Annotated in this window: 205 protein-coding genes and 1 pseudogene (2 of these 206 running past the window's edge); 93 read left to right on the plus strand and 113 right to left on the minus strand. The window is 72.4% G+C overall.

Annotated elements, in window-relative coordinates; all coding sequences use genetic code 11:
- Both ACFRIC_RS05245 and ACFRIC_RS05250 read left to right on the plus strand, forming a co-directional pair.
- Window positions 1-369 carry the final stretch of a GlxA family transcriptional regulator gene (locus tag ACFRIC_RS05245; protein ID WP_382779637.1) on the plus strand. 654 nt of this gene lie to the left of the window's left edge, so the window shows 369 of its 1023 coding nt (coding positions 655-1023); its start codon lies beyond the left edge, outside the window; the stop codon is at window positions 367-369.
- A 135-nt stretch (window positions 370-504) separates the two neighbouring features.
- Entirely contained in the window at window positions 505-1350 is an 846-nt protein-coding gene (locus tag ACFRIC_RS05250) for a hypothetical protein (protein ID WP_382779640.1), read from the plus strand.
- 31 nt (window positions 1351-1381) lie between these two features.
- On the opposite strand, the gene ACFRIC_RS05255 is transcribed toward ACFRIC_RS05250, so the two are convergent.
- The 4 genes from ACFRIC_RS05255 to ACFRIC_RS05270 all read right to left on the minus strand — a co-directional run bounded on the left by ACFRIC_RS05255 (window position 1382) and on the right by ACFRIC_RS05270 (window position 5547).
- Window positions 1382-1936: a TetR/AcrR family transcriptional regulator gene (locus ACFRIC_RS05255; RefSeq protein ID WP_382779643.1), complete on the minus strand. Its 555-nt coding sequence runs from the start codon at window positions 1934-1936 to the stop codon at window positions 1382-1384.
- Window positions 1933-2295, minus strand: coding sequence for a DUF1304 domain-containing protein (locus ACFRIC_RS05260; protein ID WP_382779645.1), 363 nt, complete (start codon window positions 2293-2295; stop codon window positions 1933-1935). The genes ACFRIC_RS05255 and ACFRIC_RS05260 overlap by 4 nt, the downstream gene beginning before the upstream one ends.
- Before the next feature lie 91 nt (window positions 2296-2386).
- Window positions 2387-4018 (minus strand): amidohydrolase, encoded by a 1632-nt coding sequence (locus ACFRIC_RS05265; RefSeq protein ID WP_382779648.1) that lies wholly within the window; start codon window positions 4016-4018, stop codon window positions 2387-2389.
- Window positions 4019-4053: 35 nt separating this feature from the next.
- Entirely contained in the window at window positions 4054-5547 is a 1494-nt protein-coding gene (locus ACFRIC_RS05270; RefSeq protein ID WP_382779651.1) for an APC family permease, read from the minus strand.
- Between the two features lie 216 nt (window positions 5548-5763).
- Between ACFRIC_RS05270 and ACFRIC_RS05275 the strand changes: the two genes are divergently transcribed.
- The gene (locus ACFRIC_RS05275; RefSeq protein ID WP_382779654.1) at window positions 5764-6528 is read left to right on the plus strand and encodes a TetR/AcrR family transcriptional regulator; all 765 of its coding nucleotides are present in this window, start codon (window positions 5764-5766) and stop codon (window positions 6526-6528) included.
- A 90-nt stretch (window positions 6529-6618) separates the two neighbouring features.
- Window positions 6619-7080 (plus strand): pyridoxamine 5'-phosphate oxidase family protein, encoded by a 462-nt coding sequence (locus tag ACFRIC_RS05280; RefSeq protein ID WP_382779657.1) that lies wholly within the window; start codon window positions 6619-6621, stop codon window positions 7078-7080.
- 31 nt (window positions 7081-7111) lie between these two features.
- Here the strand turns inward: ACFRIC_RS05280 and ACFRIC_RS05285 are convergent, their stop codons facing one another.
- Window positions 7112-7417 (minus strand): DUF4235 domain-containing protein, encoded by a 306-nt coding sequence (locus ACFRIC_RS05285; RefSeq protein WP_329303130.1) that lies wholly within the window; start codon window positions 7415-7417, stop codon window positions 7112-7114.
- A 305-nt stretch (window positions 7418-7722) separates the two neighbouring features.
- Here ACFRIC_RS05285 and ACFRIC_RS05290 point away from each other — a divergent pair, with 305 nt between their 5' ends.
- On the plus strand, window positions 7723-8922 hold the full coding sequence (locus tag ACFRIC_RS05290; protein WP_382780809.1) for a cation diffusion facilitator family transporter: 1200 nt from the start codon (window positions 7723-7725) through the stop codon (window positions 8920-8922).
- A 67-nt stretch (window positions 8923-8989) separates the two neighbouring features.
- On the opposite strand, the gene ACFRIC_RS05295 is transcribed toward ACFRIC_RS05290, so the two are convergent.
- The gene (locus ACFRIC_RS05295; protein ID WP_382779660.1) at window positions 8990-9433 is read right to left on the minus strand and encodes a nitroreductase family deazaflavin-dependent oxidoreductase; all 444 of its coding nucleotides are present in this window, start codon (window positions 9431-9433) and stop codon (window positions 8990-8992) included.
- A gap of 250 nt (window positions 9434-9683) precedes the next feature.
- A complete protein-coding gene (locus ACFRIC_RS05300; RefSeq protein WP_382779663.1) occupies window positions 9684-10316 on the minus strand; it encodes a LysE family transporter in 633 nt (210 codons plus the stop codon).
- 582 nt (window positions 10317-10898) lie between these two features.
- On the opposite strand from ACFRIC_RS05300, the gene ACFRIC_RS05305 reads away from it, so the two are divergent.
- Both ACFRIC_RS05305 and ACFRIC_RS05310 read left to right on the plus strand, forming a co-directional pair.
- Complete coding sequence (locus tag ACFRIC_RS05305; RefSeq protein WP_382779666.1) at window positions 10899-12101, plus strand: cytochrome P450; 1203 nt, start codon at window positions 10899-10901, stop codon at window positions 12099-12101.
- Window positions 12102-12109: 8 nt separating this feature from the next.
- Window positions 12110-12322 (plus strand): ferredoxin, encoded by a 213-nt coding sequence (locus ACFRIC_RS05310; protein WP_382779669.1) that lies wholly within the window; start codon window positions 12110-12112, stop codon window positions 12320-12322.
- A gap of 15 nt (window positions 12323-12337) precedes the next feature.
- Here ACFRIC_RS05310 and ACFRIC_RS05315 read toward each other — a convergent pair whose 3' ends face one another.
- Window positions 12338-12943 carry a TetR/AcrR family transcriptional regulator gene (locus ACFRIC_RS05315; protein ID WP_382779672.1) on the minus strand — a complete coding sequence of 202 codons (606 nt, stop codon included), beginning with the start codon at window positions 12941-12943 and terminating at the stop codon, window positions 12338-12340.
- Window positions 12944-13044: 101 nt separating this feature from the next.
- On the opposite strand from ACFRIC_RS05315, the gene ACFRIC_RS05320 reads away from it, so the two are divergent.
- The 3 genes from ACFRIC_RS05320 to ACFRIC_RS05330 all read left to right on the plus strand — a co-directional run bounded on the left by ACFRIC_RS05320 (window position 13045) and on the right by ACFRIC_RS05330 (window position 14957).
- A complete protein-coding gene (locus tag ACFRIC_RS05320; protein WP_382779673.1) occupies window positions 13045-13503 on the plus strand; it encodes a nuclear transport factor 2 family protein in 459 nt (152 codons plus the stop codon).
- 124 nt (window positions 13504-13627) lie between these two features.
- A complete protein-coding gene (locus ACFRIC_RS05325; protein ID WP_382780813.1) occupies window positions 13628-14122 on the plus strand; it encodes a flavoprotein in 495 nt (164 codons plus the stop codon).
- 103 nt (window positions 14123-14225) lie between these two features.
- A complete protein-coding gene (locus tag ACFRIC_RS05330; protein ID WP_382779675.1) occupies window positions 14226-14957 on the plus strand; it encodes a ferritin-like domain-containing protein in 732 nt (243 codons plus the stop codon).
- A 70-nt stretch (window positions 14958-15027) separates the two neighbouring features.
- On the opposite strand, the gene ACFRIC_RS05335 is transcribed toward ACFRIC_RS05330, so the two are convergent.
- The 4 genes from ACFRIC_RS05335 to ACFRIC_RS05350 all read right to left on the minus strand — a co-directional run bounded on the left by ACFRIC_RS05335 (window position 15028) and on the right by ACFRIC_RS05350 (window position 19962).
- The gene (locus ACFRIC_RS05335) at window positions 15028-16857 is read right to left on the minus strand and encodes an ArnT family glycosyltransferase (RefSeq protein ID WP_382779678.1); all 1830 of its coding nucleotides are present in this window, start codon (window positions 16855-16857) and stop codon (window positions 15028-15030) included.
- A gap of 206 nt (window positions 16858-17063) precedes the next feature.
- On the minus strand, window positions 17064-17726 hold the full coding sequence (locus tag ACFRIC_RS05340; RefSeq protein ID WP_382779681.1) for an HdeD family acid-resistance protein: 663 nt from the start codon (window positions 17724-17726) through the stop codon (window positions 17064-17066).
- A gap of 279 nt (window positions 17727-18005) precedes the next feature.
- A complete protein-coding gene (locus tag ACFRIC_RS05345; RefSeq protein WP_151467062.1) occupies window positions 18006-18203 on the minus strand; it encodes a hypothetical protein in 198 nt (65 codons plus the stop codon).
- 133 nt (window positions 18204-18336) lie between these two features.
- Window positions 18337-19962: an MFS transporter gene (locus ACFRIC_RS05350; RefSeq protein WP_382779683.1), complete on the minus strand. Its 1626-nt coding sequence runs from the start codon at window positions 19960-19962 to the stop codon at window positions 18337-18339.
- 313 nt (window positions 19963-20275) lie between these two features.
- On the opposite strand from ACFRIC_RS05350, the gene ACFRIC_RS05355 reads away from it, so the two are divergent.
- Window positions 20276-22939 carry a LuxR C-terminal-related transcriptional regulator gene (locus tag ACFRIC_RS05355; protein WP_382779685.1) on the plus strand — a complete coding sequence of 888 codons (2664 nt, stop codon included), beginning with the start codon at window positions 20276-20278 and terminating at the stop codon, window positions 22937-22939.
- Window positions 22940-23083: 144 nt separating this feature from the next.
- On the opposite strand, the gene ACFRIC_RS05360 is transcribed toward ACFRIC_RS05355, so the two are convergent.
- The 11 genes from ACFRIC_RS05360 to ACFRIC_RS05410 form a co-directional block, all read right to left on the minus strand.
- Window positions 23084-23503, minus strand: a complete 420-nt coding sequence (locus tag ACFRIC_RS05360) for a hypothetical protein (protein ID WP_382779687.1) — start codon at window positions 23501-23503, stop codon at window positions 23084-23086.
- 116 nt (window positions 23504-23619) lie between these two features.
- Window positions 23620-24939: an alpha-glucosidase/alpha-galactosidase gene (locus ACFRIC_RS05365; RefSeq protein WP_382779690.1), complete on the minus strand. Its 1320-nt coding sequence runs from the start codon at window positions 24937-24939 to the stop codon at window positions 23620-23622.
- Window positions 24936-25922, minus strand: coding sequence for a carbohydrate kinase family protein (locus tag ACFRIC_RS05370; RefSeq protein ID WP_382779693.1), 987 nt, complete (start codon window positions 25920-25922; stop codon window positions 24936-24938). Before ACFRIC_RS05370 ends, ACFRIC_RS05365 begins: the two co-directional genes overlap by 4 nt.
- 6 nt (window positions 25923-25928) lie before the next feature.
- Entirely contained in the window at window positions 25929-26759 is an 831-nt protein-coding gene (locus tag ACFRIC_RS05375; RefSeq protein WP_382779695.1) for a carbohydrate ABC transporter permease, read from the minus strand.
- Window positions 26756-27718, minus strand: a complete 963-nt coding sequence (locus tag ACFRIC_RS05380; RefSeq protein ID WP_382779698.1) for a carbohydrate ABC transporter permease — start codon at window positions 27716-27718, stop codon at window positions 26756-26758. Before ACFRIC_RS05380 ends, ACFRIC_RS05375 begins: the two co-directional genes overlap by 4 nt.
- 66 nt (window positions 27719-27784) lie before the next feature.
- Complete coding sequence (locus tag ACFRIC_RS05385) at window positions 27785-29077, minus strand: ABC transporter substrate-binding protein (protein ID WP_382779700.1); 1293 nt, start codon at window positions 29075-29077, stop codon at window positions 27785-27787.
- An 11-nt stretch (window positions 29078-29088) separates the two neighbouring features.
- Window positions 29089-29946, minus strand: coding sequence for an endo alpha-1,4 polygalactosaminidase (locus ACFRIC_RS05390; protein WP_382779703.1), 858 nt, complete (start codon window positions 29944-29946; stop codon window positions 29089-29091).
- A gap of 211 nt (window positions 29947-30157) precedes the next feature.
- Window positions 30158-30991, minus strand: coding sequence for a phytanoyl-CoA dioxygenase family protein (locus tag ACFRIC_RS05395; protein WP_382779706.1), 834 nt, complete (start codon window positions 30989-30991; stop codon window positions 30158-30160).
- A gap of 137 nt (window positions 30992-31128) precedes the next feature.
- Window positions 31129-31689 carry a universal stress protein gene (locus ACFRIC_RS05400; RefSeq protein ID WP_382779710.1) on the minus strand — a complete coding sequence of 187 codons (561 nt, stop codon included), beginning with the start codon at window positions 31687-31689 and terminating at the stop codon, window positions 31129-31131.
- A 5-nt stretch (window positions 31690-31694) separates the two neighbouring features.
- Window positions 31695-32963 (minus strand): arsenic transporter, encoded by a 1269-nt coding sequence (locus tag ACFRIC_RS05405; RefSeq protein WP_382780816.1) that lies wholly within the window; start codon window positions 32961-32963, stop codon window positions 31695-31697.
- 176 nt (window positions 32964-33139) lie between these two features.
- Window positions 33140-35515, minus strand: coding sequence for a SpoIIE family protein phosphatase (locus tag ACFRIC_RS05410; protein ID WP_382779713.1), 2376 nt, complete (start codon window positions 35513-35515; stop codon window positions 33140-33142).
- 550 nt (window positions 35516-36065) lie between these two features.
- Here ACFRIC_RS05410 and ACFRIC_RS05415 point away from each other — a divergent pair.
- Entirely contained in the window at window positions 36066-38111 is a 2046-nt protein-coding gene (locus tag ACFRIC_RS05415; RefSeq protein WP_382779716.1) for an RICIN domain-containing protein, read from the plus strand.
- Between the two features lie 26 nt (window positions 38112-38137).
- Here ACFRIC_RS05415 and ACFRIC_RS05420 read toward each other — a convergent pair whose 3' ends face one another.
- Complete coding sequence (locus ACFRIC_RS05420; RefSeq protein WP_382779719.1) at window positions 38138-39112, minus strand: 2-hydroxyacid dehydrogenase; 975 nt, start codon at window positions 39110-39112, stop codon at window positions 38138-38140.
- A complete protein-coding gene (locus tag ACFRIC_RS05425; protein ID WP_382779722.1) occupies window positions 39109-40278 on the minus strand; it encodes a lactate 2-monooxygenase in 1170 nt (389 codons plus the stop codon). The genes ACFRIC_RS05420 and ACFRIC_RS05425 overlap by 4 nt, the downstream gene beginning before the upstream one ends.
- A 113-nt stretch (window positions 40279-40391) precedes the next feature.
- On the opposite strand from ACFRIC_RS05425, the gene ACFRIC_RS05430 reads away from it, so the two are divergent.
- The gene (locus tag ACFRIC_RS05430) at window positions 40392-41603 is read left to right on the plus strand and encodes a PucR family transcriptional regulator (RefSeq protein WP_382779725.1); all 1212 of its coding nucleotides are present in this window, start codon (window positions 40392-40394) and stop codon (window positions 41601-41603) included.
- 19 nt (window positions 41604-41622) lie between these two features.
- Here ACFRIC_RS05430 and ACFRIC_RS05435 read toward each other — a convergent pair whose 3' ends face one another.
- The gene (locus tag ACFRIC_RS05435) at window positions 41623-42174 is read right to left on the minus strand and encodes a hypothetical protein (protein WP_382779728.1); all 552 of its coding nucleotides are present in this window, start codon (window positions 42172-42174) and stop codon (window positions 41623-41625) included.
- Between the two features lie 341 nt (window positions 42175-42515).
- Between ACFRIC_RS05435 and ACFRIC_RS05440 the strand changes: the two genes are divergently transcribed.
- Both ACFRIC_RS05440 and ACFRIC_RS05445 read left to right on the plus strand, forming a co-directional pair.
- Window positions 42516-42938: a protease inhibitor gene (locus tag ACFRIC_RS05440; RefSeq protein WP_382779730.1), complete on the plus strand. Its 423-nt coding sequence runs from the start codon at window positions 42516-42518 to the stop codon at window positions 42936-42938.
- Between the two features lie 341 nt (window positions 42939-43279).
- A complete protein-coding gene (locus ACFRIC_RS05445) occupies window positions 43280-44857 on the plus strand; it encodes a phosphatase PAP2 family protein (protein ID WP_382779733.1) in 1578 nt (525 codons plus the stop codon).
- A gap of 21 nt (window positions 44858-44878) precedes the next feature.
- On the opposite strand, the gene ACFRIC_RS05450 is transcribed toward ACFRIC_RS05445, so the two are convergent.
- Window positions 44879-46381, minus strand: a complete 1503-nt coding sequence (locus ACFRIC_RS05450) for an MFS transporter (RefSeq protein ID WP_382779735.1) — start codon at window positions 46379-46381, stop codon at window positions 44879-44881.
- A 216-nt stretch (window positions 46382-46597) separates the two neighbouring features.
- Here ACFRIC_RS05450 and ACFRIC_RS05455 point away from each other — a divergent pair, with 216 nt between their 5' ends.
- Window positions 46598-47134 (plus strand): SRPBCC family protein, encoded by a 537-nt coding sequence (locus ACFRIC_RS05455; RefSeq protein ID WP_382779738.1) that lies wholly within the window; start codon window positions 46598-46600, stop codon window positions 47132-47134.
- Between the two features lie 4 nt (window positions 47135-47138).
- Here ACFRIC_RS05455 and ACFRIC_RS05460 read toward each other — a convergent pair whose 3' ends face one another.
- The 4 genes from ACFRIC_RS05460 to ACFRIC_RS05475 form a co-directional block, all read right to left on the minus strand.
- Window positions 47139-49967: an NHLP bacteriocin export ABC transporter permease/ATPase subunit gene (locus ACFRIC_RS05460; RefSeq protein WP_382779741.1), complete on the minus strand. Its 2829-nt coding sequence runs from the start codon at window positions 49965-49967 to the stop codon at window positions 47139-47141.
- A gap of 1 nt (window position 49968) precedes the next feature.
- The gene (locus ACFRIC_RS05465) at window positions 49969-52191 is read right to left on the minus strand and encodes an NHLP family bacteriocin export ABC transporter peptidase/permease/ATPase subunit (RefSeq protein ID WP_382779744.1); all 2223 of its coding nucleotides are present in this window, start codon (window positions 52189-52191) and stop codon (window positions 49969-49971) included.
- Window positions 52188-52997 (minus strand): HlyD family efflux transporter periplasmic adaptor subunit, encoded by an 810-nt coding sequence (locus ACFRIC_RS05470; protein WP_382779747.1) that lies wholly within the window; start codon window positions 52995-52997, stop codon window positions 52188-52190. Before ACFRIC_RS05470 ends, ACFRIC_RS05465 begins: the two co-directional genes overlap by 4 nt.
- Window positions 52998-53089: 92 nt before the next feature.
- Window positions 53090-53305: a type A2 lantipeptide gene (locus ACFRIC_RS05475; RefSeq protein WP_326783939.1), complete on the minus strand. Its 216-nt coding sequence runs from the start codon at window positions 53303-53305 to the stop codon at window positions 53090-53092.
- Between the two features lie 757 nt (window positions 53306-54062).
- Between ACFRIC_RS05475 and ACFRIC_RS05480 the strand changes: the two genes are divergently transcribed.
- Entirely contained in the window at window positions 54063-55430 is a 1368-nt protein-coding gene (locus tag ACFRIC_RS05480) for a S1 family peptidase (RefSeq protein ID WP_382779750.1), read from the plus strand.
- Between the two features lie 175 nt (window positions 55431-55605).
- Here the strand turns inward: ACFRIC_RS05480 and ACFRIC_RS05485 are convergent, their stop codons facing one another.
- Window positions 55606-57774, minus strand: a complete 2169-nt coding sequence (locus ACFRIC_RS05485) for a SpoIIE family protein phosphatase (protein ID WP_382779753.1) — start codon at window positions 57772-57774, stop codon at window positions 55606-55608.
- 300 nt (window positions 57775-58074) lie between these two features.
- Between ACFRIC_RS05485 and ACFRIC_RS05490 the strand changes: the two genes are divergently transcribed.
- Together ACFRIC_RS05490 and ACFRIC_RS05495 are read left to right on the plus strand one after the other, a co-directional pair.
- Entirely contained in the window at window positions 58075-60507 is a 2433-nt protein-coding gene (locus tag ACFRIC_RS05490) for a SpoIIE family protein phosphatase (protein ID WP_382779756.1), read from the plus strand.
- Between the two features lie 12 nt (window positions 60508-60519).
- Complete coding sequence (locus ACFRIC_RS05495) at window positions 60520-61026, plus strand: metallophosphoesterase family protein (protein WP_382779759.1); 507 nt, start codon at window positions 60520-60522, stop codon at window positions 61024-61026.
- Between the two features lie 17 nt (window positions 61027-61043).
- On the opposite strand, the gene ACFRIC_RS05500 is transcribed toward ACFRIC_RS05495, so the two are convergent.
- Window positions 61044-62204 carry an XdhC family protein gene (locus tag ACFRIC_RS05500; protein WP_382780819.1) on the minus strand — a complete coding sequence of 387 codons (1161 nt, stop codon included), beginning with the start codon at window positions 62202-62204 and terminating at the stop codon, window positions 61044-61046.
- A 114-nt stretch (window positions 62205-62318) separates the two neighbouring features.
- A pseudogene (locus ACFRIC_RS05505) lies at window positions 62319-62540 on the minus strand (XdhC family protein); the annotation flags it as partial.
- A gap of 216 nt (window positions 62541-62756) precedes the next feature.
- Between ACFRIC_RS05505 and ACFRIC_RS05510 the strand changes: the two are divergent.
- Window positions 62757-64742: a GTP-binding protein gene (locus ACFRIC_RS05510; protein WP_382779762.1), complete on the plus strand. Its 1986-nt coding sequence runs from the start codon at window positions 62757-62759 to the stop codon at window positions 64740-64742.
- A 111-nt stretch (window positions 64743-64853) separates the two neighbouring features.
- Window positions 64854-66722 carry an endoglycosylceramidase gene (locus ACFRIC_RS05515; RefSeq protein ID WP_382779764.1) on the plus strand — a complete coding sequence of 623 codons (1869 nt, stop codon included), beginning with the start codon at window positions 64854-64856 and terminating at the stop codon, window positions 66720-66722.
- A 7-nt stretch (window positions 66723-66729) separates the two neighbouring features.
- On the opposite strand, the gene ACFRIC_RS05520 is transcribed toward ACFRIC_RS05515, so the two are convergent.
- On the minus strand, window positions 66730-67989 hold the full coding sequence (locus ACFRIC_RS05520) for a YncE family protein (protein ID WP_382779767.1): 1260 nt from the start codon (window positions 67987-67989) through the stop codon (window positions 66730-66732).
- 226 nt (window positions 67990-68215) lie between these two features.
- Here ACFRIC_RS05520 and ACFRIC_RS05525 point away from each other — a divergent pair, with 226 nt between their 5' ends.
- Complete coding sequence (locus ACFRIC_RS05525) at window positions 68216-68887, plus strand: TetR/AcrR family transcriptional regulator (RefSeq protein WP_382779770.1); 672 nt, start codon at window positions 68216-68218, stop codon at window positions 68885-68887.
- A 61-nt stretch (window positions 68888-68948) separates the two neighbouring features.
- Here ACFRIC_RS05525 and ACFRIC_RS05530 read toward each other — a convergent pair whose 3' ends face one another.
- A complete protein-coding gene (locus ACFRIC_RS05530) occupies window positions 68949-70193 on the minus strand; it encodes a glycosyltransferase (RefSeq protein WP_382780822.1) in 1245 nt (414 codons plus the stop codon).
- 173 nt (window positions 70194-70366) lie between these two features.
- Here ACFRIC_RS05530 and ACFRIC_RS05535 point away from each other — a divergent pair, with 173 nt between their 5' ends.
- Window positions 70367-71425: a polyprenyl synthetase family protein gene (locus tag ACFRIC_RS05535; RefSeq protein WP_382779772.1), complete on the plus strand. Its 1059-nt coding sequence runs from the start codon at window positions 70367-70369 to the stop codon at window positions 71423-71425.
- Window positions 71426-71653: 228 nt separating this feature from the next.
- Here the strand turns inward: ACFRIC_RS05535 and ACFRIC_RS05540 are convergent, their stop codons facing one another.
- Window positions 71654-72019 carry a nuclear transport factor 2 family protein gene (locus ACFRIC_RS05540; RefSeq protein WP_326783928.1) on the minus strand — a complete coding sequence of 122 codons (366 nt, stop codon included), beginning with the start codon at window positions 72017-72019 and terminating at the stop codon, window positions 71654-71656.
- A 172-nt stretch (window positions 72020-72191) separates the two neighbouring features.
- Here ACFRIC_RS05540 and ACFRIC_RS05545 point away from each other — a divergent pair, with 172 nt between their 5' ends.
- Window positions 72192-72488: a hypothetical protein gene (locus tag ACFRIC_RS05545; protein ID WP_382779776.1), complete on the plus strand. Its 297-nt coding sequence runs from the start codon at window positions 72192-72194 to the stop codon at window positions 72486-72488.
- A 50-nt stretch (window positions 72489-72538) separates the two neighbouring features.
- Here the strand turns inward: ACFRIC_RS05545 and ACFRIC_RS05550 are convergent, their stop codons facing one another.
- From ACFRIC_RS05550 to ACFRIC_RS05560, 3 genes are all read right to left on the minus strand, one after another.
- On the minus strand, window positions 72539-73441 hold the full coding sequence (locus ACFRIC_RS05550; protein WP_382779779.1) for a helix-turn-helix transcriptional regulator: 903 nt from the start codon (window positions 73439-73441) through the stop codon (window positions 72539-72541).
- A 284-nt stretch (window positions 73442-73725) separates the two neighbouring features.
- A complete protein-coding gene (locus ACFRIC_RS05555) occupies window positions 73726-75480 on the minus strand; it encodes an ABC transporter ATP-binding protein (protein WP_382779782.1) in 1755 nt (584 codons plus the stop codon).
- A 91-nt stretch (window positions 75481-75571) separates the two neighbouring features.
- Window positions 75572-76144 (minus strand): rhodanese-like domain-containing protein, encoded by a 573-nt coding sequence (locus ACFRIC_RS05560; protein ID WP_382779785.1) that lies wholly within the window; start codon window positions 76142-76144, stop codon window positions 75572-75574.
- Window positions 76145-76226: 82 nt separating this feature from the next.
- Between ACFRIC_RS05560 and ACFRIC_RS05565 the strand changes: the two genes are divergently transcribed.
- Window positions 76227-76514 (plus strand): metal-sensitive transcriptional regulator, encoded by a 288-nt coding sequence (locus ACFRIC_RS05565; protein WP_382779788.1) that lies wholly within the window; start codon window positions 76227-76229, stop codon window positions 76512-76514.
- A gap of 3 nt (window positions 76515-76517) precedes the next feature.
- On the opposite strand, the gene ACFRIC_RS05570 is transcribed toward ACFRIC_RS05565, so the two are convergent.
- The gene (locus ACFRIC_RS05570) at window positions 76518-77264 is read right to left on the minus strand and encodes a sulfite exporter TauE/SafE family protein (protein ID WP_382779791.1); all 747 of its coding nucleotides are present in this window, start codon (window positions 77262-77264) and stop codon (window positions 76518-76520) included.
- Window positions 77261-78799 (minus strand): rhodanese-like domain-containing protein, encoded by a 1539-nt coding sequence (locus tag ACFRIC_RS05575; RefSeq protein WP_382779794.1) that lies wholly within the window; start codon window positions 78797-78799, stop codon window positions 77261-77263. The genes ACFRIC_RS05570 and ACFRIC_RS05575 overlap by 4 nt, the downstream gene beginning before the upstream one ends.
- A 337-nt stretch (window positions 78800-79136) precedes the next feature.
- Between ACFRIC_RS05575 and ACFRIC_RS05580 the strand changes: the two genes are divergently transcribed.
- The 5 genes from ACFRIC_RS05580 to ACFRIC_RS05600 all read left to right on the plus strand — a co-directional run bounded on the left by ACFRIC_RS05580 (window position 79137) and on the right by ACFRIC_RS05600 (window position 83238).
- The gene (locus ACFRIC_RS05580) at window positions 79137-80222 is read left to right on the plus strand and encodes an S-(hydroxymethyl)mycothiol dehydrogenase (protein WP_382779796.1); all 1086 of its coding nucleotides are present in this window, start codon (window positions 79137-79139) and stop codon (window positions 80220-80222) included.
- Window positions 80222-80851 (plus strand): MBL fold metallo-hydrolase, encoded by a 630-nt coding sequence (locus tag ACFRIC_RS05585; RefSeq protein WP_382779799.1) that lies wholly within the window; start codon window positions 80222-80224, stop codon window positions 80849-80851. The genes ACFRIC_RS05580 and ACFRIC_RS05585 overlap by 1 nt, the downstream gene beginning before the upstream one ends.
- 175 nt (window positions 80852-81026) lie before the next feature.
- Entirely contained in the window at window positions 81027-81953 is a 927-nt protein-coding gene (locus ACFRIC_RS05590; protein ID WP_382779802.1) for an SDR family oxidoreductase, read from the plus strand.
- Window positions 81954-82014: 61 nt separating this feature from the next.
- Window positions 82015-82827 carry an SDR family NAD(P)-dependent oxidoreductase gene (locus ACFRIC_RS05595; protein WP_382779805.1) on the plus strand — a complete coding sequence of 271 codons (813 nt, stop codon included), beginning with the start codon at window positions 82015-82017 and terminating at the stop codon, window positions 82825-82827.
- A 57-nt stretch (window positions 82828-82884) separates the two neighbouring features.
- Window positions 82885-83238, plus strand: a complete 354-nt coding sequence (locus ACFRIC_RS05600) for a VOC family protein (protein ID WP_382779808.1) — start codon at window positions 82885-82887, stop codon at window positions 83236-83238.
- An 84-nt stretch (window positions 83239-83322) separates the two neighbouring features.
- Here the strand turns inward: ACFRIC_RS05600 and ACFRIC_RS05605 are convergent, their stop codons facing one another.
- A complete protein-coding gene (locus ACFRIC_RS05605) occupies window positions 83323-84723 on the minus strand; it encodes a pyridoxal phosphate-dependent decarboxylase family protein (RefSeq protein ID WP_382779810.1) in 1401 nt (466 codons plus the stop codon).
- 261 nt (window positions 84724-84984) lie between these two features.
- On the opposite strand from ACFRIC_RS05605, the gene ACFRIC_RS05610 reads away from it, so the two are divergent.
- Window positions 84985-85680 carry a L,D-transpeptidase family protein gene (locus ACFRIC_RS05610; protein WP_382779813.1) on the plus strand — a complete coding sequence of 232 codons (696 nt, stop codon included), beginning with the start codon at window positions 84985-84987 and terminating at the stop codon, window positions 85678-85680.
- Between the two features lie 75 nt (window positions 85681-85755).
- Complete coding sequence (locus ACFRIC_RS05615) at window positions 85756-85947, plus strand: hypothetical protein (RefSeq protein WP_365488181.1); 192 nt, start codon at window positions 85756-85758, stop codon at window positions 85945-85947.
- A 152-nt stretch (window positions 85948-86099) separates the two neighbouring features.
- Here ACFRIC_RS05615 and ACFRIC_RS05620 read toward each other — a convergent pair whose 3' ends face one another.
- Complete coding sequence (locus ACFRIC_RS05620; RefSeq protein WP_382779816.1) at window positions 86100-87485, minus strand: S1 family peptidase; 1386 nt, start codon at window positions 87483-87485, stop codon at window positions 86100-86102.
- Window positions 87486-87806: 321 nt separating this feature from the next.
- Window positions 87807-89159 (minus strand): NAD(P)/FAD-dependent oxidoreductase, encoded by a 1353-nt coding sequence (locus ACFRIC_RS05625; RefSeq protein ID WP_382779820.1) that lies wholly within the window; start codon window positions 89157-89159, stop codon window positions 87807-87809.
- Between the two features lie 258 nt (window positions 89160-89417).
- Between ACFRIC_RS05625 and ACFRIC_RS05630 the strand changes: the two genes are divergently transcribed.
- The 4 genes from ACFRIC_RS05630 (at window position 89418) to ACFRIC_RS05645 (ending at window position 92829) form a co-directional block, all read left to right on the plus strand.
- Complete coding sequence (locus ACFRIC_RS05630; protein WP_382779823.1) at window positions 89418-90053, plus strand: HAD family acid phosphatase; 636 nt, start codon at window positions 89418-89420, stop codon at window positions 90051-90053.
- A 55-nt stretch (window positions 90054-90108) separates the two neighbouring features.
- Window positions 90109-90495, plus strand: a complete 387-nt coding sequence (locus ACFRIC_RS05635; protein ID WP_382779826.1) for a PPOX class F420-dependent oxidoreductase — start codon at window positions 90109-90111, stop codon at window positions 90493-90495.
- Between the two features lie 377 nt (window positions 90496-90872).
- On the plus strand, window positions 90873-91850 hold the full coding sequence (locus ACFRIC_RS05640; RefSeq protein WP_382779828.1) for a polysaccharide lyase family 1 protein: 978 nt from the start codon (window positions 90873-90875) through the stop codon (window positions 91848-91850).
- Between the two features lie 172 nt (window positions 91851-92022).
- A complete protein-coding gene (locus tag ACFRIC_RS05645) occupies window positions 92023-92829 on the plus strand; it encodes a pectate lyase (RefSeq protein ID WP_382779831.1) in 807 nt (268 codons plus the stop codon).
- Window positions 92830-92916: 87 nt separating this feature from the next.
- On the opposite strand, the gene ACFRIC_RS05650 is transcribed toward ACFRIC_RS05645, so the two are convergent.
- The 6 genes from ACFRIC_RS05650 to ACFRIC_RS05675 form a co-directional block, all read right to left on the minus strand.
- A complete protein-coding gene (locus ACFRIC_RS05650) occupies window positions 92917-94626 on the minus strand; it encodes a methyltransferase (protein WP_382779834.1) in 1710 nt (569 codons plus the stop codon).
- A gap of 78 nt (window positions 94627-94704) precedes the next feature.
- On the minus strand, window positions 94705-95868 hold the full coding sequence (locus ACFRIC_RS05655) for a 4-hydroxybenzoate 3-monooxygenase (RefSeq protein ID WP_382780825.1): 1164 nt from the start codon (window positions 95866-95868) through the stop codon (window positions 94705-94707).
- 138 nt (window positions 95869-96006) lie between these two features.
- Window positions 96007-96393: a Zn-ribbon domain-containing OB-fold protein gene (locus ACFRIC_RS05660; protein ID WP_382780828.1), complete on the minus strand. Its 387-nt coding sequence runs from the start codon at window positions 96391-96393 to the stop codon at window positions 96007-96009.
- A 194-nt stretch (window positions 96394-96587) separates the two neighbouring features.
- On the minus strand, window positions 96588-97358 hold the full coding sequence (locus ACFRIC_RS05665; RefSeq protein ID WP_382779836.1) for a TetR family transcriptional regulator: 771 nt from the start codon (window positions 97356-97358) through the stop codon (window positions 96588-96590).
- 349 nt (window positions 97359-97707) lie between these two features.
- Complete coding sequence (locus tag ACFRIC_RS05670) at window positions 97708-98067, minus strand: luciferase family protein (RefSeq protein WP_382779839.1); 360 nt, start codon at window positions 98065-98067, stop codon at window positions 97708-97710.
- 223 nt (window positions 98068-98290) lie between these two features.
- The gene (locus ACFRIC_RS05675) at window positions 98291-98971 is read right to left on the minus strand and encodes a DUF6445 family protein (RefSeq protein ID WP_382779842.1); all 681 of its coding nucleotides are present in this window, start codon (window positions 98969-98971) and stop codon (window positions 98291-98293) included.
- A gap of 243 nt (window positions 98972-99214) precedes the next feature.
- On the opposite strand from ACFRIC_RS05675, the gene ACFRIC_RS05680 reads away from it, so the two are divergent.
- Window positions 99215-99973 (plus strand): peptidoglycan-binding protein, encoded by a 759-nt coding sequence (locus tag ACFRIC_RS05680; protein WP_382779845.1) that lies wholly within the window; start codon window positions 99215-99217, stop codon window positions 99971-99973.
- A gap of 342 nt (window positions 99974-100315) precedes the next feature.
- The gene (locus ACFRIC_RS05685) at window positions 100316-102148 is read left to right on the plus strand and encodes a hypothetical protein (RefSeq protein ID WP_382779847.1); all 1833 of its coding nucleotides are present in this window, start codon (window positions 100316-100318) and stop codon (window positions 102146-102148) included.
- Here ACFRIC_RS05685 and ACFRIC_RS05690 read toward each other — a convergent pair.
- On the minus strand, window positions 102142-102837 hold the full coding sequence (locus tag ACFRIC_RS05690; protein ID WP_382779850.1) for a nucleoside/nucleotide kinase family protein: 696 nt from the start codon (window positions 102835-102837) through the stop codon (window positions 102142-102144). The genes ACFRIC_RS05685 and ACFRIC_RS05690 overlap by 7 nt on opposite strands.
- Window positions 102838-102966: 129 nt before the next feature.
- Between ACFRIC_RS05690 and ACFRIC_RS05695 the strand changes: the two genes are divergently transcribed.
- Together ACFRIC_RS05695 and ACFRIC_RS05700 are read left to right on the plus strand one after the other, a co-directional pair.
- Complete coding sequence (locus tag ACFRIC_RS05695; RefSeq protein ID WP_382779854.1) at window positions 102967-103704, plus strand: HAD family hydrolase; 738 nt, start codon at window positions 102967-102969, stop codon at window positions 103702-103704.
- The gene (locus tag ACFRIC_RS05700) at window positions 103701-106046 is read left to right on the plus strand and encodes a glycoside hydrolase family 65 protein (RefSeq protein WP_382779856.1); all 2346 of its coding nucleotides are present in this window, start codon (window positions 103701-103703) and stop codon (window positions 106044-106046) included. The genes ACFRIC_RS05695 and ACFRIC_RS05700 overlap by 4 nt, the downstream gene beginning before the upstream one ends.
- Window positions 106047-106071: 25 nt before the next feature.
- Here ACFRIC_RS05700 and ACFRIC_RS05705 read toward each other — a convergent pair whose 3' ends face one another.
- The 6 genes from ACFRIC_RS05705 to ACFRIC_RS05730 all read right to left on the minus strand — a co-directional run bounded on the left by ACFRIC_RS05705 (window position 106072) and on the right by ACFRIC_RS05730 (window position 112183).
- Complete coding sequence (locus tag ACFRIC_RS05705; RefSeq protein ID WP_382779859.1) at window positions 106072-107328, minus strand: serine hydrolase domain-containing protein; 1257 nt, start codon at window positions 107326-107328, stop codon at window positions 106072-106074.
- Window positions 107329-107541: 213 nt separating this feature from the next.
- A complete protein-coding gene (locus ACFRIC_RS05710) occupies window positions 107542-108963 on the minus strand; it encodes a CAP domain-containing protein (protein WP_382779862.1) in 1422 nt (473 codons plus the stop codon).
- A gap of 213 nt (window positions 108964-109176) precedes the next feature.
- Window positions 109177-109521 (minus strand): YkvA family protein, encoded by a 345-nt coding sequence (locus tag ACFRIC_RS05715; protein WP_382779865.1) that lies wholly within the window; start codon window positions 109519-109521, stop codon window positions 109177-109179.
- Between the two features lie 98 nt (window positions 109522-109619).
- Complete coding sequence (locus ACFRIC_RS05720; protein ID WP_382779868.1) at window positions 109620-110516, minus strand: MBL fold metallo-hydrolase; 897 nt, start codon at window positions 110514-110516, stop codon at window positions 109620-109622.
- Between the two features lie 50 nt (window positions 110517-110566).
- Window positions 110567-110950, minus strand: coding sequence for a hypothetical protein (locus tag ACFRIC_RS05725; RefSeq protein ID WP_382779871.1), 384 nt, complete (start codon window positions 110948-110950; stop codon window positions 110567-110569).
- A 306-nt stretch (window positions 110951-111256) separates the two neighbouring features.
- Complete coding sequence (locus ACFRIC_RS05730; RefSeq protein WP_382779874.1) at window positions 111257-112183, minus strand: MurR/RpiR family transcriptional regulator; 927 nt, start codon at window positions 112181-112183, stop codon at window positions 111257-111259.
- Between the two features lie 191 nt (window positions 112184-112374).
- Here ACFRIC_RS05730 and ACFRIC_RS05735 point away from each other — a divergent pair, with 191 nt between their 5' ends.
- Window positions 112375-112773 carry a hypothetical protein gene (locus ACFRIC_RS05735; RefSeq protein WP_382779877.1) on the plus strand — a complete coding sequence of 133 codons (399 nt, stop codon included), beginning with the start codon at window positions 112375-112377 and terminating at the stop codon, window positions 112771-112773.
- Complete coding sequence (locus tag ACFRIC_RS05740; RefSeq protein ID WP_382779879.1) at window positions 112770-113606, plus strand: DUF1206 domain-containing protein; 837 nt, start codon at window positions 112770-112772, stop codon at window positions 113604-113606. Before ACFRIC_RS05735 ends, ACFRIC_RS05740 begins: the two co-directional genes overlap by 4 nt.
- A gap of 226 nt (window positions 113607-113832) precedes the next feature.
- Here ACFRIC_RS05740 and ACFRIC_RS05745 read toward each other — a convergent pair whose 3' ends face one another.
- Together ACFRIC_RS05745 and ACFRIC_RS05750 are read right to left on the minus strand one after the other, a co-directional pair.
- Window positions 113833-115125, minus strand: a complete 1293-nt coding sequence (locus ACFRIC_RS05745; RefSeq protein ID WP_382779883.1) for a ThuA domain-containing protein — start codon at window positions 115123-115125, stop codon at window positions 113833-113835.
- Window positions 115126-115157: 32 nt separating this feature from the next.
- Window positions 115158-117383 carry an RICIN domain-containing protein gene (locus ACFRIC_RS05750; RefSeq protein WP_382779886.1) on the minus strand — a complete coding sequence of 742 codons (2226 nt, stop codon included), beginning with the start codon at window positions 117381-117383 and terminating at the stop codon, window positions 115158-115160.
- A 677-nt stretch (window positions 117384-118060) separates the two neighbouring features.
- On the opposite strand from ACFRIC_RS05750, the gene ACFRIC_RS05755 reads away from it, so the two are divergent.
- Together ACFRIC_RS05755 and ACFRIC_RS05760 are read left to right on the plus strand one after the other, a co-directional pair.
- A complete protein-coding gene (locus ACFRIC_RS05755; protein ID WP_382779889.1) occupies window positions 118061-119839 on the plus strand; it encodes a cation:proton antiporter in 1779 nt (592 codons plus the stop codon).
- Window positions 119840-119997: 158 nt separating this feature from the next.
- Window positions 119998-120432, plus strand: coding sequence for a hypothetical protein (locus ACFRIC_RS05760; protein ID WP_382779892.1), 435 nt, complete (start codon window positions 119998-120000; stop codon window positions 120430-120432).
- A gap of 60 nt (window positions 120433-120492) precedes the next feature.
- On the opposite strand, the gene ACFRIC_RS05765 is transcribed toward ACFRIC_RS05760, so the two are convergent.
- On the minus strand, window positions 120493-122316 hold the full coding sequence (locus tag ACFRIC_RS05765) for a glycoside hydrolase family 15 protein (protein ID WP_382780831.1): 1824 nt from the start codon (window positions 122314-122316) through the stop codon (window positions 120493-120495).
- A gap of 280 nt (window positions 122317-122596) precedes the next feature.
- Between ACFRIC_RS05765 and ACFRIC_RS05770 the strand changes: the two genes are divergently transcribed.
- Window positions 122597-123550 carry a DUF389 domain-containing protein gene (locus tag ACFRIC_RS05770; RefSeq protein ID WP_382779894.1) on the plus strand — a complete coding sequence of 318 codons (954 nt, stop codon included), beginning with the start codon at window positions 122597-122599 and terminating at the stop codon, window positions 123548-123550.
- 74 nt (window positions 123551-123624) lie between these two features.
- Window positions 123625-124608: an aldo/keto reductase gene (locus ACFRIC_RS05775; protein ID WP_382779897.1), complete on the plus strand. Its 984-nt coding sequence runs from the start codon at window positions 123625-123627 to the stop codon at window positions 124606-124608.
- A gap of 113 nt (window positions 124609-124721) precedes the next feature.
- Here the strand turns inward: ACFRIC_RS05775 and ACFRIC_RS05780 are convergent, their stop codons facing one another.
- Window positions 124722-125405: a DUF2238 domain-containing protein gene (locus tag ACFRIC_RS05780; protein ID WP_382779900.1), complete on the minus strand. Its 684-nt coding sequence runs from the start codon at window positions 125403-125405 to the stop codon at window positions 124722-124724.
- 118 nt (window positions 125406-125523) lie between these two features.
- Window positions 125524-126552: a hypothetical protein gene (locus ACFRIC_RS05785; protein WP_382779904.1), complete on the minus strand. Its 1029-nt coding sequence runs from the start codon at window positions 126550-126552 to the stop codon at window positions 125524-125526.
- A gap of 252 nt (window positions 126553-126804) precedes the next feature.
- Between ACFRIC_RS05785 and tgmA the strand changes: the two genes are divergently transcribed.
- Window positions 126805-126996: a putative ATP-grasp-modified RiPP gene (tgmA, locus tag ACFRIC_RS05790; protein WP_382779907.1), complete on the plus strand. Its 192-nt coding sequence runs from the start codon at window positions 126805-126807 to the stop codon at window positions 126994-126996.
- Between the two features lie 14 nt (window positions 126997-127010).
- A complete protein-coding gene (gene tgmB, locus ACFRIC_RS05795; RefSeq protein ID WP_361675142.1) occupies window positions 127011-127964 on the plus strand; it encodes an ATP-grasp ribosomal peptide maturase in 954 nt (317 codons plus the stop codon).
- A gap of 23 nt (window positions 127965-127987) precedes the next feature.
- Here the strand turns inward: tgmB and ACFRIC_RS05800 are convergent, their stop codons facing one another.
- A complete protein-coding gene (locus ACFRIC_RS05800) occupies window positions 127988-129640 on the minus strand; it encodes a serine/threonine protein kinase (protein WP_382779909.1) in 1653 nt (550 codons plus the stop codon).
- Between the two features lie 462 nt (window positions 129641-130102).
- On the opposite strand from ACFRIC_RS05800, the gene ACFRIC_RS05805 reads away from it, so the two are divergent.
- Together ACFRIC_RS05805 and ACFRIC_RS05810 are read left to right on the plus strand one after the other, a co-directional pair.
- Complete coding sequence (locus ACFRIC_RS05805) at window positions 130103-131596, plus strand: serine hydrolase domain-containing protein (RefSeq protein WP_382779912.1); 1494 nt, start codon at window positions 130103-130105, stop codon at window positions 131594-131596.
- Window positions 131597-131706: 110 nt separating this feature from the next.
- Window positions 131707-132183, plus strand: a complete 477-nt coding sequence (locus ACFRIC_RS05810) for a hypothetical protein (protein WP_382779914.1) — start codon at window positions 131707-131709, stop codon at window positions 132181-132183.
- A 25-nt stretch (window positions 132184-132208) separates the two neighbouring features.
- On the opposite strand, the gene ACFRIC_RS05815 is transcribed toward ACFRIC_RS05810, so the two are convergent.
- Window positions 132209-132424 carry a hypothetical protein gene (locus ACFRIC_RS05815; RefSeq protein ID WP_037617573.1) on the minus strand — a complete coding sequence of 72 codons (216 nt, stop codon included), beginning with the start codon at window positions 132422-132424 and terminating at the stop codon, window positions 132209-132211.
- 208 nt (window positions 132425-132632) lie between these two features.
- Here ACFRIC_RS05815 and ACFRIC_RS05820 point away from each other — a divergent pair, with 208 nt between their 5' ends.
- A complete protein-coding gene (locus tag ACFRIC_RS05820) occupies window positions 132633-133124 on the plus strand; it encodes a VOC family protein (RefSeq protein ID WP_382779917.1) in 492 nt (163 codons plus the stop codon).
- A gap of 54 nt (window positions 133125-133178) precedes the next feature.
- Here the strand turns inward: ACFRIC_RS05820 and ACFRIC_RS05825 are convergent, their stop codons facing one another.
- The 9 genes from ACFRIC_RS05825 to ACFRIC_RS05865 form a co-directional block, all read right to left on the minus strand.
- Window positions 133179-133529: a UBP-type zinc finger domain-containing protein gene (locus ACFRIC_RS05825; protein WP_382779920.1), complete on the minus strand. Its 351-nt coding sequence runs from the start codon at window positions 133527-133529 to the stop codon at window positions 133179-133181.
- Window positions 133526-134980 carry an ATP-binding protein gene (locus ACFRIC_RS05830; protein ID WP_382779923.1) on the minus strand — a complete coding sequence of 485 codons (1455 nt, stop codon included), beginning with the start codon at window positions 134978-134980 and terminating at the stop codon, window positions 133526-133528. The genes ACFRIC_RS05825 and ACFRIC_RS05830 overlap by 4 nt, the downstream gene beginning before the upstream one ends.
- On the minus strand, window positions 134977-136653 hold the full coding sequence (locus ACFRIC_RS05835) for an FAD-dependent oxidoreductase (RefSeq protein ID WP_382779927.1): 1677 nt from the start codon (window positions 136651-136653) through the stop codon (window positions 134977-134979). Before ACFRIC_RS05835 ends, ACFRIC_RS05830 begins: the two co-directional genes overlap by 4 nt.
- A 95-nt stretch (window positions 136654-136748) precedes the next feature.
- A complete protein-coding gene (locus tag ACFRIC_RS05840; protein WP_382779930.1) occupies window positions 136749-138056 on the minus strand; it encodes a DUF4032 domain-containing protein in 1308 nt (435 codons plus the stop codon).
- Between the two features lie 49 nt (window positions 138057-138105).
- Complete coding sequence (locus ACFRIC_RS05845) at window positions 138106-138930, minus strand: amidohydrolase family protein (RefSeq protein ID WP_382779932.1); 825 nt, start codon at window positions 138928-138930, stop codon at window positions 138106-138108.
- 166 nt (window positions 138931-139096) lie between these two features.
- Window positions 139097-139921 (minus strand): N-formylglutamate amidohydrolase, encoded by an 825-nt coding sequence (locus ACFRIC_RS05850; RefSeq protein WP_382779936.1) that lies wholly within the window; start codon window positions 139919-139921, stop codon window positions 139097-139099.
- A gap of 219 nt (window positions 139922-140140) precedes the next feature.
- Window positions 140141-140593, minus strand: a complete 453-nt coding sequence (locus ACFRIC_RS05855) for a Crp/Fnr family transcriptional regulator (RefSeq protein ID WP_382779939.1) — start codon at window positions 140591-140593, stop codon at window positions 140141-140143.
- A gap of 162 nt (window positions 140594-140755) precedes the next feature.
- Complete coding sequence (locus tag ACFRIC_RS05860) at window positions 140756-141559, minus strand: VOC family protein (RefSeq protein WP_382779941.1); 804 nt, start codon at window positions 141557-141559, stop codon at window positions 140756-140758.
- Between the two features lie 197 nt (window positions 141560-141756).
- Entirely contained in the window at window positions 141757-142005 is a 249-nt protein-coding gene (locus tag ACFRIC_RS05865; RefSeq protein ID WP_382779943.1) for a DUF4177 domain-containing protein, read from the minus strand.
- A gap of 197 nt (window positions 142006-142202) precedes the next feature.
- On the opposite strand from ACFRIC_RS05865, the gene ACFRIC_RS05870 reads away from it, so the two are divergent.
- From ACFRIC_RS05870 to ACFRIC_RS05885, 4 genes are all read left to right on the plus strand, one after another.
- Window positions 142203-142844, plus strand: coding sequence for a DUF6629 family protein (locus tag ACFRIC_RS05870; protein ID WP_382779946.1), 642 nt, complete (start codon window positions 142203-142205; stop codon window positions 142842-142844).
- A 208-nt stretch (window positions 142845-143052) separates the two neighbouring features.
- Window positions 143053-143811 (plus strand): L,D-transpeptidase family protein, encoded by a 759-nt coding sequence (locus ACFRIC_RS05875; protein WP_382779948.1) that lies wholly within the window; start codon window positions 143053-143055, stop codon window positions 143809-143811.
- A gap of 235 nt (window positions 143812-144046) precedes the next feature.
- Window positions 144047-144745 carry a response regulator transcription factor gene (locus tag ACFRIC_RS05880; protein ID WP_382779951.1) on the plus strand — a complete coding sequence of 233 codons (699 nt, stop codon included), beginning with the start codon at window positions 144047-144049 and terminating at the stop codon, window positions 144743-144745.
- A complete protein-coding gene (locus ACFRIC_RS05885; RefSeq protein WP_382779954.1) occupies window positions 144742-146577 on the plus strand; it encodes a sensor histidine kinase in 1836 nt (611 codons plus the stop codon). Before ACFRIC_RS05880 ends, ACFRIC_RS05885 begins: the two co-directional genes overlap by 4 nt.
- Window positions 146578-146595: 18 nt before the next feature.
- On the opposite strand, the gene ACFRIC_RS05890 is transcribed toward ACFRIC_RS05885, so the two are convergent.
- Complete coding sequence (locus ACFRIC_RS05890) at window positions 146596-148497, minus strand: AMP-dependent synthetase/ligase (RefSeq protein WP_382779956.1); 1902 nt, start codon at window positions 148495-148497, stop codon at window positions 146596-146598.
- Window positions 148498-148699: 202 nt separating this feature from the next.
- Window positions 148700-150130 carry an MFS transporter gene (locus tag ACFRIC_RS05895; RefSeq protein WP_382779958.1) on the minus strand — a complete coding sequence of 477 codons (1431 nt, stop codon included), beginning with the start codon at window positions 150128-150130 and terminating at the stop codon, window positions 148700-148702.
- Between the two features lie 293 nt (window positions 150131-150423).
- Here ACFRIC_RS05895 and sthA point away from each other — a divergent pair, with 293 nt between their 5' ends.
- From sthA to ACFRIC_RS05915, 4 genes are all read left to right on the plus strand, one after another.
- Entirely contained in the window at window positions 150424-151827 is a 1404-nt protein-coding gene (gene sthA / locus ACFRIC_RS05900; protein WP_382779961.1) for a Si-specific NAD(P)(+) transhydrogenase, read from the plus strand.
- A 312-nt stretch (window positions 151828-152139) separates the two neighbouring features.
- Window positions 152140-153081 carry an NADP-dependent oxidoreductase gene (locus ACFRIC_RS05905; RefSeq protein ID WP_382779964.1) on the plus strand — a complete coding sequence of 314 codons (942 nt, stop codon included), beginning with the start codon at window positions 152140-152142 and terminating at the stop codon, window positions 153079-153081.
- A 158-nt stretch (window positions 153082-153239) separates the two neighbouring features.
- Window positions 153240-154097 carry an AAA family ATPase gene (locus ACFRIC_RS05910; RefSeq protein ID WP_382780834.1) on the plus strand — a complete coding sequence of 286 codons (858 nt, stop codon included), beginning with the start codon at window positions 153240-153242 and terminating at the stop codon, window positions 154095-154097.
- Complete coding sequence (locus tag ACFRIC_RS05915) at window positions 154094-155464, plus strand: VWA domain-containing protein (protein WP_382779967.1); 1371 nt, start codon at window positions 154094-154096, stop codon at window positions 155462-155464. The genes ACFRIC_RS05910 and ACFRIC_RS05915 overlap by 4 nt, the downstream gene beginning before the upstream one ends.
- A gap of 29 nt (window positions 155465-155493) precedes the next feature.
- Here ACFRIC_RS05915 and ACFRIC_RS05920 read toward each other — a convergent pair whose 3' ends face one another.
- The 9 genes from ACFRIC_RS05920 to ACFRIC_RS05960 all read right to left on the minus strand — a co-directional run bounded on the left by ACFRIC_RS05920 (window position 155494) and on the right by ACFRIC_RS05960 (window position 165396).
- The gene (locus tag ACFRIC_RS05920) at window positions 155494-156465 is read right to left on the minus strand and encodes an alpha/beta hydrolase (RefSeq protein ID WP_382779970.1); all 972 of its coding nucleotides are present in this window, start codon (window positions 156463-156465) and stop codon (window positions 155494-155496) included.
- Window positions 156466-156640: 175 nt separating this feature from the next.
- The gene (locus ACFRIC_RS05925) at window positions 156641-158503 is read right to left on the minus strand and encodes a M1 family aminopeptidase (RefSeq protein WP_382779972.1); all 1863 of its coding nucleotides are present in this window, start codon (window positions 158501-158503) and stop codon (window positions 156641-156643) included.
- A gap of 238 nt (window positions 158504-158741) precedes the next feature.
- Complete coding sequence (locus ACFRIC_RS05930) at window positions 158742-159404, minus strand: spherulation-specific family 4 protein (RefSeq protein ID WP_382779975.1); 663 nt, start codon at window positions 159402-159404, stop codon at window positions 158742-158744.
- Window positions 159401-160330: an NAD-dependent epimerase/dehydratase family protein gene (locus ACFRIC_RS05935; protein WP_382779978.1), complete on the minus strand. Its 930-nt coding sequence runs from the start codon at window positions 160328-160330 to the stop codon at window positions 159401-159403. The genes ACFRIC_RS05930 and ACFRIC_RS05935 overlap by 4 nt, the downstream gene beginning before the upstream one ends.
- A gap of 7 nt (window positions 160331-160337) precedes the next feature.
- Complete coding sequence (locus ACFRIC_RS05940; RefSeq protein ID WP_382779981.1) at window positions 160338-161051, minus strand: sugar phosphate nucleotidyltransferase; 714 nt, start codon at window positions 161049-161051, stop codon at window positions 160338-160340.
- 88 nt (window positions 161052-161139) lie between these two features.
- Window positions 161140-162141 carry an SDR family NAD(P)-dependent oxidoreductase gene (locus tag ACFRIC_RS05945; protein WP_382779984.1) on the minus strand — a complete coding sequence of 334 codons (1002 nt, stop codon included), beginning with the start codon at window positions 162139-162141 and terminating at the stop codon, window positions 161140-161142.
- A 97-nt stretch (window positions 162142-162238) separates the two neighbouring features.
- Window positions 162239-163615 carry a hypothetical protein gene (locus tag ACFRIC_RS05950; protein WP_382779987.1) on the minus strand — a complete coding sequence of 459 codons (1377 nt, stop codon included), beginning with the start codon at window positions 163613-163615 and terminating at the stop codon, window positions 162239-162241.
- On the minus strand, window positions 163612-165150 hold the full coding sequence (gene pelF / locus ACFRIC_RS05955) for a GT4 family glycosyltransferase PelF (protein ID WP_382779990.1): 1539 nt from the start codon (window positions 165148-165150) through the stop codon (window positions 163612-163614). The genes ACFRIC_RS05950 and pelF overlap by 4 nt, the downstream gene beginning before the upstream one ends.
- An 84-nt stretch (window positions 165151-165234) precedes the next feature.
- Window positions 165235-165396 (minus strand): hypothetical protein, encoded by a 162-nt coding sequence (locus ACFRIC_RS05960; protein ID WP_382779993.1) that lies wholly within the window; start codon window positions 165394-165396, stop codon window positions 165235-165237.
- Window positions 165397-165874: 478 nt separating this feature from the next.
- On the opposite strand from ACFRIC_RS05960, the gene ACFRIC_RS05965 reads away from it, so the two are divergent.
- Together ACFRIC_RS05965 and ACFRIC_RS05970 are read left to right on the plus strand one after the other, a co-directional pair.
- Window positions 165875-166222, plus strand: coding sequence for a PRC-barrel domain containing protein (locus tag ACFRIC_RS05965; RefSeq protein WP_382779996.1), 348 nt, complete (start codon window positions 165875-165877; stop codon window positions 166220-166222).
- Window positions 166223-166598: 376 nt separating this feature from the next.
- Window positions 166599-167840 (plus strand): NAD(P)/FAD-dependent oxidoreductase, encoded by a 1242-nt coding sequence (locus ACFRIC_RS05970; protein WP_382779998.1) that lies wholly within the window; start codon window positions 166599-166601, stop codon window positions 167838-167840.
- A gap of 87 nt (window positions 167841-167927) precedes the next feature.
- Here the strand turns inward: ACFRIC_RS05970 and ACFRIC_RS05975 are convergent, their stop codons facing one another.
- Window positions 167928-170312, minus strand: a complete 2385-nt coding sequence (locus ACFRIC_RS05975) for a SpoIIE family protein phosphatase (protein ID WP_382780001.1) — start codon at window positions 170310-170312, stop codon at window positions 167928-167930.
- Window positions 170313-170444: 132 nt separating this feature from the next.
- Complete coding sequence (locus tag ACFRIC_RS05980) at window positions 170445-171137, minus strand: TetR/AcrR family transcriptional regulator (RefSeq protein WP_382780004.1); 693 nt, start codon at window positions 171135-171137, stop codon at window positions 170445-170447.
- 91 nt (window positions 171138-171228) lie between these two features.
- Here ACFRIC_RS05980 and ACFRIC_RS05985 point away from each other — a divergent pair, with 91 nt between their 5' ends.
- Entirely contained in the window at window positions 171229-171921 is a 693-nt protein-coding gene (locus ACFRIC_RS05985) for a class I SAM-dependent methyltransferase (protein ID WP_382780007.1), read from the plus strand.
- Between the two features lie 108 nt (window positions 171922-172029).
- Here ACFRIC_RS05985 and ACFRIC_RS05990 read toward each other — a convergent pair whose 3' ends face one another.
- From ACFRIC_RS05990 to ACFRIC_RS06005, 4 genes are read right to left on the minus strand one after another with little or no spacing between them, the layout of a single operon-like run.
- Window positions 172030-172224 (minus strand): hypothetical protein, encoded by a 195-nt coding sequence (locus ACFRIC_RS05990; protein WP_382780009.1) that lies wholly within the window; start codon window positions 172222-172224, stop codon window positions 172030-172032.
- On the minus strand, window positions 172224-172649 hold the full coding sequence (locus ACFRIC_RS05995; protein WP_382780011.1) for a hypothetical protein: 426 nt from the start codon (window positions 172647-172649) through the stop codon (window positions 172224-172226). The genes ACFRIC_RS05990 and ACFRIC_RS05995 overlap by 1 nt, the downstream gene beginning before the upstream one ends.
- A 47-nt stretch (window positions 172650-172696) precedes the next feature.
- Window positions 172697-174187 (minus strand): sensor histidine kinase, encoded by a 1491-nt coding sequence (locus tag ACFRIC_RS06000; RefSeq protein WP_382780014.1) that lies wholly within the window; start codon window positions 174185-174187, stop codon window positions 172697-172699.
- Window positions 174184-174888, minus strand: coding sequence for a response regulator transcription factor (locus ACFRIC_RS06005; RefSeq protein WP_382780017.1), 705 nt, complete (start codon window positions 174886-174888; stop codon window positions 174184-174186). Before ACFRIC_RS06005 ends, ACFRIC_RS06000 begins: the two co-directional genes overlap by 4 nt.
- Before the next feature lie 259 nt (window positions 174889-175147).
- Here ACFRIC_RS06005 and ACFRIC_RS06010 point away from each other — a divergent pair, with 259 nt between their 5' ends.
- The 8 genes from ACFRIC_RS06010 (at window position 175148) to ACFRIC_RS06045 (ending at window position 182302) form a co-directional block, all read left to right on the plus strand.
- Window positions 175148-176035 carry a hypothetical protein gene (locus ACFRIC_RS06010; protein WP_382780020.1) on the plus strand — a complete coding sequence of 296 codons (888 nt, stop codon included), beginning with the start codon at window positions 175148-175150 and terminating at the stop codon, window positions 176033-176035.
- Between the two features lie 79 nt (window positions 176036-176114).
- Complete coding sequence (locus ACFRIC_RS06015; protein ID WP_382780024.1) at window positions 176115-177026, plus strand: hypothetical protein; 912 nt, start codon at window positions 176115-176117, stop codon at window positions 177024-177026.
- A 64-nt stretch (window positions 177027-177090) separates the two neighbouring features.
- Window positions 177091-179286, plus strand: coding sequence for a M48 family metalloprotease (locus ACFRIC_RS06020; RefSeq protein WP_382780027.1), 2196 nt, complete (start codon window positions 177091-177093; stop codon window positions 179284-179286).
- A 262-nt stretch (window positions 179287-179548) separates the two neighbouring features.
- Complete coding sequence (locus tag ACFRIC_RS06025) at window positions 179549-180232, plus strand: DUF4232 domain-containing protein (protein ID WP_382780030.1); 684 nt, start codon at window positions 179549-179551, stop codon at window positions 180230-180232.
- A 461-nt stretch (window positions 180233-180693) separates the two neighbouring features.
- Entirely contained in the window at window positions 180694-180858 is a 165-nt protein-coding gene (gene rpmG, locus ACFRIC_RS06030; RefSeq protein ID WP_382780032.1) for a 50S ribosomal protein L33, read from the plus strand.
- Between the two features lie 85 nt (window positions 180859-180943).
- On the plus strand, window positions 180944-181204 hold the full coding sequence (locus tag ACFRIC_RS06035; protein ID WP_382780036.1) for a type B 50S ribosomal protein L31: 261 nt from the start codon (window positions 180944-180946) through the stop codon (window positions 181202-181204).
- 48 nt (window positions 181205-181252) lie between these two features.
- Window positions 181253-181375, plus strand: a complete 123-nt coding sequence (gene ykgO / locus ACFRIC_RS06040; protein ID WP_326783839.1) for a type B 50S ribosomal protein L36 — start codon at window positions 181253-181255, stop codon at window positions 181373-181375.
- Between the two features lie 321 nt (window positions 181376-181696).
- A complete protein-coding gene (locus tag ACFRIC_RS06045) occupies window positions 181697-182302 on the plus strand; it encodes a GPP34 family phosphoprotein (RefSeq protein ID WP_382780041.1) in 606 nt (201 codons plus the stop codon).
- Between the two features lie 275 nt (window positions 182303-182577).
- Here the strand turns inward: ACFRIC_RS06045 and ACFRIC_RS06050 are convergent, their stop codons facing one another.
- Window positions 182578-183735 (minus strand): hypothetical protein, encoded by a 1158-nt coding sequence (locus ACFRIC_RS06050; RefSeq protein ID WP_382780044.1) that lies wholly within the window; start codon window positions 183733-183735, stop codon window positions 182578-182580.
- 365 nt (window positions 183736-184100) lie between these two features.
- Between ACFRIC_RS06050 and ACFRIC_RS06055 the strand changes: the two genes are divergently transcribed.
- The 6 genes from ACFRIC_RS06055 (at window position 184101) to ACFRIC_RS06080 (ending at window position 192719) form a co-directional block, all read left to right on the plus strand.
- On the plus strand, window positions 184101-185093 hold the full coding sequence (locus ACFRIC_RS06055; protein WP_382780047.1) for a LacI family DNA-binding transcriptional regulator: 993 nt from the start codon (window positions 184101-184103) through the stop codon (window positions 185091-185093).
- A 1014-nt stretch (window positions 185094-186107) separates the two neighbouring features.
- Entirely contained in the window at window positions 186108-187418 is a 1311-nt protein-coding gene (locus tag ACFRIC_RS06060; protein ID WP_382780050.1) for an ABC transporter substrate-binding protein, read from the plus strand.
- A gap of 8 nt (window positions 187419-187426) precedes the next feature.
- A complete protein-coding gene (locus ACFRIC_RS06065) occupies window positions 187427-188407 on the plus strand; it encodes a carbohydrate ABC transporter permease (RefSeq protein ID WP_382780052.1) in 981 nt (326 codons plus the stop codon).
- Window positions 188404-189300: a carbohydrate ABC transporter permease gene (locus ACFRIC_RS06070; RefSeq protein ID WP_382780055.1), complete on the plus strand. Its 897-nt coding sequence runs from the start codon at window positions 188404-188406 to the stop codon at window positions 189298-189300. Before ACFRIC_RS06065 ends, ACFRIC_RS06070 begins: the two co-directional genes overlap by 4 nt.
- Before the next feature lie 48 nt (window positions 189301-189348).
- A complete protein-coding gene (locus ACFRIC_RS06075) occupies window positions 189349-190692 on the plus strand; it encodes a glycoside hydrolase family 36 protein (protein ID WP_382780837.1) in 1344 nt (447 codons plus the stop codon).
- On the plus strand, window positions 190689-192719 hold the full coding sequence (locus ACFRIC_RS06080) for a beta-galactosidase (protein WP_382780058.1): 2031 nt from the start codon (window positions 190689-190691) through the stop codon (window positions 192717-192719). The genes ACFRIC_RS06075 and ACFRIC_RS06080 overlap by 4 nt, the downstream gene beginning before the upstream one ends.
- A gap of 8 nt (window positions 192720-192727) precedes the next feature.
- On the opposite strand, the gene ACFRIC_RS06085 is transcribed toward ACFRIC_RS06080, so the two are convergent.
- The 8 genes from ACFRIC_RS06085 to ACFRIC_RS06120 form a co-directional block, all read right to left on the minus strand.
- Entirely contained in the window at window positions 192728-193141 is a 414-nt protein-coding gene (locus tag ACFRIC_RS06085) for a gas vesicle protein K (protein ID WP_382780061.1), read from the minus strand.
- Window positions 193131-193376, minus strand: a complete 246-nt coding sequence (locus tag ACFRIC_RS06090; protein WP_382780063.1) for a gas vesicle protein — start codon at window positions 193374-193376, stop codon at window positions 193131-193133. The genes ACFRIC_RS06085 and ACFRIC_RS06090 overlap by 11 nt, the downstream gene beginning before the upstream one ends.
- On the minus strand, window positions 193373-194251 hold the full coding sequence (locus tag ACFRIC_RS06095; RefSeq protein WP_382780068.1) for a GvpL/GvpF family gas vesicle protein: 879 nt from the start codon (window positions 194249-194251) through the stop codon (window positions 193373-193375). Before ACFRIC_RS06095 ends, ACFRIC_RS06090 begins: the two co-directional genes overlap by 4 nt.
- A complete protein-coding gene (locus tag ACFRIC_RS06100; RefSeq protein ID WP_382780071.1) occupies window positions 194232-194645 on the minus strand; it encodes a gas vesicle protein in 414 nt (137 codons plus the stop codon). Before ACFRIC_RS06100 ends, ACFRIC_RS06095 begins: the two co-directional genes overlap by 20 nt.
- 66 nt (window positions 194646-194711) lie before the next feature.
- On the minus strand, window positions 194712-194963 hold the full coding sequence (locus ACFRIC_RS06105) for a gas vesicle protein GvpG (protein ID WP_382780074.1): 252 nt from the start codon (window positions 194961-194963) through the stop codon (window positions 194712-194714).
- Between the two features lie 10 nt (window positions 194964-194973).
- Entirely contained in the window at window positions 194974-195687 is a 714-nt protein-coding gene (locus ACFRIC_RS06110; protein WP_382780077.1) for a GvpL/GvpF family gas vesicle protein, read from the minus strand.
- A 3-nt stretch (window positions 195688-195690) separates the two neighbouring features.
- Window positions 195691-196149 carry a gas vesicle structural protein GvpA gene (locus tag ACFRIC_RS06115; protein ID WP_382780840.1) on the minus strand — a complete coding sequence of 153 codons (459 nt, stop codon included), beginning with the start codon at window positions 196147-196149 and terminating at the stop codon, window positions 195691-195693.
- A 34-nt stretch (window positions 196150-196183) separates the two neighbouring features.
- Window positions 196184-196534 carry a gas vesicle protein gene (locus tag ACFRIC_RS06120; RefSeq protein ID WP_382780080.1) on the minus strand — a complete coding sequence of 117 codons (351 nt, stop codon included), beginning with the start codon at window positions 196532-196534 and terminating at the stop codon, window positions 196184-196186.
- Window positions 196535-196722: 188 nt separating this feature from the next.
- On the opposite strand from ACFRIC_RS06120, the gene ACFRIC_RS06125 reads away from it, so the two are divergent.
- The 3 genes from ACFRIC_RS06125 (at window position 196723) to ACFRIC_RS06135 (ending at window position 199134) form a co-directional block, all read left to right on the plus strand.
- Window positions 196723-197664, plus strand: coding sequence for a histone protein (locus ACFRIC_RS06125; protein ID WP_382780083.1), 942 nt, complete (start codon window positions 196723-196725; stop codon window positions 197662-197664).
- Between the two features lie 4 nt (window positions 197665-197668).
- A complete protein-coding gene (locus ACFRIC_RS06130; protein WP_382780086.1) occupies window positions 197669-198691 on the plus strand; it encodes an SRPBCC family protein in 1023 nt (340 codons plus the stop codon).
- 272 nt (window positions 198692-198963) lie between these two features.
- Window positions 198964-199134, plus strand: a complete 171-nt coding sequence (locus tag ACFRIC_RS06135; protein ID WP_382780089.1) for a hypothetical protein — start codon at window positions 198964-198966, stop codon at window positions 199132-199134.
- A gap of 48 nt (window positions 199135-199182) precedes the next feature.
- Here ACFRIC_RS06135 and ACFRIC_RS06140 read toward each other — a convergent pair whose 3' ends face one another.
- Window positions 199183-199821 carry a hypothetical protein gene (locus tag ACFRIC_RS06140; RefSeq protein WP_382780092.1) on the minus strand — a complete coding sequence of 213 codons (639 nt, stop codon included), beginning with the start codon at window positions 199819-199821 and terminating at the stop codon, window positions 199183-199185.
- 132 nt (window positions 199822-199953) lie between these two features.
- On the opposite strand from ACFRIC_RS06140, the gene ACFRIC_RS06145 reads away from it, so the two are divergent.
- The 4 genes from ACFRIC_RS06145 (at window position 199954) to ACFRIC_RS06160 (ending at window position 207574) form a co-directional block, all read left to right on the plus strand.
- The gene (locus ACFRIC_RS06145) at window positions 199954-200127 is read left to right on the plus strand and encodes a CsbD family protein (protein ID WP_355987981.1); all 174 of its coding nucleotides are present in this window, start codon (window positions 199954-199956) and stop codon (window positions 200125-200127) included.
- 301 nt (window positions 200128-200428) lie between these two features.
- A complete protein-coding gene (locus ACFRIC_RS06150; protein ID WP_382780095.1) occupies window positions 200429-201940 on the plus strand; it encodes an MFS transporter in 1512 nt (503 codons plus the stop codon).
- Between the two features lie 402 nt (window positions 201941-202342).
- The gene (locus ACFRIC_RS06155) at window positions 202343-204631 is read left to right on the plus strand and encodes a M4 family metallopeptidase (protein ID WP_382780098.1); all 2289 of its coding nucleotides are present in this window, start codon (window positions 202343-202345) and stop codon (window positions 204629-204631) included.
- Between the two features lie 399 nt (window positions 204632-205030).
- The gene (locus ACFRIC_RS06160) at window positions 205031-207574 is read left to right on the plus strand and encodes a discoidin domain-containing protein (protein WP_382780101.1); all 2544 of its coding nucleotides are present in this window, start codon (window positions 205031-205033) and stop codon (window positions 207572-207574) included.
- A gap of 76 nt (window positions 207575-207650) precedes the next feature.
- Here the strand turns inward: ACFRIC_RS06160 and ACFRIC_RS06165 are convergent, their stop codons facing one another.
- The 8 genes from ACFRIC_RS06165 to ACFRIC_RS06200 all read right to left on the minus strand — a co-directional run bounded on the left by ACFRIC_RS06165 (window position 207651) and on the right by ACFRIC_RS06200 (window position 214559).
- Window positions 207651-207896, minus strand: a complete 246-nt coding sequence (locus tag ACFRIC_RS06165) for a hypothetical protein (RefSeq protein WP_382780104.1) — start codon at window positions 207894-207896, stop codon at window positions 207651-207653.
- Window positions 207897-208259: 363 nt separating this feature from the next.
- Window positions 208260-209210 carry a Ppx/GppA phosphatase family protein gene (locus tag ACFRIC_RS06170; protein WP_382780106.1) on the minus strand — a complete coding sequence of 317 codons (951 nt, stop codon included), beginning with the start codon at window positions 209208-209210 and terminating at the stop codon, window positions 208260-208262.
- Between the two features lie 200 nt (window positions 209211-209410).
- Window positions 209411-209887, minus strand: coding sequence for an ATP-binding protein (locus ACFRIC_RS06175; protein WP_382780109.1), 477 nt, complete (start codon window positions 209885-209887; stop codon window positions 209411-209413).
- A 207-nt stretch (window positions 209888-210094) separates the two neighbouring features.
- On the minus strand, window positions 210095-210535 hold the full coding sequence (locus ACFRIC_RS06180) for an OsmC family protein (protein WP_382780112.1): 441 nt from the start codon (window positions 210533-210535) through the stop codon (window positions 210095-210097).
- 51 nt (window positions 210536-210586) lie between these two features.
- Window positions 210587-211267: a response regulator gene (locus ACFRIC_RS06185; RefSeq protein ID WP_382780115.1), complete on the minus strand. Its 681-nt coding sequence runs from the start codon at window positions 211265-211267 to the stop codon at window positions 210587-210589.
- Entirely contained in the window at window positions 211264-212628 is a 1365-nt protein-coding gene (locus tag ACFRIC_RS06190; protein ID WP_382780117.1) for a sensor histidine kinase, read from the minus strand. Before ACFRIC_RS06190 ends, ACFRIC_RS06185 begins: the two co-directional genes overlap by 4 nt.
- A gap of 150 nt (window positions 212629-212778) precedes the next feature.
- Window positions 212779-213627 carry an ABC transporter permease gene (locus tag ACFRIC_RS06195; RefSeq protein WP_382780120.1) on the minus strand — a complete coding sequence of 283 codons (849 nt, stop codon included), beginning with the start codon at window positions 213625-213627 and terminating at the stop codon, window positions 212779-212781.
- Window positions 213624-214559: an ATP-binding cassette domain-containing protein gene (locus tag ACFRIC_RS06200; protein ID WP_382780122.1), complete on the minus strand. Its 936-nt coding sequence runs from the start codon at window positions 214557-214559 to the stop codon at window positions 213624-213626. Before ACFRIC_RS06200 ends, ACFRIC_RS06195 begins: the two co-directional genes overlap by 4 nt.
- A gap of 267 nt (window positions 214560-214826) precedes the next feature.
- Here ACFRIC_RS06200 and ACFRIC_RS06205 point away from each other — a divergent pair, with 267 nt between their 5' ends.
- The 8 genes from ACFRIC_RS06205 (at window position 214827) to ACFRIC_RS06240 (ending at window position 224271) form a co-directional block, all read left to right on the plus strand.
- A complete protein-coding gene (locus ACFRIC_RS06205; RefSeq protein ID WP_382780124.1) occupies window positions 214827-215447 on the plus strand; it encodes a TetR/AcrR family transcriptional regulator in 621 nt (206 codons plus the stop codon).
- On the plus strand, window positions 215444-216220 hold the full coding sequence (locus tag ACFRIC_RS06210) for a hypothetical protein (RefSeq protein WP_382780126.1): 777 nt from the start codon (window positions 215444-215446) through the stop codon (window positions 216218-216220). Before ACFRIC_RS06205 ends, ACFRIC_RS06210 begins: the two co-directional genes overlap by 4 nt.
- Window positions 216221-216307: 87 nt before the next feature.
- Entirely contained in the window at window positions 216308-218488 is a 2181-nt protein-coding gene (locus tag ACFRIC_RS06215; RefSeq protein ID WP_382780129.1) for an MMPL family transporter, read from the plus strand.
- 136 nt (window positions 218489-218624) lie between these two features.
- Window positions 218625-219455: a PP2C family protein-serine/threonine phosphatase gene (locus ACFRIC_RS06220; protein WP_382780132.1), complete on the plus strand. Its 831-nt coding sequence runs from the start codon at window positions 218625-218627 to the stop codon at window positions 219453-219455.
- Window positions 219456-219579: 124 nt separating this feature from the next.
- The gene (locus ACFRIC_RS06225; RefSeq protein WP_382780135.1) at window positions 219580-220575 is read left to right on the plus strand and encodes an MASE1 domain-containing protein; all 996 of its coding nucleotides are present in this window, start codon (window positions 219580-219582) and stop codon (window positions 220573-220575) included.
- Window positions 220576-220747: 172 nt separating this feature from the next.
- The gene (gene pgm, locus ACFRIC_RS06230) at window positions 220748-222388 is read left to right on the plus strand and encodes a phosphoglucomutase (alpha-D-glucose-1,6-bisphosphate-dependent) (RefSeq protein WP_382780138.1); all 1641 of its coding nucleotides are present in this window, start codon (window positions 220748-220750) and stop codon (window positions 222386-222388) included.
- A gap of 269 nt (window positions 222389-222657) precedes the next feature.
- Window positions 222658-223128, plus strand: coding sequence for a DUF5990 family protein (locus ACFRIC_RS06235; protein WP_382780141.1), 471 nt, complete (start codon window positions 222658-222660; stop codon window positions 223126-223128).
- A 111-nt stretch (window positions 223129-223239) separates the two neighbouring features.
- The gene (locus tag ACFRIC_RS06240) at window positions 223240-224271 is read left to right on the plus strand and encodes a medium chain dehydrogenase/reductase family protein (protein ID WP_382780145.1); all 1032 of its coding nucleotides are present in this window, start codon (window positions 223240-223242) and stop codon (window positions 224269-224271) included.
- Between the two features lie 62 nt (window positions 224272-224333).
- Here ACFRIC_RS06240 and ACFRIC_RS06245 read toward each other — a convergent pair whose 3' ends face one another.
- Window positions 224334-224666: a putative quinol monooxygenase gene (locus ACFRIC_RS06245; RefSeq protein WP_382780147.1), complete on the minus strand. Its 333-nt coding sequence runs from the start codon at window positions 224664-224666 to the stop codon at window positions 224334-224336.
- 194 nt (window positions 224667-224860) lie between these two features.
- Between ACFRIC_RS06245 and ACFRIC_RS06250 the strand changes: the two genes are divergently transcribed.
- The gene (locus ACFRIC_RS06250) at window positions 224861-225508 is read left to right on the plus strand and encodes a DUF2975 domain-containing protein (protein WP_382780149.1); all 648 of its coding nucleotides are present in this window, start codon (window positions 224861-224863) and stop codon (window positions 225506-225508) included.
- The gene (locus ACFRIC_RS06255) at window positions 225508-225762 is read left to right on the plus strand and encodes a helix-turn-helix domain-containing protein (RefSeq protein ID WP_382780154.1); all 255 of its coding nucleotides are present in this window, start codon (window positions 225508-225510) and stop codon (window positions 225760-225762) included. Before ACFRIC_RS06250 ends, ACFRIC_RS06255 begins: the two co-directional genes overlap by 1 nt.
- Here ACFRIC_RS06255 and ACFRIC_RS06260 read toward each other — a convergent pair.
- The 3 genes in view from ACFRIC_RS06260 to ACFRIC_RS06270 are tightly spaced (each overlapping or abutting the next) and all read right to left on the minus strand, a layout consistent with a single transcriptional unit that may run on beyond the window.
- Window positions 225755-226564, minus strand: a complete 810-nt coding sequence (locus ACFRIC_RS06260) for a phosphatase PAP2 family protein (RefSeq protein ID WP_382780157.1) — start codon at window positions 226562-226564, stop codon at window positions 225755-225757. The genes ACFRIC_RS06255 and ACFRIC_RS06260 overlap by 8 nt on opposite strands.
- Window positions 226565-227518: a YihY/virulence factor BrkB family protein gene (locus ACFRIC_RS06265; RefSeq protein ID WP_382780160.1), complete on the minus strand. Its 954-nt coding sequence runs from the start codon at window positions 227516-227518 to the stop codon at window positions 226565-226567. It abuts the gene before it with no gap.
- Window positions 227519-228045, minus strand: partial view of a diacylglycerol kinase family protein gene (locus ACFRIC_RS06270; RefSeq protein WP_382780164.1) — the end only. The gene runs 1216 nt beyond the window's last position; 527 of the gene's 1743 nt are visible here — the last part of the coding sequence; the start codon falls outside the window, past its right edge; its stop codon occupies window positions 227519-227521.

Here is a 228045-nt window from a genome sequence, read left to right on the forward strand (position 1 = left end):
GGCCAGGCCCAGTTCATCGAACAGCCCGTCCCGGAGCCCTCGACGGCGAGCACCGCCGCCACCCGAGACTGGGCGCTCGCGCGGCTCGGCGATCCGCTGACCCTGACCGATCTCGCCGCCCACGCCGGCATGAGTCTGCGCACCTTCGCCCGCCGCTTCAACGACGAGGTGGGCCTCAGTCCCGGCCGCTGGCTCATCCAGCAGCGGCTCTCCCGCGCCCGTCATCTGCTGGAGGCCAGCGACCTGCCGGTGGACCGCATCGCGGGAGAGGTCGGCTTCGCGACCGGCGCCTCGCTGCGCCAGCACCTCCAGGCGACGATCGGTGTCTCGCCGCAGACCTACCGCCGTACCTTCCAGACCACACGCTGACCTCAGAGGGGCCGGCCGTACGGGGTGAAGCCCCGGCCCCCGACACCCGCCCACGCGACTCCGGGCTCCGGCCCGTCGAACGAACCTCCGCACCCCGGCGTCGTAGGAGCACGGACGACGGGCGGAGGATCAGTGGTGGGGACGCGCAGCGGGATCGTAGCCGCGGTGGTGCTGGTGGGGTTCGCGGTGGCGGGGTGCGGCGGGGACGGGCACGAAGGGGTGGTGGTGACGGGCAGCGCCCCCGCCGCCCCGTACACCGGGCCGCTGGACCTTCCCTACTCGGCGGAAGGCGACGGGGACGCGGAGCAGAGCTCGGGGGCGGCGGGCCGCGCCCTCGAATGCGACGGCGCGATCCGGGCGGGCGACGCGGGCGACGCGTGGAGCAAGGGTGACGGCGGGTCGACGCCCGAGGAAGGGCTGAAGGCGTACTTCGAGATCTATCAGCCCGAACTGCCCGAGCGGGGCTACCGGGTGGAGCGCGCCCAAGGGGACCGCGTCCTGTTCTCGTACGACGTCGCGGGCCGGACCAAGGTCGCCGTCGTCGTCGCCAAGGACCAGCCGCGGCGCCCGGGCTGGGGCCCGGAGACCAGCGCGTCCTGCGACCCCTCCGAGTTCCCGGCGAGCTGGACGAAGGCGCGGGGGTACGAGATCTGGACGGACCGGGACGGCCGCCGCGTGCCGACCACCGAGGTGTCCAGCGCGGCGGGCGCCGAGCACTGCGACTGGCAGAGCGCGCACTTCCTGGACCTGGGCCGGTACGGCCGCCAGTACGCGCGCGATCCGCACCGGGTCCTCCCGGCCGAGGCGCTCACCGCCGCGTACGACGGGGACGTGCGCATGCCCGCCGACGCGCGGGACACCGGTTACCGCTACGGCGACTGGCGGCTCTGGCTGACGCCGGACAGGACCACGGCCTACGTGAAGACCGCGGACGGGGTGGAGGCCTGGCCCGCGACGAGTTCGCGCTTCGGTTGCAGGTGAGGCGCCCGCCGGGCCGGTCGGGCCCGGCGCGTCACCTGCTCGCGTGCAGGGCGACGAGGAGCTGCCAGACCTCGTCCGCGACGGTGTCCGGGGTGCCCTCCAGCAGGCCGTGCAGCCAGTCCGCGAGGACACCGGCGAAGGTGGCGGCCACCGCGGAGGCGACGAGGGGCGCGTCCGGCGCGCCGGCCAGGGTGCGCTCGGCCAGGCTGCGGGCCCGCAGATCACGGTGGAGCACGAGCCCCAGCGGGCCGCCGCCGCCCGGGCTCAGCAGCGCGCGGTAGAGACCGGCGTGCGGGGCGAGTCCGGTGAAGAAGGCGCGCAGCGCGGGGGGCGCGGACACCGGGTCGGGCCGGCCGCGCCAGGCGTGCAGCGCCTCCACGGCCTCCCGTACGACATCCGCGCACGCGTCGACCGCCAGCGCCTCCAGGTCGGCGTAGTGCACGTAGAAGGTGGCCCGGCCTACCCCGGCCCGCCGCACCAGCGCGGCGACGCCCGTCTCCTCCAGCGGATGTTCGGCGCACTCGTCCAGCAGCGCCTGCCGCAGCTTCGCGCGCGTCCGGGCGGCGCGCGGGTCGTCGGGCGTCATCCGGCGAGCAGGACGGCGGCCAGCGCGAGCGCTCCCGGCAGCGCCTGGGCGAAGAGGATGCGGCGGTTCGCGGTGACCGCTCCGTACACCCCCGCGACGACGACACAGCACAGGAAGAAGACCTGCGCGTCGTGCCCGGTCGGGTCGGCCGCGACCAGTCCCCACACCAGCCCCGCCGCGAGGAATCCGTTGTAGAGCCCCTGGTTCGCGGCGAGCGGCGCCGTCGCCGCCGCCATCGGCGCGTCGAACCCGTGGAGCCCCCGCCCCGGCTTCCGCTCCCACAGGAACATCTCCAGCACCAGGATGTACACATGCAACGCGGCCACCAGGCCCACCAGCACGTTCGCGACCGTCTCCATCGTCGACAGGCTCCGATCAGGCTCGCCACTTCTTGGACAGGTGTCCACTATAGCTGGACGACTGTCCAAGAAGTGACGGCCATCGGGTGGCTCAGGCGTCCGGGGCCGCGTAGACGCGCTCTCCTCCGACGTAGGTGAGCGCGACGCCGGTCTCCTTGATCGCCTCCGGTGGGCCCGCGAAGGGGTCGCGGTCCAGGACGACGAGGTCCGCGAGGGCGCCCGGCCGCAGGGTGCCGGTGTCGTCGAGGTGGTTCGCGTACGCCGTTCCCGCGGTGTACGCCGTCAACGCGGCGGTCAGGTCGAGGCGTTCGGCCGGCAGGAACACCGGCCCCGGCTCGTCCGGGCTGACCCGGTTGACCGCGACATGGATGCCCTGGAGCGGGTCGGGACTGCTGACCGGCCAGTCGCTGCCGGCCGCCAGCCTGGCGCCCGAGCGCAGCAGCGATCCGAACGGGTACTGCCAGGAGGCCCGTTCGGGTCCGAGGAAGGGAATGGTCAGCTCGTCCATCTGCGGTTCGTGGGCGGCCCACAACGGCTGGATGTTCGCCGTGGCACCCAGCGCGGCGAAGCGGGGGACGTCGTCGGGGTGCACGACCTGGAGATGCGCCAGGTGCGGCCGGGTGTCGCTCGGCCCGTTCGCCTTCCGCGCCGCCTCCACCGCGTCCAGGGCGTGGCGCACGGCGCCGTCGCCCAGCGCGTGGAAGTGGCACTGGAAGCCGAGCGCGTCCAACTCGGTGACGTACGCGGGCAGATGCTCCGGGTCGATGAAGCTCTTGCCCCGGTTCGCCGTGGCGCAGCCGCACTTGTCGAGGTAGGGGTCGAGGAGCGCGGCGGTGCCGTTCTCCGCGACCCCGTCCAGCATCATCTTCACGCTGGTGGCCCGGAACCTGCCGTGCCGCAACGCCGCCCGCCGCTCGACGAGTTCGGGGATCTGCTCGGCGCCGCGCGCCCGGTCCCACCACAGCGCGCCGACCACACGAGCGGTCAGAGAACCGTCGCGGGCCGCCGTCATGTACGCCTCCGACGGATCGTCCATGCCGACGAAGGTGCCGACGATCGCGTCCTGCCAGGCGGTGATGCCCAGCGCGTGCAGATGCCGCTGGGCGTGGAGCAGCGCCGCCAGCCGGTCGGCCGGGGTGGCCGGGGGAGCGAGCCGGCCGACCGCCTGCATGGCCCCTTCCTGGAGCATGCCCGTGGGCTCGCCCGACGCGTCCCGCTCGAAGCGCCCGTCGGCGGGGTCGGGGGTGTCCCGGGTGACGCCGGCGAGTTCGAGGGCGCGGCTGTTGACCCAGGCGCCGTGGTGGTCCCGGTTCGGCAGGTACACCGGCCGGTCCGGTACCACGGCGTCCAGGAGCTCCTTCGTCGGCGTGCCGCCCGCGAACGCCTCCATGGACCAGCCGCCGCCCGTGATCCACTCCCGCTCGGGATGGGCCTCGGCGTACGCGCGGACGGCGGCCAGGGTGGCCTCGGCGGTCCTCGCACCGGTGAGATCGCACCGGGAGAGTTCCAGGCCCGCCGGGAGCGGGTGGACGTGCGCGTCCTGGAACCCGGGCAGCAGCAGCCGCCCGGCCAGGTCCACGACCTCGGTGCCCGGTCCCGCCAGGTCGAGGACCTCGGCGTTCCCGACCGCGGTGATCCGGTCGCCGGTGACGGCCACCGCGGTCGCGGTGCGGCCCTCGGGGGTGAACACCGGGCCGCCGGTGAAGAGAAGGTCAGCGTGCATGGTTCCGTTTCCTTGGTTCGGATCGCCGGAAGCGCTCAGTTGGGGGTGGCCAGGAGCTGGGGCGCGTCGGCGTCTGTGCCCCGTCCGGTGGTGAAGTAGGCGGACTTGCGGCCCCACTTGGCCCACGCGCCGGCCACGAAGCCCGAGACGATCATGAGGGTCGGGGTGAGCAGCAGGAACCAGCCGTTGTCCGCGCTGACCTCGAAATGGTCGGCCGAGTCGTAGAAGGACCAGGCGAGATAGCCGCCGAGGCCGAGCAGCGCCACGGCGCTCAGGGCGGGCAGGACGACCGCGCGTATCCCGTCCCGCAGGTTCTCGCGCAGCAGCCCGCGGAACCGGGCGGCCGCCGCGAGGGCGATGAGCGCGTACGACAGCGCCACGACGATCCCGACGGCGTTGACCGTCGCCATGATCATGTCGGCGAGCCGGGGGATCACCAGGGAGAGCGTGGCGACGACCACGGCCATCGCGCCGATGAGGAGCGTGCCCGTCGCCGGAGTGCCGTACCGGGCGCTGACCTTGGACCACACGGGCCCGAGCGTACGGTCCCGGCTCATCGCGAACATCCCGCGCGCCGTCGGGATCACCCCGGCCTGGAGCGAGGCGACCGCCGAGAACATCAGCGCCACCAGGGGCAGCGCGGCCAGCGGCTGGTCGGCGAGCCGGTTCCCGAGGAAGGCCAGTCCCTCGGCGCCGTGCCCCGCCAGCTCGTTCTCGGACAGCACCCGCTGGAAGGCCACCGAGCCGAGCAGGAACAGCCCCAGCATGGTCACCAGCGTGATGGTCCCGGCCCGCGAGGCGTCCCGCGGATCACGCACCTCCTCGTTCACGGTGAACGCCGCCTCGAACCCCCAGTAACAGAACACCGACAGCAGCAGGCCCTGCGCCAGCGCCGTCGCCGAGGGGATCTGGAACGGGTCGAACCAGCTCAGGCTGAAGGGGTGCGGGCCGGTCACGATGCCGTACCCGCAAAAGCCCAGCAGGACGACGTACTCGAAGACCAGCAGTCCGGCCTGGAGCCGCGCCGCGGTCCTGACACCGGTCACCGCGGTGAACGTGACGGCGACGAGGACGAGGACGCCCACGGCCGTGGTCTGGGCGGTCGAGCCCGGATCGAGCGCGAGCCCCGCCACCTGGTGGAGGCCCGCCTGGCCGGCGAGCTGGATCATCGCCGAACCGGTCACCGCCGTGGTGTACGCGAGGAACGCCACGGTGGCCACGATGCTCACCCAGCCGACCAGGAAACCCAGCCAGGGACTGAGCGAACGGCCCACCCACACGTAGCCGTTGCCCGCGTTCGGCTCGACCTTGTTCAGCCGGGAGAAGGCGCCCGCGATCCCGAGGATCGGCAGGAAGGCCAGCAGCATGATCGCGGGCAGATGCAGCCCGACCACCCCCGCCGTCACCCCGAGGCCGATCCCGATGCTGGTGGTCGCCGCCGTGCTGGAGGCGGCGATGGCGACACCGTCCAGCACACCGAGGGTCTTGCGCAAGGACGGGGGATCCACACCGTACGGCTTCTGCGTCATGGCCTGCTCCGATCGCACCCGGGGCCTGATTCCGGCCCGATGAGCGGAAATGAAACTGCCCGGGGCCTTAACAGGTCAACGGCGTTGACATAAGGTGCCCGCACCGGAGGAGGGCCGCACCGGAGAGAGAGCGCACCGCACCGGAGAGGGCACACCGCACCGGAGAGACCGTGCACCGCACCGGAGAGACCGTGATCCGTACCGGAGGGAGCCACCATGACGTCCACGAACGACCGCGTCGTCCCGCCCGCCGCCCGGCGGCGCAGACGCCCCACCAAGACGGGCGTCGTGCTCTCCGAGGAGCTGATCGTCGAGACCGCCCTGCGCCTGCTCAAGGAGCACGGCGCCGACGCCCTCACCGTCCGGCGCCTCGGCCTCGCCCTCGGCGCCGACCCCAGCGCCCTGTACCGGTACTTCCGCGACACCGACGATCTGCTGCTCGCCATCGCCGACGAGCTCATCGGCCGTACGCTGCGCGCCTGGCGCCCCACGGGGGACTGGCGCGCCGACCTCAGGGACCTCGGCCTGCGCATGCACACGGGGTCCCTCGCCCATCCGCAGGCCGCCGTGCTGAGCTCCTACCGGGTGACCGGCCGCGTCCACGAGATCCAGGCGGTGGAGCGGATCCTCGGGGTGCTCCGCGGCGCCGGATTTCCGGATCCCGAGGCCGTACGGATCTACCACGCCTTCGTCGACCAGGCCCTCGCGTTCGCGGCCCTGGACGCCGCGAGCGTCGCCCTGCCTCCCGCCGCCCGCGACGCCGAGGCCGGCGTGTGGCGGGCTACGTACGCCCGGCTGCCCGCCGACAGTCACCCGAACATCGCGGCGACGGCCCGCCACCTCGTGCTCGACATGCGGCACAGCTCGTATCCGACGGCGCTCGACCTGCTGCTGAGCGCCGCCGCGGCCCGGCTCGCGGAACTCTCCGGCGGAGATCCCGCGCCGGGACCCGCCCCGGACCGGCCCCGCTCGTCACACTGAAGCCCGTTCCACCGTCATCCCTGTAGGGGCCCTGCCCGCCCCGGCGCAGGTGCGCCGTCCGTACGCCGTCGACCAGGAGGCCGTCCGCAGATGAACCCGCCCGTCCGCACCCGCAAGCAGCGCAAGCAGGACACGCTCGACCGGCTGGAGACCGACGTCGACGTCTGGGTGTCCACCGCCGACGGCGCCGGAGGAACGCCCTATCTGGTGCCGCTGTCGTACCTCTGGGACGGGACGACCGTCCTGCTGGCCACCCCCGCCGCCAGTCCCACGGGCCGCAACCTGCGGGCGGCGGGCACCGTGCGCCTGGGCCTCGGGCCGACCCGCGACGTGGTGATGATCGACGGCACGGTCCGCACCATGGAGGCCGGTGAACTGCCGGAGGGCGCCGGTGACGCGTTCGCCGCCAGGACCGGCTTCGACCCGCGCGGACTCGACACCCACTACCTGTACTTCAGCGTCACTCCCGTACGGGTGCAGGCCTGGCGCGAGGCCGACGAACTCTCCGGCCGCGACCTCATGCGCGACGGCGCGTGGCTGCCGGCCGACTGAGTCCGCCGGGCTCGCGGCGCGCGGCGGCCGGTCAGTCGCGGCCCGACTTGGTGGGGGAGGGCCAGACGCCCGTGGACCGTTCGATGGCCTTCGCGCCCGAGCGGTCCACCGCGCTGCGGACGACCGCGAAGATCGCGCCCTGGAGCGCCGCCGCCAGCAGGACCTCGCCCCAGCCGCGGTCCTTGTCCAGGGCGTCGGGAGCGTCCTCCTCGTGGCGTATCGCCATCCAGGCCTTCTGGAAGGCGAGTCCGGCGACAGCGCCGCCGGCCCAGCTCAGGACGAAGCCGATCGGCTTGTACGCCAGGGGCAGTTTGAGCTTCTTCGGCTTCTTGGACACCAGGCACTCCTTCTCCGTTTGCGGGCCCGCGGACCCGTGCGGGCCACTCCCACCGGGTACGAGTGCCCTCCGTGCCGCCCTCGTACCCATCGGTCCGATTGTCCCGGCCTGCCCGGTGTGAGGTGGGGACCCGAGGGAAACCGGCCGGTGTGAGTGGTGAAGAGACGACGCAACCGACGGATCGCGCCCCATCGACGCGGCAGCAGGAGCGGCCGGAGCAGCAGGAACGGCAGGAACGCCAGGAACGGCAGGAACAGCCGGAACAGCCGAGTGGGCGTCGGCGGACGGAGGGCGGCGCGGACGGCGTGGGAGGTTCGGACACCACGGACACCACAAATGCCTCTGATGCCTCTGACGCCTCGGCCGGTTCGGACGGCTCAGGCGACTCGGACGGCTCAGGCGACTCGGACGGCTCAGGCGGTTCGGACGGCTCAGGCGGTTCGGACGACTCGGGCGGTTCGGACGCCAGGACCAAGGTCACCGTGATCGTGGCGCTGGTCGCCAACCTGGTGATCGCCGTGGCCAAGGCGGTCGGCGGCCTGATCTCGGGATCCCCCGCGCTCCTCTCCGAGGCCGCGCACTCCGTGGCGGACAGCCTGAACGAGGTGTTCCTGCTGGCGGCGCTGCGCCGCAGCCGCCGGCCCGCCGACAGCCGGCATCCGTTCGGCTATGGCAAGGAACGGTTCTTCTGGTCACTGCTCGCGGCCGTCGGCATCTTCGTCATGGGCGGCTGCTTCTCCTTCTTCCAGGGCTTCGAGGCGCTCCGCAACGGCGCCGACGAATCCTTCGGCGGCTACATCACCGGGCTCGCGGTGCTCGGCGTGGCCCTGCTGGCGGAAGGCGCCTCGCTTCTGCGCGCCCTCTTCCAGATCCGCGGCAAGGGCGGCGACGGCATGCGCGACCCGGCCCTGCGGACGGTCGTCGCCGAGGACGGCACCGCGGTCCTGGGTGTGAGCCTCGCGATCATCGGCATGGTGCTGCACATGATCACGGGCCAGGTCGTGTGGGAGGCCTGCGCCTCCTTCGCCATCGGACTGCTGCTCGTGTGCATCGCCTTCTGGCTCGGCAGCGACGCCCGCGAGCAGCTCATCGGCCGGGCGGTCGACGCGGAGCAGAGCGGCAGGATCCGCGAACTGCTGAAGGCGCAGCCCGAGATCGACAGTGTCGAGGCGCTGCTGACCATGGAGCTCGGGCTCGACTCGACCCTGGTCGCCGCGCGGATCGACCTGGTCCCCGGGCTCGACAGCGAGAGGGTCGAGGAGGTCGCCCTCCGTATCAAGCGCTCGGTCGCCCACACCTTCCCCGCGGCCGACCAGATCTTCCTCGACGTGACCGACGCCGCGGCCGCCCGGTCGGCCAGGCGCGGCGAGGGCGGGGCGGACGACGGGGGCCGTGCGACGAGGGCGGCCGCGGGAGACCCCGCGCGCACGGAAGACGCCACCGCGTCGGGCAGCCCCAGGACAGCAGGAAGCCCCGCCGCGACGGGGGAGCGCGGCGGGGCCTGACATCCGGGTGCCCGGCGTGCCGCGGTTCATGCACACCGGCTCCGCGGCCGTCCGTGGCGGGCCGTGGTCAGCCGACCGGCTCCAGCACGAAGACGGGGATCACCCGGTCGGTCTTCTTCTGGTAGTCGGCGTACGGGGGATACGCGGCGACCGCGCGCTCCCACCACTGGTCCTTCTCCGCGCCGGTGATCTCCCGGGCCCTGAACTCCTTGCGCTCGGGCCCGTCCTGGAGCTCGACGTGGGGGTCGGAGACGACGTTGTGGTACCAGACGGGGTGCTTGGGAGCGCCGCCGAGCGAGGCGACCACGGCGTACCGGCCGTCGTGCTCGACGCGCATCAGCGGGGTCTTGCGGATCTTGCCGCTCTTCGCGCCGCGTGTGGTGAGGATGATGACGGGCAGTCCGGTGTCCATCAGGGTCGTTCCCTTGGTGCCACCGGAACTCTCGTACAACTCCACCTGGTCCCGGACCCACTGCGTGGGGCTGGGCTCGTACTCGCCCTCAAGTGGCATGACTTCCGTCCCATCGTCGCGTCGGACTGGTCGTGTCTCGGCACGATTCAACACCAGCGCGGACGCGAATCTTCCGCACCGCGGCCCGCGTCGCTCCCCGCGCCGGTCCGATCCACCCGTGGGGTGTACGGGGTGTACGGGGGCTCGCGAGGGGGCCCGCGCCGGGCCCGGCGACGGTTCGCGAGGGGGCCGCGCCGGACCCGGCGACGGTTCGCGAGGTGGCCCCTGCCGGGCGCGGCGACCCGGGACTTCACGACGAGGCCACCAGGACGCGTACCGCAAGGAGCATGATCACGCCGCTCGACGCGATCCCTGTCACGAGACGTCCCCGGTGACTCGTCAGGGTCCGGCCCAGCAGGGCGCCGCCCCCGGCGATCAGGAGCTGCCAGCTCGCGGACGCGGCGAACGCGGCGAGCACGAACACCCCCTGCTCCAGCGGTCGTACCGCCTCGGCCGTCCGGCTGCCCAGCACCAGCGCCGCGAAGTAGACGACGGTGGTGGGGTTGAGCAGGGTGATGCCCAGCAGGGCCGCGTAGGCGCGGACGGGCCGCGGGGGATCCTGCCCGGTCCGCTCGGGGAGCAGGCGTCCGCGGTAGCGGCGGACCGCGCCGATCGCGCCATGGACCGCCAGCACGGCGAGGACCAGCGCGGAGGCCCGGCTGAGCGGGAGCATCACCGGCTGGAGCGCCGCGGCGAGCGCCGTGCCCCCGAGGGCGGCGACCAGGGCGTACAGCCCGTCGGCCGTCGCGACGCCGAGTGCCGCCGAGGCGCCGATCCGCAGGGACGTACGAGCGGTGAGGGAGACGAGGTAGGTCGCGACCGCTCCGACGGGCATGGCGATGCCGTAGCCCGCGAGAAGCCCCGCGACGAGCGCGGCGGTCACGACCGGGGAAGCTCGGGCCTCCGGGGTCGGCCGGGCTGCTGCTGGACCCGCACCGGACGGACGGTGGCGGAGGTCGGCGGCAGGAAGGCTTCGTTCGTGGACATGGGCAGATGTTCGGTCCGCCCGACGACACCGCGCAACCCATTTTCGGAAGGGGGGTACGGCGGACTTCGAGCCAATGCCGGGCAGGCGGGCGAACCGGCGGGGCGGGAACGGCGGGGGAACCGGAACCGCGCCCACCGTGCTTCGGCCAGATGGTGCGGGCGGCTCATCTGGCCGAACTTCGCGTGGCCGCATAGGTGCCTGGGGCATCTAATGAAGATCGGCAAGAGGGAACCGTCGCTTGCGAGGTCACTCATGACAGAAACCCCCCTGACCCGATCCCCGTCCTTCCCGGCCCCGGTGTCCGAGGACCCGGCATCCCGGAGTCCGGCATCCGAGAACCCGGTGGCCCGGCCGCCGGCCGACCCCGTGCGCGCGGCGACCGAGCCGCCTCACGCGCCAATTACCGCGTCGCCCGTGCCGGTGACCGCGTCGCCCGTGGCGGCCCCCGAGCCTCCCGCGCCGGCCCATGGGTCTCCGGTGGCGGCGACCGAGCCGTCGCCCCTGGTCCGCTTTCCGCAGGACCGTACGTGCCCCTACCACCCGCCCACCGCCTACGCGCCCTTGCGTGAGGGGCGTCCGCTGTCGCGGATCTCCCTGTTCGACGGGCGGGCCGTCTGGGTGGTGACCGGGCACGGCGTCGCCCGTGAACTCCTCGCCGACCCGCGGCTGTCCACGGACCGCGCGCGGCCCGAATTCCCCGCGGTCACCGAGCGGTTCGCGGCGGCGCGCAACCGCCGGATCGCGCTGCTCGGTGTCGACGACCCCGAGCACCACGTCCAACGCCGCATGCTGGTACCGAGTTTCACCCTCAAGAGGACCGCCGCGCTGCGCCCGCGGATCCAGGAGACCGTCGACCGGCTCCTCGACCGCATGGAGCGACTGGGGCCGCCCGCCGAGCTGGTGAACGACTTCGCGCTGCCCGTGCCGTCGATGGTGATCTGCGCCCTCCTCGGTGTGCCCTACGGTGACCACGACTTCTTCGAGGAGCAGTCCCGCCGGCTGCTGCGCGGCCCGGCCGCCGCCGACATCGAGGCCGCCCGCGACCAACTGGACGCCTATTTCGAGTCGTTGATCGACCGCAAGGAGAAGGCCCCCGGGGACGGACTCCTCGACGAGCTCATCCGCGATCAGCTCCGCGAGGGAGAACTGGACCGCGAGGAGCTGATCTCTCTCGCGACCATCCTGCTCGTCGCCGGGCACGAGACGACGGCGAACATGATCTCGCTGGGTACCTTCACCCTGCTGAGCCATCCGGAACAGCTCGGCGAACTGCGGGCCGAACCAACCCTGATGCCCGCCGCCGTGGAGGAGTTGCTGCGGTTCCTGTCCATCGCGGACGGGCTGCTGCGGGTCGCGGCACAGGACATCGAGATCGCCGGGGCCACGATCCGCGCGGGCGAGGGCGTCGTCTTCTCCACCTCCGTCGTCAACCGCGACGAACTGGCCTTCCCCCAGCCCGACACCCTCGACTGGCACCGCTCCGCCCGGCATCACGTCGCGTTCGGATTCGGCATCCACCAGTGCCTCGGCCAGAACCTCGCGCGTGCCGAGATGGAGATCGCGCTGCGCTCCCTCTTCGACCGCTTCCCCGGCCTGCGCCTCGCCGTCCCCGCCGACGCCGTCGCGTTCAAGCCCGGAGACACGATCCAGGGGATGCTGGAACTCCCCGTGACCTGGTGAGGGGCGGCATGGGCACGGGCGTCGGCATCGCGATCGACAAGGACGTCTGCATCGGCGCGGGTCAGTGCGCCCTCGCCGCCCCGGGCGTCTTCACCCAGGACGACGACGGATTCAGCGCGCTGCTCCCGGACCGGCCGGAAGGCGGCGGCGACCCGATGCTGCGGGAGGCGGTACGCGCCTGCCCGGTCGGCGCCATCACGGTGACGGAAGAGACCGCCTGACCCCGTGGGCGGCCCCTATTTCCCCGCGTCCAGAAGGAGTTGGGCGGCGGCGCGGGCCTGAGCGGCGGGTTCGGCGCTCCCGTCGACACCCGCCGTGACCATGGCGCCCTCGGCGAGGAGGAAGAGCTGGTCACCGAGCGCGGCGGGCCGCCCCGCCGCGCTCACCAGCCCGGCCAGATAGGCCCGGAACGCCGCCTTGTGCGTACGGGTCTGCGCGGCCACCCGCTCCGACGCGGCGCCGAGTTCGCCGTACGCGTTGATCCACGCGCAGCCGCGGAAGTCCGGCTCGGCGAACCACAAGCCCAGCCAGTCGAAGACGGCCAGGATGCGCCGATCGGGTTCCCGCCGGCTGTCGACGTGTTCCGCCAGCCGCGCCCGCCAGCGGACGTCGCGCCGCTCCAGGTACGCCTCCACCAGGTGTTCCTTCGCAGGGAAGAGCTGGTAGAGGCGCTTGAGCGAGACCCCCGAGGCGCCGCGGACATCGTCCATGCCCACGGCCTGGATACCCCGGCCGTAGAACAGCCGCTCGGCGGCGTCGAGGGCTTGTTCGCGGGCGAGCGCGAGGGCCTGTTCCCGGGTGTCCGAGGGGGCGGCCCGATCCCGGGCGGTCGTGCTGTCCATGGGGCGGGCTCCTTGACCTGAGAACGAGCGTTCTCTACCTTAGCGGCCAGAGGTGGAGAACGTACGTTCTCCATCGCCTTCGCCCGCACCCAGGAGTCCTCATGGCCGACCGTCCGCCCCTGCCGCCCTTCACCCGTGAGACCGCCCTCCGGAAGGTCCAGGCCGCCGAGGACGCCTGGAACACCCGTGATCCGCACAAGGTCGCGCTCGCCTATTCCGAGGACTCGGTCTGGCGCAACCGGGACACCTTCGTCACGGGCCGCGCCGCGATCGTGGAGTTCCTCACCGCCAAATGGTCCCGAGAGCACGAGTACGCCCTGCGCAAGGACTTGTGGGCCTTCGAGGGCGACCGCATCGCCGTCCGGTTCCAGTACGAGTCCCGGGGCGCCGACGGCCGGTGGTGGCGCTCGTACGGCAATGAACTGTGGGAGTTCGACGAGCACGGTCTGATGACGAGGCGCGAGGCCTCCATCGACGACGTGCCGATCGAGGAGGCGGAGCGGCGGATCTTCGGCCCCCGCCCCGAGTCCGAACGCGGACAGGGCTTCCCGCTTCACTAGCTAGGGTGCGCAGGTGAGCGAACCCACCGAACCCAGTGAACCCACTGAACCCGGAGAGCGCACCGCCTCCGGCGAACGCACCGCCCCCGCAGGCCCCGGCGAGAAGCCGTTCCTCTACGTCGTCGTGTGCGCGGCGGGCGTCGCCGAGGGCATCGGCACGTTGATCGACGCGGCGCGGGAGCGGGGCTGGGAGGTCGGTGTCATCGCCACGCCCCAGGGCCTCGGCTTCATCGACGCGGCCGCGGTCGAGGCGCGGACCGGCCGACCGATCCGCTCCGCCTGGCGCGCCCCGGGCGACCCGCGCCCCTTCCCCGCACCGGACGCGGTGGCCGTCGCGCCGGCCACCTTCAACACCGTCAACAAGTGGGCGGCCGGCATATCCGACACCCTCGCCCTCGGAACACTGTGCGAGGCGTACGGACTCGGCGTCCCGATCGCCGTACTGCCCTGCGTGAACCAGGCGTTGGCGGCCCACCCCGCCTACCGGGCCGCCGTCGAACGCCTCCGCGCCATGGGCGTCCGCTTCGGCGACCCGTACGCAGGCGAGGACCAACAGGGCGGCGGGCCGGGTGATTTCCACTGGGAACGGGTGCTGGACCTGCTGACACCCGAGACGTGAGCTCACCCGGAGTAGGCGGTGCCCGCGCCGGAAGGGGAACGGTTCGGTGTCCGGCCGCGTCGTCCCTCTGAACGGTGGCAGAATCCCGGAGAGGGGAGACCACGTGCGGACGGCCGGCTTCGCCAAGTGGACCAAGCGGTTCGAGGACGAACGTGAGCTCAGGCGTGCCCAGGGCGATCCGGACTGGGAGCGAGGCGCGACACTTCCCCGGGCGGTGTGGGCCGGCATCCAGCGCTTCCAGGTCGGCGAGGACGGTGACGGCGCCAACCTCGTCGGCAAGGCGGACCAGGCCGGCGACGCCGACTACGCACAGGCGGTCCGGCTGTTCGTCGCCGAGGAGCAGAACCACGCCCGACTGCTGGCCCGGCTGCTGGCCGCGGGGGACATGCCGACGCTGACCGGCCACTGGAGCGACGCGGCCTTCGTACGACTGCGGCGCCTCATGGGCCTGCGCATGGAACTGCTGGTGCTGATGATCGCGGAAGTGGTCGCCCTGCGCTATTACCGGGCCCTGCGCGACGGCACCGACGACGCACTCACCACGGACGTGGCGGCGCGCATCCTGTCCGACGAACAGCGCCACGTCCCGTTTCACTGCGAGCGACTGCACACCTCCCTGGCCGAGCTGCCGCGCCCGGTGCGCCGCCCGGTGATGACCCTGTGGCGCCTCCTCCTGCTGGCGGTCTCGCTCGTGGTCTGTGTCGACCACGGCCCGGCCCTGCACCGGCTCGGAATCGGACGCCTGCGCTTCGTGGCCGACATCATGACCTCGTCCCATGAGGTGCTCACCGCGGTGCTGACGCCCCGCCCCGACGCCTGGACGAGCGAAGCCTGACGGCGAGAAGGCCGGTGGCAGGGACCACCGGGAACAACCGGGACCGACCACTCACGGGCCGCCCTGCCGCTCAAGCCCGTCGGAAGACGGTCATCGAGTGGCCGATCTCCTCGATCCGCCTGCTCGTCGACAGCAGTGTCTTCAGGTGGGCGTCGGCCTTGTCGACCGCGGTGTCGGAGACGATCAGCAGGCCGTGGACGCGGGCTGCGGGGACCGTGCGGGGGTCGGTCGCGTGGATGCCGTAGGCGGACGGTACGCCGGCGCCCTTGTAGACGAGCCACACCTTCTCGTGGGGGTAGTGCCCCTTGAGGCGGTCGGCGAGGCGGCCGAGGTCCTGGCCCCAGTCGACGTTCGAGTCGTGCAGGCGCAGATAGGTCTTCTCCGGGCCGCCGAACGCCTCGTTCGAGTACGGCAGGTAGTACGGGTACGTCAGCAGGGAGCTGACGGCCACGAACAGGACCAGCGCCGCCGTCCCGGTCCCCGCCCAGCCCGGCCACCGTCGGGCCACGGTTCCCGTCGGCGTCGGCGTCGGCGTCGGCGTCGGTGTCGGTGTCGGTGTCGGACTCGGCCGGTCCGCCGCTCCCTCCGGGCGGGGTCCGCCCGCGACGGCGACACAGCCCGCCGCGACCGCGAGGAACACCGGCACGAACAGGGCGTAGCGCACGCCGAGATCGCGTGAGCCGGTCATCGCCGAGGCCAGCAACAGCGCCGGGGGGACCAGGAGGTACGGGGCCGCGGGGCGCAGCCGGCGTACGGCCAGAAGGGTGAGTGAACCGGCCGTCCAGAGAGCCATCATGCCGAGCGGGGTCTTCACCAGCAGCGCCGCCGGGAGGTAGTACCAGAGAGAACCCCGGTAGAGCCGGCCGAAGAGGAAGCCCTGCCAGGTCGCGTTCTCGAAGCCGAACTGGACCCGCATCCCGTCCCGGTAGGGCCGCGGCAGGGGGAGATGGTCGACGAGCAGCGCCCGCAGTCCGTGCACGGCCGGGAGGTCCGAGGGCGCCGTCCAGCGCAGCCGGGGATCGACGGCCAGATAGGTCGCCCACACCACGGCGACCACCAGCACGGCCGTCCCGGCGGCGGCCGCGGCGCCGAGTCCGAGCAGCCGGGCCCTCCGCGCCCGGGTGTCGACCTCCGGTTCCGTGCCGTGGCCGGAACGGCCCGCGTGCCACACGGAGGCGACCGCGAGAAGCAGCACCACCGGCACGGCCGGCAGCATGCTCATCTTGGTCGCCACCGCCGCTCCGAGCGCGACGGCGGAGAGCGGCAGGTACAGGAACGGCCGGCGCCTGGCCCGCCACACCAGCCACACCGACGTCAGCAGGAAGGCCGACGCCGGCACGTCGAGCGTGGCCAGCGAGCCGTGCGCGATCACGTCGGGCGAGAACGCGTAGAGCGCGAGGGCCACCAGCGCGCCCGTACGGCCCGCGAGTTCACGGGCGAACGCGAGGACGACCAGCCCGCACAGCAGCGTCAGGACGATCACCGGCAACCGCGCCCACAGCATCACCCGCCAGGGATCGTTGCCGGACTCGTACAGCACGTGCCGCCCGAGCTCGGTCTGGTCGCCCTCGAAGGCGGGGTCGAGGTGCGGGTGCGCGAACAGCAGGCCGGTCCCGATGATCAGCTTGCCCAGCGGCGGATGCTCGGGGTTGTAGCGCAGGTCGTGCTGCTGGACGTAGACCGTCGCGGTGCCCACGTACACGGGCTCGTCGATCGTCGGGGTCTGCTCCACGGCCGTACTGACCATGGCGACGGCCATCTGCGCCAGCAGCAGGACCACCGCCACCACGAACACGGCGCGCCCGTGGTGGCGCAGTCGCCCGAGGAGCGTGCGCGGCGGCACGGACGCGCCGTGCACCGGCACGCGTTCGTCGTGCCTGCTGGCCAGGAATGTCGGCATGCCCTTTGTTACGTCCGCTCCGTACGAGCCTGCTCATCGGGCGGCCCACGGATTCGGGGACGCGCCGAGGCGCCGGCCGGATCCTCCGGTCGGCGCCCGGGCAGGGGGAGTCACGAGTATGCCCGGCGTTCCGCACAACTCAAGGAGTCGCGGGCGGCGATGTGCGCGGGGCCGGGATGCTCGGCCTCCTCCGTCGGTGTCCCTCCTCAGTAGGGGGAGGCCGGGTCGCGCGGCGTGACCGACACCGCCCGGCGCAGGGCGGACCGCCAGGCGAAGGCGATCGCGAGTTCGACCAGGCCGATCAGCACCATCCACAGACCGAGCAGCCGGGTCAGGGCCCGCGCCGACTCGGTGGGCAGCGCCAGCACGACGATGCCCGCGATGATGCCGATCGCCGCCCCGCACAGGACGAAGCCGCGGTGCGGCAGGTCCCTGGAGGAGAGGGCGGTGTACGCGGTCAGCACGCCGGACACGAGCCAGACGACGCCGAGGATCAGGGAGAGCGCGGCGATGGTCTGCATCGGGTTGCGCAGACACAGGACGCCGGCCAGTACGTACAGCACCGCGATCAGCAGTGTGGCGAACCGGTTGCCCTGCTCCCGGTGGCCGAACACGGACACGAACCGGAATCCGCCGATGACCAGCAGGTAGAGGCCGAGGAGGACGGCGAGGACGTGCAGGGTCTCCTCCGGCCAGACCAGGACCAGGATGCCGGGGATCAGCGTCGCGACGGCCGAGCCGAGGAGCCAGGTCCAGGAGGCGCCGACGCGGTCCAGGATCACCACGGGGTCGCCCGGGGGCGCGGATCCCGAGCGGCCGGGCCCGGGGTCCGGCCCGGTGTGCGGTGCCGAACCATGCGGTTCCGTCATGGTTCCTCCTCACGCGGTCGAGCGGATCACGCGGTCGGGCGGACCGGTCGTGGGCCGCCGACGGGACGGTGGGTGGATTCCCGCCGTCCGATTCCCGTCGTCCACGCTCCCGTGTGCGGGGCTCCGGCGGCTCACCCCCGGCGGGTGATCCTCGCGGTCGTCCCGGCGGTCGGCGCAGCGGCCGTTCGGTCCGATCGGACAGTGGCCGTCAGGTCCGATCGGGCAGCGGCCGTCAGGTCCGATCGGTGCAGCGGTCGGCGGGCCCGATCGGCGCAAGGGTCACCCGGGCAGTTGGCGCATCTCCACGACCCGCAGTCCGAGCGACCGGCAGCGGGCCAGCAGTCCGTACAGGTGCGCCTCGTCGACGACGGGGCCGAACAGGATGGTCTGACCCGAGATCAGCACGTGGTCCATCTCCGGGAACGCCTCGGAAAGCGTCTCCGACAGATGTCCCTCGACGCGGATCTCGTACTGCATGCGGGGCTCCCCCCGGCGGGTGGCCTGGGGCGGGCGGTCGGCACCCTCTCCCACGATCATCCGGCACCCCGCGCCGCCCGCCCTCACCCGCAAGAGGTGAACCTGGGCCGGGCGCCCCCGGGACCCAGCGCGTTCACGCCTTTTCGAGGGGCGCGGTCGGGCTGCCCGTGCCGGGATCCTTCCCGCGGCCCGTTCGTCCGGTCGGCAGATGGGTGGTGACCAGGAAGCTCGCCAGCGTGATGCCCCCGGCCGCGAGGATCGCCGCCTTCAGGCCGCCCAGTTGCGCCGTCGTGTACGAGTCCGTGACGGCGTCGACCTCGGCCGGCGGCAGTCCGGCCTGTTCGGCCGCCGAGCGCACCTGGTCGGTGGGGACGAAGCTGATGCCCGCCTCCAGCGCGATGCCGGTCTTCTCGCGGGCCTCCTGCGACACGTCCGGATGCTTCGCCACCTGGGTGGTGAAGGCCTGCGCCAGGGCGCCGACGAGGATCGACCCGATCAGCGCCGTACCGAGCGCGGAGCCCAGGTTCTGGGCGGTGAACTGGAGCCCGCCGACCTCGCTGCGCTCCTCCTCGCCGGCGCTGGACTGCACCACGTTGCCGAGCTGGGAGGCGAGCAGCCCCATGCCGACGCCCAGCACGGCCATGGCCCCGGCGAACTGGGCGTCGTCGATGACCGGCTGGATGGTGGCCAGCAGCCAGATGATGGCTCCGAGCAGCGTCAGCAGGGCCAGCCTGACCACACGGCGCGGTCCCATCACCCGCCCCAGCCTGGACGCCAGGACGGAGGCCGCCAGCATCGTGACGGACACCGGGAGCAGCCGCAGCCCGGTCTGGAACGCGTCGAATCCCTGCACCACCTGGAGATACAGCGGGATCGCGAAGAACAGCCCCAGCAGGATGAGGTTCTGGCTCACCAGCGTCAGCAGACCGGAGCGCAGGGGCAGCCGGTGCAGCAGCGACAGATGGATCAGCGGGTCGGTGCCCCGAGCCTCCCTGCGGCGCTCCCACTTGGCGAAGACGGCGAGGACGAGCACCCCGGCGGAGACGACGAACAGCGTCGGGGCGAAACCGAGGACGGTGAAGGGCGGGTTGCGGGGCTGCACCCACCCCCAGGTGCCGCTCTGGAGGACACCCAGTACGCCGAGTCCCAGTCCGGCCGCCGACAGGAAGGCGCCCACGCCGTCCATCCGGGGGCGGGAAGCGGGCCGGGGCTTCTCGGGGATCGCCCGGCGGAAGCACAGCATCGCCAGGACGACCACGACCTCGCCCGCGAAGACCAGCCGCCAGGTGAGGTACGTCGTCACCCAGCCGCCCAGCAGCGGTCCGACCGCGATGCCCGCGCCGGCGAGCCCGCCGATGACCCCGTAGGCGACGGCACGGTCCCGCCCGCTGTAGGACTCCGCGACCAGGGCCGCCATGGCGGGCAGCACCAGGGCGGCCCCGAGCCCCTCGATCACCGACCAGCCGAGCGCCAGCATCCACAGGGTGGGAGCCACCGCGGTCAGGGCCGATCCGACGCCGTAGACGACGAGTCCGACGAGGAACAGCCGGCGGCGTCCCAGGATGTCGCCGAGCCGCCCGCCGGTGGCCATGAAGGCGGCCATGACCAGCGCGTAGAGCGTGATGACGGCCTGGATGGCGGTGACCTCGGTGTCGAAGTCCTCCACGAGCTGGCTGATGGACACGTTCATGACGGACGTGTCCAGGACCATCAGGAACTGGGCCGTCCCGAGGACGGCCAGAGCGTGCCAGTGCTTCACCGGTGACCACCTCGTCGATTCGGCCCGGGAGACCGCCGCGCCGGTCGGCGGCGTCCGGTCCGGCTCCGCGTCCGCGGCTCCTCCATGGCACCCGGAGTCACGCCTCCCCGCCATCCGGGGACCGTTCCCATGGCACCCGAAGCGGGGTGCCGCGCGCCTCACCCGCCGCGGGGGACCGAAGCCTGTCTTGCGACATTCGGGACAGCGGGTGACGATCAGTGTGCGGGGGTTACACCGGGGAGGGAGCTGTGGACCCGGACCACATCGGATCGGACGCTTCGCCGCTGCCGAGACTTCGCGGAGGCTGGACCCCATGGCCGGGCTGCTGACACCGGGTGGTGACCCGCTGCTCGCCGTCCGGTTCACCGTCCCGGACCTGACCGAGACCTTCGTCCGCAGGCCGCGGCTCACCGCACGCCTCACCGAGGGAGTGCGGGGCCCCCTCACCCTGGTCAACGGGCCCGCGGGCGCCGGGAAGACGCTCCTGGTCGCCCACTGGATCTCCACGACGGACCGCCCGGACGACGTGGCCTGGCTGACCGTGGAGCACGAGGACACCGGCCCCGGCATCTTCTGGACATACGTCCTGGAGTCCCTGCGGCGCCACGGAGCGGCCGTCCCCGACGACATCGGCCGCCCGTCGAGCCCGGGCGACGTGGACCACTCGCTGCTCACCCGGCTGGCCGCCTGGCTGAGCGAACGCGCGGAGCCCGTGATTCTCGTGCTCGACGAGTTCGACCGGGTGGGAGCCTCGGCGGAGGTCGCCGACGAGCTCCAGTTCGTACTGCGCCACGCGGGCGGCGGGCTGCGCCTGGTCGTCGTCAGCCGTACGGAGCCGCAGTTGCCGCTCCACCGCTACCGGGCCGCCGGAGCGGTCGCCGAGGTCCGGGGCGCCGACCTGGCGTTCGTCCCGGGCGAGACGGCCGCCCTGCTGAACCGTCACGACATCCGGCTGTCGGACGAAAGCGCGCGGTCGCTGACGGAGTGGACCGGAGGCTGGGCGGCCGGACTGCGTCTGTGCATCCTCGCGGCCCAGCACGTCGACGACCCGGACACCTTCATCAAGAACTTCGAGGCCGGCCAGAGCACTCTCGCCGACTTCCTGCTGGCCGAGGTCCTGGAGGCGCAGGAGGAGGAGACGCAGGATCTGCTCCTGCGGTCGAGCATCCTCGACCAGATCCACCCGGACCTGGCCAACGCCCTGACGGGCCGGGACGACGCGGACGCCATCCTGGCCGGGCTCCAGCACGCCAACGCCTTCGTCGAGGCCATCGGCCACTCCTGGTACCGGCTGCACCCCCTGTTCGCGGAGATCCTGCGGGTCCACCTGCGGGTCAGGCTCCCGGGGCTGGAGCCGGAGCTGCACCGGCGGGCGGCCCGCTGGCTGAGCGACTCGGGCCTGCTGGCGGAGGCCCTGCCGCACGCGGCGGGGGCGGGCGAATGGGAGCTCGCGGCCGGCCGGTTCGTCGACGAACTGGCCGTGGGCGAACTGCTGACGGGACTCGACGCCGAACGCCTCGACGGACTGTTCGCGGCCATGCCGTCGGACGCGGCCGGGCCGGCCGCGTGTCTGGTGCGCGCCGCCCGCGAACTCGTACGCCACGACGTCGACCGGGGTCTGGACTATCTGCGCCGGGCGGAGGAACACCTGGAGGGCGGGGACGCCGGCACGGCCGCCCTGCGGCTGAGCCACGCGCTGCTGCGGGTGTTCGCGGCCCGGCTGACCGGCTCGGCCGACCGGGCGCAGGCGGCGGCCGAGGACATGACGGCGGCCGAGCTGTCCCTTCCGGCCGAGCTGCTGGAACGGCATCCGGAGCTGCCCGCCCTGATGCTGACCGGACTGGGTTCGGCACAGCTCTGGGCGGGGCGGCTCGACGCGGCCCGGATCTCGCTGTCCGCCGCCACGCAGGTCGACGACGGACCGTCCACCGCGTCACCGCGGCACGAGTCCCTGGGCCGGCTCGCCCTGATCGACCTGCTGTGCGGGCGGCCGGGCCGCGCGGAGTCCCACGCGCGGGCGGCGGTGGCCGGGGCGGAGCGCTCGGGCCTGCCGCCCCCCGCCCGCACCGGCGTCGCCCAGCTCGTCCTGGCGGCGGTCGCCGTCGACCGCGACGATCTCGCCGCGGCGCAGACCCATCTGGACCAGGCGACCGCCTCCAGCGCGGCCGCGCACGATCCCGTCGCGACGGCGGGCCTGGCCCTGGTGCGCTCCCGGGTGCTCCTGGCCAAGGGCCATCCGAAGGAGGCGCTGCGCGTCCTGGACGAGCTGAAGCGTCCGCCGCACGGGATCGAACCCTCGCCGTGGGTGACGGACCGGGCCGCCCTCGGCATGTCGACCGCCCATCTGGCCCTGGGCGAACCGCTGGCCGCCATGGACGTGCTGCTGGAGGCGGGGGCGACCGGCCCCGAGGCCACGGCCGCCGCCGCCCGTGCCCGGCTCGCCACCGGTGACCGGGAGGCGGCGCGCGCCCTGCTCGACGCGCTCTCCTCCGAGGTCGACGAGGGGCCGGCCATCGCCGTCCGGGTGCTGCTCGCGCGGGCGCAGACGGCGGACGCGCTGGGCGACGACTCCACCGCCCAGCGGCTGACGGCGCGGGCCCTGCGGACGGCCAGGCCGGAGCGTCTGAGACGGCCGTTCTCGGAGGCCGGCCCCTGGCTGCGGACCTTCCTGCGGCACCGGCCCGTGCTGGTCCAGGGCCATGAATGGCTCCCGGAGGCGGCCGCGGTCCGGGGCCCCGGAACCGCCGCGCGGGCAGGTCAGGAACCGGTGATCGAGCCGGTGATCGAACCGCTCAGCGAGCGCGAACAGGAGGTGCTGGTGCGGCTGGCGGAGATGATGTCGCGGGACGAGATCGCCGCCGACCTGCACCTGTCGGTCAACACGGTCAAGACACACCTCAAGAGCGTCTACCGCAAGCTCGCCGCGACCCGCCGGGGCGAGGCCGTACGACGGGCCCGCGACCTGCACCTCCTGTGAGCCCGCGGAGCCTCGCGTGTGAGCCACGGACCCCTCGCGTCCTGTGAGCCACGAACCCGGGCGTCCTGTGCGCCGCGGACCTCGCGCCGGATGCCGGCCGGCCCGGTCGGTCCCGGTCCGGTCCGGCTCCGGCGCCGTCCCCTGTTAAGGCGTGTCCGAGTCCGGCCGTGCCACGCAGAGCGCCCAGATGACGAATCCGTACAGAGCGATCAGCGTCAGCGACCAGACGGGGTAGTACGGGATGTCGAGGAAGTTGGCGATGATCAGCAGCGCGGCGATGCCGACGCCGATCACCCGGGCCCAGGTGGCCGCCGTGAACAGGCCGAGGCTCACGACCACGGCGACCGCTCCGAGCGCCAGGTGGATCCAGCCCCAGCTCGTCAGGTCGAACTTGAAGACGTAGTTCTGGCCGGTGACGAAGACGTCGTCCTCGGCGATGGCCATGACGCCCCGCAGGATGTCCAGGACGCCGGAGACGAACAGCATCACCGAGGCGAAGATCATCAGGCCGCTCGCGGCCGTCAGCGTGGCCTTGGAGCGGGTGTGGTGCTGGGTGGTTGCCATGGCGAGACCTCCGTTGCACGGGCTGCGACCGCAGCCACTCACCACCGAGCCTGCGACACCCGCGCCCCACCGGCCTCACCCCCTAAGGGTGACGGTGAACGGACATCCCTCCCCGCTCAGTGGCCCAGCAGCGCCCTCAGCTCGGGCTGGAGGAGATCACCGTGAGCCCGTACGAGGTCGTCGCACAGGTCCCAGATGCGCTCGACGGGCAGGGCCGCGGCCGTCGCGGGGTCGGCCATCGCGGCGTGCCGGATGTGGCGCGGCTCGTGATCGGTGGCGGCACGCACCACCAGATCGGTGACGGAGACGTACGCGCTGTTCAGCGCCGCGCACTGCGGGGGCAGCGAGCCGACGCGGGTCGGCCGCACCCCTGAGCCGTCCGACAGGCAGGGCACTTCGACGACACAGTCCGCCGGCAGGTTGTCGATCAGCCCGCGGTTGGGCACGTTGCCGTAGACCGTGCGGGGGGTGCCCGTGAGCGTGCTGTGGATGATCTGCGGCGCGTACTCCAGGGTGCCCTCGACGGGCAGGGGCACGCCGGAGACCAGGGCGTCGCGGGTGCGCCGGTAGCTCGCCGCGTTCTCCTCGATGATGTCCAGATAGGCGCCCACCGGCAGCCGCAGCCGCTCGATCTCGCTGTCGTGGTGGAGGTACCACGGCACGTACTCCGAGGAGTGCTCGCTCGTCTCGGTGGGGTAGTGGCCCAGGCGCCGGTACATGTCCACGCGGACCCGGCGCAGCAGCTCCGGATCCTTGGCGACGGTCTCGTCCAGGAGCGGGTAGAGGTCCTGGCCCGCGCGCTCGAAACGCAGCACCCACGCCTGGTGGTTGACCCCGGCGGCCAGATACGTGACCTCCTCGAACGGGACGCCGACGAGCTGGGCGAGGTCGTGCATCGTCCAGTACACCGAGTGGCACAGGCCGGTGACGCGCAGCTCCGGGGCGATGCGGCTCAGATAGAGGACGTTCATCGCCATGGGGTTGGTGTAGTTCAACAGCAGCGCGTCCGGGCACAGTTCGGCCATGTCGGAGGCGAGCGCGCGCAACACCGGGAAGGTGCGCAGGGCCCGGAAGATGCCACCGACGCCGAGGGTGTCGCCGATGGTCTGGCGCAGCCCGTAGCGGGCGGGCACGGCGAAGTCGGTGCGGGTCGCGCCGTCCATGCCGACCTGGATGATGTTGATGACGAAGTCCGCGTCCGCCAGGGCCGCCCGGCGGTCGCGATGCGCGGTGATCGTGGGCCGCGCGCCGCGTACGCCGGCGATGTACCGGGCGGCGCCCTCGGCGGTGTCGAGCCGCTCCTGGTCGATGTCGTGCAACGCGATCCGCGCGTGCGCGAGTTCGGGGAACGTGAACAGGTCGGCCAGCAGCCCCTGGGTGAACACCACGCTCCCGGCTCCGACGAAGGCGATCTTCGGGGCGGTGACGTCGTTCATGAAGTGCTCCTGGTCTCGCGGGTGCGGAGGGCTGGTGGAAGGGCGGGGAGGTGCGGGCGGGCCGCGACGAGGGCCTCGTCCCAGGTGGGCTGTGCCGCCGTGCCGCCGAGCGCCCGTGTCGAGAGCGAGCCGCAGGCCGCGGCCACCGTGAGCGCGGAGCGCAGGTCGAGGCCGCGCAGGGTCGCGGCGACGAAACCGGCGTCGAAGCTGTCGCCCGCGCCGACGGTGTCCACGGGGTCGACGGCCACGGCCGGCGCGTGCGTGAGCCGGGTCCCGGTGTGGGCGAGGGCGCCGTTCGCGCCGTCCTTGACCACGACCGTCGGCCCCCGGCCGGCCAGGACGGCCGCGGCCGCGCCGGGTTCGGCCGCCCCGGACATGGCGGCCGCCTCGGCCGCGTTGGGTAGCAGGAAGTCGGTGAACTCCATGACGGGAAGCAGGAGTTCGGGGTCCCAGCGTCCGGCCGGATCGTCATTGGTGTCGAGCGAGGTCGTCGCGCCGCTCGTCCGTGCCAGGGCGAACAGGGGTGTCAGGGAACGCGCCAGACGGGGCATCAGGAAGAACGAGGCCGCGTGCACGTGCCGACAGGCCCCGATCAGCTCGGGTGGCACGTCCTCGGCGCCGGTCGCGGTGAGACAGCCCGGCGCCGTGAGGATGGCCCGGTCCCCGTCCGCGGCCGTGACGACCGTCGTGAGGGGTGTGGGCCGGACCGGGTCGGTGACCAGGAAGGCCACGTCGACGCCGCGCCCGGCGAGGGCCTCGCGCACGAAGGCGCCCGCGGGGTCGTCGCCGACCCGGCCCGCGAACGCGACCCGCAGCCCGAGCCGCGCCGCCCCGCACGCCATGATCGCCGCGGAGCCGCCGAGCACCAACCCCGCGTGCTCGACGAGCTGTTCGCGCTGACCGAACTCCAGGGGGCCGCGCAACGGGCCGACGACGACATCCGGATTGGCGTCGCCGACGACGAGGAGATCGAAGGATTTCATGGTGGCCTAGCCCTTCAGACCGCTCGAAGTGAGCGACTGGACAAAGGTCTTCTGCGCCAGCAGGAACGCGACCAGGACGGGCAGCACGGTGATCACATTGCCCGCCATCACCGCCGACCACCGCGTGTGGTGCTGCCCCTGGAAGGTCGTCAGACCGAGTTGCAGGGTGTACCGCGTGTCGTGGTTGATCGCGATGAGCGGCCAGGACAGGTCGTTCCAGGTGCTCAGGAACGTCAGCACTGCGACCGTGGCCAGCGCGGGCCGGGCCAGCGGCAGCACGATCGAGAACAGCACCCGCAGCCGCGAGCACCCGTCGATCCAGGCCGCCTCCTCCATCTCGCGGGGCAGCCCCAGGAAGAACTGCCGGAACAGGAAGACCGCGAACGGGGTGACGAGCGAGGGCACGATCAGCGCGCCGAGCGTGTCGATGAGTCCCAACTCCTTCATCACCAGGAAGGTCGGGATCATCGTGAGCTGGAAGGGGATCACCATCGTCGCGAGCATCAGGGTGAGCAGGGTCCGCGATCCGGCGAACCGCATCCGCGCGAAGGCGTAGCCGCCGAGCGCCCCGAGCAGCAGGTTCGACAGGACGGCCGCGACCGCGACGATCAGTGAATTGGCGAACCAGCGCGGGAACATGGCGTTGCCGAGCACGTACCGGTAGCCGCCCAGGTCGACGCCCTTCGGCCACAGCGCGGGCGGGAACCGGTTGATCTCCGCGTCGGACATGACCGAGCTGAGCACCAGCCACACCAGCGGCAGCGCGAAGCACAGGGTCAGCGGCGCCAGCAGCAGATGCCAGCCGCTCGGCCGGCGGGACGTGAGGGGTGACGTCATCGGACCGCTCCTTCGGTACGTTCCTGCCGGCGCCGTACGAGACGCAGTACCCCGCCCGCCAGCAGCAGGGCGACCGCGAGGACGTACGCCGCCGCGGCCCCGTAGCCCGCCGTGAACGTCTGGAACGCCTGCTGCCAGACGAAGTAGACGACCACGCCGGTCGAGCCCAGGGGGCCGCCCTTCGTCGTCACGTAGATCAGGTCGAAGACCTGGAGGGCCGTGATGAGCTGCCACAGCAGCAGGAACACGGTGACCGGGGTGAGGGTCGGCAGGACGATGTGGCGCAGCACCCGTCCGCGGCCCGCCCCGTCGATCCGCGCCGCCTCCACGAGTTCGGGCGGCACGTCCTGGAGCGCGGCCAGATAGACGACGACGCAGAAGCCGACCCCGCTCCACAGCGAGATCAGCACCAGCAGATAGATCGCCTGGTCCGGGTCGGTGAGAAAGCCCTGCGGCGACAGACCGAGCTTGTGCAGCAGGGAGTTCGCGGCACCGAACTCCGGGTCGAGGATGAACGAGAAGAGCACGCCCTGCGCGGTCGCCGAGACCACGAACGGGACGAAGACGAGCGTGCGGTAGAGGCCGATGAACCGGATACGCCGGTTCAGTGCCAGGGCCAGCACCAGCCCGCCGAGCAGGCTGAGCGGCACGTACAGGGCGGCGTACAGCAGCGTGTTGCCCACGGCCGTACGGAAGGTGGGGTCCTGGGCCAGGGCCCGGTAGTTGTCGAGGCCGACCCAGCGGCCCGGGGTGACCAGGTCGTCGGCGCGGAAGGAGAGCAGCAGCGACCACACGACGGGCACGATGCTCAGACCGAGGATCACGACGACCGCCGGGCTGATGAAGGCCCAGGCGGTGGCCGTCTCGCGGCGGCCGCGGCGGCGGGCGGCCCGGCGTGCGGCGGCCGGGGTCACCGCGGGGCCGGGTACGACGGTGAGGGCGCGGGGAAGGGTGGACATGACGGCCTCCTTCAGCCGGAGTCGGCTGGGAACGTCTGAAGTCGGGTCACCGGGGACGAACCGAGGTCACCTGGGGATGAGAAGGGCCGCGTCGGCCGTGTCGGCGCACCGGCGGAGAGCGTGGGCGGGGGAGTCCTTGCCGAGGAGGACCGAGACGATCGCCGCGCCGAGCGCCTGGGAGATCTGCGGGTAGGCCGCGTGCACGGGCCGGACCCGGGCGGAGGTCAGCGTGTCGGTGAACACGCCGAGTCCGGTGGTCGTCCCGGCGTGCTCGCGCCATTCCGGACGCCCGGCGGTGGCCGAGCCGAGCGGGAGGCTGCCCGCAGCGATGTCCCAGCGCGCGTCCTGGGCGGGCCGGTTCATCCAGCGGACGAACTCGACGGCCGCGCGGGAACGGGCGGAACCGTTGTCGAACACGGTCCAGGTGTCGGGGCCGGAGATGGTGACCGGCCGGCCGCTGTAGGTCGGGAGCGGCACGACGTCGTAGTCGACCTTCGCGGTGATGATGTCCGGAAGCTGCCAGGGCCCGGTCGCCACCATCGCCATCCGGCCGCTCAGGAACACCTGGTACATCTGCTCGCTGCCGGGCTTGGGATCGACGTACACGCTCTTGTCGTGGGCCAGCCGGGCGACCGTCGTGAGGGCCTGGGTGCCCTGCTCGGCGAAGCCGATCCGCTTGCCGTCGTCGGCGACCACCTCGCCGCCCAGGTCCCAGATCATCGGCCACAGCCGCCAGACGGTGTCCTCGTCGCCGGTGCCGGGCCAGCCCGTGCCGAACACCCCGCGCCCGGGATCGGTGAGCCGGCGCGCGGTCTCGGTGAAGTCGTCCCAGCTCCAGCCCGCCTTCGGGAAGGGGACGCCGGCCTGCCGGAACAGCTTCTTGTTGTAGACGACGGCCAGCGAGTCGAGCACGGCCGGGGCCGCGCGCACCTTGCCGTTGACGGTCACCGCGTCCCGTACCGGCGCCCAGAAGGAGTTCCAGGGCGGGTCGCCCTCGTGCAGCGCGGACGTCAGGTCGACGACACGGGGGCTGCGGGCGACGCTCGCCAGGTCCGAGCCGAAGATGTACGCGATGTCGGGGTACGAGCCGGCGGCGAGCGCGGCCGTCACCTTCTGGAGCATGGCGTCGGCCACCACCCCGCCGCCCGAACTGTCCACGCGGATGCGGGGATGGGTGCGGTTGAACTCGTCCACCAGCGCTTCCAGGGCCTTCCTGGCCGTGTCGCTCTGGCCGTGCCACAGCTCGACGGTCACCCTGCCGTCGGCGCCGACGCCGTCCGAGGGGTTTCCGCAGCCCGCCAGCGCTCCGGCGGCGGCCGCTCCCAGTATCAGCCGGCGCCGCGCGATCCCGTGTGTCATCCCGGCCTCCGTCAGCGCGTCCGGCGGACGTAGTCCGCGCTGCCGGGTGTCGAGACCTTCACGTCGCGGCGCACGATGCTCAGCCGGCCGCCGTAGGCCGCACGGGCCTTGCGCAGACCGCCGTCGGTGTACTCGATCACCACCACCCGGTCGTGGAAGGCCTTCGCGTACGTGCCGCACTCGTCGTACTCGCCGCACTCCTCCGCCACCGCGAAGTCGAGCCCGGTGCGCGAGCGGACTCCCGCCAGTTCCGCGGTGTTCTTCTGCCCGATCGCCAGATGCCGGGCGTGCGCGCGCCGGGAGAGCAGGGTGATGAAGGCGGTGGCGTCGTCCGACGTCAGCAGCTTTCGCGAGCGGGTGTAGCTGTCGTAGTTGTCGGGCTCGACCGCGTCGAACCCCTTGTCGGCGCAGTCGTCGATCCACCGGCCGACCCGCTCGGCCACCCTCCGCCGTTTGTCCGGCGTCCGGATGTCCAGCAGTGCCTCGTTCCAGTCCTTGTCGACGACGACCTCGCCGTCCGCGTCGCGCAGCAGCAGGTCGGCGGGCCACTGTCCGCGTTCCTCGGGCTGGGCCTGGAAGGCGTTGACGTAGCAGATGTTGTAGAGGCCGCGCGCCGGGGAGGACGAGCGGTCGCGGCTGACGATGCGCACGTCGGCGGCCGGGGGGTAGGCGCCGCCGATCTGGTAGTCGAACCCCGCGTGGAGCGGCGGGAGTTGTACGGAGGTCGCCGTCCGCCCGGGGCGGGGAGTCGCTTTCGGTGACGCGCTGGTGTCCTTGCCCGCGCCGCAGCCCGCGAGCACGAGGAGGCCGGCCAGGGTCGTGGCCGTGCCCAGAACTCCGGTGCGGAGAACACGTTTGACGGGGGGCATGTCCGCTCCATCAATCGCGAGTACGTCCCCGCCTCGGACGCTTCGAGCGATCCTGGCGACTTTGGCCGGACTTGAACCTGGTCCGTTACCGGCTGGGCGCACCTCTGCGTGCCGGGTCGCACCACGGCACGCTGAGGATCAAATCGCGCATGCCCGACTTCGTCAAGTGACCGCCTCGGCGGAGGGCGCCGCCGGTAGGGTGCTCCCGCGTTCAGTGCGGACCGGTCGCCGTCCAGTCCGTCCCGCACGGGCCCGCGCCCTCGCTCTCGGGCAGCGCCACGGCCTCACCGTCCATCGTCAGGGTGCGGTAGAAGCCGCCGACGCGCCGGGTGGAGCGGCCGACGTAGTGCCCGATGAAGGACCGGCGGAAGCGGTCACGGCTGAGGTTGGGGCCGGAGCCGTGGACCAGGCTGCCGTTGAAGAACAGGACGTCCCCCGGATCCATGTCGACGGGCACGGCGGTCAGACCGGCCGGCGGCGGTACGTACTCGCGGGCGAAGGACAGCGCCGGGTCCGCCTCGTCCGGGCAGAACAGGTCCATCCGATGGGTGCCCGGCACGACCTCCAGGCCGCCGTTCCCACGGTCGATGACATCGCAGGCGGTCCACGCGGCCACACACGTGCCGGGCTCGACGCGCAGATAGAAGTTGTCCTGGTGCAACGCCTGGCCGCGGGCTCCGGGCGGCTTGAAGTAGAACATGCTCTGGGCGGCCAGCACCTCTTCCCCCAGCAGGACCTCGAGGACGTCCCGCACCCGCGGGTCGAGCAGCAGACGCAGCGAGAGGGCGTTGACGCGGTGCGGGTGCATGAAGCGGGGGAAGGCGTGCAGCGGGTCGGCCGGGGCGCCGGTCCCGACACCGCCGAACTCCGTGCCGCCGGTCCTCGGGGCCCGGGGCTCGAAGTACCCGGGGACCGGGCCGGCCTCGTGCAGGGCCGCGAACTCCGCGCACAGCGTGTCGATCTCGTCCGGGGCGAACAGCCCGCGCAGCACCACGAAGCCGTCCTCCTCGAACGGGCCGAGCGCGCTCCTGTCCGTGACCGCCATACGACCGTCCCCTCTCGGCGTGCCCCTCGTGCCCCTCACCGGGCGGTTACCCCGTCCGGGGGTCTCACCCACCCCGCGGGAGCGGATCGGCCCGCGGCGGCACGCCACACGACCGGGCGTCCGCCGGGCGGGCGTGCTCAGGGACGCGGGTCGCCCGGGTGCTCGGGGTGGGGCGGGTGCTCGGGGTGGTGCGGATGGTCCGGGTGGTGCGGCGGATGCGGGGGCGGGGGAGGCAGCGTCGTGACGTCCGGTGCCGGTTCGGGCCACACCAGCAGCACCGGACAGGGGGCGTGGTCGACGACGAAGCGTCCGGCCGGTCCGAGGCTGTGCGGGCCCAGCCGGCTGCGGTCGCCGTCGCGGGCCAGGACGAGCAGCCCGGCGCCCTCCGCCGCCGCGACGACCTCCCGCTCCACCCGGCCGGTGCGCTCCTCGCGGGTCGCCGGGCCCCCGAGCCGCTCCGCCGCCGCGTCGAGGAGCTCCGCAGCGGAGGCCGTGCCCAGGGTCTCCAGGAGGTCGCCGGGATCGGGCTCTGACCGTCCGCGCCCGAGGAGCCCGGCGAAGGCGCCGTGCGCGAGACCGGGCACCGCCTGGTCCGTGACGTGCAGCAGCACCACGTCCGTCGCCCCGGGAGCGTGCGTCCGTACGGCGTCCACGCACGCGGGCCAGGTTCCCTCGACCAGCCAGACGACCACCCGCATGCCCATCAGCCTCCGATGACGTGGAGCGAGACCCACAGCGCCAGGACGGCGGGGACCAGCGCCGCGGGTACGGCGATCAGGCCCAGCCGGGTGAACTCCTTGAGGTCGACGCCGTGTTCGTGCTGATGCACGATACGTCGCCACAGCAGCGTCGCGAGGGAACCCGCGTACGTCAGATTGGGTCCGATGTTGACGCCGAGCAGGACGGCCAGCACCGCGCCCGCGCCCGAGTCGGCGGCCAGCGGCAGCAGGACGAGGACCGCGGGCAGGTTGTTGATCAGGTTGGCCAGGACGGCGGCGATCGCGGCGATGCCGAGCAGCGCCGCCAGCGAACCGCCGCTCGGGAGGAGGTCGTCGAGGGCGTCGGCGAGCCCGTTGTCCACGACCGCGCGGACGACGATGCCGAGCGCGAGGACGAAGGCGAGGAAGGACGGCGCGGCCGCGCGCACCACGGTCAGCGGGGTGGTGCGGCGGCGGACGAGAGCCCGGCCGGCCAGGACGAACGCGCCCGCGGCGGCGGACCAGGCCGGGTCGATGCCGACGGCCGAGGCGAGGACGAAGCCGGCCAGCGTGCAGCCCACGGTGATCAGGGCGAACAGCGGCACCTGCGGCGGCTCCTCCTCACGCCGCGGGGCCGCACCCGCCGCGAGGTCACGGGCGAAGAAGCGCCGGAAGACCACGTACTCGGCGCCGATCGCGACCAGCCAGGGCAGCACCATCAGCGCGGCGAACCGGGTGAAGCTCAGACCGCTCGCGGTGAACGCCAGCAGGTTGGTGAGGTTGGAGACCGGCAGGAGCAGCGAGGCGGTGTTCGACAGATGGGTGCACGCGTACACGTGCGGCTTCGGGCGCGCGCCCATCCGTGCCGCCGTCGCGAAGACGACGGGGGTGAGCAGCACGATGGTGGCGTCCAGGCTGAGGACCGCGGTGATCGCCGAGGCGAGCGCGAACACCGCGGTGAGCAGCCGGCCCGGCTGTCCCGCGGCCCAGCGGGCCATCCAGGCGCCGCACGCCTGGAAGAGCCCTTCGTCGTCGCAGTACTTGGCCAGGACGAGGACCGCCGCCAGGAACCCGATCACCGGACCCAGATGGGCGGCCTCCGCGCGGGCGTGGTCCCAGGAGATCGCCCCGGTGGCCAGGACCAGGCCGGCGGCCGGCACGGCCACGACCGCCTCCGGCCAGTTGAACGGCCGGACGACCGCGCACACGAGGACCGCCGCGAGCAGGACGACGGACAGGGCCTCGGCGGCCGGGCTCGCGAGGGCGGTGGCCAGGGCGGTGCCGGTCGCGCCGGGGACGCCTTGGACGAGCGGGCTGTACAGGATGGTGTTCCTCCGGGCGGTGATGGCGGCGCCTCCATCACATCAGACGGGGCGGCGCGGGCCCGTGAACACCCTCCCCCTCGCGTCGCCGCCCGCCTCGTCGCCCTCGCTCAGAGGCCCCCGCGCGCTCACTCCTCGCCGAGGAGGGACAGCTCCGCCCAGATGGTCTTGCCCTCCGGCGTGTGCCGGCTGCCCCAGCGCTGGGTGAGCTGGGCGACGAGGAGCAGACCACGCCCGCCCTCGTCGAACGTCTTCGCGCGGCGCAGATGCGGAGCGGTGTGACTGCTGTCCGAGACCTCGCAGATCAGGATCTCGGTGTCGTGGATGAGCCGCAGCCTGATGGGCGGTTCGCCGTAGCGGATGGCGTTGGTGACCAGCTCGCTCACCACCAGCTCGGCCGTGAAGGTGGCCACGGTCAGGCCCCAGAGCTCCAGTTGATCGGCGACCTGCTTGCGGATCGGCGCGACGAGGGCGGGGTCGGCGGGGATGTCCCAGGTCGCCACGTTGGACGGGGCGAGCCCCTGCGTACGGGCGAGCAGCAGCGCCACGTCGTCCGGCGCGCCGCCGGCGGGAAGCAGCGCCTGGAGGATCGCGTGGGCCGCCCCCTCCAGATCCCGTGACGACTCCTGCAAGGCGCGGCAGAACAGCCGGAGCCCGGCCTCGACGTCACGGTCGCGGCTCTCCAGCAGTCCGTCGGTGTACAGCGCGAGCACCGTGCCCTCGGCCAGGTCGAGTTCGACCGACTCGAAGGGCAGTCCGCCCAGGCCGAGCGCCGGACCGGGCGCCACGTCGATCTGCCGGGGCGGCCCGTCCGGCGGCAGGACGACGGGCGGCGGATGGCCCGCGCTGGCGAGCGTGCAGCGCCGGGAGACCGGGTCGTACACCGCGTAGACGCAGGTGGCGCCCACCTCTCCCGTCGTCCCCTCGGACCCGGCCTCGACGGACAGCCGTACGACGAGGTCGTCGAGGTGGGTGAGCAGTTCGTCCGGGGCCAGATCGATGTCGGCGAGGGTACGGACGGCGGTGCGCAGCCGGCCCATCGTCGCCGAGGCCTGGATGCCGTTGCCGATGACGTCGCCGACGACCATCGCGACCCGCATCCCGGACAGCGGGATCACGTCGAACCAGTCGCCGCCGACCCCGGCGCGCGCCGCGGGCAGATAGCGCGAAGCCGCTTCCAGGGCCGCCGTGCGGGGGAGTGACTGGGGGAGGAGACTGCGCTGGAGGGCCAGCGCGGTCTGCCGCTCGCGCGAGAAGCGGCGGGCGTTGTCGATGCAGACGGCGGCCCGGGCCGTGACCTCCTCGGCGAGCAGCACGTCGTCGGCGGTGAAGGGGTCGGGCCGCCGGAACCGGCTGAGGACGACGACCCCGAGGGTCCGGCCGCGGGCCCGGACGGGCACCGACATCGTGGCGTGGACGCCGTATTCCCGCACATGCCTGCCGCGCGGTCCGTCCCAGCTCAGCCACTCCTCCAGGGTGCCGGTCGCGTTCGGCGCGACGAGGGGCCGGCCGGCGATCAGCGAGTCGGCCTGCGGCGAGGTCGCGGGATAGGCGTCGACGTCGCCGGGTTCGAGGACCGCCTCCGGGCTGCCCGGGTTCACCGACCGGTGGGCCGCTCGGCGGAGCGTGACCGGGGCGGCCGGGGGCCCGATGTCGTACTCGCCGCCGTCCTCCGGCGGGTCGAGCAGGTCGACGCTGACGAAGTCGGCGAGGGCGGGGACGCAGACGTCGGCCAGCTCCTGGGCCGTCCGGGTGACGTCGAGGGTGGTGCCGATGCGCACGCTCGCCTCGTTCACCAACTGGAGCCGCTCACGCGCGCGGTACTGCTCGGTGAAGTCGTGCGCGGAGACACACACGCCGATGACGCGTCCGTGGGTGTCGGTGAGCGGGGCGATCCGCGCGAGCCAGTGGTGCGCCCGCTCCTCGCCGCCGCCGCGCGCGTACGTCTCCACGGCACGGGCCCGGCCGGACGCGAGGACCTCGGTCATCTCCCGTTCGAGCAGTTCGCCGTTCCGCCGGGAGCCGATCTCGGAGACCCTCAGGCCCCGGATGCGGTCCTCGGGGAGGCCGGTCACCTCCGACATCGCGTCGTTGAGCCCGTACAGCCGCAGCCGCTCGTCGTAGACGGCCATGGCGCAGGGCGCCTGCGCGAGGACGGCGCGCACCAGCGGGTCCTCCAGGGCGCGGGGCTCCCGGCCCTCCAGCGGCGTGACCACGAGCCAGGCCCCGTCCCGCTCCAGGCGGTGGGCGAGCAGCCACACGGACAGGGTCCGGCCGTCGCGGTGGCGCAGGGAGAGCACTCCGTACCGGCGGTCGCCGGCCGACCCCGGGAGGGAACCCGGGGTTCCTGGGGCCAGGAGATCCGCCGCCGGGCGGCCCTCGACCTCCTCGGGGCTGTGGCCGAGGAGCCGGCGGGCGCCCTCGCTCCAGTGGATCAGGGTGCCGTTCCCGTCGATGACCGCCCGTGCGGTGGCGGCCTCGTCGAGGGGGTGGACCGGGCTCATCGTCGCCACTTTCCCTTGTACGCACACTCACAGTGAACCTGCGCGTCGTCCGGGTTCCAGACTAGTGGCTGGGCGTCGTCCGCACCCTCGAACGCGGAGAGCCCGGACAACCGTGCGTGGGGAACGGCCCTGCGCACGGATGCGCGTTCAGCGGTGTTCCAGGCGCAGGGAGCGTGCGTGGACGGGGGTGCGCGCGCACGGTTCGCACGGCGCTCGTCGGGCGGCGAGGGCCGTCACGGCACGGCCGGGCCGCCGTTCGCTTTTGACGTGATTTCAATAAGGCTGATCTCGCTCGTGCGCCTTGTTGGTGACGAGTGTGTTGTGCGAGGGTGAGCCTCCCGCGCTTGGTCAAGGGCCGGGTCTGAATCGCTGTTCGCCATTCCCGGCTGTCGACGAGCCCAAGAGGCTCCCTGGGCGACGGTCGCCGCACGGCCTTCGTCCCCGGCCGTTCTCCCGGCGCTCCGTCAAAAGGTCCACACCAATCGGGATTCCTTTTCGACGGGCCAGCACGTCCTGTGTGCCAATCGCACCTCGGAAGGAACCCGCTCCCGTGCGCACCCCCCACCCGCCGCTGCCCGACCGTCCGCCGGGCGGATATTTCGGCGAGCCCGACGAGGAACTCGCCGCCGTGCTCAGAGGCGGGGCGGAGGCCGACACCACGCGCCCTGTGGCCCTGCTGACGGCCCGGCACTGGCGGCCGGCGTACGACTACGCGGTGATCTGCCTCGCCACGTCGTCGCGGGTCGCCTCTCTGGTGACCGAGGCTTCCTTCCGCCACGTCCTCGACGGTGTCGCGGAGGGCGAGCAGGCGCTCGCGCTGCGGCCCGAACTCCTCGTGACGGTACGGGACACCGTACGGACCTGGGCCGCGGACGACCGGATGTGCGAGGCTCTGCCGGCCTTGCGGAAACCGGCGGGGGGCCGCGGGATGCGCGCGGCGAAGTCCATGACGGGCGAGAACCGCAAGCTCGCCGAACACGCCTTCCTGGGCCTTCCGGGCGCCGCCCGCTGCCTGCTGTGGCACACCGAGGTGGAGGCCGAATCGCTGTCCGTGCCGGCGGGACTTCTCGGCATGGAGGAGCCCATCGCGGTGGCCGCCTGGGAACAGGCCCGCGAGCAGTTCCGCCAGGCCTGTCTTCGGGCCCATCTGGATTTCGCCCCGACGAGGGAATGCCGTTTCCACAACCGGCTCCTCGACGCGCCGATCCGGCGTGGCGAGGCCCTGCTGCCGGATGTGCGCAGGCATCTGTCGGAGTGCTCCTACTGTCGCCACGCGGCGGCGCAACTCGGCCATTTCGAGGGCGGGTTGGGAGTGCTGATCGCCGAGTCGGTACTGGGCTGGGGCGCCCGCCGCTACTTCGACTCGCGCCGGTCGCGCGGACGGCAGGGGCTGCTGCCGCGCAGCGTCTCCCCGTTCCGGGGCAGGCGGTCGCGCGACGGCGAGGGGCCCGCGAAGAGCGGCCGCCTCCCGGGCCAGGGACGCCGCGCGAACCGCGAGCGGTCCGCGGAGGGCGGCGCGGCTTCCGGGGACGACCTACGCGCGGAGAACGCCGAGTCCCCGGCGGTCCGCGGACGCCCCGGCGCCGAGGAGCGCTTCGGCATGGCCGCAGGACCCGGCGCCGAGGGGGCCTTCGGCGGCGGAGGCTTCGGTGGCGAGAAGGCCTTCGGCCACGGAGGCATCGGTGCCGAGGGGGCCTTCGGCGACGGAGGCTTCGGCGGCGAGGACTTCTCCAGTGTGGGCGGAGGCGTCGAAGCCGAGGGACGTTCGGGCGCGGGCTCAGGTGCGGGCCTGGGGTCGGGCTCGGGCCCGGGTTCGACCTCCGGCCCGGGTACGGGCTCGGGCCTGGGCCCGGTTTCGGGCCCGGACCTCGGCGCCGAAGGACGCCTCGCAGCCGGTGCGAGCCCGGGAGGCGGCAGGCGATCCGGCGGACGCCGCCGTGCGCAGCCCCCGTTCGCGTCGACGGGACGCCGGGCCGCCAAGTCGGCGGAGGGGTCCCAGCAGGTCCTGGTCACCGGCGCCGGACTCTCGGCCGCACTCGTGGCGACGGTCCTCGCGGTGAGCCTGTGGCCGAACGAGGAGGGCGGCACCGACTCAGCCGCCGCCATCGGGGCCAGCAGCAGCCGGACCCTGTCGCCGACCCAGGGAACCCAGGTCCCGCCGGTGATGTCCACGCCGGCCACCGCGGCCGCGAAGGGGGACCGGACCCGGCTGCGCAACGTGGACGCCGACCTGTGCCTCGACATACGCGACGCCAAGGCCGTGGAGGGCGCCGAGGCCACGCTGGACGTGTGCTCCTCCGCCTGGACCCAGCAGTGGGTGTACGAGAGGGAGGGACTCCTGCGCAGCGTCGCCAGTCCCGGGCTGTGCCTCGACGCGCAGGCCGACGACGGCGTGCTCGTGCTCGGCGACTGCGCCGTCGAGGACGCGGAGCGGCGCGAGGACCTGCGCTACGACCTCACCGACGAGGGCGAGTTGCTGTCCCGCGGGCGCGACGGCCTGGCCGTCGCACCCACGTCCACGGACCCCGGCGCCGACATCGTGGTCAAGGTCCGCGACTACTCCGACATCCAGCACTGGCGGACCGAACGCCCGTAGCCGGGCGCCGGGTCCGTCACCGCCGGTTACGAGACGACGTCCAGGGGCGGCTTGCCCGCGATGTGGTCCGCGGCGTTCTGGACCGCGGCCAGGGCTATGCGTACGAGTGTCTCGCGGGTGACGCCGGCGACGTGCGGGGAGAGGACGACGTTCGGGGCCTTGAGCAACCGCAGGGCCGGGGTGGGCGGTTCGGGGTCGAAGACGTCGAGTCCCGCGCCGGCGAGGGCGCCCGCGTGCAGCGCGTCGGCGAGGGCGTCCTGGTCGATCAGGGCACCCCGCGAGGTGTTCACGACGAACGCGGTCGGCTTGAGCAGCGCGAGCCGTTCGGCGTTCAGGAGATGACGCGTCGCGTCGGTCAGCGGCGCGTGCAGGCTCACGTAGTCCGAGACGCGCAGCAGCTCCTCCAGTTCGACGTGGCGGGCGCCGAGCCGGTCCTCCGTCTCGGCGGACGCGCGCGTGGGACCGGCGTACACGATGCCCATGTCGAACGCGACCGCGCGTCGCGCGACCTCCTCGCCGATGTGGCCGAGTCCCACGATGCCGAGCGTCTTGCCGGACAGCTCCGTGATCGACTGCTGCAGCCGGGGCAGCGCCCAGTCGGCCTCGGTCAACGCCGTGTGGGCGGGCACCAGTTGCTTGGCCAGGGCGAGCATGAGGGCGAAGGTCTGCTCGGCCACGTTCTGCTTCTCGGCCCCGCTGGATCCGATGTTGCACACGGGCACGCCCCGGTCGCGGGCCGCGTCCAGGTCGACGTAGTCGAAGCCGTGGCTCGCGCACTGGATCAGCTCCAGGTCCGGTGCGGCGGCGATGTGTTCGGCCGTCACCGGTCCCAGGCCGGTGACGACGACATGCGCCTCGCGCAGCGCGGCGGGGTCCTCGTCCGTGGCCTCCACGACGGTGACGCGGGCCTGTCCCGGAAAGAGGGTGGCGAGCGCAGCCCCGGCGGTACGGCCGCCCACGTGCGGAGAGACGACGGCGAGCACGTTCTTCGTGACGGTCATGCGGTCTCCTCGATGAGGTCGTCGGGGCCGAGCGAGGCCGGACTCGCGTGTCCGGACAGGGCGAGGGTCAGATCGAACTCGGCCAGCAGACAGCGCACGACGTGTTCGACGCCCGCCTGACCGTCGAGGCCGAGACCGTACGCGTACGGACGTCCGAGGAGCACCGCCCGCGCTCCGAGGGCGAGGGCCTTGAAGACGTCGTCGCCGGTGCGGACGCCGCTGTCGAACAGCACGGTGAGCCGGTCGCCCACCGCGGCCGCCACGCGGGGCAGCGCGTCGGCGGCCGCGACGGATCCCGCCACCTGCCGGCCGCCGTGGTTGGAGACCACCACGCCGTCCATCCCGGCCTCGGCGGCCTTGCGGGCGTCGTCCGGGTGCAGGATGCCCTTGAGGACGATCGGCCCGTCCCAGTTCTCCCGCAGGAAGGCGAGGTCCGGCCAGGTCTTGCCGGGGTCCGCGAACATGCTCACGAAGTGCATCACGGCCGCGTTCGGGTCCTCGTGCACCGGCTTCGCCAGACCCGCCTGGAACGCCGGGTCGGAGAAGTAGTTGGCGGTGCCCACGCCGTGCAGGAACGGCAGGTACGCCTGGTCGAGGTCGCGCGGGCGCCAGGCCAGCAGCGGGGTGTCGAGCGTGACGAACAGCGCCGTGAACCCGGCCGCCTTGGCCCGGTCCAGGAAGCTGCGGGTGACCTCGCGGTCCTTCGCCCAGTAGAGCTGGAACCAGCGCTCGCCGTCACCCATGGCCGCGGCGACCTGCTCCAGCGGGGTGCTGGAGGCGGAGGACAGGATGTACGGGACACCCTGCGCGGCGGCGGCCCGTGCCGCGGCGCACTCCGCGTCCGGATGCATGATGGACAGCACGCCGATCGGCGCGAGCGCGAGCGGCGCGGGCAGCGACCGCCCCAACACCTCGACGGACAGGTCGCGTTCGTGGACGTCCCGCAGCATGCGCGGCACGATCCGGCGCCGGGCGAGGGCCGCGCGATTGGCGCGCGCCGTGCTGCCGTCCCCCGCGCTTCCCGCCACGTAGCCGACCGGACCGGGGCCGAGCCGCTGCTCGGTCAGCTCCTCCAGCCGTGTCAGATCGGTGGGCAGCCGCGGCACGGCGCCCGTCATCCCGTTCAGGTAGATCTCGTACTGGAAGTCGGCCCAGTGCTTCGCCATCCGTACGTCCCGCCTCTCGTCCCCAAGACCGCGCTGTACGGGGTCGATCCTTGCGAGGGTGACAAGTCCCGTCCACCGTGGTGCGCACAACGTGCGGCTGGAATCATCACACTGTGACAAACAAGCCCTCCGAGGTCCGTGAACGCGTCCGGCAGGAGATGATCGCCGACCCGCGGGTCGTGGAGGCGATCGTCGCGGCGGTGCACGAACAGGTCCCGGTGTACGCGGCGCTCGACGACAGCCGGCTTCCCGAGGTACGGGCCATCGCGGCCTGGGGACTGGAGCGGCTGCTCCACCTGTGGGCCACCGACGGCACCCTGGGACCGGCCGATCTGCGGCGCTTCCGGGGCATCGCCTCGGCCCGCGCCGCGGACGGGCGGCCGGTGCAGGCGGTGCTGCGCGCCTACCGGGTCGCGGGTACCGTCCTGACGGACGAGGTCGCCGCCCGCGCTCCCGCCCTCGGCGCCGCCGACGCGTTCGCGCTGGCCCGCATGCTCCTCGTCAGCCTCGACACCCTCTCCGAGGAGATGGCCACCGCGTACGCGGCCACCAGCGAGGACCTGGCCGCCGACCGGACCCGGGCGCTCCGGCTGCTGCTCGACGACCTGATCGCCGGGCGGCACGCCTCGGCGGGCGCGCTGACCGACCGCTCCGCCCGGCTGGCGGTCCACCTGCCGGACCCCTGCTGTCTGCTGGTGGCCGAGCCGGCCGCCGCGGACCGGCCGGATCCCGCGCACGGTACGGCCGCGGAGCTCCTCGACCCCGCGCACGGAACGGCGGCGGACCTGCTGGACGCGCTGGCCCCTCCCGGCGGCGAGGTGACCTCCCTGGCGACGGTACGGGGCTCCCGTGCCGTCCTGCTGCTGCCGCTCGCGGCGTCGGCCCGCGCGGGAGCCGTCCTCGGCGAACGGTCCTGGCGCGGCTGCGTCATCACCGGCGAGGGTCTGGACCGGATCGCGCTCGCGCACCGGCTCGCCGCCGACGCGCTCGACACCGCCCCGGCCCACGCCCACCGGTCGGGGCAGGTGCTCACCGACGCCGACGCGCAGGTCCTCGCCCTGCTCGCCGGCCGCCCCGCGTCCGCGCCGGACCACATCGCGCGGCTGGTGCTCGGGCCGCTCACCGAGCCGGGGCAGCGGCACCTGCTGGACGCCCTCACGGCGTACGTCGACTCGGGCTCGGCGAACGCCGCCGCGCGGGTCCTGCACCTGCATCCGCAGTCCCTGCGCTACCGCCTGCGCCGCGTGCACGAGCTGACCGGGCGCGACCCCCGCGACCCCTGGCACCGGCTCACCCTGGACATCGCCCGCACGATCCGCGACTGAGACCCCGTCATCGACCCCGTCATTCCTCGTGGCCGGGATCGTCCTCCGCCCCGGTGTCCGGGCCCTGGGCGCGGACCCGCTGCACATGCTCCAGCGAGTCGCGCAGTTCGCCCAGCCAGTCGTCGGTGTGCCGCTGCACGAGGCGGACGCACCAGGCGAGGGCGTCGCTGCGGCTGCGGGCGACCCCGGCCGCGACGAGCGTGTCCAGAACCTGACGCTCCGGCTGGCGCAGCCGGGTCATGACCGGCGCGGCGACATGGGTGAACAGGGCGCGCTCGGTGCCGCACTCCACGCCCCAGGAGACCTTCTTGCGGAAGCGGTGCTCGGCCTCGCCGGCCACCTCCATGCGCTCCTCGCGGGTGCGCTCGCGGAACTCCTGGACACGGGCCCGGAGTGCCGCCTCCTTCTCGGCGTCCGAGGCGCCCACGGCGAGCTTCGGCTCGGGGATGCGGCCGATGACGGTGATCTCCTCACGGTCGGCGGTCACCTCCGTGAGGCTCTCGAAGAGATCGTCGGGCAGGCGGCCGGCGAACCAGCCGCGCAGCTTCTCGCGTTGCTCCGATGTAATCATGTAATCACCATTACTCGTTGATGAGCGGGACGCAAGGGGTGCCGGAGGAGTCCGCTGACAGCGGAAGTCGAGGCGGCATGCCGGTTCAAGCGGAATGTTTCAGGCCTATTGCTGAGCCGTGTCTTTCCGGCCAGCCGACCGTCTGTGGTCACCGGCGGGCGCTCAGTTACGGGCTTCACGCGTTCGAATTCTGTGACTTCACGCCACTGATTCAATACTCAAAGTTACCGAAACGTGTGGGGTCGATGTGTGTTTCCTGTGCGTTCTCGGCAGACTCGCGCTCGCCGAACCGGCACCACCGAGCCGGTCTCGCATTTCGATCGAGCGGAAGGATGCACACAATGCCGAACACCGCGCGTTGGGCAGCGACTCTCACCCTGACGGCCACCGCCGTATGCGGCCCCCTCCTCGGGTCCGCCCAAGCAGCCCCCTCGGGGCTCTACGCCCCCTCCGCCCTGGTGCTCACCACGGGCCACGGCCAGACCGCCGCCGCCGCGACTCCGGAACGCGCGGTCACTCTGAACTGCGCCCCCACGGCCTCCGGGACCCATCCCGCCGCGCCGGACGCCTGTGCCGAACTACGGGCGGTCAAGGGCGATCTCGACGCGCTGGCCCCACGGAACGACGTCTTCTGTACCAGGCAGTACGACCCCGTGGTCGTCACGGTCGCAGGCGTCTGGCAGGGCAAGCGCGTCTCGTACGAGCGCACCTTCGCCAACGAGTGCGTGAAGACCTCCTACGGGACGACGGTCTTCGCGTTCTGAGAGACCGGGATCGCGTGGCCGTCGTGGACATGGACCGGGATCCGTAGCTGGGGAGTGCGGGACCCGTCACGAAGCGCCATGTGATTTCGCACCGAGGGCCGGTCAGACGGAGTGGGGCCGTCGACCGGCCTTCGGCATGTCCGCGTGACGCCGCGGCGTCCACGACGCGGGCGGGCGCCCCCTGGGGGTGCCGCGGCGGGCGCCGGCCGCCTGCCGCCCCCGGCCGCCCCCGGCTCGTGCCGTACCACGCCGGTGCCGTCCGTGCGCCGCACGGACCGTGTCCGTCACCGGTCCGGGTCACCCGGGATGCCGGAGCGGCCGACATGGAGTAGCGGTGGAGCATGGGTGCACTCCTCGACTGGGACCAGCGGCTGTTCACACGGGTGGCCACCGCACGGGTGCCCGGAGCCGATCCGGCGCTGCGGCGGCTCAGTCACGCGGCCAACCACGGCCGTCTGTGGCTCGGCACGGCCGCCGGTCTCGGCCTCGTGGGCGGGCCGTCCGGACGCCGGGCGGCGCTGCGGGGACTGGGCTCGCTGGCGCTGGCCTCGTTCACCGTCAACACGCTGGTGAAGTGGAGTGCCCGCCGCCCCCGCCCGGTGCTGGAAGGGGTCCCCGCGATCCGGCGCCTGGCCCGTCAGCCGCACACCACGTCCTTCCCGTCGGGCCACTCCGCCTCCGCCGCGGCCTTCGCCACCGCCGTCGCCCTGGAGTCCACGCGCTACGGCCTCCTGGTCGCGCCCGTGGCCGCCGCCGTCGCCTTCTCGCGTGTCTACGTGGGTGTCCACTACCCGGGAGACGTCCTCGCCGGTGTGGCCATCGGTGCGGGCGCGGCCGCCCTCACCTGCCGCTGGTGGCCGCCGCGCCCCGTCCTGCCGGAGCGGGAGCGGCCCGCCGCGCGGGCGCCCGCGCTGCCGCTCGGCAAGGGGCTGGTCGTCGTCGTGGACGAACCGGCCGGTACCGGGGCGCCGGGGGCGCCGGGGTCGGCCGCCCGGCGGCTGCGCGCCCTGCTGCCCGACGCCGAGGTGATCGAGCCGGGCCCCGAGGGCGACTTCGCGGAGCTGCTCACCGCGGCGGCCGACCGCGCGGCGCAGACCGGTGGCGCGCTCGGTGTCTGCGGGAGCGACGCCAGAGCGGGGACGGCCGCCCGCGCGGCGGCCGAACGGGGGCTGGCGCTCGCCGTGTTCCCCGCCGGCGCCGCCGACCGTTTCGCGCTGGACGTGGGCGTGCCCGACGCCGAGGACACCGCGCTGGCGGTCGTCCGGGGCGAGGCGGTCTCGGTGGACGTCGGCGTGGCCCGTTCGGGGGCGGGGGAGGACACCTGGTTCCTGAACGAGTTCAGCATCGGCCCGTATCCCGAACTCGTGCGGCTGCGGGTGGAGTCGGAGCGGCACCGGCCCGCCGCGCCCGCGAGGGCCTTCGCCCTGCTCCGGTTGCTCGGCGCCGCCCGCCCCGTCGAGGTGAACGTCAACGGCCGCCCCCGCAGGCTGTGGCTGCTCCTCGCGGGCAACGGCCGCTACGTACCGGAGGGACTGGCCCCCGCGTACCGGCCGCGCCTGGACGACGATCTGCTCGACGTGCGCCTGGTCGACGCGGACCACCGCCTCGCCCGCACGCGTGCCGTCGCCGCCGCGGTCCTCGGGACCCTGGAGCATTCGCGGGTCTACGAGGCCGAGCGGGTCCCGTGGGTGGAGCTGGACGGCATCGCGGGCGCGGAGACCCTCGCGTTCGACGGTGAACCGCGCTCCGGAGCACCGGGACTGAGGCTGGAGAAGGAGTACCGGGCGCTGATCGTGTACCGGCCCGTCCGGGGGAGGACCGAGCCGGTCCCGGAGGCGCGCGAGGCCGCCGCGAGGGCCGCCGGCCGGGGACGGGGGAGGGGCCGCCGTCTCCCTGCGGACGGCGGCCCCTCGGCCTGACGGTGATCGGGCGTCGCCCGGTCACATGTGGACGACCGGTGCGGCGTCCGGGTCCTGGGCCGGGGTGCCCCGGCGGTAGAGCACGAGCGCGAGGAGCGCTCCGGCGGCGAAGAAGCCGGCCGACCACCAGAAGGCGGTGGTGTAGCTCTCGATCGTCGACTGGGCCTGGACCAGTTTGTCCGTCGCGTCCTTGCCCGCGAGGTAGCTGGTCGCGGCGCTCGCGGCGAGCGTGTTCAGCAGCGCGGTGCCGATCGAACCGCCCACCTGCTGCATGGTGTTGACGGTCGCGGAGGCGACACCCGCGTCCTCGGGGGCGATCCCGCTGGTGGCCAGCGACATGGCGGGCGGCATCACCATGCCGAGGCCCGCGCCGATCAGCAGCAGTTGGGGCAGGACGTCGGTGGAGAAGGACGAGCCGATGCCGATGCCGGTCAGCCAGGCCATGCCGAGCGCGGCGACCGCGAAGCCCGCGGGGATGACGGCCTTCGGCCCGATCCGGGGGACCAGGACCGTGGTGGAGACCTGGGCCATGACCATCAGGGCCGCCATCATCGGCAGGAACGCCACACCCGTCTTGGTGGGGCTGAAGCCGAGGTTGAGCTGGAGGTAGTAGGTCAGGAAGAGGAAGACGCCGAACATGCCCGCGCCGGTGATCAGCACCGCGAGGAACGAGGCGGCCCGGTTGCGGTCGAGCAGGACGCGCATCGGCAGCAGCGGGTGCGCGGCGCGGGTCTGCCACCAGGCGAACACGGCCAGCAGGACACCGCCCGCGGCGAGGAAGCCCCAGGTGGCGGGCGAGCTCCAGTCGTGCGTCTCGGCGTTGGAGAAGCCGTAGACCAGGGAGAAGAGACCGGTGGAGACCAGCAGAGTGCCGGGCAGGTCCAGCTTGGAGTCCGCCGCGTCCCGGTGGCCGCTCAGCAGGACCCAGCCGCCCGCGAAGGCGACGACCGCGAAGAGAAGGTTGACGAACAGCGTCCAGCGCCAGTCGAGCGCGTCGGTCAGGAGACCGCCGAGCAGCAGGCCCACCGCGCCGCCGGCGCCGGCGATGGCGCCGTACACGCTGAACGCCTTGGCGCGCTCCTTGGCGTCGGTGAACGTCGTGTTCAGCAGCGAGAGGGCGGCCGGTGCGAGGAGGGCGCCGAACACGCCCTGGAGGGCGCGCGCGGTGACCAGCATCCCGAAGCTGGTCGAGACGCCGCCCAGGACCGAGGCGGCGGCGAATCCGGCGACCCCGATCAGGAAGGCGGGCTTGCGGCCGAAGAGGTCCGCGATGCGGCCGCCGAGCAGCAGCAGGGAGGCGAAGGCCAGGGAGTACGCGGTGACGATCCACTGCCGGTTGCCGTCGGAGAAGCCGAGGTCCGCCTGGGCGGAGGGCAGGGCGATGTTCACGATGGTGGCGTCGAGGACCACCATGAGCTGGGCGATGCCGATGATCGAGAGGATCCACCAGCGCCGCTTCGACGAGGGCGCGGACGGTGCGTCCGCGGCACCCGCGCCGGTGCCTTTGGTCAGGGTCTGGGACATGGCAGAAGCACTCCAGGGAAGACGCTCTTGTGTGCACGTAAACGAAACGGTTTCGTACACATCGACCCTCCGACCATAAACCCCGATCGAGCGAAACGGCAACGTTTCGATAGCTGGCCGGGTGTGACGTGCGTCCCACCCGCGTCCTAGATTGGGGAACGAGAGCCTGGACGCCCTCCGCACGAGGGACACCCTCACCGAAGGACCGAGGACACCATGTCCGCCGAAGTCACCGCAGGTACCGGGACGTATCTCACCCTGGACGACGGCCGCCCCGCCGTCCGCTTCAGCCGCGTCCACGACCACCCCGCCGACCGCCTCTGGCGGTTCCTGACCGACCCGGACGAACTGGTCGCGTGGTTCCCCTCCCGCGCCGAGATGGAGCTGCGCCCCGGCGGCACGATCACCTTCAGCGGTGATCCGCACATGCCCGGGTCGACCGGGCGGGTCCTCGCCGTCGACCCGCCCCGCCGCCTCTCCTTCGAGTGGGGCGGCGACGAACTGCGCTTCGACCTCGAAGTCCTCGACGGCGGGCGCACCCGCTTCACCCTCACCGACGTGCTCGCCGAGCGGAACACGGCCGCCCGCAACGGCGCCGGCTGGGAGGTGTGCCTCGCCGCCCTCGACCGGGCGGTGCGCGGTGAACCGACGGAGGGCCCGCGCGCCGGCGGGATCCCGGCCTGGAAGGAGATCTACGAGGACTACGTCGCGGCGGGTGTCCCCTCGGGCGCGCCGGTGCCGGGCGTGGACTGACAGCTCAGGCGAGCTGCCGCCGCACCAGCTCGTGCAGCCGTCCGCCCGTGTCCGCCAGCAACTGGGCGGGCGGGCCCTGCTGGGCGATCCGGCCGTTCTCCATCACGATGACCCGGTCCGCGTCCAGCACCGTCGAGAGCCGGTGCGCGATCACCACCCGGGTGGCGTTCAGGGCCTTGGTGCTCTCGATCACCGTGCGCTGCGTCGCGTTGTCCAGGGCGCTGGTCGCCTCGTCGAAGAAGAGGATGCGGGGCCGTCGTATCAACGCCTGGGCGATCATGAGGCGTTGGCGCTGGCCGCCCGAGATCGCGCCGCTGCCCGCCACCAGCGTGTGCAGGCCCATCGGCATCCGCCTGATGTCCTCGGCCAGACCCGCCATCTCGGCCGCCTCCATCGCCTCCTCCAGCGTGTACGCCTCGGTGCCGCAGATGCAGTCGAGGATCGACCCCGTGAAGGGCTGCGCGTGCTGGAGCACCACGCCGCACTGACGTCGTACGGCGGACTGGTCGAGGGCTCCGAGATCCTGGCCGTCGTACAGCACACTGCCCGACACCGGCCGGTCGAAGCCGATCAGCAGCCGCAGCAGGGTCGACTTGCCGCAGCCGCTCGGGCCCACGACCGCCACGAACTCGCCGGGACGGACGGCGAACGACACGTCGTCCAGGACGAGCGGGCCGTCGTCGGCGTACCGGAACGACAGTCGCCGTGCCTCGATCGCGCCGGACAGGACACCGGGACGCGTACTCGCCCCGCGCACCTCGGGGGCCGCGTCGATCACCGGCCGGATCTCCTCGAACATCGGCAGCGCGGCCACCGCGGAGACGAGCGCGCCGGTGATCTGGGTGACCGAGGTCAGCAGCATCGTCAGCGAGGTGCTGAACGTGAGGAAGTCCGCGGCCGACAGCGAGCCGTGCGCGGGGCCCGCCAGCAGCATGAACATCAGCAGCGTGCACAACGGCAGATAGACCGCGCCCATCACCGTCGTCAGGTTCTTGACCCGGCCGACGCGCTGCTGGAGTTCACGGCTGCGCGCGAACTCGCCCGCCCAGGCCGCGTACGCGTAGTTCTCGGCCGCGGCGACGCGCAGCTTGGGCAGCCCGCGCAGGGTCTGGAACGCCTGGTTGTTGAGCTTGTTGCCCAGCACCACCAGACGGCGCTGCCCGCGGACCTGCCACAGACCGAGACCCAGGAACCCGGCCGCGACGACCACGAGCATCCCGATCGCGGCCAGCGCCATCGGCACGCTGTACCAGAGCAGCAGGCCCAGGTTCATCGCGCCGACCGTGCCCGCCTGCGCCAGCGTCGGGCCGACACCCGCGAGCAGACGCCGGATCGCGCTCACGCCCATCGCGGCACTCGCGAGCTCACCGGTCGAACGGGCGGCGAAGAACGAGGTGGGCAGCCTCAGCAGCCGGTCCCACACGGCCGGTTGGAGACTCGCCTCGACCCGGCCCTCCATCCGCAGCAGCGTGAGGTTCTGCAGCAGCGTGAACGCCGCCGACACGACGCTCGTGACCATCAGCGCGAGACAGACCTGCACGATCAGGCCGTGCTCGGCCTTCGGAACGTACTCGCCGAGCACCCGGCCGGTCGCGACCGGCACCAGCGCGCCGATCGCCACGGTCACCAGCGCGCTGACCGCGAGGTTGCGCACATCCCCGCCGGTGCCCGCCAGACAGAACCGCAGCAGCCGCAGCGGTCCGAGCCGGCCCTCGGGCAGCGGGCGGTAGAACATCACCGCCCGTGGCTCGAACTCCGGCGCGTTGGCCTTCTCGACCGGCGTCTCCCGCCCCGAGGACGGCTGTACGGCGACATAGCCACCGCGCCGCCACAGCAGCGCCACCGGAGCACCGGACACCGCCCGGCTGCCGACCAGCGGGCCGATGTCGTCCCGCCACCAGCGGCCGTCGAGCCGCACGGTGCGGGTGCGCAGCCGTGAGGCGAGCGCGATCCGTTCGACGGGGTCGAGCCGTTCGCTCTCCGTGCCGCCGCCCGCCCGCTCGGCCAGGGTGATCCCGGCGGCGCGGGCGACCAGCTCGCAGGCCGCGTACGTGGCGTCGGTCTCGGCCGCGGTCGGGCGCTTCGCCGACCGTCGGCCGATCGAGGCGAGCAGCGTCCGGTCCGCCCGGTCGCGCACGGCCTCACCGGCCTTGATGCCCGCCGCGGCACGGTCCTCGTGACCGGCCTCCAGCTCCTCGATCCAGCGGTCGAGCGTGGACAGCAGCCGGCACTGCTGGTCGACCATGCTCTGCCAGACGCCGGAGTCCATCAGCAGATCGGCCGCCGCCTCGGCCCCGTACAGCGAGCCGTACTGCACGCTCCCCGGCGGGACCCGCATCCAGAACACGTCGTCGTCGGTGGGCGCGGGGGAGTTCCCGGTGGCCGTCGGCGCCTGGAAGAGGACGGAGAGACCGCGTCCGACGCCGAGCGCGAGCGCGTGCTCCAGCGGGCTCGACGCGGGCGGCACGAACTGCGGGTTGCCGTACGCGTCGTACGACCAGGTCGCGGTGCCGGCCTGCTCGTACAGCTCGCGCAGCCCGATGCGGCGCAGCTCGCAGCCACGCACCGGCCGCCCCACCAGCGTGTGCTGGGGACCCGTCACCGGGCCGAGCAGCAGCGAGCCCGCTTCGAGCCGGCCGAGGTGGTGCCAGTGGCCCTGCTGGGCCGCGTCGACCGCGAACAGGTCCATGGCACCCGCGGCCACCAGCCACAGGACCTGGGGACCCTCCAGGTCGAGCCGGCTCAGACCCGCGCCGCCGACCGGGGTTCCCATGCCGCCCAGCGCCCCGAGCACCACGTCCTGCTCGTGGACGCCTTCGTGAACCGTGGTCATCTCAACGCTCCCTGACCAGAACGGAGTAGGGGCCGCCGGCCGCCACCAGTGCCTCGTGCCGCCCGCGTTCCACGACCGAGCCGTGTTCGAGCACGACGATCTCGTCGCTGTCCCGGACCGTGCTCAGCCGGTGGGCGATCACCACGCAGGCGCAGCCGCGCCGGCGCAGGTTGTCCATGACGGTCTGCTCCGTCTCCGCGTCCAGGGCGCTGGTCACCTCGTCGAGCACCAGGACGCTGGGCCTGCGCACCAACGCCCGCGCGATCTCCAGGCGTTGCCGCTGACCGCCGGAGAAGTTCCGTCCGTCCTGCTCGACCCGGCTGCGGATCCCGCCCGGACGGCGCGCGACGACGTCGTACAGCGCCGCGTCCTGGAGCGCGGCGGTCACCGCGTCGTCGGAGATCGAGGGATCCCACAGCGCCACGTTGTCGCGGACCGTCCCCTCGAACAGGAACACGTCCTGGTCGACGAACGACACGGAGGACGCGAGCGCTCCGCGCGGGATGTCCTCCAGACGGCGGCCGTCCATACGGATCGCGCCCTCCCACGGCGTGTACAGCCCCGAGATCAGCCGGGACACCGTCGACTTGCCGCTGCCCGAACCGCCCACGAGAGCGACCTGCTGCCCCGGCCCGACCGTCAGCGAGAACCCGGTGAGCAGCGGCTCGTCGAGCGGGCTGTAGCCGAACGTGATGTTCTCCAGCTCCACGAGACCCCGCAGCCGCCGGGTGGACCCGCCGGTGCCGGGGCGGTCGTAGAGCGGGTCGGCACGGAAGTTCTCCACGTCCTTGAGCCGGGCCACGTCGGCCGCGAAGTCCTGGATGCGGCCGGCGACACCGTTGAGCCGGGTGATCGGCGCGGTGAACCGGGTGACCAGTGCCTGGAAGGCGACCAGCAGGCCCACCGAGACCTGTCCCTCCACCGCCCGCAGGCCGCCGATCCACAGGATCAGCGCGCTGTTGAGCATGGCCAGCGTCGGGGCGACCACCCCCAGCCAGGCGCTCGGCACCCCGAGGCGCTGCTGTTCCTCCAGCGTGGTGGCGTGCTGTCCGGCCCACTTGCGGAAGTAGCCGTCCTCACCGCCCGTGGCCTTCATCGTCTCGATCAACTGCAGCCCGGTGTAAGCGGTGTTGGTCAGCCGGGCGGTGTCGGCGCGCAGCTTCGCGGTACGGGTCGCGCGCAGCCGGATCACCACGCGCATCGCCACCACGTTGAGCAGCGCGACACCGATACCGACGGCCGTGAGCTGCGGGTCGTACGTGTAGAGCAGCACGGCGTACAGGACGACGACGACCGCGTCCACGCCCGCGGCGGCGAGATCGCGCGCCAGGGTCTCGGCCACCGCGTCGTTCGACTGGAGCCGCTGCACCAGGTCGGCCGGGCTGCGCTGGGAGAAGAAGGTGACCGGCAGCCGCAGCAGATGGCGCAGGAACCGCGCGCTGGAGAGCGTCGAGGAGATGAGCCGGCCGCGCAGCAGATTGGCCTGCTGGAGCCAGGTCAGCACCACCGTCAGCAGCACCGAGGCGCCCATCGACGCGAACAGCACGCCCAGCAGCGAGCTCTGACCGCCGATCAGATACTGGTCGATGAACGTCCGGCTGAGCGCCGGCACGACCGCGCCGACCGCCACCAGCAGCAGGCTCGCCAGCACCGCGACGGGCATCGTGCCCGCAGTGCCGCGCAGCCGGGCCGGCATGGCGCCCAGCACTCCGGCCCTGCGGCCGCCCCTGCGGAACCCGGGGCCCGGCTCCATGACCAGGACGACCCCGGTGAAACTGGTGTCGAAGTCCTCCATCGGCACGAAACGGCGGCCCTTGCCGGGGTCGTTGACGAACACGCCCCGGCGTCCGAGACGGCGGCCCATGCCGTCGTACACGACATAGTGGTTGAACTCCCAGAACAGGATCGCGGGCCCCCGCACCTCGGCGAGCGCGGCCGTGTCCATCTGCATGCCCTTGGCCGTCAGACCGTATCCGCGCGCCGCCTTGAGCAGGTTGCTCGCGCGCGAACCGTCCCGCGAGACACCGCACGCGATGCGCAGCTCCTCGAGCGGGACGTGCCGGCCGTGGTGGCCGAGCACCATCGCGAGGGACGCCGCGCCGCACTCCACGGCCTCCATCTGGAGCACGGTGGGGGTGCGGACGCTCTTGACCCGGGTCCTGGGCACGCTGCGCCGGGGCGGCGCGGCACGTCGTCTGCCGCGGGTGTCCGGTGCGGCGCTCACGGCAGGAGCCAGTCGACGGGGCGCTGACCGGCCAGCCGTACCGAGGCCGTGGCCAGGGTCATGGAGGTGAGCGCGTAGGGCGGGCCGTCCGCGGAGGACCACTTCAGGCCGCTGCGGGTGCCGGACGCGCGGTCGAGCCGGACCAGCACCGCGACCGGTCTGCCCTTCTCGCTGAACTGCTCGCCGAGTTGGGCGTCACCGAGGTAGGCGGTGATCTGCTGCCGGGTCTGCGCGCTGCGGCCCACCGCCTTCACATGGCCGCGCAGCACTCCGTAGCGCTGGGCGGGCACGGACTGGACGGTCAGGTCGACGGCGGCGCCCGCGGGGACGGAGGCGGCGCTCGCGGCGGAGACGTACACCGTGGCGTACAGGGGATCGGTGGCGTGGGCGACCTTCTCCACGGCGGCGACGTCCGCGCCGGTCGGGATGATCGCGCCGATGGTGGCGGCCAGGGCGGTGACGCGGCCCGCGGCGACCGTGCGGACGACGGTGGTCTCCCCCCGCGCCGTACGCACCTTCACCACGGGCGCGTTCTCGGGAAGCCGTTCGCCCTCCGTCGCGAGGACCGCGGTGACCTGCCCGGCGACCGGGCTCTGGAGGATGTAACTGCCCTGCGCGTGGGTGAGGACGGCGGGCGCGCCGACGGTGGAGGCGACGGTGCCGGTCACGGCCCAGACGGAGGCGGCGGCCATGGCGACGACCGTCACGGCCAGCACGAGCCGGCCCTGCGGGCGGGCGAGGCGCACCGGGAGGTCGAGCTCTTCGGGGGACCGCAGCTTGGCGAGGGCCTGTTGGCGGAACTGCACGGGACTCTTCTCACCTGTTCGAGAGGCTTACGGCACCCCGAGAGTCCCGGAACCGGTGGGGCGGTTCCGGGACTCGGCGGCGTGAAACGCGATCAGAGACCGGCGACCAGGCCGGTGACCGGGGCGGTGTTCAGGCCGGTCACACCCTCGACGGTGCCGATGGCCGTGCCCACGATGCCGGAGACCGGGGCAACGCCGTCCACCAGGCCGGTGACGGTGCCGACGGCGTTCAGCGCGAGGCCACCGGAGACGTTGTCGAGGTCGGCGTCGGAGATCTCGGCGGTCTCGACACGGGGGGTGGAGTTCATGATGGAACTTCCCTTCATATGGATATTCACAAGGGGGAGAGCGGCCCCCTCTGGGGGACAGACGACGGCCGCCACCGCGGGGGTGCGGCTCCCGTTCCCGGGAGCTGTGCGACCTCCGCGGTGCAACGGATCAAAGCACGGCCGCGGGGCGCCCTTCCAATCAACCAGGGCTCTCACCTGGGAACTTGTGCTCCATGGGCGATGAACCGTGCAGGGGCGCACACGCCTCTGCGGCCACTTCTTCACATGCTGCGCGGCATCGGTTCACCCCGCCCCTTGCCACCGGCGCTCCGAAGGGGACGGCCCCGGCCCATCGGCCGGAGGGGGGCGCGCGACTGTGCAGATCCCCGGTTCACGGTGACCCCGGTGAGCACGGGGTGTGCAGATTCCCTGAATCCGGGATTCCGCCACCACTTGTCGACGGAGCGTCGCCGACCGGTCGCGTTGCGTGCCGATCGAGGGAGTGCCGAGGGGTGGGGTGGGGGTCGTCCGGGGGTTTGAGAGTTCGGCGGGGGCCTGGGCGCCGCCGAACCCCGGCCGGGGGCCGCGTTCACCGCGCCGGCTCGCGCGCCGTGGCCCCGGCGTGAAGGAAATGACCCGGTTGTCTCCGCAATCGACGACTTTGGCGAAGTCAACTTCCGCAATTTGCAATGGCAGTTGAACACCCCGGGTGGCACACGCGTATCAACCGGCAAGCAGGCGCCCCCCTAGTCAGCTGCCGGACGCGGCATCGACCCCGTCCCCAGGAGGTCAAGAGTTGAGTCACAAACGGATACCCAAGCGCAAGGCCGCCATCGCGGTAGGCGGCGTCGCGGCGCTCGGAGCAGCGGCCCTGCTGCTGCCCAACGCCAACGCGTCGCAGTCGAACGGGGACGCCGCCACTCCCAGAACCTTCAAGTCGAACGACGTCTCGGACGTCGCCTCCATGCTGGCCTCCCAACTGGGTGACGCGTTCGCCGGCTCGTACTACGACGCGGCGAACAAGCAGCTCGTCATCAACGTCGTCGGTAACAACAGCAACGTCGTCAACCAGATCGAGCGGGCCGGTGCGGTGGCCCACCAGGTGCAGAACAGCACCGCCGAACTGACGGCCGCCGCCAAGACGCTGAAGAGCGACGCCTCGATCCCGGGCACCTCGTGGTCCGTCGACCCGAAGACCAACGAGATCCGCGTGACCGCGGACTCCACCGTCACGGGCGCCAAGTGGAACACCGTGGAGTCGACCGTCAAGAACCTCGGTTCCGGCGTGGCGACCCTCTCGAAGTCGGCCGGCACCCTCAAGACCTTCGTCGACGGCGGCGACGCCATCTTCGGCGGCAACGCCCGCTGTTCGCTCGGCTTCAACGTCACCGCGGGCGACGGCACCCCCGCCTTCCTGACCGCGGGTCACTGCGGTGTCGCCGCCGCCCAGTGGTCGGACGCGCAGGGCGGTCAGCCCATCGCGACGGTCGACCAGGCCACCTTCCCCGGCAACGGCGACTTCTCGCTCGTCAAGTACGACGACCCGGCCACGCAGACGAACAGCGCCGTCAACGTGGGCAACGGGCAGAGCGTCCAGATCAACCAGGCCGTCGAGGCCGCGGTGGGCCAGCAGGTCTTCCGGATGGGCAGCACCACGGGTCTGCACGACGGCAACGTGACCGGTCTCAACGCCACCGTGAACTACCCCGAGGGCACCGTCACGGGCCTCATCCAGACCGACGTGTGCGCCGAGGCGGGCGACAGCGGCGGCTCCCTGTTCACGCAGGACGGCGGCGCGGTCGGACTGACCTCCGGCGGCAGCGGTGACTGCACGGCCGGCGGCGAGACCTTCTTCCAGCCCGTCACCACCGCCCTGGCGGCGACCGGCGCGACGCTGGGCGCCGGTGACGCGGGTGCGGGTGCGGGTGACGCGGGTGCCGGTGACGCCGGTGCCGGCGGAGCGGTGGACCCGAGTGCGAGCGCGGCCGACCCGGGCGCCGGCGGTGACGCGGTGGACCCGAGCGCGGGTGCCGTGGACCCGAGCGCGGGCGCCGTGGACCCGGGCGCCGGCGGAGCCGTGGACCCGAGCGCCACCGCCAGTGACGCGGCGGGCGCGGGCACCGGCCAGAACGCCGGGCACCACACCCGCAGGAAGCACCACTAGTCCGGTGCCGCGGCCGCGTGGCCGGCCGCGGTCACGGGTGAGGGTCCGGACCTCGTGTCCGCCCCGTGAAGCCGGGTGAACCGGCGATCAAGAACCACTGACCGGCCAACGGAACAGGGAATTCCGGTCGACAGTGGACAGGTCCGGCCCTCCGGCGGGAGGGTCGGACCGCTCCTCATCCGGCGTCGGCCCCGCCGTGCGGCCGGACCCGCAGCAGGAGCAGCGCGACGTCGTCGGGCCGCTCCCGCGTCGCCTCCCCGCCCTGCTGGAGCAGGGTGTCCGCCAGCTCGTCCAGCGGCTGGTGCCCGTTCGCCGCGAGCCGCCGCGCGAGGTCGGCGAGCGCGTCCTCGATGTCGACACCGGGGGACTCGATGAGACCGTCGGTGTACAGGGCGAGCACGGAACCGGGGACGAGCGGCACCTCGGTCGTCGGATAGACGGCGTCGGCGTCGATCCCCAGCAGCGGCCCGCCCGCCAGGTCGAGCACCTTCACCTTGCCGTCCGGCCGGAGCAGCAGCGGCGGCGGATGCCCCGCCCGGGCCATCACCGCGACCCCGCGCGCCGGGTCCAGACGCAGATACAGACAACTGGCGAACAGCTCGGTGCCCAGGTCGATGAGCAGCCGGTTGGTGCTCCGCATCACCTCCTCCGGCGCCTGCCCGACCGCCGTGTACGCGCGGACCGCGGTACGGATCTGCCCCATCAGCCCGGCCGCCGTCACGTTGTGCCCCTGCACGTCCCCGATCACCGCCGCCGCCCGGCCGTCCGAGGACACCATGTCGTAGAAGTCCCCGCCGATCTCCATGCCCTGGGTCGCCGGCAGATAGCGCGCCGCCGCCTCGATCGAGGCCAGCGGCGGCAGCGACGCCGGCAGCAGCGCGGCCTGCAGCCCCTGTGCGAGCTGGAGTTTGGCGTCGTAGAGCAGGGCGCGCTCCAGCGCCTGGGCGATCAGCCCGCTCAGACTGGTCAGCACCGCGCGCTCGTCGGCCGCGAAGTGGTGGGACTGCGTGTACCCGAGGACGCAGGTGCCCACCGGCCGCCCGGAGGCCACCAGCGGCAGATACGCCCACGCGCCCATGCCGTCGGGGGTCGCGTTCCGTGCCGGGTACAGCCGCTCCAACTGCTCACGCGAGTCGAAGAACGCGGGCACACCGGTGTTCAGCGCCTGGGTGCCCGGGGTCTGCTCGCTCAGCGGCAGCCCGTTGAAGCGCTCCACGACGTGCGCGTCCGGATAACCCCGGTGCCCGAGGACGTGCATGCGCCCGGCCCGGCTGGCGAGGACGACCAGGGACTGACTGCCGACGGCCGGCGAGATCTCGTCCGCCACGAGCTGCACCACGTCCTGCACGCCCGCCGCCTCCGTCAGCGCGCTCGCCAGGCTCAGCACGTGGGAGATCGTCACCAGGCGGGGGCTGCCGTCGCGCTGCTGCGGTCCCGCCCGGGTCATCTCCGACACCGGCCGGGCCCGCGCGATCCGCACGCTCAGTCCGCTCGTACTCGGATACAGCCGGAACGACAGCCAGTCGCCCGGCGGACGCAGCGCGACGAAGGAGGTCACGTGCTGGCTGATCAGCGCCGCCCGGTAGCGGTCCTCGTAGACCGGGTCGTTCAGCCAGGGCACGGCCGCCCACAACTGGGTGCCCAGGAGACCGCTGACGGGCACCCCGAGCAGCTCGGCCGTCGCCGCGTTCGCGAAGCCGACCCGCCCGTGCAGATCCAGCGAGCACAGCCCGTACGGCAGCCGCCCCGCCATCCGCGCCGCCTCCACCGAGCCGAGCGCGCCGCCCGGCGCCGCCGGGTACGGCGTGAGCAGGTCCGGCTCGGGGTGCAGCGGCCGGTTCTCCGCGGCAGCCCGCTCCAGCCGCAGCGCGAGCCGGTCGCAGGCCGCCGTGAGGCGATCGCGCTCCCGGTCGGAGAGGTCGGACGGATGCGAGCCCGGCCAGGTCACGTAGACGGCGCCGTACACCGTGCCCGGCGTCGCCACCGGCAGCGCGACCAGGGCGAAGGGATACGGGAGCACCACCGCGATCCGGGGATACCTGCGCGCCATCTCGTGCTCGCCCCCCACCCAGACCAGCCGCCGCCCCCGCACCGCCTCCGCGACCGGGATCGGCGCGTTGAGCCCCACCCGCTCCCACGGCGCGGCGAACGCCCGGGGCAGCCCAGCGGAGACCGTCATCTCCAGCACCGGTTCCTGGGCGGACAGCAGATAGACGGCTCCGGAGTGGGCGTCCACGTCGTCCATCATCGCGGCCAGCGCCAGCGACAGCAGCGGACGTCCCACCGGGGCCGGCCGACCGGCCGGCGCCTGCGCGGTCTCCAGTCCCTCGGACACGGCGACCACCTCCTCGCGGGGCCGTCCACGACCTCCGCCCTCCAGGGGACAAGGCTCCCCCCTGTCGGCCGAACGCGCACGGCGAGCCGCCCCGTCCCCCGGGCGGGCGCCGCGCCCGGCCGGCCGTGTCCCGGCCGGGCGCGACACGAACCGTCCCTTTCGTCATGAGAACGCTGTGTGAATCACAAGAACCCCGGCGGATTCGATTTCGTTCGATCGGCCGTCCCGCACGGCCTCCACCGCAGGCCCGACGCGTTCGGAACGGTCACAGGGGCTGCGCCCGAGCCCGGGAAGCGCTGTAATGACGGCGTGGTCAGTGAGGGTGCTGCGGAACGCGGAACGAGAACGTCGCGTGCCGAACTTGCCCTGAAGACGCTCACCGCGGATCTCGACCCGCGCGAACGGCTGCACCGCCTGCTGGAACAGGCACTCGTCTTCACCGGTGCGACCGTGGCCGCCGTGTACTCACCGAGTGCGAGCGGCGGTGAACTGCATTTGGCCGAGTCCGCGGGGGTGCCCAGGACGCTGTACGGGCTCCGCGACAGCTACCCCCTGTCCGGCGGCTCCCCGGCCGCCGAGGCGCTGCGTTCGGGACAGCCGTGCTGGCTCGGGCCCGAGGAGCTAGCCCGCTGCGCCGACGCCCGGCGACTGGCCTCGCAGGACTTCTCACTGGCCGTCCTGCCCCTGCGGGACAACGGCTGCATGGTCGCCGTCAGCGACGGCCCCGCCGGCTTCGGCGCCGAGGACCGGGCCTGCCTCGGGATGATCTCCGAAGCCGTCGTCGTCCCGCCCGCGCCGCCGCCGGACACGGCGGCGGACCTGCCCGCCAGCTCGTTCAGCCTCGCCATGGACACCGGACACGTCGAGGTCGACCACGACGTGCTCGAGCTGTTCGGACTGTCCCCCACCGCCTTCGACGGCAAGGTCGAGACCCTCCTGTCGATGGCCGTGCCGGAGGACCTCCCGGCCCTGATGTCCGCGGTCGAACCGGACCACATGTCGATCGGCGAACGCGAGCTGGAGTTCCGGATCCTCCAGCCGTCCGGCGGCCACAAGTGGCTCCGGCTGCGCGCCCGGCTGGTGCCGTCCGCCGAGGGCCGTCCCGCACGGCTCGTGGGCACCGTCTCCGACGCCTCCAAGCTGCGCTCCGGACTGAGCGACGTGGGCCGCGTCCAGCGGCTCGCCGCCGCGCTCGCCACCGCAGGCACCGTCCGCGACGTCGGCCAGGCCGTCGTCGCCGCCCTGCGCAAGCCCCTCCAGGCCGACCGGATCGCCGTCGCCGAGCTGGAGGGCGACCGACTCGTCGTCACACTCCTCGACCCGCCCCAGCCGGAGGTCTGGCCGGAGCTGTGGCGCAGCGAATGGCGCTCGGAGTGGCCCGACGCGCCCGTCCGGGCCATGCCCACGCTCGCCGCGGCCCTCAACGAGGGACGGCCCGCCATCTGGCCCGCCGGCGCGGACCTGGAGCCCGCGCTCGCCGAGGTCGGCCCCGGCGGACTCGCCGTCCTGCCGCTGCCCGCGGGCGGCCGCATGGCGGGCGCCTGCCTGATCGGCTGGGACGCCCCGCACGAGTTCGGCCCCGAGGAAAGAGCCCTGCTCACCGCCTCCGCGGGCCTCGCCGGGCAGGCCCTCGTGCGCGCCCACGCCTTCGACGCCGAGCACGAGCTCATCGGCATGCTCCAGCGGACCCTGCTCCCGCGCCGGCTGCCCCGGCTGCCCGGCGCGGTCGCCGTCGCCCGCTATCTGCCCACCACGTCGGGCCTGGACGTCGGCGGCGACTGGTACGACGTCATCCCGCTGCCCGACAACCACGTCGCCCTCGTCATCGGTGACGTGCAGGGGCACAACGCCTCGGCCGCGACCGTCATGGGCCAGATGCGCACCGCCCTGCGCGCCTACGCCGTCGAGGGGCACCCGCCGGACGTGGTGGTCTCGCACGCCAACCGGCTCCTGCTCGATCTGGAGACCGACCTCTTCGCCACCTGCTGCTACGTCGACGTCGACATGGAGGAGGGATCCGCCTGGTACGTACGCGCCGGACACATCCCGCCCGTACTGCGCCACCCGAACGGCCGCACCGAGGTCCCCGAGTCGGAGACCGGGCCGCCGCTCGGCGTCATCCGGCAGGCCGACTTCCCCATGAGCCCGCTCAGGCTCCAGCCCGGCACCATCGTCGCGCTGACCACCGACGGACTGGTCGAGTCCGTCGAGGTCGACGTCGAGGACGGTCTGAACCGGCTCGCCGAGGGCCTGGCCGGCTCCGACCCCGCCCACCTCGGTCTCGTCGCCGACGAGCTGCTCACGGGCGCCAACCGCAGCGACGACGTGGCCCTCCTGCTCATGCGGTACGACGGCATGGAGGTCCTGCCGCTGCGCGAGAGCTGGACCGTCTGGCGGGTCCCCGAGGCGGTCCGGCACGCCCGCCGCTACACCCGGCGCGCCCTGCGGAGCTGGGGCGTCGGCGCGTACACCGACACCGCCCTGCTGATCGTCTCCGAACTCGTCACCAACGCCCTGGTGCACACCGACGGCCAGGTCAGGCTCGACCTCACCCTCGTCAACCACCGCCTGCGCATCGCGGTCGCCGACAACTCGCCCCGCACGCCGATCAAGCCCACCAGCATCGGCTGGGAGGCCACCGGGGGCCGTGGCATCCTGCTCGTCGAGGCGACGTCGGCGACCTGGGGCACGGTGCCGGTGAGCGGCGGGAAGCAGGTCTGGAGCGAGATCGCGCTCGACTGACGAGGTGAAGCCGTGCGGCTGCTGATCATGTCCGACACCCACCTGCCCAAGCGGGCCCGGGAACTGCCCGCCGCGCTGCTCGCCGAGCTCCCGGCGGCCGACGTCGTCATCCACGCGGGGGACTGGGTCGACACCGCGACCCTCGACCTGCTGGAGGCCCGGGCCCGGCGGGTCGTCGGCGTGTACGGCAACAACGACGGCCCGGACCTGCGGGCCCGGCTCCCCGAGGTCGCCCGTGCCGAGCTGGGCGGTCTGCGCTTCGGCGTCGTCCACGAGACCGGTTCCGCGGAGGGCCGCGAACAGCGCTGCGCGCGCCGCTTTCCCGGCCTCGACGTCCTGGTCTTCGGCCACAGCCACATCCCCTGGGACAGCACCGCGCCCACCGGGCTGCGCCTGCTCAACCCCGGCTCCCCGACCGACCGGCGCCGCCAGCCGTACTGCACGTACATGACGGCGACGGCGACCGAGGGCCGGCTCACCGAACTGACCCTGCACCGGCTGCCCCCGCGCACGGGCTGATCCGGGAGCGGCCCGGCTCAGCGTGGGTGGATGGCCCCGCCCCTGACCGTCAGGGGCAGCCCGCTGCCGCCCCAGCGCGACGCGATGATCTCCGCGGCTACGGACACGGCCACCTCCTCAGGTGTACGGGCTCCGAGGTCGAGCCCGACGGGGGAGTGCAGCCGGGACAGCTCCTGCTCCGGGACGCCGGCCGCGCGCAGCCGCTCCAGGCGGTCGTCGTGGGTGCGGCGGCTGCCCATCGCCCCGATGTACGCGGCCGGGCGGCGCAGCGCCTCCTCCAGCAGGGGCACGTCGAACTTGGGGTCGTGCGTCAGGACGCAGATCACCGTGCGCTCGTCGGTCGTCGTGGCGCTCAGGTAGTGGTGCGGCCAGTCCACGACCACCTCGACCGCCGCCGGGAAGCGTTCGGCGGTGGCGAACACCGGACGGGCGTCGCACACCGTGACCCGGTAGCCGAGGAAGGAGCCGATGCGGGCCACGGCGGACGCGTAGTCGATCGCGCCGAAGACGAGCATGCGCGGGGGTGGCGCGAAGGAGTGCAGGAACACGGTGACGGCGTCCTCGCGCCGCTCACCGTGCGGCCCGTAGTGCCGACACCCGGTCGCACCCTGAGCCAGCTCCCCCCAGGCATCGGCGACAACGGCGACATCCAGCCCCTCGGCCCCGAGCGACCCGACGACTTCGACGACGGGGTCCACCGGCCCGGGCGGGACGGAGACGGCAGCGTCGGGGCCTGCCGAGTCGGGCGTGTGGTCCGGACCGCTCGCACCGGACGTGCGGTGGGGATCCGCCCGGCCGGGCGGGGCGGAGAAGGCGCCGTGGGGTCCTGCCGGGCCGGGCGCACGGTCGACCCCCGTCGAGCCAGCCGGGGCGGAGGCGGCACCGTCAGGGCCCGCCGGGCCGGGCGTACGGCCGGGGCCCGTCGAGTCGGCCCGGGCGGCGGCGTCGCCGTCGGGGCCCGCGGAGCCCGGTGTGCCGGCGGGTCCCGTCGCGGCGGGTGGGCCGTCCGGGGCGGTGGAGGGCTTGGGACCGGGCGTGCCCTGCGGAGCACCGGAGGGCGTCGGGCCGACGGGCACGGGCTCCTCGGGGCGGACGGCCAGTGTCGCGCCCCGTGGAGCCGGGCCGTCCAGGACCGTCGCCAGCGTCACCGGGCGGCCCGCCGCCACCGACTCGGCCACCGCGCCGAAGGCGGGATCGTCGGCCGGCGACACCCGCCGGACCAGCAGGGTGATCTCCCCGCCGCAGGTGAGGCCGACGGCGAAGGCGTCCTCGTCGCTGTACCCGAACGTCTCCAGGCGCGCCTCGCCCGAGGCGATCACCTCCCGGGCCAGTTCGAAGACCGCGCCCTCGACACAGCCGCCGGACACACTGCCCACGACCTCGTCCCCGGGCCCCACCGCCATGGCCGCGCCCGGGTCGCGGGGCGCGCTGTCGCCGACCGCGACCACCGTGGCCAGTCCGAACGGCGAGCCCGCCGCGTACCAGGCGCGGAGCGCCGGGAGGATGTCACGCATCGCCCGCTCCTCTCGCCGTGGCCACGCCCTCGCGGGTCACCTTCCAGGATCCGCCCCGCGGCGGGATTTCGTTGAGCGTTAATGCGTTGCCGTCCCGGCGGGCCGCCTGCTGCACTGGCGGGAACGTGTTCACCGGGACCGAGGAGCAGCACATGCGAGCACCGTTCATGTCCACCCAGGAAGGAATCACTCTCATCTCAAAGGACATGACACCCGGTGCATATGCTCAACCTGGGAATCCTGGCGCACGTAGACGCCGGTAAGACGAGCCTGACCGAGCGGCTGCTGCACACGGTCGGGGTCATCGACGAGATCGGCAGCGTCGACGACGGGAACACCCGGACCGACTTCCTCGCGCTGGAGCGGCAGCGCGGCATCACGATCAAATCCGCCGTCGTCTCCTTCGCGATCGACGACCTCACCGTCAACCTGATCGACACCCCCGGTCACCCGGACTTCATCGCCGAGGTGGAACGGGTCCTCGGCGTGCTCGACGGCGTCGTCCTCGTCGTCTCGGCCGTGGAGGGCGTGCAGGCGCAGACCCGCGTGCTGATGCGGACGCTCCAGCGGCTGCGCATCCCCACGCTGATCTTCGTGAACAAGATCGACCGACGCGGAGCCCGGCACGAGGAGATCCTCGCCAAGATCTCCGAACGTCTCACCCCGGCGATCGTCCCCATGGGCGAGCCCGGCGGACTGGGCACGCGGGCCGCGTCCTTCGCCCCCTACTCCGCCGACCGGCTGCGACCGCACCTCCTCGACCCCCTCGCCGGGCACGACGAGGAGCTGTTCGCCGCGTACGTCGAAAACGGGGTGTCGTACGAGCGTCTGCGCGCCGCGCTCGTCCGGCAGACCGGGCAGGCCCTGGTGCACCCGGTGTTCTTCGGATCGGCCATGACGGGCGCGGGCGTCACCGAGCTGATCGCCGGTGTCCGGGAGCTGCTGCCCGTGGCGCGGGCGGACGCCGACGGGCCGCTGTCGGGCACCGTCTTCAAGGTCGAACGCGGAGCGGCCGGCGAGAAGATCGCGTACGCGCGGATGTTCTCGGGAACCCTGCGCACCCGCGACCGGCTCACCCTGCGCGACGGCGAGGAGGGGAAGGTCACCGCGATCAGCGTCTTCGACCAGGGCGCGGCGGTCCGCGAGGCGTCCGTGAGCGCGGGACGCATCGGCAAGCTGTGGGGACTGGGCGCCGTCCGGATCGGCGACACCATCGGCGAGGCGCCGCACTCGCCGACCGGGGAACACCACTTCGCCCCGCCGACCCTGGAGACCGTCGTCACCCCCGGCCGCCCGGCCGACAAGGGCGCGCTGCACACGGCGCTCACCCAACTCGCCGAGCAGGACCCGCTCATCGGTCTGCGGCACGACGAACTGCGCGGGGAGATCTCCGTGTCGCTCTACGGCGAGGTCCAGAAGGAGGTCCTCCAGGCGACCCTGGCCGACGAGTTCGGCGTCGACGTCCTGTTCCGCGAGACCACCCCGCTCTGTGTCGAACGGCCCCTGGGCACCGGCGCGGCGGTCGAGTTCAACAAGAAGGACCCCAATCCGTTCCTGGCCACCGTCGGCCTGCGCGTCGAGCCGGCGCCGATCGGCTCGGGCGTGGAGTTCCGGCTGGAGGTCGAACTCGGATCGATGCCGTACGCGTTCTTCAAGGCGGTCGAGGACACCGTCGCGGACACGCTGGGACAGGGACTGCACGGCTGGCAGGTCACCGACTGCGTCGTCACCATGACGCACTCGGGCTACTCGCCGCGCCAGAGCCATGCCCACCAGGGCTTCGACAAGAGCATGTCCAGCACGGGCGCCGACTTCAGGGGTCTGACCCCGCTGGTGCTGACCGCCGCCCTGCGCGCGGCCGGGACCCAGGTGTACGAGCCGATGCACCAGTTCCGTCTGGAGGTGCCCGCGGACACCCTCGGCGCCGTGCTGCCCCTGCTGGCCCGGCAGCGTGCCGTGCCGCGGACCACCCGGATCCACGGATCCTCGTGCGTGCTGGAGGGGATCCTCCCGGTGGTGCGGGCGCACGAGCTGGAGCAGCAGCTCCCGGGCCCGACGCGAGGAGAGGGCGAGCTCGAATGCGCCTTCGACCACTACGCGGCGGTGGCCCGGGACGTGATCCCGGACCGTCCCCGGACCGATCTGAACCCGCTGGACCGCAAGGAGTATCTGCTGAACCTGACCCGCAGGGTGGGAGGTTGAACCCGCGGACGGCGGAGCTCACGGGCGCGGCGCGAGGCCGGGAGAAACCAGAAACTTACTCATGAGTCAGAGGTGTTGACGGCCTCTGGCACTCGCAGGACTGTTGCGAGCATGCCAAGATTACGTGCGCGTCTGTTCGGCGTCCTCGTACTCCTCACCGGATTCCTCACGGCGGCGGGCACCCGGCCCGCCGCCGCGGACGGACTCCCCGACTCCCTCTGGTTCGACCAGCCGGCCGCCGCCGCTCTCACGGTCGCGAACGGCCGCTTCACCGACGGCCTGGGCCGTGAGGTCGTGCTGCGCGGCTACAACGTCTCCGGCGAGACCAAACTGGAGGAGAACGGCGGACTGCCCTTCGCGTCGGTCGCCGACGCGACGAAGTCCGCGGCGGCGCTGCGCGCCCTGGGCGGCGGCAACTCCGTGCGCTTCCTGCTCTCCTGGGCGCACGCCGAACCGGTCCGCGGCCAGGTCGACACCGTCTATCTCGCCGCGGCCACCGACCAGATGCGCGCCTTCCTCGACGCGGGCGTCCGTGTCTTCCCCGACTTCCACCAGGACCTCTACTCCCGCCACCTCTTCAACCCGGGAAGCTGGTACTCGGGCGACGGCGCCCCCAAGTGGGCGGTGACCGCGGGCGGTTATCCGCAGGAGTCCTGCGGCATCTGCCTGTTCTGGGGCCAGAACATCACCCAGAACAACGCCGTCAAGGCCGCGCAGTACGACTTCTGGCACAACTCCTACGGGCTCCAGGACGCCTTCCTCACCACGGCCGAGGCCACGATGACGTACGTCCGCCGGCACCTCACCACAGCCGAGTTCGCTGGTGTCGCCGGCTTCGACCCGTACAACGAGCCGTACGCGGGCAGTTACGAGTCGGGCCGGACGAGCCGTACCTGGGAGCGCGACCTGCTCTGGCCGTTCTACGGGAGGTTCCGGGCCCGCATGGACGCGGCCGGCTGGCAGGACAAGCCCGCCTTCGTGGAACCGAACCTCTTCTGGAACGCCAACATCTCCTCCCAGAAGCAGGAGGGCGGACTGCTCGACGCGGGCACCCTCGGTCCGCGCTATGCGTTCAACACCCATTTCTACGACCAGAAGGCCATCTCGGGCATCCTCATGTGGGGCAAGGCGTCGGACGGCCAGTACGCGAGCGACTTCGCGGCCGTCCGGGACCGGGCCTCGGCCGCCGGGACCGCGGCCGTCGTCAGCGAGTTCGGCCATCCGCTCTCCGGCACGGTCTCGGACAAGGCCCCGACGGTCGACAAGGCGATGTACCAGGCCCTCGACTCCCGTCTGACCGGCGCCGGCTGGTGGACCGGGACGGCGTCCTCGGGACCGGTCCTGTCCGGCACCCAGTGGCAGTGGGACATCTACAGCGGCCGGCACCACGAGCTGATGAACGACAACCCGGACAAGGTTCGGACCTCGGGCGACGCCTGGAACGACGAGGACCTCTCCGCCGTGCGCCTCGACGACTCGGGAACGGCCGTCCTGCGCCAGGACGCCCGGCTCCTGGACCGCCTGTACCCCGGCGCCACCGCGGGCTCCACCCTCGCCTTCACCTACGAGGACCGCTCCCGCGACGGCTCCACCACGCTGACCTGGAACCCGGTGCCCTCGACCCTTCCCCAGGTCTCCCAACTGGTGGGAACCGGTCAGTACGGAGTGCTCTTCTGGCGCTCCGACGGCGGGTCCGCGCCGACCGAGCTCCATCTGCCGGCCTCGTTCCCCGCCTCGGCCACGACGGTGGTGTCCGACCTCGGCGCTCTGGTGTCCCCGCCCGCCTACACCACGACGACCCCCGTGGCCGTGGCTCCCGAGCCGGGCGGGGCCGGAAGCAGACGCCTCCTGCTCACCGCGTCCGGCCCGGGAACCGTGCACTACGCGCTGGTCACGAACGGGGCCACCGCTCCGTCCGCCGCCCTGCTGAACGGGGCCCGGACCGAACTCGCCGCCTGGGCCGCCGCGCGATTCGGCTGAGCACCGGTCAACTGCTGGCCGGCCCTGTCCAGTTCGCCTCGACGTGGCCGAGCCTGACCCGCTGGGGATGGTCGCCGACCGGCACCGACACCGTCTTCCGCCCGGTGGCGAAGTCGATGGCGGTGACCTGGTCGGCACCGCTCTCGGAGACGACACAGTCCTTGCCGTCGCCGCTCACGGTCGCCCAGTACGGCTTGGAGGCGGGGATCAGCGGCCCCTCCAGGAGGGTCGCCCGGTCGACGACCGTCGCGTAGTCGTCCATGGTCCCCGCGACGCACAGCGCGGTGCCCGACGGGTTCATCGAAATGCCGTGGTGGCGCGAGTCGTTGACCCATGTCGTGCGGTCGCTGCTCGTCGCGGGGTTCTTCGGGAGGGTCTTCACCCGGGTGATCCTGTCGGTGGCCACGTCATACTCCAGGAAGCCGTTGAAGAACGAGACCTGGAAGTACAGCTTGGACTCGTCCGGCGAGAAGACGGCCGGGCGCACGGCGTCGGAGTAGTCCCTGAGGCCGATGGCGTCGAGGCGCTGGCGCATGTCGATCACCTTCACCTGCTTGAAGGTGGCCGCGTCGACGACGGTGATCTTCCGGTCGCCCTTCGTCCAGTCCAGCCAGGGCTCGTCGAGAGCGGTGGTCACGTCACCGATCGCCATGTTCCAGATGTACTTGCCGTCGTGGGTGAAGATGTTCTCGTGCGGTTTGTCGCCGGTGGCGAACGACCCGAGCTGCCTGCCGGTCGTGATGTCGAGCACGTGCACGGTGTTCGCGGTGGAGGCCGACACCGCGACCCGGGTGCCGTCCGGCGACACGGCCATGTGGTCGGAGCGGTAACCCGACACGGCGAAACGCCAGTTGATCCGTCCGGTGGCGAGGTCGATCGAGACCACGTCGGCGAAGCTCGGGCGCGAGACCACCACCGACCGTCCGTCGGGCGTGGAGTACATGTCGTCGACGAACTGGTCGTGCCCCTCGCCGACGCCGTTGCGGATGCCCATGAAGTAGGCCCACTTGATGGGGTCGGCGTTGATCGCCGCCATCCGCTCGGCCTTGTCCGGGATGACGTCGACCCGGCCGACCTTCGCGAAGTCGCCGGTGGACTTGATGACGTCCGCGGTGCCTTCCCAGTTGTTCCCGACGAACATCACCTCGCGCAGATCGGAGGTGCCGGCCTGGGCGGCGGCCGCGGACGCGGCGGTCGCCGTGCCGCCGAGGGTCAGCGTGAGGGCCGCGGCGAGCGTGCAGAGGTGTCTGGCTCTGAGCACGGACATGGAGGGTCCCTGTCGTAGTGGGGGAGTGCGGGTCGGTGGACCGGGAGCGCGTGCTGTGCGTGCGCGACGTCAGAATGACGCGATCATGACAAGGTGCAATCTGAACACGCGTGCTTTCAAAGTGTGCTTACTGGAAAGTAAGGACTGGGGGAGCCTCTTCACAAGGGGCGGTGCACGAGAAAATCGCCGAAGGGGCGAACGCCGGCTGGGGCCAGGGGAGGAACGCGTGGACGGCAGGGTGAGACGGCCCACCGGCCGGTACGGCGGCCGGACGGCGGAGGAGCGGCAGGCGGAGCGCCGCCGTCGCTTCCTCGACGCGGGGCTGGAACTGTTCGGCGCCGGGCCCGGCTACCGGTCCACGACCGTGGCGGCCCTCAGCGAGGCGGCGGGACTGTCCACGCGCCAGTTCTACGAGGCGTTCCGCAGCCTCGAGGACGTCCTGGCAGTCCTCCATCTCCAGGTCAACGACTGGGCCGAGCGGGCCGCCCTGGACGCGCTCGCCGAGGCCCGCGACCTGCCGCTCGCCGAGCGCGCCACCGCCCTCTTCCGCGCCTACGCGGCGAACGTGACGAGTGATCCGCGCCGTATCCGCATCACCTTCGTGGAGATCATCGGCGTGAGCGCGCGGCTGGAGGAGCAGCGGCTCGCCCGCCGGGCCCGGTGGGTGGAGTTCATCTGCGGGGAGGCGGCCGGCGCCGTGGCCCGCGGGGAGGCGGCGCCGCGCGACTACCGGCTGGCCGCCACCGCCTTCATCGGCAGCGTGAACGGCCTGCTGCACGACTGGAACGCCGGCTGGGTGGACGCGACCCTGGACGAGGTGGTGGAGGAACTGGTCCGCCAGCTCCTGGCGATCCTGCGGCCCGCGGGATGGGTCACGGACGGCGCCCCGGGCTCGTAGACAGCCGGGGCGGGGCTCATAGACAGCCGGGGCGGGCGGAGGCGGGGCGGGTCCGCGGCCCTCAGGACCGTCCGGGGTGTTCGAGACGGGTGAGGGCCTCCGCGACCCGGGCCACCCCTTCCTCCGTGCGCAGGTGTTCCGCCAGGCTTCGTGCGTTCCGGCGGTACGAGGGGTCCGTGGTCACCCGGACCAGGGCCGCCGCCAGCCGCTCGGCGCGCAGACGGCGGGGCGACAGGGTGCCCGGCGCGACCCCGAGAGCGACCAGCCGGGCCGCCCAGAAACCCTCGTCGAACTGGACCGGCACGGGCACGGCGGGGATCCCGGCCCGCAGCCCCGCCGCCGTCGTGCCGGCCCCGGCGTGGTGCACGACCGCCGCCATCCGGGGGAACAGCAGGGAGTGCGGCACCTCGTCGACGGTGAACATGTCCTCGCCGGTGGCGTGCAGCCCGCCCCACCCCCGCTGGATCACCCCGCGCAGCCCGGCGGCCCGCAGCGCGCGCACGATCTCGCCGCTCAGCCGCCCGGGATCGGGAACCGTCGCGCTGCCGAGGCCCACGAACACCGGAGCGGGGCCGGCGTCCAGGAAGTCCTCCAGCGCGGAGGGGAGCCGGGCGTCCTCGCTCGCGTAGGGCCACCAGTAGCCGGAGACGTCGAGCCCGCGTCTCCAGTCCCGCGGCCGCGGCACGACGAGGGGGCTGAACCCGTGGTGCACCGGCCAGGCCCGCCGCTCACGGGCCCGCCGGGCCGCGACGGTCCCCACGGGCGGCAGGCCGAGCTCCTTGCGCAGCTCCCGTACCGTCCGCGCGAAGACCCGCTCGACGGCGAGGTTCACCCCGTACCCCGCCGCCCGGTTGACCGCGGACCCCCAGGATCCGGCGGCGGCCACCGGTGGCGCGAACTCCCCGGTCGGCTCCAGTGGCTGAAGGTGCACTCCCATGCTGGGCAGGCCCAGCCCCTCCGCGACCGCGTACCCGAGCGGTCCCAGCGAACCGGACAGCAGCAGGACGTCGGCGCCGGAGGCAGCCGCGATCATGCCGTCGGTCAGCCGCCCGGCCAGCGACCGCGCCAGCCCGGCGAGCCCGACCACCTTCCCGGCGCCCGTGGCGCTGCGGTGGAGCCGCCGCCCCGGCCCGGACTCCAGCTCGGCCCGCGGATCGACGGGCAGCGGGTGGAACCCCACCCCCGAGCCCGGCACCAGACCGGCGAAACATCCGTGCGTCACCAGGGTCACCTCGTGCCCGGCCCGCACCAGGCCGTGCCCGAGTCCGGTGAACGGCGCCACGTCGCCCCGTGAACCCGCCGTCATGATCGCAACGCGCACGGGATCCAGTATGGCGAGTTTCGTACCCTGTGACCCGCTCCTCGCGCTGCCGGAAGCGACTCTCGGCAAACCGGCCATGGCGCAAAATTGCTCTGGCTCGCCATCATGGCGAATGATCGAATCGGCGCTCGAACAATTCAGTGGTGGGGGTGGACTGCGTGCGAGCGAAGTCGTACTTGGATCTGCACGGGGAGATGTCCGCGGACATCGACGCGGAGCGAAACGCGGCGCTCGACATGCTCGGCCCGGCGGCCGCGTCCGTCCGGGCCGCGGTCGCCGAACTCCTGGCTCACCGGACCTTCGCCTACCCCCACTCCGTTCTGCCGATGATCGTCCACGGAGTGGAGACGGGGGCGCCCGGACCGGCCGTCCCGCTGGCCGTCGTCCATGAACTGTGGTGGACCTCCGCGTGCTACCTGGACGACCTCGCCGACGGCCAGGCCGTCCTCGCCGCCGGCGCGCTCCGCGAGAGCGAGGCGCTGCTCGCCACCGTCATCAGCGGAATACCCCTTCCCCTGTTGGTCGTTCAGTCGCCCCGTATCCCGGAGGAGGCGCGCGGCCCGCTGTCGGCCGAGATCGTGCGGTGCTGGATCGGCGCGACCGAGGGGCAGTTGAGGGACCTTCGCGCCGACGTGGACGAGGTCACGTGCGACGCCGTCGTCACGGCGTACCTCGGGAAGTCCGGGGCGCCGTACAGCATGGTCACCGCCATGGCGGCGCGTCTGGCCGGCTGCTCGGACGAAAGGGTGGAACTCTGGCGGGAGTTCGGCAACGTCTTCGGCATCCTGTGGCAGCTCTTCAACGACCAGCAGGACATCCTGACCGGCCGCGACGAAGACCTCGCGAACGGCACGGTGACGTATCTCCTGGCCTGCGCGGTGGAGAACGCCGGGCCGGACTCGGCGGCCGACGTCCTCGGACTGCACGCCGCCGGACGCCACTCGCCCGAGGGACGGGAGGCGCTCACCGGCGTCCTGCTGGCGCCCGACGTGCTGCGCCGGTACGAGGAGGACATCAGCGCGTTCCGCGACCGGGCCCACCGTCTCCTGCGCGAACTCGGCGGCGACGCGGCCCATTCGGCGGTTCTGCGCGACTTCGTGGACCGGGCGTCCCCCATGCTGCTCCGGGCGCCGAACCGGTCGCCGGGGCGGTCACGACCCAGCTCTGACGGCGACGTCGCGGCGCCCTCGACGCCGACGGGTACAGGGCGGGCGTGACTCACCGCGGCCGGATGCGCAGCCTTCGGGGCGGACGAGGTGCCGGGGGGTGCTGCCGCGAACGCGCGGTCCGCAGCAGCGAGTCCAGCAGGGAGGCGGACACCCGCAGGCCCGCCGCCCGGACCGCGGCCCGGCGGCGACGGTCCGGACGGGAACTGCCCATCGCGGCGCCCGCGGAGAAGGTCCAGGTCACACGAGACGTGACCTGGACCTTCGGCCAGTTCCTCCCTACTCGTCCCATGCCTGGACCAGTGTCTGTTCGATGATCTTGCCGTCGCGCAGCGACATCATCGACGTGCTCATCACCCGCACCCCGTCCGCGTACACGCACGTCTCGGTGTAGGCGACGTGATCGCCCTGGACGACGCACTGGTCCATCTTGTGCGTCATGTCCCGGCTGTAGACGTCGTCGAGCATCTCGGCGATCTCGGCGCGGCCGTGTTTGACCATCGGGTGACTGGGCTGGGTGTTGCGGTCGACGATGCGCAGTTCCGCGTCGTCCGCGTAGAGCGACAGGAGATCTGCCGCACTGTGTCCTTCAATGCCCCGGCGCAGCGCCTCGGTGTCGAAGGCGGGGGCTGCCGCTGTGCCCATGGGTGACCTCCTCAGGAAGGCGCGGACCGGCCACGAGCCGACCGCGAAGCGCCTCAGTATCGAGCGTCCTCCGCCTCGGGGCCCACGGCAAACGCAGACGCCCGATGCGCCTCTCGGGTGAGCGCGGGGACCGGGCCGTGTCCGTCCCGGGGCCGCGGCCGTTGCTCATTGCATGATCTCAACACGACGTATCGTCGCCGCCGTTGGTCTCGCCGTCGGCGTCACAGGGCTCGCCGCGCCGATGGCGACGGCCGCGGGCTCCGAAGCTCACGACACCGCGAAGCTGAGCCCCATGACCACGCTCGACTCCCTCGCGACGAACAACATCCCCGCCGCGGCCCAGAGCCGGCTGCCCCGGCCCTCCAGCCAGCTCGGGGGACTGAACAGGCTGTACGAGCTGAACCAGCTCCACCAGGTGACCGACCTCGCCGCCCCCGTCACCGGCCTGCTCCCGGGCATCGAGGCCTAGGGCCTGCCGTTCGGGTCACGCGGCGGTACGCGGGGCAGGGGAGGTGTGGATCACCCCGCCTCCCCGCGTCCGCGTACCGCCGTACGGAACGCGATGGGGGCCTGCCCCGCGCGCTGGTGGAAGTACTTGGCGAAGTTCGTGGCGCTGGAGAAACCGAGCCGGTCGGCGATGCGGGCGGCGGCCAGGTCGGTGTGCGCGAGCAGCCGCTTGGCCTCCAGGATCACCCGGCGGTCGATGAACTCCTTGGCGCCGATCCCCGTCGATTCGAGGGCGGCCCGGGACAGGGTACGGGCGGAGTAGCCGAGGGTGAGGGCGTAGTCGTCCACCCGCCGGGTGCGGGCGAAGTCCCGCTCGACGGTCGCGCGGAATCGAAGAAAGGTTTCACTGGGCCCGGTGACGGGGGTGTCCGACCCCTCCAGATGGGCCAGGCGCAGGATCAGCACGTCCAGCAGATGACGCAGCACGGCACCGTGCGCGTCGCGCGGCAGCCGCCCGGGTGCCTGGAACTCGTGCTCCAGATGTTCGGTCGCCACACGCAACGAGGCGGCCGCACCGCCTTCCGGGGTGCGCAGCACGCGGCCGTGCGGATCGTCGAGCCGGGCCGCGCGGACGGTGGCCGCGCCGGGGAAGTCCCGTTCGAAGGCGATGAGCGTCCCCTCGGCCCGCGTGAGATCGCCCCACTGCAGGACCTGCCCGGGGCGGGTCCACAGCCAGGAGTCCCGCTCGACGTCGTGGGCGGTGAAGTCCACGGTCTGGCGCAGGGTGCCGGAGGCCAGGGTGAGCACCTGGTGGAAGCCGGGGCGCTGCGGTACGCCGAGACCGGTGCCGTGGGCGCGGGTCCGGGCGCGCAGCGCGGCCAGCGAGATCACTTCCAGGCCGGCGGGTGGGCCGACGGGGGCCGCGGAGATGATCCCGGGGGCGGCCTGCCCGGCCGGGTATCGGTATTTGACCATGATCAGTCGCCTGCGTATCCGGGTGGGACGTGCTCGCCGCCCGGTCGGGGCCGGCCGTGCGCGGACGACCGCCCCCGGGGCGGAAAGAAGGGCATCACCATAGAGGAGAGCCGGACCGTCGCCAAGGAAATCCCGCGGGCTTCTCCGCCGGAGGGTGGTGCCGGCGGGCCGGGCGTGCCGCCGACGCGTCGGCGTCCCCGCGGGCCGGGGCGCGGTCATGGAGCCGTGGTCACCGAGCCACGGTCATGGTGCGCGGCCGTCGTTTCGCGGTGATGGTTTCGCGGTCACCCCGCGGTCGCGAGGAACTGGGTGGTGGCCAGTTCCGCGTAGAGGGCGTCCGCCGCGACGAGTTCGCGGTGCGTGCCCACGGCGCGGACGCGGCCCGCGTCCATCACGACGATACGGTCGGCGGTCGTCACGGTGGACAGCCGGTGCGCGACGACCAGGACCGTGGTCGTACGGGCCACATCGGCGACCGTGTCGCGCAGCGCCGCCTCGTTGACCGCGTCGAGCTGCGAGGTGGCCTCGTCCAGGAGCAGCAGCCGGGGGCGGCGCAGCAGGGCCCGGGCGATGGCGACGCGCTGGCGCTCGCCGCCGGACAGCTTGGTGCCGCGATGCCCGACGAGGGTGTCCAGACCGTTCGGAAGCCGGGACACGAGCCCGTCGAGGCGCGTCGTCTTCAGCACCCGTGTCAGCTCGCCCTCCTCGGCCCCCGGGTTGCCGAGCAGGAGGTTGTCGCGCAGCGAGCCGGACAGCACCGGCGCGTCCTGCTCCACATAGCCGATGACGGACCGGAGCCGGGGCAGCTCCCATTCCTCCAGCGGGCGGCCGTCCACGCTGATGACGCCCGCCTCGGGCTCGTAGAACCGCTCGATGAGCGAGAACACGGTGGTCTTGCCCGCGCCGGAGGGGCCGACGAACGCGGTCAGGCCCCGGGCCGGGACGGCGAACGTCACGCCGTGGTGGACGTACGGCAGATCGTCGGCGTAGCGGAAGCGGACGTCCTCGAAGGCGAGCGCCGCCGGTTCCGCGCCCGGCTCCGGCAGCGGTGCGGGCAGGGCGGCGGGTTCGGCGGGCAGCCGCAGCGCCTCCTGGATGCGGGCGAGCGCGGCGGCCCCCGTCTGGTACTGCGTGACCGCGCCGACCACCTGCTGGATCGGTGACATCAGATAGAACACGTACAGCAGGAAGGCGACCAGGGTGCCGACGTCGATGGCGCCGGTCGCGACCCGGGCGCCGCCCACCGCGAGGACCGTGATGAAGGCGACCTGCATCGCCAGCCCCGCCGTGTTGCCGGCGGCCGCCGACCACCGGGCCGCCCGCACGCTCTGCCGCCAGGACTCCTCGGCGGCCTCGTGGACGCCGCGCTCCTCACGGTGCTCGGCGCCCGACGCCTTGATCGTCCGCAGGGCGCCGAGGGTCCGCTCCAGCGAGGCCCCCATCACCCCGACGGCGTCCTGGGCCCGTCTGCTCGCCCGGTTGATGCGCGGCACGATCACACCGAGCACCGAACCCGCGCACAGCACCACCCCCAGCGTGACGCCGAGGAGCACCGGGTCGACCAGGCCCATCATGACCACCGTCGCGACGAGCGTGAGACCACCGGTGCCGAGTCCGACGAGGGAATCGGTCGTGACCTCGCGCAGCAGGGTCGTGTCGGAGGTGATGCGCGCCATCAGGTCGCCGGGCTCGCTGCGGTCCACGGCGGGTATGCGCAGCCGCAGCAGATACGAGGACAGAGCGCGCCGCGCGCCCAGCACCACCGACTCCGCGGTGCGCCGCAGGACGTACGAACCCAGCGCCCCCACCGCCGCGTTGGTCACCACCAGGGCCGCCATGCCGAGCAGGGCCCGTCCGATCGGGCGGTCGTGCGACAGATCGTCGATGAGCCCGCGCGCGACCAGGGGCAGCAGCAGACCGGTGGCCCCGGTCGCGAGTGCCAGCAGCGCGCCCCCGAACAGGGCCCGGCGGTGCGGTCGTACGTACCCGAGCAGCAGGCGCCACGCGGGCACCTCGGGCTCGGCCTCGGTCAGGCTCACGGCGCTCCTCGCGGGAGTGGGGGACGGAGCCCTCAGGCTACGTCGGCGGCCCGGGCGGGCCGGTCCCGACTGCCCCCGGTCGGCGCGGACTTCAGGACACGCGGTCCGCGAGGGCCGCGAGGGTGGCGTCGAGGTCCGCCGCACGAGGCCGGTTGTGCGGGAGCTTCGAGAGCAGCGCGGCCATCCCGCAGGTGTTCGTGAGCGCCGAGAGGACCAGGCCGCCCGCGACACCCGCGGAGAGCAACTGCCAGGCGGGGTGCAGGAGTCCGAGCGCGAGGCCGGTGAGGACGACGGTTCCGGCGGTGAACCGGACCTGGCGTTCCATGGACCAGCCGGCCCGCGTGGTGGTGGCCGGGCGGTGCAGCTCGTGCCCGCGCTCCGCCCAGGCGCCGGTGCCGCCGGTGAGCGTGGCCGCCGCCACCCCGTGCTCGGCCAGCAGGGCGCAGGCGTTCGCCGAGCGGTTGCCGGAGGCGCAGACGACGAGGAGTCCGGTGCGGGCGTTCCCGAGCACGGGCAGCGCGTGGCGGAGCCGGTCCAGCGGGACGTTCAGGGCGCCCGGCAGGTGGCCGGAGGCGTACTCGCCCGGGGTGCGGACGTCGATGACGGTCAGCTCGCCGAGGCGGCCGCGGGCCTGGTCGGCGTCGAGGGAGACGGGGGTGTTCATGCGGAGTGTCATCCTTGCTCTTCGGGGGTGCCCCGCGGGGGCGGAGTAAGATACCCCTAGGGGTATGGATTGAGGAGTCTTCGTGGAACTGGAACTCGCGGGTGACGAGCTGAAGTCGGTGCTGAACCGGCTGCGCCGGGCGCAGGGACAGATCTCCGGGGTGATCCGGATGATCGAGGAGGGGCGGGACTGCGAAGACGTGGTCACCCAGCTCGCCGCCGCCTCCCGCGCCCTGGACCGGGCCGGTTTCGCGATCATCGCCACCGGGCTCCAGCAGTGCCTGACCGACGTGGAGAAGGGCGCGAGGAACGGTGAGGACACCGATCAGATGCGGGCCAGGCTGGAGAAGCTCTTCCTGTCGCTCGCCTGAGCCTCACAGCACGACGTCCAGGAACATCAGCGCGGCCACCGCCAGCAGGGCCCAGGCGAAGATCCGCTGAAGCGTGCCGCCGGAGAGCCGGGCCGCGAGGCGTTTGCCGTCCCACGCGCCGAGGACGGCGGCTCCGGCGAACGGCGCGACGACCGCCCAGTCGACACTGTGCGCCGTTCCCGCCCGGGCGAGCAGCGCGGCGAGCGAGTTCGCCGTGATCACCAGCAGGCTGGTGCCGACGGCGGCCCGCATCCGCAGACCCACGACGTTCACCAGGGCCGGTACGGCGAGGAAGCCGCCGCCCACCCCCAGCACGCCGGTCACCGCGCCGAGGCCCGCGCCGGTTCCGGTGATCCGGCCGGTCCCCGCGGGCGTGGACCCCGCGACCTCGGCCGACGGCCGCAGCATCCGCCACGCGGCGAGGCCCGCGATCAGCGCGAACGCGCCGGTCAGCACGGCCGGGGGCAGCAGTCCGGAGACCGCCCCGCCCAGTGCCGCGGGGATCAGCCCCGCCAGCGCGAACAGCGCTCCGGCCCGCCAGCGGACGGTGCCCTCCCGGGCGTGCGCCGACAGCGCGGTCGCCGAGGTGAGGGTGACGATGACCAGACTCGCGGTGGTGGCCGCCGACGGGGTGAAGCCGAGCAGATAGATCAGGGCGGGCACGGTCAGCACACTGCCACCGCCGCCCAGCGCCCCGAGCGCGAGCCCGGTCACGCCCCCGGCGAGGAGGGCGAGGATCAGAACACTCACGCGGCGGAGTCCTCGAACGCGACGGAGGCGGTGCCGGGGGCGGTAGGGGCTGTCGTGCCGGCCGGGTCCGCGGGGGCGGCGCCGTCGGAAGGACCGGCGGGGGAGGTGGGACCAGCCGGAGCCGCAGTGTCGCCGGAGGTGATCGGAGTGCCGGGAGCGTCGGGGCCGGTCCGGGCGCTTCGTGTCATCGGCAGGCCGGAGGCCGCCGCCGCGGCGAAGGCGTCGTCGACGGCCACGACGTCCCGGCCCGTCGCGTCGAGCAGTGAGGCCGCGATGGCCGCCCGCATGCCTCCGGCGCAGTGCACCCAGACCGTCCCGGCGGGTATCTCGCCGAGCCGGTCGCGCACCTGGTGGACGGGGATGTGTACCGACCCCGCGATGTGCCCGCCGGCCCGCTCGGAGTCGCGTCGTACGTCCAGGACCACGGTCTCGCCCGCCGCGTACCCCTCGGCCAGCTCGGCGAAGACCGCGCGCCGGAAGGTGCGCGCCTGTTCCCCCGCGCGCAGCCAGGCGGCCGGCGAGCCCACGGCCGCGGCGGCCGGACGGTCCACGCCGACCTGGACCAGTTCGCGCTGTGCGCGGGCGAGCTGCTCCGGAGACTCGGCGAGGAGGGTCACCGGCTTGCCCCAGGGCAGCAGCCAGGCCAGATGGACCGCGAGTTGGCCGTCCGCCTCGAAGTTGACCGCTCCGGCGACATGCCCGGCCGCGAACGCGAGCCGGCTGCGCAGGTCCACCACCCATTCCCCGGCCGCGAGCCGCGCGGCGATCTCCGCGGCGTCCGCGGGCGCGGGCGGGGTCAGGTCGACGGGGGCCGGGCCGCCGGCGTTGGCGGGGCCCATGTGGGCGTAGTACGCGGGAACGTCGTCGAGCCCGGCGAGCAGGTCCGCGACGAAGGCGTCGACGTCCTTGACCAGGGCCTCGTTGCGGGCGCGCTCGCGCCCGACGGTGGTCGCGTCGCCGTCGGCGGTCCCGGCGGCGCAGAAGCTGCCGAAGCCGTGGGTGGGCAGGACGACGGTGTCGTCGGGCAGTTCCGCGGCGAGCCGGTGCGCGGAGGCGTGCTGCGCCCGGGCCAGCTCGCCGGTCAGCCGCGGCTCCACCAGGTCGGGCCTGCCGACCGTGCCGATGAGCAGCGAGCCGCCGGTGAAGGCCGCGACGGCGTGTCCGTCGTCCTTGAGGACGTACGAGGTGTGGTGCGGGGTGTGGCCGGGCGTGGCCAGCGCCTCCAGGGTCAGTCCGGCGTCCACCGGCACCGTGTCCCCGTCGGCGACCGGGACCCGCTCGAACGCGACGCGGGCCCCGGCCGGGACCAGGTAGGCGGCCCCGGTGAGCCGGGCCAGCTCCAGGCCGCCGCTCACGTAGTCGTTGTGCAGATGCGTCTCGACGACGTACCCGATCCGGACGCCCCGCCGGGCCGCGGCGGTGATCACCCGCTCGACGTCCCTGGGCGGATCGACGGCGACGGCGGTGTGGGGGCCGCCGGCCAGATAGCTCCGGTTGCCCAGGCCCGCCACCTCGATGGTGTCGACGAAGAACACGGCAGCACTCCTCTCTCCCGCGGGCAGCCCGAGGGCTTCGCGGCTCGGTGAAAATTACCCCCGGGGGTATATCCACCGTAACAGAGGTACCCCCGGGGGTATCCAAGAGTCCGTGGTGGGTGCGCCTGGGGCGCCGATCGGGGCGCGGGCGATCGGAGGCGCGGGCCGATCGGGAACGTGGGCGAGCGAGGCGCGGGCCGCGGGGCCCTGCCCGCTCCCGCCGGTGACCGTCCGTCGTACCGGAACCGGAGCCGCCGTGGCCCACCTGGCCTTCTACCGGCGGGTCACCCCGTAGGGTCGGTCGACGGAAGGTCCATCCAGCGAAGGGCTCACTCACATGGCGCAGGAAGTACGGGGCGTGATCGCACCGGGCAAGAACGAGCCGGTGCGCGTCGAGACGATCGTCGTGCCCGATCCGGGGCCGGGCGAGGCCGTCGTGAAGATCCAGGCCTGCGGGGTCTGCCACACGGACCTGCACTACAAGCAGGGCGGCATCAACGACGACTTCCCGTTCCTGCTCGGCCACGAGGCGGCCGGAATCGTGGAGTCGGTCGGCGCCGGTGTCACGGACGTGGCGCCCGGCGACTTCGTGATCCTCAACTGGCGCGCGGTGTGCGGACAGTGCCGTGCCTGTCTGCGCGGACGCCCCTGGTACTGCTTCGACACCCACAACGCGAAGCAGAAGATGACGCTCAAGGACGGCACCGAGCTGTCCCCGGCCCTCGGTATCGGCGCCTTCGCCGAGAAGACGCTGGTCGCGGCCGGACAGTGCACCAAGGTCGACCCGGCCGTCTCCCCGGCGGTCGCCGGACTGCTCGGCTGCGGAGTGATGGCCGGCATCGGCGCCGCCATCAACACCGGCAACGTCGGCCGGGGCGACACCGTCGCCGTCATCGGCTGCGGCGGAGTCGGCGACGCGGCGATCGCGGGCGCCCGGCTCGCCGGCGCGGCGAAGATCATCGCCGTGGACATCGACGACCGCAAGCTCACCACCGCCGAGAAGCTCGGCGCGACGCACACCGTCAACTCCCGGACGGCCGACCCCGTCGAGGCGATCCGCGAACTCACCGGCGGCTTCGGCGCCGACGTCGTCATCGAGGCGGTGGGCCGCCCGGAGACGTACACGCAGGCCTTCTACGCCCGCGACCTCGCCGGCACGGTCGTCCTCGTCGGCGTGCCCACCCCCGACATGAAGCTCGAACTCCCGCTGATCGACGTCTTCGGCCGCGGCGGCGCGCTCAAGTCGTCCTGGTACGGCGACTGCCTGCCCTCCCGCGACTTCCCGATGCTGATCGACCTGCACCTCCAAGGACGCCTGGACCTGGGCGCGTTCGTGAGCGAGACGATCGCCCTCGACGACATCGAGGCGGCCTTCGAACGGATGCACCAGGGCGACGTGCTGCGCTCGGTGGTGACGTTCTGATGACCGCGCGCATCGAACACCTCGTCACCTCGGGCACGTTCGAGCTCGACGGCGGCACCTGGGAGGTCGACAACAACGTCTGGATCGTGGGCGACGACCACGAGGCCGTCGTGATCGACGCCGCGCACGACGCCGACGCCATCGCGAAGGCGGTCGGCGACCGCCGGCTGCGCGGGATCGTGTGCACCCACGCCCACAACGACCACATCGACGCCGCCCCCGCCCTGGCCGAGCGCACCGGAGCCACCATCTGGCTCCATCCGGACGACCTTCCGCTGTGGAAGCTCACCCATCCGGACCGCATGCCCGACGCCTGGCTCCAGGACGGGCAGGTGATCGAGGCCGCGGGCACCGATCTGACCGTGCTGCACACCCCGGGCCACGCCCCCGGCGCGGTCTGCCTCTACGACCCGGGCCTGGGCACCCTCTTCTCCGGCGACACCCTCTTCCGGGGCGGCCCGGGGGCGACCGGCCGGTCCTACTCCCACTTCCCGACGATCGTCGAATCCATCCGCGACCGGCTGCTCACCCTGCCCGCCGACACGGTCGTCCGTACGGGACACGGCGAGACGACCACGATCGGAGCGGAGGCCCCGCACCTGGAGACGTGGATCGCCCGCGGCCACTGAACCGCCTCCACCGGCTCCACCATGTGGCCGCCCCGGATGCCCGTCCGTCTCCGCCGCGCGGCGGAACGGCGCGGACGCCACACCGATACCTGACAGAAGATGTCCGGCTTCCGCGAGACGCTCGGAGAAACCACGGGTGACCGCCCGTGGACGCCACGGCGCACGGAGGTCGGACATGTCAGGGCCCTTGGAAGGCACGCTGCGGAACAGGGTCGCGCTGGTGGCGGGCGCGACCCGGGGCGCGGGCCGCGGGATCGCCGTGGAACTGGGCGCGGCCGGCGCCACCGTCTACGTGACCGGCCGCAGCACCCGGGAGCGGCGCTCGGAGTACGACCGGCCGGAGACCATCGAGGACACCGCGGACCTGGTCACCGCGGCGGGCGGGCGGGGCATCGCCGTCCCCACCGACCATCTCGTCTCCGCCGAGGTGGCCGCCCTCGTCGACCGGATCGCCGACGAACAGGGCCGTCTCGACATCCTGGTCAACGACATCTGGGGCGGCGAGAAGCTCTTCGAGTGGGACGCGCCCGTCTGGGAACACGACCTCGACAACGGACGCCGGATGCTCCGGCTCGCCATCGAGACCCACGCGATCACCAGCCACCACGCGCTGCCCCTGCTGCTGCGCCGGCCGGGCGGCCTGGTCGTCGAGATGACCGACGGCACCGCGGAGTACAACCGGGACACCTACCGCGTCTCCTTCTTCTACGACATCGCCAAGTCCGCCGTCCTGCGCATGGCGTTCGCCCTCGGACACGAACTGGGCCCGCGCGGCGCCACCGCCGTGGCGCTCACCCCCGGCTGGCTGCGCTCCGAGATGATGCTCGAAGCCTTCGGCGTGACCGAGGAGAACTGGCACGACGCCGAGAAGAACGAGCCGCACTTCGCCATCTCCGAGACGCCGTTCTACGTGGGGCGCGCCGTCGCCGCGCTGGCCGCCGATCCCGAACGCGCGCGCTGGAACGGCCAGTCCCTCTCCAGCGGGCAGCTCGCCCGGGAGTACGGCTTCACCGACCGGGACGGCAGCCGGCCGGACGCCTGGCGCTACATGGTCGAGGTGCAGGACAAGGGGAAGCCCGCCGACGTCACGGGATACCGCTGACGAGCGGCCCGTGCGGGCCGACCCCTGTCGCCGCGACGATCATGGAGGTACCTTCCCAGCCATGACAGCGATGAGGCGGTTCGAGGGGTACGGAGTCCTGATCACCGGCGCGGCCCGCGGGATCGGCGCGGCCACCGCCCGCCGCCTGGCCGCGGAGGGCGCTCAGGTCCTCGTCACCGACGTGGACGCGGCCGCGGCGGAGGAGACCGCGGGCGCACTGCGTGAACTCGGCGCGCGGGCCGAGGCGTTCCCCTGTGACGTGGGGCGGCGGGCCGAGGTGGAGGCCGCCGTGGCCCGCGCCGTGGACGTCTTCGGCTCGCTCGACGTCCTGGTCAACAACGCCTACCGGTGCACCCCCGACGCCCCGCTCTTCGAGGACGAGAGCGACGAGGACTGGGCCGCCGACCTCGACATCACCCTGACCGGGGCCTACCGCTGCGCCCGCGCCGCGCTCCCGCACCTGGTCGCCTCCGGCCGCGGGGCCATCGTCACCATCGGCTCCGTCAACGGCATCCAGGACTTCGGCAACCACGCCTACAGCGCGGCCAAGGCGGGACTGATGTCGCTCACCCGCACCCTCGCCGGCCATGCCGCCGAGCGGGGCGTACGGGTCAACCTCGTGGCTCCCGGCACGATCCGCACCACGGCCTGGGAGGGCCGCGAGGACGATCTCGCCTCCGCGGCACGGCTGTTGTACCCGCTCGGCCGGGTCGGCGAGCCGGAGGACATCGCGGCCGCCGTCGCCTTCCTCGCCTCCGCCGACGCCGCCTGGATCACCGGCACGACCCTGTGCGTCGACGGCGGGCTGCTGGGCGTCAACAAGCGGTTCCGGCAGGCGGTCGGGGGAGAGGGCGGGGACGAGGGCGGAAGCTGAGGCGGGCCGCGGGTGTGGTGCCCCTCGGTGCCGCGCTGTTCCTGACAGGATGGCCGCATGGAACGTGTGCTTGGAATCGGCGGATACTTCCTGCGTGCCGGCGACCCCGCGGCCCTGAGCGCCTGGTACCGCGACTGCCTGGGCCTGGACACCGACGAGCACGGTCTGTGGCGCCCGGAGGCCGGGCCGACGGTGTTCGCCGCCTTCGAGTCCGGGACCGACTACTTCGGGTCACCCGGCCAGCAGACCATGCTCAACTTCCGTGTCCGCGACCTGGACGCGATGCTCGCGCAACTGCGCGCCCGGGGAGCGGACGTGGCGGAGGAGACCCAGGACATGGACGGCGTCGGCCGCTTCGGCTGGGTCACCGACCCGGAGGGCAACCGGATCGAACTGTGGCAGCCCGCCTGACCCACCGGACGTGAGGACGGGCCGAAGCCGGCCCGTCCCGGGAGGCGCGCCGAAGTCGGCCCCCACCGCCCCCGGCGCGGACCGTCACAGGCGCGGCTGCGCGCAGTGCCGCTCGACGGCCGCGAACACCCGGTCCGTGTCCGCCTCGGACGTACGCCAGTTGCTGAACGCGGCCCGCAGTCCGTGTGTGCCGTCGTAGCACGTCGGTGTCACGAAGGCCTCGCCCGAGGCGGCGACCGCGTCCGCCAGCGCGTGCACACGCCGTTCCGTCGGGTCCTCGGCGAGGGTGAAGCACACGACGTTCAGCCGCACCGGCGCGAGGAGCCGCAGTCCGGGAGCGCGGGCGATCCGCTCGCCCAGCCGCCGGGCGAGCGCGACGTTCCGCTCGACGATCTCCCGATGCCCCTCGCGCCCGTAGGCAGCCAGGGAGAACCAGGCCGGGAGCGCGCGCAGCCGGCGTGAGTTCTCCGGCGTCAGGTGCAGGAAGTCGGGGTCGGCGCCGGGGAGTCCGAGATAGGGCGAGGCGTTGTGGAAGACCCGGACCTGGAGGTCCTGGCGACGGGTGAACTGGACGGCCGCGTCGTAGGGGACGTTGAGCCACTTGTGCAGGTCGACGCAGACGGAGTCGGCCTCGTCCAGGCCGGCCACCAGCGCGGAGTGCGCCGGCGACAGAGCGGCGAACGCGCCGAACGCCGCGTCGACGTGCAGCCAGAAGTCATGGCGTTCCTTGAGCGCGGCGACGGCCCGCAGATCGTCGAAGTCGACCGTGTTCACCGTTCCGGCGTTCGCCACGACGACGGCCGGACGCCCGTCGAGCGCGTGGAGCGCGGCATCGAGGCGCTCCACGTCCACGGCCTCGCGGTTGCCGGGCAGCACCGGCACCCGGCGCAGGCTGCCGCGCCCGAGACCGAGCACCGACAGGGCCTTGGCGACACTCGAGTGGGGGCTGCCCGACAGCACGTCCACCGGGCCCAGCGCGCCCGCTCCCTCGTCCGAGACCGATACACCCCGGCGCTCGCCGAGCCACTCGCGCGCGATGGCGAGCCCGACCGTGTTCGAGACCGTCGCGCCGCTCACGAACGCCCCGTGGTGCTCCTCGCCGAGCCCGAACAGCTCCCGCAGCCAGCCCAGCGTCTCGTGCTCCAGCGCGCTCGCGAAGGAGCCGGCGGCGCCCGAGACGTTCTGGTCGTAGGCGCCGGTCAGCCAGTCCCCGGTCAGTGAGGCGGGCGTCGCACCGCCGGTGACGAATCCCAGATAGCGCGGGCCCGCGGAACCCGAGAACCCGGGCGCCCAGCGTCCGGCGAACCGGGCCAGGGCCCCCTCCGCGCCGGCGCCCTCGGCCGGAAGGGGATCGGGCGCGGGCGCCTTGCCCAGGGCTGCGACGGGACGGGTGCCGAGGCCGCTCACCTCGTGGACGGCGAAGTCCCGGGCGGCCTGGAGGAGTTCGGGGAGACGGTCGAGGTCGTCGGAGAGAGCCGGGTGCATGACGGCAGCCTATGAGCAACGTCCCTCGAAAGAGCGGTCCACTTCGGGGAAACCGGACCGGTCCGCGGTGGGCGTCCGGCGCCGTCGGCGGACCCGGGGCGCCGCAACGCCGCGGCGGAACCGGGACGCCGCCGGGAACCGGAGCCGTCACAGCGAGGAATGTCACTGTTCCGTACCTATGGGGCGGGCCGTACAACGCAATACCCTCTAGGGCTGTCTAGCAGTGCAGACAGAACGGTGAAAACAACAGGAAGGTCCGCCATGGGGGACACACGCAGGCGGGGAGCTGTCGCGCTCGGACTCACGGGACTCGTGGCGCCGCTCACCCTCGCGCTGGGCGCGGCACCCGCTCAGGCCGCGAGCTGTACGACGGCCGCCGGCCCGTACCAGAAGCAGGTGGAGAAGTTCCTCGGGCGGCCCGTGGACGGCAGGCAGTCCGCCGCCGACTGCAAGGCGATCCAGGCCTTCCAGAACAAGCACGGCATCACCCCGAACATCGGGTACGCGGGACCCGTCACCTGGGGCGTGATGGATCTCATGAACAAGCAGAAGGCCGTGGGGACCAACCCCAACCGGGACGGCAAGTGCCCGGTCAACAAGGGCCGGATCGCCTGCGTCAACCTCACCCTCCAGCTCAGCTGGATCCAGGACGGCAGCCGCCTGGTCTACGGGCCGGTCCCGGTCCGCACCGGCAGGGACGGCTACGAGACGCGTACCGGCCTGAAGAAGATCTACTGGCGTGACATCGACCACGTCTCGAGCATCTACAACGTGTCCATGCCGTACAGCCAGTTCTTCGACGGCGGCCAGGCCTTCCACTCGGTGGGCCTCAGCATGTGGAACCCGCCCGGCTCGCACGGCTGCGTCAACATGACCCCGACGACGGCCAAGAAGTACTGGTCGCTGCTCAAGAACGGTGACGACGTCTACGTGTACGGCCGCAAGCCCGGCACGTGAGCGAGTGACGAGCTTCACGGTCCGTTATGTCGCCGGGTGGGCCTTTACTCACATCATCTTCACGTCAAGGGCCGTATGCTTCACGGCATGTGCACCACTCTTGACAACGACACTCAGCGATCCGCTGCCGAAGTCAACGAGGAGATCCGGGCTCTCTGGTTCCGGGCAGGTGGGTCGCTGAACATGGACGAGCGGCGCGAGTACCAGCGCCTCGTCCTCGAGTGGGCGAAGGCCGCCCCGTCGTCCTCGGCGACCCGGGCCGCCTGACCTTCCGTGTCCGGCAGGGCTCCCCGAACAAGGAGAGCCACGGCCTCGAACCTCGGCACCGGACTCCGACGACCCGGACCCGGTCATCCGGCTCCGGGTCGCAACAGCAGGCCCGGCGGCCGTGACCGCCGGGCCTCGGCTTTGCGGACCGCTCAGCCCCAGCTCTGTGAATACTGCCGCCGGTAGGCGTTGCGGTCCTGCTCGGTGCGGATGAAGCGGGTCGCCACGAACGCGATGACGCTTCCTCCGATGACGAGCAGACCGGGGCCGACATTGTTCGGGTCGGTGAGCGCGGACACGAACGTCTGGGCCGCACCGCTCTCACCCACCGCCTCCACCGCGCCCGGAGCCGCCGCACCCGGCGCTCCACCCTGCGAGGCCATCGCGGAGGCCGACGGGGCGACGGACGGCTGGGCCGCGGCACCCGCGCCACCCTGCGCGGACTGGCCCGCGAGCGTCACCCCCAGTGCGGTCAGCGCCTTGGTGACCGGCTGGAAGAACGTCGTACCGCCGCTCTTGCAGTCCCCGTTGCCGCCCGAGGTCACCCCGAGCGCGATGCCCTCGGAGAACAACGGACCGCCGCTGTCGCCCGGTTCGGCGCACACCGTGGTCTCGACCAGCCCGGTGACCGTGCCCTCCGGGTAGTTGACCGTCGCGTTGAGCGCGGTCACCTTGCCGTCGTGCAGGCCGCTGGTGCTGCCGCTGCGGAACACCCGCTGGCCCACGGCCGGATCGGCGGCGCCCGTGATCCGTACGCCGTTGCCGCCGCCGATGGCGACGACGTTGCTCGCGTCAGAGGGCTGACGGCCGCTGTCGTACTGGATCAGCGAGAAGTCACTGCCGGGGAACGCCGTCGTGACCGTGCGGCCCTCCTGCTGGCGGCCCGTGTTGTCGGAGAACCAGACCGATCCCTCGGGGCCGCAGTGCCCAGCCGTGAGGATGAACTCACCCTGCGGGCTCGTTACGTTGAAGCCGGCCGAGCAGCGCCCGCCGGTCGAGAAGATCGCCTGCGCGCCGTTCACCCGCGTGGTGAAGGTGCCCTGCGTCCGCTGCATCCGCACCGAGTCGCCGATGCCGTCGGCCAGTTTCGTCATGCGCGACCAGTCGGTGGCGGAGACCGTGCTGTCGGCCTGGACCACCACCTCGTTCTTCGTGTAGTCCACCGCCCACGCCGTGCCCGGTACCCGGGGCGCCGAACTCAGCTTCTGTGTGGCGGACTTGAGGTCCTGCATGCTGTGCGTCACGACCTTCGGGCGGGCACCCGCCCGCTTCACCGCGTCCGCCGCGTCGGCGTCGGTGACCGCCACGACGGGACGCCCGTCGGCGGCTATCCAGTTGCCGGCCGTCCGCGAGGTGCCCAGCCGGGACACGAGACCGGCGCCCGTGTCCGCCGCGGCCCGCGTCGCGGCCGCGGTGCCCGACGCGTCGGACGGTTCGCTCGCCATGGCGCGGGTGACCATGAACCCCCCGCAGAGCAGCCCGCCGACGGCCGCGAGTCGCGCCCCCCGTTGGACGATCCGTCGTCGTGCGTGCCTCATGCCAGGGCTCCCGAAACCGTACGGGGCGGCGTCACCGCCGCCGAAGGCCCCGGTCGAGGGCCCTCCCCTCATACGTGCGCCCCGGCCCGGTTGTTCACCACCGTCCGGAGCCGGCGACGGGGTGGCCGATTCGCGTCGGGAACGGCCGCTTCATGACCGTGCGCGTGTGCCGGTCCCGCCTTTCGGCGAAGACCACGGTGCGCCGAAGTCGCCCTGCCCCGAGGGACGTTGACACCACCGGGGCAGGGCGGACGACACGGCCGCCCCCGACGGACCGGACCGTCGGGGGCGGCCGGGGCGAACGGGGCCGTTCGGCCGGATTCAGGCGTGGGCGCGGGTCCGGGCGGCCACCTCGTCCCGGGTCAGATACACATCCGTACGCTCGAAGTCCCGCAGCGTCCCCTTGCGGTCCGCGAGGAATCCGGTGCGGACGAAGTCGTCGCCCGCCACGGCGTTGAGAAGCCAGTTGGCACCCGTACGGAACCGGGCGGCGCCCGTCCGCAGGGCGTACAGGTGGTATCCGCGGGCCACGAGCTGCGCGGGCGCGCCCTTGAGGCCGATGCCGAGCGGCTTGGACACGGCGTCGTGGCCGCCGAGGTCGACGACCAGACCGAGGTCCTTGTGCCGGTAGGGCAGCGTGGGCTCGCCGCGCAGCTTCGCCGCGAGGACCTTGGCCGCGTGCCGGCCCTGCCGGGCCGCGTGCTGGGCCGTGGGCGGGCAGGGCGAGCCGTCGCCCTTGGCCAGATCGGGAACCGCCGCGGCGTCGCCCAGCGCGAACACCCCGTCGAGGCCCGGCACCCTGAAGTCGGGTTCGGCGACGAGCCGTCCGCGCACGGTCTCCGCGCCCAGCGAGTCGACCAGCGGACTCGCCGCGACGCCCGCGGTCCACACCAGCGTCCGCGACGGCAGCACCCGCCCGTCGGTGAGGGTGACCTCGTCCTTGGTGACCGAGGCGACGGAGGTGCCCAGCGAGATCTGCACACCGCGCTCACTGAGCGTCCGCAGCGCGTCCGCGCCCAGTTTGTCCCCGAGCTCGGGCAGCAGCTTCGGGGCGACGTCGACCAGATGCCACTTGATGAGGTCCGGGTCGATGCGGGGGTGGTACCGCCGCGCCGCGGCGGTGGTCAGACGCTGGAGGCAGGCCGCCGTCTCGGTGCCCGCGTACCCGCCGCCGACCACCACGAACTGGAGCCGCGCGGCCTGCTCGTCGTGGTCCGGCGTCGCCGCCGCCAGGTCGAGTTGCGCGATCACGTGGTCACGCAGATACGCGGCCTGGGCGAGCGTCTTCATGCCGCGCGCCTCCTCCGCGAGACCCGGGATGTCGAAGGTGCGGGTCACGCTTCCCGGGGTGAGCACCAGGTAGTCGTAGTGCAGGTCGACGAGGTCCCCGGTGATCTTCCGGACGACGCACACCTTGGCCTCCGGATCGACACCGATCACTCCGCCCGGCACCAGCGCGGTGCGGTGCAGGATCCGGCGCAGCGAGGGCGCGACCGACTGCGGTGTGACGACACCGGCGGCGACATGGGGCAGCAGCGGCAGGTAGAGCTGATAGTCCGTCGGGCTGATCAGGGTGACCCGGGCCTCGCCGGGGGTGAGCGTCCGCTCCAGGCTTCTGGCGGCCTCGACTCCGGCGAATCCCGCGCCGACGATGACGATGTTCGGTCCTTGCATCTGAGCAGCCTCTCTCCACTGGTGCCAGCCGCGAGCCCAGGCTCACACGGCTCGCGGGCGTGTGCCACTGCACCGCCGCGTACCCCGAAGCGCGTGAAGCACGATCTCTACCGATCGGTAACTACCTCTTCCCCCTCCGTACACGGGCTGCCAGGATCATTTCCGCCACGGCGACGGAGCCAGGCACCGTCGCCTTCTCGATGCGCGGGTTCGACCGACTCGCGCACTCCGACGAGCAGATGTGAAAAGGGGACAGGCATGACGCGACGTGGTGCGGTGCGGCGGATAGGTGCGATGTCGGCGGTCGTGGCGCTCGGGCTCGGGGGGACGGTCGGCGCGGCCGGTTCCGCCGCCGCGGCCCCGGCCCAGGCGGTCGCGAGCGTCTCCGCGACGACCGGTGTCGACTACGCCACCTGGCAGAGCGACGTCCAGGCCGTCATCGACCAGGCGGTCCCGTACGTCGAGCAGCGCACCGCGAACGCCGGGGGCCAGAAGCTCGCGGTCGTCTTCGACATCGACAACACCGCGCTGGAGACGGACTTCCACCCCTGGTACGAGCTGCCCACCCCGGCGGTCAAGGCCTCGCTGGCCCTCGCCCGCTACGCCCACTCCCGGGGCGTGGCCGTGTTCTTCGTGACCGCCCGCCCGGGCATCATCGCCAGCGAGACGAAGTGGAACCTGAAGTGCGCCGGCTACCCGGTCGACGGACTCTACGTGCGTGATCTGCCCGACCTCTTCGACGAGGTCGGCGCCTACAAGACCGGCAAGCGCGCGGAGATCGAGTCCCGCGGGTACACGATCATCGCCAACGTCGGCAACAACACCACCGACCTGGTCGGCGGCCACGCGGAGCGCACGTTCAAGCTGCCCGACTACGACGGACAGCTTTCCTGACCGGGACGGCTCGGGTGCCGACGGGGCCTCGGACCGGCGTGCTTACACTTCGGCCATGGACGAGGCCTCGCTGGACACGCTCGGATCGGGCAAGTACCTGCTGATCACCAGCTATCGCAAGAACGGTACGGGGGTCGCCACACCCGTGTGGGTGGTGCGGGACGGCGCGGCGCTGGGCGCCTGGACCGTCTCGGACAGTTGGAAGGTGAAGCGCATCCGCAACCGGGCCGACGTCCTGGTCGGTCCCTGCGACGTGCGCGGCAGGCCGACGGGGGAGCCGGTCCCCGCCACGGCCGAGATCGTCGATGCGGCGGAGACGGCCCGGTACCGCAAGCTTCTCGCCCGCAAGTACGGGCTGGTGGGCCGGCTCACCCTGTTCGGCAGCCGGCTGCGCCGCGGCGAGAGCGGCACCGTCGGCATCCGGATCACCCTGTCCCCGTGACGCGGTCCGTCGCGACGACGGATGTCGAGCCGTGTGACGTATTCGGGAGGGCGCCGAGGGCGCCCTCCCTTTCGCATGTCCGCACCGCCTTCCGCGTCGGCGTGGGCACGCCGCCGATACGGGAGTTGGCCGGATGTGTACTGCGGGAGACGTTGACTAGAAAGCGCTTACCGCCTACGTTCCCGTTCAGCAGGGTGACCCACGTGTGACATCTCGTATACGAGACATGAGCTCTCCGAGCCGCACCACCTGGGAAAGTCGCACCAGCCAAGCTCGTGTTCGGGTCGTGAACGTCGTGTCGCACGCCCTGCGCTGTTCAGATACAGGTACGGCATCCGTGTACATGTCCAGAGTCGCCTCTGAAGGGACACACCCGCATGCGTACGCTCCCCCCACGCCGGCGCTTCCGTCCGGCCCTGCTGACCGTCGGTGCCGCCGCCCTGGCGGTCACCGCCGCACTCGTGCTGCCCCAGTCGGCCGGAGCCGCCGAGACCGCGCCGGTCGGCTTCGGCGCCGGGACCACGGGCGGCGGCGGCGCGACCGCCGTCACCGTCACGACACTCGCCGCCTTCAAGACCGCCGTCACCGGTGACACGGCCAAGGTCGTGAAGGTCAGCGGCCTGATCCCGCTCAGCGGTCAGGTCGACATCGGTTCCAACACCACGGTCCTCGGCGTCGGTTCGGCGTCCGGGTTCACCGGCGGCGGACTGCGTCTGAAGAAGGTCACCAACGTCGTCGTCCGCAACCTGAACATCAGCAAGCCGGTCGCGCCCGCCGACGGGATCACCGTCCAGGCCTCGACGAAGGTGTGGATCGACCACAACGCCTTCTCGTCCGACCGCGACCACGGCAAGGACTACTACGACGGCCTGGTCGACATCACCCACGCCTCCGACTACGTCACCGTCTCCTGGAACACGTTCAAGGACCACTACAAGGGCTCGCTCGTCGGCCACAGCGACAGCAACGCGAGCGAGGACACCGGGCACTTGCGGGTGACGTACCACCACAACTGGTTCAACAACGTCAACTCCCGCATCCCCAGCCTGCGTTTCGGCACCGGGCACTTCTACGACAACTACGTCGTCGGCGCCGACACCGCCGTGCACTCCCGCATGGGCGCCCAGATGCTCGTCGAGAACAACGTCTTCCGGAGCACGGCGGTCGCCGTCACCACGAACCGCGACAGCGACGTGGACGGCCACGCCAACCTCAGCGGCAACGACCTCGGCGGGGCCGCGACCGAGATCTCGCAGGTCGGCACGTTCACGAAGCCGCCCTACAGCTACACCGCAGAGCCGTCCTCGATCGTCGTCGCCTCGGTGACGGCCGGCGCGGGCACCGGGAAGCTCTGACACCCCGCCTCCGGGCGCCCCGGCCGGTCCTCGGGAGTCCGGCCTGCATCCCTGGGAGTCCTGCGGCATCCCGCCCCGCCGGCCGCACCCAGGAACCCCACCCCACCACCCTGCATCACCACCCCACCCCACCACCGCACTTCACCACCCCACGGGAAGAAGGCATCGGGACATGACGTCATCAGCACGTCCGCGCGCCAGGCGGCGCGCCCTCACCGGCACCCTCGCCGCACTCGGCCTCTCGGCCGCCATGGTGATGGCCGACGGCGCCCTGACCCCGGCGAGCGCCGCCACCTGGCCCACGGCGACCGGCAGCCAGGCCGTCTCCGCCACCATCTCGGTCTCCGGCACCAAGGACTACGGGATGAAGCGCCTCTACGGCACCGGCGACCTGGGCACGGGCAGCCAGGACGAGGACCAGGGGCCGATCCTGGAACTGGCCGCGGGAGCCGTCCTGAAGAACGTCATCATCGGCTCGCCCGCGGCGGACGGCATCCACTGCCTGGGCAGTTGCACCCTGCAGAACGTCTGGTGGGAGGACGTCGGCGAGGACGCCGCGACGTTCCTCGGCTCCTCGTCGTCCAACGTCTACACCGTCAGCGGCGGCGGCGCGAAGGAGGCCAGTGACAAGGTGTTCCAGTTCAACGGCGCCGGAACGCTGAACGTGTCGAACTTCGCCGTCCAGACCTTCGGCACGTTCGTCCGGTCCTGCGGCAACTGCAAGACGCAGTACAAGCGGACCATCAACCTCAACACCATCGAGGCGACCTACAAGGGGAGCAAGCTCGTCGGCATCAACACCAACTACGGCGACAGCGCGACCCTCAAGTCCATCAGGATCCTCGGGGACAGCAGCAAGAAGATCGTCCCCTGCCAGAAGTACATCGGCAACAACACGGGCGCCGAGCCGACCACGAACGGCAGCGGCCCCGACGGCACCTACTGCAAGTACGCGACGTCCGACATCACCTACGGCTGACGGTCGGCCGCCGACGGCTCACGGCTGACGGCTGAACGAACCGGCCTCGTACGCCGGTTCGTTCAGCCGCGCCCGCGACCCCGCGGTTCAGCCCACCGGGGGCCCGGACGCCGAATCCGCCGGTCCGGTCCTGCGGACGTGCAGCACGCTGCCGTCCAGGGGCAGCGGTGTCCGGCCCACGAGGGTGAGGCTCGCGTCGGCGAACAGCCGGGCGTAGTGGTCGGCGCGCCGTTCGCGGCCGCCGACGTTGCACATCATGTGCAGGTCCCAGGCCGTGGCCAGCGAGGGCGATCCGTCGGCGGGCAGGACCCGTTCGACGACGAGCAGATCGGCGTCGTCGTGCATCGCGCGGGCGCAGTGGCGCAGGATCTCGCGGCAGCGGTCGTCGTCCCAGTCGTGCAGGACACGCGACAGGACGTAGACGTCGCCGCCCGCGGGCACGTCCGCGAAGTCGCCCGCCCGGAAGGTGCACCGCGCCGCGTGGCCGGCCGCGCCGAGGAGACGGCGGGCGGCCTCGACGGTGTGCGGGCGTTCCAGCAGGAGCCCCCGCAGGCGAGGATGCGCGGAAAGGATTCGGCCGAGCAGTTCCCCGTTGCCGCCCGCGATGTCGACCACGGTGGCCCCGTCGTCCGCCGCCAGCAGGACCGGGTGGGCGGGCAGCGGGTCGAACATCCGTGAACCGGCGGCCATGGACCGGTCGAAGAGGTCGGCGAGTTCGGGATCACGGGCGAAGTGGTCGAAGTGGTTCTCGCCGAAAAGCCGCTCGAAGGCGACCTGTCCGGTGCGCACGGTGTGCCCGAGCCCGGCGAAGGACTCGTAGAACGGCCCCCCGTACATCAGCGCCAGCGGCCTCATCGACCCTTCGGCCTCCGAGCGGAGCAGCACGCCGGTACGCGTGAGCCGGAAACCGTCGCGGTCCTCGCGCACCACGCCGAGCATCGCGAGGTAGCGCAGCAGCGTGGCCAGGTTCGGCTCGAAGGCGCCGACGTCCCGCGCCAGTTCCGCCACGCCGACGGCCCGCTCCTCGTCCATCGCGTCGGCCGCCTCGAGCCGTGCGAAGGCGGCCAGGGCCTGAGTCGTCCACGCCCCGGTCAACAGGCGCAGCAGTGTCTCGGCGGGCTGCCGCTCGCGGCACGCCTCGAGGTGGGCGGCGAGGACGTCACGGTGGTCGCCGGGGACGTACAGCTCCACGCGCCGGTACCCGGCCTTGGCCTCGGCGGGTGCGCCGAAGTAGAACACCGTGCCGTTCTCGTGCGGGTTGTAGCCGCCGCCGTCGGGGGTGGCGCCGTACCGTCCGAAGGCCGCGCACAGGCCGCGCAGCACCAACGGGTCCGGTTCCGCGACCTCGAAGGCGACATGCGCCTCGTGCTGCCGCTCCCGCTCGTGCGCGGCGAGCGGTTCGAGGTCCGACCCCGGCGGCACGGTCAGGGTGAACACCTCGACCACGCGCCGGACCCCGTCCAGGCACTCCACCGCGGGGCGCAGGACGCCGACGTCGAGTTGTGCCACGGACCGGTTGTGCCGTACGGCGAGACGCTCGCGCACGACGACGCTCGGCCGCGGCGGCGTGTCCGTGACGAGCCCGCAGTCGGCGAGGGTGGCCTGCAGCGCCGCCTCGTCGGGCGGGAGGACGAGCAGTGCCGCGTGCGAGAAGGCGCAGCGCTCCACCATGCTGCGCAGTTCCGGGCCGTCGAGCCCGGGAAGCAGGAGCGGGAGCAGTGTGGCGGTGTCCTGTTGCTTGACGAAGTCGACCGTCGCGCGCAGGCGGGACGTTTCGCCCGACAATGCCGTGATCACTGGAGCGGGATCCTCATTCCGGGGTTCGGATGTACGCGTACGGATGTACGAGGGGGCGAGCGGAGGGGGGTTGGGCGGCTAGACGCCGACGTAGTGCTCGGCGAACCAGTCCTGGTGGCTGCGCGAGGTGCGCAGCGAGGCGAGGCGGGAGCGGCGCAGGGAGTTGTGGAACAGCGACTCGCCGTCCGCGCCGGACGGGCCGTGCAGCAGCCCGATCATCCAGTGCGAGAACTCCTGCGCACGCCAGATGTGCGTCAGACACCGTGCCGAGTACGCGTCGAGGCCCTCGGAGTTCCCGGTGGTGAGGTCGTCGATCAGGGCGTGGGCGAGGACCGACGCTCCGAGGACCGCGAGATTGGCGCCCTTCGCGGCGGACGGGCTGATCAGGGCGGCGGCGTCGCCCACGAGGAACAGCGCGCCGTGGCGCAGCGGTTCGAGCACGTCGGACTCCAGGCCGACGACGGAGCGTTGCACGACGCGCCCGCGGCGCAGCGGTCCGTGGTCCCTCTCCCGCATGCGCAGCGCCAGCTCGTCCCAGATCCGTTCCTCGGACCAGGCGTCGGCCCGGGTGCCGCGCTCGCACTGCAGGTAGTAGCGGGTGACCTCGCTGGTGCGGGCCATGTGCCCGGCGAACCCGCGCTCGTGCACCGCGTACCCGACGGCGTCCAGGCTGGGCGGTGCCTCGGCGAGCAGGCCGAGCCAGGTCACGCCGTGATCGCGGTGGTGGCGGACCGTGCCCGCCGGCAGGGAACGCCGGGCCGCGCCGTGCCGCCCGTCGCAGCCGGCCACGTACCGCGCCCGCCACAGTCCGGGCCGCCCGTCGGCCTCGCGCACGGCCACCTCGGGCCGCTCGCCGTCGGCGCCGCGCACGGCCACGGCCTCGGTGCCGAAACGGATGTCCCCGCCGCGCTCCAGGAACCGTGCCACCAGGTCCGTCACCAGCTCCTGCTGGGGGTAGACGGTGTGCTGTTCCCGCCGTCCGAGATCGCCGTAGTCGAGACGGAACCGGCCCTCCGCGGTACGGAACTCGCAGGTGCCGTGGGGCCGTCCGCGCCGGTGCAGTCCCTCGGCGAGACCGTGGCGGTCCAGGATCCGTACGGTTTCGGCGGCCAGGAACCCGGCCCGTGCCCGTGTCTGTACGTGGGCGCGCTCGGCCCGTTCCAGGACGACGCAGTCGATTCCGTGGTCCACCAGGATGTTGCCGAGCACGAGTCCGGCCGGACCCGCCCCGAGGACGACCACGCCGGTCGTACGCGCGTCCGGTCGCCGCTGACTGTTCCCGTCTGTCACGGGATCAGATACTAAGGAGCGTCACATCATCGGTCGTACCGAAATCACCTGAATGCCAGGCTCGAACGACAAAGAGATCTCCGCGTGTGTTCAGCTCCAGGCGCTGTACGGGCCCTCGATGAGCTGGAACACCGGCTGGCGGCGCACCGGGTCCTGAGCGGTGGAGAGCTGGACGCGGTCGCCGCTGTGGATGGCGGCGGGCGAACCCATGACCCGGCCCCTGACCGTGAAGCCCTCGGCCATCTCGATGAGGGAGACGTTGCGTGCGGCCGGGGTGTTGCGGTGGATCACCGTGGAGTGGCGCACGACACCCGTGCCCGCGCTCGCCTCCGTACGCAGGTCGCTGCCCGCGCACACGGGGCACAGGAGGCGGTTGTACATGGCGGTGGCGCACCAGTGGCACCGCTGGAAGAGCAGGACGTCCCCGGCGCGTTCGGGCGAAGCGGTGCCGAGGCGAGCCCCGGAACCCGCGTCCAGCACGTCCGTCGACGCGTCGATGCCCGGGTGGAGGGCGATTCCTGGGTGGTACACGATGTCATCTCCCTGCGCTCGGCCGGAATCTGATGTGCGCGGAACGCCGTGCACGACCACAGGTTATGGCACTGAGTGCCACTCGACAAGGCACTCCGTACCCTCAAATGAAAGAAAGACCGTCCGCGGCCGGCCCGTGTTCAGTGCCGCGCGAAGGCCGATTCGATCTCCTGCACCACGCGCCACATGGGCGCCCCGCGACGCGAGACGACGACCACCACGTCGTCCGCGCTTTCTCCCTCGTCCGTCCCCTCTGCTTGCGAGGCTTCCGCCGCCTGTGCGTGTGCCTCCTCGGCGGGGTCGGAGCCGAACGTGCGCTGCACGTAGCCGAGAGCCTTGTCGACCGCCACCTCGGCGTCCCCGGTCCCGTCCGAACGCAGCCAGGAGCGCAGGGCGTTGTTGTGCGCGGCGACCACGGCGGCGGCGACGACGTCGGCGCGCAGGGTGTCCGCCCGGGCCCCGGCGGAGAGTCCGCGCAGATACTCCGCGAGGGCGCGCTCGTAGCGCCAGACGACCGACAGTTCGTACGCGCGCAGGCCGGGCACCTTCTTGGTGAGCCGGTAGCGCTGGACGGAGAACGTCGGGTTCTCCGCGTACATGCGCAGCACCAGCCGGGCGGCGTCGCAGACGCGCTGCACCGGGTCCTGGGTGCCGGCGTCCTCGCCGAGGAACGCCGTCATGTCGGCCAGGCAGCGTTCGTGGTCGGGGAAGACCACGTCCTCCTTGGACGGGAAATAGCGGAAGAACGAACGCCGTCCGACTCCGGCGAGGGCCACGATGTCGTCGATGGTCGTCTCCTCGTAGCCGCGTTCCAGGAAGAGCTGGAACGCGGCTCCCACCAGGGCGTCCCGCATCGGCGGTTTGACGGTGGTCGCGTCGGCGGGTTCGCGGCGCCCCGGTGCCTCGTTCATGGTCGGAAACTAGCATCGAAGCCGAGGTGGTGGCACTCGGTGCATTTTCAGGGGGACTGAGTTCCCTGACCGCTTTCGCCCGGCGCGCGCCGGGCGGGTCGGCCCCGGAGCCGTCCGGTCCGCCCCGGAGCGCGGAGTTCCCCATGTGGCCGATATGTGCTGACGAGTGAACTCCGTTGGCCCGGGCTCAAGTTGACAGCCCAAAAGCAGTGATCGACTATGAGGACGAGCCACGGCCCGCCGCGTCATCGCCCCCGGATGACGCGGTGCGAAGAGCCTCGGCACTCGTTCCCGCACGAGTGCCGGGGCTCGACGCGTTCCCGCCGGTCCCGACGGGTCGGTGTGCCGGTCAGCGGTCGTTGCAGGTCGCCGAGAATATGTCGTCGCCCGCCAGGTGCCCGTTGAGATGGGCCTGCAGGGCGACGCTCACCAGGGTCAGCAGGAGGTCGATGTCCGAGTCGACCTCCAGATGGATGGTCACCCAGCGGGAGCCGGGCACCACGCGGACGGCCGTCGAGGTCTTGAGATGGTCCTCGAAGCGCCGGATGGCCCGGTCGGTGAGGTGCAGGTCGACATCGTGCTCGGAATGGAAGTGGACGATCTCGCACTGCTCGGCGCACAGTGCGCGCCCCGTGCCGCAACTCGGCAGGGACTCCGCGAGGTCCGGCCAGCTCGCCAGCCGCGTCATGGCTCTCGAGGCCAAGGTCATGCGCCCATCATGACGAGCACACCTCCCGGCCACCAGAACTTGGCGCGGATGTAATCCCTCCAGCGTCGAGGAATGTCCGGTTTTCGCCTGGTAATCGAAGACGCTTCAACCATCCGCACGCGGGCCCGCCCCGTCGGCACCCCTCGGCGCGACGTGAAGCGGCCCCGGACACCAGGTCCGGGGCCGCACGCGCCGTCGGGGGACCGGCCGGGGCCGGTCCGGCTCACGCCATCCAGAAGAAGACGGCGGTCATCCGCTTGTCCTCCATGGTGGTCCCGCAGTAGCCGGTGGCGCTGTGCATCAGGTTGGCGTTGTAGAGGAGCAGCCGGTTGTAGCGGTGCGGGACGCGGATGTCCTCGACGAAGGAGTCCGGCGGGACGAAACGCGTGCCGAGGGCCTCGACCAGATTGTTGTGCGGGGCGACGACGACGTTGCCGCCCAGCCGGCCGCCGGGCAGGGCCTGCCGGAAGAAGGCCGTTCCGCAGTCCTTGGGGACGTTCGGGTTCAGATAGAGCACCGCCGCGTAACGGCACAGGGCGCGGGAGTCCGTGTGGGGGCGGGGCTCGCCCTCGTCCTTGCCGACGACCTGGACGCAGTTGTGGTTGAGCGTGGCGCCCGACGGGGTCGACTGCTGCCACAGCTCCGGGGCGCCGGTGGCCTTCTTCACCAGCCGCTCCACACGGGCCAGTTCGCCGGGCTCCAGTCCGGGCATCGTCCGCAGGCCCGGCCAGCTCTCCGAGGTGTACGGGTGACCCTTGGCCCAGTCGTCCCGGCCGACACACCGGGCCCGTACGGCGTCCGGATCGGGCAGCACGTCGTCGAAGACCCAGTAGTCCCGGTCACGGGTGGGCTTGCGATAGGGGAGGACCGGCAACGCCGCTGATCTCGGAGGTTGTGGGGGCATGCGGCCGACCATATTGACGGCTCCGTCAGCGATCTCCAGGGAACGGGTCAACCTTCCGCCAACTCGGTTCATGGATCGGCCAATTCGATTCATGACTCGGCCAAGTGGCGGGGTTCGGGGTGATCACCGAGGTGCGGTTCGCGGTGCTCTCCCGAGGTGCGGCGCCCGGTGAACGTCCCGGCCCGCGCCCGCGTATCACTGCACAGGGACGGCGGGAGACCGCGTGCACGGAAGGAGAGCAGTGTGTCGACACGGCCCGAACGCGGGGGGCCCACCGGCCGCTCCGTGATCGAACCCACGCACATCGAGCGTCGCCGCCGCTCCGAGTCCCTGGCGGAGCTGCTCCGGCAGGTGCGCGAGAAGGAGGGGATGACCGACGACACGGACGACGGCTTCGCGCCGCTCTCCGCGCCGCCGCCTCCCGTGCGGCTGCTGCCCGTCCTGGAGGAGGACGAGACCGAGGAGCTGCCCCCGGTCCCGGGAGGCGAGGACTACACCGCCGACACCCCGCCCGCCCTCGCGGTCCGGCCGGCCGAGGGACCATCCGCCGGTGACGGACGCCCGCACGAGAAGCGGCCCGGAGGCGCCCACGGACCGGCGCGCGGTGCGGGTCTGCGCCGCGCCGCCATCGCGCTCGCCGTCGCGACGGCCGGTCTGACCGGCTTCGCCCTCGCCCTCCTGGTACCGGGCACCGACCGGGGCGACGCGTCCGGGGCGGGAGGGGAACACTCCCCGACGGCGCCGGCCGACCGCGCCGCCGACCCGGACGGCGCCGGCACGCTCCGGCAGGGGGACAGCGGACCCGAGGTGACGGCCCTTCAGCAGCGTCTCCTCCGCATCCCGGACGTGTACGACCACGGCAGCACCAGCGGCACCTACGACGCCGCGCTCACGGCGGCCGTCGCCCGCTTCCAGCTCTGGTACGGCATCCGCGGCGACGAGTCCGGTGTCTACGGCAACGACACCCGGGCCGACCTGGAGTCCAGGACGGCCGCCCCCTGAGACGGCCGGGGCGGCCTGCGCGGTGACGCTCGCTCCCCCCGCCCCGGCCCCCCTGCACGCCCGCCCCCCTCCGGCACCGAGGTGGTCCCGAGCCGGATCGCCCCTCCCGGACACCGAGGTGTTTCCGAGCCGGGGCCTCCGCCCCCGGGCACCGGGGTGTTTCCGAGCCGAGGCCTCCGCCCCCGGGCACCGGGGTGCTCCCGAACCGGGCCTTTGCCCCCGGACACCGGGATGTTCGCGCGGCCGACACCCCCGCTCCCGCTCGCGCTCACCCGGCCACCCGGGTGCCCGCGCGATCCTGGCCGCGACAGGGCGACCTCCGGCGCGAGGGGCTGATCCGCCGTGCATCTTCCCTACCAGCGGGGCGCGTTGCACGACCTCCCCGACGATCCGGCCGCCTACGACGCCGTCCTCGCCGCCGTGGCCGAACAGGCCCTCGCCCGGATCACCCCCGAGGGGAACCTCGAACACCCCGCCGCCCGCGAGGACATCGGGGACACCTCACTGGGGATCACCTCCCTGCTGGCGCTCGCCTGGCAGCGCTCCAAGGACGCCCGTCTGCCGGCGGCCGTCCGCCGCAGCCTCGCCTTCCACCTGCGCGAGCGCGTGTTCATCGAGGACAACCCCGGCTATCCGAACCTGCGCCGCCGCGACTCGGGCGAACCGTACGCCCGTTACGTGCCGGAGGCGGGCGCGCACCCGCTCGGCGACTGGCCCAGTACGGTGTGGGCGCTGCTCCAGGCCCTCAACGTCCTGGAGGCGGCGGACGGCATCCTCGACACCGAACAGCGGTCCGAACTGGTCGGGTTGGCCCACGGCTACTGGCGCCGGCTGACCGAGGTGACCTTCTTCAACCCGCAGGAGGCGGGCAACCAGGCGATCGCCTGCGTCGTCGGCGGGCTGATGTTCGCCGGGCAACTCCCCTCCGGCCAGGCCGAATCCGTACGCGCACGGGCCATGCGGCTGTACCGGGAGGAGATCCGCGCCCACCGCGTACGGGACCGGGGCGCTCTGCTGCCGCCCGAGCACCGCGGCGCGTACGACAACAACTACGGTCCCATCTCCCTGTCCTTCCTCGCGCAGGCCCACCGCGTCAGCGGCGAGGACGTGTTCGCCGAGGACGGCGAGGCGCTCGCCCGGTACATCGACGCACGGCTGACCGTCGGCGGGTTCGACGTGGGAGGCCCCCGCTACAGCGAACAGCACTGCGGTTTCGAGGCCGTCCTCGGTCTGCGCTACTTCGGCCGCCGCGTCGGCGCCGACCTCGGCCGCTACCGCGGCGACACCCGCTGGGGCCGGCACGCGACCCAACCCGACGGCGGCGTCGACGGCCACTTCGCGTTCATGCTGGTCTGGCAGATCCAGGACCGCACACCCTGGCACCGCCTCCCCTCGAAGGGCCCGCTGCGGCACCAACTCCGCTCAGGGACCGTCTCGGTGGCCTTCGACGACCGGATGACGCCCGCCCTGGTGGAGGCCGCCGGCACGTACTGCCTGCCCGCCGCCGTGAACCGTCAGCACGGCTTCGGCCCCGTCGCCGGAGGCTTCCTGTACTGCCGTCCCGTGGGCGAGGTCCGCGTCCGTGAGCTGCGCGCCGGCCCGCTGACCGCCAAACTCGTCACCAAGCCCGTCGTCGGCCCCGACCACGTCCTGCGCCACGTCCGGTCCCTGTACGTCACCGACGGCACCCGGCTGTGGACGACGGTCGCGGTGGAACGCCTGCCCGGAAGCCCGTACCTGCTCGCCGGGCTGCCGTACGCCGTGGACGACGGGGAGCGGGTGCGCCGGACCGCCGAGGCACAGGTGAGGTCCGCCGGCGGGCTACGGCTGACGCACCCCCGCTCGCGGGGCGCGGACCACTTCGACGCACGCTCGGACACCACCCAGGAACAGGCGGCCTTCGCGCTCGCCGCCGACCCGCGCGTCTACGGCGATCCGGACGAGGGCTGGCGCCACCTCGTCTCCTCCACGGCCCTCGAAGCGGACCCCGCCCCGGACGGCCCGGAGGACCTGCACGTCTTCGCCGTCCGCTACGGACCCGGCGGTCCCTACACCCCCGCGTTCGCCGGCTCCCCGGCCCGACTGGACTTCCGCACCGAGGAGTTCACCGCCTGGATCGGCGATCCGCGGGGCGACGCGCACGGGGAGCCCGAAGCCGGGATCCGGCCTCACTGACCCGCCGGTCCGCCCGCGCCCGTCCCGACGACACCCGGTCCGACGACGAGGTCGGCGCGGTCCCGGGTCGCGGCGACCAACTCGGCGTTGCGCTGATCCGTCCCCAGTACCCACGCCACCGCCGAGTCGTGATCCTTCCCGAACTCCTCGTGGCGCGTGACCAGCCGCCGGACGCGGTCCGCCTCGTCGAGCTCGCAGAACCACACCTCGTCGAGCTGCGCACGGGCCCGCGCCCAGGCCTCCTCGCGCAGCAGAAGGTAGTTCCCCTCGGTGACGATCAGACGGGCCGCCCGGGGAACCGCGAGGGCTCCCGCCAAGGGCTGTTCGAGGACCCGCTCGAAACCGGGCGCGTAGACGAGCTCCTCCTCGTCCTCGCGCAGCCTGCGCAGCAGCGCCGCGTACCCCGCCGGGTCGAACGTGTCCGGGGCCCCCTTGCGGTCCCGGCGCCCCAGCCGGTCCAGCTCGGCGTCCGCGAGATGGAACCCGTCCATCGGTACGTGGGCGACGCGGAAGGGCGCGACCTCGCCGAGCCGTCCCACCAGCCGCTCGGCGAGCGTCGTCTTGCCCGCCCCGGGACCGCCCGCGATCCCGAGAAGGGCGCGCCGGCCGGGCCGTACGAGCGCGGCGGCCCGCTCCACCAGTTCGTCGAAGGACGGACCCGCCCCGGTCGGCGGACTCGCCCCGGTCATACGGGCCCGGACCCGGGCGCGGGGGCAGCGATCTCCATGCCCTCCAGTATCGGCGACGGTCCCTGCGCCAGGGCGGTGATGTGGCGCTCGCCACCCGGTGGAGACCGATCCCGGGGGCACACTCCTCGTATGACTGAGCTCGGCCTGCCGAAACAGATCCTGGCCTGCCTCTTCGACCTCGACGGCGTCATCACCAGAACCGCGGTGGTCCACGCGGCAGCCTGGAAGCGGACGTTCGACGACTTCCTGCGGCAACGCGAGGGCGACGGATTCCGCCCCTTCGACGACGCCGACTACGCCGCCCACGTGGACGGCCTGCCACGTGCCGACGGCGTCCGGACCTTCCTCGCCTCGCGCGGCATCCAGCTCCCCGAGGGAACCCCCGACGACCCGCCGGACCGGGTCACCGTCCACGGACTCGGCAACCGGAAGAACGCGTTGCTCCTCGACATGATCCGCACCGACGGGGTCGAGGCGTACGAGGGCACCCTGCGCTACATCGAGGCGGTCCGGGCGCACGGCCTGCGCACCGCGGTCGTCTCATCCAGCGCCAACTGCCGTGACGTCCTGCGCTCGGTGGGGGCCGAGGACCTCTTCGACGTACGCGTCGACGGCGTCGTCGCCGCCGAACGCCGGCTGCCGGGCAAGCCGCGCCCCGACACCTTCCTGGCCGCGGCGAAGGACCTCGGCGTCACGCCGTCCGAGGCGGCCGTCTTCGAGGACGCGCTCGCCGGCATGGACGCGGGCCGCTCGGGGCACTTCGGCTACGTCGTCGGCGTGGACCGCGTGGGCCAGGGCGACGCCCTGCGCGCCCACGGCGCCGACATCGTCGTACGGGATCTGGACGAACTGGGGGAGCGCCCGTGATCACGCATTCCTCGTACGGGGTCGAGCCCTGGGCCCTGCGGGAGAGCGAGCTGCACCTCGGACTCCTGCCGCAGAGCGAGTCCGTCTTCGCCCTCGCCAACGGCCACATCGGCTGGCGCGGCAACCTCGACGAGGGCGAACCCCACGGCCTGCCCGGCACCTACCTGGGCGGCGTCCACGAGACGCACCCGCTGCCCTACGCGGAAGCGGGCTACGGCTATCCGGAGTCCGGGCAGACCGTCATCAACGTCACCAACGGCAAGATCGTCCGGCTGCTCGTCGACGACGAGCCGTTCGACCTGCGCTACGGACGGCTGCGCTCCCACGAGCGCGTCCTCGACCTGCGCACCGGACTGCTCACCCGCACCTGCGAGTGGACCTCACCGGCCGGCTCCACGGTCCGGGTGCGCTCCACCCGGCTCGTCTCCTTCACCCAGCGGGCGATCGGGGCCGTGGCCTACGAGGTGGAGGCCGTCGACAGCCGGATCAGGGTGGTCGTCCAGTCGGAACTCGTCGCCAACGAACAACTGCCCGGCCGCGACCGCGACCCGCGGGCGGCGATCGCCCTGGAGTCGCCGCTGGAGGCGGAGGAGCACTTCGCGGCGGGAGGCCGGCTGCGGCTCGTGCACCGCACCCGGCGCAGCGCCCTGCGGGTCGCGGCGGCCGCGGACCACACGGTCGCGGGCCCGGAGGGGACCGACCTGAGCAGCGAGAGCAGCGACGACGTCGCCCGCCTCACGGTCACCTCCGTACTGGAGCCGGGCCGCACCCTGCGCCTGGAGAAACTCGTCTCCTACGGCTGGTCCGGCACCCGCTCCCTGCCCGCGCTGCGCGACCAGGCCGACGCGGCCCTCGCCGCCGCCCGGCACAGCGGCTGGCGGCAGCTCGTCGACGAACAGCGCGCCTACCTCGACGACTTCTGGGCGCGCGCGGACGTCGAGGTGGACGGCGACGAGGAGATCCAGCAGGCCGTCCGGTTCGCCCTCTTCCACGTGCTCCAAGCCGGCGCCCGGGCCGAACAGCGCGCCATCCCCGCCAAGGGCCTCACCGGCTCCGGCTACGACGGCCACGCCTTCTGGGACACCGAGACCTTCGTCCTGCCGCTGCTCACCTACACCTCGCCGGGCGCCGTCGCCGAGGCGCTGCGCTGGCGCCAGAACACCCTCGAAGCCGCACGCGAACGGGCCGTCCAGCTCGGGCTGCGCGGAGCCGCGTTCCCGTGGCGGACCATAGCCGGGTCGGAGGGCTCGGCCTACTGGCCGGCCGGCACCGCCGCCTTCCACGTGAACGCCGACATAGCCGACGCCGTCGTCCGCTACACCGCCGCCACGGGCGACACGCACTTCGAACGCGACACCGGCGTCGAGCTGCTGACCGAGACGGCACGGCTGTGGCGCTCCCTGGGACACCACGACCACCAGGGGAGATTCCACATCGACGGGGTGACCGGGCCCGACGAGTACAGCGCCGTCGCCGACGACAACACGTACACCAACCTGATGGCCCGAGCGAACCTCCTGGCCGCCGCCGACGCCGTCGAGCGCCACCCCGGGCGGGCGGCGGAGCTCGGCGTCGACGACGAGGAGAGCGCGGCCTGGCGCGACGCCGCCGAGGCCATGCACATCCCGTACAACCACGAACTGGGCGTCCACGAGCAGCACGCCGGATTCACCCGCTACCAGCGCTGGGACTTCGCCGCCACCCGCCCCGACCAGTACCCGCTGATGCTGCACTTCCCCTACTTCGACATCTACCGCAAGCAGGTCGTCAAACAGGCCGACCTGGTGCTCGCCCTCTACAAGTGCAGCCCCTTCTTCGACGACGAGCACAAGGCCCGCAACTTCGCCTACTACGAACCCCTCACCGTCCGCGACTCCTCGCTGTCGGCCTGCTGCCAGGCGGTGCTGGCCGCCGAGACCGGCCATCCCGGCCTCGCCTACGACTACCTGGTCGAGGCCGCGCTGATGGACCTGCAGGACCTGGAGCACAACACCCGCGACGGACTGCACATCGCCTCGCTCGCCGGGACCTGGACGGCCCTGGTGGCCGGCTTCGGCGGGCTGCGCCACCACGGGGACACCCTGGAGTTCGCGCCCCGGCTGCCGGAACGCCTCAGCCGCCTCGCCTTCTCCCTGGAGGTCCTCGGCAGTCGGCTGCGCGTGGAGATCGGGCACGACACCGCCACCTACACGCTCGCCTCCGGCGGCCCGCTGGAGATCAGCCATCACCGCGAGACCGTCATCGTCGACGCCGACAAGCCGCGCAGTCTGCCCATCCCGGCGCCGAGGCTGCGCCCCGCCCCCGACCAGCCGCAGCACCGGCGGCCGAACTCCCGGGGGTGAGACGCGGCGCGGCGCCTTCGGCGTGTCAGTCCCGGGTGACGGAGGGTGCGATGTCCTCGTGCCGCTCCGCGGGCGCCGCACCGGGTACGGCCACCCGTGCGGTGGACCTGGCCGCGGACGTGCCGCAGAACGCGGGCTCCAGGGCCCGGTACATGGTGTTGAGCACCGTGGTGTTGTTCGAGGTGTTGGCCAGGGCGGTGAGACTGCGCTTGCCGTCCTTCGTGGTGAAGGCGTACGTGTAGTAGCCCTGCACGGTGCCGGTGTGCCCGTACACGGAGATCCCGCACGACAGCTCGCGGCGGCGCAGCCCGAGGCCGTAGGACGTGGTGCTGTTGACCCGGGTCCACTTCGTCATCTGGGTGAGCTGGGCGGCGGACATCAGCTTGCCGCGCAGCAGTGCGGAGAAGAAGACGTCCAGGTCGTGCGGCGTGGAGATGATGGCTCCCGCGCTCTGCGCCCAGGAGGCCGTCTGCTTGGTCGAGTTCACCAGGGCCGCCCCGGTGGTGTCCGACGTGAGGTAGCCCTGGGCGTGCCGGCCCGGGATCGCCGTGGAGGGGTGGACGTAGAAGGTGTCGGCCAGGTTCAGCGGGGTGAAGATGCGCTTCTGGTACTCGGTGGCGACGCTGTGCCCGGTCAGCTTCTCGATCAGCATGCCCGCGACGACGAAGTTGGTGTTCGAGTACGAGTAGGCGGCGCCCGGCGCGTTGGTGCGCGGCTTCTGCAGTGACAGCCTCACCAGGTCCCGGTAGCTGAACACCTTGTTGCGCACGGCCTCGAAGCCGGAGACGGAACGGGCGAACATGTCGTTGGTGTAGTCGTACAGACCGCTGCGATGGCTCAGCACGTGCCGCACGGTGATCCTGTCGTCGGGCAGCAGGCCCGGCAGATAGGTGTCGACCGGCTTGTCGAGCTTCAGCCTTCCCTCGTCGACGAGCTGGAGCAGGACCACGGCGGAGAACGTCTTGGTGACGCTGCCGACGCGGAACCGGTCGTTCGTGCTGATGGTCCGTCCGGTGGCCCGGTCGTCGACCCCCTCGACCAGCCGGTGCACCGTGCCGTTGTCGTCGATTCTCGCCATCGCGCCGGGTGCTCCCTGCGAGCGCGCCGTGCGCAGGATCGCCCGCAGGCCCGCGTCGTCGGGCGCCGTGGCCGCCGCCACCGCGGTCCGTTCGCCGCCGGCGCCGTGCGGGTCCGCCGGTGTCACGGCCTGTGCCGGGCCCGCCAGCAGGGACGCCACGACCGCGCCCAGTGCCGTCCCCGTGACCGCCGTTGCTGAGACCATCTGCTTCTCCCGAGTGCCATCTGCCGGTTCGACGTCCCGGCCCCGACCGCGCCGCGGTTGCGGGCGACGGCACCATCTGTACGCGCTGACGGGGCGCGCGGGTCGCATCGCCATGGGGATGGAGGGGAAACAGCGAGGTGGAATCGGCGAATTGGCGGAAAGCAGTCGCCTGCCGGGGCCGCCCGGTCCGCGTGGCCGGCGGCTGACGCCGGTTCAGCCGCCGAAGAGCTGGGTCCAGTACGTGCCCGCCCTGCCGCCGCCGGCCAGGCCGATGCCTATGTGGGTGAAGTCCCGCTTGAGGATGTTGGCGCGGTGCCCGGGGCTGTCCATCCAGCCCTGGACCACCTCGGCGGGCGAGCGCTGCCCGCAGGCGATGTTCTCGCCGACGGCGCGATGGGTGGAGCCCGCGGCGGCGGCGCGGTCCCAGGGCCTGCCGCCCTCGGGGGAGGTGTGCGCGTAGAAGTCGCGGGCCACCATGTCGGCGCTGTGGGCCTGGGCCGCGGCGGTCAGCGTGACGTCGGCGGCGAGGGGCGGCAGTCCCGCCGAGGCCCGCTCGGCGTTGGTGAGGGCCACGACCTCGCGCGCCGTGCGGTCCAGGCCCGCCGGGGTGAACGGCAGGGCCCACAGCGCCGTCCAGTACAGGTCGCCCGTGCGGGTGTCGGCGACGTGGGCCAGTCCCGCGTCGGCGAAGGCGGGATCGCACAGCGTGCGCCGTGACCGGGCGTCGGAGAGGCAGTACTCGACGAACTCGTGCGGGGTGCGCGGGCCGGAGACCAGATGTTCGCCGATGGTGAGGTAGGAGTAGCCGGCCGAGACGACACGCTGGTGGACGAAGACGCCGTCGGGGGCTTCCGAGGCGAGCGTCCCGCGGGCGGCCATGGCTCCGGCGTGGCTCCGCGCGGCGGCGGTCAGCCGGGCGTCGAGGCGGACGGGCGGGGAACCGGCGGCGGCGCGCGCGGAGTTCACCGGACCGAGGTATCCGTCGAGGTCGGGGACGGACCCCGGAGTCCCCGGTGCCGGGACCCGGGCGGCCGAGCCCGGCCCGTCGCCCCGCGCGGAGCCCCGCGTGAAGGCCGGCCCCGGGCCCGCTGGCCTCGGCGGACTCGGGGGCAGGCCGCGCCCGGTGCCGGCCGCCGGTCCGCGCGGCGGAGCGCTGTCCTCGGTGACCTCGACGCCGAAGTCCCGCGCGATACCCGCGAGACCGTCCGCGTACCCCTGTCCGAGGGCGCGGAGTTTCCACGCCGGACCGCGCCGGTACATCTCGGCGAGGAGCAGCACGGTCTCCCGCTGCGGCCGGGGCGGGGTGAAGCGGGCGAGGACACGGCCGTCCGGCGCGGTCACCTGGACCGTGGGGGAGGGCAGCCGGCCCAGGGGAGTCGTGAGGTCGGCGGGGCTGACGACGACGGTGACACGGGACGCTCCGGGCCTCAGCCGCGGCGGATCGACGGTGAGACGGTCGCCGTCGAGCCGGACGCCGGGCGCGGCCGGCTGGTTGTAGAACACGAAGTCGCCGTCGCCGCGCACCTTTCCGCTCTCGTCGGTGACGAGCGCGGACACGTCGAAGGGGCCGGGGACCCTGAAGGTCACGGCCCCGTCCGGCAGGGGCGTGTTGCCCCCGGGAACCAGCTCGCTCATGCCACCGTCCGTCGGAGTCGCGGTCCGTGCCCCGCGTCGGAGGTGCGCGGCACGGGCCGTCGACCGCTCAACGGACGGCCCGGCTCCCGCGGTTCCCGCCGCCGGGCCGGCGAAGATCGTCAGACAGGCTCCACGGCGTGTCCGCAAAGTCGCGTCGTCCGCCCGAAGGGCGTGCCAGGCGTCGCCCGGCAGGCGAGACTCTGCGGAGATGCCCTAGGCCTTCCGCGACCCGCGCGGGACCGGGCGGGGGCCGCGCAGGGTGGCGGAGGCCGGTGGGCGGAGCGCCCCGGCGGGTACGGCCGAGCGCAGCGAGCGCAGGGCGAGCAGCATGACGCCGATGTCGTCCAGGTAGACGGGGTCGGGCACCAGGTCGGTGGGCAGCAGGAGGTAGGCGACCGCGCCCCAGAACACCCAGCGGGGCCCGGTCGGCAGCCCGGCGCGCCGCAGATCACGGCGGGTGCGGACGAGCCGGCGCAGGAGCACGAGCGCCACCGCGAGTGCGGCGGCGGCGAGTACCGCGGCGATGACGAGGACCAGGGTCCACGAGGTCGAGTCCATGCGTCCGTCCAGAGGTGTCGTCGGATGCGCTTCCTTCCCGTGTGCCCGCTCGCGCCCCGGCTATCGCCCCGGGCGGGGCCGTCCGGGCGCGCGTTCCCTCATTCCGGGGTGTCGCGGCGGCAGATGACGAAGTCGTCGAAGACATGCCGGCCGGTTCGTGAGCCGGCGGACCCGACCGCCCGGCGGAGGTCGAGGAGCTGATCCGTGGTCATCTCCAGGGGTGGCTCGTCCGGCTGGTAGGTGGTGCGTACGGGGTAGTCCCGCCCCGGTTCCCGGGTCATCTCGATGTGGCAGCCGAGCACGTGGGTGACGGGACGGCGCCCGCAGAAGTCGACGAGCCGGTCGACGGTACGGGTGAAGGCCGGCCAGTCCTCCACGTACAGGCGTCCGGGATAGACCGTGTCGCCGGTGAGCAGGAACCCGGTCCAGGGGTCGAAGTACGTCACGGCGGCCTCGTGGTGCCCGGGTGTGGCCAGGCATTCCAGCACCCGGTCGCCGAGGTCGACCTGCGCGACGGCGTCGGGGTCCTCGTGGAACCCGAAGAAGTCCCAGGCGGCGGCGAGGGACGCGTCCACGACCTCGGTGCCGGGACGGCCGGCGAACTGGCCGTCCCCGGCGATGTGGTCGCCGTGCGGATGGGTGTGCAGCACCAGCAGGCCGTAGTCGTCACGGGGATGCCGGGCGAGCCAGGAGTCCATCACCTCGTCGACGACCCGGCGCAACGGGAAGTGGTCGGCCGAGGCCGTGGCGCCCGTGTCGATCAGGACCGCGCGCGCGGTCCCGAACAGCAGGAACATGAAGGGCGCTTCGTAGTCGACCGCCATGTTTTGGCGAAGGATCACCGTGTGCTCGTCGTGGACGTGGACCTGGATGTCGGGGTCCGTGTTGTGCTTGGCCGAGGGCGAGCCGTGGATCCACCGCACGTCGAGCGGTGGGGCCGGCGTGGAGGGATCGCCTCCACGGGCGCCGTCGGTCTGCTGTCCGGCACTGTCCACGCTGTCTCCCTCGGCCTCGGTCCCGCCGGGCCGATGGCGGGCCCGGGACCTCAGTGTCGCGGGTGCGCGTGGTCCACGAGCGCCTGGGACACCGTACGGATGCTCCGGGCGATGTGCTGGAGCTGCATCACCTCGGCGGCGTACATCTTGATGGAGTGCTCGATGACGCCCTCCTGCAGGCCGAGGCCCGGGAGCTCGGAGCGGGCGGTCTGGAGTGCCGTGCGGGCGACCCGTATCTCCTGCTGCACCTGGAGGTGCGCGTGGCGGGCGAGCAGGACGGGGTGCTTGTGCAGGACGGGGTAGCTCGCGTAGCGGCTCGGCACCAGCTCGCGCAGCCATTTCACCGCCGATCGCTCCCAGTCGAAACTGCCGGGGGTCTTGACCTGGCACGGCCAGTCCGAGGTGATCGGTGAATACGTCAGGGCCATGTTCATCGCTTCCGGGGTACGTCGGCGGGGGACTCTGGGGCGGCCCCGGCATAGGGGTACCGGGGCCGCCACCACGGGTCTCGCACGCGAGACCCGCTCGAACACCAGGGACCCGATGCGGGTAGGAGCGGACGGCCCCCGGTGCTCATGGGTCGTGACCTGGAAGCCTCCGGGGCACGATCCGAAAGAAGTATTTATATATGCCGCCAGAAGCGCAAGGACATGAAAACATTCATGCGTGCTTTGTTGTGAATGATCCCGTGATGCCGGGGTGACAGAGGGTGCGGACGAGACCGCCGCGTGATAGAGGGATCAGTCTCTCAGGAAGAACTGGTGCTGCTCGGCGACCTGCTCGTACTCCTCCAGGCGCGCCTGGGTGCGCTCCGGATCGGCGTCCGTCATGGCCTGGAGCAGCGCCGCCGACAGCACCACGGGCGCCGCGTAGGAGTCGAAGACGAGCCGGGAGCCGGTGCCGGTGGCGAAGGTGACGTCGGCCTCGTCCGCCAGCGGGCCGAGCCCGAGGTCGGTGACGAGAGCCACCTGGAGGCCCGCGCTGCGCGCCACCCGCATGGCCGTGAGCGTCTCGTGGGCGTGCCGGGGCATCCCGAACGCCAGGACCCAGGTGCCGCCCGCCTCGCGCGACTGGAGCAGCGCGTCGTAGGCGACCGAGCCGCCGCGGGTCACCACCCGCACGTCCGGGTGGATGCGGCGGGCGGCGTACGCGAAGTACTCGGCCAGCGAGCCGGAGATCCGCAGCCCGAGGACCGTCAGCGGCGTCGACTCCGACAGGGCCCGGCCGACGCGGATGATCTGGTCGGGATCGGTGAAGTCCCGCCGCAGGTTCTCCAGGTTCTCGATCTCGGCGTCCACCGCGGCCTGGAGCTCGTTGCTCGTGACCTCGGCGGGGGTCCCCGGGGTGCTGCTGCCCAGCGTGCTGAGCGCGATGGCCTGGAGGCTCTCGCGCAGGGCGGGGTAGCCGCTGAAGCCCACGGCCGCCGCGAAACGGGTCACGGAGGGCTGGCTCACACCCACCCGCTCGGCCAGATCGGTGATCGACAGGAAAGCGGCTTCGGTGATGTGCTCGATCAGGTACTGGGCGATGCGCCGCTGCCCGGGCGAGAGCCTCGGGCCGTCGAACAGCTCCCTGAGCTGGGACGTGGGCGCGACGCCGGCCTCGGGCGCCGTCTTTCCCGAGGTGATCGCGGATGCCTGTGCGCGTGCCTGCTGCGGCGATGGCACCGGTGCGCCTCCTTCACGTCCCACGAGAACTCAACATAGCTCACCGACCTTTCTGACCTGGGCCGGTCCGGGCGCAAGCAATGCGTGCGTTCCCTGTTTCGGGCGAGATCGCGGGGTACCCGCACAACCGTCACGACGTGCTCGTCCGCGGGCGCGCGTGCCTGCTCGCCGACGCGAGGGAGAGGGTTTTCATGAGCGTGCAACAACTGCCCGCGTCAACGGTCCACGTGATGCTCGGGGACTGTTCCGCGGCCGACGCCAAGAGTGTGCTCGCCGTCCTGTGCGGCAGCTTCGCCGCCGACCGGGAGGGGGCGGACGAGCCCCACGAGTCCGGGAGCGGCCGGCCGACGGTGTGGACGGTCCTGTTCGACACCGCCGGTGATCCCAGCAACACCGCCAAGCCTGTCGGGGAACTTTCGGGGCAGCCGGTCCTGGAGGCACAGGGTGGCCCCCTGGCGACACAGCGTCTGCGGGAGGCCCTCGGTGCCGCCTTCACCGTGCACGAACTGGGCACGGAGGCCGGTGACCAGGAGGTTCAGATGAAACTGCGACTCGATTCGAGCACGGCGCACGAGACGAAGCCCGCGTGAACGCCGGGTCGGTGGCCCGCGAGGGAGAGATCGGCGCCCGCCGTGCGGCGACCGGATCCGCGCGAGAGGGAGCCGCTCGCGCGGGGCTGGTCGCCCGCGGGGTGATCTATGTCCTGGTCGGCCTGCTGGCCCTGCGCATCGCCTTCGGCGACAGCGGCGGGCAGCAGGCCGACCGGGGTGGCGCACTGCAGGAGATCGCCACGAAGCCGTTCGGCGCGGCCCTGCTGTGGGCACTCGGCGCGGGGCTTGTCGGCATGGCGCTGTGGCGCCTCTCGGAGGCCGTCTTCGGCGCCGCCGGACAGGACGGCGGCAAGGCCGGCAAGCGTCTGATGTCCGCCGCGCGGTGCGTGTTCTACGGGTTCGTGGCCTACTCGGTGCTGGCCTTCGCGGCCGGATCGCGTGGCAGCGGGTCGGGCGACAAGCAGTCCCGGGACGTCACGGCCAAGGCGCTGGGCATGCCCGGCGGTCAGTGGATCGTCGGCGCCGCGGGCGTGGGCCTGGTCGCCGCGGGCCTCTGGATCGCCGTACGGGCCGTGATGCGCAAGTACCACAAGCACCTCAAGCTCGGTGAGATGTCCCGGCGGGTCCGCAGGGCGGTCGACACGACGGGCGTGGGCGGCGGGGCCGCGCGGGGCGTGGTGTTCGCCGCGGCGGGAGTCTTCGCGGTCCGGGCCGCGGTGGAGTACCAGCCGGACAAGGCCAAGGGGATGGACGGCACGCTGCGGTCCTTCGCGGCGGCGCCGATGGGTCCGTGGCTGCTGGCCTGTGTGGCCGCCGGTCTCGTCCTGTTCGGCGTGTTCTCGTTCGCGATGGCGCGGTGGCGCAGGGTGTGAGGCCGCGCGGCCGCCCGACCCGGTCGTGCCCGGGCGCCCGTCCCGTCTTCGTCCGCCGGACCGTGGCGGCTCGGATGCGTCCGGTGGACCGCGGTGGCTGGGACCGGCCGATTTCCTTACGGTCCGGCGATCGAGAGCCGGACCGCCGGACCGCCGGGCTGCCGGTCTGCGTCCAGGGGGTGTCTCCGCCGTACCGTCGGCGGAGACACCCCCTCTGTGCGGCCGGTCAGGGCTGCGCGGTGAGCGCGAAGCTCTGGGCGGCCGATCCGTCACAGCCGCGCTGGGTGAGCTGCACGCTGTTCGCGGCGGAGCCCGCCGCGCTCAGGCACTTGCCGCTGTGCCGGGCGACGAAGTGGTACCGCCCCGTGCTCTCCCGCACCGGCTGCCACTGCTGGTTCTGGCCGTTCGACCAACTCCACAGTTGCAGCGGGGCGTTGTCGGCCGTCGAGCGGTCGGTGACGTCGACGACCTGCTGGGCGTTCGGACGCAGCGCGATCCGCGTGTAGCCGCTGTCCGTCGAACGGAACTGGAACTGCTGGGCCTGGGTGCCGTTGCAGGTGTACTGCTGGATCGCGGTCCCGTTCGCCGTCCCGGCCGAACGGGCGTCCACGCAGGTGCCGTTGCCGGAGTTGGCCAGGGAGTACCAGGTGGTCTCGGAGATGGGGTCCGCCGGCGGCACCGACGGGTCCGCCCCGCCGAGCCACTTGAGCCCGTCCAGCAGGAACCGGTTCTGGGCCGTGCTCGCGAACGTCGACGACAGCGTGGTGTTCGTCGCGTAGTCCATCGCGTTGTGGCCGAAGTTCGCGTACAGCATCCGGAACTTCGTGTTGGTCCACACGACCGGGTAGTAGCCGCTGTACCAGGTCTGGTCGGGGTCGGTCCCCAGCGGGAAGCTGCTGGGGTCGACCGAGGCGAGGACGCGGATGTCCGGGTTCTGCCGCAGGTCGTTGGACCAGCTGTACCACTCGCTGACCGACGAGGTGAACGTCGCGGGCAGGTTCACGGTCGAGGGATGGGTCCGGTCCTCGGTCCGCAGGACGGCGGTGGTCGGCCCCCAGGTGTTGGACTTGAAGTTCCCGCTGCCCAGGAACTGGTCGTGGTACCAGGGCCAGCTCCGCGCGTCGGTGGTGAAGGCGGAGACGTGGAAGCCCATCCAGCCGCCGCCACCGCGCATGTACTGCTCGAATCCGGCGCGTTGCGCCGCCGTCTGCGGCAGGTCGTCGAGGAACAGGACGACCTGGTACGCGTTCACGCCGCCGTTCGCGAGCAGGTCCCAGTTGTTGCTGGCCGTGTAGGTGAAGCCGTTCGCGGCGGCCTGCCGGGGGAACCAGTCGTTGGCCTCGTGGACGAAGCTGATGTGGGCCGCGTCCCAGGTGCCGTTGTAGAGGGCGAGCACCTTGAACGGGGCCGCCGCGGTGCTCGCGTGGGCGGCCGGCGGTGCCGCGAGGCCGAGCAGGGTGGCCAGCAGGACGAGGACCCGCAGGACCCCGCGCGCCGGTACGGACCGACTGATGCCCATCCGGTTCTCCTTCCCGTACGTGTCAGGGGTGTTCACGGGTAGCTGACGAGGTCGGCGACGTTGGTGGAGGAGTTGGACGGGCCGCCCCGGTCGTTGACCACGTGCCGGATGGTGCCCGTACCGCCGAGGGAGACGGTCACCATGTCCTTGAAGCGCACACCGGCGTTGTCCGGTGCCTCGATGGCGTGCTCGGCGGCGACGGCCGGGTTGACGTTGAAGTAGCAGTAGCTGCCGAACCCGTACACCTCGTGGCCGGTCACGGAGGGCGCGACCTTGTAGGCGGCGTAGCCCTGTGTCGAACCGTTCATCCAGGCCGCCTGGCTGGGCGGGTCGTAGGGCATCTCGTTCTGGTAGAAGTACGTGCGGCCGCCGTTGCCGTTCCAGATGGTCTGGTACTTCTGGTAGTGCTCGACGAACAAGCCGTACATGGTCACGTCGTCGCCGTTCACGACCAGGCCGGTGTCGGCCGTGTTGCTGGTCCAGCCGACTCCGCTGCCGTGGTCCGCCCGCCACAGCCACAGGTGGTCGCCGATGACGTCGTCGCTGTTGACGGTCAGGCTGGTGGTGGCCTTGCCGACGCCCGCACCGCCGACGCGGAAGAACACGTCGTGCAGGGAGCTGGGGTCCGCGCTGTGGTCCGCGGAGGAGCCGCTCGGCCCCATCTCCAGCAGTTGCGCGGAGTTGGTGGTGCCCGCGTCGATCAGCAGCCCGGCGAGCTGGACGCCGTTCACGTCGGCGACGGTCATGGCGGTGATGCCGTTGTCGGGGACGAGGGTGGCGAGACCGAGGCCCAGGACCACGGTGTCGGCCCGGGTGACCCTGAGCGTCTGGTCGAGGTGGTAGACACCCGGCGTCACCAGCAGGTTCTTGCCCTGGGCGAGCGCGTCGTTCATCTGGGCCGCCGTCGCGCCCGGCTTCACGACGAAGAAGTCGGACAGCGGCAGGGACGTGCCCGCCGGAGTGCCCGAACTCCACGTCGTGCCGGTCGAGCCGGTGCGTACGGACGGGACGAACACCTTCCAGGCGCCCGCCGCGTCGACGTACAGGAAGGGCTTCTCGCGGGAGACCGGAGTCTGGGCGACCGTCGTGTACGGGGGGTTGGGGAAGCTGTTCGCGGGAGCGTTCCTGGCGCCGACGAAGACCATGTTCCAGTTGGAGCCGGTCCAGTTCGACCATTCGGTGTTGCGGGACAGCCACTGCTGCTGCGAACCGGAGTTCACCTGACCGTCGATCTTCGTGTCGGCCATGTAGCCGCCGCTGGACCACCCGCCGTCGTCCAGGGCCAGGTTGCCGCGCAGATGTATGCGCCGGTAGGGCGCCGCCTGCGACACCGCCCAGCGGTCCGTCCCGGACGTGGGGGTCACCGACAGGTTCTCCGCCGAACGCCAGAAGTTCTGGGTCGCGTTGCCCTGGAACCAGTCGGCCTCCGCGTGCACCGCGCCCCGGATGCTGACGTCGTCGGGGGACAGGCCGAGACCCGCGACCTGGGTGTAGAAGCCGACGTTCGCGTCCGCGCTGTAGGTGCCGGGCTTGAAGAGGAAGGCCTTGCGGGCGGTGCCGAACTGGTTGGTCTGCTGCTGGGAGAAAGCCGCGTCGAGGCTGCTCTGGATCGTCGCGGCCGGGGTCGACGGGTCGAAGACGGTGACGTTCGGGCCCAGGTCGGGTGTCCCCGGCGGTGGTTGTGTGTCGACGGAGTTCACGTAGAAGGACTGCGCCGCGGTGCCGTTGCAGGTGTACTGCTGAAGCTGCACGCTGTCGGCGGCGGACGCGCTCGGCACGTCGAGGCACTTGCCGCTGTTCCGGTTCACGAAGTGGTAGGCGCCGCCGGTCTCCGCCACGGCCTGCCACTGCTGGTTGGTGCCGCCGCCGTACGTCCAGAGCTGGACGGGCGCGCCGTCCGCGGTCGAGACGCCGGTGACGTCCCATGCCTTGGTGGCGTCGGTCCGGTTGCCGACCTGGGAGTACCCGCCCGACGTGGCGGCGAACCGCCACTGCTGGGCCTGGCTGGCGTTGCAGGCGTACTGCTGGACGGCCGTGCCGTCGGCGGTTCCGGCGGCGCGGGCGTCGACGCACTTGCCGCTGCCGGCGTTGACCACCGTGGCCCAGTCGGCCGGGACCGCGGCGGCCTGGGCGGTGGCGCCCGGGGCGGCGGCGGTCAGGCCCGACACCGTGGTCGCCACGAGCGCGGTCACCGTCAGTAGTCCGGCCGCTCGACGGCGCCCTGGGTCTCTTCGTCCGGGCAGGGGGAATCTGGACATGCTGGACACTCCTGAACTGGGTGGGGGGTTCATGTCCGTGAACGCGAGATGCATGCATGGAGGTGTGGCGATCGGTGAACCTAAAGGTCTGCACCAAAGACGTCAAGACATGAAACAAAAAACGCTTTCAAATCAGCTTCAAACGCGAGGAGTTGAAGATCTAGGGGCCAGACGTTCCTGAACTCGACGCCCCGACACGGGTGTTCACCTGCCTGATGTCCTCCGTCGCCGTGCCGCGCGGCGATTCACTTCTTGAAGGACCGTCACACGCGCCGGAGGACGGCGTGCCGGGTGTGGGGTTCCTTACAAGGCGATGACATGACGGCGAACCGCACCCGCCCCACCCGCATCTCAGGGCACTCTGGTTCCGGGCCGGTGACTCCTGTCCTGGAGAGACTCGGAAATCCACCGGCCACCGCGCCGACCGGCATCGCCGGTTCGTGTCCCGCGGCAAGGGAAGCGGCAGCCGCGGAACAGCGCCCCGGAGCACCTCCGGGGCGCCGTGCGTGCCCGGCCGTTGCTCCGCCGGAGGGACCCGGCTCCTTCCAATGGCCCAGCGAGGCCGACTCCGCCGTCGCCGACCTCCCGCGGCAGTGATTGCCTCGGTGGGGGACCGCCGGGAACCCGGAGCCGGCCCACGGACGGCCGGTGCCGGACCGTGGGGCAGGGAGAGAGCCGTGACGGACAACCAGATCCTCCAGGGCCTCGGACTGATCGCCGTCCTGGCCGTCGGCTCCCAGCTCGTGGCGAGCCGGCTGCGGATCCCCGCCCTGATCGTGCTGCTGCCGGTCGGCTTCGCCGCGGGCGCGCTGACCGACATCGTCAACCCCGACAAACTGCTCGGGGACGCGTTCTCCCCGATGGTCTCGCTCGCCGTCGCCGTGATCCTCTACGAGGCCGGGCTCGGCCTGGACATCAGCAGACTGCACGGACACATGCACCGGGTCGTGGCACGACTGATCTGGATCGGCGTCGTGATCACCTGGGGGGCCACCGTCGTCCTCGCCGTACCGCTCCTGGGCATGTCGACGAGTTCGGCCGTCATGCTCGGCGTGATCCTCGTCGTCTCGGGGCCCACCGTCGTCGGACCGCTGCTCCACTTCGTGCGCCCGACCGAGCGGCTGCAGCGCATCCTGATCTGGGAGGGATCGCTGATCGACCCGGTCGGCGGCATCCTCGGCGCGCTCGTCTTCCACGCCGTCGTCGCGAGCGGCAGCAGTGACCTGCGCGGCAAGATCGGTCAGTTCGCGGCGAGCTCGGCCGTCGGACTGATCGGGGGCGCGGTGGGCGCCGCCGTCCTGTGGTTCCTCCTCAGCAGGCTGCACCTGGGCGAGGTGCTCGGAACGACGGCCCAGCTCGCCGCCGCGGTGGGCGTGGCGGCCCTCTGCGACGCCATCCGGGACGACACCGGGCTCATCGCCGCGATCGTGATGGGGATGGCCCTGGCCAACCTGCCGGGCGTCTCCCTCCCGGCACGCCGACCCTTCCTGGAGACCCTGGTCTCGCTGATCATCGGGCTGCTGTTCATCTCGATCTCCGCCACGGTCACCCCCGCGTCCCTGCGGCACGTCGTCCTGCCCACGCTCGGTCTCGTCGCCGCCCTCGTCCTCGTGGTCAGACCCCTGGTCGCGTTCCTGTCGACCGCGCGCACGGACCTGCCCCGCGGCGAACGGGCCTTCATCGGCTGGATGGCACCCCGGGGAATCGTCGCCGCGTCCACCGCCTCGACGTTCTCCGCCACACTCGTCGCCGACCACGTCGGCGGCGCCCAGAAGATCCTGCCCGCCACCTTCCTGGTGATCGTCGCCACGGTGACGCTGTACGGGCTGAGCGCGCACCCCGTCGCCCGCCGCCTGGGCGCGCTGCGTCCGGCCCGGGCCCGCCCGCTGCTGGTGGGCGGCGACCCCTGGGCGATCGACCTGGGCCGCGCGCTGCGCTCGGCCGGCCTGGACGTGCTGATGTGGGCCGGACGGGAGGAGCAGCGCGACCTGATCCGGGCGTCCGGACTGAGCCTGGCGCCGGGGGAACTGCTCGCCGCGGCCACCGGCGAGGGGGCCGAACTCGAAGGCATCACCGGCGTGCTGCTGCTCACCGAGGAGGACGACTTCAACGCGCTGGCCTCGGAGACCCTGCGCGGCACGGTCGACGGGTTCGTGCACCGGCTCGGGCCGCCCGGTCTGAGCCACGGCGTGGTGGCGCCCTACACGAGCGGTGACACCCTGTTCGGGTCCGGGCTGAGCAGACCGGAACTGACCCGACGCTACGAGGACGGCGCCCGGATCGTCTCCCGTTCCACCGCCGACGGCATCCCGGACGGACACGCGCTGCTGTTCCTCGTACGCCCCGACGGGCGGCTGGATCCCGTCACCGACACCCGGACCCCGGAGCCGGGGCCTCGGGACACCGCGATCCTGCTGGGTCCGGTCCGGACACCGGGACGGGTACGGGCGGACTGACCCCGTCGGGCGCGGGCACCACCTCCTCACCCGGTCACCCGGTCACCCGGTCACCCGGTCACCCGGTCGGCCGGGCGCGGGGCCGCGCCGGGCCCCGTGCGACACCAACGGGCCAGTGCGGATTGCGGTCCGCCCCCGGGCTGGATCTCATGGTTTCCATGCAGCTACAAGCTTCCGAGCCCGACGACCTCGTACCGCCGATGGAACGCTCGCACTGGGTGGCCTTCGCCGGGATCCTGCTGATGGTCAGCGCTCTGTTCAACCTGCTCACCGGCTTCGTGGCGGTCTTCAACCACGGCTACTACTCGAAGGTGTACTCCCAGGGCAACCGGCTGCTGATCCTCAACTACACGGCCTGGGGCTGGATCTTCGTCGCGGTCGGCATCGTGATGGCCGTGCTGAGTCTCGGCGTGCTCGTGGGCTCCAGGGGAGCGCGACTGGCGGGTATCTGCCTGGCCGTGTTCAGCCTGGTCGCACAGATGATCTTCCTGCCGGTCTACCCGTGGTGGTCCCTGTTCACGATGCTCGTCTCCCTGCTGGTCATCTACGGCCTGCTGGCGGAGCCGAAGCACGTGCCCGGGGCGCGGGTGTAGCCGTCCCCGTCCCCGGCCGGGCCGTTCCCGGCCCCTGCTCCGCCGGGCCCGGCCGCGTGTTCAGTCGCGCAGCCGGTCCAGCGCCTGGTCGAGCGTGGTGGCGGCCATGATCAGCGACAGATGCGTGAACGCCTGCGGGAAGTTGCCCAGTTGTTCGCCGCTCGGGCCCACCTCCTCGGCGAACAGGCCGACGTGGTTGGCGTACGTATGCATCTTCTCGAAGGTGTAGCGGGCCTCGGCCAGTCTGCCGGAGCGGGCCAGCGCATCGACGTACAGGTAGGTGCACAGGCTGAAGGTGCCTTCCGAACCGCGCAGGCCGTCCGGGGAGGCGGCGGGGTCGTAGCGGTAGACGAGGCTGTCGGAGACCAGCGTCCGGCCCATCGCGTCGAGCGTCGACAGCCACGTCGGGTCCTTCGCGCCGAGGAAGCCGATCCGCGGGACGAGCAGCAGCGAGGCGTCCAGGACACCGCCGTCGTAGTGCTGGACGTACGCCTTCACCTCGTCGTTCCAGCCGCGGTCCATCACCTGCTCCAGGATGGTGTCCCGCGCCCGGGTCCACCGCGCGGTGTCCCCGGGCCGGCTCCAGTCGCGGGCCAGCCGCAGACCGCTGTTGAACGCGGCCCAGCACATCACCCGGCTGTACGTGAAGTCCTTGCGTCCGCCGCGGGTCTCCCAGATGCCCTCGTCGGGACGGTCCCAGTTGTCGGCGAGCCAGTCCAGGGTGCGGGTGACGGCCTTCCAGGCCGCGTAGTCCGCCTGGATGCCGATGTCACGGCCCTCCGAGAGGCCGTAGAGGGCCTCGCCGTAGATGTCGAGCTGGAGCTGGTCGGCGGCGGCGTTGCCGACCCGTACGGGGAACGAGCGGCGGTAGCCCTCGAAGTGGTCCAGGATCTCCTCGCCCTGCAGGGGCGTGCCGTCCACCCGGTACATGATCTGGAGCGCCTCGCCCTCCTGGTCCAGGCGTTCCAGCAGCCGTTCGCGCAGCCAGTGGGCGAACGCGGTCGCCTCCTCGGCGAACCCGAGGTCGAGCAGGGCGCGCAGCGACAGGGCTCCGTCCCGTACCCAGGTGTAGCGGTAGTCCCAGTTGCGTTCGCCGCCGACCTGTTCCGGCAGTCCCATGGTGGCGGCGGCGACCGGGGCGCCGGTGGGCGCGTAGGTCAGGAGTTTGAGCGTGATGGCGGAGCGGTGCACCATGTCGGGCCAGCGGCCCCGGTACCGGGAGTTGCGCACCCAGTTCTGCCAGAACTCGACGGTCTCCGCCATGTTCTCCTCGGTCCCCGGCACGGTGGGCGGCGGCGGTGCGCCGGCGTCGGGACCGTCCACGGTGAACACGGCCACCGCCGTCTCGCCGGCCTTCAGGGTGACCGTGCTGCGGACGTCGTCGCCGTCCCGTTCCAGGGGGAAGGTGGACTGCAGGAACGCGCTGATCCCCGGGGCGCGGAACGCGGCGCCGTCGGGACCGACGGTGAGTTCGTGACCGGCCCGCCCGTAGTCGAAGCGCGGGCGGCACTCCAGGGCGTATTCGACCGTTCCCCGGACGGTCCGCGCGGTGCGCACGAGACGGTGCCGGGCGGAGGCGGTCCCGGACCGGTCGGGGGGCATCCAGTCGAGGACCTCGCCCACTCCGTCGGGTGACATGAACCGGGTCACCAGGACCGCCGTGTCCGGGTAGTAGAGCTGCTTCCAGGTGCCTTCCGGGCGGGAGGGCGCCAGCCGGAAGAAGCCGCCGCGGTCGTGGTCGAGCAGCGCGGCGAAGATGCTGGGGGAGTCGAAGCGCGGGGCGGCGAACCAGTCCACGACGCCCTTGGCGGAGACCAGGGCGGAGCACTGGAGATCCCCCACCAGACCGTGGTCGGCGATGGGCGGATAGCGGTCCATGGTGATCCAATCTCGAGGATCCAGGCCTCTTCACTATCCGGCATGCCGGTCGCGCGCGCTTGTCCGCCCGTGGGGGAGTGGCGGCCCGGGCGGTGACGTGCCCGGGTGAGCCGGGGCGGGGCCTGTGACGTGCCCGGGGAGCCGTGGCGGGGGCGGTGAGGCCCCGCGGCGCCCGCGAACCGAGCCCCCCGGAACCCACGGTTGCCGAACGCCGGTCCGCCGGAGTTACTGGAGGGGACCGCTCCACGTCGACGAGGCGCGCGCCGGTGTCCCGGGAGGTACCCGCATGGACCTGATCCACGTGCGCCTGGTGAGTCCCGCCCGGCTGACCGACGCCGTGGCCTCCCTGCTCGCGGCCGACCCCCGCGTCGTCAACCTCGTGGTCCAGCCGGGCATCGCGCGGAAACCGGAGGGCGACGCCCTCTCCTGCGACGTGCTGACCGGAGGGGCGAACGACGTGCTGCGCGGTCTGCGGGAACTGCGTCTGGACGAGGTGGGCTCCATCGTCATCGAGCCCGTCGACATGGCGATCGCCGGACACGCCCTGACGGCCGCCGCCGGCCGGCCCGGACTGCTGTCCCGGGCACCGGTCTGGGAGGAGGTGGAGGCCCGCATCCGCGCCCAGGGCACGTACGCGCCGAGCTTCTACCTCTACCTGGTGGTCGCCGGGCTCATCGGCGCGGTCGGCATCGTCACCAACTCGCAGATCCTCATCGTCGCGGCGATGGTCGTCGGGCCCGAGTACGGCGCCATCGTCAGCGTCGCGCTGGGCATCGACCGGCGCTCGGGGCGGCGCGTCCGCGAGGGGCTGACCGCCCTGACGGCTGGGTTCGCGATGGCCATCGCCGTCACGTTCCTCTTCGGCCTGCTGATCCGCGCCTTCGACCTGCAGTCACGGGCGTTCGAGCTCGGTGTCCGTCCCGTCTCGCATCTCATCTCCACCCCCGACTTCTTCTCGGTGGCGGTCGCCACGCTGGCCGGGATCGTGGGTGTCGTGTCCTTGTCCGAGGCCCGGACGAGTGCCCTGCTGGGCGTCTTCATCTCCGTCACCACGATCCCCGCCGCGGCCGACCTCAGCGTGTCCGCCGCGTTCGGGAGCTGGGCCGAGGCGCGCGGAGCGATCGTCCAACTCCTGATCAACGTCGCCGTGTTGATCGTGGTGGGCGCGCTCACGCTCCGCGGGCAGCGCGCCGTCTGGCGCAGGGTCGGCCGGCGTGAGGCGCGGCCCGCCGACCGGTGAGGGCCGCGCCGGCGTGCGAGGACGCGCGGAGCGGGGGCGTCCGGTCGGGCCCGGGGAAGTGACAGACTGAGGCCATGGACGAGCGCGCATTCGACAGGTCTGGCCAGCATGCTTCCGTCATCGGTCTCGGCACCTGGCAACTGGGGGCCGACTGGGGCGAGGTGAGCGAGAAGGACGCCCTGGCCGTGCTGGAGACGGCGGCGGAGACGGGGGTGACCTTCTTCGACACCGCCGATGTGTACGGCGACGGGCGGAGCGAGGAGACCATCGCCTCGTTCCTGCGCGGCCGACCGGACCTGCACGTCATGGTCGCCACCAAGATGGGCCGCCGCGTCGACCAGATCCCCGAGAACTACGTCCTCGACAACTTCCGTGCCTGGAACGACCGTTCCCGCCGCAACCTCGGCGTCGACCGGCTCGACCTGGTGCAGCTCCACTGCCCGCCGACGCCGGTGTACTCCACGGACGCGGTGTACGACGCCCTCGACACGCTGGTCGAGGAGGAGCGGATCGCGGCGTACGGGGTGAGCGTCGAGACGTGCGAGGAGGCGCTGGCCGCCATCGCCCGCCCGAACGTGGCGAGCGTCCAGATCATCCTCAACCCCTTCCGCATGAAGCCCCTGCGCGCGGTTCTGCCGGCGGCCCGGGAGGCGGGCGTCGGCATCATCGCCCGGGTCCCGCTGGCCTCCGGGCTGCTGACCGGCAAGTACACCAAGGACACCGTCTTCGGTGCCGACGACCACCGGACGTACAACCGTCACGGCGAGGCCTTCGACCAGGGCGAGACCTTCTCCGGGGTCGACTTCGCGACGGGCGTGGAGGCGGCGGCCGAGTTCTCCGCGCTCGCCCCCGAGGGGTACACCCCGGCCCAGCTCGCCCTGCGGTGGATCGTCGCGCAGCCCGGCGTGACCACGGTCATCCCGGGAGCCCGCTCACCCGAACAGGCCCACGCCAACGCGCAGGCCGCGAAGCTGCCGGAGCTGTCCCGCGCCACGCTGGACGCCATCACGGAGCTCTACGACCGGCGGATCAAGGACCAGGTGGAAAACCGCTGGTGACGGCGGAGCGGGCTGCGGCGGCACGCACCGGGCTTCCCGGAACCCGTGCCGCCGGGTCCCGCGTCGGCTCCGCTGCCGCTGCCGCCGTGTCTCGCTGCCGCTGCCGCTGGTGCTCAGCTCGTGGACGTCCCGCGCGTCGCGAGCGCGTCGAGCTGCCGGTCGTGCACGCGGCTGAGCACCAGCACCGAGACGGTCGCGCCGATCAGGGCGCAGAACATGTCCCACTGGGTGTCCCACACGTCCCCCTGCGTGGCCAGGAAGGCGTCCGCGCCGTGCCCGCCGATCACCGCGGCCGCCCACTCGAACATCTCGAAGAGGGCGCTGAAGGCGAGGCACGCGCACACCGTCAGCGGCGCCAGCCACCTGCTGCCGCGCAGCGGTGACGTCCGGCTGAGCATCTCCCGCACCAGGACGGCCGGCACGAAGCCCTGCATGAGATGCCCGAACCGGTCGTACGGATTGCGGGCGAGCCCGAACGTGTCCCGCACCCAGTCGCCCAACGGCACCTGCGCGTACGTGTAGTGCCCGCCCACCGCGAGCACCAGCGCGTGCGCGGCGAGCAGGCAGTACAGCAGGTTCGTGAGCGGGAAGCGGCGCCGGCTCAGCACCACCACCGGCAGCCCCACGAGCACCCACACGGTCTCCAGCAGCCAGGTCATTCCGTCGTGTGCATGCCAAGCGGAGAGCGCCATGCCCGCCACCACCACGGCGAGGAGCGCGGCGGGGAGGGCGCCGTGCGGGGCACGGTCGGGGAAAGCGCGGTGCGGGCCGGTCGGTGCGAGGGCTGATCCGGGCATGGCGGGCTCCTTCGTCCAGGTGGCCCCATCGTGGTGGAGCGCCGGGCCTCCGGCATGAGTACGGGTACTCACCCGGCCTGCGTGCCATCGCCGGCCGGGCCCGCGCCGCGCGGTCGGCTCACTCCCGGTTCGCCGCCCCGCGCAGGGCCGCGATGGCGGTGCCGATCGCCTGCTGGAGCTCCTCCAGACGCTGCACCATGTCGTCCTCGTAGATGTCGTCGGCGTCGTCGAAGGTCAGCTCCTCGAACACCTTCGTGGCCTTCTGGAGGCTGCTGTAGAACTTCGTCCGGCGTTCCTGGACGCGCAGTTCGGGGTCGGCCTCCACGGTCTCGACGACGAGGTTCTTCATCGTGTCGTACGCCTCGGTGGCCCACTCGCCCGCGTCCTCCCCCTCGTCGAGCTCGTCGAGGAGCGACAGATGCCGCTCGGCCTCGGAGCGCAGCTCGGCGGGAGCGTCCAGGGTCTGTCCGGCCGGCGTCCTGATCTGGCCCTTCTCCGCGATCTGGCGCACGTATCCGATGCGGTCGGCCGCCCTGTTCTCGGTGGCGACCGCCTTCTTCAGCTCGTCCGTGCGGGCGATGTCACGGGCCAACTCGGTCTGGAGCGCGGGGTCCTCCTTCACCCGGTCCAGGAGGGCGGCCCGCGCGGCCTTCGCCGTCGAGGGGTCGGCGAGGATCGCGGCCCGCAGCGCGGTCGGGTTCTCGGCCACCTCCAGCGCCTTGGTGGGACGGATGCCCTCGGCCTCGGCGGCCTCGCTGATGGCCGCGCCGCGCTCCGAGGCGGCGCTGGAACGGGAGGCGTAATAGGCCGACCAGGCCTCCCCGTCCGGCAGTTCGACGTCCGCGCCCGGCATCAGGGTCTCGAAATGGGGAACCAGTCCGTCGTCCGCGGCCCTGTCCCAGGCCTTGTAGTACCGCATGACCCGCTCGGGCGAGCATCCGGCCAGGTCCGCGAACTCCTTCGCGGACACCTTTCGCGTCTCTTCGGCCGACTGACCGCCGGGGCGGACGCTCCGCGCCACCTTGAGCGCGAAGGCCCAGCCACCGTTGCGCGCGTAGGCGCCGAAGTCGTGCGCATCGCGCTCGACGGGGTCCGGAACGCCGGTGCGTGTGACGGCGTCTTTGGACGAGGTGATGGCTTCGGTCACCGGGAACTCTCCTGGGGTGGTGGGGCGTTGATGTCACGGAGGATGAAGCTATGGCCTAAGGTCTGCGTGGAATCAAGGTGACACTCGGAGACCGCGGCCCAGCGGACACCCCAGTAAATCCGAAATGTGCAAGCCCAGAAACGACGCGATGTGATGACCTTCACCCCGATGTGGCAGAAAGTGATGAATTCCTTACGGCCGTGTCACGTACGGGTGTGTATTGGCCATCGCGCGACCGCGGGAGGATCTTTCGTGCGACCGTTCACTCTCAACTACGCCCGGCCCTCAGGGCAGTCGGCCGCAATACCCCCGTACCACTTCGACGTGTCCCTGCAACTGAACGTGCTGCCCGACGGCAGACCGGCCGTCAGCGATCACGCGCTGCTGATGGCGACCGGCACCACGACCTCGACGGCCGGTTCTCAGACGCACTTCGACGACTGACGGATGCCGCGCGCATGACGGTTCTCATACTCACGGCCGAACAGGACGTCACCGCCGACATGGTGGTGGCCAGACTGCACGAGCGGGGCGTGCCCATGGTGCGCCTCGATCCCGCGGACCTGCCCGGCAAGGCGGTCCTGTCCGCCGACTACGCCCACGGTGACTTCGACGGCTACCTGTCGGTCAACGGCCATGTGCTCAGCATGGGAGGCCTGCGCTCCGTGTGGGTGCGCAGACCGGGAGAGCCGGCGGCCCATGCCGCCGAACCCTCCGCATGGCTCACCGCCGAGACCAGGCAGGCCCTGTTCGGCATGCTCTACTCCGCCTCGACCCGGTGGATGAACCACCCCCGACGCGCCGAGCAGGCCCGGCACAAGCCCTGGCAGCTACGGGTGGCCCACAGCAGCAAGTTCGCCGTGCCGCCCACCGTCATCACGACCGCTCCCCGGGTGGCCGAGCAGTTCGTCCAGGAGCACGGGGACGTGGTGGTGAAATCGGCCTCCGGTCCGCCGCCCGGCCAGCCTCCGGCGGCCCTGCCCACCACGCTGGTCGGTCCCGGCACGGACTTCTCCGGAGTCGCGGCCGGGCCCGCCCTCCTGCAGCGTTACATCCCCAAACGTGCCGACATCCGGCTCACCGGCATCGGCACCCGGCTGTTCGCCGCCCGGAAGGCCGCCGAACCCGGTCAGGTCGACGGCCGGTTCGGCGAGACGGAGAACGGCTGGGAACCCACACCGGTGCCCCATCGCATCGCCCGTTCGGTCCACGACTACCTCGCCTTCACCGGACTCGCCTACGCGGCCTTCGACTTCGCCGAGGACGCGGACGGCATCTGGTGGTTCCTGGAGTGCAACCAGGGAGGCCAGTTCGGCTTCATCGAGCTGGAGACCGGACAGCCCATCGCCGACGAGGTAGCCGTGTGGCTGGCGCAGCGCAGGCCCGGCCTCCGCATCCCGGAAGGACACTGACATGGGTAATCGGTGACGACCGGTCACTCCGCTCCCGTCCGGAAGGAGTCGAGGACGGCCTTCAGCGCCTGCCGGTCGGCGGCGCTGTCCCAGTCGTCCGCCGGGGTCGTCCAGCGCAGCGAGAACCCCCGGTGGTCGCCGATGAGGAAACCGCGGCCGAGGGTGCGCACCCGCACACCCCCGACCACGGAGTACCACTCCATGTCGGCGCCCTTCATACCGTGATAGGTCACCGGCCGGATGGCGCCCACCCGTTCGTAACCGGTGGACACGGCACGGAGGTTCGGCTCCAGGTCGCTCCAGACGGCGACCGGGTCCGGACCGAGCTGGGTGCTGTACGTGACGGCCAGGGTGCGCGCGTCGCCGCTCGCCCCGAACGTCACCCGGTAGGCGAGATCGTCGGAGGACTGCGTCTCGACGGGTTTCCAGCCCTTCGGCAGCGCGACGGAGAAGCCCTGCGGCGCCCGGTAGAGGGAGAACCCGGGCGGCAGCGCCGCACCGGCGGTGGCCGAGGCGGAGGGAGTGGGGGAGGGGGACGGCTTCGCCGACGCGGTGGGTGTCCGTTCCGCGGGCGCGCCGCCGGCGCTGGGGGCCCCGGACGGCGCACCGCCGGCGGACCGTGACGGCGCCGTGCCGGACGCGGCGGTGTCACCGCCGTCCGATCGCCCGCTCATCGAGGCGAACACCAGCGCGCCGGCGACCGTGACGGCGACGGCCGCGCCCAGCAGCACCGGCCGGCTCAGGGGCAGGCCTCCCCGGGGGCGCACCGGCCGCCCCGGCCCCTCGTCCTCCGCGTCCCGGCCCCGGTGGTCCCCGGTGGGGCCGAGGAGGTCGGGCAGCGGCTCGGGCGGTGTGGTGTCCTCCAGGTTCTGCCGCAGGATGCGTGTCAGCGACTCCCGCACGACGGCCTCGGGCACCCGCTCCACGGGGTCCCAGCGCAACAGGCCCAGAATGGCGGGCGCGAGCGGGCCCGCGTCGCGCGGGGCCCTGACCGGCAGTCGCTCCACCGCCCGGAGCGTGGCCTCCGCCTCGCCCCGGTCCTGTACGACCGGCCGCCCCTCGACCATCGCGTACATCATCGCGCCCAGCGCCCAGAGATCGGCCGGGGGCCCGCCGGCCTCGCCGCGGGCCTGCTCGGGAGAGGCGTACGAGGGAGCGGTGACGCGCGGCGCGTCGGCGGAGGCCGTCATGCCGAAGCCGGTCACGGTGACCCTGCCGTGCTCGTCGGACCACACCTGGCTCGGGCCCAGTTCGCCGTGCGTGACTCCCTCGTGGTGCGCGGCGGTCAGGACGTCGAGGACGCCGAGCCCGATGGCGGCCGCCCGCACGTGGTCGACGGGACCGTGCAGGAGCAGCTCGGACAGCGGGGCACCCTGGGGGCGCTCCGTGACGGTCCACACGAAGCCGGGCTCCTCGACCACCTCCAGGACCGCGGCCACTCCACCGTGACAGGCCGGGCCCAGGATCTTGGCCGTGCGCAGGATCCGGTCGGCGGCGGGCTCCGGCGGCTCCTCGCCTCCCTGCTCGGCGGCACGCGAGGAGGTCAGGACGACGGGCCGGCCGAAGGCGGTGTCCTCGCCGTGCCACAGGGCCCGGCCCTCCTCGCGCAGGAAGACGTCGAGCAGCCGGTATCTCCCGGCGATCAACTCGCCCGAGGAGTCTTGCGCCTTGGCCATCGTCATCCCTCGTCGTGTACCGGACACTCTCCTTTCCCAGAAGTACGCGGGAGGTGACGAAGAGTGTTCAACGGGAGACGGCTGGAGATGAGTGTTTTTACCCGGACGCGTCGTCGTCGCGCGTCCGTACGAACAGTTCAGGCCCCGGTTCCCGGTCGGTTCACCGCTCGGCCTCCTGGTCGGGGTAGTCGACCGAAGGCGGCTGTCGGCATCAACTCGCCGTTCAGCAGCGGTAGTTGCCGTGATGGCCGGAAGGGGAGGGCGTCTCGGTCGCCGGGACGTGGACACCGGGGGGCCGTCCGGGAAAGATGCCAGATGCACACAACGCCGCCCGCCCGCCGATCCCGGTTCGTCGCCCGCAGCCCGCAGCCCGCAGCCCGCCAAACGCCAGCCCGCCAGCCCGCCAGCCCGCCCCAAGCGTCGCCCGCCGCCCGTCGCCCGAGCCACCCGGAGGCCGTCCGTATGAGTGCCCGACCGCTGCCCCAGAGCCCGCCCGCCGAGCAGGGAGTCGACGCCTCGGGCATCACGGCGTTCCTCGACGCCGTCGAGGCCCACCCGGAGATCGAACCGCACAGCCTGATGATCCTGCGTCACGGGCACCTCGTCGCCTCCGGCTGGTGGGCGCCGTACACACCGGAGCGCCTCCAGCTCCTCTACTCGCTCAGCAAGAGCTTCACCTCCACGGCCGCCGGATTCGCCGTGGCCGAGGGCCTGCTGGACCTCGACCGGACGGTGATCTCGTACTTCCCGGAGTTCGAGGCCGACATCACCGATCCGCGCAGCCGCGCCATGCTCGTGCGGCACGTCGCGGCCATGGCCAGCGGCCACCTCACCGAGACCTGGGCCGACGCGATGCGGACGGACCGGACGGAGGCGGTACGCGGCTTCCTGCTGATCCCGCCGGACCGCGACCCCGGTACCGTCTTCGCGTACAACCAGTCGGCCACCTACACGCTCGCCTCGATCCTCCAGCGCGAGACCGGTCTGTCGCTGACCGAGTACCTGCGGCCCCGCCTGTTCGACCCGCTGGGCATCGGGGAGACCGCCTGGACGCGGAACCGGGCCGGCCGGGAGATCGGCTTCAGCGGGCTGCACGCCGCGACCGACGCCGTCGCCCGGCTCGGGCAGCTCTATCTGGACGACGGCGTCCGGGGCGGGCGGCGGCTCCTGCCGGCCTCGTGGATCGCGGAGGCGACCCGCGCGCACGTCGCGAACGACGACGGCACTCCCGACGGCGCCCGCTCGGACTGGCAGCAGGGCTACGGACTCCAGTTCTGGCGCGGACGCCACGGATACCGCGGCGACGGGGCGTTCGGACAGTACTGCGTCGTGCTGCCCGAACACGACGCCGTGATCGCGACGACCGCGGCGACCGACCGCATGCAGGAACTGCTGGACCTGATGTGGCGTCATCTGCTGCCCGCGTTCGGGACGGCACCGCCGCGGGACGCGCGCGAGCGCGACGCGGCGCTGAGCCGACGGCTCGCCCGGCTGGCCCTGCCGCCGGTCGAGGCCGCGCCCGAGCCCACCGAGCCCCTGGACACCTGGGCACAGGAGGAGTTCCGGCCCGCCGGAGGCGTCTGCGCGGCCCAGCGGAGCCTGACGGGTGTGCTCGTCGCCGAGGGGGAACAGGGCACCCGCGTCACCCTGGCCGAGGGGGACCGGAAGCTGGAGCTGCGGCTCGAGAAGACCGGCTGGAGCGTCGATCCCGGCCCGACGCCCCTGGCGGTGAGCGGTGGCTGGACCGGCCCCGGCGCCCTGCGGCTCGACGTGATCTTCCTGGAGACCCCGCACCGGCTGACCGTGGAGTGCGTCCTCCCCGGCCGCACCTTCACCGCCCGCTGGCACACGACCCCGCTGCACGCCCCCACGTTGGAGTTCCTGCGAGCACCGTCGCGCACGCCGTCAACCGGTCCCCGGAAAACGCCACACCACGCCACCCCTTCCGCCACGTAGAGATATCCACCACGATGCATAGGCCGAGGTCCTGACGGGCGGAAGCGGGCCTTTTGGCCCGTGCCGTCCGCGTGCCTGCCGGGCGGAGAGAACCGACTCCGGGGTGATGCATGACGAACCTGATGTGGACGCGGAGCGTGGAGTGGCTGGCCGCGGCCGCCACCGACCCGAGGGCGTGCAAACGCGACTGGGACCAGGGGAGCGGCGGCGTGCTCCTGGAGGCCGGGCGCTACTGGGACGTGCTGAGCGTGCCCGAGCAGCTCGGCCTGCTCGCCCTCGACATCCTGTGGTCCGACCCGGCCCGGTTACCTGGGCCCACACTGGTCGACTGCGCGGCTCAGCGCGTGGGCTTCTTCCTGCCGCCCGACCCCGCGAGCCGGTGGGAGGGTTCGGGGCTCCGCCATCTCGGCCGGGGCTCCTGGGTCGCCGTACCGCCGCCGTACCGTTCGGCGGGGCCGCTGGAGTGGATCGTGCCGCCCGACGGGACGGGCGCGCTCCATCCCGCGCTCCCGCTGGAACTCGCGCTGCGCCAGGCCAACGGCACCCTGGCCGTCCTAGCACCGCCGGCCGGTCAGCCGGTTCCGTAGACCGGTGGGCCAGTCGGTGGGCCGCTCAGCCGGTTCCGTAGAAGTGCGCCTGTCCTCCGCGCCACTTCACCCAGGCCGGATCGTCCAGTAGATCCTCCGCGTCGGGCAGTCCCGCCCGGCCGAGGAACTCCAGCAGATCCTCGTCCGAGAACGCCACGCCGAGGTTCTCACCCCGCGCGGTCACCTCACGGCCACTGGTGTCCAGGGCCGGATGCACAACCAGAGGAGCCCGTCCGGACATACATCCAGGATCGTCCCTGGCGCCCCGCCGCGCATCCTGGCGGACGGATCGCGGACCGATCGCGGACCGATCACGACGGACCAGGGCCGGATGACGGTCCGACGCGGGCCGACACCGCACGCCGTACGGCGTGAAAGTGGTTGTATTCGATACCAGTACGAAACCAGTGCGGAGTGCGAAGTCCCGTTCCCCGGGTGAGGAGCTTTCGATGAGCGCCATGGACCTGCCAGCGATCGAAGCGGAGCGTCAGCGGATCAAGGACGCCCATCTGGCGGCGGAGAGGCCGCGGAGCACGGCACGCGGCGTGCACCATGTGGCGCTGCTCTCCGCGGACGTGGAGCGGACCGTACGGTTCTACCAGGGCGTCCTGGGCTTCCCCCTCACCGAGATGATCGAGAACCGGGACTACAAGGGCTCGACCCACTTCTTCTTCGATCTCGGCAACGGCAATCTGCTCGCCTTCTTCGACTTCCCCGGACTCGACCTCGGCCCGTACGCGGAGGTCCTCGGCGGACTGCACCACCTCGCCATCTCGGTCGCCCCCGACACCTGGCGCGAACTGCGCGGCCGGCTCGACGCGGCCGGGGTCGAGTACATGGAGGAGAGCGGTACCTCGATCTACTTCCGCGACCCCGACGGCGCCCGGATCGAGCTGCTCGCCGATCCGCTCGGCGAGATGTACGGCAACAAGGTCCTCTGAGCCGGGTCCCCGTGGGACGGCGGCCGGAGCCCCTGGGGGATCCGGCCGCCGGCCTCAGCGCAGCAGCTCGGCCCAGTTGCCCGGAACCCGCCCGGCGGGGCCGGGCGCGGGCTGGTCGAGCGGATGGCTCACCGGGGGAGCGAGCTCGGGACCGGCCTCGTAGAGCTCCGAGGTGTCGTAGTCCCAGAACCAGTTCTCGCCCGGCTCGAAGCTCTGGATGATCGGATGCCCGGTGCCGCGCGCGTGCGCGGTGGCGTGCTTGGCCGGGGAGTCGTCGCAGCAGCCGATGTGCCCGCACTGGGCGCAGCGCCGCAGATGGAACCACCATCCGCCGGCGGCGTCGCACTCGGTGCAGCCGGTGCCGCTCGGCGGTACGGACGGGTCGATTCCGTTGGGCGTGGTCATGACGGCTCCTCCGAGGCTTCCGCGGCGGTCTCCGCGAGGGTCAGGGGCAGGCGTACCTGGAAGCGGGTGTCGCCGGGCACGGACTGCACGCTGAGGCTGCCGTGGTGCTTGTTGACCACGATCCGCCAGGAGATGTCCAGGCCGAGCCCGGTCCCCTCGCCCACCGGCTTGGTGGTGAAGAACGGGTCGAAGATCCGGTCGCGGATCTCCTCGGGCACGCCGGGGCCCGTGTCGCGGAACTCGACGAGCACATGGTCACCGTCGGCGGCGGTGCGCACCGTCAGCTTCCCCTCGCCGGCCATCGCGGAGGCGGCGTTGTCGATGAGGTTGGTCCACACCTGGTTCAGCTCACCGGGGAAGGCGGGGATCCGCGGCAGCGACCGGTCGTAGTCCTTGACGACCTTGATGCCGGAGCCCATCTTGCCGGCGAGCATCATCAGGGTGCTGTCGAGCAGTTCGTGCACGTCGGCGACCTGGTAGGGCGCGCGGTCCATCTGCGAGTACTGCTTGGCCGCGTCCACGAGATGCGAGATGCGGGTGGTGGAGTCCTCGATCTCGTTCATCAGCAGCTCGGTCTCGACCGTGTAGTTGAGCCACCGGACCGCGCCCTCGAGGGTCGGCCCGTCCACGGCCGCCGCGACCTGGTCCAGCCAGTCGGTGTCGAGACCCGCCTGCACGAAGGTCGGGGCCAGCTGCCAGCCGCCCGCGATGTCGTGGTCGTCGAGCCAGTCGGCGAGCGCGTCCTCCCGGTCGGAGGCCTCCAGCGGGGTCAGCGGGGTGGCCTTGGCGACCTGTTCGGCGGTCCGCTCCTGGATCTCGACCAGCGTCTCCAGGGCGTCGCGCGCGTACGGACCCGAGGCGATCATCCCCAGTTTCTGCCGCATGTGGGCCACCCGGTCACGCAGCGCCGAGGTGGCCCGTACGGCCGCCGCGGCCGGGTTGTTGAGCTCGTGCGTGAGCCCGGCCGACAGCGAGCCGAGCGCCAGCAGCCGCTCGCGCTGCCCGACGGTGCGCTGGGCGTTCTGGCTGCCGAAGAACATCCCCTCCAGGAGATGGACGGCCATGGGGAACCAGTCCCGCAGGATGGCGGCGAACGTCGCCGCGGGCAGCACGAAGAACCGTGACGACTCGGTGGCCCGCATGGAACCCTTGTACTGCGCGTCCCCCGGGTCGCTGAGATACGCCTGCATCGCGCCCGCGTACACCCCGCGCTGGGAGGTACGGCTGATCTCCACGTCGTCCGCGCCGACCCGGCGCGACATCACGACCGTGCCCTCCAGGAGCACGTAGAAGCAGGTGGCCGGATCACCCTCGGTGTAGACCGGCCCGGGGTCGAACTGCTCCGTCCGGCCCTCACGGCACAGCCGGTCCAACTGGTCGCGGTCGAGTTTCTCGAACAGGAACAGCGTGCTCAGTTCCGCCGCGTCGCACGGCACCGGCCGCCCGCTCACGACTGCTCCAGATAACGGTGGACGAGCATGACGGCCATGGCTCCCTCTCCGACCGCGGACGCGACCCGTTTCGCCGACTCGGCGCGCGCGTCCCCGGCCACGAACACGCCGGGCACATTGGTTTCCAGGTGGTACGGCGGCCGGTCCAGCTCCCAGCCGTGCGGGGGCTGCCCGTCGGGTGTCATGTCCGGGCCCGCCACGATGAAGCCGCGGGCGTCCCGCAGGACGGTGCCCTCCAGCCAGTCGGTGAGCGGGGCCGCGCCGATGAACACGAACATCCACTGCGCGTCGACGAGTTCGGTGTGGCCGCTCTCCACATCGCGCAGCGTGAGCTGTTCCAGATGGCCGTCGCCGTGCGCGGAGTCCACGACCGTGCCGGTGCGCACCGAGATGTTCGGCGCGTCCGAGATCTGCTCGACCAGGTAGTGCGACATCGAGGCGGTCAGCGAGGAGCCGCGCACCAGGATGGTGACGGACTTCGCGCCCCTGGCCAGGTACATCGCCGCCTGGCCCGCCGAGTTCGCGCCGCCCACGATGTACACGTCGTGGCCCTGGCAGGCGGCGGCCTCGGTCAGCGCCGAGCCGTAGAAGACACCGCAGCCCGTCAGCTCGGCGATGCCCGGGGCCTGGAGCTGGCGGTACGAGACCCCGGTCGCGAGGATCACCGCGTGCGCGGAGATCGCGGAGCCGTCGGAGAAGCGGATCGTGCGCGAGGCGCCGGTCACCTCCAGTCCGGTCACCTCACGCGCGGTGAGGATCTCGGCGCCGAACTTCGCGGCCTGCCGCCGGGCCCGGTCGGTGAGCTGTCCGCCGGAGACGCCGTCGGGGAAGCCGAGGTAGTTCTCGATCCGTGAACTCTGGCCCGCCTGTCCGCCCGTCGCGGACCGCTCCACGAGCACGGTGCGCAGGCCCTCGGAGGCGCCGTACACGGCCGCCCCGAGCCCGGCCGGGCCGCCGCCGATGACGACGAGGTCGTAGAACTCCGAGGTGGGCGTCGTGGCGAGCCCCACGTGCGCCGCGATCTCGGGGTCCTCGGGTTCGACGAGCGGGGTGCCGTCCGGGGTGACCACCAGCGGCAGCCGCTCACCGTCCTGCCCGGCGGCGCTCAGCAGCCGCTGCCCTTCGGGGGTGTCGGAGGAGTACCAGCGATAGGGCACCTGGTTGCGGGCCAGGAACTCCCGGACGCCCGAGGAACGCGCCGACCAGCGGTGCCCGACCACCTTGCACGCGCCCACGGGCCGGTAGTCGCTGGCCCGCCACGCGTCCAGGAGGTCGTCGACGACCGGATAGAGCTTCTCCTCCGGCGGATCCCAGGGCTTGAGCAGATAGTGGTCGAGGTCGATCACGTTGATCGCGTCGATGGCGGCGTTGGTGTCCGCGTACGCGGTCAGCAGCACCCGTCGGGCGCCCGGGTACACGTCGAGGGCCTGTTCCAGGAACTCGATGCCGTTCATCTGGGGCATGCGGTAGTCGGCGAGGATGACCGCCACCTGGTCGCCGCGCAGCTTCAGCTCGCGCAGCGCCTCCAGCGCCGCGTCGCCGGACTCGGCGCGCACGATCCGGTGACCCTCGCCGTAGCGGCGCCGGAGGTCGCGGGCGACGGCTCGCGAGACTCCGGGGTCGTCGTCGACGGTCAGAATGACGGTCCGCGCCGGACTGGCGGCCTGGGTCATACCTCTCCCACCCCGAGCAGGTCAGTTGCGTTCCGGCCGGGCGGGCGCCCGGGGCGCCGCGGGGCCGGTACAGAGCCAATCGTATGTACGATCGGTCACCTTTGCTCGGGAACCGGCCACCCGCCGGGCGGCTCCGGGGCATCCGCCGGGGCCGGCCGGGGGTCGCGGACCTCGGGGAGGATGTTCGCGACGTAGTCCTTCACGGCCGCTTCCAGCCCGATGTCGTGCTGGGCGCGCTCGGACAGGAACCAGCGGTGTTCGAGGAGCTCGTGGTACAGCTCGGCCGGGTCCATGGAGCCGCGCAGCTCCGGGGGCACGGCCCGGACCGTCGGGCGGAACACGTCCCGCACCCAGCGGTGGGCGAGCACCTCGGGCCGGGCGGCGCCCGGACGCCCCTCGCCCCGGCCGGTGCCGCGGCCCGCGGAGCCCGGTGCGTAGTCGTCCTGGGTGGCCATCCAGCTCTCCAGGTCGTTCAGGAGCCTGCGGGCCTGGTTCTCCTCGGTGTCGAGTCCGGTCAGCCGCAGGAGCTGGCGCTGGTGGTGGCCCGCGTCGACGACCTTGGGCACGAAGGTGACGGTGTCGCCGTTGGACGAGCTCGCGATGTGCATCTCGGCGACGTCGAAACCGAGGTCGTTGAGCCGGCGTATGCGGCGGTCGATGTAGTGGTACTTGCCCGCCGGGTACACCGAGGTGCGGGTCAGCTCCTCCCACAGGCTCCGGTAGCGGGCGCAGATCTCCTGGCCGAACTCGATCGGGTCCACCGAGGGGTGCAGGGCGCCCGCGGCCTCAAGGTCGAGCAGCTCGCCGCTGATGTTCACCCGGGCGAGATCGAGGTCGTACTCGCGCTGGCCGGTGCTGAGCCGCGGGTGCAGTTCACCGGTCTCGGCGTCCACCAGGTACGCGGCGTAGGCTCCCGCGTCGCGCCGGAACAGCGTGTTGGACAGTGAGCAGTCGCCCCAGGCGAAGCCCGCCAGGTGCAGCCGCACCAGCAGGACGGCCAGCGCGTCCATCAGCCGGTGCATGGTGGCGGGCCGCATGGTCGTCTCGAACATCGACCGGTACGGCAGCGATCCGCCCAGGTGCCGGGTGATCAGCACCGACTCCAGGGGCTCGCCGGCCGCGTCCGTGCGGCCGGTGACCACGGCGAGCGGGTCGACCGCGGGTATCCCGAGCCGGTCAAGGCCCAGCAGCAGTTCGTACTCGCGCACCGCGGGCCGTTCGGCGAGTTCCTTGACGGCCACCACCTCGTCGCCGGCGCGCGCGTAGCGCACGACGTGCCGGGAGATGCCGCGCGGCAGCGGCACCAGATGGTGCTCGGGCCACTCCTCCAGGGGCAGTTGCCACGGCAGTTGGAGCAGGAGCGCGGGGTGCTCCGGGTTGGTCGCGCTGAACTGCAGAGCCATGGCCGGGCTGCCCTCACCTCGGGTCGAACGCTGATCGGGGCCCCAGCATCTACGACTGATCGCCCAGACGGAAGACGCGCCGGGCGTTGCCCGACAGGAACAGCGCGGTGGTCTCCTCGTCCAGGCCCAGCTCGTCGAGGTGCTCCAGGGCCCGACTCGGTTCGATCATGGGGTAGTTGGAGCCGAACAGGACCTTCCGCCGTCCCCGGCCGCGCAGGTACGCGACCAGTTCCGGGGGATAGCGGCGGGCGGTGTAGGCGCTGGTGTCGATGTACACGTTGGCGTGCTTGTCCGCGACCGCGATCATCTCCGTGGTCCAGGGGTAGCCGATGTGCCCGCAGACGATGGTCAGTTCGGGGAAGTCGAGCGCGACCTGGTCGATGTACGGGATGGGGCGGCCGGTCTCGGAGGGGCGCAGCGGTCCGGTGTGCCCGACCTGGGTGCAGAACGGGACGCCGAGTTCGGCGCAGGCGGTGTACAGCGGGTAGTAGAGCCGGTCGGTGGGCGGCAGTTGCCACAGCCACGGGATGATCCGCAGGGCCACGAAGCCCAGTTCCCCGACGGCCCGCCGGAGTTCGCGCACCGCGGCGACGGGACGGGTGAGGTCGGCGCCCGCCACCCCGCGCAGCCGCCCGTCGGACCGGGCCACGAATCCGGCGACCTCGTCGTTGGTGATGAGGGCGCCCTGAGGTCCGTACCAGGCCGAGGCCAGACCGGTGTCCACCCCGGCCTTCGCCAGCGCGGCCAGGGTGACCTCGACCGGCAGTTCCTCCTCCTGCGTCCTCATGCCCGTCCAGCGGCGCAGGGACTCGAACATCTCGTGGTTGGAGTGACGGAGAGTGGGGTGCTGTATCCACGCGTCGACGACCGGCATGGTCCTGTGCCCTCCCTGAGGCGGTGTCCGAGCGCTTGCTCACCCCGACCCTAGGGCGCCCCGCGCTCCCGGGCCACACCTCACGCCGGGCGCTTCCCCGGGCACCCGCGGCTCACCCCCGGCCCCGCGCCCCCTGGTCACCGGCCCGGGACGCGTCGCCCCGCGGCTACACGCCCACCGCGTCCACGAGGGTGGTCAGGGCCGCGGCCAGGCGCGCGAACCCGGGACCCACGACGCCTCCCGGTTCCTTCATGTACGTGTCCCGCCGGATCTCCACCATCAACGCCGTCACCCCGGGCTCCCGTTCGTAGTACCGCAACGGGACGTACGCGCCCGAGAACGGGCTGTCGATCCCCACACCGCCGAGCCCGGCGAACGCCTTCTCCGCGAGCGCGACCAGCTCCGGCGGCGTGTGGAAGGAGTCGGTCCCCAGGCAGACCGGCGGGCGCGGCCCGTCCCCGTGCAACTCGTAGGGCAGCCGGGCCGTCGGGTACGAGTGGACGTCGATGATCACCGCCCGTCCGGTGGCGGCCAGCCGGCCGCTCACCGCCGCCGTCATCGCCTGCGCGTAGGAGTGGAAGTACCGCTCGATCAACGGCCGGGGATCGGTGTCGGCGGGCCGCAGCGGCGCCCGGTGCGTCGTCCGGGTGTAGACCGCGCCCATCCCGACCGCGAGCATCTCCTCACGCTCGTCCGGGAAACGCTCGGGATCGATGACCAGCCGGGACAGCCGGTTGACGAACCGCCACGGTCTCAGGCCGGCCGCCTCGGCCGCCGCCGAGGCCAGTTCGGCGGTGTGCGCGTCGGTGATGTGGTCCAACTCGCTCTCCAGCGCCGGGTCGTCGAGGAGGATCTCCTCACGGACCGGCGCGGGGATCTCCCTGGAGGAGTGCGGCACGTGCAGGATCACGGGCGAGTGGACCGCTCCCGGCAGGAGCGCGAAGGAGTCCGGGCCGTCCGGGCCGTCCGGGGACGCGAGGATGTCGTTCATGGAGATCACTCTCGCAGCCGGGTCCGACAATGGGCAGGACCCGATGAGCGCGCCACGTGCGTACGGCGAGGGCGGGCGCACTCAGGGACGCGGCGGGCACGGCACCGCGCGCACGCCGCCAAGCGCCATGCCCAGACGCGCACGCCGCCGGGCCCGTGCGCCACGCGGCGCACGGGCACGCCGGTGCGCCCCGTGTCGCGTGTCTCGCCGCCCCTGCGTTCAGACACTGCCCCCGCGGCGCGCGTAGTGCTCGATGAGCGCCGCCCGGGTCGTTTCCAGACGGTGGGCGAGGATCGCGGCGATCGTCCGTGTCAGCGACAGCTCGAGCGTCGGATCCTGGTCGCACAGCGTCCGTACCTCGGCGGCGTCGAACTCGTAGGCGCGCACCGGGCTGAAGGCCTCGGCACCGAAGTCCCAGGTGTGCGGACGGAACAGCCACGACCAGCCGAGCAGGTCGCCGGGCCCGAGCTGGGCCACGGTGATCCGCCGGTCGGCGATGACCCGCTGGTACAGCGAGACCGTTCCCGAGCGGACCACCCAGAAGCGGTCGGCGGTGCCTCCCTCCTCGAAGATCGGCCCGTCCGCGGGGAAGGACACCTCGCGGGCCACGCTCATCAGCCGATCGCGGTGTTCGGGGGAGAGCGCGTGCAGGAGCCGGAGAGCAGTGGGCATCGCGGACCTCCATCGGGCCGCCGCCTGGACCGAGGGGCCGGCGGCGCCTGTCGTACCGGTGGTATCCCGTCATCCTCTATTGGAGCCCGAACGGCGTAATCCGGCGCGCCGGATCACGGGCGCGTTCGCCGTGGGGCGGTGGTGGGCGTGTGGTCCGGCGCGTCATCCGGCGGCCCTGGACGTCACCGAGAACCGAGCCCCGTCGGGGTCGATGATGAGCGCCTCCATCGAGCCGATGCCCTGCTGGTGCGCGGTGCCGCCGTGGGCGCGCGCCGCCCGGACGCAGGCCTCCACGTCGTCGACCGCGAAGTGGATCTGCCAGTGCGGCCGCAGGCTCGGGTCGGGGGCCGCGCCGATGGCGCCGGAGTGGATCCGGGCCACGACGTCGCCGAAACTGCGCAGGACGACCTCGTTCTCCTCGTAGTCGACCTCGCAGCAGCCCGGGACGGAGGAGGCCCAGCCCAGCACCTCGCCGTAGAAGATGGCGGCGTCGAAGGCGTCGCGGGTGTGCAGGCGGATGAACGAGGGGGCGGCGTTGCGCCAGCGTTCCCAGCCGGACACCAGGTCGCCCTCCCAGATCCCGAAGACCGCGCCGTCCCGGTCGGCCAGCAGCGCGGCCCGGCCCGGGGGCAGCGAGATCGGGCCCACCGCGGTGGTGCCGCCGCGCTCCTGGCTGCGCGCGACGGTCTCGTCGGCGGAGGCCACGGCGAAGAACGCGGTCCAGGAGACCGCCGTGTTCGCCACGAAGTCGACCTTGGCGACCCCCGCGACCGGGACTCCGGCGACACTGGCGACGCGGTACTGCTCGCCCAGCAGGGTGCCCGGGGCCCACCTCCAGCCCAGAACCGCGCTGTAGAAGTTCTGGGCGGCCCTCAGGTCGCGGGTGGTGAGACTGACCCAGCACGGCGCGCCGAAGACCGCCTGGCTGGTGACGACACCGGTGTCGAGAGTTCCGTCGCTCTTCATCGCCGCCCGTCCTGACGCGATCGGCCGACAGCGGTCACGCGGGGGTGCGGGGCCCTCGTGGGGCGCCCGGACGTGAGTTCAGCCGTGAGAGGCCTTCCGTACCGGAAGGCCCCCGACGGCGTCAGCAGCACCTGCGGATCCGCTGTCCCATCACCAACAGCATCTCCCGCTTCGGCGCCGCGCGCACCACGCGAAGGTCAGACGCGCGGGCGCTCCAGCGTGAGGAGCAGGCCCTCCACGGCGCCGGGGCCTATCCGGCCCTTGACGTCCGCGGCCGTGATCGCCTTGAGCGCCCACCCGTCCTCGGCATGCTTGTTCAGGACCTTTTCCAGCTTGTCGCTGTCCAGAGCGTCGCCGATCAGCGATTCACGGAACGTGACGACCTTGTATTCGAAGGTGTACGGGGTGCTCATGGTGGTGGTGCTCTCCTGCGTGTCGGTTGGCATGGCCGGGCCCACCCAATCACTCTTCGGGGGCGAGGCACAGGGGCGTACCGGACCGCAGGGCTACTTTTGTTGAAACTTCAGGAAGTGCCGTGCCGAGGAGGCGTCCTGACGGTCGGCCGGAGAGAGGCGCGCGGCCTGGGCGTCGTAGCGTGGACGCGGGTCTACGGGATGCCGTGACGGCGGATTCAGGGGGCGCGATGTGCTGGAGTGCGACGGCCGATCTGGTCGCCGGTGCCGGGATCGCCGCGGTCGGGGCTGCCTGTGTGGTCCGGTCGCGGCGCAGGACGGACCTCCCGCTGGCCGCGCTGCCGTTGCTGCTCGGCGCCCACCAGATCGTCGAGTCCCGGGTCTGGGACGCCGGCGGCGGAACGGGGCCCGCCACCGTGGCCTGGGCCGTGATCGCCCTCCCGCTGCTGGCCGTGTGGGTGCCGGCGGGCGTGCTGTGCGCGGCGCCGGGCCATGCCAGGCGCCGGCTGCTGCTCCCGCTCGCGGCAGGTGTCGCGACCGCGGCCGCCCTCGCGCACGCCATGTCCGTCCGTCCCGTCAGGGCCGAGATCCGCGGCCACACCATGGGGTACGTCGTCGACCTGCCCCGGCCCGGACTGGTCATCGCGGGCTACCTCCTCGCCACCGTCGGCGCGTTGCTGGTCTCGGGCGACCGCGGGCTGGTACTGCTCGGCGTCCTGACCGGAGCGGGCGCGGTGATCTGCTGGTCGCTGTGGGAGCTGGAGTTCGTCTCCACGTGGTGCGCGTGCGCCGCGGTCGTGTCGGTGATCCTGCTGGGCTGGGTCAACTCCCGGGAGGCCGTCGCCCCACCGGAACGGGTGCGTCAGACGTGAGGTGAGGCGCCCGTGCGGGATCGGGGGATCCGGAGGAGCGAGGCGCGGGTGCGGGATGCGGGTGACTCGGCACAGGGGACTGGGCTGATCCCCGTGCTGTGACGTGTCACCGGCGACGGGGTGATCCGGTGATCCGGCGGATCGCGGGTACGCGGCGAACCGTGGATGACCTGACGAGTTCCTCAAATGTGTCGGCCAGGGTCGAGGCATGATCAACTCCGCACACCGTGTTCGCGCGGCGATCGCCGCCGCCTCCTTCCTGCTCGCCGGCTGCGGCGGCATCGCGGCCGAGAAGCCCGCCCCGGGAGCCGGCGGCGTTCCGGCGGGTCACGCCGGGGCGACACGGACGCCCGCACCGACCGCCTCGCGCACGGCGGTCTCCGGCCGACTGCCGGGACTCGGCCCGAAGACCCTGGCCGCCGTTCCGTCACGGACCCGTCAGGCCGTCGTGGTGACCGGCGGCGGCAGGGACTCCTCGCGGTCCACCGTGGTGCTGTACGAGCGTACGGAGGCGGGCTGGACGGCGGGCCCGAGCCGGCCCGCGCGCAACGCCCTCAAGGGCTGGACCGACCACCACCGTTCCGGCGACCTCCGTTCGCCCATCGGCGTCTTCACCCTGACCGACGCGGGCGGGCTGCGGCCCGACCCCGGCACCCGGCTCCCGTACGACCGCTCGGGCGCCTTCACCTCGCCCGGCACCGGCTTCGAGGGCGAGCCGTTGGCCGGCTCCTTCGACTACGTGGTCGCCGTCAACTACAACCGCAAACCCGGCACCACGCCCCTGGACTGGACCCGGCCGATGGGCGCCGGCCGCGGCGGGGGCATCTGGCTGCACGTCGACCACGGCGGGCCCACCCACGGATGCGTCGGCCTGCGCGAGAAGGACATGGTGGAGCTGATGCGCGCCCTGGACCCGGCCCTGCACCCCGTGGTGGTCATGGGGGACGCGGCGTCCCTGGCGCGCTGACACCCATGGGAGGCGCCGGGGCCCCAACCCGGTCTCCGCACCGGGCCCGCCGGGACCGGACCTGCTCGCACCGGACCCACCCGCACCGGACCCACCCGCACCGGACCCACCCGCACCGGACTCACCCGCACCGGACCCACCCGCAGTGTCCAGGGCGGATGTCAGGAAGGTGTCAGCGTGTGGGAAGCCCCTCTCACCCGCCGCGGCGCGGTCGGCAGCACCTACGATCGGCCGCGTGTGCGCATACGTGCTGGTCGCGGAGGACGACGAGAAGCAGGCGGAGCTGATACGCCGTTCGCTGCTGAGCGAGGGGCATACGGCGGCCGTGGTCCACGACGGTGCGGCGGCGCTCGCCGAGGTCCGCCGGCACCGGCCCGACCTCGTCGTCCTGGACCTCATGCTCCCGGTGATCGACGGCTTCGGAGTGTGCCGGGTGCTGCGGGAACACGACGACGTCCCCGTCCTGATGCTGACCGCCCGCTCCACCGAGGACGACGTCCTGCTCGGCCTGGAACTCGGCGCGGACGACTACATGACCAAGCCGTACAGCCCCCGCGAGCTCATGGCCCGCATCCGCACGGTACTGCGGCGCGGCGGCCGGGCCGCGGGGGGACAGCGGCCCGACCCGGTGGTTAGGGCGGCGGGGATCGAGGTGGACCCGCTGCGGCACACCGTCCTGTGCGACGGCTCGCCGGTGGACTGCACCCCCGGCGAGTACGCGATCCTGCTCGCCATGGCCGGTGAGCCCGAACGGGTCTTCTCCCGACGGCAGTTGCTGCACCACACCCGGGGCATCGACCGCGCCTCGACCGAGCGGGCCATCGACGTGCACATCATGAACCTGCGCAAGAAGACCGAGACGGACCCGCGCAGACCGACGCGTCTGGTGACCGTCTTCGGCGTCGGGTACAAGCTCAGGGGCGACCGGCCGTGAGCCGTGCCGTGCCGCTGCGCAAGAGCCTGCTGGTGAGGCTGCTGATCACGTCCGTGCTCGTCGCCCTGTGCTCCGTGGCCGCGACCGCCTGGCTCGCGGTGCAGACCACCACCCGGGCCATCCAGGAGGAGCAGGGCCAGGTGCTCGCCGAGGACATGGACATCCTGCGGCAGCTCAGCGGCTACGCGGCCACCCACGCCGACTGGTCCGGAGTCGACGGGACGCTGCGCGCGATCTCGCGGAGGACGGGCCGGCGCATCGCCCTGACCGAGGGCGACCGCACCCCCTTCGCGGACTCCGCGTCCCGCCGGACCTCCCTGCCGCCCCGGGCCGCCGCCGCCGTCGACCCGCTGCGCACCGACACCTACACGGAACCCGGAGCGCAGCTCGCCGGGGTCGACCCACGTGCCGTGGGCCCGTACCGGCTGACCACGAACGAGCGGCTGAAGGTGGCCAAGCTCGCCACCGTGCGCCAACTCTGCTTCTCCCGCAACGGCGTTCGCACCCGCACGGAGCGGATGCCCAGCGGCCGGACCGTGCTGAAGGGCGTGGACGGGACCATCGACCCCGGCTACGTGCCGAACGAATGCGCCGACGGCCTGCTCAACACCCCCACCCCGACCGAACAGAAGGCCCTGGACGCGCTGTCGGCACTCACCCGGAGCTGTCTGGACCGGCACCAGGTGCACCTCGGCCGCTCCCTGGCGCTGCCGCTGGAGGCCGCGAGCGGGGCCACCCCCGTCCCCTACCTGACGGGAAAGAGGCCGGTCGACCAGGACGGACCCCTCGCCCGTACGGCCAACGCCTGCGTCGCCGAGGCCCGGCGCGCCCAACTCGATCCCTACGTCGCCCCGGTCGCGCAACTCTTCCTCGGCACGGGGGACACACCCGTGCCCCGCTTCGACATGTCGGCCGCCAACAAGGCCAAGGTGATCGGTGTCGCCGGACTCGTCCTCGCCCTCACGGTGGCCGTGACCGCGCTGGTCGCCGGCCGGCTCGTACGCCCCCTGCGCGCGCTGACCGAGGCCGCGCGGCAACCCCCGGAGCGGCACGCACGCGTGCCCGTCACCACCCGGGACGAGACCGGCGTCCTGGCGCTCGCCTTCAACCAACTGACCGAGCGCCGCGAGCGGATGGAGGCCCAGCGCAAGGCGATGGTCAGTGACATCGCGCACGAACTGCGCACACCGCTCACCAACATCCGGGGCTGGCTGGAGGTGGCCCGCGACGGCATCGTGGACCCCGACCCGGAACTGCTCGCCTCCCTCCACGAGGAGGCCGTGCTCCTGCAACGCGTCATCGACGACCTCCAGGACCTCGCGGCCGCCGACGCGGGCACGCTGCGGCTGCGCCACGAGGAGGTGCGCGCCGACGAACTCCTCGAACAGGTCGCCGCGGCGCACCGCGTCGGCGCGGAGGCCGCCGGCGTCCGGCTGGTGACCGAGGTGACCGGCACGCCCTGGCTGGACGCGGACCCCGTACGGATGCGTCAGGCGCTCGGCAATCTGGTGTCCAACGCGACCCGCCACACCCCGGCCGGCGGCACGGTCACCCTCTCGGCGCACATCGAGGAGGACGAGGTCGTGTTCGCGGTGGCCGACACCGGCGCCGGCATCGCCCCCGGAGACCTGGACAGTGTCTTCGACCGGTTCTGGAGGGCGGAGAAGTCCCGCAGCCGCCGCACCGGCGGCAGCGGTCTGGGCCTCGCCATCGTGCGGCAACTGGTCGCCGCCCACGCCGGAGCCGTCTCCGTCACCAGCGAGGTCGGCACCGGCTCGGTGTTCACCCTGCGGCTGCCCCGCACACGGTCCACGGCCTCGGCCACCGGCTGAGGAGCGGGAGGCGTCCCGTCACCGGAACACGTTGTCGGAGTCGTCCAGGATCGAGGGATCGCCGATCATCGCCTCGCGCGGCACCCGCGTCGAGGTCTGGTACATCGCCTCGATCTCGGCCGCGTACCGCCGGGCGATCGCGTCCCGGCGCAGCTTCAGCGACGGTGTCAGCAGTCCGTTGGACATGTCGAAGGGTTCCGGGAGGACACGGAAGACCCGGATGGACTCGGAGCGCGACACGGTGGAGTTGGCCGCCGCGACCGCGCGCCTGACCTCCTCGCGCAGCTCGTTCTCCTCGCGCGCGTCCCGGGCGGGCGTCTCCCCCTTGGCCCGGGCGGCGCGCCAGTGCGTCACGAACTCCGGGTCCAGCGTGATGAGAGCGCCCACACAGGGCCTGTTGTCGCCCACGACGGCCGCCTGATGGATGAGCGGATGGACCCGCAGCCGCTCCTCCAGCGCCGCGGGGGCCACGCTCTTGCCCCCGCTGGTGATGATGATGTCCTTCTTGCGCCCGGTGATGGTCAGATAGCCCTCGGAGTCGACCCGGCCGATGTCCCCGGTCGCCAGCCAGCCGTTGCGGAACGAGGCCGCGGTCGCCGCCGGGTCGTTGATGTAGCCCTGGAACACCGAGGGCCCCCACACGAGGATCTCCCCGTCGTCGGACACCTGGATCTCCGTGCCCGGCAGGGGACGGCCCACCGTTCCGAACTTCTCCCGCCCGACCGGCTGGGCGGTGATGCCTCCGCTGGTCTCGGTGAGCCCGTATCCGTCGTGGACGAAGATGCCGATCCCCGCGAAGAACAGGGCGAGTTCACGGTTCAGCGGGGAGCCGCCCGAGACCGCGCCGCACACCCGCCCGCCGAGGGCGGCACGCAGCCGCTTGTACACCGTCTTCTCGTAGAGGGAGTGCTGGAGCCGCAGATCGAACCCGGGGCCGGGTCCCGTGCCGAGCCGCTGCTTCTCCTCGGCCATGGCGAAGTCCTGCGCGGTGCGCACGGCACGTTCGAACAGCACGCCACGGCCCGCCCGTTGGGACGCCCGCACGAAGTTCTTGTAGATCCTCTCGAACACGGAGGGGACGGCGTACAGATAGGTCGGCCGGAACGAGAGCATGGCCTCGGAGAGGGTCTCCTCCCGCAGATCCGGCTCGTGCCCCATCAGGATGCCGCCGCGCAGACAGATCCCCTGGATCATCAGCCCGTAGGCGTGGGAGAAGGGCAGGAAGGCGAGTACGGCCGGCTGCGTGTCCGGCGGGGCGGCCGTCCGCCTCCAGCCTTCGAGCAGCGTGTCGCAGGGGCTCGCCAGGCTGCGATGGGACAGGGCGCAGCCCTTGGGCTGTCCGGTCGTGCCGGAGGTGTACGCGATGACCGCGGTCGAGTCGGCCAGCACGATCCGGCGCAGCGAGTCGACCGCGGTCGCGGGTATCGCCCGGCCGCGCTCCACGAGCTGGGCCATCGCGCCGGCGTCCAACTGCCAGACGTGGCGCAGGAACGGGAGCGCGGCGCACGCCGAGCCGACCGTCATGATGCCCTGTTCGTCCTCGACCACCACACCCACGCAGCGCGCGTCCTGAAGGATCCACGCGACCTGTTCGTGCGACGAGGTCGGGTAGACGGGCACGATCTCGGCGCCCACCGACCACAGGGCATAGCTGAGCACGGTCCACTCGTACCGGGTGCGCGCCATGATGGCCACGCGGTCGCCCGGCCGGATGCCGGACCGGACGAACCCCCGTGCCACGTCGAGGACTTCGTCCCACAGCTCGGCCGCCGTCACCTGGACCCAGCCGCCCGAGCGGTCCTCGGCGCGGCGCGCGACCTGGGGCAGATCGGGGGTGTTGAGCGCCGCTTCGCGGAGGCTGTCGGCAAGTCCCCCCTGGGTGGGCGCGGTCGGCGGTGCGGGAAGGTGGGACTGATACATGCGCCGCTCCGGGATTCTCCTCGACGCGACCTCACCCCCGGAGGCGCCGATGCCAAGGATTACTGAATGTAGCCCACTGGGGAGCGTTCCGTGTCCTGTTCGGGTACGAGGCCGCCCCTGCCGGGTCCTCGCCGGCCGGCTCGTCGCCCGGAGACGGTGAGGAGCCCCGTCCAGGGCGCGGGCACGGCGGGTGTGCTCGGGTCTACCGGGTGGTAACGGCGGGTTCGGGTCCGGTGGGTACGCAGTACCACGCGAGTCCGGCGGCGGTCAGGTAGGCGAACGCGCCGATGGCCGTGCTGACGCGGAGCCCTTCGCCATAGGTGGCGGCGGTGGCGAGCAGGGTGCCGCCGAGGGCGACACCGGTGGCGCTGCCCACCTGGCGGGCGGTGTTGAAGAGGGCGGAAGCCGTCCCGGAGTACGCCGGAGGCGCGGAGCCCATCACGGTCGAGGTCGTGCCGGTGAGCGCGAAGGAGGTGCCGAATCCCACGGCCATCATGGGGGCGACGAGCAGGGGATAGGCGGGGTCGGTGCCCGCCGCGGTCCAGCCTGCCAGGCCCGCGGCGGCCAGGAGCATCCCGGCGATCACCAGCGGACGGTCTCCGGTGCGGCGGGCGAGCCGGGCCGACAGGACGGAGGCGAACATGGTCATCGCCACGGCGGGCAGCAGGGCCGCCCCCGTCTCGAGCGCGCTGAGGCCGCGCTGGTGCTGGAAGTACAGGCTGACGGTGAACACCATGGCGTAGAAACCGAAGTTGAAGAGCAGGCCGATGGCGGCGCCGCCGCCCAGCGCGCGCGACCGCAGCAGGTCCAGCGGCACCGCGGGAGATCGCGCCAGTCGTTCGCGGACGACGAAGGCGACGGCCGCCAGGACGGACAGGCCCGCCCCGGCGAGGACCGCCGGAGCGGTCCAGCCGCGTCGTCCGGCCTCGTTGAGCGCGCCCGTCAGCAGGGCCACCGCCGTCACCACAGCACACTGCGCGGGCCAGTCGACGGCGCGGGAGGCCAGGCGGGGCGAGGGGCCCACGTGGCGCAGCGTCAGCGCCAGACAGGCGACGCCCACCGGCAGATTGATCAGGAAGACCCAGCGCCAGCCCACCGTGGACACCAGCAGACCGCCCAGCAGCGGCCCCGCCGAGGCCGCGACGCCGGCCATGGACCCCCACAGCCCGAAGGCCCTCGAACGAGCGGCCGGAGCGCGATACGTCTGCCGGAGCAACGCCAGTGAACCGGGCACGATCAACGCCGCCCCCAGCCCCTCCACCAGACGCGCCGCGGTCAGGAAGGGAGCGCCGGGCGCGAGGGCGCAGGCGGCGGAGGACACCGTGAACACGGCCACACCCGTGCAGAAGATCCGGCGGTTGCCCCACCGGTCGCCCAACGCGCCACCCAGCAGCAGAAAGCCGGCGAAGACCAGGGTGTATCCGTCGGTGATCCACTGGACGCCCGTGACGGAGGCGGACAGCTCCCGGCCGATCACCGGCACCGCCACGCTGACGACCGTCACGTCCAGGATCACCATGAAGTACCCGGCGCACACGGCGAGCAGCGGGAGCAGAGACGGCTCACCACTTGCCCTGTCCGCCTGCCCCGGGCCGGCTGACGCCCCGTCATCGACCGGTTCTGAGAACGTCATGCCCGCGACCCATCCTTCACCCGTTTTCCTGACAAAGGTCACATTACGGGTGTTACCGGGGGTGGGAGTGGGGCATCTGTGGGAGTGATCCCGCGCCCTCTCGGCTCCGGGCGGAGCCCGCGCGGCAAGTGGCTGGGAGACAAGCCGCGTTGGCGGCCGATGAGCAGGCCGCCGCCCGCACGCCACCACACGGTGCGAGCCCCAGGTCGTGAGTCCGGTCGGCGGAGTGCCCTGGGCGGATTTCTCCCTGTCCACCCTTCCGGGAAGCGGTCCCGGGCTGACAGACTCCGTTGGTGCGCGACTTCGACATGCTCGTCATCGGATCCGGCCCGGGTGGACAGAAAGCCGCCATCGCAGCGGCGAAGCTCGGCCGTCGGGTCGCCGTCATCGACCGCCCCGACATGGTCGGCGGGGTCTCCATCCACACCGGAACCATCCCCTCCAAGACGCTGCGTGAGGCGGTCCTGTATCTCAGCGGCCTCAGCCAGCGGGATCTGTACGGCCAGAGCTACCGGCTGAAGGAGGACATCACCGTCGCCGATCTGACCGCTCGCACCGAGCACGTGGTCAGCCGCGAGGTGGACGTCATCCGCAGTCAGCTCTCGCGCAACCACGTGTCCCTGTTCGCCGGCGTCGGCCGCTTCGTGGACGACCACACGGTCGCCCTGGTCGAGGCGAACGGCACCGAGAAGCGGTTGAGCGCGGACCACATCGTCATCGCCACGGGCACGCGGCCCGCGCGGCCCGACACCGTCGAGTTCGACGGGCGGACGATCATGGACTCGGACAACGTCCTGAACCTGGAGCAGGTGCCGCGTTCCATGGTCATCGTCGGCGCCGGGGTGATCGGCATGGAGTACGCCTCCATGTTCGCCGCGCTCGGCTCCAAGATCACGGTGGTCGAGAAGCGGCCCGGGATGCTCGACTTCTGCGACGTCGAGGTGATCGAGTCGCTCAAGTACCATCTGCGCGACCTCGCCGTCACCTTCCGCTTCGGTGAGACCGTGGCCGCCGTGGAGCGGCACTCCCGGGGCACGCTCACGGTCCTGGAGAGCGGCAAGAAGATACCCGCCGACGCGGTCATGTACTCGGCGGGGCGACAGGGCCTCACCGACGAACTCGACCTCGGCAAGGCGGGGTTGTCCGCCGATCCGCGCGGTCGGATCAAGGTGGACGAGCACTACCGCACCGAGGTGCCGCACATCTACGCCGTCGGTGACGTCATCGGCTTCCCGGCGCTCGCGGCCACCTCGATGGAACAGGGCCGGACGGCGGCGTACCACGCCTGCGGCGAGCCGGTGAACCGGATGCTCGACCAGCAGCCGATCGGCATCTACACCATCCCGGAGATCAGCTTCATCGGCCGGACCGAGGACCAGCTCACCGAGGACTGCGTGCCGTTCGAGGTGGGCATGTCCCGCTACCGGGAACTGGCCCGGGGGCAGATCATCGGCGACTCGCACGGCATGCTGAAGCTGCTGGTCTCGCCCGAGGACCGAAAGCTCCTCGGCGTCCACTGCTTCGGCACCGGCGCGACGGAGCTCATCCACATCGGCCAGGCCGTCATGGGCTGCGGCGGAACGGTCGACTACCTGGTCGACGCCGTCTTCAACTACCCGACGCTCGCCGAGTCCTACAAGGTCGCCGCGCTGGACGCGACCAACAAGATCCGCCAGATCGACCGCCTCAGGGACTGACCGCCGTACGCGATCCCTCACGCGATCCCGTACGAGACTCCCGCAAGGGGGTGCGGCACAGGATCGCGGTGCGGGATCGCGGTGCGGGACTTCGCGAACATACTGCGCGACACGGTTCGGGCATGGCACCGTGGACCCAGGGTCTGGCCCGTCGCTCCCCCCGTGGTGACGGGTCAGACCTCTGTGCCGTCCGGCAGGAAAGCCGACGGTCCCGGAACTATCGTGAAGAGCGGCCGGTCCGCGCCGGAGCCCGAGGACACGACGGGACCGACTCCACGGCGGCCCTGTGCCGTCCCGACGAGGAGGAGCCGGATGAACGGCACGATGCGGGCGGTACGCGGTCATCGGCGGGGCGGTCCCGAGGAGCTGATCTACGAGGACGCGCCGAAGCCGGTCCCCGGTCACGGTGACGTGCTGGTCGAGGTGCGGGCGGCGTCCGTCACGCCGGGGGAGCTGGACTGGGACGCGACCTGGACCGACGACTTCGACGACGGCAGCCCGCGGCTGCCGGTCGTGCCGTCCAAGGAGGTCTCCGGGGTCGTCTCCGAGCTGGGCCACGGCGTCACGGAGTTCAGGCCCGGCGAGGCGGTCTACGGCCTGATCCCCTTCATCCGGGACGGAGCGGCGGCCGAGTACGTGACCGTTCCCGCGGCGGTGCTCGCCGCGAAGCCGGGATCGCTCGACCACGAGCGGACCGCCGCGCTGCCGCTCGCGGGCCTCACCGCGTGGCAGGGCCTGGTCCGCCATGCGGGCGTCACGTCCGGACAGCGCGTGCTGGTGCACGGCGGCGCCGGCGGCGTGGGTTCGTTCGCCGTCCAGGTCGCGGCCGCGCTGGGGGCAGAGGTGACGGCCACCGCCTCGGCCGGTGACACGGACTTCGTACGGGGCCTGGGCGCGGACACCGTGATCGACTACGCCGGGCAGCGCTTCGAGGACGAGGTGAAGGACGCGGACGTCGTCTTCGACACCGTCGGAGGGGACACCCAGGCCCGGTCCTGGGAGGTGCTGCGTCCGGGCGGAGTCCTGGTCAGCGTCGCCGAACCGCCCACGCCGCCGGAGGGGGCGGACGCCCGCGCGGTGTTCTTCGTGGTCGAGCCGGACCGCGCCGGTCTCGAGGAGCTGACGGCACTCGTCGAGGCGGGCCGGCTGATCCCGCAGGTCGACCGGATCCTTCCCCTGGAGAGCGCCCCGGGGGCGTACGCGGCCCTCGAACGCGAGCACCGGCGGGGCAAGATCGTACTGCGCGTCTCCTAGCGAAGCCCGGCTCCGGGGCCCCTCGGCCAAGGCGACCGAACGCGACCGGAGGGGCCGGGCGTCGTCGTGCCGTGGGGGCCGTCACACGTGACAGCGAGGGTGAACAAGCGCTTAGATAGTGACTCCGACCTCGTTCGCGCGTGCTGGAGGCCCCGTTGCTGTTCACATCCGTCGACGACGTCTCCGCACGCCTCGCCGACACGGGCTATCTGGCGTCGCCCGCCGTCGCCACCACGGTCTTCCTGGCCGACCGGCTCGGCAAACCCCTCCTGGTCGAGGGCCCCGCGGGCGTCGGCAAGACCGAACTCGCCAAGGCGGTCGCCCAGGTCGCCGGAGCCCGGCTCGTCCGCCTCCAGTGCTACGAAGGCGTCGACGAGTCACGGGCGTTGTACGAGTGGAACCACGCCAAGCAGCTTCTGCGCATCACCGCGGGCCGGGACGAGACGTGGGACGAGACACGCACGGACATCTTCTCCGAGGAGTTCCTGCTGCCGCGCCCGCTGCTGACCGCCATCCGCGGCGACGAACCGAAGGTCCTGCTGATCGACGAGACCGACAAGGCCGACATCGAGGTCGAGGGCCTGCTGCTCGAAGTGCTCAGCGACTTCCAGGTCACCGTCCCCGAACTGGGCACGATCACCGCGACCAGCCGCCCCTTCGTGGTGCTCACCTCGAACGCGAGCCGCGAACTGTCCGAGGCCCTGCGCCGCCGCTGCCTCTTCCTCCACATCGGCTTCCCCGACGAGGAGCTGGAGCGCAGGATCGTACGGCTGAAGGTGCCCGGACTCGACGAGGCGCTCACCGAGTCCGTCGTACGGGTCGTCGGGGCGCTGCGGGAGATGGACCTGCGGAAGGTCCCCTCCGTCGCCGAGACGATCGACTGGGCCCGCACCCTGCTCGCGCTGGGCGCCGCCACCCTCGACGAGAACGTCGTACGCGACAGCCTCGGCGTGATCCTCAAGCACCAGGACGACGTACTGAAGGCGGCGGCCAAGCTCGACCTGGGCGCCGTGTGAACGCCGCCGTGCCGGCGGACGGTGTCGGCGACCGGCTGACCGGACTCGTCGGCGCGCTGCGCTCGCACGGCGTGCGGATCGGCACCGGCGAGACCGTGGACGCCGCGCGGGCCGTGGCGGCGCTGGGCTTCGCCGACCGTGACCTGCTGCGCGAGGGCCTGGCCGCCACGCTCCTCCACGAACCGGGACAGCGCCGGGTGTTCGACCCCGTCTTCGACGTGTACTTCCCGCGCGGCGTGGGCGGGCCGGACAGCCCGGCCCCCGCGGACCGGGACGAGCTGCGTGAGCGTCTGGCGGCCGCCCTGGCCGCCGACGACCAGGCGCTCATGGGGCAGTTGGCGATCGAGGCCGTCGACGGTTTCGGCGGCTACGGAGGGACGACGGCGACGGACGGCTGGTCGTCGTACCAGACCCTCGACCGGCTGCGGCCGCAGACGCTGCTGGCCCGGGTGCGGGACACCGTCCGCGCGCGGGGCGGCGCGGAGGGATTCACCGACCGTCTCCTGGAGGACGAGATCCGCCGGCGGATCGAGGTGTTCCGCGGGCAGGTCGCGTCCGAGGCCCGGCGGCGGATCGCGGAGCGCCGCGACCGTGACGCGATCGCCCGGCGCGCCATCGCCCCGACCGCCGACCGCGTCGACTTCCTGTTCGCGGGCCGGGACCGGCTCGCCGAACTGCGCAAGGCCGTGCAGCCGCTCGCCCGCAAACTGGCCACCCGCCTCGCCGCGCGCCGCCGCCGCGCGCACCGGGGCACCATCGACCTGCGGCGCACCCTGCGCGGATCGCTGTCCACGGGCGGGGTGCCGATGCGCCCCGCGCTGCGCAGGCGCCGCCCGGTGCGGCCCGAACTGGTGCTGCTGTGCGATGTGTCGGGTTCGGTGTCGGGCTTCTCGGACTTCACGATGCTGCTCGTGCAGGCGCTGCACGACCAGTTCAGCAAGGTGCGGGTGTTCGCCTTCGTCAACCGGGTCGACGAGGTGACCGGTGTGATCGGACCGGGCACCGCCGACCCCGAGGGACTGAGCGCCCGGATCCGCGCCGAGGCGGCCATCACGGGCTGGCACGGGAGCAGCGACTACGGCGTCGCCTTCGGCGAGTTCGCCGAGCGGTACACCGGCGCGGTCGGCTCCCGGACGACCGTCTTCGTCCTCGGCGACGCCCGGACGAACATGAGCGACCCCAACCTGCCCGCCGTGCGGCGGCTCGCCCGGCAGGCCCGCCGCCTGTACTGGCTGAACCCCGAGGCACGCTCGCAGTGGGGGACGGGCGACTCGGCCGCTCTCGACTACGCCGGCCTCGTGGAGATGCACGAGTGCCGCAACGCCCGGCAGCTCAGCGCGCTGATCGGCAGCCTGCTTCCCGTCTGAACGGCTCGCGGTCCCGCCGTGCGGCGGCCTCAGCGCGCCAGGAGCCTGCGCAGCCAGACCAGCCGGGCGGCGCGGGCGGCCCGGGCGAGCCCGGTGTGCGGGGCGAAGGAGTCGAAGCCGTGGAAGCCCCCGGGCCACACGTGCAGCTCGGCCACCCCGCCCGCCTGCCAGATCCGCGACGCGTAGTCGACGACCTCGTCCCGGAAGGTCTCCGCGGAGCCGACGTCGAGGAAGGCCGGGGGCAGCCCGGACAGGTCCGAGGCACGCGCCGGGGCGGCGTAGGCGGGCACGTCCGGGCCACCGCGCGCCGCGCCCAGGACGGCCGTCCACGCGGTCTCGTTGGCCGTACGGTCCCACGCGCCGACGCCCGCCATCTGGTGCGCGGACACCGTGTCGTTGCGGTCGTCGAGCATCGGGTACATCAGGACCTGCCCGAGCGGCCGCGGCCCCTCACGGTCCCGGGCGAGCAGGGCGAGCGCCGCGGTGAGGCCCCCGCCCGCGCTGGCGCCCGCGATCACGATCCGCTCCGGATCGCCGCCGAGCTCCCCGGCGTGCCGCGCCGTCCACAGCAGACCGGCGTAGACGTCCTCCACCCCGGCCGGATACGGGTGCTCGGGTGCCAGCCGGTACTCCACGGACACCACGACCGCGTCCAGTTCCCTCGCCCACTCCAGGACGAGCTCCACCCCGGCCCGGTTGGTGCCGAGGACCATGCCCCCGCCGTGGGAGTGGTAGATCACCGGGCGCGGCCCGTGCCCGGCCGGTGCTCGCGGCCTGATGACGAGCAGCGAGATCTCGGGAGCGCCCTTCGGCCCCGGCACGGTCACATCCGTGGTCGTGAAGGCACCGCCGTCGGTGAGGTCGTACGCGGGTACGGCGGCCTGCTGTACGGCGCGCAGGGCGGCGATGTCCGCCAGGGTCGGCCCGGACGGTACGGAGGGCCCGACCGCCGCCAGCGCGGCGTCCAGTTCGGGGTCGAACGGGGGCGGTACCAACAGCATGACGTCTCCTCGCGCCGAGCCCGGCGGCTCACGGATCCCATGATCGGGCGCCGTGGTCCCGGGCCGGGAGCCGCCGTACGGCGGAACCTGCCCCCGGCCCGGCCGGTCATGCCCGCCGCGGTGACGCCCGGAGACGCCACCGAGGCGGACACGGGACCGGATCGCGCGGAAGAGGTCAGCCCACGATGCGGTGGGTCGTCCAGAACGACGTCAGGTCCGTGGTCGTGGCGGCCTGGGCGGCCGCCTTGAACTCGGCCGTGGTCGAGACGCCGTACCAGTGCGAACTGGCGTAGCTCTTCAGCAGGTTGGTCATGGCGGTGTCGCCGAGCACGCGCCGCAGGTCGTGCAGGGCGCACTTGCCGTAGCCGTAGACGACGGTGGAGTAGCGGGACGAGTGGGCGTCCCAGTAGGCCATCGAGTTGGTGATGTTCTCCGCGCTCGACGCCCAGGAGACGCTGCTCCAGCAGCTCGTTCCGGTCTTGCCCTGCGCCAGGTCGGTGGCGTAGTCGGTGAACGCCTCGTCGAGCCAGGGGCTGTTGTACTCGTCGTCACCGACGATCCCGTAGAACCACTGGTGACCGATCTCGTGGGTGAGCGCCGTGGTGCTGACCAGGTCCAGGACGAACCCGGGGTACTCCATGCCGCCGAACCAGTAGTTGTTGTCGATCACCGCGTCGAGCTCGCCGTACGGGTACGCGCCGAAGCGGGCGGCGTGGGCGTCCACCGCGGACTTGGCGGTGGAGAGCATCGACTGCGCGTCGGAGGAGCTGATGCCCGAGACGGAGTAGATGTTGATCGCGGTGCCGGCGGTGGAGGTGCCGGAGATCTTGGTGAACGGCCCGGCGGCCCAGGCGAAGTCACGGACCTTGGAGGCCGTGGCCGTGGTGACGGTACGGCCGCTCGAACCGGCGGTGTCGACCGAGGTGCCGGTGGCCGGGACGAGGAGGCTCGTCGGATGGTCGAGGGTCACGTTGAAGTCGGCGGCCAGGGAGTAGAAGGACTCGCCGTTGTTGGTGTACGGGTCCAGGTGCCAGCCGGAGCCGTCCTTGACCGCGAGCACGGGCAGTGCGTTGCCGATGTTGACGAAGGCTCCGTCGTACCCGAAGCGGTCGGCGCCGCTGGGCACGGTGATGGCCAGGTCGAAGCCGATCGTCGCGCTCTGGCCCTGGGCCAGCGGTGACGACAGGCTGATCTGGAGCGCGGTGCAGGCCACCGAGAGCGAGCCGGCGGTGCCGCCGGTGACGTTGCTGACGGTGATGGGCATCGCGGAGCAGGTGCCGTGGTAGTTGTCCCACAGCCTCAGGTACACCTCGCTGAGCGAGGTGGAGGAGGCGTTGGTGAAGGTCACGCTCTCGTGACCGGTCCAGCCCTTGCCGGTCGTGTTGCTGGTCAGGCTGACCGTGTACCCGGGGGAGGCGGGGGTACGGGTGGAGTCGGCCGGCGGGGTCGTGCCGCCCGAGGTGTTGAGGGCGATGTCGTCGAGGACGAAGCTCGACTGGAGGCTGGAGTCCTCCGTGCCGGTGAAGGCGAGGGTGACGGTCTGGCCGGCGAACGCCGAGACGTCGAAGGTCTTCTGGGCGTATCCCGAGGCCTTGTTGAGGTTCGAGTACGTCGCCAGGGTCGTGCTGCCGATCTTCGCCGTCAGCTTGTCGTAGGCCGTCGACGAGGTCGTCTCCGCCGTGTCGATGTGCAGCCAGAACGTGAGGCTGGCGCTGCTGCACCCGGACGGGATCGTGACGCTCTGGGAGAGCGTGTCGGTGTGGGTGCTGCCCACGCCGTCCAGCCAGGCGAAGGTGGTGCCGCCGTGGGCACTCTGGCCGGTGCGGCTGGTGATCACGGAGGTCGAGGACTGGGTCCAGGGCGAAGTGCCGCTCTCGAAGCCGCCGTTGGTCACCACCTGGGCGGGTGTGCAGGCCGCCGCGGCGGCCGGTGCGGTGCTCGTCTCGGCGGCCGCGGGGGTGCCGGGGAGCGAGACGGCGGCCAGGGCGGCGACGGTGATGACGCGCGCCGCCAGGGCCTTGAGGGGGGTCGGTCTCACACGAAACTCCTTTGAGGCGGCCGGGATTCCGGCAGCTCGGTGGCCGCCCGGGACGACTGGGGTGCGCCGCTGGGTGGCCGCGACCGCGCACGGGTGCGCGCGGTCGCCTGGTGAGATTTCCGTGCCGTCACCCTGGGGTCAGGGCGACGGCATCGGAAAGCCTCGCAGATTTGACCTAGACATGCCATCAATCCACGGCAAAGGAGAGTACGCGGGCCGCCGGGAACGGGTGTCGCCGCTAGACCCCCGGACGGCTCAGGGCGGGCGTCAACCGCGCCCAGGGATTGGGGAGTTCACCGGTCACCGGTCCGGCCACCGCCGCACCGCGCTCACGCGTGGTGCGAACGGCCAGCGGGACGAGCGCCTCGGGGACGCCGTAGACCAGATGACAGAACAGCTCGGGCGGGTGCCGCATGGTCCACGCGGGCCTGCTGAACGCCGACACGTAGGTGGACCAGTGGCCCTCGAACGTGACGAGCAGATCGGCGCAGCGGGCGTACCCCGGCACCGGGTGGACCCCCATGTTCAGCACGACCGGCGCCGCGCCGGTCCGGCGCAGCTCCCGTACCAGCCGCCGGCAGCCGGGCAGCGCCTCAGCGGTGGGCGCCACCCGGTCGAGGAAGCACCCCTGTGTTCCGTACCAGTCCCGGTGCCGCAGGACCTCGTCCGCGACGAGCTCCGGATCGCGGGCGCCGTAGTCGGTGTCGACGTAGCCGAGCAGCCGGGCGCCCGCCGAGCTCAGCGCGTCCGCCGCCGCGGCGAAGGCGGGATCGGGGCCCCGGCCCGGCCCGTCGGCCGGGTTGATGACGACCCCGTACGTCCGGTCGGCCGCCGCGATCAGCCGGTGCCAGGCGCCCGGGTCCTCGGCCGGGTGGACGTACAGCGGGATCAGCAGGTTCATGATGTGCGGTCGCCTCCGGCCCGCGGGAGCACACCGGTTCCCGTGGTGGCCGCCCAGAGCGCGGCCAGCGAGTCGTCGAGCGTCAGCTCCGGCCGCCAGCCGAGCGCCTCCCCGGCGGCGGTGATGTCGGAGCACTGCCACGACACCTCGCCCGAACGCGCGGAGCCCCCGCCGTTCTCCTCGACGCGGCCCCGGAACCCGGCGACGCGCGCCAGACCGTGGACCAGTTCGCGCACCGGGACGGCCTTGCCGCCCCCGATGTTGAGGACCTTCGGCAGCGGTCCGGGGGCGGTCGCGGCGGCCGCGGCCGCCCGTGCCACATCGCGTGCGTCCACGAAGTCGCGGTACGCCGAGAGATCACCGAGCCGGACGACCGCGTCCGGGTCGGGACCGGCCTCGCGGAACAGCCCCGCGATCCGGCCCGGCAGCCCCGTGGACGGTGCTCCCGGCCCCACCGGGTTGCCGACCCGCAGCACCACGGCGTCGAGACCGGAGGTGGTGACGGTGACCGTGCCCGCGAGTTTGGTGGCCCCGTACGGGGTGAGGGGGCAGGTGGCGGCGGACTCGGTGACGGCGGTGTCCCGGACGCCGGGACCGTACTCGGCGGCCGAACCCAGATGGACCAGCCGGGCGGCCGGCGCCGCCTCGCGCAGCGCGGCACAAAGAGCCGCAGGGCCACGGGAGTTGACCTCGGAGAGGGTCACGGCGTCGCCGCCGGTCGCGCCGGCGCAGTTGACGACGGCGTCGGGAGCGGCCGCGGCCAGGGCCGGGACCAGCAGCTCCCGGCGGGCCGTGGCCAGGTCGATGCCGAACTCCGCGGCGGGCGAGCGTCCGCCGCCGAGCACCCGCACGCCCGGGAGGGTGCGCAGGTGCTCGGCGACATGGCCGCCCAGATAGCCGGTGAAGCCCAGGACGAGAATGCGCATGCGGTGGTCAGGCTCCCTTGAGCAACAGCGACTTGCGGGTGGTGAACTCGGCGTTGGCCCGGTCGTAGTCGTCCGGGCGGCCGATGTCGAGCCAGTACCCGTCGAACGCGTAGGCGTGCGGCTCGCTGCCGCTGCGCAGCAGGTCGAGGACCAGCTCGTCGAAGCCCAGCGGCAGCCCCGGCGTGTACCCCTCGAGCGTGGAGCGCGACAGGCCGTACACGCCCATGGAGACGCGGTAGTCCATGCTCGGCTTCTCGGTGAAGGCGACCACCTTGCGGTCGTCGGTGGTCAGCACGCCGAAGTCGATGCGTACCTTGCGCGCGTACGTCGCGATGGTCAACGGCGCGCCCGAACCGCGGTGGCGCAGCAGCAGGTCGCCGTAGTCGAGGTCGGTGAGCACGTCGCCGTTCATCACCAGGAACGACTCGGGCAGCCGGTCGCGCATGGTGAGCAGCGGGCCCATGGTGCCGAGCGGGCTCTCCTCGGTGGAGTAGTCGATGGCCAGGCCCCACTGGGACCCGTCGCCGACGTAGGCGCGGATGATCTCGCCCAGGTGACCCACGGCGATGGTGCAACTCGTGAAGCCGGACGAGACGAGCTGGCGGAGGACGATCTCCAGGATCGCGTGCTGGTCGCCGATGGGAACGAGCGGTTTGGGCAGGGCGGTGGTGTAGGGCCGCAGCCGAACGCCCTTGCCTCCGGCCAGAATCACTGCGTGCATGGGGTGCGCTTTCCTTCGTGGGACGTGCCGACCGGGATCGGACGTCGCGAACGGTGAGAGGTGGTCGACGGTCAGAGGTGGTGAACGGTCAGATGTTGTAGATGCCGGTCTTGTAGCGGGCCAGGTTCGCCGGCTCACGGAAGAAAGCGACGGTCCGCGCGAGCCCCTGCTCCAGGTCGTGGGCGGGGCTCCAGCCGGTCGCCTCGGCCAGCCGGGTCGCGTCGGCGACCAGGCGCATCACCTCGGAGTTGGCCGGCCGGATGCGCCCGGTGTCCTCACGCACGTCGAGGGCGGTGTCCATCACCTTGCCGATCAGCGCCACCAGGTCGCCGACCGAGATCTCCCCGCCCGTACCGGCGTTGAAGGTCCTGCCCACCACCCGGTCCGCGGGCGCCGTGCCCACGGAGAGGAACGCCTGCGCGGTGTCCTCGACGAAGGTGAAGTCGCGGGTGGGCCGCAGATCGCCGAGGGTGATGACGCGTTCGCCCGCGGCCACCTGGCCGATGACGGTGGGGATGACCGCGCGCATCGACTGCCGCGGGCCGAAGGTGTTGAACGGCCGCAGCGTCACCACGGGCGTGTCGAAACTCGCGTGGTAGCTGTCGGCCAGCCGGTCCGCGCCCGCCTTCGAAGCGGCGTACGGGGACTGGGTGTTGATCGGATGGTCCTCCGTGATGGGCACGGTCCGGGCGGTGCCGTAGGTCTCGCTGGTGGAGGTGTGCACGAGCCGGGGTGTGCCGAGCGCGCGCACCGCCTCCAGCACGTTGAGGGTGCCGGTGACGTTGGTGTCCACATAGCTGTGCGGTGCCTGGTAGGAGTACGGGATCGCGATGAGCGCGGCCAAGTGGTAGACGCAGTCGGCGCCTTCGACCAGCCCGCGCACCGAACCCGGATCCCGGACGTCGCCCAGCACGATGTCCACCTGGTCCAGGACGTCGGGGTGCAGGGTCTCCAGCCAGCCGTACGAGGAGAAGGAGTTGTACTGCGCCATGGCCCTCACCCGGTGCCCTGAGGCGACCAGAGCCTCGGTGAGGTGGGAGCCGATGAAACCCTCGGCTCCGGTGACGGCGGCGAGCGGTTGGGTGGTCAACTCGATGGTCCTTCCGGTTGGTTGTTCGTGCGATGGATGATGCGGACGAAGGCACGGCGGCCCTCCGGATCCGTCCGGAAGGGCCGTGCGGGACGGTTCAGGCGTGCGGGGCCGGCCGCCCCAGCAGCCGTACGGCGCAGACCGCCAGACACAGGCAGGCCGCACCGCAGGACAGGGTCAGGACGTCCGCGCCCGGCGGGGAGCGGAGCACGGTGGCCGCGGCGGCACCGCCGGCCGCCGCCAGACAGACCACGGCCGGCTGCCAGGCGGCCCCGAACGCCTGGAGCAGCAACGCGGTCCACAGCGTGGCCGCGAGCAGCAGCAGCGGGGCCGGCTCCGCGCCGGTCAGCCGGGCGGCGGGCAGCAGCGGGAGCACGTAGAGCAGCAGACAGAGGCCGAGGACACCGGTCGAACGCAGCAGGAAGGCGGCCGGGGTCGCGGTGGCCCGCAGCACCGACACCGACAGGCCCCGGTACCGGTACAGCAGCCACTCCGCCGGTCCCATGCTGACGGTCAGCACGACCACGGCGTACGGCTGCTGCCGGCCCTCCAGCAGTACCAGCACCCCGGCCGACAGCCCGAACACGCCGTACGGCAGCGACCGCAGCAGCGACGGACGCGCCGCACCCGGGGCCGGGGACGCGGAGAGCGCCGACCGCAGCGCCCAGCCCGCCCCGGCGACCGAGCCGAGCACGGACAGCAGTGTCAGGGCGACACGGGGAAGGGGACCGGGATCCCACCAGGGCAGCGCCGCCGCGCCGGCGATCAGCGGGGTGAGGGCGGCCAGCAGCAGCCGCTCCCCGCCGAGGACGAGCAGCACCCCGGCCGCCGCGAGATACACCGACTGCGCCGCGGCGACACCGATCGCGGTGCCGGACCCGCCGGCCAGCGCCCCGGCTCCCGTCGCGGCGAGTGCGCCGAGGGGCGCCCCCGCGAGCAGGGTCCGGCCCGCTTCCCGGCGGCCGGTGGCCATCCGTACGTAGGCGCGGTGGCCGAGCGCCTGGCCCCAGGCCCAGGAGACGAGACCGGCCACCACCAGGACGCGGAGGTCGCGGCCCGCGTGCCACAGCGGCGCGGTCAGCAGGTAGGCGAGGCCCGGCAGAGCGAACAGCGCCCCGCGCAGCGCGCAGCGCACATGGTCCGGACGCCAGGGGTCGGCCGGTCGCGGCGGCTCCGGAAAGGTGCGCGGCACCCGCTCGTACAGCGCGGAGGCCAGCGAGAAGAGGTTCGGATGCCCGTAACGCTCCTGGATGACCTCGGCGGTCAGCCCCTCCGACTCCAGCAGGGCCGCCACCTCGTACGGGTGGACCGCCGGGCCGACACCGTCCGCCAGTTCGGCGGCGAGCCGGTCGACCGCGTCCCGCTCCGCGCCCCGGCCGGGAGCGGACCCGGCGGGTGCGCGCGGGGCGGCGAGCCGCAGGGACAGCGTGTCGCCGCCCGTGCCGCCCGGTTCCAGCGCCATCGGCCCGCTCATCCGACGAGACTCCTCGACCTGGACGCGGCCGCGAGACCGGCCGGTACCGGCGACGGGGCGCCGATCGGCGCGGGAACGCGCGGCGCGGTTGCCCCGAGCGTCGACAGTTCGAGGTAGATGGTCCGGAACGTGTCGACCGTCTGGCGCAGGGTGAACTGCTCGATGACACGCAGCCGGGCCGCCTCGCCCATCGCGGCCCGCCGCCCGGCGTCGCCGAGCAGTTCGAGGGCGGCGGCGGCCATGGCGGCCGGATCCCGTGGCGGGACGACGAGACCGCTGTCGCCGACCGCCTCGCTCACTCCGCCCACGTCCGTGGAGACGGTGGCCCGCCCGCACGACATGGCCTCGATCAGGGTGAACGGGAATCCCTCGCTGATGCTGGAGAGCATCACGACGCTGCCCGCCGCGTAGGCGTCCTTGATGTCGTCCACCCGGCCCTCGAACGTGACGGCCTCCGCCTGTCCGAGTTCGGCGGCCAGCGCCTCGCAGCGCTCGCGGTAGCCCTCGCCGCCGCGCGGGGTGCCGCCGAACAACCGGAGCCGCGCTTCGGGGAGTTGTGCCCGTACGAGCGCGAACGCCCGGATCAGGGTCTCCAGGTCCTTGATCGGGTCGACGCGCCCGGCCCAGCTCAGCGTCGGCCGCTCCGGCTCCGGGCCTGCGGGCGGGAAGGCGGCCGGGTCCACGCCGTTGTAGACGGTACGGATCGACTCGGGCGCGGCACCGCCCTGTTCCTCCCACAGCCGGTTGTAGCGGTTGCCCGGGGTGATCAGGGCCGCGCGCCGGTACGTCTCCTCGGCGAGCAGCCGGAAGAAGCCCAGCACGACCGCCTTGACCGGCCAGCGGTACGGGGCCGTGCGGTAGCCGAGGTAGCGCTCGCGCAGATAGACGCCGTGCTCGGTCAGCAGCAGTGGGACGCCGTGCCGTTCGAGCGCGGCGAGCCCCGGCAGGACGGCGACGCCTCCGCTGACGGCGTGCGCCACCCCGTGCTCGGGCAGCGGCGCGGTGAGCGGGCGCAGCGCGTGCTCCAGCAGGGCGGTCGCGGTGATCGCGTCGTACAGGGTCGGCCGGGCCTCGCGGACCGACAGGCCCGGACGGTTCCACACCGAGGTCAGGACGCCGATGGCCCGGTCGCCGCGCAGGAAGGAACTCAGCGTCCCGTCCGCCGCGGCCCGCGCCATCGCGTACAGGGCGGTGGCGAACCCGTCCTCGGCGCACGGATCGAGCAGGGAGGTCAGGAACTGTTCGTAGGCGGAGGCGAGTTGCCTGCGGCGGCGGCCGCGGGGTTGGCGGCCGGCGGGCGCGGGTCCCCACATGGGGACCGTGACGACGTCCGTGACCTGTGCGGGAACGTCCCACACGAGGGGTTCACGTCCGGTGCCGGTCACGGCGATGACGCCGAAGTCGAAGTCGGGCATGCCGTCGACGAGTTGGTCGCACCAGACACTGACACCGCCGTGACTGTGCGGGTAGGTGCCTTCGGTGAGCAGGGTGACGCGCGTCGTGCTGAGGCTGCGCGCGCCGCGGGGAACGTGCATGGATGTGCTCCACGGCCGAGGTTGGGGTGGTCGGGCCCGTCCCGTCCGCGACGGCGCGGACGGGATCTTCGGTCGGTGCGCGGCTCAGTTGTCCGGGCTGCAGGCGACCCGCGCGGGCACTCCCGTCGACAGGTCGTGGCCGGCGCGTACGCGCGCGGTGTTCGCGGGCGCCGGGCCGGCCGGCGGGCCGGACGAGGCGCTGAGCGCGCCGACAGTGGGCGCGGTCGCGCGAATGGTCCGCTTCATGCGGTGAAGTCCCCTCCCCGGGCAGGGGTGAGCACCGCTCCCGTGGAGCGGACCAACCCCCTGGCGTGACGCCACAGCCCCCCTCAGACGTGGTCGTCGACGCGTTCGTCGCGTCACATAGTGGTCCCTCTGTGGAGCTTTTGTGTGCTTGCCGAGGGACATGACGGAAAAGCGTGTCAATCGGAAGAGTGATCGCCGAGCACCGCGTCGACACCGCGTCCGTCACGTTGAGCTGTCATGTGATTACCCAGTGAAACGTTCCTGTGCCTGTCGGGACCGGGCCCGCATGGAACCGGAGCGGCCCGGTCCGCCCGGTGGGGGCGCCCGTGGTCCGCACCGGGGCGAGTTCCGGCTGAATCGTCGGTTTCAGGCCACCCCGAACCGGGTCTGTGAAGAATCCGCGGGCCGCGGGTGTCAGCGGCCGGGGAGAGGACACCCGTCCAGCTCTGGCGGAAAGAACGAGTTGGAGGATTTCCTCGTGAACGAGAACCTTTGGGGTTACGCCCCGACCAGCGGGCACACGCCCGACGCCGATCTCTCCGGGTACCGGGTGGAGGCCGCCGACGGCCGCATCGGCAAGGTCGACAAGCACTCCAACGTGGTCGGTTCTCAGTACATCGTCGTCGACACCGGCGTCTGGATCTTCGGCAAGGAGGTCCTGCTGCCCGCCGGGACGATCACGTCGATCAGTCATGAGGACAGGACGATCCATGTCGCCCGGACCCGGGACGAGATCAAGGCGGCGCCGGAATTCGACGAGGAGAAGCACCTCGGGGACCCGCACTACCGCGACCAGCTCGGCGGCCATTACGGCTCCGGCCACTGACGCGACGAAGGACCGCCGGTGCCGCCCGGATCAGGGGCGGTGCCGGCGGTCCTTCGCGTCCGTCGCTGTCCCGGGGACGGACGCGGGAACAGGGGACCCCGGCTGGACGGGGGAGACCAGCCGGGGCCGCTTACCTGGTGTGCGGAGGCCGCTCCGCGTCACATAGGGGGGAACATCCGGCCATACCGATCTATTCCACGCCCGCGTTCCGGGATCCCGGGAACCCGGCGTCCTGGTGTCCAGGAGTGGCCGGAAGGGCGCGGCGGGCGAGGCCGACCGCGGAGGCGCGGAGGGTGGTCACCGGCGTGCCCCCGCATCCGACGGGCGGGCCCGGCGGGAAGATCGGTCACGACCGGCTGCTCGGAGGATGGTGCCCATGACCGCGAAGCGCGGTGTGCCCGATGTCCTGATCGTCGGCGGCGGGCTCGCCGGTCTGGCGTGCGCCCGCGACCTCGCCGGGTACGGCTACGAGGTCCGGCTCCTCGAAGCCTCGGACGGGGTGGGAGGCCGGATGCGCTCCGACCTCCACGACGGCTTCGTCGTCGACCGCGGCTTCCAGGTCTTCAACACGTCCTACCCGCAGGTCCGGCGCAGGCTCACCCTGCGCGAGCTGCGGCTGCGGCCCTTCACGCCCGGCGTCCTCGTCCACACGGAGGACGGACCGCTCCGCTTCGACGACCCCACGCGCGGCCGCCGGCGCCTCGGCGACCTGCGTCCGGGACGCCTCGCGGGAACCCGTGACCTGCTCGCGCTGGCCGCCCTGTCCGGCCGGGACATGCTCGCCCCCGCCGGATGGCTCAAGCGCGGAGAGGACCGGACGACCCGTACCGCACTGGCCGCGGCCGGGTTCTCCGAGGAGTTCGTCGAACGGTTCTTCCGGCCCTTCCTGTCCGGGGTGTTCCTGGAGGACCAGCTCGAGACCTCCGGGCGGGTGTTCCATCTCGTCTGGCGCAGCATGCTGCGCGGCACCCTGTGCCTGCCCGGCGCCGGCATCGGGGCGGTGCCGCGCCTGCTGGCCGAGGCGCTGCCCCCGGACGCCGTACGACTCGGCACCCCGGTCACCCGGCTCACGGACGACGGGGTCGAGGTGGACGCCGGGGGCGAGATCGCCGCGCGGGCCGTGGTCGTGGCCACGGGCCCGGGACCGGCCGCCCGGCTGCTGCCCGGCCTCGGCCTCCCCGAGTACCGCGTCGTGACGACGTACTACCACGCGGCGACCCGGTCACCGCTGGCCGAACCCGTCCTGCTGACGGACACCAGAAGACGCTTCCTCAACACCTGCGTCCTGAGCGAGGTGGTGCGCGGATACGCCCCGCCGGGCATGTCGCTGATCGCCACCTCGGTCCTCGGGCACGACCAGGAGGGCCGGGAGACCTGGCTGCGCGACACGCTGGCCGAGGTGTACGGCACCGACACCGGCGACTGGGACCTGCTGACGGTCCGGACCGTTCCCGACGCCCTGCCGGCGATGCCGCCCCCGCAGCCGCTCGGCCGGACCGCCCGTGTGACTCCCGGCCGCTATGTGTGCGGGGACCACCGGGCCACGGGCTCGGTCCAGGGCGCGCTGGCTTCCGGAGCCCGCGCGGCCCGCGAGGTCGCGGCCGACCTGGCACGGTAGACCGCCGCCGACCCGGCTCACTCCGGACCGGCGGCCGTCCTGGCGCCACAGGCGGACCGGCGGCCGTCCTGAGACGGCGCACCCGCGTCAGGCGTCGTCCGGGCTCCCGCCGTCCGGGTCCTGGGTCAGTGTCTGTTCCGTCCAGATCGTCTTGCCCGGGGCGGAGTAGCGGATGCCCCAGTTGTGGCTCATCTGCGCGCAGATGAACAGTCCGCGTCCGCCCTCGTCGGCCGTGCGGGCGTGGCGCAGGCGCGGAGCCGCCCCGCCCGCGTCGCTGACCTCGCAGGTGAGCGTGGCGTCCTTGATGAGGCGCAGCCGGATCGGCGGCGCTCCGTAGCGCAGGGCGTTGGTCACGAGCTCGCTGACGATCAGCTCGGTGGCGAAGGCGGTCTCCTCGCCCACCCGCCATCCGCGGAGCCGTTCCTGGGCGTGGTGCCGTGCCGTCGCCGGTGCCGTGGGCAGGAAGTCCAGGTCCCAGGTGGCGACCCGGTCCGGCGGGAAGGCCCGGGTGCGGGCGAGCAGCAGGAGGATGTCGTGGTGGCCCGTCGTGTCGCGCATCCGGTAGAGGACGTCGTCCCGGATCTCGCCGAGGGGCCGGTCCAGACGGGTCAGCGCCTGACACAGGGGACCTTTCGTCCCGTCGCCGTCCGGGGTGTCGGGGCCGGGGAAGGACGTGGTGCGCAGCGCGAGCACGCTGCCGTCCCGCACGGGGACGGAGGCGGTGGCGAACGGGGGTCCGTCCCGGCTGCCCAGAAGGGGGCCGGTCGGGATCTGCGGCACGTGCACCACACCGCCGGGGTGGGCCACGACGGGCGCGGGGTGACCGGCGGAGGCCATGACGCAGGTCTCCTGGAGCGGGTCGTGGACCGCGTAGACACAGCCCGCCCTGAGGGGCTGCCGGCGCAGCGGGTCGCTCGCCGGCAGGGCCTCCCGCTCGTGGGCGAGCCGTACGACCGCGTCGTTGAGACGGGCGAGCAGTTCGTCGGGATCCAGATCGAGCGCCGCGAGCGTGTGGACGACCGTCCGGATCTGGCCCATGGCGGTGGCGGCGTCGATGCCGCTTCCGCTGACCTCCCCGATCACCAGGGCGGTGCGCGCCCCGGGCAGACCGAAGGCGTCGTACCAGGTGCCCGCTCCCGCGTCGGCCGGCACGTGCAGCGGCGCGAACTCCATGGCCGTCTGCGACGGGGGCTCGGGCGGCAGCAGATGGCGTTGCAGCGCCGAGGCGATCGTGTGCTCGCGGGTGTAGCGGCGGGCGTTGTCGATGCTCAGCGCGGTGTGCGAGGCCAGTTGCTCGGTGACGGCGAGGTCGTTCTCGTCGAAGACGTCGTACGGTCGTACGCGATAGAGGCTCAGCAGTCCGAGCACGGCGCCCCGCAGGGCCAGGGGAGCGGTGAGCAGCACCCGGGCCCCGGAGGCGCGGATGGCGCGGGCCCGCTCCGGATCGGCGGACAGCCAGGGCGTGTTCCGGTCCAGCGTGACGGCTCGGGGCCGGAGATCGCTGAGCACCTGGGAGTACGGCGTGGGTGTCGGCACGGCGCGGACGTCGCCGACCGGATGGGCCTGCGCCCGGTGGGAGGGGCCCTCGAGGCGGAAGGCCGCGCGGCGCAGCGGGATCTCGCGCCCGAGGGGGCTCAGCGGGGGGTCCTCGCCCCGCACCACGGCGTCGACCACCTCGACCACCGCGATGTCGGCGAAGCCGGGCACCAGCGCCTCGACCAGTTCCTGGCAGGTCGTGACGACGTCCAGGCTCCGGCCCACCCGTTCCCGTACCGACCCGAGCGCCCGGCTCCGCCGCTCGCTCCGCATGGACTCCGTGACGTCGGTCAGCGAGACGACCACGCCCCGCGCGTTCCTCAGCGGGAACGCGGAGATGTCCGCGAAGCGTTCCCGGGACGCGGCGTCCACCGGTTCGAGCTGTACGGCGTGGTCGGTGACCGGCGTGCCCTCCGTGAGGACGCCCCGCAGAAGGTCCTCGAACTCCTGGGGACGGGAGGGGCGGCACACGTCGCCGACCGGCCGGTCGAGGGCCTTGTCCGCCGTGACGCCGAGCAGCGCGCGGGCCGCCTCGTTGACGCTGAGGACGCGCAGCGCGGGGTCCAGGACGAGGAACGCCTCGTGCGTGTTGGCGTGCAGGATGTCGAACACCGCGGTCGGGGTGTCGAGGCGGGCCGCGTCGCCGTCCGCCTCGAAGACGCCCCAGGCGACCGTGCCGTCGGAGCGCGGCACCACCCGGACGCGGAGGTCGACCGGCTTTCCGTCGACGTCATGGATGACGAGCGGGCCGGAACCGGGCCCCGTGCCGTAGCCGGAGTCGCCGCCGGAGTTCCCGATGTCGGGCGCCACCAGGGCGAGGGCCGTACGCCCCACGGCCTCGGAGTCCGACCGCAGCCAGATCTCGCGCGCCCTGCGGCTCCACCGGAGGACGACGCCCGCGCCGTCGACGACCATCAGCGGGGTGGCTGTGCTCACCGGCCGTCACCTCCGCCGCGCCTCCGCCCGGACACCCCGTGTCCGGGGGCGCCGTGGACGGTCGATTCACCGGCGGAGACCATGTCGCAGACTGCGTCCCTTTCCATCCTTTTGACCCACAAAACCATCATTCTACGGTGCGGGGTGGGCGCCCGCCGGTGCGGCGGGGGGCTCGGGGGCCTGATCGGCGCCCGGCGGCAGCAGTGACCGCAGGGCCATGTCCGTCAGCCGGGCCTCCTGGGCGGCCCGGTCCGGCATCACCGCGCCGCGGAGCGGGCGTCCGGCGAGGAGCGAGATCAGCCACCAGGCGGCGGTGTCCGCGCCGATGTCGTCGCGGATGTCGCCGTCGCTCTGGCCGCGGCGCAGCAGGCCGGCGAGGGCTTCGGCGAAATTGCGGTGGATGTTCCGGGCGGCGTCACCGAGGGCCGGATCGTGGGCCAGCGCCGCCGCGTCGGCGAAGAGGAAGCCGTGGGCGCCGCGCTGGTGGAAGCGGTCCATGTGCGCCGGGTCGAGGAAGGCCGCCAGCACGTCGGGGACGGGGCGGCCGGTGTCCGCGGCCTCGGTCAGGAGTGCGGTGACCGCCGTGGTGACGTGGTCGAGGGCGGCCTGGTAGAGGGCGGACTTGGACCCGAAGTTCTGGAAGACCACCGGTTCCGTGACCCCGACGCGCCGGGCGATGTCGGAGACCTTGCCCCGTTCGTAGCCGGTCTCGGAGAAGACCTCGGTGGCCGCGGCCAGGATCGAGGCGCGCCGCTCGGCCGCGGGCATCCGGGTGCGCGTACGGGTCTTGCCCTGGTGGGCGGAGGTCTTCTCGGCGTCGGTCACACCGGCCATCGTAGGCCCCTTGCACACTTCCTTAGTTGTGACTAAGTTAGCCACGTACTTAGTCGCAACTAAGTTAAGGAGGGTGACCGGTATGTCCATCGGGCGCCTCATGCAAGGAAAGCCGCACGCGGACACCCCAGGGGTGACGATCGGAGCCCCGCGTTCCTACGAACTGTGCGGAGCGGTCTGCTTCGCGGGCCGGCGCAACCGCGCCTTCTCCCGGCTGGCGGTGCTGAGCGGGGCCGAGAGCGGGGACCGGGTGCTGGACGTGGGCTGCGGCACCGGGTATCTGACCCGGCGGATGGCCGCCGTCGCCGGGCCGCGGGGAACGGTGACGGGCGTCGACCCGTCGCCCTCGGTGCTCGCCTACGCGCGCCGCAGGAGCGGCGCCGGACGGGGCGCCGCGTGCACCTACCGGGAAGGCGTCGCGGAGGACCTGGGCTTCCCGGACGCGTCGTTCGACACCGTCGTCACCAGCCTGATGCTCCACCACCTGCCCGAGGGGCTCCGGCCGGCCGCACTCGAGGAGATGTGGCGCGTCGTGCGGCCGGGCGGACGCCTGCTGGTCGTCGAGTTCCGGCCGCCGCGCAGCGCCGTCGGGCGTCATCTGGTGCACGGCGGCCTGGGCCACGCCATGTCCCACAACCGGACCGACCTGCTGGACGGGCTCGTCACCGGCGCGGGCTTCGAGATCCGCGGCAGCGGCGACGTCCGCCCGTGGCTGACGTACGTCCAGGCCGTGCGTCCGGTCTCCCGGGAGCGGACGGACCGGTCGAGCCGCTGACGCGGACCGGCCGAGCCCGCGGCCCGCGCGCGGCTCCGGCCGACCGGGCCAACCGCGCGCGGCTCCGGCCGGGCCCGCCCCGTGGGGCGAACGCCGCCCGCCGTGGCGTCAGTCGTCGGCCATGGCCGACTCGGCCGAACTCGCCGCGGACTCCGCGTCGTCGACCAGTTTCTGCAGATGGGCGACATCCGTGGACGCCGGTCCTGGCGACGCGGGGGCCTGCCCGGTGTCACCGGAGCCGCCGCACGCGCTCAGGAGCAGCGCGGCCACCACCAGGGCCAGTGCCGCACGTCCCGCGCGCATCAGGAGCCGGCCCCGTCGTCGTGGCTCGCGCACCACTTCTGGACGTCCGCCAGATCCTTCTGGCGGCCCTCCAGAGTCGGGACGAGCGAACGGCGGAAGGTCAGCCGGTGGTCGAGATAGGTCTCGATCTGCGTGTCCCCCGCGGACTTGGCGTTGGCCACCCGCTGCTCCAGCCTGGCGATCGAACCGCGCTGCGAGGTGTCCCCGTTCAGCCGGCCGAGGATGCGGTCGATCCGCCGGTCGATCTTCGGCGCGCGCTTGCAGAGCGCCTTCGCGCCGTCACCCGTCGGTGCGCCCGAGGGGTGCGTCCCGGCGCTGTCGGCCGAGGCGGCCCCCGCGGCGCCGAGCAGCGCGCCCACCGCCATCAGCGCGACGACGGTCTTCCCGGCCCTCGGCGCCGTCGGCTTCCTCGATGTCCTCGTCATGCTGAACTCCTCTTCGTTCCGGGGCGGTTGCCCGCACGCCCGGCACGCTAGGAGCCGTCCTTGTGGAATTCTTGTGGCCGGACACCGGCGGTCGCGATCACCCAGTTCCGCTGTGCGGGAAGCGCCCGCTCCCCACCGGCCCCGCCGCCCCACAGGGGGAGCGCCACCTCGATCCGGGTCCCCGTTCCGGCCGGCGGTTCGAGGACACGGACGCGGCCCCGGTGCAGGTCGACCTGCTGGGCGACCAGGGTGAGTCCGAGGCCCGATCCGGGACTGTCCGGGCGGCGCTCGAAGCGTTCGAAGACCGTGGCGCGACGCTCGGGCGCGATCCCGGGCCCCTGGTCGTCGACGCACAGGACGACGTGGCCGCCGCTCGCGCGCAGCGTGACCTCGATGCGCGCGGGGCGTCCGTCGGCACAACCGCCGTGCACCAGCGCGTTGGTGAGGAGATTGTCCAGGACCGTGCGCAGGCCCGGCTCCCAGCCGTGCACCCGCAGGCCCGGTGGACAGTCGCCGGAGATGTGCGCGAGCGGATGGCGCCGCCGCTGCTCGCGCACGCTCGCCTCGACGACATCCGCGAGGTCCACCGGACCGAAGGCGTCCGCCTCGACCAGGTCACCGCGGCCGAGCTCGCGCAGCATGACCAACAGCCCCAGCAGCCGGGCGTGTTCGCGGCGCAGGTCGTCCAGGACCTCGTCCCGCTCGGGAGCGGGCAGCGCCGGATGCCCGGTGAGGATCTCCAGGTTGGTCTGCATGCTCATCAGCGGCGTGCGCAGTTCGTGCGCGGCGGCGGAGGCGAAGGAACGGGCGGTGGCGAGCGCCTCCTCGGTCCTCGCCGCCTGCTCGTCGTAGCGGCTCAGGACCGTCTGGAGGGTGAGCGCCAGATCGTCGACCTCGGCGATCCGCGCCGGCGTGTGGTCGAGGCGGGCGGCACTGGTCCGCGGATCCAGACCGCTCGCGCTGTCCCGCAGCCGCCGCAGCGGACGGCTCGCGCGGCCCGCCACCGCACCGGCCAGCAGCCCCGAGAGCGGCGCGGCGAGCAGCGCCACCGTCACCACGCGCCTGCGCACCAGGCGCAGTTGGGTGTCGGAGGCGGTGTCGGGCGCGAAGAGCCAGAGCGTGCCGCGCACCCCGGGACGGGTACCGGACACCCGCTTGGACAGGACCCGCCAGGAGTCCCCGCCGGCCCGCAGCGTGACCGGCACGGGCGCGCTCGCGGGGAGCGTCACCCCCTGGTCCGGCTGCGGGCCGCCCGTGTACGTCTCCGACGGGCCGATCAGCCGTACGCCGACATCCAGAGCCGAGGTGAACAGCCGCCTCTCGCGGGCCCGTTCGACCGCCGCGGACCGGTCCGCCGCGCTCGCGCGCAGCAGTCCGCGGGCGTCCTTCGCCACGGCCGCCGCGCTCGTCCGCAGGTGGGCGTCCTGCTGCTCGTGCAGATCCGACGCGACGAGCCGCAGCAGCAGCCAGCCGGTGGCCAGCACCAGGACCGGCACGGTCGCGCCGACGGCGAGGGCGATGCGGGTGGACAGCCTCATCGTCCCGCCCCCGGCCCGTCGTCGCGCAGCACGAACCCGACGCCCCGCACGGTGTGGATGATCCGGTCCCGGCCCGGTGCCTCCAGTTTGCGCCGCAGATAGCTCACGAACGTGTCCACCGCGTCGGTGCGCACGTCGAAGTCGTAGCCCCAGACCCGGTCGAGGAGCTGATCCCGGCTGAGCACGATGCCCGCGTTGCGCGCCAGGACGTGGAGCAGCTCGAACTCCCGCCGGGTCAGCTCCAGTCGGCGCCCGTCCAGACTGACCGTGCGCGCCGTCGGGTCGAGCGACAGCCCGCCCACCCGTACCGTGTCGGTGTCCTTCGGCGGCCGGCGCCGCAGCAGCGCCTGGAGCCGGAGTACCAGCTCCTGCAGCGTGAACGGCTTCACCAGGTAGTCGTCCCCGCCGGCCTGCAGCCCGGCGATCCGGTCACCGGTCTCGTCGAGCGCCGAGAGCATCAGGACGGGTACGTCGTTGTCCTCCGCGCGCAGCGTCCGGCACACGTCGATCCCGCTGAGTCCGGGCATGGAGATGTCCAGCACGATCGCGTCCGGCGGCGTGTGCCGGGCCGCCTCCAGCGCGTTCCTGCCGCCGTCGGCGAGGTCCACGGTGAAACCGCCCAGCCGCAGACCGCGTTCGAGCGACCGTCGTATCGCCGCGTCGTCGTCGACGACGAGGACCCGTCCCCGATCTCCGCCCATCAGCACACCCCAGCTCGCAGGAACGGACCGTTCGGGCCGGTCCGACTCGCCGCCCATCGTGCACCAGGGGCTTCGTCGGCGGACCCGCGCGGCCCCCCGCGTACGAAGGTGTGACCAGGCAAGAAGCGGTCCGTGCCGTGGCCAGCCACGAAACGGTAACGAAGGACTTCGCAGGGGGTGAGGACATGCCCGCGCAGCGTAATGTCCCGCATGTCCTGGGTGCTCGTGGGGGGTGACCCAGTGTGGGGAGGGGTGTGTCATGGCTGCCATGACGCGGGTTCGAAGAGTGCCCACCGATGTCCGGGTCCGTCTGATCGCGACGCTCTGCGCGGGACTGCTGTGCGCGTCCCTGGCCGGGTGCGGGAAACACGGCACGCCGGAGGCCGCGTCCTCGACGGCCTCCGCCAGTACCCTGGCGTCCGCCGCGCCGTCGTCCGCGGCCGCGTCCACGCCGGAGGCGACGCCTTCGGTCACCGAGGTCGCGACGCCGACGGAGACACCCACCACGGAGGAGGCCACGGCGGCCGCCACCGAGGACACGGTGTCGGCCGGCGGCTCGGCGGCCTCGGCCCTGTGGGGCAAGGCGTACAGCGGCACCGCGAGCATCTCCGTCGACATCTACGACTACTGCTCCACCGACGGGTCCCGGCACCTGGCGGACAGTCAGACCTACTCCATGAACAGCACCCTCGATCTGGGCCGGCCCGAGAGCGGCGGCGACCAGACCGAGAGCAACCCGTTCTCCATGCTGTTCGCGGCGGGCAATCCCGCCCAGGCCGGAGCGGTGTCCTTCCGGTCGTCGTCGGTCAGCACGGTCTCGAGCCAGGACCTGGCGGGCAACTACCGGGATCCGAATCTGCTGCTGACCTACTGGAACATCGACTGGTCAGGCGGCGAACTGGACGCACGGCTCACGGATCCGCACGACCGGGAAGCCATCGTCCTCAACCTGCTCAACTGGCCCGGCCTGCTCATCGCCTGCCGCTCGGACCTCGGTCAGATGCCCGGCGGCTTCCCGCACGCGCTGGCCGCCGGTACGACGTTCACGGGCCGCCTCGACGGTTCCGGGGCCTCGCTCACCGCCGAGGGAAGCACCACCGACGGCGTGGTCGCCTTCAAGTTCACCTTCGACGGCACGGCCTCGTGACGCCCTTGGCGGCCCGCCTCCCCCGGACGACCGTGACGGGACGGCGGGCAGTCGGCGCGGCCGCACCGGGGGACGCCGCATGACACCGGACCGGCTGGACACCTGGAGCCTGCGGATCGCCGAGCGGGCCGCCCCCGAGGAGCGCGGGTTCGCGGCGCAGACGGCTCGCGCGTACGCCGCGGGCGGCGCTCCCCGCCGCGACCTCTTCTCCTCGCCGGGGCAGGTGCCCGGAGGCATGGGCGGCGGCGGGGCCGCCGTCCTTCCCGCCGTGCTGGACGGGCTCGCCTACGCCGCCGAGTCGCTGAAATCCGCTCTGGCGAGCCCCGAGTTGAACAACCTGCTGTCCGCGACCGGACTGCTGGTCGCGTTACAGGCCCAGCGGCGCGCCGAGGCCGCGACCCGGCGGCCGGGGGAGGACGGCACGGCCTCACCGGACGCACAGCCGCCGGCCGGCGAGGACATACCCTCGGCGCCGTCGACGTCACCGCCACCGCCGTCGTCACCACGGCCGGTGCGGGACGACGGGGGCGCCCCCGACGGTGCGGCCGACGGCGAGGACCTGCCGGAAGCCGCGCCGGGAGACTTGTCGGGAGCCACGCCGGGACTGGCCCCAAGAGCCCTGCCGGGAGCGGCGGTTCCCCCGGGCGGCGCGGACGCCCGCTCCGGCACCCCCACGGCCGACGCCGTACGGGCCGCACTGGACATGAGCGCGCGGCTCCGGGCCCGCGGGCTGGCCCCGGACCAGGCCGACGAACTGACGGCACGCCTCATCGCCCGGCTGGTCACCGAGGACGACCCGGAGGAGGCCGCGGCCTTCCTCGACGCGCTGGTCGGCGAGGAGCCGCCCCCGCAGGCCCCCGGCCCGGACACCCGGCGCCCGAAGCTGCGCCGACTGCGCTCCGCGGCGTCGAGCCTGCTCCACCGCGCCGCCCGTCCCCGTACGACCCCGCACGGCCCCCAGGCCGGTCCCGACACCACGGACCGGGAATGAGCACGGCGCCGAGGGCACAGGAGCGCCGGCCGTCCCGGCGCGCGGACCGACCCCGTACGCCGTCATGAGGTGGCCGCCGCCGCTCCGGCCCGCACGGTCCTGGGGGCCGCCGCCCTGGCTGTGGCTGACCCTGGCGCTCTTCCTCGCGCAGCTTCCCGCCCTGATCGGACACACCCTCGACGTGAGCACGGGGCTCGGCCGGGTCGGCGGGGCCGAACTCGGCCGCTTCGTCACGGCGCTGCTCAGCCTGGTCCAGCTCCTGCCCCAGTTCTTCCTGCTCGTCGCGGTCCTCGCCCTCCTCGCCCCGCGGGCACGCCGCCGTCTCGTCGAACGCCGCCACGGACTCCTGGCCCCCGACGACCCGCTGATGGCGCCCCCGGCCCCGGCGCCCGGGAGCCCGGACGGGGACGTCCGGCCGCACTTCGCCGCCGCGATGGCGGCGTTCGTGAACACGCACGCACCCGGCACCCGGCTGAGGCTGAGCACGCAGGACGGAATCTCCGCCCGCGTCTACCCCGGCGGCTGGCGAACGGCCCATGTCGGCGTCTTCGCCCCGCTCGTGCATCTGTGGCACACGGACACCGACGCCGCCCGAGCGGTCCTCCTGCACGAACTCGGCCATCTGCGGAAGGGCGAGCAGCACGCCACCGGGCTCGGCAGCCCCCTCACCGCCCTGGTCCGCGTCTGGCCGTACGTCCTCGTGGGCTTCGTGGTTCTCCCGGTCGCGCTGCTGTTCGCGACGGGCAACGCGACGGTGTTCCTTACGCTCGCCGAGGTCGTCCTGGTCCTGGAGAGCGTGCCGAAGGTGCTGCTCCTCGTGGTGGCCGCGCTGTGGTCGGCGGAGTTCGGCGCGGACCGCTACGCCGCTCGGACGGCGGGCGCCGACGCCGTCGTACGCGCTCTGCGCAGCCTGGAGAAGGGCGATCACGGAGGCCTCGCACGGCTCTATCACCCGCCCGTCGGGCTGCGCGTCCGGTGCGTGTCACGAGCCGGGACCATCCGGGTCCGGCTCCTGTCGGCACTGCTGTGGCCCCTGGCCCTGTTCGCCCAGACGCCGCTGGCGATGCTGGGGGCGTTCCCCGCGTACGTGCTGCTGGGGGCGTCCGCCGACCGGGCCGGCCGGCAGGTCCTCGCGCTGGCCCACGAGTCACTGGCCGGACAGCCGGCCTGGTGGGCGACGCTGGCCGTGGCGCTGCTCTGGCCCCTGGTGACGCGCGAGGAACCCGCACGGAGGGACTTGCCGGCGACGGCCGGTTCTGCGACGTCCGGGCCGGGGGCGGCGACGGCCGGTCCTGCGATGCCCGGGTCGGGGGCGGCGACGGCCGGTTCTGAGACGCGTGGGCCGGCGACGGCCGGGTCTGGGACGCCCGGGTCGGTGGTGCCCGGGTCCGGGATGGCCGGGTCGGGGGCGGCCCGGTCGGCGAGGCCTTCGCCCGGGGCCTCCCGGTCGGTGGCGGCCGGGTCCGCGACGCCGTCGCCCGGGACCTCCGGGTCGGCCGCGGTCCGGTCCGCGACCGTCTACGCGGCGGCCGTCCTGCTTCCGGCGGTGCTGCTGCTGATCGGGCTGCTGCCCCTCGCCTCCCGCCCGGCCGGTGGGGTCTTCGCCGACGACCCGGCGGCGGGGACCACTCCGGCCGCCACGCGGGCACCGGGCGGTGGAACCGGAACCGATGCCGGTGCGGGGGCGGGAAGCGGTGGCGCAACCGATGACGGGGCCGGAGCCGGAGCCGGGGTCGGGGCGACGGCCACGGGATGTCCCCGGCGCGCCGCGCCGCGCGATCCGAGCCGTCCCCCGGGACTCCCGGCCTTCACGGCCGGAAAGCCGTCGCCCACCGCCGCCGGTCCGGATCATGAGCGGGGCCCCCGCACCTTCCGTACGCTCGCCGTCGTCTCCGCTGATCCCCTCTCGGGCACCCGCTCCCAGGCCCAGGAGGTGGCCGACCATCTGCGCGGGGCCCGGTGGACCCTGCGCGACGACGGCACCCTGGCGGCCGACCTGGACGAAGTGCCCGTCCTGCGCACCACGTCCGTCGACGGCACCACACGCCTGCTGACGGGGGAGCGCACCCGGCGCACGGACGTCAGCGCGACGACGACCTGGATGGACGCACGCCTGGTCACCGGCGCGGGCTCGACGGTGCGGCTGGACCTCGTCAGGGCCGTGACGGGAGCCACCCGAGCGGTGGTCGCCTGCCGGGAGTTCACCTCCACCTCGACCACCGCGCAACGCCTGTCGCTGACCTTGTCGGACACGCCCTAGTGCCGCTCACGGTGTCTTGGTCAGCTCACGGTGTCCTGGTCAGGAGAGCCCGGGGCCGTCGTCCCGCCGTGGGCTCAGGGGGATCGGTAGCCACCGCGTCACCGTCGTGTCACAGGCCTGTGCACGCGTGAACCACGGCGGCCGTGCGTCGATCTACAGCGACGAGTGCCGGTCAACGTCCGGCACCTGAACATCTCAATCGGGGGACCACATGCAGTACGGGACGCACTCAGGGTCGCGTGTCCGCGGCGCCGCTCTGGCCATGGCGGCCATGTCCGCGGCCACACTCCTCATGACCGCCTGCCAGCCGGGCCCGGAGAAGGCGGGTTCCGGCGCCACCGCGCCGTCGGGCACCGCCAAGAAGCCGACGGCCTCGGCTCCCGGTTCCCCGACGCCCGCGAAGCCGTCCGCCGGGACGGGAGCCTCGGCCGAGCCGGCGAGCGACACGTCGTCCAAGGCCCCCGCCTCGGTCCCCGCCACCGCGACCCCGGCGACGAAGACCAAGACGTGCGCGGCGGAGTCCCTGAAGGCGTTCATGTACCAGGCCGACGTGCGGCCTCCGGGCACCGGAACGGGCGCCGCCGTCGTGGAGTTCACCAACATGTCCGGAGCGACGTGTGTCCTCCAGGGGTACCCGACCGTGGCCGGCGCGGCCAACGGCTCCCCCGAGAAGAACAAGCCGCTGACCGTGACCCGGACGGGCCCCTCGGCCAAGGTGGTGCTCGCCCCCGCCGCGAAGGCCTGGGTCAAGATGACGTTCGTCCAGGTCCAGGGCGAGGCCGACGGCTACTGCGTGTCCGGGTCCACCCCGGTCAGCTACCCGACGCTGGTGGTGGGCCTCCCCTCCAGCGGAGCGCACCAACTCGCCCTGGAGGGCGGCGGAGTGCTGGCCGAGTGCGACAACAAGGCGACGGTCACGGCCGTCACCGCGACGAAGCCTTCCTGACCGTCGCCGGTGCGCCGACCCCGCCGTCGGTACGGCGCGCGCTCCTGCCGCCGGTCACGGCCGTGACCGGCGGCTTCGGCGTACGCCAGTGTGGGGCGTAACGGGAGGCCGTCCCCAGGCTGCCGCGGTAGGCCGTGCGGGGTGGCGGCCCCACCCGCGGTGACCGGATGCACCCAACGGGCCGGACCTATGGATCGCATACCGCTCGGTCCTATGGACCGGGACCGGGCATGTGCCGTTCGCGGGCCGGAAGCGCCCCCGCCCGGCGGAGGGGGTCCGGCGGGCGGTGAGCCCGGTCGCCGCCGGGGTCGCAGACGTGGTGTGGTCCGCCGCCTGGTCCGGGGTGTCGTACGCCACGTCCGGCGTGCGGGAATGCCGGCGCCAGGTGTGCTGTTACAGCTCACGTAACTGATTGGCATGCGCGAGTCAAGGCTCGTGCGTGGTGGGTGAAGGAGGACCTCATGGCACGCAGCACCGCACGCCCCGTCGTCACGCTGAGGTCGACGGCCGGTACCGGCGCCACATACGTGACCCGCAAGAACCGCGCGAACGACCCCGACCGGCTGACCCTGCGCAAGTTCGACCCGCTGGCCGGCCGGCACGTCGCGTTCCGCGAGGAGCGCTGACCGCGCGCCGGGTATTCCCGGGACGCGCCTGTCGTATCGCCGCCGTATCCGCGCACGAACCCGCCGTAACCGAGGAGGGAACCCCATGAGGTCCGACATCCATCCCGAATCCCGTCCCGTCGTCTTCCGGGACCGTGCCGCCGGGGTCGCGTTCCTCACGCGATCCACCGCGCACTCCGACCGGACGATCGAGTGGGAGGACGGAGCCGTTCATCCCGTCATCGACGTGGAGATCTCGTCGGCGAGCCACCCGTTCTACACCGGCACGTCGCGGGTCCTGGACACCGCGGGCCGCGTGGAGCGCTTCGAGCGCCGCTACGGCCGTACGGCGTCCGACCGGCACTGACCGCCGGAGCGCGCCGAGTTCGGCACAGAGCCCGCAGGAGGAAGAGTCATGAAGGTACGCGCGTCACTGCGCTCACTGAAGTCCAAGCCCGGCGCCCAGGTGGTCCGCAGGCGCGGAGTGGTCTTCGTCGTGAACAAGAAGAACCCGCGCCTGAAGGCCCGCCAGGGCTGACGGCACGACACAGATGAAGGCATCCGGTCCGGCCGGCACATCGCGTGCCGGCCGGACCGGCCCGTCTCGGCTACGCCACGCGACGGCAGGTCGCCGACCGGCCGCACCGCGGCACGCCGTCGACCAGCCACGCACGGCCCGTCGCCGACCGGCCGCGCCCGCGGCTCGCTGACGCACCGGTGTGCCGGGAGTTACGATCACGATCGTGACGTGCCCTTCCTCCGCGGACGACGGATCGCCCGCGGAGGGCGGTGCGGGTGGATGCGCTGGATCCGACGCGTGACGGTCGCGCCGGGCGAAGTACTCCGAGGGGAGCCGTTCGTGACCACGGCCAGGGACTTGTTCATCATCACGATGGACAAGGAGCCGGAACGTTCTGTGGGGCAGGGCGACCTGTCGCTCGCCCTCGCCGGAGCCGAGGTGATCGATCTTCTCGCCGGCGAGGTCATCACGCTGGACGGTGACCGGATGACACCGGCGAGACAGCCGGCCACGGACGACCGGCTCCTGGGCGAGGCGGCGTCCTCGCTCGTGCGGCAGGTCCCGTACGAACGCGTCGAGGACTGGCTCTGGCGCCGGGGGCGTGACCTGGCCAAGGCCTATCAGGCCGACCTCGAACAGGCGGGCCAGCTCACCCGGCACCGGCGGAGCCGACTGCCGTTCGGCGGCGAGCGGATGGAGCTGGTGGACTCACCGGCCCGCAGCCGCGCGATGCACCGCTGGGCGGCGGACGAGCCCGTCCTCGCCGCGCTCGCCGAGGTCGTCGGCATCCCCGCCGAGGAGACCGACGGCGGCTCGTCGGTCGAGGACGAGGCGGTGACGACCGTCCTGGTCGCCGTCCACGACGCGGTGATGGAACTGGAGGCCGTCCGCCAGCGCCGAGCCATCGAGAACGCCGCGTTCGCCAACATCTGGCGCGGCGCCTGACAGGACTCGGGCCGCACCGACACCCACGAGGCCGCGATCGGGACCGGGGTCCACGCCGCGAGGGTGTGATTCGGGCCGGGGGTGCACGTCTTCACCAGGTGATCCGGGCCGATCCCACGTCCGCGAGGCCGTGAGCCGGGTCCGGGGTCACGCCACGAGGGTGTGACCCAGGCCGGGGGCACCTGGCACCTGGACGTGATCCCGTCGGGGGCCCGCCCCGAGCGCGAGGTGAGGGGCGCGGAGGTCGGCCGGGGTGCCGTCCGCCGCGCCCCGGGTCACTCGGAGGCCTCGCGGGCCCGGCGCTCGCTCTCGCGTGCTTCCTGGAGGTGGGCGTCGACGCGCTGTGCCCTCCGGGGCAGCAGCGAGTCCGTGACGCGCTGGAGCGTCTTCGTCAGCGGATGCCTGTCCTGCCCCTGCGCGGACCCGCGCGCGGCGGACGCGGCGTCGCGGTACTCCGCCATCTCGGCGAGCGCCGCGTGCGCGAGCTCGGTCGCCTCCCGGTACAGGTCCCGCGACTTCGTCATCGCCTCCAGGGCCTCGGAGTACGAGGCCACCAGGGCCCGCGCGTGGGTGACCTCCTCTTCGAGGGTCAGCAGGCTCCACTCCTCGCGCAACGCCGTGAAGGCCGCCGCCGCGTCGTCCGGCAGCGGCCAGGGCAGCGCCGCGAACTGCACGACCTTGTCGAGGAGTTCGGTGGGCTCGGAGCCGTCGAGGAAGACGCTGCGCACCCTGAACGCCTGCTCGTCGAACCCGATCCGGGCGGGTGTCCCGGACAGGATGACGGCACCGCCCCGCGGCACGGATGTCCCGAGGTCGCCGAGCGCCCAGTTGACGGCGTGGAACTGCTCGGGTGTGGCCCGGTGTTCGACCACTCGGTGCCGCAGCGCGGGCGGCAGCAGCCGTACCAAGGGGAGGCGGCCCTCGGCGTCGGGAGTCATGGCCTCGTGCACGACGACGTTGATGCTCCAACTGTGCCGGGCGATGTCCTTGAGCAGCCGGCGCAGCGCCGCGTCGTCCTTCGGCAGCGGGTTGACGTCCTGGAAGAGCAGCCCGCCCGCGGCGTCACGGTCCCAGGAGAGGCCGCTCCGCTCGGGCCAGAGCAGCGCGGCGGGGGAGGACCACCCGGGATCCCAGGGCCGCTCCGCCTCGGCCGCCAGCGTCCAGCGCCGCTCGCCGTCCACGTGCGCACGTCCGTCGGTGGTGAGCCGTGCCCGCACGGTCACCTCGTCCTCGACGAACCAGCGGGCCTCGAAGACATACCCGTCCGGCGTCGTGGAGTTCTCCTTCTCCAGGAAGTCCTGGATCCTTTCGCTGTTCTTCAGTGCCCGCAGGTGCTCCCGGATTGCCGCCTGCGGGGCGGGACCTGTGTGGCGCCCGGCGGCCAGCCAGACCGTTTCCGGGGCGGTGAGACGCTCTGTGGAGGACTTCGGCATGAGTCACTTTGCTGGTGGGGTGTGGTGTGCCCTCCCAGTATGGTCACCTTTGGCCAAGAGCCGGGAGGCGAGGCCCCTCGGGATCACGGACCTCCGCCATCGGGTGACTATGGACTTTTCGTTGACGATTGACCGTATTGGGGTGATCGCGAAGAATCCGAGCCGCCCCCCGACTCCCGGTTCCGGCATGCCGGCGAGGTCCGAGCGGCCGGGGGTGGAGGTCCGCGCGACAAGAGCGGTGGCGGCGCGGGTCCGGCCCGCCGAGGGCGCGGACCTGCGTGGATGCGAGGCGGTTGGCGACCGGGCAGAAGCTCGCCGACGGTCGGGCGCCGGTAGGGTTGCGGTCGAAGAAGGGGCGGACGCGGATGCGGCAGCGGGTGACCATGAGCGATGTGGCGCGGGCCGCGGGAGTCTCGTCCGCCACCGTCTCCTATGTCCTGAGCGGAAAACGCCCGGTCACGGAGGAAACGCGCAAAGCGGTCGAATCGGCCATCGAGCGGCTCGGGTTCACCCTCAACCCCGTCGCCCGCAGTCTCCGTACGGGCAAGTCCACCATGGTCGCCCTGGTCGTGCCGGACATCGCCAACCCGTTCTACGCGCTGCTCGCCCGCTCCATCCAGGACGAGCTGCGCGGCCGGGGCTACCACGTGCTGGTGAGCAGTACGGGAGCCCGGCGGGACGAGGAGGAGGCGCTGCTGCGCGAAGTGGTGCACCAGCGGTTCGCCGGTGTGGTGATGACGCCGTTCCGGCTCCCCACCGACTCCTTCGACGTGCTGCGCGCGGCCGGAATCCCGGCGGTGGTCAGCGCCGACGTCTCGTTCGGTGACGTCGATCTGGTGACCCCCGACGCCGACGGCGCGGTCCGTGAGGCGCTGGCGCACGTGGCGGCCACCGGCCGGCGCCGCATCGGTGTCATCGCCGGGCCGCTGGACGCGGCGGGCGGTGATCCGCGCCTGGAGCGCGTCCGGCGGCACGCGGCCGAGGCGGGGCTGCGCATCGCGCGGGAGCACATCGTCCACGGCGAGCACACGCGCGAGGCGGGGGCGGAGGGCTTCGAACGGCTGATGCGCGCGCCGCTGCGGCCCGAGGCGGTGCTGTGCGGCAACGACATCACAGCCGTCGGCGCCATGGACACGGCCGAGCGTCTCGGGCTCGACATTCCCGGAGACGTGTCGCTGGTGGGGCACGACGACATCGAGTTCGCCTCGCTGGTCCGGCCGCGCCTGACGACCATCCGCTACCCGGCGCGCGAGGTCGGCCGCGTCGCGGCGGGACTCCTGCTGGAGCAGATCGACGGCCGGACGGCGCGAAGGACCGTGCGGGTCGCCACGACGTTCGTGACGCGCGCGTCGGTCTGACGGCCCGGCCACTTCGCCCGAGCGCGGCGGTCCGAGTTGGCGCGCGGCCACCGGGACCGTGCACGCAGCGGCCCCTGGCCATGCACTCCTGCCCGTCAGCCGAGCCCCCCTGACGGTCAGCGGTGAACCCCCGACCGTCAGTGGCCGCGCGCGGGCGCCCCCGGCCGGGCACTCCTGCCCGCCAGTCGAGCATCCCCGACGGTCAGCGGTGAACCCCGACCGTCAGCGGCCGCACGCGGCGGCCCCCGGCCGGGCACTCCTGCCCGTCAGCCGCGCATCCCCGACCGTCAGCGGTGAGCCCCGCCAGACCGCCGTGAACCCCCGACCCTCAGCGGTGAACTCCCTCCAGGCAGCCGTGAACCCCCGACCGTCAGCGGTGAACCCCCTCCAGACCGCCGTGAACCCCCGACCCTCAGCGGTGAACCCCCTCCAGGCAGCCGTGAACCCCCGCCAGGCGGGCTCGTTCCTCCCGTCCGGCACCCATAACCCCCGCCCCCGGCGCGCCCGTTACCGGCCCGCCTTTGCCGGATCGATAGTCGAAGGACCGTAGCGTAATCGATTACGTTGCGCTTGACTGAGTCGCGGACAAACGCCGACCGGGGTTCCGCAGCCCCCTGACCCGCCATCAGTCTGCCGGATTTGGCAGGAATCGCCCGCTCGCCGATTTGCGCTGCCTGTAAACAAATTCGATCAGTGGTTGTTTGCTTTTGGGTGTCCACGTCGCGAAAGCCAACATCGTCGATCCGGTCGCACGGCCGGTCGCCGGCGGGTTCGCGGATCGGGCGAGGTGACGGGCCCGCCGGTCCGTGTTGGTCGTGCTCGCCCCTTTTTCGAGGCCCATGAGGGTGGTCCGTGACGTGTCGGTCACGTTTCGGGTAAGGAGAGCGCGAGGTCTTGACGCATTGACGACATGAGGCTGTCATTACGCCCACGTTGTTCGGTCGAGTTGGTTTCTGATCGATTTCCGGCCTCCCCGCCGTCCAACTCGACCGAACCCTGCCCTCAGGAGCCGTCATGCACCTTCCCCTCTCGGGTCTGTCCGCCCCAACGCCCAGCCGTCGCACCCTCATCCGTGGAATCGGCGGCGCGGTCGCCCTCGGCGCGGGCATACCCCTGCTGAGCGCCTGCGGCGACAGCGGCACGGCCTCGGACCCCAAGACGGTCACCGTCGGCTCCAACGCGTCCGACGCCGTGCCGAAGAAGGCCTTCGCCGACGTCTACGCGGACTTCAAGAAGCAGTCCGGCATCACGGTCGACGTCAACACGAAGGACCACAACACCTTCCAGGAGCAGATCAACTCGTATCTGCAGGGCACGCCGGACGACGTCTTCAACTGGTTCGCCGGGTACCGCATGCAGTTCTTCGCGGCCAAGAAGCTCGCCTCGCCGATCGACGACGTGTGGGCGAAGATCGGGGACAACTTCCCCGAGGCGATGAAGAAGCTCAGCAAGGGCGAGGACGGCAAGTACTACTTCGTGCCGATGACGACGTACCCGTGGGCGGTCTTCTACCGCAAGAGCGTCTTCCGGCAGCACGGCTACAAGGTCCCCACCACCTGGGACGAACTCATCGCCCTGTGTAAGCAGATGAAGAAGGACAAGCTCGTGCCGATCGCCTTCGGCGACAAGGACGCCTGGCCCGCGATGGGCACCTTCGACCAGATCAACTTCCGCCTCAACGGCTACGACTTCCACGTCCAGCTCATGGCCGGCAAGGCCTCCTGGACCGACGCCAAGGTCAAGGCCACCTTCGACCACTGGGCCGAACTCCTCCCGTACCACCAGGACGGCTTCATGGGCCGCACCTGGCAGGACGCGGCACAGACGCTGGTGGCCAAGAAGGCCGGCATGTACCTCCTCGGCACCTTCGTGGCCCAGCAGTTCACCAACAAGGAAGACCTGGACGACCTGGACTTCTTCCCCTTCCCGGAGATCGACTCCGCGTACGGCCAGGACACCGTGGAGGCCCCCACCGACGGCCTCATGGTCAGCAAGGCCCCCAAGAACCACGCCGGCGTCCTCAAGCTGCTGGAGTACATGGGCAGCCCGGCCGCCGAGGAGCTCTACCTCAAGGGGGACCCCAGCGTGGTGGCCGCCTCCGCCAAGGCCGACACCTCCGCGTACTCGGCGCTCCAGAAGAAGGCGTTCGACATGATCGCGGGCGCCAAGACCCTCACCCAGTTCATGGACCGCGACTCCCGGCCCGACTTCACCTCGACGGTGATGCAGCCCGGACTCCAGAAGTTCCTCCAGAACCCCAAGGGCGTGGACGGCTTGCTGTCGTCGATCGAACGCCAGAAGAAGCAGATCTTCGCGACCGCGTGAGCGACATCATGAGCACCGACACGACGACGGACTCCCCGGAGACGGCCACCGTGCCGCCTCCGGGCGCCGCCTCCGCACCGAAGCGGGCAGCACGGGGCCGAAGGCGCCTGCTGACCCGCCGAGACCGGATCACGCTCGCCCTCATGGCGGGCGTGCCCACGGTCCTGCACGTGGCCCTGGTCTGGGTCACCGCCCTCGCCTCCATCGCGCTCGCCTTCACCACCTGGGACGGCATCGGGTTCGACTCGATCAAGTGGGTGGGCCTCCAGAACTTCCGGCAACTCTTCGCCGACAACCCGCAGTTCTGGCCCGCCGTCCAGCACAACGTCATCTGGTTCGTCGTGCTCATCCTGATCCCGACACCACTGGGCCTCTTCCTCGCCGTCCAGTTGGACAAGAGGATCCGCTTCAGCCGCGTCTACCAGACCGCGTTCTTCCTGCCGGTCGTCATCTCGATGGCCTGCATCGGCTTCGTCTGGCAGCTCGTCTACAACCCGGACACCGGCCTCATCAACAGCCTCATCGGCGCCAACACGCCCGGCCACTACATCGACTGGATCGGCGACCCCGACCTCAATCTGTGGGCCGTCCTCGTCGCCGCCTCCTGGCGGCACACCGGCTACATGATGATCCTGTACCTGGCAGGCCTCAAGGGCGTCGACCCCTCCCTCAGGGAAGCCTCCGCCCTGGACGGCGCCAACGAATGGCAGACGTTCAGGAACGTCATCTTCCCGACGCTGCGCCCCACCAACACCGTCGTGCTGGTCGTCACCATCATCGAGGCGCTGCGCGCCTTCGACCTGGTCTTCGTCTTCAACAAGGGCGCCCAGGGCACCGAGTTGCTCTCGATCCTGGTGACCAACAACATCATCGGCGAGTCGAGCCGCATCGGTTACGGCTCGGCCATCGCCGTGGTCCTGCTGGTCATCTCGCTCGTGGTGATCGTCCCGTACCTCGTGGCCACCTTCCGGAAGGAGCGGCGACCGTGAGCGCCCCCACCCTCGCGTCCGGCGGGCGGGGGCGGCGCGCGCCCGTCCGCCCCGCCCGCGTACTGCTGCACGTGTTCCTCGCCGGCACCGCCCTGGCCTGGCTCGCCCCCCTGCTCTGGGCGGTCTTCTCGGCCCTGCGCCCGTACGGCGAGACCAGCGACAAGGGCTATGTGTCCTGGCCGGACACGCTGAACCTCGACAACTTCAAGAACGCGTTCGAGCAGTCGGACATGACGCACTACTTCGTCAACACCCTGGTGATCGCGGTGCCGGCCGTGCTGCTCACCCTGTTCCTGTCCTCGATGGTCGCGTTCTACGTCAGCCGCTTCGACTTCCGGCTCAACCTCGCGCTGCTGCTGGTCTTCACGGCCGGCAACCTGCTCCCGCAGCAGGTCATCATCACCCCGCTGTACCGGATGTACCTGCTCACCGACCTGCCGGGCATCACCGCGAGCGGCAAGCTGTACGACTCGGCGCTCGGCCTCGTGCTGATCCACGTGGCCTTCCAGTCCGGGTTCTGCGCGTTCGTGCTCAGCAACTACATGCGCTCCCTGCCGGACGAGCTGACCGAGGCCGCGCTCGTGGACGGAGCCTCCGTCTGGCGGCTCTACTGGCAGATCACCCTTCCCCTGTGCAAGCCCGCGATGGCGGCCCTGGCGACCCTGCTGTCGATCTGGATCTACAACGACTTCTTCTGGGCCCTCGTGCTGATCTCCACCGGCGAGAACATGCCGATCACCTCCGCCCTGAACAACCTCTCCGGCCAGTACTTCACGGACCCCAACCTGGTCGCCGCCGGCGCCCTGCTCACCGCGATCCCCACGCTCGTCGTGTACTTCGCGCTCCAGCGGCAGTTCGTCAGCGGTCTGACCCTCGGTGCCAACAAGAGCTGAGACGACACCACCCGAAAGACTCAGGCGGCTCCAGTGAAAGAGAACGACGTGCCCCAGGCCTTCACCCCCGCAGCCTCCGTACCCGTGGACCCGCGCACCGCACGGGTCCACGAGGAGGGCTGGCAGTCCTGGAGCCCCAGCGGCTCCTACGCCCTCGACGACACCCCGTACCGCCCGACGAACGACAACTGGGCGACCGTCTGCTACCGCCCCGGCCGCACCGCGCCGCCCGGGACCTTCCAGGGCGAGGGACTGCTCGCGCTGGACCCGGGCGACGGCTCCCCGGTGCGGCTGTGGGCGGCGCCCGCCCCGACCGCCTCGGTGCCCTCCATCCGGCTGACCGTCCACGACGGCCGTGCCGAGATCGTCGCCGACGGCCCGGTCACCGAGTCCTCGTACTCGGGACCGGACGGCATCCAGGGCGCCCTCGCCGCCTGGGCCGACACCCTCGCGAGCCCCGCACCGCGGCCCGCGCCCACCGTCTGGTGCTCCTGGTACGAGTACTTCACCGCCGTCACCGAGGACGACGTCCACGAGAACCTCCGCGCCATGGACACCCTCGGCCTCCCCGTCGACGTCGTCCAGATCGACGACGGCTACCAGAACGCGCTCGGCGACTGGCTCACCCTCTCCGGACGCTTCCGCTCCCGCGCGGCCCTCGCCGACGCCGTCCGCGCCCGCGGCCGCCGAGCGGGGATCTGGACCGCGCCGTTCCTCGTGGCCCCACACAGCGAACTCGCCGGCCTGCACCCCGACTGGCTGGTCCGCGACACCGCGGGCACGCCCCTGCACGCCGGCCACAACTGGAACCACGACCTGTACACCCTCGACATCACCCACCCCGAGGCCCGCTCCTACCTCACCGACGTCTACGCCACCCTGCGCGCCGAGGGCTACGACTACTTCAAGACCGACTTCCTCTACGCGGGCGCCCTGGACGGCGTCCGGCACTCCGGCGCCGACGCGCTGAGCGCCTACCGCGACGGCATCGCCCTGATCCGCGAGGCCATCGGCCCAGACGCCTACCTCCTCGGCTGCGGAGCGCCGGTCCTCCCGTCCATCGGCCTGTTCGACGCCATGCGGGTCAGCCCCGACACCGCCCCGCACCGGCGCCCCGAAGCCGGCGACCACAGCCAACCCGGCCAGGACGCCGCCGAGTTCACCGGCGTCGGCCGCCAATGGCAGCACCGGCGCCTGTGGATCAACGACCCCGACTGCCTGATGGCCCGCCCAGCCGTCGAGACCCGGGAACGATGGGCCGCGCACGTCGAGGCCACCGGCGGCCTCATGGCCTCCAGCGACCGGCTGCTGTCCCTCGACGACTGGGGTGTGGCCACCACCCGCCGGCTGCTGTCCTCCGGACACGCGCCGGCCTCGGGAGGTGCGGCATGACCCCCGAACGCACCCTGTCCGTCCCCGGCATCGCCTACGGCGGCGACTACAACCCCGAACAGTGGCCCGAGGAGATCTGGGCCGAGGACATGCGCCTGATGCGCGAGGCCGGTGTCACCATGGTCAGCGTCGGCATCTTCTCCTGGGCCCTCATGGAGCCCTCCGAGGGGCGGTTCGACTTCACCCGCATGGACCGGCTCCTGGACCTCCTCCACGAGAACGGCATCGCCGCCGACCTCGCCACCCCGACGGCCGCTCCGCCCGCCTGGTTCTTCCGCGCGCACCCCGAGGCGCTGCCGGTCGACCGGGACGGCCGAACACAGACGTACGGCAGCAGACAGACGTTCTGCCCGAGCAGCCCCGCCTACCGCGCCGCGGCCCTGCGTGTCACGAGCGCCCTCGCCGAACGCTATGCCGCCCACCCGGCCGTCGTGATGTGGCACATCCACAACGAGTACGGCTGCCACAACGCGGCCTGCTACTGCGACACCAGCGCCGCGTCCTTCCGCCGCTGGCTGCGCGCCCGCTACGGCGACGACCTGGCGGCGCTCAACCACGCCTGGGGCACCACGTTCTGGAGCCAGTGGTACTACGACTGGGAGGAGATCCTGCCGCCCCGCGCCACCGGCGCCGTCCCCAACCCCACGCACCAGCTCGACTGGCGCCGCTTCTGCTCCGACGAACTCCTGTCGCTGTACACCGCGGAGCGGGACGTCCTGCGCACGGCCGCCCCCTCGACACCGGCGACCACCAACTTCATGGTGATGGACGTCTTCGACGCGCTGGACTACTGGCGGTGGGCGCCGGAACTCGACATCGTCTCCAACGACCACTACCTCATGTCCGCCGACCCGGCCTCCGAGGTCGACGTCGCGCTCTGCGGCGACCTGACCCGGTCGCTGGCCGGAGGGCCCTGGCTGCTCATGGAACACTCCACGGGCGCCGTGAACTGGCAGCCCGTCAACCGGGCCAAGGTCCCCGGCGAGATGCGCCGCAACGCCCTCGCCCATGTGGCCCACGGCGCCGACGGCATCGCCTACTTCCAGTGGCGGGCCGCGAAGGCGGGCGCCGAACAGTGGCACTCGGCGATGCTCCCGCACGCGGGCACGGATAGCCGCATCTGGCAGGACGTCGTGCGCCTCGGCGCCGATCTCAAGGCCCTGGCCGAGGTGCGCGGCAGCACCGGCACCGCCGAGGTCGCCGTCGTCTGGGACTGGAACGCCCGCTGGGCACTGGAGCTGCCCTCCCAGCCCAGCGGCGAACTCCGGTACCAGGATCTCGTCCGTGCCTGGTACGAGCCCCTGTGGCGGTCCGGCGTGGCCGTCGACTTCGTCCGCCCCGACGCGGACCTGTCGGCCTACCGCCTCGTCCTCGCCCCGAGTCTCTACCTCGTGGACGAGGCGGGCGCGGCGAACCTGACCGGCCATGTGGAGCGCGGCGGCACCCTCGCGATCGGCTTCCACAGCGGAGCCGTCGACGAGAACTGCCACATCCGGCTGGGCGGTTACCCGGGCGCCTTCCGCGACACCCTCGGCATCCGCGGCGACGAACTCTTCCCGCTCCTGCCCGGCGAGTCGGCCGGACTGACCGGTCAGGTGCCCCCGGGCGCCACGGCCACGCTGTGGTCGGAACGGCTGCGCCTGAACGGCGCCGAGCCGGTCGCCACTTACACGGACGGACCCCTGGCGGGCGTCCCGGCGGTGACGAGACACGCCCGGGGAGCGGGTGCCGCCTGGTACCTGGCGACCCTTCCCGACCCGGACACCCTCGGCGCCCTGCTGGACCGCATCCGCGCCGAGGCCGGGGTCACCGACGGCGGCGGCCTGCCCCCGGGAGTGGAGACGGTCCGCCGCCGGGGCCGCGACGCCGACTACGTGTTCGTCATCGACCACGCGGGCCGGGGCGCGGACATCCCGGTCCCCCCGGGCACCACCGAACTCCTCACCGGCAAAACCCTGTCGGGCTCCCTGCGGGTCGATCCGGGGGAGGTAGCGGTACTGAAGGAGCCGCGGGCGACGGGCGGGTAGCCGCCGGCTCACTCGGGAGGCGGGAGCAGGGGGCCCAGCGGGCCGAGGTCGAGGTTGAGGTCCTCCATGGTGAGGCCGTGGGTCGCGCACAGGTCGCGCATCCGGTCGTGCAGGACCATGAGCGTCGTGCCCAGCCGTTCCTCGTCCTCCTCGCTCAGATCACCCTGGTCGACCCGGCGCAGCGCCTGACGTTCCATGACCTGCCGCAGCAGTTCGACCAGCGTCAGGACCAGCCGCATGAGATCACGCTCGACCGTGTCGGGGTCGGTGTTGATCCGCCCGGCCGCGGCGCGCCCCCGCGTGCCGGGTCGCGGCCTGTCCGTGGGCGCGGCCGGCAGCAGCCGGAAGGCCCGGGCCGCGGCCTCCGCCGCCTCTTCCAGAGGGTCCGCGGCGCCCTGGAATCCGTCGTCCTCAGCCGGCATGGCCGCCTCGCGGGGGAGCGGACCGGTCCCAGGGCGACGGATTCTCCGCGCTGACGGAGACGATCAGCGCGCGCAGCGAGATCCGTACGAGATCGATGTCGGCGATGGACAGCATCACGTCACCCGTCAGGACCACCCCTCCGGCGAGCAGACGGTCCAGCAGGTCGACCAGCGCGACCTGACGGTCCGGCAGCGGCTCCAGGGAGGCCGAGGCCGAGGGGCCGGGCACGGTCATGGCGCGACACCCCGTACGTCGCCGCCGGTTCCGCCGGTGCCCTCCTCGTCGTCCGTGGCCTCCTGGGGTGGCATCGCGAAGGAGTACGGGGCCCACGGGCCGGTGACCTCCACGCGGACCCCCGGCAGGCCCCGGCCCGCTCGGGCGGCCTCCTCGCGGAAGGCCTCGCCGTGCCCGCGGGGCACCAGGAACGCGTCGTTGAAGACGTTCTCGCCCGCGTCGTCGCCGGCCAGGGGGCCCTGCTGGGGACGGTGGGCCGCCCGGTCGGTGGCGTACGCACGTGCCACCTCCGCCACACGCTCGGCCGCCTCCTGGGCCGCCCGATAGACGGCCTCCCGGTCGCCGCGCTGCCGTCTTCGGGCGCTGAGGTAGGCCCGCCCCGGAGTCATGTCCGCCGACGCGGTGGACTCCGGCGCGGACTCGGCGGTGGCCGCAGCCGCCTCGACGTAGATCTTCACTCCCCATTCGACCTGGTCCGCCAGGTGATCCAGACGCTCGGCGAACACCCGGATCGCGGAGCGCAGCATGTCGCGTGCGCTGTCGTCGTCGACGTAGACGGTGGCCAGCCGCAGCGGCAGCGCGGGGGTCAGCGCCGTGACCTCCTCCACGATCGCGTGGTGGGCCCGGGCGACCGCCTCCAGCCAGTCCAGGTCCTCCAGGTGCCGTCTGAGCCCTTCCTCGCGGAAGTCGGCGGACGGCGCCGGGCTCACCACGAGGACGATGTTCGGGGCGTCGCCGTTCTCCTCGCCCTCGGCGATCAGGTGGACCGGGGCGCCGACGACTCCCGCGTGTCCGGCCAGCGTCCGGGCCAGGTCCGGGTGCGCGCGTGCCACGGCGTACGCGTAGGTGACCGGTTCACTCGTTCTCGTCGTCATCGCGATCAGCCCTTCGGCGGGTGGTGCCGCGCGGCTCCGGCTCCACCTCGGGGATGCCCCGGTCCCGGCGCAGGGCGTTCAACTCGGCACGCAGCCGGCGGTTCTGCGCGGCCAGCGACCGCTCGTCCCCGGCCCCCGACGTGAGCGAGGGGTCGTGTTCCCACCAGTCGATGCCCATCTCCCTGGCCTTGTCGACCGAGGCGACCAGCAACCGGATCTTGATCGTGAGCAGTTCGATGTCGAGGAGGTTGATCCTGATGTCGCCCGCGATGACGATGCCCTTGTCGAGGACGCGTTCCAGGATGTCGGCCAGGTTGGCGGACGAGCCCTGCGCGTACTGCGGTGTGGCCCGGGACGGATAGTCGCCCAGGCGGTTGGAGAGCGGTTGACTCACGACGGTGTCCTCGAGTTCTCCCGGGTCGGGGCCGGGACGCGCGGGATGCGATCGGGATCGGGCCGGTCAGGGTGCTCCGCCCTGTTGGTACGCCCTGATCTCGTCCAGTCGGTCGAGCAGTTGGTCCTCGGCCCGGTCGAATGTCTCCTCGTCGATCTCACCGGCGTTCAACTGCCTTTCCAGCTCGGCGAGTTGGAGCCGTATCGGGGCGGGGTCGTAGTACTCGTCCTCCGCGGCCTCCAGCACCCTGTCCATCACCCAGGCGACTCCGCGCACGGGTGCCAGGGGAAGCGTGACGAGTTGTGTGAACAGGCCCATGACGTCTCCATCAGCTGAAGCTGTACGGAGGGAGGGGGCCGTTGAGCCGGAACTCGAACCCCTCGCCCATCTGGTGCGCCAGGCTCAGCTCCGTGGCGAGGAAGAGTTCGTCCTGCTCGTCGCTCACCAGGAACGAGACGTTGAGGAAGTCCGTGCCGGTGGGCGGAGCGGAGTCGATCTCCCGGGCGAACGGGCGCAGCGCCTCGATCACGCCCGAGGCCAGTGCCTCCTGGCGGGCCCGGACCTCGTTGGCGACCATCTCACCGAGCCGTACGGCCGTGTCGGGGGCCGCCGTGCCGGCGCGGATGTCGTCGTTGAGCTGCCGGGCCTGCTCCGAATCCGTGAGGATCTCCCGCAGCAGCATCTCCTCGTCCTGCGACGCCTTCAGGTTGTACTCGACGCAGCCCTCCAGCAGGCGCAGTCGGTCGGCGTACTCGTCGCCGCGCTCCTCCAGTGTCTGCTTGACCGTGTCCTCGTCCGGGGCGGTGTAGCCGAACCTGAGCGGCAGCAAGGTGCCGTCCGCCAGCAGGCGCTGCTGCACCTCCTGGTGACGGCCGATGTCTCTGCGTTTGGGGCGCAGTTCCTCCGGCGCGTCGCTCACGACCGCGCAGAGCGGCCCCGCGGTCACCGTGCGCAGCGGGGAGGCCGCAGCGCCGACCCCTTCGAGCCCGTCGAGGCGCAGCGGATGGTCCTTGAACGTGATCGAGTAGATGTATACGGCCATGGCTCACTCCTCCGCGCGGGACGTGCTGCGCTCCCGCCGGGAGGATCGCTTGGCAGGCCGCCGCCGTCGTTCCACCGTCTCCTCCTCTTCTTCCTCGTCGTCGCCCTTGCCCGTCACTCCCCGGAGGGTGTCGGTGACAGCCTCGGCCGCGCCGCTCAGGGCTCCCTTGGACTTGCCCTTCGCGCCGGATTCCAGGGTGTCGCCGACGATGTCGGTGAGCTTGGACGGGGCCTTGTTGCCCGACTCCAGGTCGAGGCGGTTGCACGCCTCGGCGAAGCGGAGGTAGGTGTCGACGCTGGCCACGACGATGCGTATGTCGATCTTCAGGATCTCGATGCCCACGAGGGACACACGGATGAAGACGTCGATGACCAGCCCGCGGTCGAGAATGAGCTCCAGAACGTCGTAGAGGGTGCCGGATCCGCCGCTCCGGGCCGGACTGCCGCTGCTCTGCGGCACCATGGTCATGGTGCCTCCCTTCACCGGCTGTGCTGTGTCAGCGCCGGTCGATCTGTCCACGCGTATAGCGGCGCTTCCTTTCGTAGGCCACCAGGTCGCCCTTCTTGTCCAGGGTCACTCGGTAGGTGGCCATCACGCTGGTGGTCTCGGGGACGCGCTCCAGTTCGAGTACCTCCACATCCGCCTCCCAACCGTCGTCCGTGGGTCTGATCGCGGAAACCGACTCGGGGGTCCGGCCGAGCAGCGTGTCGAGCTGTTCCACCGCCGAACGGATGGCCCGGGCCGCGCCTCCGGAGCGTGAGGGGGCCGCACGCTCCGCCGCGGGCCGCCGGCGCGGGGCACCGCCCTCGGCGCTCGGTCGCCGTTTGGCGGGCTCTGCTGCGGCCATGGTGTCTCCGGTCGTCGTGACGGACGCCGTACTTGGACGAAAGCGTGCAATCTCATCATATAGGGGTACTTGGGGCGTCAGGTGAGGATGACGTGCCCTGAGGCCGCCCCGTCGAGCGCGTGGCCCAGGGGGAGGTAGCGCGCGGCCCAGGGGAGGTGCGGGCCGCGCGGTCCGAAGGGAAAAGGTTCATGGATGACACAACCAAGATCGCTCTGGCCGCGGCTGTCGCCGGGGGCTATCTGCTCGGACGTACGAAGAAGGGCCGCCTCGCGTTCGCCGCGGCCACCTACATCGCCGGGCGCCGATTCGCGCTCGATCCGAAGCAGTTGGCCACGGAAGGGCTGAAGCGGCTTTCGGACGTTCCGGGCGTCGCGGAGCTCCAGGAGCAGGTGCGGGGCGAACTGATGGATGCCGGCCGCCAGGCTCTGAAGGCCGCGGCCGACCGTCGCCTCGGTGACCTGGCCGAGAGCCTCCATGAGCGGACACTGCGTGTCGGCGAGAAGCCCGCCAAGGAAGAGGACGAGGAAGAGGGCGAGGACGAGTACGACGAGGACGCGTACGACGAGGACGCGTACGACGAGGGCGAGCCGCAGGGCGAGGTAGAGGAGCCGGAGGAGGAGGAAGAGGAAGAGCTGGAGGAAGAGGAAGAGGAGGAGCCCGAGGACGAGGAGGGGGAGCCGGAGGCAGAGGAAGAGGAGGAGGAAGAAGAGGAGCCGGAGGAAGAAGAAGAGGAGGAAGAAGAGGAAGAGAAGGAGCCGGAGCGACCGCGAAGGCAGCGGCGGAGCGCCGGAGGCACCGAGGGCAGACGTGCCGCGGAACCCGCTGCCCGGAAGCGGACCGCGAAGAAGCCGGCCCAGAAGCCCGCGGCGAAGAAGGCGCCCGCCAAGAAGTCTGCTCCTGCCAAGAAGGCCGCCGCCAAGAAGAGCTCGCCCCCGGCGAAGAAGGCCGCGGCGAAGAAGGCGCCCGCCAAGAAGGCGGCTCCGGCCAAGAAGACCGCGGCCAAGCGGTCCCCGGCGAAGAAGACCGCTCCGGCGAAGAAGACCGCCGCGAAGAAGGCGCCCGCCAAGAAGACCGCCGCGAAGAGTTCTTCGTCCAAGACGGCCAAGAGCGCTTCCGGACGACGGAGGTAGGGCCATGGCCACCAAACAGAGCGAGAAGGACAATGCCGCACCCTCGGGCCTCGACGCGCTGCGCGAGGAGTTCACCGGGTTCCTGGGCGCCCAACTGCAGAACCTCGTGGAGAAGGCCGGTGACAAGATCGCGGACGTCACCGACGACCTCGCCGACTCCGCCGAGAACGGCGGCCCCCTCCTCGCGGCCGGGTCGCGCGTCCTCAAAGGGGAATCGCCGCTGAAGGCGTTCGTGTCGGAGAAGGCCAAGAGCGCCAAGGACAGCGTCGTGGGCAAGGTGAAGGACGCCTTCGGCGGCGGAGGCGGCAAGGCGAAGTCCGGCAGCACCAAGGTCATGAACATCATCGAGGTGCTGGACGTCGGTGTCCCGGTCCGGAAGGCTTACGACCACTGGACCCAGTTCGAGAAGTTCAGCAGCTTCACCAAGGGGGTGCGCAGCGCCTCCCAGGACGGCGAGGGCGGCAGCGACTGGAAGGTGAAGGTCGGCCCGTCCACCCGGGGTTGGAAGGCGACCGTCCAGGAACAGGTCCCGGACGAGCGGATCGAATGGACCTCGGAAGGCGCCAAGGGCAGTACACGCGGCTGCGTCAGCTTCCACGAACTCACGCCCGACCTCACCCGCATCGTGCTCGTCGTCGAGTACTACCCGTCCGGCTTCTTCGAGAAGACCGGCAACATCTGGCGCGCCCAAGGCCGCCGCCTGCGGCTGGATTTCAAGCACTTCCAGCGCTACGTCACGCTCACCGACGAGGAGGCCGAGGGCTGGCGCGGCGAGATACGCGGCGGCGAGGTCGTCCGCACCCACGAGGAGGCGCTGGAGGAGGAGGAAGCGGCAGCGGGCGAAGAGGACGAGGAAGGCGCGGAGGACTACGAGGACGAGGAGATCCCCGAGGAGGAGGACGAAGAGCTCCCCGAGGAGGACGAAGAGCTTCCGGAGGACGAAGAGCTCCCCGAGGAGGACGACGAAGCGGGGGCCGAGTACGACGAGGAGGACGCGGAGTACGAGGACGAGGACGAGGAGCAATGAGGGACGAGGAGCGATGAGGAACGGGCACCCGGGCGCGCCGCGCGGGTGTGCCGCCAGGGCGCCGACCCCCACGTGCCGCCCCACCCGGTAGGGCACCGTCCCCGCCACCCGGCCGGGGGCGGTGGGCGCCGGCCCCGCGGCGACGCGCGGCTGGTTTCCTCCCGCCCCTGCGGGGGACCCGTGGCAACAGCCCGGAGTCGACCGAACACCGGACCCACGGGACCGGAGACAGCCGAACTGGGGACCGACCACCGAAAGGACGACAAGAAGTCATGACCGCCTACAGCGGGACCAAGACCACCTCGCGACCGGAGACGGGATGGGCCAAGGCCCGCCGCCGGCGCGGGACCGGCCCGCGGACCTGCCTTCCGGCGACGGCCGCCACCTCGGCCCGCGAGGACCGGACCGCCCCGGACTGGAACATCGTCAGGGGTGAGGACTGACCGGACGTCACCCCTTCCCCGTACGGCCTGAGCCGTCGTGGCGGGGCCTCAGGAGGCGGAGTCCGTCTTCGAGCGCAGCCGGCGGATCTCGTCCGCCGGAGGCCGGCGCACGTCCTCGTCCACCAGGCGCTCGGGCATGTCGTCGTCCGGGATCAGGTGCGCCTCCGCCTGCTCGGCGGGGTCCGCGTCCCCGTCGCCCCCCACGTCCTCGGCGATCATGTCGTGCTCGGCGTCGTCGTGGGCACCCACGTCGAGCGCCAGGAACTTCTCCTCGGGATCCGGGCCCACGTCGTCGTCCAAGGGCTCGCCGCCCTCGCCCGTGAGGTCGTCCTCGTCGTCCTCGTCGGAGTCCCGGAGGGCCGGATCCGTCCGCTCCTCGGCCAGCTTCTCGTCCAGACTCTCCCCCTGACGCTGTTCACGCGCCGTGGTGCCCAGGTGGTCCACGGCGAGCGGACGCTCGGGTGGCGACCACCCGTCGTCGAAGGGGTCCGAGCCCCGGTATTCGAGAGTGTCCTCCGGATCGAGGATGCCTTCGTCCTCGCGGATGTCGGGACCTCCCGGCTGGTAGACCTCATCACCCATGACGTCGTCCTCGCTCTGCTGGCCGAGACGGGCGCGACCTTCCGGACGGATCCGGGTGGCACCGGCCCATGTCTCCAGGCTCACCCAGCACACCGGTTCCGGCATGCCGGAACCGCGCGCGATCACGGAGAGTGACCGAACGGGGGTGATGATTCTCGATCTCCACGTTTGGCTCCCGCGGGACGGGTCACCCGTCTCCCGACACTCGAAGCCGATCGTGATGGGAAGTGAGACATCGTGAGTGGCGAGCAGAAGGCCAAGGCCAAGATGGAACAGGCCAAGGGCAAGACGAAGGAAGCGGCCGGGCGCGCCGTGGGCAACGAGCGCATGGCCGCCGAGGGCCGGGCCGAGAAGGCCAAGGGCGACGCACGGCAGGCCAAGGAGAAGACGAAGGACGTCTTCAAGGGCTGAACAGGCCGAAGGGCAGGAAGCGGACTCCCGGTCACCGGGTAGTCGGCGCGGCCGCCGGACCGACCACGTGGGGCCCGTTCCGAGGAACGGGCCCCACGGCCGTGCACCCGCAGAATCCGGGGAGCCCGGCACCGCCGGCATCTGTTTGAGAGCCCGGCGCCGTCAGACGCCCGGTGCGGCGACGCCACCGGCGCCGGGAGAGACACGTCCGCCCGCCCCACCCGCGGCCGCCCCCGGCCCCGTGTTGCCCCGCGCCCCCGCGGGCCGAAGATGGTGGGGGTGGCGGAGAGGAGTCCCCGGCGTGGAACCGGACGCGCAGGCAGACGGACGAGGGGACCGGGCGCGGGGACCGGCCGAGGGAGCCGATCCGAGGCGTTGGCGGGCCCTGTGGGTCACCCTGACGGCCGGGTTCATGAGCCTGCTCGACGTCACCATCGTCGCCGTCGCGCTGCCCTCCATGCAGCGCGCCCTGCACGCCTCCGCCCCGTCGATCCAGTGGGTCGTCTCCGGTTACGCCCTCACCTTCGCCCTGGTCCTCGTGACCGCCGGACGACTGGGCGACGCGATCGGCCGACGGCGGATCTTCCTCCTGGCCCTCGCCGCCTTCGTCCTGTGCAGCGCGGCGGCCGGCGCCGCGCCGACGATCACCCTTCTCGTCGTCGCGCGACTCGCCCAGGGCGTGGCGGCCGGGTGCCTGGCACCGCAGAACTCCGCCCTCATCCAGCAGATGTTCCGGGGAGCCGAGCGGGGCAGGGCGTTCGGACTCTTCGGCGCGACCGTCGGCGTCTCCAGCGCGGTGGGCCCCGTCATCGGCGGCCTGATCCTGATGCTCGCCGACGGGCCCCAGGGCTGGCGCTGGATCTTCTACGTCAACGTGCCGGTCGGCGCCGTCGCCTTCCTGCTGGGCCTGCGCCTGCTGCCCAAGGTCGCTCCCCGTCGCCGGGAACGGCTCGATCTGCGGGGCGTCCTGCTGCTCGGCACCGGGGTGCTGGCGCTGATGCTTCCCCTGATCCTGGCCGAGTCCGGCGGCGTACGAAGGCTGTGGTGGCTCTTCCTGGTGGGGCCGGCCCTGCTCGCGGTGTTCGCCTGGTGGGAGCGCCGGCTGACGGCCGCCCACGGTCAGCCGCTCCTCGATCCGCGCCTGGTGACGAGCACACGCGGCTACGCCGCCGGAGCCGTCATCGCCGCCCTCTACTTCGTGGGGTTCAGCGGCGTCTGGCTGGTGTTCGCGCTGTACTTCCAGAACGGCCAGGGCTTCACCCCGCTGCGCTCGGGTCTCGCGGTGACACCCTTCGCCCTCGGTTCGGCCGCGGCGGCCGTCGTGGCCGGACGGCTCGTCGAGCGGCTGGGCCGGCTGCTGACCGTCTGCGGCCTCACCGCCGTCGCCCTGGGGCTCGGCGGTGCCGTGCTGATCCTGCGCCTCGCTCCCGGGGACCAGGCCGTGTGGTACGCGGCGCCGGCGCTGTTCGCCGGCGGGCTGGGCAGCGGATGCGTCATCTCGCCGAACGTCACGATGACGCTCCGGGACGTGCCGGTGCGGATGGCGGGCGCGGCCGGCGGCGCCCTGCAGACGGCCCAGCGGCTCGGCGGTGCCGTCGGTACGGCGGCGCTGCCCGGACTCTTCTACGTGGTGCTCGGCACCGGACGGCACGACTTCGGCTCGGCCCTGTCGATCGCCGTCGGCTCCGGGATCGTGGCGATCCTGTGCGCCCTCGCGCTCGCGGTCCACGACTGGCTGCGCGACCACCGGCCCCGGTCGCCGCGCCGTCCTTCGGAGACGCCGCACGAACACACCCCCATGAGCCGGCCCTGAGGAGCATGCGGGAAAACCGGCCGCGCGGAGGCCGGGGCCGTCGGCCGTTTTCACAGGCACCGCACAGCGGCCGAAAAGCTGTGACGGGCGGATGAATTCGCAGTAGGTCATGGTCAGTTCAAGCCGAAGTCTTGTCCGCTCCATGACAAGGTCATCGGACGGGTGTCACTCTGCTGTCGACCGTGCACGCCTCGTACACACCCCCGTTCCCTGACCCCCTCCGGCTCACCCCCTCCACATCGTCCCCTTCCAGCGCACCCGCACCCTGACGAATCACGCGCCGCAGACTCCGCGAGCGCCTTCGTGCGGCACTCGCTGCGGCGCTGCTTCCCGCCCGGCTCTCCACGGACCGGCCGTACCCGACGGCCGGTCCGCCCCGGGCCACCCCCCTCGCAGATGGAGATGACCTTGAACCGGCAACCCCTCTCCGCCCGGCGGCGCAGACACGCCGCCGTCCTCGCCCTCACCGCCGCGAGCTCCTTACTGGCGCTCGCCGTCCGTCCGGCCCCCGCGTCCGCCGCCCCCGCCGATCCTCGGCCCACCAGGACCGTCGCCCGTATCGCCGCCGAACCCCGGTCCGGCGCCCTCCAGGTCCCGCTGTCGCCCGCCCGGCATGCCGCACTGCTCAAGGGCGCGGGAGCGGCCGCCGGGTCCACCGCCGAGCGGATCGGCCTCGGCGCCCGCGAGAAACTCGTCGTCAAGGACGTCACCCGGGACGCCGACGGTACGACCCACACGCGCTACGAGCGCACCTACGCGGGACTTCCGGTGCTCGGCGGCGACCTGGTCGTGCATCTGAAGAACGGCCGCAGCGCCGTGTCCGAGGCGCGCCGGGCCGGCGTCGCCGTGCCGAGCCTCAGGCCGGGGATCCCCGCCCGCGTCGCCGCGGCGAAGGCCCTCGCGGTGAGCCGGAAGGCGGCCGTCACGCGATCCCGCGCCGACGGAGCGCCCCGGCTCGTCGTCTGGGCCGCGGGCACCCGCCCGGTCCTCGCCTGGGAATCGGTCGTCGACGGCGTCCAGCGCGACGGCACGCCCAGCGAACTGCACGTCATCACCGACGCGTCCTCGGGCAAGGTCGCCTCCCGCTACGAGGCAGTCGAGACGGGCACGGGGACCGGCCAGTACGTGGGTACGGTGCCGCTCTCCACCACGCCGTCCGGATCGTCGTACCAACTCGTCGACGGCGACCGTGCGGGCCACCGCACCTACGACCTCAACCAGGGAACCTCGGGCACGGGAACCCTGTTCACGGACGACAACGATGTCTGGGGCAGCGGCGCCCAGAGCGACCGGCAGACCGCGGGCGTCGACGTCGCCTACGGCGCGGCGGCGACCTGGGACTACTACAAGCAGGTCTTCGGCCGCAACGGGATCCGCAACGACGGCGTCGCCGCCTACAGCCGGGCCCACTACGGCAACAACTACGTCAACGCCTTCTGGCAGGACAGTTGCTTCTGCATGACCTACGGCGACGGCGCGAGCAACACGCACCCCCTGACCGCTCTCGACGTCGCCGCCCACGAGATGAGCCACGGCGTCACCGCGGCCACCGCGGGTCTCACCTACGCGGGGGAGTCGGGCGGTCTCAACGAGGCGACCTCGGACATCTTCGCCGCGGCCGTGGAGTTCCACGAGAACCTCGCGGCCGACGTACCCGACTACCTGGTCGGCGAGAAGATCGACATCCGCGGCACCGGCGCCCCGCTGCGCTACATGGACAAGCCCTCCAAGGACGGCTCCTCCCGCGACTACTGGGACTCCTCGCTGGGCGGCATCGACGTCCACTACTCCTCGGGACCGGCGAACCACTTCTTCTACCTGCTCTCCGAGGGGAGCGGCGCCAAGACCGTCAACGGCGTGTCGTACGACAGCCCGACCCACGACGGTCTGCCGGTGACCGGCATCGGCATCGAGAACGCCGCCGGGATCTGGTACCGCGCGCTGACGACCTACATGACGTCCTCGACCGACTACGCCGGTGCCAGGGCCGCCACGCTGCGGGCCGCGGGTGACCTCTACGGCGCCTACAGCCCCACGTATCTCGCCGTCGCCGACGCCTGGGCGGCCATCAACGTCGGCGACCGGATCGCCCTCGGGGTCAACATAGCCCCGCTCGCCGACCAGACGTCCGGGGTCGGCCAGGAGGTCTCCCTCCAGGTCGACGCGTACACCACCAACACCGGCGCGAGCCTGACGTACACGGCCACCGGGCTGCCCGAGGGTCTGTCCATCAGTGACACCGGACTGATCTCCGGGACCCCCGTCACACCGGGGACCAGCGACACGACGGTCACGGTGACCGACAGCACCGGCGCGGCCGTGTCGGTGGCCTTCCACTGGCGGATCGCGTACGTCTACGCCAACAGCACCCGCGTGGACATCCCCGACCTGGGCCCCGCGGTCGAGTCGCCCATCACGATCACGGGCCGGCCGGGCAACGCCTCACCGACCACCGAGGTCTACGTCAACATCGTCCACACCTACCGCGGCGATCTGACGGTCGATCTGGTCGGCCCCGACGGGACCGTGTACTCGCTGCTGAACCGCAGCGGCGGCTCGGCCGACAACGTGGACCAGACGTTCACGGTGGACGCCTCCGCGCAGCCGGTCGACGGCACCTGGAAGCTGCGTGTCCGCGACCTCGCGTCGATCGACGTCGGCTACATCCAGCAGTGGAGGATCACGCCCTGATCGAGGCCTGACCCGATCCCGTCCGGACCGCCCCAGCGGTCCGGACGGTCTGCTGTCCGCGCCGAACGGCCGCGGGCGTCCCGCCTCAGGGCGGCGACGCCCGCGGCCGTTCGGCGTCTTCAAGCCTTGACGGATCCGGACCGTCGCCTGCCCCTCGGTGACGCCCGCCGCCCAGGTCGCAGCCCCGGAGCGCCCCGCCAACGTGGGGCCCGCGCACACGAGTTGAAGAAACTCGCGTCACGGGACTTGCCACCCTGATGGTTCATTACTTAAATCAAAGCGTGAACTAAGAGAGCCGGTAGGTCAGTTCACAGTTCTCCCCTCGTAAGCGGCTGTTTCCTCAGTCGCTCAACAAGTGTGTCCGCTCCGCTCGTCACCCCACCCGCATGGAGTCACGGCATGAAACTCAGAACCCTGGGTGTCGCGCTGGCCGCAATGGCCGCGCTCGTCACCCTGCCCTTGCAGAGACCGGCCGCCGCGGCCGAACTCCCGCTGTCCCAGGGCAAGACGGCCACGTCCTCGTCCGACGAGAACGGGGGCACTCCCGCCGCCTACGCCGTCGACGGCGACACGGCCACGCGCTGGTCCTCGGCCGCCACGGACACCCAGTGGCTCCAGGTCGACCTCGGCGCCTCGGCCACCATCACCAAGGTCGTCCTCAACTGGGAGGCCGCGTACGGCAGCGACTACCGCATCCAGACGTCACCGGACGGCAGCACCTGGACCGACGTCAAGACGGTGACCGGCGGCGACGGCGGCACCGACACCCTCGACGTCTCGGGCCAGGGCCGCTACGTACGCATGTACGGCGTCCACCGCGCGACCCAGTACGGCTACTCCCTCTGGGAGTTCCAGGTCTTCGGCACCGGTGGCACCACCACCCCGGCGACCTGTGACACGGCCAACGCCGCGCAGGGCAAGACGGCCACCGCCTCCTCCACCGAGAACGCGGCGAGCCCCGCCTCGGCCGCCTTCGACGGCAACACCGGAACCCGCTGGTCCAGCACCTTCGCCGACCCGCAGTGGGTCCAGGTCGACCTGGGCGCCTCCAGCGACCTGTGCCGCGTCGACCTCAACTGGGAGGCCGCGTACGGCAAGGCCTTCCAGATCCAGTCCTCCACCGACGGCCAGAACTGGACCGTCCTCAAGTCGGTCACCGACGGCACCGGGGGCACCGCCTCCTACGACGTCTCCGGCAAGGGCCGTTACGTACGGATCTACGGGACGACCCGGGGCACCGCGTACGGCTACTCACTGTGGGAGGTCGCCGTCCACACCGGTACGGGGAGCAGCACCCCGCCCGTGCAGGGCGGCGGGGACCTCGGGCCCAACGTCATCGTCGTGGACCCCTCGACGCCCGGACTGCAGGCCAAGTTCGACCAGGTCTTCGCCCAGCAGGAGTCGAACCAGTTCGGCTCCGCCCGCTACCAGTTCCTGATGAAGCCCGGCACCTACAACAACATCAACGCCCAGGTCGGCTTCTACACCTCGGTCTCCGGCCTCGGCCTGAACCCCGACGACGTCCACATCAACGGCGACATCACCGTGGACGCGGGCTGGTTCAACGGCAACGCCACCCAGAACTTCTGGCGTTCGGCGGAGAACCTGTCGATCACCCCCTCCAACGGCACCGACCGCTGGGCCGTCGCCCAGGCCGCGCCCTTCCGCCGTATCCACGTACAGGGCGGCCTCAACCTGGCCCCGAACGGCTACGGCTGGGCCTCCGGCGGCTACATCGCCGACTCCAAGATCGACGGTACGGTCGGCCCGTACTCCCAGCAGCAGTGGTACACCCGTGACAGCTCCGTCGGAGGCTGGACCAACGGCGTCTGGAACATGACCTTCACGGGCGTCCAGGGCGCGCCGGCGACGAACTTCGACTCCGGCCCGTACACCACCCTGGACACCACCCCGGTCTCCCGCGAGAAGCCCTATCTCTACCTGGACGGCAGCACCTACAAGGTGTTCGTCCCCTCCAAGCGCACCAACGCCCGCGGCGTCTCGTGGCCGAACACGGCCGGTTCGTCGATCCCGCTCGACCAGTTCTACGTCGTCAAGGCCGGCGCGACCGCCGAGACCATCAACGCGGCTCTCGCCCAGGGCCTCAACCTGCTGTTCACGCCGGGTGTCTACCACCTCGACCAGACGATCAACGTCACCCGCGCCAACACCGTCGTCCTGGGCCTCGGCCTCGCGACGATCGTGCCGGACAACGGCGTCGACGCGATGCACGTCGCCGACGTCGACGGGGTCAGGCTCGCCGGATTCCTGATCGACGCGGGCCGCTCCAACTCCGCGAATCTGCTCCAGATCGGTCCCTCGGGCTCCTCGGCCGACCACTCCGCCAACCCCACGACCATGCAGGACGTGTTCGTGCGGATCGGCGGCGCGGGCCCCGGCCTCGCCACCAACTCGGTCGTGGTCAACAGCGACGACGTCGTGATCGACCACACCTGGCTGTGGCGCGCCGACCACGGTGACGGGGTGGGCTGGGACACCAACCGCGCCGACTACGGCCTCGTGGTCAACGGCGACGACGTGCTGGCGACCGGCCTGTTCGTCGAACACTTCAACAAGTACGACGTGCTGTGGAACGGCGAGAACGGGCGCACGATCTTCTTCCAGAACGAGAAGGCGTACGACGTGCCCAACGCCGCCGCCGTCACCCATGACGGCATCGTCGGATACGCGGCCTACAAGGTCGCCGACTCCGTCTCCACGCACGAGGCATGGGGTCTGGGAAGCTACTGCAACTTCACCTCGGACCCGTCGATCGTCCAGGCGCACGGCTTCCAGGTCCCGGTGAAGACCGGGGTGAAGATGCACGACATCCTGGTGATCTCGCTCGGTGGCAAGGGTCAGTACGCCCACGTCATCAACAACACCGGCGCGCCCACCTCGGGGACGGACACCGTGCCGTCCAAGGTCACGCAGTTCCCGTGATCCCGCACCGCGCCGTCTGAACGGCACATGGGTGCCGGTGCTCCACCCCGGTAGGTCCGGGGGAGCGCCGGCACCCTCACCTTGCTCGCGTCGTGCCGCGCGGCGCGTCGAGCCTCAGGTCGTGCGGCCGGGCCGTCTCCTGGTCGGGCGGCCCCGCCGGTTCCACCCCGGCGGCGTGCGCCAGGAGACGGCGGGCCAGTTCACGGGCCTCGGCGGGCGTGAGCGAGGCCCACACCCCGTGCTCGTCGCCCTGGTCCGGGCCCACGTCCAGCGTCACGCGGCCGATCTGCCGGTCCGGTGTCGGCAGCAGCAGCTCCTTCACGGAGATCCTGCGGCCGCACGAAGTCACCAAGGGCAACTCGCCCGCCCCGGCCGCCCGTAGTCGCCGCTGCCCGGACTCCGTCATCGCTCTCACGCCTTTCCACGAGCAGATCCGCCGGTGGGTCCACCGCACCGGGTGGAACTCCGCGCTCCGGCCATCCGCCGGACTGTTCAGGTCAGCGTCGAGTGGTACCGGTTTGTTCCCGGCGGCCGGGCAGGGCGCTCCCGTGCGACCCGGCGCGCGCAATCGCCCGTCGGCCTCAAGGGGCCCGAACGCGGGGCGCTGTCCGTGCTCTTGACGGATGCCCGCCGGATCGGCGGAAGGGGCGTGCGAGGCGACCGGCCGCCCGGCGGCCGGTCCGTGTCAGCGCCGGGTGGAGTTCTTGGTGCGCAGTGCCCCGAGACGCTCCAGGAGCAGGCCCTCCCGGGTGGACCAGGGGGAGATCTCCACGCTCGTGGCCCGGCAGGCCTCCATCAGTGCCTCCGCCACCAGCGCCCCGGCCAGGGACTGGCCGGCCCGGTGACGTGAGATGCCGGGCAGACGGCCGCGGCCGGCCGAGCCGTTCTTCGCGAGGACGCCCACCGCGGCCCGTACCTCGTCGAGCGTCAGCCGCTGCGGAGCGCGCGAGCGGTCACTGCCCGCGGTGGTGTAGCGGGCGAGCTGGGTGAAGGTCTTGGAACACGCGAGCACCCGCCCGTCCGGGTCGGCGTGCGGCAGGTCGGCGTCGGCGAGGCGGTCGCTCAGGTGGTCGCGCACCTCGGCGAGCCGTCGCTTCGAGGACACGGCCTCGTCGAGCTTCCACGTGCGGGTGACCGTGCGGGCGCCGAGCGGCAGGGAGTGGGCCGTTCGCGGCTGTCTGGACGTGCCGGACGCCACCTCGACCGTCCCGCCGCCGATGTCGAGCACCAGCAGGGAGCCGGGCCGTTCGCCCGCCCAGTGGCGTGCCGCCACATAGGCCAGCCGTGCCTCCTCCTCGCCGGACAGCACCCGCAGCCGGGTGCCGGTGGCGCTGGCCACCTGGGCGAGGACCTCGTCGCGATTGGGCGCGTCGCGGATCACCGACGTGGCGAACGCGTAGACCTCCGGCAGCGCTTCCCGGTTCTCGGCGAGCGTCTCGGCCACGGCCCGCTGCACGCTGCGGACACCCGACTTGTCCAGCCGTCCCGTGGCGTCCAGCGTCTCGTGCAACTGGAGTCGTACCTTTCGGGACAGCACCTCTTCCATGGCGACCCCGGCGCGGCGCCGCGCCACGGTGAGCAGAGCGCTGTGACACCCGACGTCTAGTACACCTGCCTGCCGCACTGTGTTAACCACCCGTTTTCCTGTCGAAGGGGATCCGTGAACTCACCATTGTCCCGCACACAGGCCGTGGTGACGCGACACGATTTCGTTTCGGCTCGTCAGGAGCCCGTCAAGGGTTCGCGAGGGTGTCGCGGCGGCATCGAGAGGCCGCCCAAGGGGATTTCGCACGCGCCGTCTTGTGACGGCCGGCGCACCGGTGACGCGGGGGCGCGTCAGGGGGTGGAGTGACTCATGTCACTGTCCGGCGTGTCGGCCAACGTCACCACGGCGGTGATCCGTTTGCCGACGGGCTCCCGGCGCACCTCGAAGGCATGGCACACGGCCATGACGATCTCCAGCCCGTGCTGGCCGACGCGGCCCGCCTCGGCGGCGCGGGCCACCGGCAGCGTCGGGTCGGAATCCCAGACGGTGGCCTTGACGGCGCCCTGGTCGACCTCGAGCGTCAACAGGCAGGGGCCGCCCGCGTACTTGACCGCGTTGGTCACGAGTTCGCTGACCACCAGCGGGACCATGCCCATCACCCGTCCGGACACGGGCAGCCCGGCGACCGCCTGCACCTGCGTCAGGAATTCACGGGTGAACGCCCGCGCCTGGGCGATGCACGCGGAATCACCGTCGTACGCGACTGAGGCCTCGATCAGTGCACCCCGCTGTCCCTGCTGTCCTGCTTCGCTCACCTGCTGGCCCATACGATCCGTCCCGCGTCCACCTCTTCGACGTTCGCCGTCTGCCCCGGAAATCCGGCTTCACTCCATCCGGCCGCGCATTCGTCCGCGGAGCCGGAAAGGGATGCTGAACGGGGTGCCCGAAAGCGGTCGCGGTCAGGGGTCTCCGGAAGCGGTCCCGGAGCCGACCGGCATCAGGGTCGGGCACCCGGCCCGGCGCGGTCGGGAGGCTCAGGCCTCGTCGACCGTCACGGAGACGGGAGTGCCGGCCTCGATCGTGCGGCTGACCGTGCAGAGCCGGTCGTGCGAGGTCTTGACGGCGCGGGGCAGGATGGCGCGGGCGCGGTCGCCCTCCTCGCCGTCCGGGAACGCCACCGAGAACGTGACCGCGAGACCGGTCATCCGGTTCCCGAGCTCGTCGCTGATCTTGTCGCCGGTCACGGTCAGGGTGAACTGCGTGGGCTCGACGTGGCGGGCGGTCGCGACATCGACGTCGGCCGCGGTGCAGCCCCCGATGGCGGCGAGCAGCAGTTCGACCGGGGTGAACCGCTCCTCCCCGCCGTCTCCCGAGCCGGTGCCGAAGTCGATCGTCCCGCCCCGCGCGTTCGTCGCGGTGAAGTGCCCGGTGCCGGTCCGCTCGACGGTGACGCGGCGCAGAGTGTCGTCAGTCATACCGCCGACCCTAATGTCGCGCCGCGCCGTCCGCCTCGGATGGGCCCCGGGTCAGTCGGGCGGATTCGGCCGGACGACACCGAAGTCGTAGGCGAGGATGACCGCCTGGACGCGGTCGCGGACGCCCACCTTCGACAGGACGCGGCCGACGTGCGTCTTGACCGTCGACTCCGCCACGACGAGCCGCTCGGCGATCTCGCTGTTGCTCCACCCCTCGCCGATCGCCACGAAGATCTCGTACTCGCGCTCGGTCAGGGCCTGGAGGCGCGGGTCGTCCTGCGGCCTGGCGTTGCCCGATGGATCGTGCGGGAGATGCCGGGCGTACGCGTCCAGGAGACGCCGGGTCAGGGCGGGGGCGATCACCGCGTCGCCCCCGGCCACCGCCCGGATCCCGGCGAGCAGTTCCTCCGGGTGGGCGTCCTTGAGGAGGAACCCGCTGGCACCGGCGCGCAGCGCGGCGTAGGCGTACTCGTCCAGGTCGAACGTGGTAAGGATCAGCACCCGGGAGCGGCCGCCGGAGGCGACGATCCGGCGGGTGGCCTCGATGCCGTCCATGCCGGGCATTCGTACGTCCATGAGGATCACGTCCGGGCGCAGTTCGGCGGCCCTGCGGACGGCCTCGCCGCCGTGGGACGCCTCGCCGACGACATCGGTGTCCGGAGTGCTCTCCAGGAGCATGCGGAAGCCGAGGCGCTGCAGCGGCTGGTCGTCGACGATGAGCACGCTGGTCACGCGGCACCGCCCGTGACGGCCGGGGGAGCGAGGTCGGTCCCGTCCGGAGGGGTGAGATCGAGGGTGGCCCGCAGGGTCCATCCGCCGTCGGGGGCCGGTCCCGCGACGACCGTCCCGTCGTAAAGGGCCGCGCGTTCTCTCATTCCGGGGATCCCGTGTCCTTCGTCGTCGTGCGGCCCGGAGCGCACGGTGCCGGGGCCCGGGCCGGTGTCGTGGACGTCGATGTGCAGGAGCGTCTCCTCGACGCTCACCCTGAGATCGACGCGTGTCTCGGGCCCTGCGTGCTTGAGGGCGTTGGTGAGGGCCTCCTGGACGATGCGGTACACGGCGAGCTGGACGCCGCGGTCCAGGCCGCCCAGTTCGCCGCTGCTGCGCAGGACCACGACCGGCCCGGCCGCCCGGATCCGCTCGCAGAGTGCATCGAGGTCCCCGATCCCCGGCTGCGGACTCAGCTCGGGCGCGCTGGGCGCCACGGTCTGCTCGCGCAGGACCCCGAGCATGCGGCGCAGTTCGCCGAGCGCCTGCCGCCCGGTGTCCCCGATGAGCAGCAGGGCCTGCTTGCCGCGTTCCGGCGCGAGGTCGCTCGCGTACGCGCCGCCGTCGGCCAGGGTGATGATGACGGAGAGGTTGTGGCCGACGATGTCGTGCATCTCGCGGGCCACGCGGGTGCGTTCGGCGGCCGCGGCCAGTCTGCTGCGCTGGTCGCGTTCGACCTCCAGCCGGGTCGCGCGGTCCCGCAGGACGGCGAGCTGGCCGCGCCGGATCCGGACGGCGAGACCGAGCGCGACCGCCGCGGTTATGGTGCTGAAGAGGAAGAAGAGCGCGTCGAGCACGTGCACGCCGGACGGCAGGCGCACGGCGACCAGTCCCATCGCGCCGGCGGTGACCGCGCAGGCCAGGGGCAGCCGCCGCAGTTCTCCGTGCAGGACCAGGCTGTACAGGGCGATGAGGACGGCGACGTCGGCGCGCAGCCAGACGCCCAGCGCGAGCTGGAGGATGAGCACCCCGGTGATCACCGCGAAGGCGAGGAAGGGCCTCCTGCGCCGCCACAGCAGCGGGAGCACCAGCCCGGCCTGGAGCGCGAGCGTCCCCGGCAGGGTCAGGTGGGTGAACTCGGTGTCGAACGGATGGTGCCTGCCGTCGCCGTCGCCGTCGTGCACGAGGTCCGGCAGGCAGAACAGCAGCGCCACGACAGCCGTCACGACCGCGTCGAGGATCCAGGGGTGCCGGCGGTCGCCCCGCTTGAGCCGGCGGCCGACACGGGACAGAGCACGGGCCAGCGGGTGGTTCCACGGCAGTTCCGCCTCCGCGAAGGGCGGGTCCTCCGCCGGCTCGCGCGGGGTGGTGTCGTCGATGTTCATGGGAGTCACTGGTCCGCGCTCATGGGTGTCACCTGTTCATTGTGGGTCCGGCCGCGTCCTCGTACGCGCCTCCCTGTCGTCTCGTACGGGCGCCACCGCGGGTTCTTCGCGGTGGCGCCCGGGGTGCGGGTGCTGTGCCGGTGCGGGGCATCAGGCGTCCGTGCGGACCAGCCGGTAGGCGGCGCCCGCCAGCGCCAGCACGGTCCAGCCGAGGAAGACCACCAGTCCGGCGGTGGGGGACAGCGAGGTCGCGTCGTGGGTCAGCGCGAACATCGACTCGCCCGCGTTGCTGGGCAGGTACGGGCTGATGTTGTCCTGCCACGAGCTGGGCAGCAGCGAGATCAGACCGGGCACCAGCATGAGGGAGGCGACCAGGACGGAGATGCCGCCGGCGACCGAGCGGAGCAGCGCGCCCAGGGCCGTGCCGATCACACCGACCAGGCCGAGGTAGAGGCCCGCGCCCAGGAGACTGCGGACCACGCCCGAGTGGGACAGGGTCAGGGCCGCGGGCGTGCCCGAGACGATCCCGCTGTCGATCGTGAAGGCGACGAAGACGCCGACGGTCGCGACGACCAGCGCGACCAGCCCGAACACCGAGGCCTTGGACCACAGCACCGGCAGGCGGCGCGGCACGGCGGCCAGGGTGGAGCGGATCATGCCGGTCGAGTACTCGCCCGCGGTGATCAGCACGCCCAGCACGCCGAGCGCCAGTTGGGCGAAGTTCGTGCCGAACACGGAGAGGCTGAGCGCGGTGGCCGCGACGTCGTCCCGGTGCAGCGGGCGCCCGGAATTGAGCTCGGACTTGTAGTGCGCGGCGGCGATGACACCGAACGCGACGAGGAACAGCAGTCCGAGGCCGAGGGTGATCCACGTGGAACGCAGGGACCACAGCTTCGCCCACTCGGAGCGCAGCACCCGGCGTCCGGTGACCTTGTACTCCGGACGGGCCGCCCGTACGGGGACGGGCGCGGGGCTGTCGGTGACGGTGACGGTGCTCATGCCGCCCTCCCGGGGGCCTCGACGGTGGCGCTGGCGTGGTACTCGACGGCGTCGCGGGTCAGGTCCATGAACGCCTCCTCCAGGGAGACGGTCCGGGAGCTGAGCTGGAACAGCGCGATGCCGTGCTCGGCGGCCTTGAGCCCGATGGCCCGTGCGGACAGACCCGTCACCAGGAGCTCCTCGGACCCGGCCGTACCGGTGATCTCGACGCCGGGACCGGCCAGTACGTCGCGCAGCCGGGACGCCTGGTCGGACGCCACGGTGACGGTGTCGCCGCCGGCCTGCTGGACGAGCTCACGCACGGTGGTGTCCGCCAGCAGACGCCCTCGCCCGACGACGATCAGGTGGTCGGCGACGAGTGCCATCTCGCTCATCAGGTGCGAGGAGACGAAGACCGTACGGCCGTCCGCCGCGAGTCCGGTCAGCAGGTTGCGGATCCACAGCACGCCCTCGGGGTCCAGTCCGTTGACCGGCTCGTCGAGCATGATCGTGGCCGGGTCGCCGAGGAGGGCCGCGGCGATGCCGAGGCGCTGGCCCATGCCGAGGGAGAAGGCGCCCGCGCGCTTCTTGGCCACGGACTGAAGGCCGGTCAGTTCGATGACCTCCTCCACCCGGCGGCGCGGAATGCCGTGGGTGTAGGCCTGAGCCATGAGGTGGTCGAAAGCGGAACGGCCCGGGTGGATGGACTTGGCCTCCAGCAGCGCGCCGACCTCCTGGAGCGGGGCGCTGTGCTGCGCGTAGTGCTTGCCGTTGACCGTGACGCTGCCGCCGGACGGTGCGTCCAGTCCGACGATCATGCGCATGGTGGTCGACTTGCCCGCGCCGTTCGGGCCCAGGAAGCCGGTGACGGTGCCGGGCTTCACGACGAAGTCCAGTTGGTCCACCGCCGTCTTCTCCCCGTACCGCTTCGTCAGCTGTTGTGCCTCGATCATCGAAGTTCCCTTGCTTTCGGGGGCAGGCCCCCCACCTGACTGCTCACCCACAACGCTAGGAGACGTCCGCGCCGGAACCGTGGTACCGGAGAGCTCGGTTGGGGTGGGGCGCGTAGTACCGCGGTATCACCCCGCTACGGCGTTCGGATGACCGGACCGGTCAAGGGGCTGCTCCCTCAACCACGCGCCGACGGTGCGGGAACCCTGTGCGCCGAAATGGCAGGGGTGACAATTGACAGGCCCGGCGCCGGTGGTGAGGGTGTCACCATGCCAGAGAGAACCGAGAAGCCAGGTCTGCGCGAGCGCAAGAAGGAAGAGACCCGGCGCGGGCTGCGCGAGGCCGCCGGCCGGCTCTTCGCCGAGCACGGTTTCGCGCAGACCACGGTGGCCGACATCGCCGCCGAGGCGAACGTGTCGGAGCGGACCTTCTTCCGCTACTTCGACAGCAAGGAAGCCCTCCTCCTCCCGGACGGGATCGAGCTCTTCGCCCGCATAGAGGAGGCGTTCCTGGCCCGGCCGGACAGCGACACGCCGCTCGAAGCGGCCTGCGGCGCCATCACGGACGCGGTCTCCTACTTCGCCACCAGCAGCCTGACCGCCCTCGCCCATCCGCTCGGCGAGATCCGCGAACAGGCGCGCGAGGGTCTGTCCCGTCAGTTCCAGCAGTTCGAGGCACGTCTGACCGCGCTCGTCCTGGAGCGCCTCCCCGCGGAGGAGCCGGACGCCGACCTGCGGGCCGCCGTCATCGCCAACTGTGCGCTGGGCGCCGCGCGGGCCGTCCTGCGGACCCTGCGCGACCGCCGTACGGCCGGAGTTCCCGTCGAACCCGACCGGCTGCTCCCGCAGGCCTTCACCTTCCTGACCATGATCGGAGCCACTCCCTCGTGAACCGTCGCCGTCGTTACGCCGTCACCGCCATAGGTCTGACCGTGGTGGTCGCGGCAGCCGTGACCACCGATCTCTTCGTGGAGCACAAGGTGCGGGGCCGGGTCGCGGAGACCGCCGCGTGCCGCCTCGGCACGACCAAGGGGGTGCGGGTCGACCTCGACGACACCCTGGCCGGACTCAAGGCGCTCACCGGCACGGTCGGCGCCGTCCACGTCAGCGCCGAGGGCGTGCGCCGCCAGGGCACCGACATGGACGTCGACGCGCACCTGCGCGACGTGTCGACCGGCGGTGCCACCTCCGGCGGGACCGCGACCGCCACCATCGCCTACGCCGCGCTCGACCACACTGCCGGTCTCCGGGGCGGCGCCGGCACCGAGGGGCTGAAGACGGGCACGGACGGCACCCGTCTCACCCTCACGGGCTCCGCGGGCGCCACCGGTCTGCCCGTCACGGTGGCCACCACCCTGTCCACCACGTCCCACGGCCTCACCATCACCCCGAAGAGCGTCCTGGTCCTCGGCCGTGAGGTCCCGGTGTCGGAGCTGTCCGCGCTGCCGGGCGCCGGGGGACTCGCGGCCCGGCTCAAGCCGCGCACCGTCGAGATCAAGGAGCTGCCCCGGGGCACCGCGCTCGTCGGCGCCCACGCCGAAGGCGCCGGTCTCGTCCTGGACTTCACCGTGGCACCCGCCCGTGCGGGGCAGGCGGTGAACGCGGCGGGCGTAACCGGTTCGGCTTCCGCGTGTGCGTCGGCGAAGGGGCAGGCCGAGAGCTGACGATAAAAGTGGCAGGGATGACAATTGACGGCACTGTCATCTTCCCGGTTAAGTTGTGGCAGCCCTGTCACTTCTTCTGGAGGCGCGGTGTCCCTTCCCCCTGCCCCGCTGTCCCTGGCGCCGCTTCCCGTCGCGCCCCGGCCGTCCGCCCTGCACCGCACGGGCGCCTTCTGCGCGCGGCACGCCGTGTGGGTGATCGCCGCCTGGCTGGTGGTGCTGGCGGCGGCGTTCGCCGGCCGGCACGCGGTCGGCGCGACCTTCGGTGACGAGGTCACCCTCCCCGGCAGCCAGGCGAGCAGCGGCGCCGATCTGCTGGCGAGGTCCGACCCCGCGGCGGGTGCGGCCGGCGGAAAGGTCGTCCTGCACGTCGACTCGGGCACGGTGTCCGACCACGCCACAGCGGTGGAGGAGACGCTCGGCCGTCTGAAGGGTCTGCCCCATGTCACCGCCGTCGCCGCACCGGTGACCAGCACCGACGGCGCGACCGCCTACACGGCGGTGTCCTTCGACCGGAAGCTGAAGTCCCTCGGCCACGCCTACACCGAGCGGCTCGACGAGGCGACGGCTCCCGCCAGGGACGCGGGAATCGGCGTCGGCTACGGAGGCGACCTGCACGACATCGTGCGCGCCCCCGCCGACGACGCCCTCGCCGAGGCGACCGGCGTCGGCGCCGCGCTGATCGTGCTGCTGCTCGCCTTCGGCAGTGTCGCCGCCGCCCTCATGCCGCTGGTCACCGCCCTGATCAGCGTCGGCGTCGGCCTCGGGGTGGTCGGCATCGTGGCCGGCACGCTCACCTTCGCCACCTCGGCCCCCACCCTGGCCACGATGATCGGGCTCGGCGTGGGCATCGACTACGCGCTCTTCCTGATCACGCGGTTCCGTCAGTACGTGATCGACGGGGACGATCCCCGTACGGCGGTCGGCCGCACGACCGCCGTGAGCGGCAAGGCGGTTCTGGTGGCCGCCGGCACGGTCGCCGTGGCCCTGCTCAGCCTGTACGCCTGCGGTCTGACCATGATCGGGCGGCTGGGGCTGGCCGCCACCGTCGCGGTGGTCGTCACGGCGGCCGCGGCGCTCACCCTGGTGCCCGCGGCCATGGGACTCGTGGGCCGCCGCGTCGACGTACTCCGTGTCCGCCGCAGGCCGGTCGCCGAGAGCTCCGGTGACCACGACGGATGGCACCGCTACGCGCGCCTGGTCGCCCGGCACCCGTGGCGGTTCCTCACCGCCGGACTCGCCGTCGTCGTCCTCTGCTCGGTACCGCTGTTCTCCATGCGCCTCGGACACATCGACGACGGCGCGGACCCGGCGGGCAGCACCACCCGCGACGCCTACGACTGGATCGCCGACGCCGACGGTCCCGGCTTCGGGCCGGGTGCCAACGGACCCTTCACCCTGGTCGTCGACCTCACCCACGCGACCGTGTCCGCCGACCGGGTCGCGGACCTGGTCACCGACGGGCTGACGGGGACGGACGGCGTCGCCCGCGTGACACCCCCGCGCACCAGCCCGGACGGCAGGATCCTCGTCACCACCGTCGTCCCCGCCACCGGCCCCCAGTCGGCCGACACGGGGACCCTGTTCGCCACCCTCACCGACACCGCCCTGCCCCGGACCCTCGAAGGCACCGGCGCGACGGGGCACCTGACCGGGAGCACCGCGGGCCAGCTCGAGTTCCGCGACACGGTCACCGAACGCCTGCCCCTGATCATCGGCATCGTGCTCGTCGCCGCGTTCCTGCTCCTGGCGGTCGTCTTCCGGAGCCTGGTGATCCCCCTCAAGGCGGTCGCCCTGAACCTGCTCACGACCGGCGCGTCGTACGGCGTCCTGGTCGCCGTCTTCCAATGGGGCTGGGGCGACGGCCTGCTCGGCCTGGGCGAGCCCGTGCCGATCGAGTCCTACGTCCCCATGATGATGTTCGCCATCGTCTTCGGCCTGTCGATGGACTACGAGATCTTCCTGCTCTCGCGCATCGCCGAGGAGTGGCACGCGACCGGTGACAACGAGCGCTCGGTCGGCACCGGCCTCTCGCTCACCGGGCGGGTCATCACCTGCGCCGCGCTCATCATGACGGCCGTGTTCCTGTCCTTCACCGGCTCACCGGCCGTCGTGGTGAAGATGCTCGCCCTCGGCCTCGCCATCAGTGTCGTCCTCGACGCCACCGTCGTACGCCTCGTCCTCGTACCGTCGCTCATGTTCCTGATGGGGCGGGCCAACTGGTGGCTGCCGGAATGGCTGGACCGCCGGCTGCCGAACTGGACCGTCTGACGCAGGGGACGCGGCTCCCGCTCGGGGAGCCGCCGAGCGAGGTCGATGCGGGGTCGAGCCGCCACGGTCGCTATCATCCGATAGTGGCGATTTGTTGACATTTCTCTCATGTGTGGTCTTTCCTCCGGGGTGGTCGATGACCCGCAAGCTGCCGACCGACGACGACGAGCTGCTCACCAGGCTCGGATCGCTGACGGCCCAGGCACGTGAACGCGCGGAGTTCCAGCGCTCACAGGTCGAACTGGCCATCGCGCTGCAACGCGGCATGCTTCCGGGCGACATGCCCTCCGCCCCGGGATTCGACGTGGCCGTCCAGTACGCGCCCGCCTGCTACGGCCTCAACGTGGGCGGCGACTGGTACGACGCCTTCCGGCTGTCCGACGGACGCATCGGTCTGTCCATCGGCGACGTGCAGGGACACAACATCGAGGCCGCCGCGTTCATGGGGCAGGTCAGGGTCGGCCTGAGGGCCCTGGCCTCCGTCGCCGGGGACCCGGGGGAGCTGCTCACCCGGACCAACGACCTCCTCCTGTCCATCGGCTCCGACCTCTTCGCCACCTGCACCTTCATGCGCCTCGACCCCGCCACCGGCATGCTGGAGAGCGCGCGGGCCGGGCACATACCCTGCGTCTGGGCGTCGGCGGACGGAAAGGCCGGCATCACCCAGGACGAGGGCGGCCCACCGCTCGGCATCGAGGCCGGGATGCGCTACCCGGTGACTCGGCACCGCCTCACCACCGGCGGCGTCTTCGTCCTGTTGACCGACGGTGTCGTCGAGGGTCCCTCGATGCACGTGGACGAAGGACTCGACCAGGTCGTACGGCTCGCCGGAGTCGCCGCCGTCGCGGGCCTGTCGGCCGGTTCCCTGGCCGCCCGCGTCATCAAGGGCGCCGAACGCGTGGGGCACGAGGACGACGCGGCCGTCCTCGTGGTCCGCCACGGCGCGCCCACCGTCCCGCTCCGGTGACGCGACAGGCCGTCCGGCTTCCCTGACGGGACCTCCTTGGGACCGCGTGGGCCGCGCCCGCCGTCACGGGCGACCACCGCGGCCTCGCCTCGCCGACAGGGCCCCGGCGGTGTCTGATGGCTCTGTGGTGGCTACACAGGAGATGCGCCGACCGGCCGTCTTCGCCCTTCAGACACTGGTGATCGCCGCCTGCTACTACGGAGCAGGACGGCTGGGACTCATGCGGCGGCTCACGGTCGAAGGCGCTGTGTTCACACCCATCTGGCCGCCCAGCGGCGTCGCGGTGGCCGCCCTGCTGCTCCTCGGGATCCGGGCGTGGCTCGGGATCGCGATCGGGGCGCTCCTGGTCGTCCTGTCCCTCTCCTCGTTCTCCACGCTCCAGCCCTCCGCGGCGGGCATCGTCGCGGGCAACACGATCGCGCCGGTCTGCGCCTACCTCCTGCTGCTCGCCGTGCACTTCCGCACGGATCTGAGCCGGTTCCGCGACGGTCTCGCCCTGGTCTTCCTGGCCGCGCTGGGCGCCATGACGATCAGCGCGACCGCGGACGTCGGCGTGCTGGTGGTGACGGACAAACTGGCCCTGGGCGACTTCTGGCCGGTCTGGCTGGCCTGGTGGGTGGGCGACGCGATGGGCGTCCTCATCGTCACCCCGGTCATCCTGATGCTGTACGCCATACGAGCGCCGGTGGGCCTGTCACGGTGGAAGGAGGCCGCCCTCATCCTCGTCGCGGCCGCGGTCCTGGTGCCGGTCGCCACCCGCAGCTCCATCAGCATGCTGTTCCTGGTCTATCCGCTGCTGATCTGGGCGGCCCTGCGGTTCGAACTCGCGGGCAGCCTGGTGTGCGCCCTCTTCGCCTCCGTCATGGCCACCGTCGCGGCGACGCAGGAGGTGGGTCCCTTCCACCGGCTGAGCCATGTCGAAGTCATGATCAAACTCCAGGCCTTCAACGGAACCATGGCGCTGACGGCCCTCCTCCTGTCCGCCGTCATCACCGAACAGCGCAACACCAGACGCTCCGTCGAACTGGCCTGCCAAGAACTGGTGGAGGTCCTCGAACATCTGACGGCCGGGAATCCCACGCCCAGACCGCCTCCCGTGGAGGAGGACGGCCACGCTTGACGGCGGGACACCAGCGCCGCTGCCGCCCTGTTCCGCGGGCGCCCGACCGCACTCCCGAGGGACGCGGTCCGGCGCCCCTTCCGGCTGCCCCGACGGCACCGTGCCGTCGTACGGCCCGGTGGGGAAGGATGAGACCACCAGCGAAGAACCACCGACGTGGAGGTGCGGGTACATGCAGCACGAGCGAGCGGGCCGTCCGGCCGGCCCCGAGGACCTCGTCGACGTAGCCCGGTTGGTCACCGCGTACTACGCGCTCCACCCCGACCCGGCCGAACCCGGCCAGCGCGTCGCCTTCGGCACGTCCGGACACCGCGGCTCGTCCCTGGCGACCGCGTTCAACGAGGACCACATCGCCGCGACGAGCCAGGCCATCTGCGAGTACCGGGACGGCCAGGGCATCGACGGCCCGCTCTTCCTGGGCGCCGACAGCCACGCGCTCTCGGAACCCGCGAAGGTCACCGCCCTGGAGGTGTTCGCGGCCAACGACGTGTCCGTGCTCCTCGACAGCGCGGACGGCTACACGCCCACACCGGCGGTCTCGCACGCCATCCTCACGTACAACCGGGGACGCTCCGCGGGCCTCGCCGACGGTGTGGTCGTCACCCCCTCCCACAATCCGCCCGCCGACGGCGGGTTCAAGTACAACCCCCCGAACGGCGGCCCGGCGGGCTCCGAGGCGACCTCCTGGATCCAGGACCGGGCCAACGAACTCATCAGGGACGGCCTCAAGGACGTACGGCGTATCCCCTACGCCCGCGCGCTCGCCGCGCCCGGCACCGGCCGTCACGACTTCCTCGGCACCTACGTGGCCGATCTCCCGCAGGTGCTGGACCTGGACGCGATCCGGGCGGCCGGAGTCCGCATCGGTGCCGACCCGCTGGGCGGGGCGTCGGTCGCCTACTGGGGGCGCATCGCCGAGCAGCACGCGCTGGACCTGACCGTGGTCAACCCGCTCACCGACCCCACCTGGCGTTTCATGACGCTCGACTGGGACGGCAAGATCCGGATGGACTGCTCGTCGCCCTACGCGATGGCCTCGCTCATCGAACAGCGGGATCGCTTCCAGATCTCCACGGGCAACGACGCCGACGCCGACCGGCACGGGATCGTCACCCCGGACGGCGGCCTCATGAACCCCAACCACTATCTCGCCGCCGCCATCGCCTACCTCTACTCCCACCGGGAGCAGTGGCCCGCCGGGACGGGGATCGGCAAGACCCTGGTGTCGTCCGGCATGATCGACCGGGTCGCCGCCGACCTCGGTCGCCGACTGGTCGAGGTGCCCGTCGGATTCAAGTGGTTCGTGGACGGGCTGGTCGACGGCTCCCTCGGCTTCGGCGGAGAGGAGTCGGCGGGCGCCTCCTTCCTGCGCCGCGACGGCTCGGTCTGGACCACCGACAAGGACGGCATCATCCTCGCCCTGCTCGCCTCCGAGATCACCGGAGTCACCGGGAAGACGCCCTCCGAGCACTACGCCGGGCTCACCTCGCGCTTCGGTGAGCCGGCCTACGAGCGCATCGACGCCCCGGCCTCGCGCGAGGAGAAGGCCCTCCTGGCCAAGCTGTCACCCGCGCAGATCACCACCGACACCCTCGCCGGGGAGACGGTCACCGCGGTCCTCACCGAGGCGCCGGGCAACGGCGCGCCCATCGGCGGCATCAAGGTGACCACCGAGAGCGCCTGGTTCGCCGCCCGCCCGTCGGGGACCGAGGACGTGTACAAGATCTACGCGGAGTCGTTCCTCGGGACCGATCACCTGCGCCGGGTGCAGGACGAGGCGAAGGCGGTGGTCTCCGCGGCCCTGTCCGGCTGACCCGGCCGGACACGACGGAGTCGCGGGGCGGTTCGATCATGCCGAACCGCGCTTCGTAGAGCCGGATCCGGAAGCCCCGGCCGACGGCGGGTGCCGGGGCCTGTCCGGCCGGTTCGCGTCGTCGCCGGCCGTCCCGGCGGACGGAGAGGGCCGGGTGGGCGTGGACGGGGAGGGCCGGGTGGGCGGAACGGGCAGGCGGACGGGACGGTCGGGCAAGGCCTGGGGGCGCGCCGTCTGTCCGTCGGCGGTTCGGCGGCATGATGGCCCGTATGCGCATCCGTATCGACGCCCACGACCTGCCCGGCCGCACCTGTCCCGTCCCCGACGGCCGTGGCACCGTCCCGGTGTACGACAACATCCATGTGGCTGTGCAACGCCGTGACCGTCCGGCCGAACTGCTCGACCCCCAGCCCGGCGACGCCGCCCGCGCGACCTGGACGCTCGACTGCACGGTCGCGCCCTCGCCGACGGGGCCGGAACTGAAGGGGCCCTACCTCCAGCACCGCCTGGGGCACCGGTTCATCTATCTGTCGTGGGGCACCGTCGACGAGGCGGGGGTCTTCAGCATGTTCCGCCGCGCCAAGCTGATGCTCGACGCCGTCCCCGCCGACGTGCTCGCCGAGGCCGCGCGCGAGGGGCTCCTCGTCGCGCGGCTGGGTCTGACCGACGCGCACGGCCATCCGCGCTGCGCCCGCGTCGTGCCCCCGGACATCGCGTGGACGGCCGAAGCCGCCGCCTAGTCCCACCGAGAGTTAGAACCTCTAACGAAAGCTCTTGACGCTCACGCTTGCCGGTTATATCTTCTAACTAAAGCGATAGCAGATAACTCGCGGAACGCAGTGGAGGTCGTCATGAACGCCGAAGGGCTCGTCGAGGTCGTCCTGCCGGGCCAGGTGGAGCCGGAGGGGCTGGAGATCCGGCACGGCGCCGTGCCCGTCGCGGGCCCCGGTCAGGTCGTCGTCCGGATGGAGGCGACCGGCGTCTCCTTCGCCGAGCAGCAGATGCGCCGCGGGCGGTACTACGACCAGCCGCCGTTCCCCTTCGTGCCCGGCTACGACCTCGTCGGCACGGTTCTCACCACCGGACCCGGAGTGGACCCGGGGCTGGCCGGCACCCGGGTCGCCGCCCTCCTCAAGGTCGGCGGCTGGGCCAGCCACGTATGCGTGGACGCGGCCGACGTCGTACCGGTGCCCGACGGGATCGGGGCCGCCGAGGCGGAGACCGTGGTCGTCAACGGCATCACCGCCTGGCAGATGCTGCACCGCAAGGCGCGGATCCGCGCGGGCCGGACCGTTCTCGTCCACGGCGCCAACGGCGGCGTCGGTTCGGTCCTGGTCCAGCTCGCGCGCGCCGCGGGCGCCGAGGTGATCGGTACCGCGTCGGCGCGCCACCACGACGCCCTGCGGGAGCAGGGTGTGATCCCCGTCGACTACCGCGCCGGGAACGTCGCGGCACGCGTACGTGAACTCGCGCCCGGCGGGGTCGACGCCGTGTTCGACCACGTCGGAGGCCGCAGCGCCGTCGACTCCTGGCGCCTGCTCGCCCCCGGCGGCACGCTCGTGGCCTACGGCAGCGCCTCCACCCGGGACGACACGGGGTCCAAGCAGTGGCCCGTGCTCAAGCTGCTCGGCCGGGTCTGGCTGTGGAACGCCCTGCCCAACGGCCGCCACGCGTACTTCTTCAACATCTGGGCCGGCCGCGCCCTGTCCCGGAGCCGCTTCCGGGCCCGGCTGCGCGCCGACCTCACCCAGGTCTTCGGCGCCCTCCAGCGCGGTGACGTCACCGCCCGGATCGCCGCCCGGCTGCCGCTGACCGAGGCGGCCGAGGCCCTGCGGCTGGCCGAGTCCGGCACGGTCGCCGGAAAGGTCGTCCTCAATCCGTAGGGCGCCGGACCGTCGTACGGGGTCGCGGTGTCCTCGGGGGAGAGGCGCGCTGTCCTCCGGAGCTAGGGCTGCTCCTCCACGACCATCTCGCCCAGCAGGGACCAGTCGTCCTGGGGGATCTTCATGTTCACGATGCGCGGTGTCGCGGTCAGGTGCCGGGGCAGGGCCTGCTGGGCGGCCTTGAAGTGCGCGGACTGGACGTGGGACGCGCCGGCCTCGTCGTCCCGGAAGGCCTCGACCAGGACGTACTCCGTCGGGTCGTCCAGGCTCCGGGACCAGTCGAACCACAGACAGCCGGCCTCGGCGCGGGTGGCCGCCGTGAAGTCGGCGGTGATCTCGGGCCACTTCTCCGCGTCCTCGGGGCGGACGCTGAACTTGACGGTGATGAAGATCATGAGGGCTCCTCGCGTCGGTGTCGAGCCATTCTGTGCCGCCCGCGGCAGGGGAACGCCAGGGGCCTGTAGGCCGATCGGGGGAACCTCCGCGACCGGATCGCTCCTGTCCGGGGCCCGTTCTCGAACGGCCTTGCGGAGCCCTGTCGGCCTCTGTATCGTTTTTCGATAACATCGATAATCGATATGGGGGAGTCATGGCGAGGGTACGCAATCCACTGGAGCCGATGTCGAGCGCGGTCACGATGATCGTGACGCTGTTCGCGGCGGTGACCGTCCTTGGCGTGTTCGGTTCGATGTTCATGGACGGAGTCAGCGTCCTTCGCATCGGGGACACGACGGTCTGCGTCACGGACACGACGACTACGGTGGGCGCCGGCGACGAGCCGTCCCCCATGGGGTTCAGGGCGGCGCCGGGGGCCTCGATGAGCCTGGACGCCCATCCGAGCTTCTGCACGCGCGATCCCAGCACGGTCCAGGGCCTGCTCAACACCGCGACCCAGCTTCCCTCGTTCGTCTTCACCGTCGGGGCGCTCCTGCTCGTCCTCCGGCTGATCAGGGGAGCCGAGGGTGACGGCCTCTACACCGCGCGGACGGCGCGTCGGCTGCGCGGCGTGGGCTGGTGGCTGCTGGCGGGCAGTGTGCTCGCCGCGATCGCGGAGTCCTTGAGCGAGAAGGCGCTGATCCATTCGCTGAGCCGAGGCGGCGACGTCAGCGCCCTGTCCGGGCTCGTCTCGTGGGACGCTCCGTACATGGCGATACTCACCGGCCTCGGCGTCCTCTCCTTCGCACGGATCATGCGCGTCGGCGTCGCCATGCGAGAAGACCTCGACGGAACGGTCTGATGCCCGAGGACAAGGAGGAGCACGCGATCGAGGTCCACCTCGACCGTCTGCTCGAAGAACGCGGGATGACGCTGGCGGAGCTCGCGGACCGGGTCGGTGTCACCCATGTGAACCTGTCGATCCTGAAGAACGGCCGGGCCAGAGCCGTACGGTTCACCACGCTGACCCGGCTCTGCGAGGTGCTGGAGTGCCAGCCGGGCGACCTTCTCAGCTACCGCCCGCCCGGGCAGGGGACCGGACGGACCGTCATGTGACGGCCCGTTCCCCCGGTCCGGGGGCGTCGGCTTCGGGCTGCTCGTCGGTGAGTTCGGGCTCCAGGCCTTCACCGACGTCGGCGTGAGGCCTCCCGGTGTCGGCCCGCCAGGCCTCGAACGCCCAGGCGGTGAGGGCGACGACGGTCAGGCCGAGCAGCCAGCCGCCCAGCACGTCACTGAACCAGTGGACGCCCAGCGCGACCCGGGTGAACCCGACGCCGACGACGGAGAACACCGCGGCGCCCCAGCACAGCGCGCGCCAGGAACGCGGCACGAGCGGCAGCAGGACCAGCAGCAGGATGGCGAAGGACGTCGTGGCCGTCATCGCGTGACCCGAGGGGAAGGAGAACCCCGGCGCCCGAGCCACCGGATCCTCCAGCGACGGACGTGCCCGCTCGACGACCGTCTTCACCAGGAGCCCGATGAACCCGCCGGCCACCGCCGTCACCGCGGACCACGCGGCCAGACGCCAGGCCCGGCGGTACAGGAGCCACGCCGTCAGCAACGCGACAGCCGTACGCAAGGTGACCGGATCCCAGACCCGGTCGGAGAGGAAACGCAGCGTACTGGTCCAGGAGGGATGCTCCAGGGCGATCTCGTGCAGCCGGCGGGCGGCGCCCGCGTCCAGTCGGCGCAGGGGCTGCCATCTGCCCTCGACCAGCACGAGGAGCAGACCGAACGGCACCGCGGTGATCGCGGCCACCGCGGCCGAGCCGAGCAGCCGGGCGCCGAAGCGGCGGTCGGCCGTCCGTCGGCGCTCCCGCAGTTCCCGCAGCTTCCGGACCGTTGTGCGCGTCGGCATTCAGACTCCCGGGTCGGGTTCGACCGGACCGGGGCGCCGTGCGCGCGAGGCTTCGAGCTGGGCGGCGAAGGACAGTCCGAGGAACAGGGCGATGGAGGTCAGATAGGCCCAGAGGAGGAGGGACATGAAGGCACTCAGGGGGCCGTAGACCGTGTCGAAGGTGCCGCTGATCCCGAGGTAGAGACTCAGCAGCCAGGTCAGCGCCGTCCACAGCACCAGGTACACGGCGGCGCCGAAGACCAGCCAGGTGTAGCCGGGCTGGCGGCGGCGTGGGGAGCGGCGGAAGATCGCGCTGGCCGAGATGAGGGCGAGGAGCAGACCGGAGGGCCAACGCAGGAGATCCCAGGCGGTCTTGGCGGCTCCGTCGAGGTGGTAGACGGTCACGACCGCGGACGCCAGGTCGCCGCCGGCCACCATCAGGATGAATCCGAGGCCCAGCGGGATGCCCGCGCTCAGGGACATGACCAGGCCGCGCAGGTACTTCCGGTGGAAGACGCGGTCGCGTTCGTTCCCGTAGATCCGGTTGGCACCCCGCTCGATCTGGCACATGGCGGTGGTCACGTTGACCAGGGAGAAGGCCAGTCCGAACCACAGGGCGACCTGCGCCCCGTCGCCCGCGGTGTGCCGGCTGCGGCGCAGCGCGTCGTCGACGACGTCGGCGCTCGGGCCCGCGGCGATCCGGCGGATCGTCAGTTCGGCGACCCTGCCGAAGTTCTCGGTGTGCAGGACCGAGGACAGACCCACGAACGCGATGGCGAGCGGGATCAGGGCCAGCACCGTCTGAAGGGCGAGCGCGCGGGAATGGCTGAACCCGTCGGCGTAGCGGAACCGGATGAACGCGTCGCGCAGCAGGGGCCAGCCGCCGTAGCGGCGCAGCGACGCGAGGGCTTCGTCGGCGGAGAGCTCGTCGCCGGACATGGCGTGGGTCTCCGGGACCTTGGTCGCGGTACCCATTCACTTCTCCCTGGAGGGGAGCAGGACGGTCAGGGCGCCGGGGCGGACCTCGGCGGTGAGACGTCGGCCGGGGCCCACCGGATCACCGTCGAGTTCCCTGGACTGCGGTGTGTCGAAGGTGAGTTCGGCGCGCCGGAAGGTGAAGAACTCCACGGGGACGCCGTGGTGGTCCTCGCCCTCCGCCGCGAGGGTCTGCACGGTGGACGGCCGGGGAGGCGTGGCGCGCCCGCGCAGCAGTGTGCCGATGGCGCGGATCCAGCCGCCCGGTCCGCGCGGGTCGAGGACGAGGAGGTCGAGCTGTCCGTCGTCGGGGCGGGCGGCGGGCAGCAGCGTGACCCCGCCCTGCACGGTTCCGACGTTGGCGACGAGCACCATGCGGGCCGTGCGGCGGAACGCGGGGGCTCCGTCGAGCCGGATCGTCACCCGCATCCGGGGCGTGCGCAGGGTCCCGATGCCGGCCAGGGCGTAGGCGGGCCAGCCGAGGGCCGACTTGGCACGTGGATCGGTGTGCTCCATCATCGCGGCGT

Source organism: Streptomyces sp. NPDC056738 (genome assembly GCF_042790435.1).
Classification (GTDB): domain Bacteria; phylum Actinomycetota; class Actinomycetes; order Streptomycetales; family Streptomycetaceae; genus Streptomyces.

Coding starts and splice junctions, on each gene's coding strand:
- ACFRIC_RS05920 (WP_382779970.1), bottom strand. CDS start 156,465: ATGCTGTTGGTACCGCCCCCGTTCGACCCCGAACTGGACGCCGCGCTG.
- ACFRIC_RS05745 (WP_382779883.1), bottom strand. CDS start 115,125: ATGGGCATCAGTCGGTCCGTACCGGCGCGCGGGGTCCTGCGGGTCCTC.
- ACFRIC_RS06205 (WP_382780124.1), top strand. CDS start 214,827: ATGCCAGAGAGAACCGAGAAGCCAGGTCTGCGCGAGCGCAAGAAGGAA.
- ACFRIC_RS05275 (WP_382779654.1), top strand. CDS start 5,764: ATGACGTCCACGAACGACCGCGTCGTCCCGCCCGCCGCCCGGCGGCGC.
- ACFRIC_RS05455 (WP_382779738.1), top strand. CDS start 46,598: ATGTCCGCCGAAGTCACCGCAGGTACCGGGACGTATCTCACCCTGGAC.
- ACFRIC_RS06265 (WP_382780160.1), bottom strand. CDS start 227,518: ATGGGTACCGCGACCAAGGTCCCGGAGACCCACGCCATGTCCGGCGAC.
- ACFRIC_RS05800 (WP_382779909.1), bottom strand. CDS start 129,640: ATGGCCAAGGCGCAAGACTCCTCGGGCGAGTTGATCGCCGGGAGATAC.
- ACFRIC_RS05295 (WP_382779660.1), bottom strand. CDS start 9,433: ATGCCACTTGAGGGCGAGTACGAGCCCAGCCCCACGCAGTGGGTCCGG.
- ACFRIC_RS05695 (WP_382779854.1), top strand. CDS start 102,967: ATGACTGAGCTCGGCCTGCCGAAACAGATCCTGGCCTGCCTCTTCGAC.
- ACFRIC_RS05585 (WP_382779799.1), top strand. CDS start 80,222: ATGACCGCGCGCATCGAACACCTCGTCACCTCGGGCACGTTCGAGCTC.
- ACFRIC_RS05365 (WP_382779690.1), bottom strand. CDS start 24,939: ATGAACGACGTCACCGCCCCGAAGATCGCCTTCGTCGGAGCCGGGAGC.
- ACFRIC_RS05385 (WP_382779700.1), bottom strand. CDS start 29,077: ATGACACACGGGATCGCGCGGCGCCGGCTGATACTGGGAGCGGCCGCC.
- ACFRIC_RS05445 (WP_382779733.1), top strand. CDS start 43,280: ATGGGTGCACTCCTCGACTGGGACCAGCGGCTGTTCACACGGGTGGCC.
- ACFRIC_RS05265 (WP_382779648.1), bottom strand. CDS start 4,018: ATGCACGCTGACCTTCTCTTCACCGGCGGCCCGGTGTTCACCCCCGAG.
- ykgO (WP_326783839.1), top strand. CDS start 181,253: ATGAAGGTACGCGCGTCACTGCGCTCACTGAAGTCCAAGCCCGGCGCC.
- ACFRIC_RS05865 (WP_382779943.1), bottom strand. CDS start 142,005: ATGCCAACCGACACGCAGGAGAGCACCACCACCATGAGCACCCCGTAC.
- ACFRIC_RS05670 (WP_382779839.1), bottom strand. CDS start 98,067: ATGACCTTGGCCTCGAGAGCCATGACGCGGCTGGCGAGCTGGCCGGAC.
- ACFRIC_RS06025 (WP_382780030.1), top strand. CDS start 179,549: ATGGCGGCCATGTCCGCGGCCACACTCCTCATGACCGCCTGCCAGCCG.
- ACFRIC_RS05960 (WP_382779993.1), bottom strand. CDS start 165,396: ATGAAGCGGACCATTCGCGCGACCGCGCCCACTGTCGGCGCGCTCAGC.
- ACFRIC_RS05395 (WP_382779706.1), bottom strand. CDS start 30,991: ATGGCGGTCACGGACAGGAGCGCGCTCGGCCCGTTCGAGGAGGACGGC.
- ACFRIC_RS05780 (WP_382779900.1), bottom strand. CDS start 125,405: ATGCCCGGATCAGCCCTCGCACCGACCGGCCCGCACCGCGCTTTCCCC.
- ACFRIC_RS05390 (WP_382779703.1), bottom strand. CDS start 29,946: ATGCCCCCCGTCAAACGTGTTCTCCGCACCGGAGTTCTGGGCACGGCC.
- ACFRIC_RS06200 (WP_382780122.1), bottom strand. CDS start 214,559: ATGATCGAGGCACAACAGCTGACGAAGCGGTACGGGGAGAAGACGGCG.
- ACFRIC_RS06050 (WP_382780044.1), bottom strand. CDS start 183,735: ATGCCGAAGTCCTCCACAGAGCGTCTCACCGCCCCGGAAACGGTCTGG.
- ACFRIC_RS06140 (WP_382780092.1), bottom strand. CDS start 199,821: ATGCCGGAACCGGTGTGCTGGGTGAGCCTGGAGACATGGGCCGGTGCC.
- ACFRIC_RS06095 (WP_382780068.1), bottom strand. CDS start 194,251: ATGACGACGAGAACGAGTGAACCGGTCACCTACGCGTACGCCGTGGCA.
- ACFRIC_RS05850 (WP_382779936.1), bottom strand. CDS start 139,921: ATGAACGACATCCTCGCGTCCCCGGACGGCCCGGACGGCCCGGACTCC.
- ACFRIC_RS05550 (WP_382779779.1), bottom strand. CDS start 73,441: ATGGTCAAATACCGATACCCGGCCGGGCAGGCCGCCCCCGGGATCATC.
- ACFRIC_RS05580 (WP_382779796.1), top strand. CDS start 79,137: ATGGCGCAGGAAGTACGGGGCGTGATCGCACCGGGCAAGAACGAGCCG.
- ACFRIC_RS05905 (WP_382779964.1), top strand. CDS start 152,140: ATGAACGGCACGATGCGGGCGGTACGCGGTCATCGGCGGGGCGGTCCC.
- ACFRIC_RS05815 (WP_037617573.1), bottom strand. CDS start 132,424: ATGTCCGGACGGGCTCCTCTGGTTGTGCATCCGGCCCTGGACACCAGT.
- ACFRIC_RS05370 (WP_382779693.1), bottom strand. CDS start 25,922: ATGAAATCCTTCGATCTCCTCGTCGTCGGCGACGCCAATCCGGATGTC.
- ACFRIC_RS05375 (WP_382779695.1), bottom strand. CDS start 26,759: ATGACGTCACCCCTCACGTCCCGCCGGCCGAGCGGCTGGCATCTGCTG.
- ACFRIC_RS06180 (WP_382780112.1), bottom strand. CDS start 210,535: ATGACTGACGACACTCTGCGCCGCGTCACCGTCGAGCGGACCGGCACC.
- ACFRIC_RS05940 (WP_382779981.1), bottom strand. CDS start 161,051: ATGCACGCAGTGATTCTGGCCGGAGGCAAGGGCGTTCGGCTGCGGCCC.
- ACFRIC_RS05255 (WP_382779643.1), bottom strand. CDS start 1,936: ATGACGCCCGACGACCCGCGCGCCGCCCGGACGCGCGCGAAGCTGCGG.
- ACFRIC_RS06000 (WP_382780014.1), bottom strand. CDS start 174,187: ATGAGGCTGTCCACCCGCATCGCCCTCGCCGTCGGCGCGACCGTGCCG.
- ACFRIC_RS05715 (WP_382779865.1), bottom strand. CDS start 109,521: ATGGACTCGACCTCGTGGACCCTGGTCCTCGTCATCGCCGCGGTACTC.
- ACFRIC_RS05635 (WP_382779826.1), top strand. CDS start 90,109: ATGGACGAGGCCTCGCTGGACACGCTCGGATCGGGCAAGTACCTGCTG.
- ACFRIC_RS05750 (WP_382779886.1), bottom strand. CDS start 117,383: ATGTCCAGATTCCCCCTGCCCGGACGAAGAGACCCAGGGCGCCGTCGA.
- ACFRIC_RS06055 (WP_382780047.1), top strand. CDS start 184,101: ATGCGGCAGCGGGTGACCATGAGCGATGTGGCGCGGGCCGCGGGAGTC.
- ACFRIC_RS06110 (WP_382780077.1), bottom strand. CDS start 195,687: ATGGCCGTATACATCTACTCGATCACGTTCAAGGACCATCCGCTGCGC.
- ACFRIC_RS05840 (WP_382779930.1), bottom strand. CDS start 138,056: ATGGCTCTGCAGTTCAGCGCGACCAACCCGGAGCACCCCGCGCTCCTG.
- ACFRIC_RS05985 (WP_382780007.1), top strand. CDS start 171,229: ATGTCCATCGGGCGCCTCATGCAAGGAAAGCCGCACGCGGACACCCCA.
- ACFRIC_RS05630 (WP_382779823.1), top strand. CDS start 89,418: ATGACGCGACGTGGTGCGGTGCGGCGGATAGGTGCGATGTCGGCGGTC.
- ACFRIC_RS05990 (WP_382780009.1), bottom strand. CDS start 172,224: ATGCGCGCGGGACGTGCGGCACTGGCCCTGGTGGTGGCCGCGCTGCTC.
- ACFRIC_RS06245 (WP_382780147.1), bottom strand. CDS start 224,666: ATGATCTTCATCACCGTCAAGTTCAGCGTCCGCCCCGAGGACGCGGAG.
- ACFRIC_RS05665 (WP_382779836.1), bottom strand. CDS start 97,358: ATGAACGAGGCACCGGGGCGCCGCGAACCCGCCGACGCGACCACCGTC.
- ACFRIC_RS05710 (WP_382779862.1), bottom strand. CDS start 108,963: ATGAGCGAGCTGGTTCCCGGGGGCAACACGCCCCTGCCGGACGGGGCC.
- ACFRIC_RS06160 (WP_382780101.1), top strand. CDS start 205,031: ATGAAACTCAGAACCCTGGGTGTCGCGCTGGCCGCAATGGCCGCGCTC.
- ACFRIC_RS05410 (WP_382779713.1), bottom strand. CDS start 35,515: ATGAGCCCGGTCCACCCCCTCGACGAGGCCGCCACCGCACGGGCGGTC.
- ACFRIC_RS05520 (WP_382779767.1), bottom strand. CDS start 67,989: ATGTCCGTGCTCAGAGCCAGACACCTCTGCACGCTCGCCGCGGCCCTC.
- ACFRIC_RS05775 (WP_382779897.1), top strand. CDS start 123,625: ATGGACGAGCGCGCATTCGACAGGTCTGGCCAGCATGCTTCCGTCATC.
- ACFRIC_RS05890 (WP_382779956.1), bottom strand. CDS start 148,497: ATGTATCAGTCCCACCTTCCCGCACCGCCGACCGCGCCCACCCAGGGG.
- ACFRIC_RS05625 (WP_382779820.1), bottom strand. CDS start 89,159: ATGCAAGGACCGAACATCGTCATCGTCGGCGCGGGATTCGCCGGAGTC.
- ACFRIC_RS06105 (WP_382780074.1), bottom strand. CDS start 194,963: ATGGGCCTGTTCACACAACTCGTCACGCTTCCCCTGGCACCCGTGCGC.
- pgm (WP_382780138.1), top strand. CDS start 220,748: ATGCAGCACGAGCGAGCGGGCCGTCCGGCCGGCCCCGAGGACCTCGTC.
- ACFRIC_RS06065 (WP_382780052.1), top strand. CDS start 187,427: ATGAGCACCGACACGACGACGGACTCCCCGGAGACGGCCACCGTGCCG.
- ACFRIC_RS05355 (WP_382779685.1), top strand. CDS start 20,276: ATGGCCGGGCTGCTGACACCGGGTGGTGACCCGCTGCTCGCCGTCCGG.
- ACFRIC_RS05705 (WP_382779859.1), bottom strand. CDS start 107,328: ATGGTCTCAGCAACGGCGGTCACGGGGACGGCACTGGGCGCGGTCGTG.
- ACFRIC_RS05380 (WP_382779698.1), bottom strand. CDS start 27,718: ATGTCCACCCTTCCCCGCGCCCTCACCGTCGTACCCGGCCCCGCGGTG.
- ACFRIC_RS05855 (WP_382779939.1), bottom strand. CDS start 140,593: ATGCCCACTGCTCTCCGGCTCCTGCACGCGCTCTCCCCCGAACACCGC.
- ACFRIC_RS05645 (WP_382779831.1), top strand. CDS start 92,023: ATGACGTCATCAGCACGTCCGCGCGCCAGGCGGCGCGCCCTCACCGGC.
- ACFRIC_RS05420 (WP_382779719.1), bottom strand. CDS start 39,112: ATGACCGTCACGAAGAACGTGCTCGCCGTCGTCTCTCCGCACGTGGGC.
- ACFRIC_RS06080 (WP_382780058.1), top strand. CDS start 190,689: ATGACCCCCGAACGCACCCTGTCCGTCCCCGGCATCGCCTACGGCGGC.
- ACFRIC_RS05835 (WP_382779927.1), bottom strand. CDS start 136,653: ATGACCCAGGCCGCCAGTCCGGCGCGGACCGTCATTCTGACCGTCGAC.
- ACFRIC_RS05610 (WP_382779813.1), top strand. CDS start 84,985: ATGGGGGACACACGCAGGCGGGGAGCTGTCGCGCTCGGACTCACGGGA.
- ACFRIC_RS06085 (WP_382780061.1), bottom strand. CDS start 193,141: ATGCCGGCTGAGGACGACGGATTCCAGGGCGCCGCGGACCCTCTGGAA.
- pelF (WP_382779990.1), bottom strand. CDS start 165,150: ATGCACGTTCCCCGCGGCGCGCGCAGCCTCAGCACGACGCGCGTCACC.
- ACFRIC_RS05810 (WP_382779914.1), top strand. CDS start 131,707: ATGACGAACCTGATGTGGACGCGGAGCGTGGAGTGGCTGGCCGCGGCC.
- ACFRIC_RS05875 (WP_382779948.1), top strand. CDS start 143,053: ATGATCAACTCCGCACACCGTGTTCGCGCGGCGATCGCCGCCGCCTCC.
- ACFRIC_RS05675 (WP_382779842.1), bottom strand. CDS start 98,971: ATGCCCCCACAACCTCCGAGATCAGCGGCGTTGCCGGTCCTCCCCTAT.
- ACFRIC_RS05605 (WP_382779810.1), bottom strand. CDS start 84,723: ATGCACCCGGCTCTCTCCGACGACCTCGACCGTCTCCCCGAACTCCTC.
- ACFRIC_RS05590 (WP_382779802.1), top strand. CDS start 81,027: ATGTCAGGGCCCTTGGAAGGCACGCTGCGGAACAGGGTCGCGCTGGTG.
- ACFRIC_RS05690 (WP_382779850.1), bottom strand. CDS start 102,837: ATGACCGGGGCGAGTCCGCCGACCGGGGCGGGTCCGTCCTTCGACGAA.
- ACFRIC_RS06060 (WP_382780050.1), top strand. CDS start 186,108: ATGCACCTTCCCCTCTCGGGTCTGTCCGCCCCAACGCCCAGCCGTCGC.
- ACFRIC_RS06250 (WP_382780149.1), top strand. CDS start 224,861: ATGGCGAGGGTACGCAATCCACTGGAGCCGATGTCGAGCGCGGTCACG.
- ACFRIC_RS05345 (WP_151467062.1), bottom strand. CDS start 18,203: ATGCAGTACGAGATCCGCGTCGAGGGACATCTGTCGGAGACGCTTTCC.
- ACFRIC_RS05315 (WP_382779672.1), bottom strand. CDS start 12,943: ATGGACAGCACGACCGCCCGGGATCGGGCCGCCCCCTCGGACACCCGG.
- ACFRIC_RS05475 (WP_326783939.1), bottom strand. CDS start 53,305: ATGAACTCCACCCCCCGTGTCGAGACCGCCGAGATCTCCGACGCCGAC.
- ACFRIC_RS05595 (WP_382779805.1), top strand. CDS start 82,015: ATGACAGCGATGAGGCGGTTCGAGGGGTACGGAGTCCTGATCACCGGC.
- ACFRIC_RS05540 (WP_326783928.1), bottom strand. CDS start 72,019: ATGGGCACAGCGGCAGCCCCCGCCTTCGACACCGAGGCGCTGCGCCGG.
- ACFRIC_RS05530 (WP_382780822.1), bottom strand. CDS start 70,193: ATGACGGCGGGTTCACGGGGCGACGTGGCGCCGTTCACCGGACTCGGG.
- ACFRIC_RS06090 (WP_382780063.1), bottom strand. CDS start 193,376: ATGACCGTGCCCGGCCCCTCGGCCTCGGCCTCCCTGGAGCCGCTGCCG.
- ACFRIC_RS05860 (WP_382779941.1), bottom strand. CDS start 141,559: ATGAAGAGCGACGGAACTCTCGACACCGGTGTCGTCACCAGCCAGGCG.
- ACFRIC_RS06135 (WP_382780089.1), top strand. CDS start 198,964: ATGACCGCCTACAGCGGGACCAAGACCACCTCGCGACCGGAGACGGGA.
- ACFRIC_RS06120 (WP_382780080.1), bottom strand. CDS start 196,534: ATGGCCGCAGCAGAGCCCGCCAAACGGCGACCGAGCGCCGAGGGCGGT.
- ACFRIC_RS05995 (WP_382780011.1), bottom strand. CDS start 172,649: ATGACGAGGACATCGAGGAAGCCGACGGCGCCGAGGGCCGGGAAGACC.
- ACFRIC_RS06035 (WP_382780036.1), top strand. CDS start 180,944: ATGAGGTCCGACATCCATCCCGAATCCCGTCCCGTCGTCTTCCGGGAC.
- ACFRIC_RS05735 (WP_382779877.1), top strand. CDS start 112,375: ATGAGCGTGCAACAACTGCCCGCGTCAACGGTCCACGTGATGCTCGGG.
- ACFRIC_RS05870 (WP_382779946.1), top strand. CDS start 142,203: ATGTGCTGGAGTGCGACGGCCGATCTGGTCGCCGGTGCCGGGATCGCC.
- ACFRIC_RS05460 (WP_382779741.1), bottom strand. CDS start 49,967: ATGACCACGGTTCACGAAGGCGTCCACGAGCAGGACGTGGTGCTCGGG.
- ACFRIC_RS05825 (WP_382779920.1), bottom strand. CDS start 133,529: ATGACCACGCCCAACGGAATCGACCCGTCCGTACCGCCGAGCGGCACC.
- ACFRIC_RS05970 (WP_382779998.1), top strand. CDS start 166,599: ATGACCGCGAAGCGCGGTGTGCCCGATGTCCTGATCGTCGGCGGCGGG.
- ACFRIC_RS06260 (WP_382780157.1), bottom strand. CDS start 226,564: ATGCCGACGCGCACAACGGTCCGGAAGCTGCGGGAACTGCGGGAGCGC.
- ACFRIC_RS05935 (WP_382779978.1), bottom strand. CDS start 160,330: ATGCGCATTCTCGTCCTGGGCTTCACCGGCTATCTGGGCGGCCATGTC.
- ACFRIC_RS05560 (WP_382779785.1), bottom strand. CDS start 76,144: ATGAACACCCCCGTCTCCCTCGACGCCGACCAGGCCCGCGGCCGCCTC.
- ACFRIC_RS06195 (WP_382780120.1), bottom strand. CDS start 213,627: ATGAGCACCGTCACCGTCACCGACAGCCCCGCGCCCGTCCCCGTACGG.
- ACFRIC_RS06235 (WP_382780141.1), top strand. CDS start 222,658: ATGCGCATCCGTATCGACGCCCACGACCTGCCCGGCCGCACCTGTCCC.
- ACFRIC_RS05280 (WP_382779657.1), top strand. CDS start 6,619: ATGAACCCGCCCGTCCGCACCCGCAAGCAGCGCAAGCAGGACACGCTC.
- ACFRIC_RS06005 (WP_382780017.1), bottom strand. CDS start 174,888: ATGGGCGGAGATCGGGGACGGGTCCTCGTCGTCGACGACGACGCGGCG.
- ACFRIC_RS05310 (WP_382779669.1), top strand. CDS start 12,110: ATGGGCACGGGCGTCGGCATCGCGATCGACAAGGACGTCTGCATCGGC.
- ACFRIC_RS06125 (WP_382780083.1), top strand. CDS start 196,723: ATGGATGACACAACCAAGATCGCTCTGGCCGCGGCTGTCGCCGGGGGC.
- ACFRIC_RS05400 (WP_382779710.1), bottom strand. CDS start 31,689: ATGCGGGTGGTCGTCTGGCTGGTCGAGGGAACCTGGCCCGCGTGCGTG.
- rpmG (WP_382780032.1), top strand. CDS start 180,694: ATGGCACGCAGCACCGCACGCCCCGTCGTCACGCTGAGGTCGACGGCC.
- ACFRIC_RS06220 (WP_382780132.1), top strand. CDS start 218,625: ATGACCCGCAAGCTGCCGACCGACGACGACGAGCTGCTCACCAGGCTC.
- ACFRIC_RS05845 (WP_382779932.1), bottom strand. CDS start 138,930: ATGCCGGTCGTCGACGCGTGGATACAGCACCCCACTCTCCGTCACTCC.
- ACFRIC_RS06130 (WP_382780086.1), top strand. CDS start 197,669: ATGGCCACCAAACAGAGCGAGAAGGACAATGCCGCACCCTCGGGCCTC.
- ACFRIC_RS05320 (WP_382779673.1), top strand. CDS start 13,045: ATGGCCGACCGTCCGCCCCTGCCGCCCTTCACCCGTGAGACCGCCCTC.
- ACFRIC_RS05930 (WP_382779975.1), bottom strand. CDS start 159,404: ATGAACCTGCTGATCCCGCTGTACGTCCACCCGGCCGAGGACCCGGGC.
- ACFRIC_RS06115 (WP_382780840.1), bottom strand. CDS start 196,149: ATGGTGCCGCAGAGCAGCGGCAGTCCGGCCCGGAGCGGCGGATCCGGC.
- ACFRIC_RS05515 (WP_382779764.1), top strand. CDS start 64,854: ATGCCAAGATTACGTGCGCGTCTGTTCGGCGTCCTCGTACTCCTCACC.
- ACFRIC_RS05450 (WP_382779735.1), bottom strand. CDS start 46,381: ATGTCCCAGACCCTGACCAAAGGCACCGGCGCGGGTGCCGCGGACGCA.
- ACFRIC_RS06020 (WP_382780027.1), top strand. CDS start 177,091: ATGAGGTGGCCGCCGCCGCTCCGGCCCGCACGGTCCTGGGGGCCGCCG.
- ACFRIC_RS05820 (WP_382779917.1), top strand. CDS start 132,633: ATGAGCGCCATGGACCTGCCAGCGATCGAAGCGGAGCGTCAGCGGATC.
- ACFRIC_RS05620 (WP_382779816.1), bottom strand. CDS start 87,485: ATGAGGCACGCACGACGACGGATCGTCCAACGGGGGGCGCGACTCGCG.
- ACFRIC_RS06240 (WP_382780145.1), top strand. CDS start 223,240: ATGAACGCCGAAGGGCTCGTCGAGGTCGTCCTGCCGGGCCAGGTGGAG.
- ACFRIC_RS05615 (WP_365488181.1), top strand. CDS start 85,756: ATGCTTCACGGCATGTGCACCACTCTTGACAACGACACTCAGCGATCC.
- ACFRIC_RS06015 (WP_382780024.1), top strand. CDS start 176,115: ATGACACCGGACCGGCTGGACACCTGGAGCCTGCGGATCGCCGAGCGG.
- ACFRIC_RS05895 (WP_382779958.1), bottom strand. CDS start 150,130: ATGACGTTCTCAGAACCGGTCGATGACGGGGCGTCAGCCGGCCCGGGG.
- ACFRIC_RS05545 (WP_382779776.1), top strand. CDS start 72,192: ATGATCTCAACACGACGTATCGTCGCCGCCGTTGGTCTCGCCGTCGGC.
- ACFRIC_RS05335 (WP_382779678.1), bottom strand. CDS start 16,857: ATGCCGACATTCCTGGCCAGCAGGCACGACGAACGCGTGCCGGTGCAC.
- ACFRIC_RS05640 (WP_382779828.1), top strand. CDS start 90,873: ATGCGTACGCTCCCCCCACGCCGGCGCTTCCGTCCGGCCCTGCTGACC.
- ACFRIC_RS06255 (WP_382780154.1), top strand. CDS start 225,508: ATGCCCGAGGACAAGGAGGAGCACGCGATCGAGGTCCACCTCGACCGT.
- ACFRIC_RS05805 (WP_382779912.1), top strand. CDS start 130,103: ATGAGTGCCCGACCGCTGCCCCAGAGCCCGCCCGCCGAGCAGGGAGTC.
- ACFRIC_RS05760 (WP_382779892.1), top strand. CDS start 119,998: ATGCAGCTACAAGCTTCCGAGCCCGACGACCTCGTACCGCCGATGGAA.
- ACFRIC_RS05270 (WP_382779651.1), bottom strand. CDS start 5,547: ATGACGCAGAAGCCGTACGGTGTGGATCCCCCGTCCTTGCGCAAGACC.
- ACFRIC_RS06190 (WP_382780117.1), bottom strand. CDS start 212,628: ATGAACATCGACGACACCACCCCGCGCGAGCCGGCGGAGGACCCGCCC.
- ACFRIC_RS05770 (WP_382779894.1), top strand. CDS start 122,597: ATGGACCTGATCCACGTGCGCCTGGTGAGTCCCGCCCGGCTGACCGAC.
- ACFRIC_RS05360 (WP_382779687.1), bottom strand. CDS start 23,503: ATGGCAACCACCCAGCACCACACCCGCTCCAAGGCCACGCTGACGGCC.
- ACFRIC_RS05600 (WP_382779808.1), top strand. CDS start 82,885: ATGGAACGTGTGCTTGGAATCGGCGGATACTTCCTGCGTGCCGGCGAC.
- ACFRIC_RS06155 (WP_382780098.1), top strand. CDS start 202,343: ATGACCTTGAACCGGCAACCCCTCTCCGCCCGGCGGCGCAGACACGCC.
- ACFRIC_RS05340 (WP_382779681.1), bottom strand. CDS start 17,726: ATGACGGAACCGCATGGTTCGGCACCGCACACCGGGCCGGACCCCGGG.
- ACFRIC_RS05725 (WP_382779871.1), bottom strand. CDS start 110,950: ATGAACATGGCCCTGACGTATTCACCGATCACCTCGGACTGGCCGTGC.
- ACFRIC_RS05425 (WP_382779722.1), bottom strand. CDS start 40,278: ATGGCGAAGCACTGGGCCGACTTCCAGTACGAGATCTACCTGAACGGG.
- tgmB (WP_361675142.1), top strand. CDS start 127,011: ATGACGGTTCTCATACTCACGGCCGAACAGGACGTCACCGCCGACATG.
- ACFRIC_RS05440 (WP_382779730.1), top strand. CDS start 42,516: ATGCCGAACACCGCGCGTTGGGCAGCGACTCTCACCCTGACGGCCACC.
- ACFRIC_RS05950 (WP_382779987.1), bottom strand. CDS start 163,615: ATGAGCGGGCCGATGGCGCTGGAACCGGGCGGCACGGGCGGCGACACG.
- ACFRIC_RS05260 (WP_382779645.1), bottom strand. CDS start 2,295: ATGGAGACGGTCGCGAACGTGCTGGTGGGCCTGGTGGCCGCGTTGCAT.
- ACFRIC_RS06175 (WP_382780109.1), bottom strand. CDS start 209,887: ATGGGCCAGCAGGTGAGCGAAGCAGGACAGCAGGGACAGCGGGGTGCA.
- ACFRIC_RS06010 (WP_382780020.1), top strand. CDS start 175,148: ATGGCTGCCATGACGCGGGTTCGAAGAGTGCCCACCGATGTCCGGGTC.
- ACFRIC_RS05435 (WP_382779728.1), bottom strand. CDS start 42,174: ATGATTACATCGGAGCAACGCGAGAAGCTGCGCGGCTGGTTCGCCGGC.